The following is a 230,686-nucleotide window of genomic DNA, read 5'->3' on the forward strand; positions in this document are numbered from 1 at the left end:
CCCTTACCTCTTGAAACAACCGGCTGCTCATGCTCCCACCAAGAGCATTATTCAATAAAACAAGACTGTAAATTCCCTTTTGTCCAATAGGCAAACCTTTGTAGCCAATACATAGATGTGCTTGCTCTGTGTCTTTCTTTCTCGCTAATTTTTCACCAAGAAAAGAAGGCGTATCTAATGTTCTGTTTGCATCGCTGACCTTTAGCGTCTCAAATTTTTCTTTCACCTTTTCAATAAAGCTATCTTCAATGTTTCCAGCAATAGAAATGACAACATTCTCAGCTGTATAATGCTTTGCCATGTAGGCGCGTAAATCATCTCCAGTAAATGTTTGTAGTGTTTCCTTCGTCCCAAGTATTGGATACGCCAATGAATGACTGCCAAAGCTTGCTTGGCTCAGCATATCATGAACTATATCATCAGGAGTATCTTCATACATTTTTATTTCTTCATAGACAACATTCTTTTCTTTCTCTAATTCTTCTTTTTCAAAGCTTGAATGAAAGAACATATCAGCTAAAACATCTAAAGCGAGCTCAGCATGATCGTCTAATACTTTCGCATAATAACAAGTATACTCTTTTGACGTAAAGGCATTGACTTGACCACCTATACCATCAAATGTTTCCGCTATCTCTCTTGCCGTACGAGTCTCAGTCCCTTTAAAAAACATATGTTCTAAGAAATGAGAAATCCCATTTTCTTGTTTTGTTTCATATCTCGATCCCGTACCAATCCAAATCCCAAGTGAAACAGAACGAACTGTGGGAATTTGTTCTAAAATAATACGTACACCATTTGGCATTTCATATCTGTGTATCAAAAAAAATCCTCCTTAACATACTGCATTAAAAATAAACTCAGTTATTTGCAGATTCCTTTTCCTTCTCATCGCCAATGTTTACCCGAAAAGATAACCGTTCCTCACTAAGCAGCTGCGACACATTTCCAATTTGATATCCCTGAGATTTGATTCCAAGAATTAATTGTTCAAGTCCTGCTGCCGATGAGGATGTTGGGTGCATAAGGACCATAGCACCTGGATGAATTTTTTTGAGGACATTTTGAACCATTGTATGCGGTTCAGGCTTCCTCCAATCAACTGTATCTACCGTCCATAGAATTGTCCCCATATTCATTTGATTCGCAATCTCTACTACGTCTTGTCTAAAACTACCACTTGGAGGTGCAAACCATTTTGGCGTTACATCTAAGGTTGCTTTAATAACAGCATTTGTTTTTTGTAATTCCTCAGAAATTCGTGCATTCGAGAGTTTTTTTAAGTCAGGGTGAGAGTAGGCATGATTACCAATTTCATGACCCTCTTCAAGAATCATTTTTGCCAGCTTAGGGTTATTTTTAACCCATGAGCCATCAAGAAAAAATGTAGACTTCACATTATGCTCTTTCATAATTTTAAGCATTCCAGGTAAATATTCATTGCCCCAAGCTACGTTAACAAGCAATGTAACCATCGATTTCTCTGGATTTCCTTTGTAAATCGGAGCAGGTGGCAGATCATGTAAATGGACACTTGGTGAAGTCTCTTTGAACACTATTTTCTGTTCATCAAACTGTCCATGCTTTTTCATCTTTTCATAGGAAGCATCAATATCCACTTTTATCCCGTTATAACCAGGAATTGCTTTCCAAACCCGGTCAACGACAGCATCAATCGCAGGTTGCTCATATTTACTGGCTTTCTCTGAAATTTCATCATACAAAGGGTCTCCCATTTTCGTAACTGTTACTGCATCACCCTTTAATTGATCTATGTAAGTAGTTGTATATGGATTTTGGATAGATCCAAATGTAATAACAACTAAAATTAGAAAAACAGACATATGCAGAAGATAATTTTTTATCATTACCCATTCCCCCTTGTACTAAAAATTATGCACAATGTAGACAAGGTAGAATGCAAATTTAGAATTAATAATATAGAATTTAGAATTATTTCTCATTCTAAAATAATTAATTTTCCTATGATAAAAATGTATAAATGCGTCAAATTTTTGAATTAAGTGTTTTTAATTCTAAATTCTACATTTTACATTCTAAATTAAAAAGAGACTGGCTTATTTTCCAGCCTCGATATGCTATTCTTGTTTCTGCTCTTCTTGTTCTTGTTTAAGAGCTGCTTTTCTTGAGAGGTTGACGCGACCTTGAGCATCAATTTCAGTTACTTTCACTAAAATCTCATCCCCGATTTTAACAACATCTTCAACCTTATTCACGCGCTCTTCCGCCAATTGAGATATGTGAACTAACCCGTCTTTTCCTTTAAATATTTCTACAAAGGCACCAAATTTTTCAATACGCTTAACTTTACCTAAATATGTTTGTCCTACTTCAACTTCACGGACAATATCCTCGATAATTTGCTGTGCCTTTTGATTCATTAAAGGATCAACAGATGAAATAAAAATTGTACCATCTTGTTCAATATCAATTTTTACTCCAGTTTCTTCAATAATCTTATTAATCATTTTTCCGCTTGGTCCGATAACACCTCGGATTTTATCTGGATGGATTTTCATTGTTAAAATCTTTGGTGCATATTCAGACAGCTCACCACGAGGTTCAGCAATCGCACTTGTCATATTATCTAAAATATGCATACGGCCACGTTTGGCTTGATCTAATGCCTCAACCAAAATTTCTTTATTAATTCCTGAAATTTTAATGTCCATTTGTAATGCTGTAATTCCTTCTTTTGTTCCGGCAACTTTAAAGTCCATATCACCAAGGTGGTCTTCCATTCCTTGAATATCTGTTAAAACCGTAACATCTTCTCCTTCTTTAACTAGGCCCATTGCAATTCCGGCTACAGGTGCTTTGATTGGAACTCCTGCATCCATCATCGCTAACGTACTAGCACAAATACTTGCTTGAGATGTTGATCCATTCGATTCAAGTACCTCTGACACCAGACGAATTGTATATGGGAATTTATCTTCTGAAGGAATAACAGGTTCTAATGCTCTTTCTCCTAATGCCCCATGACCAATTTCACGTCTTCCCGGACCTCGAATAGGACCTGTTTCACCAACACTAAATTGCGGAAAATTATAATGATGCATAAATCGTTTAGACTCTTCAAGCCCTAAACCATCTAGAATTTGCACGTCACCCAATGCTCCTAATGTACAAACACTTAATGCTTGTGTTTGCCCACGAACGAAAAGTCCAGAACCGTGTGTACGCGGAAGTAAATCTACCTCAGATGTTAACTTACGGATTTCATCAATCGCTCGACCATCCGGACGAACTTTTTCTTTTGTAATTAAACGACGTACTTCTTCCTTAACAATCTTATGTAAAATTTCTTTTACATCTTTTACTTGATCTTCTTCTTTTTCTTCAAATTCAGCGACAACTTTTTCCATTACTTCATCAATAGCTGCCTGACGAGCATGTTTTTCGACAACTTGAACAGCCACCTTCAACTCTGTCTCAGCCATATTGCGTACTGTTTGTTCCAGGTCAGCATTGACTTCATATAATACTACTTCCATTTTCTCTTTGCCGACTTGCTTCACAATTTCTTCCTGGAATGCTATTAAACGCTTGATTTCTTCATGACCATACATAATTGCCTCAAGAACTATTTCTTCCGACACTTCATTTGCGCCTGCTTCAACCATGTTAATCGCATCTTTTGTTCCAGCGACTACGAGATTTAAATCACTTCGGTCAAGTTGATCTGTAGAAGGATTAATAATAAATTCTCCATCAATTCTGCCTACTGTGACACCCGCAATCGGACCTTCAAAAGGAATATCGGAAATACATAAAGCTAATGATGAACCAAACATTGCTGCCATTTCAGATGAGCAATTTTGATCAACACTCATTACAATGCTGATTACTTGTACTTCATTTCGAAAACCATCTGCAAACAAAGGACGAATTGGGCGGTCGATCAATCGACTAGCCAAAATCGCTTTTTCACTTGGGCGTCCTTCTCGTTTAATAAAGCCGCCAGGGATTTTTCCTACTGCATACAAACGCTCTTCATAGTTAACAGTAAGCGGAAAAAAAGGTAAGTCTTTTGGCGTCCTAGAAGCGGTTGCTGTAGATAAAACAGCTGTATCTCCGTAACGAACCATTACGGCACCATTGGCTTGCTTCGCTAAATTCCCAATCTCAAGTGTTAAAGGGCGGCCTGCCCAATCGATTGAGAATACTTGTTTTTCATTTTCCATGTTTACGAGTACTCCTCTCAGTACATTTAATTTCCTTCTATTATTGTTTCCTATTTCCGATAAAAATAAAAGTAAAAATAAAGTGAGCTGCTATCCTAAGCAAAGAAATTTCACACTTATTTATTCATTTTATAAAGTATTGAAGCAAAGTGAAAAAATTTCCAATATTTTTACGTAACAAAAAAGCGGGATATATCCCGCTTCATAGTCTTATCTACGTAATCCAAGTTTGTCAACAAGGTTACGGTAACGTGTAACATCTTTATTACGTAAGTACGTTAATAAGTTACGACGTTGTCCAACCATCTTTAAAAGTCCACGACGTGAATGATGATCTTTCTTGTGTGTACGTAAGTGGTCGTTTAACGTATTGATTTGTTCAGTTAGGATAGCGATCTGAACCTCTGGAGATCCAGTATCTGTATCATGAACCTTAAACGATTCAATAATCTCATTTTTACGCTCTTGTGATAATGCCATCCTATTCACCTCCTTAAGAATATCCCCAATTACCGAGCAGACGTTGGTGACTCGTCCTGCCAAGCAATGGTTTTTTTATTTGTACAATGTACATATAATAGAATACATCTTTTGATCGAAAAAATCAAGAAACGAAAAAAATAATTATAAATGTAGAATAATTCCATGCATCATTGTTGATTAAAGTAGGTTAGTGCTTTTTGTTTATCTTCATTAATTTGTTTTACTAATTCGTCAATGGAAGAAAATTTCTTTTCACTACGAAGATATGTTAACCATTGAACAGTAACTAATTCACCATAAATATCTTTGTTAAAGTTAAAGAGGTGTACTTCAATTGTTGGAGTCGCTAAACCATTATGAAAGGTGGGTTTAAACCCTAAATTACATACTCCTTCATACCAGTTTTGACCTAGTTTTAATCTAACTGCATATACCCCTGCAGCTGGAAGATAATATCGATCAACAGTCTGAATATTGGCGGTTGGAAAGCCAATTTTTCGCCCGCGTTTATCCCCATCAACAACTGTACCTTCAATCTCATACAGCCTGCCTAAATAATTCGGAAGCTGTTCAACCTGACCGTCATTTAACAGTTGTCGAATCAACGTCGAACTAATTTTCTGCCGTTTTGTTTCAACCTTTTCAATCGTCGTTTGTGTAAACTGATTACGTGAATGAAATGGCAATGTTTCCATTGTCCCTTTACCAAGTTTTCCATATGTATAATCGAAACCAGCAACAACGTGCTTTACATTTAGCTGAATTAAATAATCGTCAACAAATTGTTGAGGAGTTAAATCGGCAAATGACTGCTCAAATTGGACAACATACAATGTATCTACTCCAAGCTCAGCTATTCTCTTTTCCTTTTCCTTTAACGGACTTAAATAATTCATCGGCTTCTTAACAGTTTTCCCACTTTGCAAAACTTCTTTTGGATGAGGATTAAATGTCATCACTGAGCACATGATTCCAGCTTGATCTGCAATCTCTTTTGCTTTTCCAATCACTTTTTGATGCCCAAGGTGAACACCGTCAAAAAACCCCAGTGCCATTACAGTAGGTTGTAAGCTTTTTATATTTAATTGGTGAGGATGTGATAAATATACGGTATTCAATTTTGTTTCACCTACTCTACTTTGCTTAATTAATTTTTATTATTTTTTCAGGTTTTATTAACCCTGCTTTTGTAGGGTGGTTATGGTAAATCGCTAAACATTCCCCTTCTTCGTTAAAAATTGTAAATCGGTTAGCAACTACGTCATGAAACCGCGGGAGAACTGAACCGTTCAACACTTTTGGTTCAACCTGCTTATTCACAATAACTTTATGAAAATGTTTTAACGCTTCTTCTATTGGAAGAAGTTCCAATGTTCCAGCTTTTTTTTGTTCTTCAACTTCTGAAAATGTTACACACTGTTCCAATGTAAATGGACCAGATTGAACTCTCTGCAGCTTTGACATGTGAGAAGGAAATCCTAGCTTTTTACCAATATCTACCGCTAATGTCCTTACATACGTTCCTTTACTGCAATGAACTCGAAATGAGAAGGAGATCGTTTCACCTGTCCATTCGTGATCATTTTCCAATAAAGATAGTTCATAGATTGTTACGTTTCGAGTCGGACGTTCAACTGTTTTCCCTTCACGGGCATATTCATAAAGCCTTTTTCCTTGCACTTTAACTGCGGAGTACATCGGTGGTGTTTGTTCAATTTCACCTTGAAAAGAGGCCAACACTCGTAAAATTTCTTCCCTCATTATTGTACGGTCTACTCGCTTTTTTTCAACTATTTCACCTGAAAAGTCTTCTGTTGTAGTTGAGAATCCAAGCGTTACTTCACCAATATACGTTTTTGGATAATCAGACATATACTCCGCTATTTTTGTTGCCCTGCCAATACAAATTGGTAATACACCGGTTACATCAGGATCAAGTGTTCCTGTATGTCCAACCTTCTTCGTTTTCAAGATTCCTCTCAATTTGGCAACACAATCGTGAGAAGTCATTCCCTTTGGCTTATATAGAGGTAAAATCCCTTGCAAAACCTTCACCCCAATTTAATTTATAATTTAGAATTTAGAGTTAAGAATTTAGAATTTAGAGTTAAGAATTTAGAATTTAGAGTTTAGAGTTATTGTATGTATATCAAAGAAGGTAAAAACTTCCTCCAATTATCATAACACAACTTTCAACTCTAAACTCTACACTCTAAACTAACAAAAAGGATAGACAAGGTCTTTGCCTCACCTATCCCTTTAACCAATCTTAGTCAGATTGCTTTTGTTGTTCATTAAGATCTGCCAGTAATGTTTCAATACGGTTTCCGTATGCAATTGATTCATCAAATTCAAACGAAATTTCTGGTGTTTTTCGAAGGCGTATTCTCTTACCTATTTCAGATCGAATAAATCCAGTTGCTTTCGCTAAGCCTTTTAGCGTATTTTCCTTTTCATCATCATTACCTAGTACCGTAATGAATACTTTTGCTTGCTGTAGGTCCCCAGTCACTTCCACTCCAGTGACTGTTACAAAACCAATGCGGGGATCTTTTAGTTCTTGCTGAAGGATCTGACCAAGTTCCTTTTTCATTTGTTCACCAACACGACTTGCACGTACATTGCTCATCGTATCACCTCACTGTTTCTCTCTAAGTTAATTTCATAACCACTCAAACTGGGTGATCGTTCGTTCCATTTCGGTCACACTGTCTATCATCTGTAATGCCTTTTGTAATTCCTGCTCGACGATAACCTTATCATTTGCAATAGCGACAATACCTATTTCTGTCCGTTGCCAGACATTTTGATGATTAATTTCTGCCACAGAAACATTTAATCGTTGTTTTAGCCGAGTAATTACACTTTTTAAAACAGAGCGTTTTTCCTTAAGTGACCCTGCATCATAGATGATACATTCACAATAAACGGCTCCAATCATGCGCGTTTAATTTCCTCCATAATATACGCTTCAATGATATCGCCTTCTTTGATATCATTGAACTTTTCCAATGTAATTCCGCATTCATAACCTGCTGCCACTTCTTTTGCATCATCTTTAAATCGTTTTAAGGCATCAATTGCCCCTTCATAAATAACAACTCCATCTCGAATGAGACGAACTGTTGAGTCACGACTTACTTTTCCATCAGTGACATAACATCCAGCAATCGTACCAACCTTCGAAACCTTAAACGTTGTACGTACTTCAACTTGACCGATTACCTTCTCTTCAAATTCAGGGTCAAGCATCCCTTTCATTGCTGCTTCAATTTCGTCAATCGCGTTATAAATAACACGGTGAAGACGGATATCTACCTTCTCAGCTTCTGCTGTACGTTTTGCATTGACATCAGGACGAACGTTAAAACCAATAACAATTGCATTCGAAGCAGATGCTAAGATAATATCGGATTCTGCAATGGCACCAACACCAGTATGAATGATATTAACTTTTACTCCTTCAACATCAATTTTTTCTAATGAGCCTTTCATAGCTTCAACTGATCCTTGAACATCGGCTTTAATAATGACGTTGATCTTTTTAATATCCCCTTGCTGAATTTGATTAAACAAGTCATCAAGGCTCACTTTCGTATTTTCACTACGCTCGGCTTCACGTTGTTTTGATGCTCTAGCCTCACCTACTTGACGGGCAGTCTTTTCATCTTTAAATACAAGGAATCGATCTCCGGCTTGCGGTACATCGTTTAATCCAGTTACCTCAACAGGAGTAGACGGTGGAGCTACTTTTACACGTCTTCCCAAATCATTTACCATTGCCCGAACACGCCCAAATGTATTTCCAACAACAATCGGATCACCGACATGGAGCGTTCCTGATTGCACGAGAAGTGTTGCAACTGCTCCACGACCTTTATCCAGTTCTGCTTCTACGACAGTTCCTCTAGCAAGTTTATTTGGGTTTACCTTTAGCTCTTCAACTTCAGCAACAAGTAAAATCATTTCTAATAACTCGTCAATACCATCACCATTCAAAGCTGACACATTAACAAAGATTGTTTCTCCGCCCCATGCTTCAGGAACAAGTCCATGTTCAGTTAATTCTTGCATAACGCGATCAGGATTTGCTGCTGGTTTATCCATTTTATTCACAGCTACGATAATTGGTACTTCAGCAGCTTTTGCATGATTTATCGCCTCAACCGTTTGTGGCATAACGCCATCATCTGCGGCAACAACGAGGATTGTAATATCCGTTACTTGAGCTCCACGTGCACGCATTGTTGTAAATGCAGCGTGACCAGGTGTATCTAAAAACGTAATTTTCTTACCTTCTGTTTCAATCTGATACGCACCAATATGTTGCGTAATTCCACCAGCTTCTCCAGCTGTTACTTTCGTATGACGGATTGAATCTAGAAGCGTTGTTTTCCCATGGTCAACGTGACCCATGATTGTAACAACAGGAGAACGTTCTACTAAATCTTTTTCATCGTCATCTTCTGTATAGTTTTCAAAATCAGTGATTTCGAATACAATTTCTTCTTCCACTTCAACGCCATAATCGCCAGCAATCAGTTCAATTGTGTCCTTATCTAACTCTTGATTAATAGTAGCCATTACACCAAGGAACATTAATTTTTTAATTAATTCTGACGGCTCTTTTTTTAATTTTTTCGCTAAATCTCCTACAGTTAAAGAGCCAGTATACGTAATTTTGCTTGGTGTCTCCTCTTTAGGCTTCTCATTTTTATGTTGATGTGTTTGATTATTTGAGCGCTGATTCTTCTGATTACGATTCTGGTTTTGATTACGGTTTTGATTCTTCTTCTTATTATTATTCTGTTGTTTTCCTTGATCATTTGTTTTTTTCATCGGTTGATTCCCTTTTGATTCAACTTTTTCTTGAGTCGTTTGCTGTTGAGCTGTATTTGTATTCGTTTTACCTTCTAATTGTTTTATTGTGTCTTCTTCGATAACGGACATATGGTTCGATACTTTTACATCTAAAGTTTTCAATTGTTCGATAACTTCCTTACTCGTTAGATTTTGTTGTTTTGCATATTCATATACACGCATTTTCCTCATGTATTTGCCTCCCTTTTAAATCGTTTCACAACACCGTCACTTAGTTCTGTTACTCAGAGAATTTGTACATATCTTGAGTAAGATAGGGAAGTACTTCATACTTTTTGGTCTATAATGGTAATGAGTTTTTTTGAAAAACCTATATCAGTAACTCCAATAACTACTCGTTCTCCTTTACCAATCGCTTCGCCTAACGTAGCGCGATCAGATACAATCCGACATGGAACTGAATAGTAATTACATTTATCTGTAATTTTCTTTTTTGTAAGTTCTGACGCATCCGCTGAAAGTAGGACAAGGTTTAGATTGCCTTTTCTTATGTCCTTGACGACAAGCTCTTCCCCAGTAACAAGCTTTCTCGCTCTAGCCGCGAGTCCTAGCAATGATATCCATTGTGATTCTTGCATGATTAGCTACCTTTTTGCCTTTCTTTCTCAAGTGCATCATAGATTTCATCACTTACCTTCACATTTAAATGCCTTGAAAGAATATCCCTTTTCTTTGCAAGTTCGAAGCATTCCTTGCTATCGCTTATGTAAGCACCTCGTCCTGATTTCTTTCCGGTAGGATCAATACTTACTTCCCCTTCTGGTGAACGAACAATTCGAATCAGTTCATTTTTCGGTTTCATTTCATTCGTAACGACACATTTACGAAGTGGCGTTTTTCGTTTTTTCATCATTTATTCCATCTCCTTTTTTATTCAGAGACTTCTTCCGATGATAGATCCATTTGATCAGTGTTTTCTACGTCCTCAACATCCTCAACTTGGATATTTTCTTCTGATGGATATATACCAAGCTCTTCGGCCTCAGATTGACTTTTAATGTCTATTTTCCACCCTGTAAGCTTAGCAGCAAGTCTAGCATTTTGTCCACGTTTTCCAATTGCTAATGAAAGCTGATAGTCTGGGACGATGACTTGGGTCATTTTTTGTTCTTCATCAACTCTTACTTCAAGAACCTTTGATGGACTCAATGCATTTGCTACATATTCAACAGGGTCCTCTGACCATCGAACGATGTCGATCTTTTCTCCCTTTAACTCATTAACAATCGTTTGCACACGTTGGCCCTTTGGACCTACACATGAGCCTACCGGATCAACATCTGGATCTGTTGCATGCACCGCTATTTTAGAACGGTCACCAGCTTCTCTGGACACAGACTTAATTTCGACTGTTCCATCATAAATTTCCGGCACTTCTAATTCAAAAAGACGTTTCAAAAGTCCTGGGTGGGTACGAGATATTAATATTTGTGGGCCTTTTGTTGTCTTTTCAACCTTCGTTATAAAGGCTTTAATTCGATCGTTATGTCTGTATTGCTCATTTGGCATTTGCTCACTCAATGGTAAAAGAGCTTCCACTTTACCGAGATCTACATAGATAAACCGGTTATCTTGACGTTGGACAATACCAGTCATAATATCCTCTTCACGGTCGATGAAATCAGAATAGATAATTCCGCGTTCTGCTTCACGAACTCGCTGAGTAACAACTTGTTTTGCTGTTTGGGCAGCAATTCTTCCAAAATCCTTTGGCGTTACTTCAATCTCAACAATATCATCAACTTGAAAACGCGGATTAATTCCCTTCGCTGCATCTTCAGAAATTTCAAGTCGAGAGTCAAATACTTCTTCTACAACCTGTTTTCTCGCAAATACACGCATACTGCCATTTTCCCGATTTATATCGACACGAACATTTTGTGCTTGATTAAAATTTCTTTTATAAGCAGATATTAAAGCAGCTTCAATCGCTTCGATAATTACTTCTTTGTCAATCCCTTTTTCTTTTTCTAATGCATTTAAGGCATCCATAAAATCACTATTCATGGAGTTTTCTCCCCCTTTCAATTAAAACAAAACAGCAAGTCTAGCACTTGCCACTTTTTTATATGGAATCTCAACTTGTTTTACTCTCGTTTTCACTTTTATCGCTACAGTTAGTATTTCACCATCAAAACCTTTAAGTTCACCTTCAAACACTTTTTCCCCATCTATGGGCTCATATGTTGTTATATGTACATTCTTCCCAACTGCTTTAACAAGATCCTTTTCTTTCTTTAAAGGCCGTTCTGCTCCTGGAGACGATACTTCCAAAAAGTACGCTTGTGTAATTGGATCATGCTTATCAAGTGCTTCACTTAATTTTTCACTTACATTTCCGCAATCTTCGATATCTACACCTTTTTCTGAATCGATATAGACGCGCAAGAACCAATTTTTACCTTCCTTTTTAAACTCAATATCCACTAACTCTAATTGTAAATCACTTAAAATGGGTGTGACGAGCTCTTCCGTAATGTCTGTCACTTTTTTACTCATTCAGATCCTCCTATGCTTGTTAATAATGTATGCAGGTATATAAGTAACTTCATTATTTATATATTTCCTCAAATTTCAGCATTCAAAACGAAAGAGTGGGTTTCCCCACTCTTCGCGCATCACTATTCTAAGTATTACCATAAAAATATAACATAATCCCTTTATTTATGCAACTTTGCTACGTTGTGGAGACTTCTTGCTACTCTTAGGAAAAATCTTCTCCATCAACTTTTTTAAAACAATGAAAGTTGATTAGATTCTGGTAAGCCTTCTAAACATCCATGATTATCCAAGTTTTCTAGTACTGTTTTTGTAATTTTACTTCGTTGCTGAAGGTCCTCTTTTGAAAGAAACTCTCCGTCTTCTCTAGCCTTTACGATATTAATTGCAGCATTTGTTCCTACTCCTGATAGGGCGTTGAACGGTGGAATGAGCGAATTTCCATCGACAATAAACTCATAGGCAGCAGAGCGATACAAATCTACCTTTTGAAATGTGAAACCTCTTTCGCACATTTCAAGAGCAATCTCTAAAACAGTCAACAAACTTTTTTCTTTAGGTGATGCATCAAGGCCTTTCCCATTGATTTCCTCAATTTTGGCTTTCATTGTTGCCGAGCCTTTTATCATCGCATCAATATCAAAATCGTCTGCTCTCACCGTAAAATAAGCAGCATAGAACAAAATCGGATGATGCACTTTGAAGTAAGCAATTCGTACTGCCATTAATACATAAGCCGCGGCGTGCGCCTTAGGGAACATATATTTTATCTTCATACAAGAACCAATGTACCAGTCTGGAACATCATTCTTTTTCATTTCCTCAATCCATTCCTCTTGCAGTCCTTTTCCTTTACGTACAAATTCCATAATTTTAAAAGCTAATGATGGCTCTAACCCCTTGTAAATTAAATAAACCATAATATCATCACGACAGCCGATAACATCTTTTAATTCACATGTTCCGCTGTAAATCAATTCGTTAGCGTTATTTAACCAGACGTCAGTTCCATGAGAAAGACCGGATATTTGCACAAGTTCAGAAAATGTACTTGGTTTTGTTTCTTCAAGCATTTGTCGCACAAAGCGTGTCCCAAACTCGGGAATTCCAAGAGTTCCTGTTTTACACATAATTTGTTCTTCAGTTACTCCTAATGATTTTGGACTGCTGAAAATCTCGTAGACATCAGGGTCATCAGTTGGAATTGTCTTCGGATCAATCCCGCTTAAATCTTGAAGCATACGAATAACAGTCGGATCATCGTGTCCCAGGATATCTAGCTTTAATAAATTATCATGAATGGAGTGGAAATCAAAGTGCGTTGTCCGCCATTCTGAGGTTTTATCATCAGCTGGATACTGAATCGGACAAAAATCGTAGATATCCATATAGTCAGGGACTACAATAATTCCCCCTGGATGCTGTCCAGTTGTCCGTTTTACGCCCGTACATCCTGAAACGAGACGATCAATTTCCGCTCCTCGGTAATGAAGATCGTGATCACTCTGATATCCCTTTACATAACCATAAGCTGTCTTCTCGGCAACCGTACCAATTGTCCCTGCTCGATAAACATACTCTTCACCAAAGAGTTCTTTTGTATAATTATGGGCTCTGGGCTGGTAATCCCCGGAAAAGTTTAAGTCAATATCAGGTACCTTATCCCCCTTAAAACCAAGAAATGTTTCAAAAGGAATGTCTTGACCATCTTTAATATATTTTGTACCACATTCTGGACAATCTTTATCAGGTAAATCAAAGCCGGAACCTACTGAACCATCATTAAAAAAGTATGAATGATGACAATTTGGACAAACGTAATGAGGTGGTAATGGGTTGACTTCCGTTATCTCGGTCATTGTAGCGACAAATGAAGACCCGACTGATCCCCGTGATCCAACAAGATAACCATCCTCTAATGACTTTTTTACGAGTTTGTGTGAAATTAAGTAAATAACCGCAAATCCATGACCTATAATACTTTTTAATTCTTTCTCTAATCTCGCTTCAACAATCTCTGGTAAGTTTTCGCCATAAATACTGCGAGCCCGATTATAACTCATGGAACGAATTTCTTCGTCTGCACCTTCAATTTTTGGAGTATAAAGATCATCAGGTATTGGCTTGATCTCCTCAATCTCATTGGCAATTCCCTGGGTATTTGTTACCACGACTTTCTTTGCTTTCTCTTCGCCAAGGAAAGAAAAACATTCAAGCATTTCATCCGTAGAACGGAAATGTACTTGTGGCAATGTAATCCTGTTTAGTGGATTTGCCCCACCTTGGCTTTTAATTAAAATTTTACGGTAAATATGATCTTCAGGTGCTAAATAATGAACATTGCCAGTGGCAACAACCGGTTTATTCAGCTTTTCACCAAGATTAATAATGTTTTCAATAATTTCTTTAATCGCTAATTCATCACGGACAAGTTCTTTTTCAATGAGATGATAATAATTTGTTGGCGGCTGAATTTCTAAATAGTCATAGAATCGGGCAATTTCCTCTACTTCATCAACTGATTTTTGCATCATCCCTTCAAAGACCTCACCTTGATCACAGCCAGACCCTACAATAATTCCTTCTCGATATTTTTGCAGTAACGATCTCGGTATCCTTGGCGTTCTGAAAAAATAGTTTAAATGAGATGCCGATACTAGTTTATAAATATTTTTTAAGCCAACTTGATTTTTCGCTAATAAGATACAGTGTGAAGGACGAAGACGGTGAAAATCTCCTTTTCCCATATTATTATTTAGTTGGTCATGGAACTCGATTTCTTTTTCTGTGGCGTCTTTCACCATTTTCCATAAAAGGTAACCCGTCGCCTCAGCATCATAAATTGCTCGGTGATGACTGACAAGTTCAATATCAAACTTTTTACATAATGTATTTAAACGATGATTCTTTAATTCAGGATATAGGAAACGCCCTAATTCTAACGTATCAATAACTGGATTCTTCACTTCACCAATTCCAATTCTTTTGAAGCCAACATTAAGAAACCCCATATCAAAGCTCGCGTTATGAGCAACTAAAGTCGAATCACCAATAAACTCATAAAACTTACGTAACACCTCTTCAACCTCTGGTGCATCTGTCAGCATATCATCAGTAATTCCTGTTAGTTCAATAATCGTGTTTGTTAATGGCTCGTGCGGGTTAGCAAAAGATTCAAAACGATCAATGATTTCTCCGTTCTTTACTTTCACAGCTGCCAGTTCAATTATTGTATTATACACAGCAGATAATCCTGTCGTCTCAACATCAAATACAATATATGTCTCGTCTAATAAACGACGATGTTGTTCATTGTAGGCGATCGGAACACCATCATCTACAAGGTTCGCCTCTACACCATACAATATTTTAATGCCGTGTTTCTTACCAGCACCATATGCCTCAGGGTAGGATTGGACTACACCATGATCCGTAATCGCTATAGCAGGATGACCCCATCTCGCTGCTTGTTCAACGAGCCGACCTGCAGATGTTACTGCATCCATTTGACTCATTGGAGTGTGCAAATGTAGTTCAACACGCTTTTCCCCTTCAGGAGCGAGGTCTTTTCGTTGTTCTGGTTGAACTTGATTAATATCATTGGCGATCATTACAAGGTCTCGAACAAATGTATCATTTTGAACACCACCGCGAACCTTTACCCACATTCCCTTTTTAATCGATTGCAATAGTGGAATATCTTCTTTATCACGAGAAAATATTTTTATTAAAATCGAATCGGTATAGTCAGTAATTTTAAACGTTAACAACGTGCGGCCACTGCGAAGTTCGCGTGTTTCAGCATCAAAAACATAACCCTGTACAACAATCCGACGCTCCTCATCAACGATTGTTTCTAGTGGAATTGGATCGTCCTTAATCTGATATCCAATAACAAGTGAATCTGTTTGGGCAATCTTCTCAGCACTTTTTTCCATTTTTTGTTTTTCAATCATTGCAGCAACCACTTTTGAATGATCCTCTTGCTGCTTCTGCTCTACAAACTTCTCATATTCTTGTTGAGATTCCTTTACAACTAACTCTAATTGTAGTGCAGGAAAGCCAACACGTTGAAAAGTAGGTGCTAATAATTCCGGTAATTTCCGTTTCAGGGCAACAGCTTCTGTCTCGTTTCGAACATTAATCATTATTTTTGCATCTTTTAATACCGGCTTTTGATCCTTTAATAATTGGATGATCGAAGGAGAACAGCCTTCTATCTGAGAGACGAGATAAGGCCAATATTCGTTGATGATGTGTTCTGAAAGTTTGTTATCATCATAAGCCAAAGAAAAACTAATGTTGGCAATATGCTTAAGTCCTTGATGCAAACGATCTGAAAACACTTCAAAAGCACTGTATGGTAAAATTTGTGGTATGTGCAGCTGGAAGTGCCACGTCTTCGTTTCTTTTTGAACAATTAATTTTTGAATTGAGCCGCCTTGAAAATATGACCGAACTAAATCTTCAGGTATGGATACTTGTTGGAGGAGTAATTGAAAACGTTCTTTTCTTATTTGATCCCCTGCGTTCATGATTCTCCCTCCTTGTTTTATTTCAAATTGAATCGTAGTAATGACAAAGTCAATGGTACCCCTATTTAGAGGTACCATTGGATTTGATTAAAACTTATAGTTGTTGAAATAATTCTTTTAATAGATCTGACAGCTTGTCTACTTCTGTTTCGAACATTTCTCCAGTCTTTCGCACTTTTACTTCAACAATTCCTTCACCAGCCCTCTTACCGACAGCAATACGTATCGGTAGGCCGATTAAATCAGAATCATTAAATTTAACACCAGCTCGCTCTGGACGGTCATCAAGCAGAACTTCATAGCGTTCTTGCTTTAACTTTTCATATAATGTTTCTGCTAATTTAACTTGATCCTCATTCTTTACATTTATTGGAATCAAATGGATATGAAATGGTGCTACTGATACAGGCCAAACAATACCATTTTCATCATGACTTTGCTCAACAATCGCTGCAACAGTTCGTGTTACACCAATGCCATAGCATCCCATAATCATTGGTTGGGACTTTCCATTTTCATCAAGGTACGTCGCTCCCATTGCTTCACTATAACGTGTACCGAGCTTAAATACATGCCCAACTTCAATGCCTTCTGCAAACTTAATCGTGCCTTTCCCATCAGGTGATGGATCACCCTCTTTAATAAAGCGTAAATCATCGTATTGCTCGATCGAAAAATCGCGGCTTGGATTTACGTTTTTAAAGTGATAGTCTTTTTCATTTGCTCCGCATACACCGTTTACAATAAATTCAATTGCATGATCGGCAATGACTTTTACATCACTCGGTACTTCAATTGGTCCTAAGAAACCGACTTCACATTTCATATATTGAACTGTTTGTTCAGCTGTTGCTAGCTCAACAATTTCCGCACTCAACACATTTTTCAGTTTAATATCGTTTATTTCATGGTCACCACGGCAAAGTGCCAATACAGGTTCACCATCAACGATAAACAGTAATGATTTAATCAATAGTTGATCTGATATCGATAATGCATCACTTAATTCGTTGATTGTCTTAAGATTTGGTGTTTCAATCTTTTCTAATGCTGCAAGTGGTTCATCACTTTTTTCATAATTGACATGAACTGCAGCAATTTCTATATTAGCAGCATAATCGGATTCATCTGAATATGCAATGGTATCTTCACCCACTTTTGATAGCACCATAAATTCATGTGTATCCTTCCCGCCCATTGCACCTGAATCGGCAACGACTGCCCGGTAATCTAAACCACAGCGAGAGAAAATATTGCAATAAGCATTATACATTTTATCATAACTTTCATCCAATCCCTCTTTCGTTGAATCAAATGAATAGGCATCTTTCATAATAAATTCACGTGAGCGTAAAACACCAAAACGTGGTCTTCGTTCATCACGGAATTTCGTTTGGATTTGGTATAATGTCATTGGCAGTCTTTTATACGATTTCACTTCATCACGCACTAAGCTTGTAATGACTTCTTCATGTGTTGGACCCAATGCAAATTCACGATCATGTCGATCTTTCATACGCATTAGTTCAGGACCATATGCTTCCCAGCGTCCAGACTCTTGCCATAACTCTGCAGGCTGTATGGCTGGCATTAATAGTTCTTGCCCTCCTGCTTCATTCATTTCTTCACGTACAATCTCCTCAACCTTTTGTACAGCCCTCATACCCAATGGTAAGAAAGAGTATACTCCAGCTGCACTTTGACGAATGAGCCCAGCACGCAGCATTAGCTGATGACTGGCAATATCAGCATCAGCAGGAACTTCACGCATTGTTGGGCACATATATAGTTTCTGTCTCATTAAAACGCACCTCATTATGTAATTTTCTAATACTTAATTATTATTAAACTCTTTTCAATGACAACGAGGACTTAGATTGAAAGCCCTCGTTATGCATCGTTTTATAGGAAAAACTTATTAATGTCATTCCATGTTACAACAAGCATCAATAGCATGAGTAATGCAAAACCAATAAAGTGTACCAATCCCTCTTTTTGTGGATCAATCGGTTTCCCTCGAACTGCCTCAAGACCAATAAACATGAGACGTCCTCCATCAAGAGCTGGTAACGGTAAAAGGTTTATGATTCCTAGATTGACACTTAGAATGGCTGCCCATTGCATGAGAACAAAAATTCCCATCGCTGCAGCTTGACCAGTATAATTATAAATCCCAACAGGTCCTGCTAAATGATCTAGTGAGAATTGTCCTGTAATTAACATGATTAAGCTTTCAAAAATCAACTTTGTATATTCAACTGTTTGAGTGACACCAAAAGTTAACGATCCAACCAACGAAAACTCAGTTGGAATCCCTACCCCAATAAATCCTTCAACTTCACCTTCTTGATTCACACGCTCATTCGGTACAATCGGTATTGTTAACATCTCTCCACCACGATTAACCTGAAAGACTAACTCCTGATTCGGATGTGCTTGGATAATACTTGTTAAATCTTCCCATGATTCTAATGGCGTACCGTTTGCAGATAGGATTTCATCGTTCGGCTGTAATCCTGCCTCTTGTGCTGCCCCGTCTGGAGCGACTAACCCTATTTTGGCATCGTCTGTTGGAACTCCTTGGAATAAGGCGAAAATTGTTAGAATCACAAATGCTAACAAAAAGTTCATTGCTGGCCCGGCAAAAATAGCAAGTGCCCGCTGTGCAATCGTTTTAGAGCCAAACTGACGATTATATGGGGCAATCTGTGTAGCTTGTTCATCATAAATAAAATGTGCTTTCTCATCAATAGAAAAGGTTTGTAACCCAGGATCATCGTCAGTATACCCATTAATATAAAGACCGTGTTCCAAATCAGCCTTTTCAACTGTTATTACCTTTGCATCAGGATGCTTGGATTTGTTATTAATGACTAAATAATTTACCTTACCTTCATTATTAAATTTTAACCCGATTTCATATCCTGGTTTGATTTGGATCATCTCGGGATCTTCACCGGCCATCCGGACAAATCCCCCAAGCGGTAACAGACGAATTGTATATACTGTTTCGCCTTTTTTAAATGAAAATAACTTTGGACCAAATCCAATCGCGAATTCTCGGCATAATATCCCTGCTCGCTTTGCAAACACAAGATGACCTAATTCATGGATAAAAACGAGTAATCCAAAAATAATAATGATCGAGATCAGTGTATTCATATTTTTTATCCCACCTTTATTTAATTAGTGAGTGGACATATTGCCGTGTTTCTTGATCAACCTCTTGAATAACTTTTAATGATGGTGTTTGAAGCACCGCATGATGACTCATGGCCTCTTCAATCAATGACTCTATCTGTAAGAAGGAAATTTCACCTTCTAAAAAAGCAGCCACCGCAATTTCATTTGCAGCATTTAGTACGGTAGGCATCGTTCCGCCAATTCGTCCTGCTTCATATGCATACTGCAAACATCGATATCGCTCAAAGTCAGGTTTTGCAAAATGAAGCTCGCCCACTTCCCACAAGTTTAACCTTTTTCCTTGTTTACTTTCAAGACGATCGGGATAAGTAAGCGCATATTGAATTGGAACTTTCATATCTGGTGTTCCAAGCTGAGCAATCATACTATGATCAACAAATTCAACCATCGAATGAATAATACTTTCTTTATGAATAAGAACATCAATTTTTTCATAAGGAATAGAAAAGAGCCAATGTGCTTCGATAACCTCTAGTCCTTTGTTCATCATCGTAGCAGAATCAATCGTGATCTTTGCCCCCATCGACCAATTCGGATGATTTAATGCCTCATTGACAGTCACACCTTCTAAATCAGCCCTTGTCTTATCACGAAAACTTCCCCCAGATGCTGTTAAGATCAATCGTTCAACTCGCGAAACATTCTCACCTTGCAAGCATTGGTATATAGCAGAATGCTCACTATCTACGGGCAGGAGACTAACATCATGCTTCTCTGCAGCTTCTGTTACAATATGACCAGCTGTAACTAATGTTTCTTTATTGGCAATTGCTATTGTCTTATTCGATTCAATCGCCGCTAACGTCGGATCTAATCCAACGCTACCAATAACTGCATTGACAACAATATCGGCCTCAGCAAATGTAGCGACTTCAATTAATCCCTCTAAACCATATACAACTTTTACTCCAAAAGGAATATCATGTTTAATTTTTTCTCGATCCTCTTTGTTGATCACGGACACAATTTTAGGCTTAAAAGCATGGATTTGCATGAGGCCTAATGTTATGTTATGACCAATTGACATGGCAACAAGGGTAAATTTATCACTGTGCTCCTTAATCACATCTAATGTTTGTGTTCCAATCGACCCAGTTGCCCCAAGTAAGCTGATCTTTTTCATTAATTCCTCTCCCTTTATTCAGTCATTGTTTATTAATGGGGCACTTTATGAAAATAATAAGTTTTTATCTATATGTATATACATTTAGCATACAATTAGTATGTTTATATGACTTGAAATAAATGTAAAATTGGCATAACAAAAATCAAACTATCAAACCTATCCAATATCCCCCCATGGCCTGGTAGGATATGTCCCGAATCTTTCACTCCATAGTGTCTTTTCAATGCTGACTCTACAAGATCACCAATTTGTCCAAAAATCGATGTGAGGAGGATGACTGCTACTAATGTAGACATTGAGTCAAGGACCGGTACAAATGAATAAAAAACAATTCCAACTATAAATGCACAGGCAACTCCACCTAATGACCCTTCAATGGTCTTTTTCGGACTGATCTCTGGCCATAATTTCCTTTTCCCGAATTTTCTTCCAATAAAATAAGCACCAGAATCCGTTGCCCATATTAAAAATAATATTAAAAATACAATTAACATTCCATTCATAAGCTCAACTCGACTAACGATAAAATAGTGAAAGCCAAAGCCTACATAACTGGAAGCCGCAAGAATAAAGCCAATATCACCAAAATGAACCGAGTTTTTGGATGTTACTGTAACAATTAATAATAATAAAACAAAAGCCAAAAACATATCATTTTTTGATATGTCTGCAAATACATTATTGGAATAGTAACTATTCGGAAGTAGTATGGTCCACATTAATAATAAGCTTATAAGACCTGTAAATGAAACAAGTGGTATCTTTTTCATTTTTAACAACTCTGCAAGTGCTATAGACGCAAGAATCGCAATGCCTATTGTAAATAAATGGCCTCCGATCACAACGAGGGCTATAAAGGCAATACCTGCAATAACCCCTGTAATCATTCTCTCTTTCAAATTAAGTCATTCCTTTCTCTTACACGCCTCCATAACGACGAGCACGACGTTGGTAAACTTGTATTGCCTCTAAAAAGTGTTCTTCTGTAAAATCAGGCCATAAGACATCCGTAAACCAAAATTCTGTATAAGCTAATTGCCAAAGCATAAAATTACTTAACCTAATTTCACCACTCGTTCGAATCAGTAAATCCGGATCACGTAATGTATCCGTCATTAAATACTGTTCAATTGTCTCTTCCATTATCTCATCAACTGTTAATTTACCGTCTTCAACATCTTTTACAACTTGTTGAACTGCTTTGACAATTTCAAAGCGACTTCCATAATTTAAGGCAAAGTTAAGGACCAATCCTGTATTATCTTTTGTTTCATTTATTGCCGTTTCAACTGCCTTTAACGTATGTGCCGGGAGATTTTCTTTACTTCCCATTAGTCTTACTTTCACATTTTCCTTCACTAATTTTGGAAGTTCAATACTTAGGAAGCGCTCAGGTAACCTTAGCAGAAAATCGACTTCATTTTTTGGCCTCTTCCAATTTTCTGTTGAGAATGCATAGAGTGTTAACGTTTCAATACCAATGTCATTTGCTTTTTTGACGATTTTATTTATGACACTCATTCCTTCACGGTGCCCTGCGATCCTCGGTAATCCCCTTTTTTTTGCCCAACGACCATTTCCATCCATAATAATCGCAATATGTTTCGGCAAATTTTCGGTGTTGGTCAAAACAGACTGAGTGTTTTCCTCATTTTTGACCTTCCAATTAGTAAATTTTTCAAGCATGATTAAGTCCCCCACGTTCATCTAGCATTATTTCAACTTGAATCAAAAACCTTACAGGAAGCTGTAGTTTTTTTATACGATCTGTTTCCACTGTTTTTACAACCAGATCGTATAAAAAAACCCCCTGAGTTGAGAGGGTCTATCGTTCCGGCAAGTATAAAGAAAAAACAATGAATTTCTTTATTATTCTATTGTACAGTTATTTCTATTATACTTCCATGATTTCTTTTTCTTTATTTTGAACGACATCATCAATGACGGTAATCTGTTTATCAGTAATTTTTTGAACTTCATCCGTATTACGGCGTAATTCATCCTCAGTAATTTCACCGTCTTTTTGTACTTTCTTTAATTCATCGTTAGCATCACGTCGAACATTTCTCACTGCAACTTTAGCTTCTTCAGCATATTTCTTTACAAGTTTAACAAGTTCTTTACGACGATCTTCCGTTAGAGGAGGGATCGTAATTCGAATCACTGTTCCATCTGAAGAAGGACTTAATCCTAAATCTGCTTTTTGAATACCGCGTTCAATATCTGATATTGCTGTTTTATCGAACGGTTGAATAAGTAATAATCTAGCTTCTGGAACCGAGATTGTTGCTAACTGATTTAACGGAGTTGGTGCTCCATAATACTCAACATGCACTTTATCTAAAATGGCTGGATTCGCTCTTCCGGCACGCAGCGTAGCTAATTCTCGTTTTAGTGCATCAATTGCCTTTGTCATTCTTTGTTCAGCATTTTTAATAATTTCCTTCGACATGATTAAGTCCCCCTCACTATTGTTCCGATTTCTTCACCCATTACAGCACGTTTAATATTTCCTTCTTCCATAATTGAAAAAACAACTAATGGAATATCATTATCCATACATAAAGATGATGCAGTTGAGTCCATAACAGCTAAACCTTCTTTAAGTAAATCTAAATAGGTTAAGGAATTGTATTTCTTGGCATTTGCATCAACACTAGGGTCTGCGCTGTATACACCATCTACTTTATTCTTAGCCATTAAGATTACTTCAGCTTCAATTTCAGCTGCTCTAAGTGCTGCAGTCGTATCCGTTGAGAAATAAGGATTTCCAGTACCGCCAGCAAAGATAACAACTCGATTTTTTTCTAAATGGCGAATCGCTCGTCTTCGAATATAAGGTTCTGCAACCTGTCTCATTTCAATCGATGTTTGTACACGTGTTGGCACATCGATATTCTCTAAGCTATCTTGAAGTGCAAGTGAATTCATGACTGTTGCTAACATTCCCATATAATCGGCTGTAGCACGGTCCATACCTTTTGCACTTCCAGCCATACCCCTCCAAATGTTTCCGCCACCAACAATAATCGCAACTTCAACTTCTAATGCTACAATTTCTTTTATTTGTGAGGCAATCGATTGGATAACAGTCGGATCAATCCCATATCCTTGTCCGCCCGCAAGTGCTTCACCACTTAATTTTAAGACAATACGCTTATACTTAGGTTTTTCCATAATAACCTCCATGCAGTTAGTCGGAATGTAATAGGGAGCTTCTCGTAAACATTGCTTATGTTTTTACATCCTCTATGTAGAGATAGTCACACCTATTTTTTCAAAAAATAGGGAACACACTGTGTCCCCTTTATCATTCATTATTTTTTCACTTGAGACATAACTTCTTCAGCAAAGTTGTCTTCACGTTTTTCCATTCCTTCTCCAACTTCATAGCGAATGAAAGATTTCACTGTTGCACCTTTGCTTTGTACATATTTTCCAACCTTTTGATCTCCATCTTTAACAAAAGCTTGATCTAATAAACAAATATCTTCGAAAAACTTTCCTAAACGGCCTTCAACCATTTTTGCAACAATGTTTTCTGGCTTACCTTCATTCAGAGCTTGTTGTGTTAACACTTCACGCTCACGTTGAACTTCTTCTTCTGATACAGCATCACGTGAAACATATTTAGGGTTAATCGCTGCTACGTGCATCGCAACGTCTTTTGCCAAGTCAGCATCATTTGTTCCGCCAAGAACTGTTAAAACACCGATACGTCCTCCCATATGTAAATATGCACCAAATACGTCTCCATCTTCTTTCTCAACGATTTCAAAACGACGAAGAGAAATTTTTTCTCCGATCTTAGCGATTTGTCCATTAATGTATGCTTCTAAAGTCTCTGAACCACCTTGGAACGGTTGTGCAAGAGCTTCTTCAACTGACGCTGGTGCCTGAGCTAATACGTGTGCAGCAACCTCAGAAACTAATGATTTAAAGTTTTCATTTTTTGCAACGAAATCTGTTTCAGAGTTAACTTCAACGATAATTGCTTTGTTGCCTTCTTCTTTAACAAAAGCTAATCCTTCTGCTGCAACACGGTCTGCTTTTTTAGCAGCTTTAGCAATTCCTTTTTCACGTAAAAGATCAATTGCTTTTTCCATATCTCCATCTACTTCAGTTAACGCTTTCTTACAATCCATCATACCCGCGCCTGTTTTTTCACGTAATTCTTTAACCATACTTGCTGTAATTGCCATTATTATTCCTCCTTGAGTTATGTAATCAAACTAAACATTCATTTCTTCATATTGGACAAAAAATCTCTTTTTTAGTCTAGCGATATCCCGTGCTTCTATGCACGAGCACTTACTAAAAAAATCACAACGCGTTTGTGAAAAAAAGGTGGCAAAGGGTAAACCCCTTCACCACCCTTTCTGATAGTACAATTTACGCAGATGTTTCTTCGCTTTGGTTAGCTTCGATAATTGCATCTGCCATTTTTGCTGTAAGAAGTTTCACAGCGCGAATTGCATCATCGTTCCCTGGAATTACATAATCAATTTCATCAGGGTCACAGTTTGTATCGACAATCGCAACGATTGGGATGTTAAGCTTATGCGCTTCCGCAATCGCAATACGTTCTTTACGCGGGTCAATGATAAACAATGCATCAGGAATTGTCTTCATATCTTTAATTCCGCCTAGGAATTTTTCAAGTCGATCCATTTCCTTTTTAAGAAGAATTACTTCCTTCTTAGGAAGAACATCAAATGTTCCATCTTCTTGCATTCTTTCAAGTTCTTTAAGGCGAGCAATACGCTTTTGAATTGTTTCAAAGTTTGTTAATGTTCCACCTAACCAACGTTGGTTAATGTAGTACATTCCCGCGCGCTCTGCTTCTTCCTTAACTGAATCTTGGGCTTGTTTCTTAGTTCCTACAAAAAGAACTTTTCCTCCATCAGCAGCTAAGTCTCTTACAAAATTGTAAGCTTCCTCAACCTTTTTGACCGTTTTTTGTAGGTCAATAATATAAATGCCATTACGTTCCGTGAAGATGTAGCGATCCATTTTTGGGTTCCAACGACGAGTTTGGTGACCGAAGTGTACCCCAGCTTCTAATAATTGTTTCATAGAAATCACTGCCATGCTCCACACCTCCTTTTGGTTTTTTTTCCTCCGCCCGTGTCCTCTTCAAGTAAAACTGCAGTGCAGCACCATTACTTAAATTAACGAACGTGTGTAATTAACACCGAAAAATAATATACCATATCGCTGTTTTAATAGCAAGCAAATTCAACAATTATTGATAAAATTTTAATATCAGCTCAACTTCTCCTTCACCCATATTGAGCTTTTTTGCAATCTCCTTGATCGCTAATCCTTGTTGTGACAGCAGAAATACTTGAGCAGTTTTTGACTGTTCATACGTATCTTTTACATCGTCAATTGGAAGAGGAATATCCTCGCTGTCCGATTCCTTTTTAATTTCTACACTCTTGTTTTCAGTATTTTCCTTTTGTATTTCAGTCATTTCGAATTGCTGCTTTGGTGTAGGTACTGACTCAAGATCAGGTTCATTAGGTATAGCAGTCCTCATTTGACTGTTTACCTGTAACTTGGAGATCGCTTGAAGTAATCGTTCATTATCTTCTTTCATTTCTGTTGTATAGGCAACGAGTAAATCTTCAATCTCAGCTTTGATTTTATCTTGATTTGGTACAGTCCCTTCTTGTGTTTTTATTTTTTGGGTTAATATGATAATCCAAAAAAACGTAAACAAGTGGAGGATTAAGCTAATTATGAGTAAAAAGGTCATACAATCCCTCTATCCAGAATAATCAATATTGTTCCCCTTAAAAGGATGTTTTGCATTTTTTTCTTTTTTTCTATCTTGCTTCTTTTTTTGATCATATTGCGAACTTTGCTGTTGATTCTTATCATCTTTATTTTGCATTCGCTTTGTTTGGACATCTTCCGTTTCCGTCACTCTTTTTTTATTGTGCTCTGCTTCCTCTTTATGATTTAGGGCAAGTTGATCTTGAGTGACCTGTCCTCTTTGTTGTAACTGATTTTGAATCTTCCCTGCATTCTGTGTTCTAGGGACAGCCCCTTGTGCTTCAATCGCTTTCAAGCTCAATATAACACACTCCTTACTTTGATTAAGGTTGCGGCTAGTTACATAGGTGTAAAAATAATTTCATTATCCTCAAGTGTTATTTTCATATTTTTATTAATCGTACTAATTTTTCGCTGGTACTTCCCAAAAATGACAATTACATTGGGATAGATACTCCCCGCAACTTTTACTACTGCATCTTTATTTCTTTCCAACTGTTCTTCAATTTCAATTAAATTTTCCTTCGCTTCTATTTGCAGTTTTGTTGCCTGGTCAACTGTATTCCTAATCCTCAAAAGCATAATTCGTTCATTTGGAAGAAGATTTCCTTTAGTATTCTTTTCTAATAGTTTTTTTAGCAGTATTGTTAATTTAGCAATATCTTCTTCAGCCTTTTTCAATTGATTTCGGTTTACCTTTTCCCGATCGATGATATTTTTATTGGCTCCTAAATATAGAGAGGTTGCCGTATGCATCGAATTGCCGATATTTTTTGCAATAATCTCTCCACCAGCTGAAAGAATACCTCCGACGATATTTCCCTTCCCCTCATTACAGTAAACGCTGCCGCTAGCAGTACATTGACTGTGGAAAATCGATTGAGATACATGTATATCCCCTTCCACATCAACTGTAGCTTGGTTGACAAATGTAGAATGTAAACTCCCTTTTGCTTCGATCTTCCCTTTGCCTTGTCCCATAATACCTGCACCTACAAAGACCGAACCTCCGGAAATGATTGTTGCAGCCTCGACAGTACCACGAATACGAATATCTCCTTTTGCAACAACTTGATATCCTGTTGGTACATTCCCATTAATGTTCACATTTCCTACAAACGATATATTTCCAGTTTTCATTGTTAAATCGCCATGTACATCGTAGGAAGGATAAATATGTATACGCCCGTTTCTCTCCATCATCATTTGGCCATCAATTGTTGAAAATAATTTTGTGCCGTCTTCATTAATGGCCGTATTCTGTCCTATACGAAAACGAACATCTTTTCCTTTCTTAGCAAGAACTTCTTCACCAAAAACATTAATTCCTGGCGTTCCTTCCGTAGCTTGTAGTTTTTCAGCGACTAGTTGTCCTTTCGTCACAGAAGGAATCACATGTACTTGTTTATAATCGACCCTCTCATATTTCTGATGTTCATTTTTCTTATCATCAGAGTCATAAATAGGAATTATAGAGGCATCCTTGCCATTTACAGGCTGTTTCCCTTCTGCAATGAGAAGAGGATATGAAAATTGCTGCGGGTCTTTTGCAAGCATGGGGACAAGCTCATCTTTAAGGCCGAACTGAATACCATTTTCTTTCAGTAACATGTAAAAATCTTCTAAAACAAATTTAGCACTACTTGCAAGCTGTTTAAATTGGATAATATAGGCCTGCATTCGATTATTGGCAAATTTAAATTTAAAAAAGTCCTCTGGCTTCCCCATTGCCGCACGCACCTCTTACTTTCTTTAAGAAAACTATTTTGCTCGTTTAAATGCTTGTTGTAGTCGAAATAATGCTTTAGAGTGGATTTGTGATATTCTCGAAGTAGAAAGATTGAGTACGTTTCCGATTTCAGTTAAAGTAAGCTCTTCAAAATAAAACAAACTTACAACTAGCTTTTCTTTTTCATTTAGCGTATCAATTACTTTAATGAGTTCATCATTTGTTGTCTTCATCTCAACATGTTGATCGGGAGTTAAGATTGATTTATCCTCTATCACAGCTTTATATGTTTCATCTCGATTTGATTCAACTGTTGTTTCATCCATAGAGAGCATTGTAGAAAAAAAGGATTCCGCAATGACTTGGGTAACTTCATCTTCCGATAATTCCACGTCAACAGCTACTTCCTTGGCAGTTACATTACGCCCATAAACCTGTTCAAGTTTTTCAATTGCCGCATCTATTTTTTTCGTTTTCTCTCTCAAAGATCTCGGCATCCAATCTTCTTGTCTTAAACCATCTATAATCGCTCCACGGATTCGAAAAGATGCATATGTATCAAATTTCAATTCCCGGCTAACATCAAATTTTTCTAATGCATCATATAAGCCAATCATTCCATGACTGCGAATATCATCCTTATTAACGTTACGAGGCAATCCAACAGAAATTCTTTCGACATGATAATTGACCAAAGGTAAATAAAGTCGAATCAGATAGTCTGCAGCATCATTATCACGAGTATTTATCCATCGATCCCAATAATGTTCGTCTTTTTTCTTTAAAGATGTCCGAGCCATCATTCTCCTCCTCTATCTATTGGCAATTTTCATAAAAAGCGGCCTACAACTGATAACAAACAAGTGTTTCTAAATTTCAGTTGTACCCTTATTTACAGTCCGAATAACTAGCATCGATGTACTTGGATTAAATTCAATTGTTCTACCACTACTACCGCCAACATCTTCTGCTACAACAGTAATTCGCAATTCCTTTAATTGCTGTTTTACTGCTTCTACATTTCTAGGACCTATTCTCATCATTTCATTTGAAGTTGAAAATTTAAACATTTGAGCTCCACCGGCAAGCTTTGCTTTTAAACTCCAAACTTTTGCACCTGCACTTTTCAATCGTTCAATTAATTCCGATACAGCGGTATCTGCATATTTTGCTACGTTAATACTACTACCTTTCCCAAGTGATGAGTCAGGTAGCATAACATGGGCCATTCCACAAATCTTTGTCGATTCATCATAGATAACGACCCCAACACAGGAACCAAGTCCTGAAGTTCGAATTGTTTGAGGTGATTTGGCGACATTCAAGTCAGCCATTCCAACTTTAATCACCTCACTCATCAACGGTTACCCCTAATGCCTGAAATATCTTGCGAAACGAATCAGGATCTGGCAGTAAAAAGAACTGGCCGGTTAGATTTTCATCTTGTTGATTGATTTTTTCAGTAATGCTAGTATCAATAACAATAGCAAAATCACCAACTTGCGAAATTTCAATTAACCCATAACTAAGTATAGCTGAAGCCATATCAATACTCGTAGCAGGTACTGAAGGCTGAAGGTTAAGTTTTGTCAAATCAGAAAGTGCAGATAAATAAGAACCCGCCAAAATATTTCCTAACTCTTGAAGAGCAGATAAACCAATTTCCGAGCAAGACTCGTCTTCTAATGAAAAGGTTTCGTCTCCTATTAGATGACGGATTAGAGAAGTCGCTTCGTTCACAGGTGACATATAAAACATATTCCCCGGAGCATCACCTTCTATTCTTAATAGAACCGCTGCAACTACATTATCTGAGCCGCCTACTAGTTCAGGGATATCACTAAACGAAACAATTCTCACTGCAGGAACTTGCATATCAATAACCTTATTCAGCAGCAGTGAAAGCGCCGTTGCTGCATGACCTGCACCAATGTTTCCAACTTCTTTAAGTATATCTAAATGAAATGAATCAAATTTATCTAAAAAGCTCATTGAACAGCCTCAATACTTTTTATTTCCTTTAATTCTTTCGGATTTAATACTTTGTCCAAGTTTAATAGGATAAGAAGTCGTTTCTCAAGTTTTGCTACCCCCCGTAAATATTCCGCTTCAATCCCACCTACTACTTCAGGAGGCGGTTCTATTGCAGAAACCGGTATATCAATAACATCATTGGCAGCATCAACGATTAGTCCTACTTCCATTTCTCCAACGGCTACAATAATAATCCGAGTACTTTCAGTGTGCGCAACTTCTTCAATTCCAAAACGGTTTCGTAATTCAATAATCGGTGTTACAACTCCGCGTAAGTTAATCACACCTTTTACAAACTCTGGAGTTTTAGGAACACGAGTTATATATTGCATTCTTTCAATTGAACGCACTTGTTCAACCTCCACACCATACTCCTCATCTTTTAACTGAAATACAATGACTTTCATCTCATTCATTATTTTACTGCTCTCTGTCATCGAAACCATCCCCCTTTTCCTTCTGAAACTACCTCAAATACTATATAGACTGCTTATTTTATTAATGCATTACAATCGATAATTAAAGCGACCTGCCCATCCCCTAAAATTGTAGCTCCTGAAATCGCAAATACATTTGTTAAATAATTGCCTAATGATTTTAAAACAATTTCCTGTTGTCCAATAAAAGAATCGACAACTAAACCTGCCATTTTTTCCCCTTTTCGAACAATAACTATGGAGAAATAATCATCTTGTTCTTTTATAATCGGAACATCAAATACTGTTTTTAGATTAACAAGTGGAACGATACTTCCTCTGAAATCGATCACTTTTTGATTATGTGCCGCAAGAATATCTTCTTTCTTTACAATTGCCGTTTCAATGATTGAAGATAATGGAATTGCGTACTTTTCATTTTGAACCTCTACTAACATGACGGAAATAATTGATAATGTTAATGGCAGTTGAATTGAAAATACTGTTCCTTCTCCTGGAACTGAATCGACAGTTACATTTCCACCAAGCGATTCAATTTTGTTTTTTACTACATCTAGTCCAACACCTCGACCTGATACATCGGATACAATATCTGCTGTACTTAAACCAGAGGCAAATAGCAGCTCATAGACTTGTTTATCTGATAGGTTCTTTTCGTTTTCAGTTGAAACGATTCCATTTTCAATCGCTTTTTTTAATACTTTTTCACGATTAATTCCGGCACCGTTATCTGAAACTTCAATAAAAACATGATTTCCACTATGATACGCTTTTAAGGTAATTTGTCCCTCTTCATTTTTCCCAGTTTGCACTCTTCTTTCTGATGTTTCAATTCCATGGTCAAGGGAATTTCGAATAAGATGGACGAGAGGGTCTCCAATTTCATCAATTACAGTACGATCTAATTCTGTTTCTGCCCCGATAATTTCAAGGTGGACTTTTTTATTTAATTCTTTCGCTAATCCCCTTACCATTCTTGGAAAACGATTGAATACTTGTTCAACTGGAACCATTCTCATATTTAAAATAATGTTTTGCAAATCACCGGAAATACGAGACATATGTTCTACTGTTTCTGTTAACTCACTACTCTTTAATTCTTTGGAAATTTGCTCCAACCGTCCGCGGTCGATCACCAGCTCTTCAAATAAATTCATAAGAATGTCTAATCTTTCAATGTTGACACGGATCGTTTTATTTCCGGCATTAACTGCTGATTTTTCCTCTTTTGCTGTTCCTTTTCGTGGAGTTGGAACGACTTCCTCAATTGTTGCTGCTGACTCGTCCATCAGTATTTCTTTTTTCACTGCTTCTGCTTCCACTTCTTTTACTGGTTCATTTTGTACCTTTGCGTATTCTTTGATATCAAGGATGATAACTTGAACATCTTCAATCTCCGAAACTTTTAAGATTCTACTTTTAATCTCTTCTTCTAAATGCTTCGAAATAATAGTAACGACAAAATCGTTATTAAATGCTTCATCCTCTAAAGCATCAACTGTAGGGGTTGATTTAATAATTTCACCTATCTGTTCCAACACTTCAAAGACCATAAATACCCGGGCAGCTTTTAACACACAATCTTCCCGTAAAACGACTTTTATTTGGTATGCATTATACCCTTGTTCCTGAGATTGAGAGAGTACAGTAATTTCAAAATCATCATATGTCTCTAGATTAATAGATGACTCATTAGTAGTTTTATCAGCACTTTTATTTACTGTTTCTGTTTTATTCGGACTTTGAGTTGGTTGCAGAACACCTTTTTCAATTTTCTCCAGCTGTGAAACAACATGAGAAACATCTCTTACACCGTCACCACCGTTAGCGATAGACAGAACCATTGCTTCTAAATCATCAACGGATTCAAATACTGTATCTAATACAAACGTCTCAACAGGAATTTTTTGATTACGTATTCCATCAAGAACATTTTCCATCTGATGGGTCAAGTTTGCTAAATCTTCAAATCCCATCGTTGCCGACATTCCTTTTAGAGTGTGCGCAGACCTAAAGATCTCATTAACAATTGATAAATCTTCAGGACTATTCTCTAACTTTAGAAGATTGTCATTAATTGCCTGTAAATGTTCTTTACTCTCATCGATAAACATATCTAAGTACTGACTTTTATCCATAGAAAGCACCTCCATTTTCTATTAACTAATGTTTCAAAATTCTCATACTCTTGCGCAATATTTTGTGATTACTTCAGCAATTTGTTGTAGATGAACGACCTGATCAACCTGGTTAGAAAGGATTGCAGCTTTTGGCATTCCAAATACGACAGATGATTCCTCCGATTCCGCAATAGCCACTACTTCTTCAGCACCTGATTTTTTTAGCGAAAGTAATCCTTCTGTTCCGTCAGAACCCATGCCAGTCATAATAACAGCAATTTTCAAAAAATTATCTAACTCAGCAACGGATTCAAACATCACATCAACCGAAGGACGGTGTGAATTTCTTGGTTCATCTTTGTTTAATTGAGCGGTTAACATTGAACCAGACTGCTTAACTTTTAAATGATAGCCCCCAGGAGCTATATAGGCGAACCCATTTTTAATAATTTCACCGTCCTCTGCCTCCTTAACAGTTATTTGAGACAAGGAATGCAATCGGTATGCTAATGATTTTGTAAAACCAGCAGGCATATGTTGAACAACAACGATCGGTGCATCAATGTCACTTGGCAATTTTGTCAGCACCTCTTGCAATGCTTTGGGCCCACCTGTCGATGTGCCAATCAAAACTATTTTTTTCCTATGTTCATTGTTACTCATATGTATTTTTTTAAATGTTGGATAATTTGCCACCATACTATTCTTTGGAGTAAGATTATGAACATTCGCATGTGCAGCTAATTTAACTTTATCAATTAATATTTGCTTAATTTTGTGTATGTCTAGTGAAATTGCTCCCGATGGTTTCGCGACAAAATCAATCGCGCCAAAGTCCATTGCCGTTACGGTATTTTCAGCACCTTCTTTCGTTGTGCTGCTTACCATAATGACTGGAAGGGGATTTTTTTTCATAATTTCTTTTAGCGCATCAATCCCATTCATTATTGGCATTTCGACATCTAGCGTAACAACATCGGGTTTAAGTTTTTCGATTTTCTCAATTGCATCGAGACCATTACGGGCCGTTCCCACAACTTTTACTCTAGGATCTTCTTCAAGAAAATCGCTAATCACTTTCCTCATGAATGCGGAGTCATCAACTACAAGTACATTGATTTTTGTTTTCACACTGATTCCTACCTTTCAGCAAAAAGTTTGCGGAATTTATTTATAAAGATTGAAAAAGTAGGCTTATTTATTTGTGATTCCCCACAATACCTTCTGGCAATCAGATGAATTGCTTTACTGGCATTGGATTTAGGATTATGAATAACGAACGGAGTCTGTGCCATAACCGCCTTTAATACAGCTTTATCACTTGGAACTATACCAAGTAAAGGGATGTCCTTTTTTAAAAATTGCAATGCCACCTTTTGAAGACGGTTAGCAGTTTCATAACCTTCCTTCTCTGAAGAAGTTTGATTAATTATCATAGCACACGGTAAAGTATGATCTAACTTATGAATATACTTTAGCATTGCATAAGCATCGGTAATCGATGTAGGTTCAGACGTAGTGACCAGGATTGTTTCATTTGCTGAAAGGATAAACTGCAGACTATCATTTGTTGCTCCAGCCCCCATGTCAAAAATGATATAATCATACATTTCATTTAACATCTCAATTTGTGTCATGAATTTTGAAAGTTTACTTGGATTCAGCTGAAACATTGATGACAGGCCTGATCCTCCAGCAACATATGATAAATCCATTGGACCTTTTTCTATAATATCCCAAATAGTTAGTTGTTCTTGTTCTAACATATGAACAATTGTATATTTCGAGGAGACCCCCATTAAGATATCAACATTCGCCATCCCGATATCCAAATCAAACAAGATCACTTTTTTTTCGATTTTTGTAAGTTCTAAACAGAAATTTAGAGCAAAGTTTGACTTTCCAACCCCACCTTTTCCACTAATAACAGCAATGACTTTCGTTTGTCGGGCAGCTCCTGCTGTCTTATCAACCAATCTTCTTAAGTTTGCGGCTTGGTCATTCATTTTTATTTACCTCGTCAAGTAGTATATTCATCACTATGCTTGGTGAAGCCTCAATAATATCATCAGGAACATTTTGTCCATTAGTTATATAGGCAAGTCCGACATTTTGCTTCGTTAGTAAATTAATCATTGTCCCAAAATTATAAGTTTCATCTTTTTTCGTGAAGATAACTTTCTCGATGTTAATCGATGAAAACTGGTTAATAATTGCCTCCATATCCTGGTACTTAGAAGTAAGTGATAACACAAGATAAGTTTCCATTTCATGATCAAAGTTAATAATTTTCTTAAGTTCCTCCACGTAAACCTCATTTCGAAAATTTCTGCCGGCTGAATCAACTAAAACAAGATCGTAATCAGCAAATTGTTCTTTTGCTCGTAAAAAATCTTCTATATTATAGGCTACTTCTAAAGGGATATTTAAAATATTGGCATACGTTTTTAATTGTTCAACTGCTGCAATCCTAAACGTATCAGTAGTAATTAAAGCGACCTTTTTCTTATGCTTTAACACACTTATGGCTGCTATTTTTGCTACTGTTGTTGTTTTTCCCACACCTGTTGGCCCAATAAAATTAACAAATTGTTTTTTATAATCAATACCACCCATATTCAATGGGGCTAAAATCGTAGTAAAAACCTCTTCAAGCCATTCTTTTATTTCTTGATCACTCTTCATTTCCTCATCATTTGAATACCATTTTTTCAGTAAATAATTCATGATCCTAATGCGAATGTCCGGACCTATGTCTTGATCAGTTAAATACTTATTCATCTTTTTTAATGGCAAAGGATAATCGTCACCACTAATATTTACTGAGTCACTCGATATATCCTTTACCATTTGTTTCAACTGTTGTATTTCAAGTAATAACTCGTTGTTCTTTTCTCTTCCATGGGCATCTTTTGTTCTTCTGTCTAGCTCTTGATTGCTTATGGGTTCTATATATTGCTTTTTCTTCTCTATTTTAATAGGTTTTTTTGATATTACTGGGGTTGGATCAATGGCTGCAATTACTTCAATATTCTTTTTCATAAAAAACCCGAAAAAACCCCCGGTTTCAACTTCTTTCGAATTCAAAATAACTGCATCATTTCCTAACTCTCGCCTTATTTTTTTCATCGCTTCAGGCATTGAATTCGCTATATATTTCTTTATTTTCATTACAAGCTCACCACCCCTACACTCTGCACTTCTACAGTTGGCTCAAGTTCATTATAGGATAATACGGGTACATGCGGTATATAACGTTCTAACAATTGTCTGACAAACATTCGAACAGCAGGTGAACAAAGCAACACAGGCATTTGCCCCATTTGTGAAAGTCGTTCCATTTCAACAACAACTGCATCTAATAGTTGTTGTGAATCGTTAGGATCTAATGATAAATAATTGCCATGTTCTGTTTGCTGGATCGAATCAGCAATTAACTTCTCAATTTTTCCACTTAGCGTGATCACATATAGAGGTTCACCTGGAACAGAAAATTGTTTTGAAATTTGTCGTGACAATGCTTGTCGAACATATTCTGTAATTAAATCGGTATCCTTTGTCATCTGTCCGTAATCAGCCAAAGTTTCAAAAATTATAGGCAGATTTCGAATCGAAATATTCTCTTTTAAAAGCTTCGCTAGTACTTTTTGTATTTCCCCTACACTTAATGTATTCGGTGTAACATCCTCTACTAATGTTGGGTATGATTCTTTTAAATGATCAACTAATTGCTTCGTTTCTTGTCGTCCAATCAATTCATGAGCATGTTTCTTTATAATCTCAGTTAAATGCGTGGAAACAACTGATGGCGGATCAACAACAGTATATCCAGATAATTCAGCCTGCTCCTTCATTTCCTCGGAAATCCATTGTGCAGGCAAGCCAAAGGCCGGCTCGATCGTATCGATACCGACAATCGATTCATCCTCTACCCCTGGACTCATAGCCATATAATGATCAAGGAGTAAATCCCCTTTTGCCACTTCATTTCCTTTTATTTTTATCACATATTCATTCGGTTGTAATTGTATATTGTCACGTATTCGAATTACCGGAACAATCATCCCTAATTCAATCGCTAACTGCCTTCGAATCATCACTACACGATCCAAGAGGTCTCCACCCTGATTAGCATCTGCAAGCGGGATTAACCCGTATCCAAATTCAAACTCAATCGGATCAATTTGCAAGAGGTTAACAACACTCTCGGGTGACTTCAAATCTTCGTTTGTCTCTTCCTCTGTAGAAGCAACAATATCTGTCATTTCCGCCTCTTTTTCTGCTTTCGATAAAAAGTAACCGCCTGCTAAAAGTAAACCGGCAATTGGAAATGTAATTAACGGATTAATTGGTGTCATTATTCCTAATAAGGCAATCGTTCCACCGGCTACATAAAGCATTTTTGGGTAAGCAAAAATTTGTTCTGTTATATCTTGTCCTAAATTACCTTTAGATGCTGCTCTCGTTACAATAATCCCTGTAGCAGTAGAGATAAGTAATGCCGGAATTTGGCTCACTAATCCATCCCCGACTGTTAGAAGTGTAAACTTTTGAGCAGATTCACCAATACTTAACCCTAATTGCATCATTCCAATGATTAAACCAAAAATAATATTAATGATAACAATAACGATTCCAGCAATTGCATCACCTTTTACAAACTTACTTGCACCATCCATCGAACCATAAAAATCTGCTTCACGTTCAATTTTTTGACGGCGTTCTTTTGCTTCGGTTTCAGAAATAATCCCCGCATTTAAGTCTGCATCAATACTCATTTGCTTTCCTGGCATTGCATCTAAGGTAAAACGGGCACCTACTTCTGATACCCGTTCGGCCCCTTTTGTAATTACGATAAATTGGATAATAATTAGAATGAGAAAGACGACAAATCCAACTAATGCATTCCCACCAACAACAAATGAGCCAAAAGTATCAATAACATTCCCTGCTTCACCATTCCCTAATATTGAACGTGTTGTTGAAACATTTAAGCCAAGGCGAAAGAGAGTAACAAGTAATAATAATGTTGGGAAAATCGAAAATTGCAGTGGTTCTTTCGTATTCATTGCTACCAATATAATAAGTAATGCAATTGAGATGTTTATTATTATCAAAAAGTCTAACATCCCCGGGGGTAAAGGGATAATCAGCATAATCACAATTAAGATTACACCTAATAATACCGATAAATCCTTAAGAGGCATTAGTCTTTCTCCTTCTAATTAGTACACATTTGTATAAAATGTTACTACTATACTTTGTTTTTCAGTCGATACACATACGCTAACACTTCAGCGACAGCTTTGAATAAGTCTTCGGGGACTTGATCACCTATATCAGCTTGACTGTATAATGCCCTTGCTAATGGACGGTTCTCTACAGTAATTACATTATTGCTCTTGGCTATCCCTTTTATTTTCAGGGCGAGATAGTCAACACCTTTGGCTACAATAATAGGCGCTTCCATTTTGTCTCCTTCATACTTTAGCGCGACAGCAAAATGAGTCGGGTTTGTAATTACCACATCCGCTTTTGGCACTTCCTGCATCATTCTTTGCATAGCCATCTGCATCTGTTTTTGTTTTCGCTTTGACTTAATTAGAGGATCACCTTCAGATTTCTTATGCTCATCTTTAATATCTTGCTTTGACATCCGAATTTGTTTTTCATGATCATACTTTTGGTACAAATAATCAGGAACTGATAGGATAAGTAGCATTAATGCACAAGCAATCCCAATCATTACTGTTAATTGTCCAATCTCAATTAAAGCTGTACCAACGGATTTTTGCGAAAGAATTAAAATCGAATCAATATTTAACCAAAGGATTGTAAAAGCAACAATTCCAACAAGAGTAATTTTTAAAAGTGATTTTAATAGCTCGACAATTGCTCGCACTGAGAATATACGCTTAAATCCTTTTATAGGATCAATCTTACTTAATTTCATTTTGATGGCTTCAGGCGCAAATAAAAAACCTACCTGGATATAACTACTCAGTATCCCTGCAATCAACGCGATCAGTAAAATTGGAGAAATTACAATAGCTGTCTCCATGACTAACTCCAAAAAGACCATCTCAATCGTTCTCTCTGTTACATCAAGGAGAAGGTACTCCTGAAAGGTGTGTTGAAAAAGTTCAAGGAGATGATTTCCAACGTACCCACCGATAAACCATAAAATAAAAAATACAAGTAATAGGCTTAGAGCTGTATTCACATCCGTACTTTTTGCAACTTGCCCTTTTTTTCTAGTTTCTTCCTTTTTTTTAGGTGTTGCTTTTTCAGTTTTCTCCTGGGAAAAGTATTGAAGATCAAGAGACAAATAAGCCACCTAAACTCCTCCTATTAATTGCATCAAAATACGCATCGTTATAATAATTTTATCGAATAGATTGCGAACCATCATAAAAAAAACGGGTAAAAAGATAGTAATAAGAATAAGACCTACAGAGATTTGCAATGGTAATCCGACTACAAAAACATTCATTTGTGGAACAGCGCGAGAAATCATGCCTAATGTGACGTTCACTAAAAAAAGCGATCCGACTATTGGAATTGCCATTTGAAGGGCAATAATGATCATCGTATTAAAAGTTGTTACAATATGATAAATAAGCGACTCGTTACCAAATGGAATGAACAATTGTTCAAGCGGTATAAACTGATAACTATAAAAGATTCCATCCAATAACAAGTGATGGCCATCCATCGCTAGTAAAAATAATAAAGCAAATGTATATAAATAGCCTCCGATTAGGGGGCTTTGTGCTCCTGTTTGCGGGTCAATGACATTGGCAATCATAAAACCCATTGTCATATCAATAAATCCGCCGGCTACCTGAATTGCATAGAGAAGGGTCATTGCCACTAATCCAATTGTTACACCAATGAAAACTTCCTTAAATATAAGTAGATAATACGTACTGTTAATAGGAATATGTGGTGGATCTAATGTCAGAAACATCATCCAAGCTAAAAAGAAACCTAAACCAAGTTTGTAAATTGTCGGGATATTCCGATACGAAAATATCGGCATCGTAATAAAAAAAGATGTCACACGGACAAAAATGAGTAAAAATGCTGGAAATTGATTTATGAATTCCATACTTTATTCATCCTACAAATCGATGTAAGTTATTGAAGATGTTATAACCAAAATTAATCATTTGTGATAACATCCATGGTCCAAAAACAACTAAAGCTACAAGTACCCCAACAATTTTCGGTACAAACGCTAGTGTTTGTTCTTGAATCTGTGTAGTTGCTTGGAAGATACTTACTATCAATCCTAGTAATAATGCGATAACGAGCAAGGGCCCGGCAATCATAATGACTGTAAGGACTCCTTGTTGTGCTAGGCCTACGATAAAATCGGCACTCATTTGAACCACCCTTTTTAATAACTTAACAATAGCGACTTAACAATTAAATACCAGCCATCCACCATCACAAATAATAATATCTTAAAAGGAAGGGCGATCATTACCGGCGGTAGCATCATCATCCCCATTGCCATCAATACACTTGCTACAACCATATCAATAACCAAAAATGGGACAAAAATCATAAAGCCTATTTGAAAAGCAGTTTTTAACTCACTAATCGCAAATGCCGGGACAAGTGCGGTTAAAGGAATTTCTTCGATCGTGGAAGGCCTCTCCATTCCTGCATAACCCATAAATAAAGCTAGATCCTTTTCACGGGTATGTGTAGCCATAAATTCTTTAATAGGAACAGATGCCCTATCAAATGCTTCCTCTTGTGTTATTTCACCTTCAAAAAGTGGCGAAAGAGCAGTTTCATTAATCTCAGAGAAAACAGGCGCCATAATAAAAAATGTTAAAAAAAGTGCCAACGCGATTAATACTTGATTCGGAGGCATTTGCTGTGTAGCCAAACCTGTACGAACAAATGAAAGAACAATAATAATTCTCGTAAACGATGTCATTAAAATTAAAATACTAGGTGCTAGTGTAAGTACTGTTAATAGTATTAATAACTGAATTGTTGTCGCAACGTTAGCAGGTTCATCACTTAATATATCAAGGTCAAGACCCGGAATTTCATTCATTTTCTTTCTCCTTAATTACTTCATAGGCATCTTTTTTTGTTTTCTTTACATCTTTTAATTTATTTTCAAGTAGTTCTCCAAAACGAATTTGTTTCGGATTCATTGTTTGATCGTCTTGGATGACTCTTTTCTTCACCCATTGGCCAATTGATGAAAAGGATTGTTCTAACTGGTCAGACTGTGAGTTTTGTTGATCAATGATTTTTTTTACTTCATCATCACTATCAATCTCTTTTATTAGCTGGATAGAATCACCCACCCCGACTACTAAAAGCCGGTCACCTACTTTGATTAGCTGTACAGACCGATTAGCACCTAATCCTACTCCTCCAATATTTTGGATGGTTTGATGGCTGCGAAACGATTGTGTCTTTTTATTTACAAATCTCAATAAAAAATAAATTAATCCGATAACGACAATAAGAGCCCCAAGCATTTGGATAAGCACAAAGAATAAACTTTGATTTTCAACAACAAATTCATCTGCAATTTGTTCTTCGTTTACACTGCCATTTTGCTCTGTTGCTGGATCAGGTTGTTGTGTTTCTTTCTTTTCATTTTCTATAGCCTCTAGTACTGTTTTATTATCTTGTTCCGCTTGAACAAAACTAGAGTCAAACGGAACAAGGTAGATTACTAGACAGACTATAATACTAATCGTTTGTTTTAAAAACAATCATTGTCACCCTCTTTAAAAGCATGAGCATTTGTCTGCTATAATGGTCAAACTAAAAAATAGCTTACTTCATTGCATTACAAATCCTAGCCTTACCCAAGTGTCTTTTTAATTGCCTCAAGAACTCGATCTGCCTGGAATGGTTTAACAATAAAGTCTTTAGCTCCCGCTTGTATAGCATCAATCACCATCGCTTGTTGTCCCATAGCTGAACACATAATTACTTTCGCATTAGGGTCAATTTTTTTTATTTCTTTCAATGCTGTAATTCCATCCATTTCTGGCATTGTAATATCCATTGTCACTAAATCAGGAGATAATTCTTTGTACTTTTCAACTGCTTGTGCTCCATCTGTTGCTTCACCAACAACTTCGTATCCGTTTTTCGATAAAATGTCCTTGATCATCATTCTCATAAATGCTGCATCATCTACAATTAAAATGTTTTGTGCCATTAATTTGGCCTCCTTTAGATATTAAATATAGTTATAAATTTTGCAATCGGTCTCTTTGACTTACAATATCTGTTACTCGAACACCGAAGTTTTCATCAATGACGACTACTTCACCTTTGGCAATCAATTTATTATTAACAAGTATATCTACCGGTTCACCGGCTAATTTATCTAACTCGATAATAGAGCCTTGGGATAATTCTAGAATATCCTTTACGGTGCGTTTAGTTCTCCCTAGTTCAACTGTTACCTGCAGCGGAATATCTAACAGCATATTTAAATTTTTCGTTTCCGGTTGCTGTAGGTGCGGTGGATCAAAGCTTGAAAACGCTACAGGTTGTACATTCGCAGCACGCTGATTATTAGCACCATAATGTTGTTGCTGAACAGGAGGCGGACTCATTTGGTACTGATGTTGTGGTTCCTCAGGCAAACGATAATTGTGTTGGATCTCTTGCTCCTTTGGATTGAATTGTTGCTCCTGCTCTTGAAAACGATGTTGCGGTTCAATAGGAGGAGCTTCGGACTGATTAGTCTGCTGTTGCATGACAACCTCTTCGCTTTTTGACGGACTCATAAGTTCTTCTACCAATCCTTTGGCAAATGACACAGTTACTAATTGCATAATATTTGAGTCAATTAGGTCCCCTATTTTTAACCGAAATGAGATCTTAACCAATATTTCTTCATTCGGTATTGTATTAAGACCTTCTCTCTCTTTAACATCCAATAAATTAATTCCCGGCGGCGATATATCTACTTTTTTATTAAAAATGGTAGACATTGATGTTGAAGCTGATCCCATCATTTGATTCATTGCTTCTTGAACCGCACTGATTTCCATTTCCCCTAACTGATCAGAAGGACTCAGTCCATCCCCACCTAGCATCAAATCAGCAATGATCTGGGCATCCGTCGTCCGAATGACAAGTAAATTTGTCCCTTCAAACCCTTCGGTGTATTCAACATTTACTGCAACATGAGGATGTGGAAACTCCATATCCAGTTTCCCTTTTTCAATGATAGATACTTTTGGCGTTGTAATTTCAACTTTTTGATTTAATAATGTGGAGAGTGCAGTTGCAGCACTTCCAAATGAAATATTTCCTATTTCCCCCAAAGCATCTTGTTCAATAACTGATAAATAGTTTTCAACCTTTAAATCACTATCATCATTCTCGGACGAATCATCTATGCCATTTAATAAAGCATCAATTTCATCTTGAGATAACATATCACTCATTTCCATCCCCCTCTTCGATCAGCTCTGTAATTTGAACCGCAATATTGTTTCTCAATTTTCCAGGCTGGGCATAATACTTTCTGTGACCTCCAACATTTACTAATAACGGCTTATCGATTAGTTGATTTAATTCAATAATGTCACCCAGTTCCAACTGAAGAAATTCCTGAATCGAAATTGAAGATCGGCCTAATTCAACATTTATAGGGACTTTAGCCAGTTTAACACTTTCCTCAAGAGCTTCAATTTCAACATTCTCTCGTTGTTTTTTCTTTGTTTGCATCCAGTAATGGACTGATAACTTAGGAAGTATTTCCTCTAAAACAACATGAGGGAGACAAATATTAAACATTCCTGACGTTTCACCAATTGTTGTTGATAATGAGATGACAACAACTGTTTCATTTGGCGAAACCATTTGCAAAAATTGAGGATTGACTTCAAGCTCTTCCATTGTTAAATCAAACTCAATGACAGAGCTCCATGCCTCTTCAAAGCTTTCCAGCATGCGTTGAAATAGCTGGGTCATAATTTTTGTTTCAATCTCTGTCAAATTCTCAATTTTATTGATACTCGTTCCCCGTCCGCCTAACAAACGGTCAAGCATTGAATAAGCGATATTAGGATTCACTTCAATTAAAAACCGTCCTTCTAACGGATAGGCATCAAACACATTTAAAATTGTCATCTTAGGGACAGAACGAATAAACTCCTCATACGGCAGTTGATCTACCGAAGCAACTGAGATTTGCACAAACGTTCGTAATTGTGCGGAAAAAAATGTCGTCAAAAGTCGAGCATAATTTTCATGTATTCTCGTTAAACTTCGTATTTGGTCCTTTGAGAAACGCAACGCCCTTTTAAAATCATATATTTTTACTTTTTTTTCATTTTCTTCCTTTTTTAATTGCGCTGCATCCATTTCTCCAGTCGAAATTGCTGATAACAGAGCATCAATTTCACCTTGCGATAAAATATCAGCCAAGAGCTTCACCTCTCTTTGCTTCTGTTCCTCTAGTCTGTATTCTTTCTTTCGCGGTTACTGAACAATAATAGAGGTTGTGTAAACTTGGACAACCTTACCATTCTGTAAAATTTCATTGATCATAACCTTTAGGTTATCTTCAAGTTGTTGTAATCCTTCTGGCCCCTCAAAATCAGTGGATTCCATCCCAGACAGTTCCCGAATAATAATGTTATTTACTTGAAAGTCTCTCTTTTCCAGTTCAACTTTTGCCTTTTTGTTATCTGTTTGTATCTTAAATTTTATTCTTATATAATCATTCGATAATAAATTTGTCGTAATTTCCTGCGTGTCGACCGACAATTCTATGACTTCTTCAATAGTTAGTTCTTTTGGCTCATCTGATGTTGAGGAAAAGTAATTAATTACAACTAAAGCAGTGACCCCAATTAATGTTAACGCAATAAGTATAATTAACATAATCTTTACTAATTTATTCTTAAACAATCAAGGACCCTCCACATCACTGATTACTCGTATGAGACCAACTTCCCGGTAAAAAGACTTCACTTTAAGAATAACATCATCCTCAGGCTCTAGCACGACTATTTTTTTTCCATTTAACAAAGTTATCGTCGTATCCGGAAATGACTGTACTTCTTGGATATATATTGCATTCAGTGTAAATGATTGGCCATTAATTCTCGTTAAAGTAATCATCCTTTTTATGTTACAGGCTAGATCTTATAACCTAGCCCTTTCCTCCCTGTTATACTTAATAACTTACTTAACGTTTTAAGTTTACTAACTCTTGTAAAATTTCATCTGATGTCGTTATTATTCTCGTATTTGCTTGAAACCCGCGCTGCGCAACAATCATTTCTGTAAATTCCTCTGATAGATCAACATTGGACATTTCGAGTGTTCCTGAGATTAGTGCTCCTGTTCCGTTGCTTTCAGGTCTTGTAATATAGGCTAATAAGTTACCATCCGGGGTTTCTTCAAATTGAAATGCAGCCAGTCCAGAATTTGCTGTTTGCTGAAATAGATTGCCACCAATCTTTTGAAGGCCTTCGGGATTAGAGAACTTCGCTAAAGCAATCTGGCCCGCTTCGTCTAACGTTCCATTTTCAATAAAACGAATTACTCCATCACTCCCGATACTAAAGCTTTGCGCCGTAGTTGGAACATTGATTTTCTGTAGATCATCACCAGCCTGATTAATACCGACAACAAACAATCCGTCACTATTCACTACATCCCCATTCTGATCAAAATAAAAGTTACCTGCCCTTGTGTAACTATACTCAGCAGCATCCCCCTCTTGACCATTCCATACTACAAAATAACCATCACCTGATATACCTAAATCCAATGCTCTAGAAGTGTTTTGCAAACTACCTTGCGTATGAATTGTATCAATAGAAGCTAATTGTGCTCCAAGTCCGACCTGCATCGGGTTTGTTCCACCTTTTTGCGGACCTGGTGCACTAGCTCCTGCTATTTGTTGATTCACCAAATCGCTAAACGTTGTTCTACCTTTTTTAAAGCCATATGTATTTACATTGGCAATATTATTACCTATTACATCAAGTTTGACTTGGAAATTTTTCATTCCTGCAATCCCTGAATACATCGAACGTAACATATTATTTTCCTCCACCTCTATAATTCAGTTGCTTCCATCAATCCACAACTGCATGGCTTCCTTTTCAGGTCCAGCCTCAATCAATAACAATTGTTCCATTTATGTTCGTAAAAATTTGTGATTTCGCTTCATGACGATCAAGTACCGTGATAACAGTATTATTTTTAGCACTAACTACTAGTGCACCCTCTTTCAACAAAACCAATGAATCACTAACACCTTTTTGCTTAGCCTCTTGGATACGATCATAAATAATTTCCCATTTGGTGTGATCAATCGTAATTCCACGCTCTTGCAAACGTTTCTCAGCATGTTTACTTACCTTAAGATGCTCAATACCATGTAGCGTTGAATCGAGTACATGTTGAAACGAACTATTCTGTTTTACAGGTTGTTTCTGAAATTTTGTAGGCAGTTTTGGTAACTGGTGCAATTGTTGCGTTACAATCCTGGGATCCATTACGTGCACCCCCTATGAAATAACGGTATCCTTTGTTAAAATGATTCATTTTTCCCTGAATTATTATTGTCTTGCTCTTTATCAAGGTTCTCCGTCTTTTGATTATCAGGTATTGGTGCTGAACTTATTTGAACCAGCTGATCTGCTCGAATCAGTGTACCATCCTCCAACTCTAACCTGACATTCCCTTGATCCATTCGAACAGATTTTACTACATGCTCATAATAATCCGTCCTCGTTCGGTATTCATCAACCTGTACTTCTTTACTCCATTTCACGCTTTTACCGATTAGTTCACTATGCTGCAAGAGCTGACTGTTTTGATGAATGGATACGAATTTCTCCATTGATTTACTCATATTTGTCATCTGCTCTAATGAAGTAAATGTCGCCATTTGAGCGATGAATTCTTTATCCTCCATCGGATTCATTGGATCTTGATTTTGCAGCTGCGTTAGTAAAATTCTCAAAAATGCATCCTTATCTAACAAACTTTGTCCCGTATTACGTTGTTGGGCTTGCCGGTCTACTAAATATAGAGATTCTGTGATTGTATTTGGCATAAAACCACCTAAACTTTCTGATTAATCGTTACCTCTTCTAATACATCTGAAAATGAATCTTCCTGCTTCTCATTGGTATTTTCTTGTGTATGATGTGAACCATCGTCTCGTTCTGACTGTTGTTTATTTTGCTGTTGTTCTGAAAATGCCTGTCCAGTTTGCTGCTGCGATATTTCAATCCGCTCAACATTGATTTGTTGAGAACCAAACGCTTGACGCAACTGACTCAACTGCGATTCAATTAATTCTCGAGCTTTGAATGAAGTTGTCATGATTCTTGCAATAATTTCACCATTTATTTGAGTTAAACGGATATCCAGACGACCTAAGTGTTCTGGATAAAGCTTAATTGAAAGTTCGTGATGACCATTTTTAAAATTAATTAACGAACTACGCCCTAAAATCTCTTGAAACTGACGAATAAATTGATGTTCCATTACTTGTTGATTTTGATCTCCTATATGAATCGCAAATTGTTGAAGTGGATTCATACCAATCTTTACCCCTAAAGGAAATGGAAATATAGAATTTTTATTTTGTTGAAGTGTTTCTTCTGTCCCCATAGCCATCTTTAACTTCTTAATGAATGTCTCTTCATCGATGAAGTTTTGATTAGCTGCTTGTTTTAGTGAATTTGGGTCAAGAGTTTTCAAGAACTTCTCAAGCAATAGTTGGATTGTTTTTTGCTCATTATTGTTCTGCTGTACATCAGCATCATTTTGACTGATTGAACCAGATTTTGTAGCGGTTGTGACTTTGATAAATAACGACAATAAATGAATTGGATTATTTAAAAGATCCTCTGAATCTACTAATGTATCTACTGGTAGCCCGCTAGAAAATATCGATTCTATCTTTTCTGCTAATCCAATGGGAAGTTGATCAAGTAGGTCTTGAACTTCTTTGGATTGTAAGTTATCAATACTTACATATGCTTCTTCATAAGAAAGGTCATTAACAATAGCTCTCAGTTGTTGTAACAATTGTTGATCACTATTTTCTTCACTTATGTTCGGAACACTATTTGCTTGGATGATCCCGTCTTTCATCGTTTCACCAAGAATAGCTAAAAAGTTGTTGCTTGATCCACCTTGATGTTGTGCTTTTGTCACTGGATCAATTTGTGTACTATTTCCTAAAAGTTGCATGGCACCTATGTTCATGTTTTCACCTCCTTTCAAAGGAATTGCACTGTTACTCACTATAAAGTTCAGACATAATAACCGCAGCTTTTTCCGGCTCCATCTTTGCTAAAATTGACGCTTTTGTTTCTGGTTTTAATGTTGATATATGCTGCAATGCTTCAGTTGTATCAAGTTCGGAGATAATTTTTGCTGCATTTTTTGATGACATCGACTCATATGTTTTTGCAATTTCTGTCAACTCTACTTCGATAGCCATTTGATTATTTTGCCGATCTTCTTCAAAAATTTCAATTTGACGAGCGAGGGAGTCAATCTCCCTATTTAGATTAACGATTTCCTCATCTCTTTCTACGAGTTGCTCATTCAATGCTTCCAATTCACTTTGTTGTTTCACAATTGTTGTTTGTAACTCATCAACGTCGACTTCTGGCTCCAGGTTGTCTTGATTATTAGTTATCCAACTTGAAACAACTGGAAGTTTCATACTGATTTCTTTCCCTTTTTCAAGTACATTGATTCCCATAAACATGAACACAATAATTGCTAGGATTGCTGCAAAAACGGTAGGGATGAATATAATCATAAAAAACCATTGAAATTTACTGTATTCCTTTTCCTCTATAACTTCTAAATCTTTTGCCATTTGTTCACCTAACCTAATATCAGCGATTTATGAACTGTTGAGTAGAAATTTCATCCATTTGTTTATTTTCTTCAACCTTTAGATGTTGTACAAATTGCTCGTATTGCAACTCTTTCATTTTTTCATATTTTTTTAATTCTATTGATTTCTCTAACAATTCGTCTTTTTTACTGTTCATGTAATTTCTTGCCTGTTGTGTTTGCACTTCCACTTTATTAATATGATTTTCTAATAGGTAAATAGTAGATTGTGATAACTGCAACTCCCCAATCATAACTCCTCTTTCTAATCGACCCTGATAATCAAATTCTAACTGTTCTTTTTTCTTTAGCAGGTTATACAAGTTTGTTGCTACCTCTTCAAAGCTTTTTGTTGCTTCTTGATATTCACCTTCAACAGCATTTTTTTCTCTTTTTTTTACATCTAGAATCTTTTGTAACGTATAATCAAAAACCATAATCTACCTTTCTTCCTTTCCAAAAAGATCAAGTAAGGTTGCGATTGATTGTTCTTGTGGAATCTCTTCTTCCGTTGACTGCTTTAAAAAAGAAATAATCTTCGGATACATTTGAATAGCTAAATCAACTTCCTTCGATGAGCCTCTTTTGTACGCACCAATATTAATCAGATCCTCAGAATCATAATAAGTGGCCAAAAGCTCACGTAGTCGGTTTGCCGCTTGACGGTGAGAAGGCATAGTAATATCATTCATGACACGACTAATACTTTTTAGAACATTAATGGCTGGAAACTGTCCTTTGTTTGCTAATTTTCGGTCTAAAACCAAATGGCCGTCTAAAATTCCCCGCACAGTATCTGATATCGGTTCATTTAAATCATCCCCGTCAACAAGCACAGTATAGAACGCCGTTATACTACCGTGTTCATTAGTACCTGATCTTTCTAAAAGCTTCGGTAACATAGCAAAGACGGAAGGAGTGTAACCTTTTGTCGTTGGCGGTTCACCTATCGCAAGCCCCACTTCTCGTTGTGCCATTGCAAATCTTGTAACTGAATCCATCATTAATGTCACATTTTGACCTTGGTTGCGGAAATATTCGGCAATTGCCGTTGCTGTTAGTGCGCCTTTTATCCTCATTAGTGCAGGTTGGTCTGATGTCGCCACAACAACAATTGTTTTCTTAAGCCCTTGAGGACCTAAGTCACGTTCAATAAAATCACGAACCTCTCGACCACGTTCTCCGATTAATGCAATAACATTTAGGTCCGCATCTGAATTTTTGGCAATCATCGCCATTAACGTACTTTTCCCAACACCACTTCCTGCAAAGATTCCCATCCTTTGTCCTTTACCGACACTAAATAGACTATCAATTGATCTAACTCCTATACTTAAGGATTGTTCAATACGTGGTCTTGTCATAGGATTCGGAGGATTTTGTTCAGTTGGGAACGGAGATAATCCCTTTGGCAGTGAGCTTCCATCCAATGGGTATCCACATGCATCAACTACCTTACCAATTAAACCAGAGCCTACTTTTATGTGGAGCGGTTTACCAGAGGCCTCTACTAAACTGCCGGGAGAAATCTCTGTAACACTCGTAAATGGCATAAGGAGTACATTTTCATCACGAAAGCCAACAACCTCGGCAACGACCTTCCGTTTCTTATCTTTCCCAACGAAAATATAACAAAGGTCACCGACTGATGCTTGTGGTCCTTTCGATTCTATCGTTAATCCAACAACCCTCGAAACTTTACCAAAATATTTATATGGATTGAGCTGTTCGACCTCGTATAACAATCTATTCGTGTTCATCTGACTCCTCCTGGAGCTTTTCCAACAATTTCTTCTTTATTTCGGATAATTGCGAAGTGACTGACGCTTCAATCTGCCCGTACGGCGTTTCAATTCTACAGCCATATACATCAAGTGATGGATCTGGGTAAATCATAAGATTTTGCATCCGATTAAGAATGGTTTTCAGTTCTGTTTTATGCCGTAATGTCATATCGTACATGCTAGGGTGGACGATAATTTTAATATCATCTTGTTCTCTCACTTCGTTAATCGCATCCTTAACAACTTGCAGCCAGGTTTCATCATGTTCAGCTAAAATGTAACCTGTAATTTTTTTTGAAACTTTCATAGCCAATTCAATCATCATCGGTTCAGCTTGTTCAATTTCTTCAATATAATTCCGTTTTGCCGAATCAATTAATGCATGGACCTCTTGAATCGCCTGATCATATTGCTGTTTCCCTTCCTCAAGCCCCTGATTAAATCCAGCCTGATAGCCCTCTTCTTTTGCGGATTGTAGGGCAACCTGCATCTGTTGTTCAAATTCTACTTTTTCATGCTCAATCTGCTGTCGTTTTAATAAACACTCGTCCTCTGTTTCTTTAAGAAGACGAGCAGCTTCTTTCTGGGCATTACTTAGCAGAGTCTCAATTTCTATTTGTTTATTAAAAATATCCTCATTCTGTTGTTCATTAACAGAACTATTTGTCACTTCATCATTTTCATCTTTGGGGTAAGAAAATCTCCGTAGCTGTATCATCTTTTTTTCCACTTGATTTGAGGTCGCAGCGAACGATGATTTTATGATGTTAGACAATAATATCATCTCCTCCGCCACGTGCAATAACGATCTCCCCAGTCTCTTCAAGTCGGCGTATTACTGCTACAATTCGAGTTTGCGCCTCCTCAACATCACGAAGGCGAACTGGCCCCATAAATTCCATTTCTTCTTTGAAAGTTTCAGCCATACGCTGTGACATATTTTTAAAGACAACTTCTTTTACATCGTCGCTGGAAACTTTGAGTGCCAATTGTAAATCTTCGTTTTCGACATCTCGAATTACTCTTTGGATTGAACGATTATCGAGTGTAACAATATCCTCAAATACAAACATTCGCTTCTTAATTTCCTCCGCAAGTTCTGGATCTTGGATTTCCAAAGCATCAAGAATTGTTCGCTCTGTGCTGCGGTCAACGCTATTTAATACTTCAACCACAGCTTCTATCCCGCCTGCCTGCGTATAATCTTGAGTAACTGTTGCTGAGAGTTTTTGCTCTAGAATCGATTCAACTTCATTTACAATTTCAGGTGATGTACTGTCCATTAAAGCAATCCTTTTTGCGACATCTGCCTGTAACTCCTGCGGTAATTCTGATAAGATTTGTCCTGCTTGTACTGACTCTAAATATGAAAGAATCAGTGCAATGGTTTGAGGATGTTCATTTTGAATAAAGTTTAATATCTGACTTGGATCTGCTTTTCTGGCAAAATCAAATGGCCGGACTTGAAGAGTAGATGTTAAACGATTAATAATTTCCATCGCTTCTTGTTCGCCAAGAGCCTTCTCTAGTACACTTTTTGCGTAACCAATACCGCCCTGCGCTATATAATCTTGTGCCAAAGCTAATTGGTGAAACTGATCTAAAACCTCATCCTTTAGATGAGGCTCGACCTTTCTAACGTTTGCAATCTCTAATGTTAGTTTCTCAATTTCTTCTTCTGTCAAATGTTTAAATATTTGGGCTGATACTTCAGGCCCCATCGATATTAGGAGAATCGCAGCCTTTTCTTTTCCTGTTAATTCTTTTCTAGCCATATTTCTCCCCTCCTAATCTTCTGATAACCAAGAACGAAGTAATTTTGAAAATTCTTCCGGTTTTTCTTTTGCCATTTTTTCTAACTGCTTTCTACGAGCTATTTCATCTGAATCTCGTTCTTCATTAATATCAGGAATATCAAAGGCAGGTTGTTCAACAAATTCTTCAAATTCCATATCCTTTTGGCGATTTTTGTTTTTCTTGAATAATAAAAACAGTAGTAAAAGAATAACAACAACAAGAACTCCACCAACAACGTATAACCACATAGGAATTTCATTAGATGCCGCCTGTTCAATTTCAACTTTTCCATTAAATGGCTGTGCCGAGACGAAAACCTTATCATTTATTTGCTCAGGAGTTAATTGATCGACAATATCTTTAGAGATACTTGTTCTTACAATTGTACTTAAAATTTGTTGAATATCATTCACCCGTTCAACAGGAAGCGAATTTAGGTTCTCAGGATCTGGTGGTTCCACCATTACTTGAATTCCGATGTCCCGTATTTGGTATGGACTCTCTACAATTTCTCTTCTTATTCGATTAACGTCATTATTTATTCTTTCTTCGATCCGTTCATAATCGCCACCACCGGCACCAGTCATTCCAATATAGTTTGGGATATCTGTTTCGCCTGCTCCTGCCACACCACCTTCTGGCATATCTTCTCCGGTGTATGTTTCCGTAATTCTCTCGATGCTTACGGCTAATCCTTCCATATTCTCTTCATCAACAGGTGTTACTAAACTTTCCTCACGATTTTCTTTCGTAAAATCAATATCAGTAGTAACGGAAACTAGGACTTTATCATGCCCCATTATTGTGCCGAGCATTTGTTGAACTTGTCTTTGTAAATCCCTTTCAATATTGTTTTTTATTTGACGCTGTTGATCATAAACTGTTAAAGTTGAGTCAAGTATAGAATTTTCATCATTTTTTAATTCAAAATGCTCAAACATTTGATTCATAATGACGATATTATCCATAGGGAGTTTTGGAACACTTTTGGAAACAAGGTGATAAAGGGCATTCACCTGCTGTTGATTCAATTGATAACCAGTAGCTAAGTTCAGAACGATTGATGCTGATGAAACTTGTCCTTGTTCTGATATCCAAAGACTCTCTTCAGGAAGTGTAATCATAACATTTGCACTATTTACACCTTCAATGTTACGGATTAAATTTGCCAGTTCTGTTTGTATCGCTGCACGCTCGATAACTGAGAATTCATTATCAGTCATACCAAAGCCCATTTTATCTTTAAAAACGCTATAATCAATGCTGCCACTCTTCGGTAATCCTTCGGCAGCGAGTTCAACTTTTAAAATATCTACTTGCTGTTCAGGCACACTGATTGTTGTGCCATTATCTGATATTTCTGACGCTATCCCCCTGGCATCTAAGGTTGCTTTTATTTCACCAGTTTCTTGTACACTAAGGTTTGTATACAACGGTACAAAGGTGGATTTAGAAGCAAAGGAAGTAACGAAGATTAGAGCGATAACGAGTAAAAGGAATGAACCAAAAATCATTCCTCTTTGCAACTTCGTCCGACCGTTCCAATATTCAATTAATCTATCTTTATATACGACGAGTTTCTCTTTCATTTTTCCTCCCAAACTGCAATGACCCCGGTAAAGTAAAAGAAATAAATAGAATAGTTACTTTCATCATTACATGATAACTATTAAACTTGCATTCTCATAACCTCTTGATATGCTTCGACAACTTTATTACGTATTTCAACTGTTGCTTGTAAACTAATACTTGCTTTTTGTCCGATAATCATTACTTCATGCAAATCATTAATATTCCCATTTACTAGTTTTTCTGTGGCTTTACTTGATGCATTTTGTGCTTCATTAACCTGATTCATTGCATCTTTTAATGCTGTTTTAAATTTAGTCTGCGCTTCATGGGGTGTAATTTTTGTTTGGTTATTTGAAGGTGTAAACACCATTGGTTGGATTCGATTCATTATATTATCCACCGCTCCTTACCTCCTATCGACCAATTTCTAATGCTTTCATTAGCATATTTTTTGTCGCATTAAGTGTTGTTACATTTGCCTCATAGGATCTTGTTGCCCCCATTAAATCTACCATTTCCTTAAGTGGATCTACATTAGGCATTGCTACATAGCCCTCTTCATTTGCATCCGGATGACTTGGTTGAAAAACCATCTTAAACGGGGTCTGATCTTCGATAATTCTGCTCACCCGAACTCCCTGACCAGGATTCTCTGTTTGGTTCATTGCTTTAGACAAGTAATTAGAGAATTTTCCATTTTTCAGCGGTTCCATTACTACCATTTTTCTCTTATAAGGCTGCCACTCTCCATTTACGATTCTTCCTCTAGTAGAATCGACATTTGCCATGTTCGCAGAAACAACATCCATACGTAGACGCTGTGCAGTTAAAGCAGAGGCAGTTGTATTAAAGCCCTGAAAAATTGACATCTTACTTACCTCCTAAAACTGTTTTTAGGCTACTAAATCTTCCATTCATTCGATCAATTAAAGCATTGTAGTAGATTTGATTTTTTGCCATTTCTGCCATTTCATAATCAATATCAACATTATTCCCATTATGATTTACAAATGTATTATTCATGGTCTTTATAACTGGACCGCCTTTATTAGAAGAACTAAATTGAAAATGGCGCTCATCAGTTCGATGAGCATTCATCGCTTCATTTAAGTGATTTTTAAATATCACTTGTTTTGATTTATAATTTGGTGTATCAACATTCGCAACATTTTGCGATATCGTTTTTTGTCGAAGAGATGCATTATTTAATGCTTGCTCTAGCACCATAAACGTTGAATTTGAAAACAGCTTCACAAAAATTCCTCCGATTAAAACCGACATAAAATTTACGTTATAGTCGTATTGTATAATATTGCGTAGGATAATGTCTAACAAACTTTAAATCCATCTTCTATTCAAGAAGAAAGACCTAATTAAAATCCCCTACTATAGCCTCATATTCTGTCGAATCATAGGCCTTTTATTTCTATTAGAGCATAATCTTGGTATCTGCACATTATTTATTCTATATAATATTTTAATAGCTATATTTAAAAAATTTGTTACAGTTTTTTTTATTGGAAAAAGAGCAAAGCGCTTGATCTAAAAAAATGAAAAAAGCTATTTCAATTTAATGAAATAGCTTTTTAAATCTAACTAGTTTGTTTTTAATTTTTCAAGTTCTAATAAAAATTTATCATTTAATACCTTAATATACGTTCCTTTCATACCTAGAGAACGTGATTCAATTACACCAGCACTTTCAAGCTTTCTTAGTGCATTAACGATCACCGATCTTGTTATTCCAACTCGGTCAGCAATTTTACTTGCAACCAGTAAGCCTTCATAACCATCTAACTCCTCAAAAATATGTTCAACAGCTTCTAATTCACTATATGAAAGTGAACCAATTGCCATTTGTACGACTGCTTTGCTGCGAGCCTCTTGTTCAATTTCTTCAGTTTTTTCATGAAGAATTTCCATACCAACTACTGTTGCACCGTATTCAGCCAAAATTAGATCATCATCTGAAAATGACTCTTTTAATCTGGCGAGAATAAGTGTACCTAATCTTTCTCCCCCGCCTTGAATTGGAACGATTGTTGTTAAACCAGAACCAAACAGCTCTTTATTTTCAATTGGGAAGGCTGTAAACTCACTCTCAATATCTAGATTTGAAGATGTTTCTTCTATTTTAAATAAACCACTCGTATACTCTTCTGGAAATTGTCTTTCCTCTAACATCTTTTTCATACGTTCATTTTCAATTTCTTGCTTGATAGCAAATCCTAACAGCTTCCCTCGACGACTAACGACAAAAACATTTGCCTCAATGACATCACGTAGTGTCTCAGCCATATCTTTAAAATTTACAGGCTGTCCTGCTGTTTTTTGTAACATTTCATTAATCTTTCTTGTTTTGTTTAATAAATCCATATTTACTTTTCCTCCTAGGTCGATCCTTTACAAAATATATTGACTTAAATCTCTATTTTTAGCTACAGAGGCTAATTTTTCATCTACATATGATGGAGTAATAATAATTTCTTCTAACGTTATATCTGGTGCTTCAAAAGATAAGTCCTCTAGAAGACGTTCAAGAATTGTGTGTAGTCTTCTCGCTCCAATATTTTCTGTTTCTTCATTTACTTCTGTCGCAATAATAGCAATCTTACGAATAGCATCGTCAGAAAACTTAACTTGTATACCTTCTGTTGCCAATAAAGCTTGATATTGTTTAAGTAAAGCATTATCTGGTTCAATTAAAATTCGAACAAAGTCATCAACAGTTAAACTGTTTAGCTCAACACGAATTGGAAAGCGTCCTTGTAATTCAGGTATTAAATCGGATGGCTTAGACATATGAAAGGCACCTGCTCCAATAAATAACACGTGATCTGTTTTAACAGGTCCATACTTCGTTACAACCGTTGAACCTTCTACAATTGGCAGAATATCCCTTTGGACACCTTCTCTTGATACATCTGCTGAGTTTTGATTCTTCCCAGCCACCTTATCAATTTCATCAATAAAAATAATACCTAACTGCTCAGCACGGCGAACTGATTCCTGTGTGACTTCATCCATATCAATTAGCTTTTGTGCCTCATCCTCAATCAGGACTTTTCTTGCTTGGGAAACACTTAACTTTCTCTTCTTTTTCCTTTTAGGCATCATACCGCCAAGCATATCTTGCATATTAATTCCCATCTGTTCCATCCCTGACCCTTGGAACATATCTAAAAAGCTTTGCGACTGTTCATCAACCTCCACAGTAATGACCTCATCTTCAAGTTCCCCCATTGCTAATTGATGGGCAACTTTTCTTCGCTTTTGAGTTAAATCTTGATCTTCATTTTGTTCATTATTGTCATTCTGTGATTGATTTTGATTACCAAAGAACATTTCTAGCGGATTTTTATATTGACTTTGTTTTTGTTTAGAAGGAACGATCAACTCAACAATTCGTTGGTTGGCATTTAATTCAGCCTTATCTCTCACTCCGAGCATTTTTTCTTCCTTCACAAGGCGTATTGATGTCTCTACTAGATCACGGACCATCGATTCAACATCTCGGCCAACATAGCCTACTTCTGTAAATTTTGTTGCTTCCACCTTCACAAAGGGGGCACCTACCAATTTTGCTAATCGCCGAGCAATTTCAGTCTTTCCTACTCCAGTCGGGCCAATCATTAGAATATTTTTTGGGGTTACTTCATCGCGTAGTTTTTCATCAAGCAAGCTACGGCGATATCGGTTTCTTAATGCTATAGCAACTGATTTCTTCGCTTTTTCTTGACCGACAATATATTGGTTAAGCTTTTCAACAATTTGACGCGGTGTAAATCGCTCTTTCATATCATCACTCCCAAAAGAATTTAACGAATGCATCAAGCCTTTTATATCGATCTATGCGATTCAATTTCTCGTGATCAATACAGGTTCTATTCTACTTACGCACGAATCAATCTACATACTTTATAATTCTTCAACAACAAGATTATCATTTGTATATACACAGATCTCAGCTGCTCCTTCTAAAGCAGCTGTAGCTATTTCCTTCGCCGATAAATTTGATGCATGTTTCTTTAATGCCCTTCCTGCGGCTAAAGCGTAATTTCCTCCTGAACCTATTGCTAAGATTCCATCGTCAGGTTCAATCACTTCCCCAGTTCCAGATATTAGAAGTAAATGTGATTCATTCAAAACAATCAACATTGCCTCAAGCCGTCTCAATACTTTATCACTGCGCCACTCTTTTGCCAGTTCAACTGCTGCACGCTGCAAATTGCCATTATATTCGTCAAGTCGACCTTCAAACTTTTCAAACAATGTAAAGGCATCAGCAACTGAACCAGCAAATCCAGCCAATACTTTTCCATGATATAACTTTCTTACCTTTCGCGCTGTGTGTTTCATCACAACGGCATTTCCAAATGTCACTTGGCCATCACCAGCCATAGCTGATTTTCCATTGTGTTTAATTGCAAAAATTGTAGTTGCATGAAACGAATGTTCCATAAATGTACTACCTCCTATTCATACTCTCCATTCACAGCTCCTATTTTTGCGAATTCGCCCTGATTATTCAAATTCCTATAATCGGTTGTAATTTTCATGTATTAGAACAAAACAAATGAATTTTATTTTTATGTATGTATACAAGCTGCTATTTTCATTGCATTTACAGCTTACATTGAAGTAATAATATATTCTAGCATTCCCTTGTTTACTAATTACTTATCGAGCTTACATAAAAATTCTACGTATAAAGATTTCTTTTATGTCTAAGTTAAATCAATATGTTACACGAGAGCATACGAAACAGCAGCAAGACTTATCAACAGCATGCTGCTTACTTTATTGTATAGATCTTTATTCTTTCATTTTGTATTCGGCTAGTCATTATTTGCACAAAAGCTGAATCATATGTTTTTAACACGATAATCACCTCACAGGGCTACTAAATTGTATCACAATTTAGTAGCCCTGACAACAAAGTTTACAATTTATTCACAAAATTCTGAACTGCATCAATTGCCCGGTTAGCTAATTGCTCATATCTTTCTTTTTTATTCTTTATCTTTTCTCCAAGGGGTGGAAGTAAACCAAAGTTTGCATTCATCGGTTGAAAATTCTTTGGATTAGCCGTTGTTATGTAATTGGCCATACTTCCTATTATTGTCTCTTCAGGGAAAATAATCGTTTCTTTCTCTTGAACACTTCGAGCAGCATTCAACCCTGCCACTAAACCTGCAGCTGCACTTTCAACATATCCCTCTACCCCAGTTATTTGCCCTGCAAAAAACAGATCTTCCCTATCTTTATACTGATAGGTTGGCTTTAATAAATTTGGAGAATTAATAAAAGTATTACGATGCATAACACCATATCGGACAATTTCTGCATTTTCTAAACCTGGAATTAGCTGAATTACTTCTTTTTGAGGACCCCATTTAAGATGAGTTTGGAACCCTACTATATTATACAGTGTACCTGAGCTATTATCTTGTCGTAGCTGAACAACTGCAAAAGGGCGTTTACCAGTTTTCGGATCTTCTAACCCAACTGGTTTCATAGGACCAAACAACATTGTCTTTTTCCCACGATTAGCCATGACTTCAATTGGCATACATCCTTCAAAAAAGATTTCCTTTTCAAATTCTTTTAACGGAACCGTTTCCGCAGATACCAATGCTTCATAAAAGCGGTTAAATTCCTCTTCAGTCATTGGACAATTCAAGTAGGCTGCTTCACCTTTATCATACCGCGATTTTAAATAAACTTTCTCCATATCGATGCTTTCTGTTTCAATGATTGGAGCTGCCGCATCATAGAAGTATAAATACTCTTCACCTGTTAATGCCTTTAATTGATCAGACAATGCTTTTGATGTTAGCGGACCTGAAGAAATTACTGTTGGACCTTGAGGAATTTCAGTAATCTCCTCATGGATGACGGTAACCAATGGATGGTTTTTGACTCTATCTGTAACTAAAGCAGCAAATTCATGGCGGTCAACGGCTAGAGCCCCACCTGCTGGAACTGAACAATCATCTGCAGAACGAATGATCACTGAATCAAGCACCCGCATTTCTTCTTTTAGGACACCGACTGCATTCGTCAGCGCATTTGAACGTAATGAGTTACTGCAAACTAGCTCAGCAAATTTATCAGTATGATGAGCAGGTGTTTGTTTTACCGGTCTCATTTCATATAATCTAACTGGAATACCTTCTTTTGCAATTTGCCACGCTGCTTCACTTCCAGCTAATCCTGCTCCAATTACGTTTACATATGTACTGCTCAAAATAAATTCCTCCAAAAACATTCAGTTTAGAATGTAGAGTTTAGAGTGTAGAGTAAAAAATCATTGAGTGACTTTACAAGAAGTAACTACATGAAACACTTTCAAACAACTCTATACTCTAAACTTTCAACTCTAAACTCTTAGTTCGTTTCTTCTTTGTAATCACATGATGTACATTGTACATGTACGCCTTTTTTCGTTTTCTTTTCCACTAAGAGAGATTGACACTTCGGACATGGACGGGCAATTGGTTTATCCCAAGATACAAATTCACACTCTGGATAACGATCACATCCAAAAAAGGTTCGGCGTTTTTTACTTTTTCGTTCAACGATATTGCCTTCCTTACAACTTGGACATTTCACTCCTATATCCTTAACGATTGCTTTCGTGTTTCTACAATCAGGAAAGTTCGAACAAGCCATGAACTTCCCATAGCGCCCCATCTTATAGACCATTTCGTGTCCACACTTTTCACAATCTTCTCCGGCTGGCTCATCTTTTATTTCAACTTCTTTCATTTCTTCCTCTGCGACTTTAAGTCGTTTTTCGAATCCGTCATAAAACTGATCAATAATCTGGATCCAATTTTCCCGACCTTCTTCAATATAATCGAGGTCGTTTTCCATCTTTGCTGTAAATTCAACATCTAATATTTCAGGGAAAAATTCTACAATTAACTCTAACACAATTTCCCCTAATTCGGTCGGTATAAATCGTTTATCCTCTAAAGCTACATAACCTCTTCTTTGAATCGTATCAAGCGTAGGTGCATAAGTTGAAGGACGACCGATCCCTAACTCTTCCATTGTTTTCACTAATCTTGCTTCCGTATAACGTGGTGGCGGTTGAGTAAAATGCTGATTCGGTTCGATAACCTCTTTGGTTACCAATTTCCCCTCTTCAAGGTTAGGAAGTAAACGGTCCTCTTCCTTTTTCCCATCATCATTACCTTCAATATACACTTTCATAAAGCCTGGAAATTTCAGTTTAGAACCAGTTGCTCTAAACAATACCCCTTCATTTGTAAGGTCGACTGTCATAGTGTCCATCACAGCAGGTGCCATTTCACTCGCTACTAGTCTTTCCCAAATTAATTTATACAAACGAAATTGGTCACGGCTTAAATAACTTTTGATATTTTTCGGGTCTTTGTATACCGACGTTGGGCGGATTGCCTCATGGGCATCTTGTTGCTTTTTGTCTTTTTTGATCTCCCTTTTTTCTGTTCGGGCATACTCAGCTCCATAATTTTCTTCAATGTATTGTTTCGTTTCCTGTTGTGCAGTCTCAGATATTCTTGTAGAATCTGTACGCATATAGGTAATTAAACCGACAGTTCCTTCTTTACCTATATCAATTCCTTCATATAATTGTTGAGCGATCATCATCGTTTTCTTGGCTCGGAAGTTTAGCTTGCGAGCCGCCTCTTGTTGTAATGATGAGGTCGTAAAAGGGGCAACCGGATTTCGTTTCCGTTCCTTTTTCTTAACAGATTCAATTAAAAAGTTTTCACCTTTTAATCGAGTTAACACTTGTTTCACTTCATCTTCAGAACCTAATTCTGTTTTCTTCCCATCAACCCCGTAAAATTTAGCTTCGAAAGGTTCATCATTTAACTTAAATGTCCCTTGAATACTCCAATATTCCACAGGTACAAATTCTTTAATTTCTTTCTCACGTTCGATGATCATTTTTACTGCAACAGACTGAACACGTCCGGCACTTAGTCCTTTTTTTACTTTTTTCCAAAGCAAAGGGCTAATATTATATCCAACTAGACGGTCAAGAATTCGACGGGCCTGTTGTGCATCCACTAAATCCTTATTAATTGGACGCGGGTGCTTAAAAGCGTCTTTAATCGCTTGTTTTGTTATTTCATTAAATACAACTCGACAATCTGAATTTTCATCGATATTTAAGCTATGTGCTAAATGCCAAGCAATTGCTTCACCCTCGCGATCAGGGTCAGCTGCTAAATACACTTTTTTCACCTTTTTAGCCGCTGTTTTTAAATCCTTTAATACCGGACCTTTCCCACGGATAGTGATATACTTAGGTGTAAATTCTTGCTCTATGTCAACTCCCATTTGACTTTTCGGTAAATCACGTACATGTCCCATTGATGCTTTTACCGTATATTTTTTCCCTAAGTATTTACCAATTGTCTTTGCTTTAGCGGGAGATTCAACGATCACTAAATAATCTGCCATATATTTTGTTTCCTCCCCCTCCGTTAGTAATTTAAAATCTTCCCTATTATTAACCACTATTTTGTCATTTGTCAAACATATTTGAGAAAAAAATTAGTGTTTTTTTCATTTTCGCCTAATTTTGACCATTTAATTCAGTTAAAATGTCATCAGAATTTAGTACTAATTTTGCTCCCTGCTGAATTAATTGATTTGTCCCTACAGACCTTTTCTCTAGAATCGAACCTGGAACTGCAAAGACCTCTCTTCCCTGCTGAAGAGCCTGATCAGCCGTAATGAGAGAACCGCTTTTTTCCCTCGCTTCAATTACAATTGTCCCTTTTGTTAATCCGCTTATAATACGATTACGCATAGGAAAATGCCATTTCGCAGGCTTCACAAAAGGGGGATATTCAGAAATTAACAAATGGTCCCGCTCTAACGTTTCAACCATCAATTGATGGGCTTTTGGATAAATATGATCGAATCCAGAACCTAATACAGCAATGGTTTTACCTCGATTTTCAACAGCTAATTGATGGGCACTAATATCAATACCAAGCGCTAAACCACTAACAATAACCCAGCTTTTTTCTATAATGGGCAAGAGCAGCGTTTTTAAACTTGCTAACCCATTTTTGGAAGGATAACGAGTCCCTACTACACTAATGAGTTGTTGATTATTTAAATATGTATGGTCTCCCTTACAATATAGAACCCAAGGAGGATCGTATATTTCCTTTAGCAATTTTGGATACCTTTCATCAACTATTGTTATTGGTATAATACTCTTTTTCTCATAATAATGTAAAACATTTTCTTTCCTTATATTTTGTAAATCATGAAAAAATAGTGTAGCATGTTCTTTTTTCATTCTAAATTTCATCATAAGTTCAGTAAGGTTCATGTAGTAGATACTTTCTAGAGAAGAATCAGTCTGAAGAAACCGGGCAATTGTTTTCCAACCAATTCCACGACACTGATGAATATGAAGTAAGCGCTGACTTAATAGTTCCATTTGTAAAACCTCTCCTCTATTAGGTTCTAAAATAGACTTCATTTATTAAATTTTCTGTATTTTCATACGATAAACTGCTTATTTATTTACATTCAGTAATATTAAAAAATAGCTCCCAAATTAAATTGGGAGCTATATTCTAGCTTATTACTTATGAGTAATACACTTTTCTAATAAGCCTTTTTCTTCTAATACAGAAACTAGTGTATCGCCCATAACTGAAGGAGTTTGAGCAACTTTTACACCGCAGCTTTCAAGAGTGCTGATTTTTTCTGCAGCAGTTCCTTTTCCACCAGAAATGATAGCACCAGCATGTCCCATACGCTTACCTGGAGGGGCTGTTTGTCCACCGATAAATCCTACAACTGGTTTTGTCATATTAGCTTTAATCCACTCTGCTGCTTCTTCTTCAGCTGTTCCACCGATTTCACCAATCATGATTACTGCATACGTATCTTCATCTTCATTAAATAGTTTAAGAACATCGATGAAGTTTGTTCCGTTTACAGGGTCTCCACCAATTCCTACTGCTGTTGATTGTCCAATACCTTTTGTCGATAATTGGTGAACAGCTTCGTATGTTAGAGTTCCTGAACGTGAAACAACCCCAACATGTCCTTTTTTATGAATATAACCTGGCATAATACCAATTTTACATTCTTCAGGTGTGATTACACCTGGGCAGTTTGGTCCAACTAAACGTGTTTTCTTGCCTTCCATAAAACGTTTAACTTTTACCATATCCATTACAGGAATTCCTTCTGTAATACAAATCGCTAAATCTAACTCAGCATCTACAGCTTCCATAATAGCATCTGCAGCAAATGCAGGTGGTACGTAAATAACAGAAGCATTAGCACCTGTTGCTTTCACAGCATCTTCAACTGTATCAAATACAGGAATTCCTTCTACTTCAGTACCGCCTTTACCAGGAGTTACTCCCCCAACGATTTGTGTACCGTATTCAATCGCTTGTTGTGTATGGAATAAACCAGTTGCCCCAGTAATCCCTTGTACAATAACCTTTGTATCTTTATTAATCAGGATACTCATTCTCCACGTCCCGCCTTTCTATTTCACTAATGATACGATTTTCTCTGCGCCGTCATCCATAGAATCAGCAGCAGTAATATTTAAACCCGACTCATTTAAAATCTTCTTACCTAGATCAACATTTGTACCTTCTAAGCGTACTACTAGAGGAATTTCTAAGCCAACTTCTTTCGTAGCTGTAACTACACCCTCAGCAATAATGTCACACTTCATAATTCCACCGAAGATATTTACAAAAATTCCTTTTACATTTGTATCTGAAAGGATGATTTTAAATGCTTCAGTAACCTTTTCAGCTGTAGCTCCGCCTCCAACGTCAAGGAAATTCGCAGGGTCACCATTATAATGCTTGATGATATCCATTGTAGCCATCGCAAGACCTGCACCATTAACCATACAACCGATATTTCCATCTAAAGAAATATAGCTTAAATCGTATTTAGATGCTTCAATTTCCTTTGGATCTTCTTCATCCAGATCACGATATTCTAAGATATCCTTTTGACGGTATAAAGCATTTGAATCAAAATTAAATTTCGCATCTAATGCCATTACTTTGCCATCACCAGTCGTAACAAGCGGATTGATTTCAGCAATTGAACAATCCTTTTCAATAAATACTTGGTATAATCCCATCATAAACTTTACAGCTTGTCCAACTAATTCTTTTGGAATATTAATGTTGAAAGCTAAACGACGAGCTTGATAGCCTTGGAATCCTACCGCAGGATCGATAACTTCTTTAAAAATTTTCTCAGGTGTTTTTTCTGCTACTTCCTCAATTTCAGTACCACCTTCTTCAGAAGCCATCATAACGACACGTGAAGTAGCTCGGTCAAGAACTAAACCGATATAATACTCATCTTTAATATCGCAGCCCTCTTCAATAAGCAAGCGCTTAACTTCTTTTCCTTCTGGTCCTGTTTGGTGTGTAACAAGTGTTTTGCCTAAAATCTCACTCGCATATGTACGTACTTCGTCGATATTTTTGGCTACTTTTACACCGCCTGCTTTACCACGCCCACCAGCATGGATTTGCGCTTTTACTACACACACTTGTGTGCCTAACTCTTGTGCTTTTTCTACTGCTTCTTCCACAGTAAATGCTACTTTACCGTTTGGAACAGCAACTCCGTACTTTCTCAGGATCTCTTTACCTTGATACTCGTGGATATTCATTCTCCATCCTCCTATCACTTGCCCAAAAAATTAAATGCATTTTTACATTCTATTCTATCTTATTTAAAATAGTCAAAAAATGCACGTCTTTTTTATTATTCGATATACTTTTACAAATTCCTCTTACTTTTTTAAAAAGTTCAATGTTTTTTTGGTTTTTTTGAAAAAATAATAATTTTTTGTTGAAAAAAGTCATTTCGCATAAAAAAGTGAAGTACTATGAGACTTCACTTTTTCTTTTTCTCTTCGTCTGGACGTGAACCAGTAAAGGAATCGTTTCCATAGCTAACGTTTTGAGTTGGATGCATAAATATACTTTTTGGAGGGTTCATCTTTTCTTCTGCTACTTCACAATCTTCACCTTCAAACCAATCCATTTGTTCTAGCGGAGAATTTTCTTCTTCAACCCAGTAATCACCAGACATCATTGCCGGGTCAATATTTTTATTCCAGCTGTCTAAAGGAGTTTTCGGATTTGGTTCAAATTCTCTTTTATCCTTCACAACTCATCACTCCTTATTTTTATTTTTCTCGTCTTCTTTTTTAGCTTCTTCAGTAATTCGTTTTGTTACTTCTGTCAACATTTCGCTTTCTAAAACAGATCGATGAATACCAAACTCATGAGCAATTTCTTCTTTATACTGTTGAAGAAACTGTTCTCCTTCCGGTACAATTAACGGATTTCTCACTGGAAACACCCCTTTATTTAATGAGCGATTCAATGATAGTATATCCTTAACCAATTTATTTATTTTCGTACAAAATTGAAATAAGCCCTGAGAAGCAATTCTCCAAGGGCTTATTTCAATTTTGTAGTGAAGGATTACTTCTTTTGATCAAGTCGATATACAAAAGCAAATATTTCAGCAACAACCTCATATAATTCTACAGGGATATCTTCATTAATTTCTAATTGCTGCAGGAGATGTACTAAAGAACAATCTTCCTGTATAGGAATTTGGTTTTCTTTAGCCACCTTGATGATTTCTTCTGCCACAAAGCCTTGGCCCTTGTCAATGACTTTAGGTGTTTGATCACGATTTACATCATAACCGAGAGCAACCGCCTGTTTTCTATTTAGATTTTGGTTTATTTTCATACTCGTACGTCTACCCCTTGATATAGTGCTTGTTGCTGATATCGCTGTGGACCTTTAGTTATCGTTGTTTTATTAGGACGATTCGTTACCTGTGTCCATTTTACAATTGATAAATGATACCCGTTCTCTTCAAGATTGCCTTGCAGTATAGGCTGTAAGGCACTAATCATAGAAGCTGGCCGTTCTTTTTCATTATAAATTTGGATAGCGACTACTCTGTTCTGAATTTGTACATCAATAATTGTTTCTTGTAAATGTTCAAGCTGTAAATATAAAATAATTCGACAGTGATCGGTGTCCAAATCTCCTTTTTCGTTTTTTTTCCCTTGCCATTGAACGGTTAAATCTGATTGAAATTGACCTAATGTAAGTGGAATTTGAACCATATATTGCTGAAGAGGTCCATGTTGCTCACTATAAAATAATTGCAATCCAGTAATATGGTGTATTAATGACTCTATACGTTGCTTAATTGATGAATCAATAGGAGTCTGTAATGCCTTGAGTAAAAGTGGCTTTAATCGTTCAAAAGTAATCTCTTCTAACCGCTGATTCCCAACCGCTTGTTGTAGTTCATGTTCATAATTTAAACCTATTAATTGTATTACTTTGTGAAGATGTTGAACGATATTTGTTTGCCCTTTTACTTTATTTAAGTTTTCAATGTTTGTTTCGACTGATGTGATAATAACTTCAGTACTAATTTGACGTAGCTGCTGATAAAGTAACCGGAATTGCTTGTCTTCGTTCGATTTGTTTTCAAGTATTGAAGTCAGTTGTGCAAGTTGATTTGATATCGAATCACCAAAAAGGGTTTGTTTAACAGCTAGAAAAACAGACAATGAAAGCGGGAGATTTTTTTGGAGAATCGTCTTTAAAATTGTAATCCCATCCTTATTAATCATCCCAGATTTAGTTAGTAGTTCACCACCAATACGAATATCTTCCTTTGAAAATGGAACTTCTTCTTTTGAAAAATGTTGAAGAATAAACTCATTTTCTTTACTTACCGCCAAACCAAATTGCTGTAATAACTGTTTCATTGGTAATGATTGCTGAGTCCCTGAAGTTTGCTTTCGTATTGTATTGTGATCGATTACTTTTAGGTGTGGAATCCCCTCTCCTGATTGAACTTGAAACCAATAACGTTCTCCTTGTGTTAATGCCGCTTCTAACTTTGCCGTTAATGCGATCCCTCCTAATTGAAGTGATGCCAGTTGACCAGGATATAGTTTTACAATTCTACCTTGAAAAATTTGCCCGGATTTTAATGGGACAGTTTTCAAATGTACTGGGTCTACTCCTTTTAATAGATGCTGAACTAAATTGGCATTAAACATTGATTTCCTCCCAAATATTAAACCGTTGTATGCACTTTACTCTATTAGAAAAGCTTCATTTGTTGTTCCTTTTCCATTAACTCCTTAATAGGTGAGAACGACCTGCGATGTTCATTCATGACCCCATACTCACTTAACGCATTAAGATGCTGCGCTGTTCCATAACCCATATGATTCTCAAAACCATATTGAGGAAAACGGCTTCCCAACTTCTCCATTATTCGATCGCGCGTAACCTTTGCAATAACTGAACTTGCGGCAATCGAAACACTATTTTGATCTCCTTTAATAATTGAAGTTTGCGGAAGTGATATCGGTAACTTCATTGCATCGATTAACAGATGTTCTGGCTCAATAGGTAAATCTAATATTGCAGTCATCATTGCTTTTTTCGTTGCTTCATAGATATTGATTTCATCAATTTCCTTAGCAGTAATAATGCCTATGCCCACCGCAAAGGCATGTTCGATGATATATTCATAAAACTCATCTCGCTTTTTACTCGTTAGTTTCTTAGAATCATTTAACCCTAATAAATAAAAATCATCCGGTAAAATGACTGCTGCAGCAACAACAGGCCCTGCTAGTGGTCCTCTTCCTACTTCATCAATCCCGGCAATGATTTTCTTATTTTCCTTTCGCAGTGCATTTTCATAAATGGACATCTTTTCAAAACTTTTCTCTAGTTCTTTTTGCTCTTCCCGCTGCCGCTGCCATTTCTTAACTAATTTTTGTACACCTTTACGGTCATCTTTTGAAAGTTCCTTTAACTTCTGCTTTGTTAATACATTAGATGGATCAAATAATATTTCTTCTATCTCTTTAATTGAAAGTTTCCCCATAAATTAATCGTCCTTTTTATCTTTACTCTTTCTATCGACAGTCAATAGGGTTTTCTTTACAACTGTCTCTACAATCGATAAAAGACACGCCAAAGACGTGTCTTTTATCCTGATAATCTATCTAAGGTTGTTCAAATGTTAAACGACCTAATTTTCCGGACCGCAATTCCCTCAAAATTAGTTCTGCCGCTTTATCATAATCGATATATCCACCGCTTAATAAGCAGCCTCGTTTTCTGCCAATTTCATCAAACAACTCTATGACATCATCAGGAATATCTGTTAATTTGTAACGCTCTTTTAAGCGCTCTGGGTATACGTCTTTTAAATAACGAAGAGCAAAGACAGCGACATCTTGAAAATCAAGAATTTCATCTTTAATTGCCCCCGTCACTGCCAAACGAAAACCTATTGTTTGATCTTCAAATTTCGGCCAAAGGATTCCAGGAGTATCTAATAGTTCCATATCTTTTCCTACTTTAATCCATTGTTGTTTTTTAGTTATTCCTGGCCTGTCTCCTGTTTGGGCAATTTTTTTCTTTGCTAAGCGATTAATCAACGTCGATTTGCCAACATTTGGAATTCCTAATATTAGACAACGAATAGCACGAGGTTTCATCCCTTTTGCCTTCAATTTATCTAGTAAAGCTGATGCCAATTCCTTTGAAGCCGCTGAAATTTTCTCAACACCTCTTCCTGATTGAGAATCAATCGATAACACCTTAAACTGCTTTCCTTCAAAATACGACACCCATTTTTCTGTAAGGGCAGGATCAGCCATATCAGCTTTGTTTAATAGAATCAGCCTTGGCTTATTAGTAACAATTTCATCAATCATCGGGTTTCTTGAAGATAATGGAACTCTGGCATCAACCAGCTCAATCACTACATCTATAAGCTTTAATTTTTCTGTAACTTCCCTTCTTGCTTTGGCCATATGGCCCGGGAACCATTGAATAGTCATGACTTTCACCTACTTTGCAATTCGAATATCGGACAGTGGCCAAAAGACAATATTTGCTTTCCCAACAAATTCTTCTTTTGGGACATTACCAATATTACGACTATCCTTACTATGACGCCGGTTGTCTCCTAAAACAAAGTAATGTCCTTCAGGGACAACATATTCACCCGTTACCTCTTCTAACGTAAAGTCATACGTTAAGCTTCCACCATCAGTAACCTGTTGTTTATAAAAATCTAAATAAGGCTCGTCTATCGGTTCACCATCTACATAAAGTATGTCATTCTCATATCGAATTGATTCACCGGGCAGCCCAATAATTCGTTTTATGTAATCTTTCTCTGATGTAGCATGAAAAACAATAATATCAAACCTCTCAGGACTTCCAATCGTATAGCCAATCTTATTTACGATTAGACGATCTTGATCATGCAACGTCGGCATCATTGATTCCCCATCAACAACAATTGGTGCAAATAAAAAGTAGCGAATTAATACCGCTAAAAGGAGAGCAACAAACAGTGCCTTTGTCCATTCCCACGTTTCATTTTTCGCACTCGACATAAGCTTCCCTCCATTATGTCTACTACACGTTTCATTTTAAAATGATATTCAAAACACCGGAAAACAGCAGTCAAACGTTATCCCCGTTTCAAACACTCACAATAAGAATATTATATAGCAACTAAATAGAAACTAACAACTAAAATAAGTTGAAAAAAGGAGCTTGTGAAATCAAGCTCCTTTCTTTACTTCTAGTATCTAATTTCTTTAATACGAGCCGCTTTACCGCGAAGTGCACGTAAATAGTATAATTTAGCACGACGTACTTTACCACGACGCATCACTTCGATCTTATCGATTTTCGGCGAGTGTAATGGGAATGTACGTTCAACACCTACACCATAAGAAATTTTACGAGCTGTAAACGTTTCACTAACACCAGTACCACGACGCTTGATAACAACGCCTTCAAATACTTGGATACGCTCACGAGTTCCCTCAACGACCTTTACATGAACACGTACAGTGTCACCAGGGCGGAATGTTGGAAGGTCAGTTTTTAATTGTTCCTTCGTAATTTCTCGGATAATATTGTTCATCGTAATGTTCCCTCCTTCCATACAGATGCTCTATACAAAGCTAGTAATCTTTGCAGCGGAACATCTTATTCACTGGCATTTGCCACAAGTTCTATAATATCATATACAAACACTGAGAACAATAGTAATGTTGATTATTTTTTATCTTTCTCAAGATTTTGTAGCCAGGCTTTTTCTTCGTCGGTCAGGTCATATGATTCTAATAAATCTGGTCTACGCTCGTATGTCCGTTTTAACGACTGCTTTCTTCTCCACTCTTCAATACGCCCGTGGTGTCCTGAAAGCAACACATCAGGAACTTTCATACCGCGAAAATCAGAAGGTCTCGTATAATGAGGATATTCAAGCAAGCCTGTACTAAACGAATCAGTCACTGCAGAAAATTCATTACCTAAAACACCAGGAAGCAAGCGTGTAACACTATCAATAATAACCATTGCTCCTAACTCTCCACCAGTTAAGACAAAATCGCCAATCGAGATTTCATCGGTAATTAAATGTTGACGAATTCGTTCATCATATCCTTCATAATGACCGCAGATGAAAATCAAGTGATCCATTGCTGCAAACTCTTCTGCTTTCTTTTGATTGTATCGTTCTCCTTGAGGGCATAATAAAATAATTCTTCGGTTAGCCTCCTGCTCCCCATCTGTTATCGATTCGACCGCGTCAAAGATTGGTTGCGGTGTTAATACCATCCCACCGCCACCACCGTACGGGTAATCATCTACACGATTATGTTTATTCGTGGTAAACTCCCTGAAATCTGTCACACTGTAGGATACATGGCCTTTCTCCTGTGCATTTTTTAAAATAGAGCTTCCAAGTACACCAGAGAACATTTCCGGAAAAAGTGTTAATACATCTATTTTCATCTCTTACACTAACCCATCTAATAAATGCACTGTAATCTGCTTTTTATCAATGTTAATTTCTTTTACGACATCATCAATATATGGAATTAACAAATCTTTTTCCCCTTGTTTCTTCCTTTTAATTACCCACACATCATTAGCTCCTGGGGAAAGAATTTCCTTTATAACCCCTAATTCTTCACCTTCATCCGAAATCACTTTGCAGCCGATGATTTCAAAATAATAGTACTCTCCCTCATCAAGATCTGATAAATCATCTTCTGAAATTTTCAGTGTACCACCTTTAAAAATCTCAACATCATTAAGATTGTTATAGCCATCAAACGTTAGCAAATCAAAATTTTTATGTTTGCGATGACCTGAAATTGTAACAGTCACCGGATCAGTTAATTGATCATGCTCTAACCGTAAACGCGAACCAACAGCGTACCGCTCATCAGCAAAATCTGTTGCTGAAATAACACGCACTTCGCCTTTTACACCATGGGTATTTACAATTTTACCTACATTAAACCATTTCATCATTTTCTACTCTTCCTTTTCTAATTTCATGAACCAAATCGTCTTTTATAATAATCTCAGTTTCTTCCATTAACTTTGACCAATGATCCCCAACTCGCACATCACAAATCGAGTCAACAGTTTGATCTTTTATTTCTACCCCTAATGGTAATCCTTCAACCTGATCAGCCTGAAAATCTAAAATCTTAATTTTTTCGTTGCGCTGTTTAATTTCTTTCGTAAAACTCTTTTTTAATGCCGCTTGCTGCTCAAAATTGTTTTTACTATTCTTGACATTTTTATGTAATTGAAACTCTAGTTGTTGAATTTCTTTTGCTAATTGAACTTTTTGTGACGAAATTTTTGATAATAAATGCTGTTTTCTCTTCTCAGTTAGTATTTGCTTTACGACAACCTTTTTGATTATTCTCATCCGCCGCCCCCAACTACAGTTTTAAGTTTTAAATGTAGAATTTAGCGTAAAATAAATAATTACTATTGTTAGTCTTTCAGTTTAAACTATACACTATCCCCAATAATCAAAACAGTAGTAAACAAAAAAATAAAAGGGTGAGGAAATTCCTCGCCCTTTTAGACAATCTCAACATTAATGCGTTTCTTTTGATTTGCAGCGGCCGCATAAACAACCGAGCGAATCGCTTTTGCAATACGTCCTTGCTTTCCTATTACTTTCCCCATATCAGCAGGGTTAACGGAAAGCTTTATTGTTAAGGTCTGTTCGTGATTCGTTTCCGTCACATGAACATCATCGGGATGATCAACAAGAGCTTTGGCTATTGATTCAACTAACTCTTTCATTTCTCTCCCACCTTTGACTTATTTGTTTATATGATATCTTTGCCGCTACAAACTACAAAGTTATATTACTTTTGGTTTTTCGCATTGTGTAACTTTTCCATTAAACCAGCTTTTGAGAAAAGATTGCGAACTGTATCAGATGGTTTTGCGCCATCAAGCATCCATTTTAATGCTGCTTCTTCGTCAATGTTAACTGTTACTGGGTTTGTTAACGGATTGTATGTGCCGATTTCCTCGATAAAGCGACCATCACGTGGTGCGCGAGAGTTAGCAACTACTACACGGTAAAATGGGGATTTTTTAGCTCCCATACGTTTTAAACGAATTTTAACTGCCATTCGTGTTCACCTCCAAAATAAATTCACACAATTATTTATTATATCATAAATTCCGTTAGTTTTCAACCAGGAATTTGGATATCTTATTTAGAAAAGCATTGCACCTTGCTAGCATCAAGATTTACATAAAAGGCAGTTTAAATCCACCTTTTTTCTTTCCTTTAGACATATTTGTCATTTGTTTCATCATTTTCTTCATATCATCGAATTGTTTGATTAAGCGGTTTACATCTTGGATGGTTGTACCGCTACCTTTGGCAATTCGTTTTCTTCGACTAGCATTAATAATGCTGGGATTTGTTTTTTCTTCCTTCGTCATTGAACGAACGATTGCCTCAATACGACCAATTTGTTTGTCATCAACTTGAACATTCTTAAGGCCCTTTACTTTGTTCATACCAGGAATCATCCCTAAAATTTCATCAAGAGGACCCATATTGCGAACTTGACCTAATTGTTCAAGGAAATCATCAAACGTAAGATCCATTGTTCGCATTTTCTTTTCCAGTTCACGTGCTCTTTCTTCATCAACATTTGACTGAGCTTTCTCAATCAATGTCAAGACATCACCCATGCCTAGAATTCTCGAAGCCATTCGGTCCGGATGGAAAGGTTCCAACTGATCAATCTTTTCTCCCATCCCGGCAAACTTAATCGGTGTATTAGTAACAGCCTTTACTGATAGGGCAGCTCCTCCACGTGTGTCACCATCTAGCTTTGTTAACACAACTCCAGTTACACTTAGTTGCTCATTAAAGCTTTCAGCCACATTCACTGCATCTTGTCCAGTCATCGCATCGACAACAAGCAAGATTTCATCGGGGTGTGCTACTTCTTTCACTTCTAGAAGTTCATTCATTAACGTTTCGTCAATATGCAGACGACCCGCTGTATCGATGATGACATAATCATGATGATCTTCCTTGGCTTTTTCAATCGCTTGTTTTGCAATCTCAACAGGGCTAACCTGATCTCCTAACGAAAAAACCGGCATATTCAGCTGTTTCCCTAATGTTTCTAATTGCTTAATTGCCGCAGGACGGTAAATGTCAGCTGCAACTAGTAACGGCTTTCTATTATGGCTTTTTCGGAGATGATTCGCTAGCTTTGCTGATGTCGTTGTTTTTCCCGCCCCTTGTAATCCTACCATCATTATGACAGTTGGGGGTTTGTTTGCCACAGCAATTTTGCTTTGCTCTCCTCCCATTAAAGCTGTTAATTCCTCATTTACAACTTTAATGACTTGCTGACCAGGTGTTAAGCTTTTCAAAACTTCTTGTCCAATTGCTCTCTCTTTCACTCGTGCAATAAAGTCTTTAACAACCTTAAAGTTAACATCTGCTTCTAAAAGAGCTAAACGGACTTCACGCATCATTTCTTTAACATCAGCGTCAGAAACTTTACCTTTACTACGAATTTTACTTAATGTATTTTGCAAACGTTCGGCTAAACCTTCAAATGCCATCGCTGTCGCCTCCCTAATCTAGTTTCTCAAGAGTATCAATGAGTTCTAGGATCTCTTTAGGAGTCGCCTTTTCATGTACAGCTGTCTTTAAGTGTGAAATGAGCTGAGTCCGTTGTTCAAATTTCCTGAACAAATTTAGTTTTGCTTCGTATTCTTCAAGCATCGTCTCGGTCCGCTTTATATTATCATATACAGCTTGACGGCTTACTTCAAACTCCTCTGCAATTTCACCAAGGGACAAGTCATCCAAATAATAGAGCGACATGTATTTTTGCTGCTTATCTGTAAGCAGCGGTTGATAGAAGTCATACAGATAATTCATCCTTAACTTCTTTTCTAACATGGAACCATCCCCTTGTTAAGTGAATCACCTTTACAAAACAGTATGTTACATGAAAAGAGAAACAGTGTCAAGGATTTTCCTTAACACTATAAAACTCTCTAATTTTCTTCCTCTTCTTTTGCCTCAAGTATTTCCGAAAATAAACCATATACGAATTGTTCTGGATTAAATTCCTGAAGATCGTCCATCTTTTCACCTAAACCTACAAATTTTACCGGGATATCCAATTCATGACGTATCGCTAAGACAATTCCCCCTTTTGCTGTGCCATCTAATTTTGTTAGCACAATTCCAGAAACATCTGTTGCCTTGCCAAACGTTTTTGCTTGTGACATTGCATTTTGTCCAGTTGTCGCATCAAGGACAAGTAATACCTCATGTGGTGCACCTGGAATTTCACGTTCAATGACACGTTTTACTTTTTCAAGTTCATTCATCAGATTCACTTTATTTTGTAGTCTGCCAGCAGTATCACATAGCAGCACATCGACATTTCTTGCCTTAGCTGCTTGAATGGCATCATACATGACAGCTGCAGGGTCAGACCCCGCTTGTTGTTTTATTACGCTAACACCAACGCGGTCTCCCCATACTTCTAGCTGCTCAATCGCTCCTGCCCGAAACGTATCACCGGCTGCCAAAAGTACTTCCTTCCCTTCTTCTTTATACTTATGGGCAAGCTTCCCAATTGTTGTTGTTTTCCCAACACCGTTTACACCAACCATAAGAATAACCGTCATCCCATCAGTTTGAATGTTAACTTCGCCATCTTCACCTGATTTATCAAGGAGCTCAGCAAGCTTCTCGGAAATTACCGGCTGGATATCTTTTGTATCTTTAATATTACGTAATCTTACTTCATCTTTCAAATCATCGATTAGGTCCATCACCGTCGCTACACCAACATCAGCACTGATTAACAATTCTTCAAGTTCTTCAAAAAATTCTTCATCAATTTTGCGATAACGACTAACAAGTTCATTCATTTTTCCTACAAATGAGTCCCTCGTTTTTGAAAGTCCTTCTTTAAACTTTTCGGTAACAGACTCCGTTTGGCCTGTAATCTTCTCTTTCAACTTTTTAAAAAAACTCATAAATCAAACCTCCTTAATCGCCTTTCAACTTTGAACTTTGAACTTTAAATTCCATTAGCTTGTAAGCAATTCCCTCGTCTCCTCAAGCCTTACAGAAACAAGCTTTGAGACACCGGACTCCTGCATTGTAACTCCGTATAGAACATCGGCGCCCTCCATTGTTCCCTTCCGGTGTGTAACAACTATAAATTGAGTTTCTTTGCTGAATTCTTTTAAATAATTAGCAAAACGACTGACATTCGCCTCATCAAGAGCTGCTTCCACTTCATCAAGAACACAGAATGGAACAGGTCTAACTCTTAAAATCGCAAACATTAATGCTATGGCTGTTAAGGCCCTTTCTCCACCTGATAAGAGGGCAAGATATTGCAGCTTCTTCCCTGGAGGTTGTGCTACAATATCGACACCTGTTTCTAGCAAGTTTTCAGGGTTCGATAGCTGTAAATCAGCTCTGCCTCCACCAAATAATTCTTTGAACACAATTTGAAAATGCTCCTTAATTTGGATAAATGTGTCATAAAAACGTTTTGTCATGACCTCGTCCATTTCAATAATCACAGTATCAAGCGTTGCTTTCGCTTGCTGTAAATCACTTTTTTGCTCATGTAAGAAGTGATATCGCTCCGAGACCCGCTCATATTCTTCAATCGCACCTAAATTTACCGTACCAAGCTCTGCAATTGCCAATTTTATTAGCTTCACCTTCATTTTAGCCTCTTTTAGGTCAATTGTTAATGGATACTTTTCTTTTGCTGCTTCATAGCTTAATTCATAATCAATGCGAAGTTGATTTAAGCGGTTTTCTAGCTCAACCTCTAAACGGTTCGTCTTTACTTCCTCAACATGAAAAAGATCAACAATTTGTTTGTGATTCCGTTTCAATTCCTTAACTTCCCGTTCCATGTCATCTAATTGTTGGTGAACAGTCAGGCGTTTTTGGCGTTCACGTGAAATAGAGTGCAGTAATTCATCCTTTTCATGTCTTTTTTTCAAGATGATTTCTTCAAGACTTTCTTCACCAGTTGAATTTGAATTCATCTCATTCTCTAGCAATATATACTCTTCCTGGACTTTTTCAAGTTGCTGATTGATTTCATTAGACTCAGTCGTTAATCTTTCTATTTCTTGCTTAATCCGACTATACCGCTCATCTTCCGTTGCATACTGTATCTTTAATTCTGTAATTGATGACTGTACTTGTTCCTTTGACATTTGCTGATTCTTTTTCTTTTCCGTTAAGAGTTCAACCTTTTCTTCGATTTCTTTAATTTCTGTACTCATTTTTTTTAACTGATTTTCAATTTGGAGCAAGCGGTCTTTTAACCGATGCCGCTCAGATTCGAAACTGAGTTTCTCACGATCATACAATCGCAATCTCTCGTTCACATTGTTCTCTTCTATCTCATGTTCACGTTGCTGAGCTTTCAATTGCTGCTCTTCCAATCTTAGAAACTCTCCTGTTTTTCGCATTTGCTCAAGCTTCTGTTCATGTTCTTTCATCTCTTGTTTTAACAGTTTTACATGTTTTTCAAGCTTCTCTGTTTGTAATTCCATGATTTGCTGTTTTTCTATTAATGTCTCTAATTCACGTTGTCTGCCAAGTAATGGCGTAGTTTTCTTTTTTATACTTCCGCCTGTCATAGAACCACCTGGGTTGACGACATCTCCCTCTAAAGTAACAATTCGATAACGATGTTGTAACTTACGGGCAATTTCATTTGCCCCTTGAAGGTTTTTCGTAATGACAACATGACCAAGTAAATTCAAAAGGACTTGTTTATAACGATCATCAAAATGAATTAAACCTGATCCAATCCCTACGAAAGCAGACTCCTTTTCAAGCATTGAAAGTTCTTGCCATGAAAGATTGCGTCCTTTAATAACTGTTAGCGGTAAAAAAGTAGCTCGACCGAAGCGATGTTTTTTTAGAAATTGAATGGCTTGTCTCGCATCTTTTTCTGTAGCAACAACAATATGCTGGGCTGCTCCTCCTAGAGCCGTTTCAATTGCTGCCTCATAGTCTTTCGGAACAGTAATCAACTCAGCTATAGCACCTTCAATTCCCGTTAATTGCTTATCCCTTCCTTTTAGTACTTCCTTAACCCCTTGAAAAAAGCCAGAGAAATCTGCTTGCATTTCTTGCAGCACTTCAATTCGAGAGCGGAACTGCTGCAAATGTTGATAGGCTTGATATAGATTCGCTTCTTTTTGCTGATAGTCTTTTTGTTTTTTCTCCAGCCCAGTCTGAAAATCACGGTAGGTCGTTACATGTTGATCAAGCTGTTTTCGTACTTGCAGCTGTTTCATTTCTATCTCGGTTTTTTTTCTGGAAGCTAATTCACGTGAATCAATAAGACTCGCATTATTTTCATCTAATTGTTTACTTTTTTGTTGTTGCTGCTGAATTTGTTCTGTTAAATAACGATGCTCATTTTTTAATGATGCCTGTTCATTTAACATTTCAATATAATCAGACTTAAGACGGTCAAGTTCTTCCTCAAGGTCTTGCTCGAGGTCATTAACAAGGTTCATTTCTAATTGCAATTGTTCTGTGATCTTTGTTAGCTTTTCTCTTTGTTGCCGGAAATTTTCTTTTTCTACGCTAAGCTTTTTTTCATACTCATCTTTTCGTGCTTCTAATGTTCCTATCGTCTCTATATATTGCCGTTTATGCTGAGTATAATTTTTCTTTCGTTCCTTCAAGACTTCTTTTTGACCTTCTTTTTTCTCAAGTTCTTCACTGGCGGTTAATAATTCATGCTGAAATTGTTCTATTCTGCCATCTAACTCTGCGATTGTGGTCTTATACTGTTCAATTTTCACTTCTTCTGATGTAATCAACGTAGAAAGCTTTAGTTGATTGTCCTTTAAAGTTTCCACTTTTTTTGTTTGTTCTTCCCACGTCGCATGCAAATCAGAAATCTCATGTACTAATAAAGAAACCTCAACATTTTTGAGTTCGTCCTTTTTTTGAAGATAATCGTTAGCAATTGAGGCCTGAATTTTTAATGGTTCAACCTGCCCTTCAAGTTCATGAAGAATATCCTCAACACGCACTAAATTTTCTTCAGTTTCTGCAAGTTTTTTTTCTGCTTTTATTTTTCTTGTTTTATATTTCAATACCCCAGCAGCCTCTTCAAAAATCGATCTTCTCTCTTCTGATTTGCTGCTAAGGATCTCTTCTATTTTACCTTGTCCAATAATGGAAAATGCTTCTCTTCCTAAACCAGAATCCATAAATAAATCAATAATGTCCTTAAGACGACAAGCTTGTTTATTTATAAAAAATTCACTCTCACCAGATCGATAGACTCGCCTTGTAACACTTACTTCACTATAATCAATCGCTAAGTGCTGATCTTGATTATCAAGAGTAAGGGTTACCTCTGCTACGTTTAATGATTTTCTCGAGTCACTGCCAGCAAAAATGATATCCTCCATTTTTGCCCCCCTTAATGACTTAGCAGACTGCTCACCTAGGACCCAGCGAACTGCGTCAGTTATATTACTTTTGCCGCTTCCATTCGGTCCAACAACAGCAGTGACCCCTGGAACAAAATCAATGGAAATTCGCTCTGCAAAAGATTTAAAACCAACCACATCTAACTTTTTGAGGAACATCCTCTATCACCCTCATTTACTATATAAAAATCAACGATTTACTCAAACTTTGTTAAAATGTCAGAGCAAGTATCTAACAGTAATGCAACTTATATATTTTATCATAAACAAATTGCCTTTCCTAAAAAAAATGAAACATGTGAACATGAAAAGTTCGCCGTCCAAGTAAATTAACGGTATACTTAATAAACATGCTAGTAAAAAAAAATGAAAGCATAGAAAGGACGGATTGGCTAAAAATGGATTTAACAGTACAAAGTAAAGAAAATATCGAGTATATGATCGAAAAAATTAAAGACAAATTGCAAGTCGTTAACGGTGGTGCAATCAGAGCTGAAAGTTTTGATACAGAGGAATATGAAGAATTAAAAGACATTTATGAGATGATTATAAAAAAACAATCATTTAGTGTGAGTGAAATCGATGCCATTATCACTGAGATAGGAAAATTAAGAAAACGATAACTTTTTATGAAAAAGCTCCTGTAATTTATTACAGGAGCTTTTGCGATTCCATAAATTTTTGCAATGCTTTCTGAGCCGCTTGTTGCTCAGCTTCTTTTTTTGAGCGGCCGATACCTATTCCTAATGTCTCACCATTTAATATAACTTCTGAAACAAACTCCCGACTATGTGCCGGTCCTCTTTCTTGAACAATTCGATATTGGATAATTCCAAGATTATCTCTTTGGATAAACTCTTGTAATTGACTTTTGAAATCCATCATATGAGAAAAAGCACCCTGATTGATTTTAGGATAAATCGTATGATTTAAAAACTGATAAACAGCATCTAATCCTTGATCCAAATAAAGGGCTCCAACAAAAGATTCAAACACATCAGCAAGTAGAGCCGGTCTACTTCTGCCTCCAGTCATTTCTTCTCCCTTACCTAACAGAACAAGTTCTCCAAACACGAGTTCATTGGCAAAGCTAGCAAGAGATGGCTCACAAACAATCGCTGCACGAAGCTTTGTCATTTCACCTTCACTCATTGTTTCAAACTTTTTATATAGATACTGTGAAACAGCTAATTCTAATACTGCATCTCCTAAAAATTCAAGTCGTTCATTATCTTGGAATGGACGAATACGATGCTCATTCACATAGGATGAATGAGTAAATGCTTGATAAAGTAATTTCTCATTAGTAAATGTTATACCAACCCTCTCTAACAGTTTTTCAAATTTCTGTTTATGAGCGGCACTAATTTGAATTCGTTTTGTAGCTCTTCTTCTCGGTTGACCGTTATTAAAACCCACTTTTCGGATATTTTTTGAAGATTGTTGCATTATAACCTCCAAGAACCTTTTAGAGTTCATTTATTCATTTGTATTTTAAATAGATTTCAAGCCCCGTACTTGTTAAGATACGGGACTTGCATTTATACTACTGCTGATTCTTTATGTACTCAACTACATCTCCAACAGTAGAAATCTTCTCTGCATCCTCGTCGGAAATCTCTAAGTCGAACTCGTCTTCAAGTTCCATTACTAATTCAACTACATCTAGTGAATCAGCACCTAAGTCCTCTTTAAAAGATGCTTCTACTTTCACTTCTGCCTCATCTACTCCAAGACGATCAACAATAATCTTTGTAATACGCACTAAAATATCTTCTGCCATTACCGCTCACCTCCTCTCAAGTATTATATGTGATAATTGCTAAAAAAACTAGGAAAGATTAACCTGAATAATCATTCTCCGTATTTCTCTAACTGCACAGAAAAAAAGTATACATGATTTCCAACTGCGCGGGCAACAAAAATTTAGTTCGCCGGTAAGATTACATAACCATGCCGCCATCAACATGTAATGTTTGACCAGTCATATAACTGGCATCTTCACTCACCAAGAATCGAACAACAGTAGCAATTTGATCTGGCTGTCCTAATTTAGCAAGCGGAATTTGGCGTAACATCTCTGTTTTAATTTCATCGGTTAATGTGTCAGTCATATCCGTTTCAATAAACCCTGGAGCGACTGCATTAACAGTAATATTACGATTAGCCAACTCTTTTGCCAATGTTTTCGTTAAACCGATGACACCTGCTTTTGCAGCCACATAATTTGCTTGTCCGGCATTCCCTAACACACCGACAACAGATGTAATATTGACGATACGTCCAAAACGCTGCTTCATCATTTGTCGTGTTACTGCTTTTGAGCAATTGAACACACCTTTTAAGTTCGTTGCGATAACTGCATCCCAATCCTCTTCTTTCATTCTCATGATCAGATTGTCACGGGTAATTCCAGCATTATTAATTAGAATATCTAACGAACCAAAATGACCAACAACCTCTTTAATCATGTTTGCAACAGATTCAGCTTCTGCAACATCTGCCTGGATCGCTATCGCTTTTCTACCCATTTTTTCAATTTCACTCACAACTTCTTCGGCTTTTTCTCTGCTCCCAGCATAGTTAACCGCTACATCAGCACCGCTTCTGGCCAATTCCAAAGCAATAGATCGTCCAATTCCTCTTGATGCCCCAGTTACGAGTGCTACTTTACCTTCAAGCATGCTAACAGTCCTCCTTTATTTTTTCAACGGCTTTTAGTAAGCTCTCACGATCACTTACGGCAAATACTGCTGCTCTGCGGTGGACTTTCTTAACGAGACCAGACAATACATTTCCTGGACCGACTTCTATAAATGTCTCTACACCTAAATCCAATAATCGTCTTACAGTGTCTTCCCATAATACAGGTGAATAAACCTGTTCAATTAATTTTTCTTCAATCTCATTTGCAAATGTCACTTCTCGTGCTGTAACATTTGCAATAACTGGAACCGAAGCATCTTGAATTGTAATCTCCTTTAGAACTTCAGAAAGTTTGTCGGCTGCCGGCTTCATTAACGAAGAGTGGAATGGTCCACTTACTTGTAGGGCAATGGCCCGTTTAGCCCCTTTTTCCTTAGCAAGTTCCGATGCTTTTCTTACCCCTTCAGCTGTGCCTGAGATGACAATTTGCCCTGGACTATTTAAATTCGCCAATTGTACTGAATCTCCTGCATTTGAAACTTCATTTGTCACATCTTCAAGTTGATCACGGTCCATTCCTAAGATTGCTGCCATGGCTCCTTGGCCTGCCGGAACCGCCTCTTCCATAAATGTACCTCTTTGGCGGACAGCGTAAACGGCATCTTCAAAAGACAGCGCACCAGCAGCAACAAGCGCACTATATTCTCCAAGACTATGGCCTGCAACATAATCAGGTTGAATATCATATTCTTTTATCGCCTCTAATACAGCAATACTTGTTGTTAAAATAGCTGGCTGTGTATTAGCAGTCAGTGTTAGCTCCTCGGCAGGGCCATTAAAAATAATCGAAGACAGATCTACATTTAGACGCTGATTAGCTTTTTTAAAAATTTCAGCAATCTTTTCGTTCTCGTTTGCTAACGATTGGCCCATTCCAACTTCCTGTGAACCCTGGCCTGGAAATAAAAACGCTATTTTCCCCATTATTTTTCCTCCTTTATGAACCAAATACCATTTATTTAAGAAGTAGAAACTTCTGATTCAATTGTCTGTACTACACTCTCTTTTACCATTTCTCGTGCCTGACGAATGGCGTTAAAAACAGCTGTTGAGTCAGATGAGCCGTGTGCTTTTATAACTGGTGCCTGTAATCCAAATAGACCAGCCCCACCATATTCAGAGTAACTCATTTGTTTTTTTATCTTCTTGAAGCTTTCTTTTAACATCCCTGCTGCAAGCTTATTGAAGAACGTACTTGTTAACTCCTCTTTGAGCACGTTCATAAACGATAATGCTGTACCTTCCATTGACTTTAAAACAAGGTTTCCTGAAAAGCCATCACAAACAACGACATCGGCCACCCCCGATAGCAAATCACGGGCTTCAACATTTCCAATAAAATTGACGGAGCTCTCCTCAAGAAGAGAAAATGTTTGTTTTGTTAATTCTGTCCCTTTTCCTTCTTCAGTACCTACATTTAAGAGCCCAATTCGTGGTTGTGCCACTTGTCGAACTTTTTGCATATATACACTGCCCATAATGGCATATTGTAATAAATGCTCTGCTTTTGCATCCATGTTGGCACCAACATCTAAAAGAAGGAACCCTTGCCCATCAAGGGTTGGCATAATTGGAGAAAGTGCCGGGCGCTCGATCCCTTTAATACGACCGACAATTAATAGACCAGCTGTCATTAACGCCCCTGTATTTCCTGCCGAAATACAAGCATCAGCCTTTCCTTCCTTTACTTCCTTAACCGTTAAGACTAAGGATGAATTCTTTTTACGCCGAACCGCCGCCACAGGTGCATCCGTATTTTCAATAACTTCATCTGTATGTATAATAGTGACTCTCGTATCATTTGTTAGATAATGACGAATCTGCTCTTCATTTCCAACCAATGTAAATTCAACATCATTAAATGCTGCGACTGCATTCATCACAGCTTCAACGACCACTTTTGGTGCGTGGTCACCGCCCATAGCATCTACGGCAATTTTCATCTCTTGTGAACTCCCTTCTGGCTCTTTTCTGAACGAAACATTTGAAACTCACCAGAAAAAACCAATTCTTGTTCAACATAACTGTTTACTTCAACAGTTGTTCTATCTTTTTCAAGTTTCATTACATTCGCTTTAGCAATAACCCTTTCATCCTGCTTTACCCGCCTTGCAAAACGAACTATTGCTTTTGCTGTTAACGCTAATTCATCATCAATAATTGCTACAGCTAATGAGTTTGCTTGGGCAAATAGGTGATGACCTCTCGCAATTTTTGTCCGTGAAAAGACGTGCTCAGCTTTTATATCAAGAATAGAAATTGCACTATTATCAAGCTGTAAATCAATGATTTCGCCAATTACTTCCTCAATAGGAAGTGCTTTTACATGATCAAGTTGTTTTTTTGCAACATGCTTGATACGCTCGCGCAGCTCAGGGATCGCTAGCTCCAATCTGTCTAATCGTATCGTTTGAACACTCACTTGGAATTGATTTGCTAACGCTTCATCAGTAACAAATGGATTTTCCTCAATCGTTTCTTTTAATCGCCTTTGGCGATCTTTCTTTGATAGCTTCATTATTTTGCCACCACCCAACCTTTATGACTAGGTACTAATAGTAGTATATAATTTACAAGAAAATATTTCAATTAAATTCTTCCAACTACATAGTTTAGAGTGTAGAGTTTAGAGTTATTTAAGTTCTTCATAGAAAATATTAATCATTGAAAAAGCTGAACAACTCTACATTCTAAACTCTAAATTCTAAACTCTGATTTTAATCCAGTTTCTCCCCTTCCAAAATCCCCTCATTTTCTAAATAATGGCGGAGGTATACATATTGATTTTCTTGCCAAAATGCTGTTGAAGCAATTAGCTCTGCAGCATCCTGTCTTGCCACTTCTAATGCACGGTAATCATGAACAAGATCAGCAATCTTAAATTCAGGCATACCACTTTGTTTATAACCAAAAAAGTCACCAGGGCCACGTAGCTCCAGATCCTTTTGCGAAAGAACAAATCCATCATTCGTTTCCGTCATAATCCTCATTCTTTCTTTTCCTGTTTCAGATTTAGGATCAGCTAACAGGATGCAATAGGATTGTTCACTTCCCCTTCCGACACGTCCACGTAACTGATGCAATTGTGATAAACCAAACCGTTCTGCATCGTATATCACCATCATAGTTGCATTTGGAACGTTAACGCCTACTTCCACCACCGTTGTTGAGACAAGGATTTGAATATCATTTCGACTAAAGGCACTCATCACCTCATCTTTTTCGGCGGAATGGAGCCGTCCGTGCATTAAACCTACCCGATACGAGGTAAAAAATTGCTGTAGAGTTGCATGAACATCAATTGCATTTTGAAGATCGAGTTTTTCTGATTCCTCAATCAAAGGACAAATTACATAGGCTTGTCTACCTTTTTGTAGTTCTTTATCAATAAAATGTAAAACCCGCTCTAGCATGTCATGTTTGGCCCAATACGTCTCAATTGGTTTTCTGCCTGCTGGAAGTTCGTCAATTGTTGACACATCCATATCACCAAATAAGGAAATCGCCATTGTACGTGGGATAGGGGTCGCAGTCATAAATAATACATCCGGCTGTTCACCCTTTTCACGTAACACCCGTCTTTGTTCAACACCAAACCTGTGCTGTTCATCGGTTATTACAAGACCTAGCTTTCTAAAATTTACTTCATCTTGTATTAATGCATGCGTACCTATCAACAGATCAATTTCACCTTTTTCTAACAAAGCTAATAACTCCCGGCGCTTCTTTCCTTTTATCGAGCTCGTTAACAAGGAGAGATTGATATCGAAAGGGTTTAATAACTGCTGTAATGATTCGTAATGCTGTTCAGCAAGGATTTCTGTCGGAACCATTAACGCTCCTTGGAACCCTGATTTAATAGCAGCGTATAAACAAATAGCGGCAACAACCGTTTTTCCTGACCCAACATCCCCTTGTAATAACCGATTCATTCGATACGGCGATGTCATATCTGTTAAAATTTCGTTTACAACTCTTTGCTGTGCTTTTGTTAAGGGAAAAGGGAGGTCTTTAATAAAACTCTTAATTTCCGCAAGTTCAAATTGTTGCTTTACCCCTTGTTTGTTCTCGCGGTTCCCCTTACGTAATGCCTGCATTTTCAGTTGAAATAATAATAGCTCTTCATAAATCATCCGTCTTCTTGCTTGCTTGGCATCTTCAAAATCCACTGGAAAATGAAGACGTTTGACTGCTTCTTTTCTCGAAATTAATTTATACTTTAATATAAAACGCTCAGGCAAAATCTCCTCAATATATTGCCCGTATTGCTGCATCGCTAATAAAATCATCCGCTTTAGGCCTTTGACTGTAATATTCCCAGCGACCGAATAAACAGGCTCATATTGCTGTTTTCGCTCATAAGGACCAGATTTATAATCGCTGACTGTTATAGTCATCCGATGCTGGTCCCATTTCCCTGTTAACGTTATCTCACTTCCAAGTGTTAACTGTTTCTTTGCATAAGGCCGATTAAAGAATGTTGCTGTAATTAAATAACGCCCTGTTAATACACGTACAGTCAGCCTTGATTTTTTCTTTCCAAAGTAGCGCAAACTTGGCTCACTATGAACTTTACCGACAATTGTCACCCGTTCATCATGCTTTGTATCGGCCAAGTCTTTCAGTCGGTAATCTTCATATCGGTATGGAAAGTACTCTAGTAAATCTTTAATTGTATAAATTCGCAGGCTTTCCAATTCATTTGCTTTCTCTTCACCGATTCCTTTAATCGCTGTCACCGGCTGATTTAACATATTCCCACCTACTTTATTCAAACAGAAATGCTAGTCTATCTCTAATTTACTCTTATTAGTTGTTTTGAGCACCAAAAATCTTTGCTGCCAATTTTCGGCCAGTTTCAGTTGCTGCTAATCCACCTTGAGCTGTTTCCTTTAGTGCTGTTGGCATCGTTTGACCAATTTTGTACATGGCGTCAATAACTTCATCACATGGAATTCGACTTTCAATTCCAGCTAATGCCATGTCAGCAGCTACAATCGCAGTCGATGCTCCAATTGCATTCCTCTTCACACACGGAACCTCGACTAGTCCTGCAACAGGATCACATACGAGCCCAAGCATGTTTTTAAGAGCGATAGCCATAGCTGTTGCCGACTGCTGTGGTGTTCCTCCCGCTAACTCTACAATTGCTGCTGCCGCCATTCCAGTTGCCGAACCTACCTCAGCTTGACAACCACCTGCCGCACCTGAAATAGACGCATTATTTGCAACTACAAATCCAAATGCACCTGATGTAAATAAATAGCGCACCATTTGTTCTCTTGTCGGTTTTAAGCGGTGTTTTAGACCAAATAATGTACCTGGTACAACACCGGAAGCTCCTGCAGTTGGTGTGGCGCATATTGTCCCCATGGCTGCATTCACTTCATTTGTTGCAACCGCTTTACTAACCGCGTCCAAAAGCGTGGTCCCGGCAAGCGTATTCCCTTTTTCAATATATTTTTGTAAAAGGATAGCGTCACCACCAGTAAGTCCTGAAATCGATTTTACTTGTTCTTTTATCCCACGCTCAACTGCCCTTTCCATTACATCAAGATTTTGTTCCATTTGTTTCATGATCGCTTCACGACTACGTCCAGACACTTCTACTTCTTGTCGAATCATCACTTCAGATATTGAAATGTTTTCTTTTTCTGTGATTTCAATCAACTCTGCTACATTACGAAACATGTTATGTCCTCCTTATATTTTCTCTCTTTTCCTCTTTATTCCTATCTCTATTTTCTAAATTTATTAGTCATGGATCTTTGTTACTTTTAAAATATATGGCAACGAGGCGACTTCATTTAACAACACATCATCAACATTTTGGTCGACTTCAATAACCATTAATGCATCTTTTCCCTTTTCTTTCCTTGATACTTCCATATGACCAATGTTAATCTCATACTTCGCAAGTACATTAGAAACGGCAGCAATAGTGCCATACCTGTCGTTATGAACAACGAGAATCGCAGGGTGGTTTCCTGAAAGTCTTAGTTGAAATCCATTTAATTCAATAATCTCAATTTTCCCTCCGCCAATGGATATTCCTACCAATTCTAACATTTCATCATCATCACTTAGTCGGACTCTCGCTGTGTTAGGATGATCCGTTACAGCTTCTTCCTCAATAAATCGAACATCTAAACCAGTCTGTTGTGCAATTGCTAGTGAGTTTTTAATACGAGGATCAAATGTATCAAAATCTAAAATACCTCCAACAATAGCTACATCCGTTCCATGACCCCTGTACGTTTCAGCAAACGAACCGTAAAACGATATTTCCGCAGACTTCGGCTGTCGGCCAAAAAGCGTTCTTGCTACTCTCCCAATCCTTGCAGCTCCAGCTGTATGGGAGCTGGATGGACCAATCATAATTGGACCAATAATATCAAAAACAGTTCTGTATTTCATTGAAAATCCCCCCTATTTATCTTATGCAAATCTGTTACACAATGATTAAAATGACCTGAAAGGAAGTTTTTTTGTGATTCATTCCTTTTGTTTTTTTGAAAATATTTTTCTAAAAAAGTATCTATCTATAACATAACAAAAAATATTCCTACCTAAAAGATAAAAGGCAGGAATATTTAAAGGAAGTACTTCCTAAATTACTCATTATTCGACAGAGAAAATATACGAGTAAAGAGGCTGGTTACCAATATGCACTTCTACTTCAACATCATCAAATTGATCTTCTATAAAGTTAACTAATTGCTCCGTCAGCTTGTCATCAACATCCTCACCTTGAATCATCGTTACAATTTCGGTATCATCGTCGATAATTTTTGTAAGCAACTCCTCTGTAACAGATTGCAGCGCTTTACCAGACGTAACAATTTTATTTTCTATTATTCCCATAAAATCGCCTTCTGTAATTTCAACCCCATCTATGTTCGTATCACGAACTGCAAATGTCACTTGGCCTGTCTTCACCCGTTTCATTGCCTCGGTCATTGCCGCTTCATTTGCTGCTGTTTCACTGCTTGGATTAAAAGCTAATAGCGCCGCTAAACCTTGTGGAACCGATTTCGAACGAATAATGGTTACCTGCTGTTCGACTACGTTAGCTGCTTGTTCGGCTGCCATCACAATATTGCTGTTATTAGGGAGGATAAATACTTCCTCTGCGTTGGATTGCCGAATCGCATTCACAATATCTTCAGTGCTCGGATTCATCGTTTGTCCGCCTTCAATAACATATGCTGCACCAAGTCCTTTAAATAAATTTGCGATCCCGCTTCCCATTGATACAGCAATAATGGCATAAGGAGATTTCTTTGTATGAATCTCATTAGTAGAATTTTTTTCATAGATTGCTTTTGTCTCTTCTAATATATGTGTATGTTGTTCACGCATATTTTCAATTTTAATATTAATTAAACTCCCAAATCGTTGCCCTTCACTTAACACTTTGCCCGGCTCTTCAGCATGAATATGTACTTTTACTAAATCTTCATCAGAAACGACTAAAAGGGAGTCGCCGAAATTACTTAGCTGTTGACGGAATAATTGCTCATCAAATGCTTGTTTTTTTACTTTTTCCTCTTCGAATCGAACCATAAATTCCGTACAATAACCAAATTCAATATCCTCTGTTGCTAATTGACTTTGTGCATGATGATGCTCGATTTTAACCATTTCTTCCATTGGAAGAGTTTGTTCATTTGTTTCTATCTGTTCACCTTTTAAAACAGCTAAAAAACCTTCATAAATGTACACAAGGCCTTGTCCACCTGAATCAACGACTCCGACTTCCTTTAATACAGGGAGTAAATCCGGTGTTCGTTTTAAGGAAGCACGGGCTTCTTTTAGCAACTCAGACATTATGATGATAATATCTTCCTCATTTTTCGCCGTATTGACTGCTTGTTTCGCTGCATCTTTTGCAACAGTAAGAATTGTCCCTTCCACAGGCTTCATGACAGCACGGTATGCAGTTTCTACTCCAAGATCGAAAGCTTTGGCAAATTGTTTTGCATCAATGATTTCCTTGTCCTCTACTGCTTTTGCAAAACCACGAAACAATTGCGATAAAATCACTCCAGAGTTACCGCGTGCTCCCATTAATAAACCTTTAGAAAAGGTTGTTGCTACATGACCAACATGTTCAGAAAGTTTTTGTTTTACTTCTTTAACACCCGAAGTCATTGATAAATTCATATTAGTACCTGTATCCCCGTCCGGCACAGGAAACACATTTAAGGCATCAACTTTTTTTACATGTATTGTTAAATTATTTGCCCCTTCGATAATCATTTGAGCAAACTTCTTACCTTCCAGCTTCAAAATCGTCAATGATTTTCCTCCTTACAAAAACAACTATGGGTTATTAACTTTCACACCCTGTACAAAGATATTCACAGAGTCAACAACTAACCCTAACATTTGTTCCAGTTGATATTTTACTTTTGTTTGTACATTATGGGCAACCTCAGAAATTTTAGTTCCATAACTAACAATGATATACATATCGATATGAACCAGATCATCCTCTTCTCGAATAACAACCCCACGGCTAAAATTTTCTTTTCGGAGTAATTCAGATAGTCCATCTTTTAACTGCTTTTGTGATGACATCCCTACAATTCCATAACAATCTACCGCTGCTCCCCCGGCAATCGTTGCTACAACTTCTTTTGATACCTCTATTTGACCAAATTGTGTTTTTAAATCTATTGTCATTTTGAACTCCTCCTTATCTAGTTTCATCCTATGGTACATTTTACTATACAATTGTAAGATTTAAAAGAAAGTCTGTTTTATCACTACACTAACCCTTTATCCCGTTTTAACTCGTTTAGTATTGTTTGATAACGGCAAGGAGAACATGCATTACTTTTCGTACTTCACCTTATTACCTAGCAATGTTTTTCTTGCTCTTATTTCTGTCAAGCAAATTTCCTTGAATTACTTTAATAGAAACCCTTGCATTCTCCAATTCACTATGCTAAGATTATCAAGTATTTATATGATGAGAACAAAGATTCATCTCATGAGTTATACAAGGAGGTGCAATCATGGCACGCAAATGTTATATTACAGGAAGACAAGCTCGTTCTGGAAATAAGCGTTCCCACGCATTGAATAAAACAAAGCGTAAGTGGGGTGCGAACGTTCAAAAAGTTCGTATTTTGGTAGATGGTAAGCCAAAACGTGTATACGTTTCTGCAAGAGCTTTAAAATCTGGTAAAGTTGAACGCGTTTAATTAAGAATAGTGAAAGACACCTGCTGATTGATTGAAGGAATTCCAATCGATAGTGACTTTGGCTAGACAATGAAAAGCAGTACAAAAAAGCACCTTATTGGTGCTTTTTTGTTTACTCTTTAGCCTTTTTTAAATGAACTAAGTATTGCTCTGACAAATCCACCTAAAAACTTGGGCAACTTAATCGTATAAAATTTCATTTTTCCCCCTCCTTGACATGGATTGCCACCTGCATAAGTAAAGGATGATGACAAGTAAACATTCTCTTATAATTATATTCAGCATAAAAAAAATAGTACCGCTTTTTTTAGTTATAAAAATTATCAAGTTTCCTATCACTATTTCTATGCTAAATGGAATTGAAAAAGTACCAAATCTAAAAACTACTGCACAGCGCACATCTATAGTAATAAAAAAACAACCGCATACTTGCAGTTGTTTTTTGTCTATCTATGATTATATAGTTCCTCGAATTGTTTTAATCGCTTGAGCTCGATCACTTTCGTTGTAAACTGCAGATCCAGCTACCAATACATTAGCGCCCGCTTCAATACAAATTGGTGCCGTCTCAGCATTTACACCGCCGTCAATCTCAATATCAATCTCTAACCCTTTTGATTTTGCCATCTCAGATACTGCTCGAATTTTTGGAACTACTTGATGAATAAACTTTTGACCACCAAATCCTGGATTCACCGTCATTAATAATACAAGATCGACATCATCAATAATGTGTTGAATTGTATCTACTGGTGTTGCAGGATTAAGTACAACTCCGGGCTTGACACCCTGCTCTTTAATTAAATGGATCGTACGATGTAAATGAGTACATGCTTCTACATGAACTGAAATAATATCAGCTCCTGCCTTAGCAAAAGCAGGAATGTAGAGATCCGGATTTTCAATCATTAAATGGACATCTAACGGAAGCTTTGTAACAGGTCGTATTGCCTCTACAATAAGTGGTCCAATCGTAATATTTGGAACAAAGTGCCCATCCATGACATCAACATGAATGTAATCTGCCCCTCCTGCTTCTACATCTTTTATTTCATCGCCTAATTTGGCAAAATTAGCGGAAAGAATTGATGGTGCAATTTTGATCATCAGTTAGTACCTCCGTTTTTGTTCTTTAATTTCATCTAAAAACTGCAAATAATGATCGTATCGATATTGCTTGATGTCTCCTTCCAAAAGCGCTTCTTTTACAGCACATTTTGGTTCTGAAACATGAGTACAGCCTCTGAATTTACAATCAGATAACCGTTCTCTCATCTCTGGAAAGTAAAATGAAAGCTCTTCTGCTTCAATCCCTGTAAAATCAAGCGAACTAAACCCTGGGGTATCAGCAACTAAACCCGATCCAATAGGGATTAATTCAACATGACGAGTAGTATGTTTCCCACGCCCTAAATGAGTGGAAATTTCATTCGTCTCTAATTGTAAATCAGGCTTTAAAACATTTAAAAGTGATGATTTTCCAACACCTGACTGCCCAGCAAACACGGTTATCCGATTCTCTAATAACGGAAGTAAATCCTTGATTTTCTCTTTTAGCTCAATACTTGTGATTATTACTTTATAGCCTAGATCCTCATACTCTTGTCTGTACTGTTCAATTTCATGTTTTAATTGATCATCTAAAAGGTCAATTTTGCTTATACATATGATTGGTTCAATGTGATTTGCCTCGATATGAACAAGAAATTTATTCAGTAATAATGGACTGAATTTAGGTTCTGAAGCTGAAAATACAAGTAATGCCTGATCTACATTCGCAATAGGCGGACGGATAAGTTCATTTTTTCGTTCATTAATTTCTAGTATATATCCATCAGTTCGATTTTCTGCCTCAAAGACAACTTCATCTCCAACCAAAGGAGTAATTTTACGTTTACGAAAATTTCCACGTCCACGGCATTGAAACAAACCATCTTCATTTACTACATAATAAAAGCCGCTTAATGATTTTACAATTTTTCCGACTGGCATGTACTACCTCCATCATTTTTTCAAAGAGAACGTTCATCTTGAATTAATTTACAAACTGAGAATGTTCATATGTTTTTGACATCGCTTCAACACCATTAATATAAACAAAAAAAGTAGCTTCATCATTAGGATTGATCGTTAACGGTAACATATACCTGGTTGTTTCCCTTATTGTTTCTTCAATGTAATTTGTTTCTGTGCTTGTTGTCGCATCAATGTATGTAATACGTACATTATAGGTGATCCCTTCTTGTGTCTGTTCTTCAGTCATAGGAATCGTAATTGGCACTTCAAGTTTATAAGGTGTAGCTTCTTCAGCTTCAACCGGCTTTTCCTCAATCTCTACAGGAATTTCCTTTTGTCCTTTCGATAACACAACAACTACTTCTGTCCCTTCAGTTACTTGCGTAAAAGGTGGTGGAGTATGCGAAATAACATTTCCTTCTCTTACTTCATTATGAAACTCACTTTTGTAGCTGCCATATAAGCCTGTATCATTAAAATAACGTCTTACTTCGGATTCTGATAATCCTCGTAAATCCCGTAAAGAAAACTTTGGCTGACCGCTACTGTATGTTAGGAATACCGTTGTTTTTTCAGGGATAATCAGGTCACCAGCAGATGGTATTTGTGAAAGAACCGTCCCCTCTGGTGCATCCTCACTTTCCCGCGGAATCCATTCAACCTTCTCAAACCCTTCCAACATTCGCTCTACAACATTCCGTTGTAACCCAGTTACTTCTTTCATTTCTACTTTCTCTTTTCCTTCACTTACAAATACCTTTACAACATAATTTTCTTTAACTGTAATTCCACTTGCCGGATCTTGCTTTACAACAAAGCCTTCCTCTACTTCATTATCATAGACGTCAATGCGTTCAAAATCTAATTTCTTTTCTGTTAAAATGTCAACAGCTTCTTCAAATTCCATTAAATGAAGATCAGGTACCTCAACTTCTGCAATATAAAATAGCTTAGGCATTATGATAAAAGCAGCAACTACAGAGCCAATAAGAAGAAAGAGAATAATGAATAAAGTTGAAAACAATTTTTTCTTTTTGTTTTTTGGTACAGGTGTTTGTTTATTTGTTTCCTTTTGATTTTCCTTTGTTTCAGAAAGTGAGGGTGTGATTACTTTTGTTTCCTCATCATTTTCAAACATTTCCTCTTTAATGATTGGGATGGCTTTTGTAGCTTCCTCATCATCATTAGGTATGATAAACTTTGCTTCGTTTATGCGCTCCGGGTCTAATGCGGTCTGTAAATCTTGTTCCATTTCTATAGCGGACTCATAGCGATGAAATGGGTCCTTTGCCGTTGCCTTTAAAATGATGTTTTCAATACTTTGTGGTAACTCTGGATGAATAAATTTTGGTGAAGGGATTTCACTTTGCAAATGTTTAATCGCAATTGACACGGCACTATCACCTGAAAACGGGACCTTACCCGTTACCATTTCATACAGAACAATTCCTAACGAATAGATATCAGACTTCGTATTAACTAGTCCTCCTCTTGCTTGTTCTGGTGATAAATAATGGACAGTGCCCATTACAGAATTTGTATGAGTAATCGTTGCCGATGTCATTGCTCTTGCTATTCCAAAGTCAGTTACCTTAGCATCACCATCACGACTGATTAAAATATTATGTGGCTTAATATCCCGATGTATAATCTGATTCGCATGTGCATGGGAAATCGCAGATGCTATTTGGGACATAATATGAACAATATCCTCTAAAGGCAATGAGCCCTTTTGTTGAATGAGTTGTTTTAATGTCGGGCCTTCTACATATTCCATAACAATAAAGTAAAGGTTATCCTCTTCACCTACATCAAAAATATTAACGATATTAGGATGAGAAAGACTTGTTGCAGCTTGAGCTTCACGATGAAATCGCTTAATAAATTCATCATCGTCAGAAAACTGAGGTCTCAGTACTTTCACTGCAACGTGACGGTCTAATATTATGTCCATAGCCTTATAAACATTTGCCATGCCGCCGCCACCTATTGTTTCTAGGATTTCGTATCGGCCATTTAATCTCCTTCCTATCATCTATATCACCCTATTTCTTCTTCATTACTCATTAAATTTACTAGGGCTACAGTGATATTATCTTCTCCACCACGTTCATTAGCAAGATCTATCAGGCGATCAACTTTATCATCAATCGTGATGTCCTCATTTAATAGGAAATTCTGCAGTTCTTCATCACTGACTTTATTGGATAAACCATCCGAACATAGCATGACATAATTCCCTTTTTCCCAAGTAATTGTCACGATATCAAATTTTATTCTCTTTTCCGTACCTAATGCTCTTAGCAGCACATTCCTTCTTGGATGATTTTCTGCTTCAAGTATAGAAATTTGACCAGATTTCACAAGTTCATTTACAAGAGAATGATCCTCTGTTTTTTGAATAAGCCCTTTACTGTTTAAAATATACCCACGGCTATCACCAATGTGAGCAATTGTCACAAATTGCTTTGTACAAACTGCCGCAACAAGTGTTGTCCCCATTCCTTCACATTGTGGGTTTTCATTTGCATGATGATATAGACGTTCATTAACCTGCAAAATCGTCTCCTTCAACCATGCTTCAATCAAAGAAGGCGTTGTTAATTCACTCGTAGAGATCCACTTTTCCTGTAGATATGAACTCGTCATCATACTTGCTACATCCCCAGCTTGATGGCCACCCATTCCATCTGCAACAACCGCTAAAATCGAACCGTCATTATTTTCAAATATTCCCCCATGATCCTCATTATGTTGTCGAACACGACCTACATCTGTTTTAAATGCCGACCTCATGATCTCACCTCATTTCTTCATTACACCATTTCTTATAACTATACGTTTAAAATATTACTCTTTTACTAGACTGGCAATAAAAAACCCATCTGTTCCAAAATAATGCGGTAATAATAAAATCATACCGGATTCCGGCTTACAATATTTATCTATTCGTTTCGGTAAGCGTTCTTCTAACGTCTTATCTAATGAGAATGAAGGATGATCCGCTAAAAACTTCTCTACAACTTCTTCATTTTCTATGGAGTCAATAGTACACGTACTATAAACTAAACGACCACCGGGCTTTAATAACGGAGCGACAGAAGCTAAGATGTTCTGTTGAATTGAAGCAATTTTTACGAAATCGTCTTCTTTTTTTGCCCATTTGACATCAGGTTTCCGGCGTATTACTCCTAAGCCAGAGCACGGAGCATCAACTAGAATATAGTCAAATGATTCCTTTGAGAAATAATCAAGCGCTTTACGGGCGTCTAACGCTTTTGTATGAATATTTTCTAATCGTAGACGTTTTGCTTGTTGACTAATAAGCTTCACTTTATGATCATGGAGATCAAGCGAATGAACCATCCCTTGTCCTTCAAGAAGTTCGGCAATGTGCGTTGTTTTTCCTCCAGGCGCTGCACAGGAATCTAACACTTTTACATTCCCTTTTGGGCTAAGCGCTCTCGCGACTAACATCGAACTCTCATCTTGTATCGTAACAAAACCTTGTTCATAGGCTTTTGTTTTCGGTAAACTTCCTTTAGTAATTTTGATCGCATCCTCAGATAGATCACCACTTTCGACAATAAGCCCTTCGTCTTGAAGCATCTTCATCACTTGTTCTACACTCGCCTTGGTACGGTTAACCCTTGCAGTTACTGACGGTGGAGTTAGGTTCATTTCACACATTTTCTTTGTTTCATTTTCTCCAAACTGTTCACACCAGCGTCGAATCATCCACTCAGGATGACTCGTTTCAATAGCCAACCTATTGATTGGATCCTTAATTTCCTCAATTAATGGCAGACCTTCACGCTGAATACTTCGCAAAATACCATTTACCATTCCCGAAATTCCGCGATGACCTTTCTTTTTTGCAATTTCAACTGCTTCATGAATTGCCGCTCTTTCTGGAACACGGTCTAAATACACGATTTGATATAGTGATAAACGTAGCAGTACTAATACCCACTGTTCAAGCCGATCTAACCCTTTTTTTACAAAGGGGGATAAATAATAATCGATCGTATCACGGCGCTGAATGGTCCCATACACTAATTCAGTTAATAATCCAACATCTTTGTCTTTGAGTCCTGCTTTTTGGATTGTTTGATTTAATAATAAATTACTGTACGCTTGATTTTTTTCAATTTGAAGTAAAATGTGTAAAGCTACTTCTCTTACATTCTCTTTTTTCATGCTATTCTCCTAACTGTTTACCAGCTATCGTTTCTGCTTTTCCTCGCAAAAATTGTTCGGCACTCATTCTTTTTTTTCCTGCTGGCTGTAGTTCGGTAATCTTTATTGCTGTTTCATTTCCCGTAGCAACAATAAATCCATCATCCTCAACGCTTATAACTTTGCCTGGAGTTCCTTGTTTTTCTGACACTTTTTCAGCCCACCAAACCTTTACGTTCACTCCATCTACTGTAGTATAAGCTACTGGCCAAGGGTGAAGCCCACGAATTTGATTATAGATAGCTTCCCCGCTGGTATTCCAATTAATAACTTCTTTTTCCCTTGATATATTTGGCGCAAAAGTCACCTTTTTCTCATCCTGCTTGAGTGGTGTTAACTTACCATGGATTAAATCAGGAATCGTTTCAGAGAGAAGCTTTGCCCCAGCAGCACTTAACTTATTATGTAACGAACCAACATGATCTTCATCATTAATTGGGACTATGACTTGAGTTAATATATCACCCGCATCCAATTTTTCTACCATATACATAATCGTAACTCCAGTTTCTTTTTTACCGTCGATAATTGCTTGATGAATCGGGGCCCCGCCACGATATTCCGGTAAAAGAGAAGCATGGACATTAATACAACCATATGCAGGCTGTTCAAGTAACGCTTTCGGTAAAATTTGTCCAAAAGCAGCCGTCACAACGAGATCAGGCTGTAAGTCAAGGATCGGCTGTAGCTCATCTTCATTTTTTATTTTTTCCGGTTGAAAGACAGGTATGTTATATTGCTCAGCTGCAACTTTTACTGGTGGTGGTGTTAATGTTTTTTTTCGACCTTTTGGACGATCAGGCTGTGTAACAACTCCAATAACTTCATACCCGTCATCAACTAATTGTTGTAAAACTGGGACTGAAAAATCAGGTGTCCCCATAAATACAATTTTCATACTTAATTCCTACCTTTCAAATTCTCCTTTTTCATAATAACGAATCACTTTTGTTGTAAACAATATTCCATTTAAATGATCAATTTCGTGCTGAATCGCTCTCGCTTGGAATCCCTCTGCATCTATAATAAAAGTCTTTCCATACCGATCATTTGCTTGCACCTTGATATCCATATGCCGCTTTACATCACCAAATACATCAGGAATGCTTAAACAGCCTTCAGGTCCAATTTGCTCACCACTAAAAGAGATAATGATAGGATTAATTAATTCAATGCAGCCATGTTCATCGTCAACATCAACAACTGCAATTCGCTCAGTTATACCAATTTGCGGTGCTGCTAAACCGACACCATCTGCAGCATACATCGTATCGATCATATCATCAATAAGCCGGTGTAATTTTTTATTATATACACTAACCTCTGTACAAACCTTTTCCAACTCTGATGCTGGTGCATAAACAATTTTTCTAACTGACAAGTCAATTTCCCCCTAGTATAAACCATTAAATTAATACCAACTACATTAACATTTGTGGATTCATATCAATCGAAATCATTAATTGCTCTTGCGAAATTTCACGTTTAAAATACACAATTATTTCTTTTAATAATGTAGATAGTTTAGATTCTGTTTTGTATTTTATCATGCATTGATAGCGATATCTATCTTTTATCCGTGGGATTGGTGATGCAATCGGCCCTAACACGATGGTTTGATTTGAGAGTTCTTGCTTTAGGAAGGTAGTAATTTTTTCCGCGACTGCAATCACTTTCGTAAGCTCTTGGTGAGAGATTGTAATAAGTGTCAGAAAATAAAATGGCGGATAACCGTGCTGCTTTCTAACCATCATTTCTCTTTCATAAAAGGATAAAAAATCATGATTACCAGCTAAGGTTATACTATAATGCTCTGGTGTATAGCTTTGAATGACCACTTCTCCAGGCAATTGATGTCTTCCGGCACGTCCGCTTACTTGTGTTAATAATTGAAATGTCCGCTCTGAAGCTCGAAAGTCCGGAATATGTAAAATCGAATCCGCTGCCAGCACTCCGACGAGTGTGACCTTAGGAAAATCCAGACCTTTAGCAATCATTTGTGTACCTAGCAAAATATCCGCTTGACCGCTCGCAAAGGTTTGTAATAATCGTTCATGAGCCCCTTTTTTGCGTGTTGTATCTACATCCATTCGGACTACTCGTACGCCTGGCAACACTTTCGTAAGCTCTTCTTCAACTTTTTGTGTTCCCGAACCGAAGAAGCGGATATGTTCACTTTCACAGGAATGACATTTCGATGGCATCGACTCTTGATGTCCGCAATAATGACACTTCAATGAATGACTTGTACGATGATAAGTTAGAGAAATATCACAATGCTGACATTCAACTACATACCCACAGTCTCGGCACATTACAAATGTGGAATACCCTCGGCGATTTAAAAAAAGGACACTCTGTTCTCCTTTTTCCAATCGATCATTTAATTTTTGAAACAAAACAGTGGAAAACATTGAGCGATTTCCGTTTCGTAATTCCTCTCTCATGTCAACAATTTCTACTGAAGGCATTTGCAATTCATTCACTCGCTGTAAAAGCGGTAACAAATGATAGACATTCTTTTTTGCTCTAGCATAAGATTCAAGTGACGGTGTTGCACTCCCTAAAACAACTGGACATTGATGATATTCTCCCCGGTAAATGGCCACATCTCTTGCATGATAACGAGGGTTTTCTTCCTGCTTATAGCTACCCTCATGCTCTTCATCGATGATAATAATACCCAAATTTTCAAATGGGGCAAAAATTGCTGATCGGGCCCCGACAACGACCTTTACGTCATTACGCTGTATTTTACGCCACTCATCATATTTTTCACCTTTTGATAAACCACTATGGAGAACAGCCACTAACGAACCAAAGCGACCTTTAAAGCGATCAACCATTTGTGGTGTGAGTGATATTTCCGGGACAAGAACAATCGCTTCTTTACCAGTACGTAAAACGCGATCAATCGACTGTAAATAAATTTCCGTTTTCCCACTTCCGGTCACACCATGTAAAAGGAACGTTGTATGCTTCTTTTTTTCAATAGTATCATAGATAGGATTGATCACTTTTTGCTGCATAGGTGTCAATGGCAGTGGACTAGTCTCTGAAAATGTCTTATGTGCATATGGATCTCTGGATATTTCAATTTCTTCTTCTAGAAGGTAACCCTTTGCTACTAAACCTTTTATCGTTGAACGTGTTGTCTCTAACCTTTCAATTAAGTGAGTAACAGAAATAGGATCGGGATATTCCTGAAAATAGGCAAGAATTTGCTGTTGCTTTTTCGCCCTCTCACCGATTTGTTGAATCGCTTCATCAATTTGCTCAACTTCTATCGCTAATTTAACAACCTTTACCTTCTTTTTTGTCACATGATCTTTGACGTGATATGACACGTCAATTCGTTTCTTCTTAATTTCCTGCTGAAACAAACGGATATGATGAGGGGCTGTCTCGGTAATTTCATCCCATGTAATCGCTTCACGATGAGTAAACCATCTGCTTACCTCGATTGGTAACTGATCTAGGTTTATATCCATACTTAACCTCAACACTTTTTTGTAGCTTGCCCTCATTGCTGCAGGGATCATTGCCTGATAAGCAGAGATTTGAAAGCATAGTGTTCTTTGTGACAACCAAAAACCTAGATCAACAAGTTCTTGAGTTAATACAGGTGCAGGATCTAGAACTTCACTAATTGGTTTCAGTTTTTTATTCGCTGTCGTGTCATTCGTTGTTTCCACAACAAAGCCTTGCACTTTTCTCGGCCCAAACGACACGACAACCCGCATGCCTATCTCGATCGTATTTCCCCATTCTTCAGGAATGTCATAATCGAAGGTACGGTCAGTTTGTCCAGATGGAACATCAACAATGATTTTAGCAATCATTGTAACTCTTTCCTTCTAGTAATGGTTCGATCTCCATTAATAGTCTTTTAGCTACTTCATTTTTCGATAACAGTGGTAAAGGCAGTGAAGATCCATCTTTTTTATAAATCGTTACGATATTTGTATCCCCTTGAAATCCTGAACCAGCCTCAGCAACATTATTTGCCACGATCATATCAAGGTTTTTACGTTCCATTTTCCCTCTTGCATACTCTTCTACACGTTCTGTTTCAGCCGCAAAACCAACTAATATCTGATCTTCCTTTTTCTCACCTAACGTTGCTAAAATATCTTTTGTTCGTTCCATTTCGACAACCCAATCATTAGGCTGCTTTTTCATTTTTTCGGTAAAAATATTTTTGGGACGATAGTCAGCAACTGCCGCTGCCTTTATGACTACATCACAATCAGAATACCGTTTTAACACTTCATCATACATATCCTGGGCGGTTTTCGTATCGACACGATGAACATGTTGTGGTGTTGGTAAATTTGTCGGTCCAGAAATTAACGTAACGTCCGCGCCCCATTTTGCTGCTTCCTCGGCAATTGCATAGCCCATTTTTCCGGATGAACGATTTGTAAAATATCTCACTGGATCAATAGTTTCTTGCGTCGGTCCTGCAGTTACGATGATTTTTTTATTTTTTAACTTCTGCTCAATCTGTCCTTCAGCAAAAAATTGTTCTAGATATGAGATGATTTCCAGTGGTTCAGATAGTCGACCCTTACCAACATAACCACAAGCAAGATATCCTTCATTAGGTTCGATAAACCGATACCCAAATGAAGTGAGTGTTTTCATATTTTTTTGTACCGCAGGGTGATTATACATATTTCCATTCATAGCCGGTGCAATCCAAACAGGTGCAGTAGTAGCCAATAATGTCGTTGAAATCATATCATCAGCAATACCATTGGCAAGTTTTCCTATCATGTTAGCCGTCGCTGGAGCGACAAGAACAAGATCAGCCCATTCTGCCAAATCAATATGAGCAATCTTGCTAGGATTAATTTCATCAAATGTATCATCATATACATTTTGACGTGATAACGCTTGAAAAGTTAAAGGTGTTACAAATTTTTTTGCTGATTCTGTCATGATAACTTTTACTGTTGCACCCTTTTGTGACAATTGACTAGTTAAAGCAGCTGCTTTAAAAACTGCCACACCTCCTGACACACATAACAGAATCTTTTTATCCTTCAGCATTGAATACCCCTCCACTTTCTTTAAGTCAACCATCTATTTTAATGTAAATAATTTTTTTCTCTATTGAATAATTATAACACTTCAATAGCCCATACTTCATATTTTGATGATGATATTCTTCCAACTTGTTTTCACATGAAAAAAATAACAACCTATATTCTCATAGGTTGTTATTTGTTGAAGACGCTTATCCCCAAAATTATACGTCTTCTTCTAATCGTTTATAAGATAGTTTTTCACTATCAATTTCTTCGAGTGCCATTCCTACTAATTTGTGTGATTTAGGGCTTTTCACTTTTAATTGTTCTTCTGTATTATCACGAAGAGCTCTCGCTCTTTTCGCTGAAACAGTCACTAGTGTATATTTAGAATCCAATTTATTCATTAAAGAATCAATTGAAGGATATAACATAATTATTCAACCTCCACAAGTTTTCGATATTTATCAATTAAACGATCCTTTCGGCAGTGCTCTGCTTTTACAATCGCTTTAATCCTCTCAATAGCTAAAGGTACTTCATCATTCTCTACAACATAGTCATACTTATCCATCATTTCAATTTCTTCTTTTGCTACAGTCATTCGATTATTAATCAGCTCTTCTGTTTCAGTTCCGCGGTTTTGAATCCGTTCCCTTAATACAGCTAAACTTGGCGGCATTAAAAAGATAAAAACACCTTCCGGGAAGATTTCACGAACTTTTAATGCACCTTGCACCTCAATTTCTAAAATAATATCTTTCCCTTCACTCAGTGTCTTTTCAACATAATCTACTGGTGTACCATAATAATTCCCTACATATTCAGCCCATTCCAATAACTGATTGTTTTTAATCATATGGTCAAATTCTTCTCTACTCTTAAAAAAATAATTAACCCCATGAACTTCTCCTTCACGAGGTGACCGCGTTGTTGCTGAAACAGAATAGTGAATATCTGTATCCTCCTGTCGCAGTGCCCCACAAACGGTTCCTTTTCCAACTCCGGAAGGGCCGGACAAAACGATTAACAAACCTCTTTCTTTTTTCATTTTAACCTCCGATATTCTTACTACAAGTTTAATTTAATCTTCTGCAAGTTCATCTTTATTTGTTAAACGTTGTGCCACTGTCTCTGGCTGAACAGCCGATAAAATGACATGATCACTATCAGCGATGATGACCGCCCGTGTTCTCCGGCCATATGTAGCATCGATGAGCATATTACGATCTCTTGCTTCTTGAATAATTCTCTTTATCGGGGCTGATTCTGGACTTACAATTGAGATAATACGATTAGCAGAAACAATATTTCCAAAACCAATATTGATTAATTTAATGTTCATCTGTTCTCCTCCCTTACCTTCACGAAAGCTAACGTAATACAACTTAAGAATACTAATCCAGACAAAAAAAGCCTTTACAACAAAATACGGCCACTGCAACTCTGTTCCCCGATTTGTATCCGTCTACATCAAATTCGCAGTCTACTTTTTGTATTGAAGTGATGCTTATGAATCAAGTTACATTTGAAAACCAACGTAAAGAAAAAACGGTCTTTTTTTGTTCAGTTTCACCATCAATTGGAGCGATTATACTTTTAGTATATAAAAACTAGTTACTCAATATTTTGTACTTGCTCTTTAATTTTTTCTAGTTCACTTTTTAATTCAACTACTTGCTTGCTTATATGTAAATCATTAGCTTTTGATCCGATCGTGTTCATTTCCCGGTTCATCTCTTGAACGAGAAAGTCAAGTTTACGCCCAACAACACCAGAATTCTCAATGTTTAATAAAAATTGTTGGAGATGACTTTTTAACCGAGTTAATTCCTCATCAATATTTGCCTTATCAGCAAATACAGCGACCTCAGTCATAATTCTACTCTCATCCATTTCGAGTTTACCTTCAAGAAACTCAGTTACTCGTTTTAACAATCGTTCCTGATAACTTTCAATTACTTTTGGTGCATGTACGACTAGTCCTTCGGTAATTGAGCTTAATTTATGTATACGACCTTTGAGATCTTCATATAACGATAAACCTTCACGTTCTCTCATTTTATAAAGCTTTGCTGCAGCAGACTGAGTTGCTTCTAATAATATCGATTGAACCGTATCAACTCCTGATTCTTGCTCATTAATGCTAACAATTTCTGGATGAAGCAACAATTGCTGAAGTGTTAAATTATCCTGAATATTATATTTCGCCTTTACCTCATCTGAAAGAGCTGTATACTGCTCTAACAAATCCCAATCAACCTCAAGCGATCGTTTAAAAAGACCTTGGCCTTCAATCGTAACAAACACATCAACTTTTCCACGTTTGACATATTGAGATACAATTTTTTTAATTTTATCTTCAATAGACATATATTGACGAGGCATACGAACCATTATTTCTGTGAAACGATGATTAATGGACTTCATCTCAACCGTTACTTTAAATAACTCATTATTTATTGATTCGTACCCGTAACCTGTCATACTCACAATCATGTTAATCACATCCACTATTCTATTCTAAACAATTTTACCATCTTCAACAAGTATTAGAAAATGTTATTTATAAAACCAAAAAATTGAGTCATTGTTTTTTATATTTAGTTCTGTTAAAGTCTGATGTTGATTTTTGGCTCGTTTTTGGAAGATTTGCATGAACTCGTAAAAGAAAATGCATTTTTCTTTTACGAGTTCATGCAAATCTTCCGACCTTTCAGTACCTGAAAGGCGTGTGAATTTCTAAATTCACACGAACGAGCCAAAAATCAACATCAGTCTTTAACAGAGCCTTGTAATAATAAGTAATAAAAGTGGTAGAATCTAAAATCTAACTCTACCACTTTATCACTTTATTTTTTTTTAAACAAATGAAATCCTCCTAATGCAACCGTCGGAATTGCTGCAAGCCCTATAATTAAAGCCCATTCTCTCACCGATAAGAACGTTGTATGAAAAACCGGCTGTAACGGCGGATAATAGATAACAACTAACATTAGCAGGATTGAAGATATAACAGCAAAGACTAAATAAATATTTTCAAATGGATTTCGGTGGAAAACTGAATATTCACTACGACAATCAAATACATGAATTAACTGTGCCATAACGAGCGTAGCAAACGCCACGGTTTGTGCCCTGACTAAATCATCAGGATTAGCCTGGTACGTAATAGAAAATGCAGCTAATGTAACGACCCCGATCATAAACCCCCGGCTAACAATTTTCCATGCCAATCCCCTAGCAAAAACACCTTCTGTCGGACTTCGTGGATTTCGCTTCATCACATCATCTTCAGCCTGATCGAGTCCTAACGCCATTGCAGGCAATCCATCGGTTACTAAATTAATCCATAAGATTTGAATGGCAACGAGCGGTAAAGGCATTCCTAACATCATGGCAAAAAGCATTACAAGAATCTCTCCCACATTCGATGCCAGCATGTAACGAATAAACTTACGAATATTTTCATAGATGTTTCGGCCTTCTTTGATTGCTGCCCGTATAGTAGCAAAATTATCATCACTTAAAACGAGTGAAGAAGCTTCCTTCGCTACATCAGTCCCTGTTATTCCCATCGCAATACCAATATTAGCCGCCTTGATTGCCGGAGCATCGTTGACTCCATCTCCAGTCATCGCTACAATATGCCCCTTAGCCTGCAATGCTTTTACAATTTTTAATTTATGCTCAGGTGAAACACGAGCATATACATAAACATCATCAACAACCTTTTCTAAATCGTCAACACTCATTTTCGCTAATGTATGACCATCTAACACCTTTCCATCTGGTGGTAATATATTTAATTGCTTAGCAATTGCTCTTGCTGTTATCACATGATCACCAGTAATCATAATCGTTTTAATTCCTGCTTGTTTACAATCCAGAATCGAATCTTTCACCTCAGGACGCGGCGGATCGATCATCCCCTGTAAACCAAGAAAAATCAAATCACGTTCGGCATCAATTTCATTTAATATTTTATCTGTTTTCTTTAATGGACGAAAGGCAATTGCTATTGTTCTTAGTGCTTGACTAGCCAAATGAGTGATGGCTTGATTCACTTGTTCATAATGACTTTTCGTTAACTGGGCTACTCTTCCATTATCAATAATTTGATTACTATAAGCCAATAAAACATCTGGGGCCCCTTTTGTGACAACATAGCGTTGTCCATCTTTTCGTTCAATAATGACACTCATCATTTTTCTTGTTGACTCAAACGGAAATTCTTCAATGACTTTAAAGTCCTTTAGCAGAGCTTCCTTCATTATTCCTGCTTTCGCTGCGGCCACAACAAGCGCTCCCTCTGTAGGGTCACCATCAAGAGCGTATTGAGTATTTTTTTTGCGAAGTACACCTTCTTTTACCTCTTTTTGAATAATTCTTGCATTATTACAAAGAAGCCCAAACGTTAATAGCTGTTTCAATACAGGCTCGTTATTTGGATTCGATTTCTGGTTTTGATAATAAAAATCACCGAGCGGCTCAAAACCAGTCCCTGATACTGTCCATGTCTTCGCACCCGACCATATATGAGTGACTGTCATTTTATTTTGTGTTAATGTACCGGTTTTATCTGAGCAAATAACAGATGCACAACCAAGTGTCTCTACAGCTGGTAATTTCCGAACAATTGCATTTCGTTTAATCATTCTCTGTACGCCTAATGCCAAGGCGACCGTTACAATGGCAGGCAATCCTTCAGGGATGGCTGCAACCGCTAAAGATACCCCAGCAAGAAACATCGTATACACATCATGTCCTTGGTATACGCCAATTACAACGACAAGTGCAGTGAGTAATAGCGCAACAGCGATCAGAATTTTTCCTAACTGTTCAAGTCTTCTTTGTAATGGAGTAACCATCGTTTCGGCAGACTGAAGAAGGTGGGCAATTTTCCCCATTTCTGTTTTCATCCCTGTGGCAACAATGACCCCGACTCCGCTTCCTTGTGTAACCATTGTTCCCATAAATGCCATATTTTCCTGATCCCCAACTGAAAGCTGTTGCCCAGAAATTGCTTTCGTACTTTTTTGAACTGGAACGGATTCTCCAGTTAATGCTGATTCTTCAATATACAATCCTTTTGATTCAATGAGTCGCATATCCGCACCGACTCGATCGCCACTACTAACCTTAACAATATCACCAATTACAACCTCACTCGATAGGACCCTGACCCAATTTCCCCCACGCAATACAGACATTTGCGGGGCTGATAATTCTTTCAGGGCATCAAGTGATTTTTCTGCTTTTCTTTCTTGAACATATCCCAAAATCCCATTAATTAATACAATTAAAATAATTGTGATCGCATCAATATACTCACCAAGCAGTCCGGATATTAACGTGGCAGCTAATAAAACGATGACCATAAAATCTTTAAATTGTGATAAAAAAATAAGTAATGGTGAAGCTCTCTCTCCTTCATTTAATTTATTAGGACCAAATTTCTTAAGCCTTTGCTCTACCTCCTTATCGCTCAACCCTTCGGATAGCTTTGTTCCGGTTGACTTTTCAATGTCTTCTATCTCCATTTCAAACCATTTCATTTTCACACCCCACACTTCACTAAAGGTTCTATACAAGCTATCTTTATTCAGGCACGTCCTAAAAAATGCTATACTAAGTTCAAGAATAGTTGAGGTGAAGGAAATGTCTTTTGATGGAATTGTTACAAACGCAGTAACAACTGAACTTTCGAATGAATTAACAACAGGAAGAGTTACAAAAATATATCAACCTTTTAAAACAGAACTGATTTTTACGATCCGGGCAAACGGCAAAAATCAGCAATTGCTTTTATCAGCCAACCCGAGTTTTGCAAGAGTACATTTAACAAATGAAAAGTACGATAATCCTAAGGAACCACCAATGTTTTGTATGCTTCTCCGTAAGCACCTAGAAGGAAGTATTATCGAAAAAATTGAACAAACAGAAATGGAAAGAATCATCACAATACATATAAAAGGAACAGATGAGTTAGGTGATCGTGCATATAAAAAATTGATTATAGAAATAATGGGGCGTCATAGTAATATCATTTTACTCAATCAAGAAGATGGTAAAATCATTGATAGTATTAAGCATATTCCACCGGCGCTCAGTAGCTACCGGACGATCCTTCCAGGGCATTTATATAAGGAGCCGCCAAGTCAAGATAAGCTAAACCCATTAACGGTTGATAAAGAGACTTTTCTGAAAAAAATTGATTTTAATGCAGGTAAATTAGAAAATCAAATTATTCATCAATTTACAGGAATCTCTCCGACTGTTGCCAAGGAAATTGTCAGTCGTGCCGGATTAGCCAATCGAGACAATTTACCACAATCGTTTATCGACGTTATGACTCAAATTAAGGAAAAGAATTTTGAGCCACAAATGATCATGTGTGAAAATAAAGAATATTTTTCAGTGATTCCTCTAACACATGTGAAAGGGGAAGTTCGCCGATTTGTAAATAGTAGTGAAATGCTTGACCGATACTTCTATGGAAAAGCTGAACGAGATCGAGTCAAACAACAAGCAACTGATCTCGAACGCTTCTTGAAAAATGAGCTGCAAAAAAACAAAAAGAAAATTAAAAAATTACAAAATACACTCAAGGATGCCGAAAAGGCACAACAATTTCAGCGCTATGGTGAACTCCTCACCGCAAACTTATATCTCGTTAAACGAGGTGATAAAGATATAACCGTTGTTGATTATTATGATGAGCAGGGGAGGACGGTAACAATTTCACTTGATCCACAAAAGTCACCGTCCGATAATGCTCAGCAATATTACCGAAAATATACAAAAGCAAAAAATTCAGTGGCAGTCGTCGAAGAGCAAATTGAAAAAGCAAATGAGGAAATTATTTATTTGGAACAACTTATTCAACAAATGGAATCGGCTCTACCAAAAGATGTTGAGGAAATACGAGAGGAATTAGTTGAAGAAGGTTATATTCGTAATCGACAAAAAGGACAGAAAAAGAAGAAAAAAGATATTAAACCTGTATTAGAACAATACCTTTCTACAGAGGGTATTGAAATACTCGTTGGAAAAAATAATAAGCAAAATGAATATTTAACAAATAAACTTGCTAGACAAGACGAAACTTGGCTACATACAAAAGATATTCCAGGCTCACATGTCGTCATTCGCAGTCAGTCATATGGAGAGCAAACATTACTTGAGGCAGCAAATTTAGCAGCTTTTTTCAGTAAAGCGAAGCACTCAAGTTCTGTCCCCGTTGACTATACAAAAATCCGTCATGTCAAAAAGCCAAGCGGAGCCAAACCAGGCTTTGTGATCTACGAGCAACAAACAACTATTTATGTTACACCAAATGAAGACCTTGTTTTATCACTTCGAAAATAACAAAAAGAGAGGAAGAAGCTTGGAAGCTTCTTTCTCTCTTTTTAAATGTAAAATGTATAATTTAAAATGTAAAATTAAAACCTTCTCTAGGATGTCATTCAAAGAGGGAATCCTTCGAAGGAAAACCTATAAAAATAATTTTACATTATACATTTTTAATTTTACATTGCTTTATAGTGTTGCTACGGTAATAATCGCCAATCCATCCAACACTTCCTGATTCGTAACGTTTGTTGCACCATTTTGCTTTAAGTATTCTGTTAGGCTGTCTTGGTCGTAACGATGTCTTCTTGTAGAAACATTTGCCCATTGAAGTAGTGTTTTTTGCTCAAAATCAGTAATTCCATGTGTCTTACAATATGTTGCTGCTTCTTCCTGACTCATTGTTATTGATGGGTTTAACATGACTAACTTTCCACCACGTTTTGTAACGCGAAGCATTTCATTAATACCGAGCTCTGGTTCTGGTAATAAGAAGAGAACACATGTGGAAATGGAGATATCATATGTAAAATCATCAAATGGCAACTGACATGCATCACCAACAATAAAGTCTCCTTTTTGTTCACATTGATTTAAGATAAAATTTTCCTTTGCCGCCTTGATCATTTCTGGGGATAAATCAATCCCTGTTACATGCTCTGCTTCTTTTGCTCCTCTTAATAGAATGCGACCAGTCCCACAGCCAACATCCAGCACTATTAGACCATTCCAACTACCCGTCAACTCTTTTAGTTGATCATGAATACGACTAAGCCACGATGTTCTTGCCATCCCATCAAAAAACTGAACAAGACTATCAAACTCCTCACCCGTCATCTTCCGCACAAAAAAACCCCCAGTCTTAATTTAAAATTAATAATGTATAATGTACAATTTATAATAATTAACTTCTTCAATAAACAATGAAACAATCCATTATTACCTATTCTATGAAAAAAAGTGCAACTCCTTCAATGAGTTGCACTTTTGATTTTGCTAACAATTATTAATTATACATTATTAATTCTAAATTATACATTCAGCCATTCAATCGAAGCTGGATCTTCCCGCCATTTTTTCAGTTTCGCAACATCCTGCTCTGCGATGAGGTTTTCAGCAAGTGCGACATCCAACAGTGTTGGATAATCTGTTAATGTATGAAATGATAGGTTAGCAGCTGTTAACTGCTGTTTTCCTTTCTCCAAATCATACGTGAAGATCGCCACGACTCCAATCACTTCAGCTCCTGCTTCACGTAACGCTTCTGCTGCAGTAATGACACTTCCGCCTGTTGAAATTAAATCTTCGACAACGACAACCTTTTGACCTTCCTTGATTAGCCCCTCGATTTGATTTCCTTTTCCGTGTCCTTTTGCTTTCCCGCGTACATAAACCATTGGTAAATCCATTAAATCACTTACCCAAGCAGCATGTGGGATACCTGCTGTTGCTGTTCCGGCAATGACATCTACATCACCGTAATGCTCTTTAATAAGCTCTGATAGGCCTTTTGCTACATCACGACGAACATTCGGATAAGATAGTGTTAAACGATTATCACAGTAAATTGGGGATTTCATACCCGAACTCCACGTAAAAGGTTCGTTCGGACTTAAACTCACTGCTTCAATTGTAAGTAAATGTTTAGCTATTTGTTGTTTCAAGCTCTCCACTCCATTCTGCTATGATCTTTTTATAGGCATTTACAGGATCATCTGCTGCTGTTATACTTCTTCCCACAACAATGGCACTACTTCCAAGCTCCCTCGCCTTTCTTGGTGTCGTTACCCGATGTTGATCGCCTTTGGCGTCACCCGCAAGACGAATCCCTGGCGTTACAGTAATAAAGGTCGTATTACACGCCTTCCTAATTAATGGAACTTCAAGCGGGGAACAGACAACACCATCTAAAGCAGCCGCTTCTGCATTTTGAGCATAATGGACAACTGTTTCATCAATTGTTTTATGAATCAATAATTCCTGTTGCATTAAATCCTCAGTTGTACTTGTTAATTGGGTTACAGCGATACAGCTTGGTCGTTTTTTTCCAGCTTTTGTACCCTCTTCTAATCCTTCAATCGCTGCTTTCATCATGACTGATCCACCAGCTGCATGCACATTTACCATATCGACATCCAGACGAGCTAAAGCTTTCATTGCTTTATTTACTGTATTTGGAATATCATGAAGTTTTAAGTCAAGGAAAATACGATGACCTCTACCTTTTATCTTATCAATAAGCCCAGGACCACTACTATAAAATAACTCCATACCGACTTTTACATAGAGTTGTTCGTTATCAAATAACTGCAAGAAGTTATTCACTTCATCTCTTCCGGCAAAATCTAAGGCAACCATTAATGGTCTATCTGACATTATTTCCAGCTCCCTCCAATTAGTTCTGAAATATGATCAACACCCATTTGATCTAATAGGGCTGGTAGCTCGTCAATAATAGTCGGACATACATAAGGATCGACAAAGTTAGCTGTACCAACTGCCACCGCACTGGCTCCTGCAAGGAAAAATTCAATAACATCTTCTGCTGATTGAATCCCACCCATTCCAATGATCGGAATCGATACAGCCTGACTTACTTGATGGATCATTCGAATCGCCACAGGTTTAATTGCTGGCCCAGATAAACCACCTGCACCATTGGCTAAAATTGGCTTTCTCGTTTTTAAATCAATTCGCATTCCAAGTAATGTATTGATCATTGAAAGGCCATCCGCTCCAGCCTTTTCAACAGCAACAGCCATTCCGACAATATCAGCGACATTTGGTGAAAGTTTAACATACACAGGCACTTGTGATACATCCTTTACAAGCTTTGTTAATTCACCTGCCACTTCAGGGATTGTTCCGAAAGCTATTCCACCTTTTTTTACATTTGGACAAGAAATATTTAACTCTAGTGCATGAACATTTGGTGCTTTTGATACAGTCTCTGCAACTTGTATATAATCTTCCATTTCAGAGCCTGCAATATTGGCAACAATGGGTACATCATATTGTTCAAGCCAAGATAATTCTTCTGTCATTACTTTTTCAACACCTGGATTTTGCAGTCCAATTGCATTTAACATTCCTGCTGATGTTTCAGCAACCCTTGGAGTTGGATTACCGAAGCGCGGCTCTACTGTAGTCGCTTTTACAGCAATGGCTCCTAGTAAACTTAAATCATAAAATTTGGCATATTCTTTCCCAAAGCCAAAACAGCCAGATGCCGGCATAATTGGATTTTTCAGCGATAATCCTGGCAGTTCCATTTCTAATCGACTCATAGAATCACCTCGCCAACTTTAAATACTGGTCCATCACTACAAACTTTCTTATAAGACGTACCCTCTGGATCATTGGTATCATGACAAACACAAGCAAAGCATGCTCCAACACCGCAGCCCATACGCTCTTCTAATGAAATAAATACTTTCCGATCTGCAAATCTTTCTCCTATTGCTTTTAGCATTTGAATTGGTCCACAAGAATAGAGAGTGTCAAAAGTTAGCTTTCGCTCATCAATCACATCCGTAACAAACCCTTTTACACCGTAGCTGCCATCAACCGTTGTTACATATGTTTCACCTAGCTCTGCGAACTTCTCTTCATAAAACACATCAACTCCACTTGAAAAACCAAGAACATGTATCACTGTTACTCCTCTAGCCTTCAGTTGCTTGGAAAGGTAGTACAGGGGCGGAACACCGATCCCGCCACCTACTAATAAAGCTATTTCATTTTCCTTTGTTTCTTCAACTGGGAAGCCGTTACCGAGTGGGCCAAGAACATCTACCTGTTCTCCTTGAACTCTTTTCGATAATAATTGGGTTCCTTTACCATCTGCACGATACAGCATCGTTAATTGTTCGTTATCATGATCAATATCACAAATACTAATTGGTCGTCGCAATAATGGATCGATGCTATCCGATACTTTCACATGAACAAATTGTCCTGGTTGTTTCATTTCTTTTATTAAAGAACCCTGAAGCTTTATTTCATAGATATTTTTAGCAATTTCCTCTTGTCCCACGATCGTTAAATCAGCTTTCAACATTTATCTTTTCACTCCCAGTTAGTTCATTTGTGGCATACTTTCAGATGTGAAAGTAATAAGTTCTAAGACACGTACTAATGCCTCGGCAGTGTCCATCGATGTCATACAAACAACACCATTTTCAACGGCTTCACGACGAATTCTAAAACCATCACGAGCAGGCTGCTTGCCTTTTGTTAAAGTGTTTATCACAAACTGAGCTTGACCTTGTCGAATCACATCTAATAAATGAGGCTTTTGATCACCAATTTTATTGACTACTGTGACTGGAATATTTTGCTCTTGGATTGCTTTTGCTGTGCCTTCTGTCGCCAGTATATGATAGCCAATTTGATGGAATCTTCTCACAAGGGCCAGTGCTTCTTCTTTATCTTTGTCAGCAACTGTGAACAGAACCGATCCATGTGTTGGAATCTTCATTCCAGAAGCAATAAGTCCTTTATACAGTGCTTTTTCAACTGTATAATCTCTTCCCATTACTTCCCCTGTTGATTTCATTTCAGGTCCAAGTGTAATGTCTACCATACGTAGTTTTGCAAAAGAGAAGACTGGTACTTTAACTGAAACCTGTTCACTTTCCGGGTGATAGCCAGTTTCATAACCTAGACTAGGTAAAGACTCACCAAGGATTGCCTTTGTTGCTAAATTAGCCATAGGTACCCCTGTAATCTTACTTAAAAACGGTACTGTACGGCTTGAACGAGGGTTTACTTCTAATACATAGACTTCATCCTCATGAAGAACAAATTGGATATTTAATAGACCAATAATTTTGAGCCCTCTCGCAAGCGCAATTGTACGATCAATAATTTTATTTTTGATTTCTTCTGATATACTTTGCGGTGGATAAACGGCAATCGAATCACCAGAATGGACCCCTGCACGCTCGATGTGCTCCATAATTCCTGGGATATACACATTATCACCATCAGAGATGGCATCAACTTCGATTTCCTTCCCAAATAGGTATCGATCGATTAGAACCGGATGCTTTGGATTGATTTTCGCTGCATTCGCCATATAGCGTAATAATTCATCTTCATGGTACACAATTTCCATTGCACGACCACCAAGGACATACGACGGTCTGACAAGGACCGGATAACCGATTTCTGAAGCAATGGCTACAGCTTGATCAACCGATGTTGCCGTTTTTCCTAATGGTTGCGGTATATTCAGTTCCTGTAATGATTGTTCGAATTTATCACGGTCTTCAGCACGATCCATATCTTCAAGTGCTGTTCCTAAAATTCGTACGCCACGTGCTTGTAATTCTTCAGCCAAGTTAATCGCCGTTTGTCCACCGAACTGTACGATGACTCCTAGCGGCTCTTCTTGACGGACAACATGCATGACATCTTCAATTGTTAATGGCTCAAAATATAATTTATCTGATGTACTAAAGTCTGTAGATACTGTTTCAGGGTTATTATTAATAATAATGGCTTCGTAGCCCGCTTCTTTAATTGCCCACACAGTATGAACAGTTGCATAATCGAATTCGATCCCTTGCCCGATTCGGATAGGTCCTGAACCTAGTACTAAGATGCTTTTCTTATCAGAAATAAACGACTCATTCTCTTCCTCATATGTTCCATAATAGTAAGGTGTTGCAGATTCAAATTCAGCCGCACATGTATCAACCATTTTATATACAGGCATGATTCCATGCTCATCTCTGAATTCAAAAATTTCACGTTCTGTTTTATTCCATAATTTCGCAACCGCAATATCTGAAAATCCTTTTTCTTTTGCTGAACGTAAAAGTTCTGCATCCTCTGGATAATCTTTTAATTTCTTCTCAAGCTCAATAATTCCAGCCATTTTTTCTAGGAAAAAGACGTCAATTTTGCTCAATTCCCAAATTTTCTCGATTGTATAACCTCTTCTAAATGCTTCTCCAATGATAAATAATCGTTCATCGTCAGCATGTGTAATTCGTTGTTCTAATGTTTCCTGATCAAGTTCAGCAAACTCTTCTCTTTCAAGATGGTATACGTTCGCTTCTAGTGAACGTATCGCTTTTAAAAGGGATTCTTCAAGGTTTCGACCTATTGACATCACTTCTCCAGTGGCTTTCATTTGTGTTCCTAATTTACGGTTTGCCGCTTCAAATTTGTCAAATGGCCACCGTGGAATTTTACTAACAACATAGTCCAATGCTGGTTCAAAACTCGCATATGTTGTTTTTGTAATCGGGTTTTTAATTTCATCTAATGAATAACCGACAGCAATTTTCGCAGCGATTTTAGCAATTGGATAGCCCGTTGCTTTAGATGCTAATGCTGACGAACGGCTTACACGAGGGTTAACTTCGATAATGTAATATTGGAAACTGTCTGGATCAAGGGCAAACTGAACGTTACAACCTCCTTCAATCCCTAATGCACGAATGATTTTCAGTGATGAATTTCTCAGCATTTGATACTCACGATCGGATAGCGTCTGACTTGGTGCAACAACGATCGAATCTCCTGTGTGAACACCAACAGGGTCAATGTTTTCCATGTTACATACAACAATCGCTTGATCTTTCGCATCACGCATGACTTCATACTCAACTTCTTTATAGCCAGCAATGCTTTTTTCAACTAGACATTGAGTCACTGGACTGTACTTTAACCCACTCGTTACGATCTCAATAAGCTCTTCTTCATTGTGAACAAGTCCTCCGCCTGTTCCCCCCAATGTATAAGCTGGACGAACGATAATTGGATAGCCAATTTCCTCAACGAACTGATAGGCCTCTTCAAGCGTATGAATAATCGCGCTTTCTGGAATCGGTTCATTCAGTTCATTCATTAAACTGCGGAATAAATCACGATCCTCTGCCTGTTTAATCGCATTAAGGTGCGTTCCTAACAATTCGATATTGTATTCCTTTAATATGCCGGATTCTTCTAATTCAACCGCCATATTTAATCCCGTTTGTCCTCCAAGTGTTGCCAGTAATCCATCAGGCTGCTCCTGGCGAATAATTCGACTTACAAAATCCAATGTAATCGGTTCAATATATACTTTATCTGCCATCGTTGTATCGGTCATAATTGTAGCTGGGTTTGAGTTGATTAGTATCACTTCATACCCTTCTTCTTTTAATGCTTGACAAGCTTGCGTTCCCGCATAATCAAATTCAGCTGCTTGCCCGATAACGATCGGCCCTGATCCTATTACTAAAATCTTTTTAACATCATTACGCTTTGGCATGATATATCCTCCCTCAAGTTGATCTATTCTCAAATGGTTTATTTTTTGTTTTGTTCGATCATCGCTATGAATTGATCAAATAGCTCATTTGCGTCCTCTGGTCCAGGTGAAGCTTCTGGATGATATTGAACACTGAAGGCAGGATAATCTTTATGTTTTAAACCTTCAACTGTACCGTCATTAACAGAAACATGTGTAATCTCTAATCTCGTATTTTTTACTGATTCTTCTTCAACTGTATATCCATGATTTTGCGATGTAATGGCGATTTTTCCTGTTGCAAGTTCTTTCACTGGATGGTTTGACCCACGATGGCCAAACTTTAATTTACTTGTCGTTGCCCCTGATGCTAATGCAAGTAACTGATGCCCTAAGCAAATTCCAAACATCGGTACTTTTCCTAATAATCCTTGAATCATTTCAATGCCCTCAGGAACATCAACCGGATCTCCAGGTCCATTACTTAACATAATTCCATCAGGCTTTAAACGCAATATTTCTTCAGCTGATGTATTGTATGGAACTACAACGACATCACAATTTCGCTCAATTAAGTCTCTTAAAATCCCACTTTTTGCTCCAAAGTCAACGAGTACAACACGATGTCCTCTTCCCGGACTTAAATAGGAATCCTTTGTCGAAACTGTTGCAACTTGATTTCTTGGAAGTGTTTTCTCTTTTAATTCTGAAACGACTTCATCAACATTTGCTTCCATGCTGCACAGTTTTCCTTTTAACGTACCAAACTGTCGTATTAAACGAGTAAGCTTCCTTGTATCAATCCCCTCTAACCCTGGAATATCATTAGCCTTTAGTAATGTATCCAATGATTCTTCGCTACGCCAGTTACTAGGATTCACAGCGGCTTCTTTGACAATTAGTCCGTTAATTGCAGGATTAACGGATTCAAAGTCATCGCGATTGATACCGTAATTTCCAATAAGTGGATATGTCAATGTAACAATTTGTGCACAATATGATGGGTCAGATAAAATCTCTTGATAACCAGTCATACCGGTATTAAAAACAACTTCCCCTTCTTTTTCTATTTCACTTCCAAATGCTTTTCCAATAAAAACAGTTCCATCTTCTAAAATTAACTGGCGTTTCATTATGATTCTCCTCCTTGTGTCCAAACAATTTTACCGTTAACGATTGTAAGTACTGGCCATCCCTTGCACTCCCAACCAGTAAATGGTGTATTTTTTCCTTTTGAAACAAATGTAGCAGGATCAACTTTTTTCGTCTCTTCTAAATCAATCACAGTTAGATCAGCTAAAGCTCCTTGGTTGAGTGTTCCATATGGAAGCTTAAATGCTTGTGATGGTTTGATTGTTAAAAAGTCAACAAGCTCCTTTAATGTAATCACTTCTTTTTCTACAAGATGTGTATAAAGTAACGGGAAAGCTGTTTCTAAACCAACAATTCCAAATGGTGCTCTTTCCATACTTTCAGATTTTTCTTCTTCTGTATGTGGTGCATGATCAGTGGCGATAAAATCAATCGTGCCATCCTTTAATCCTTCGATTAATGCAGCTAAATCTTCCTTTGCTCGAAGTGGAGGATTCATTTTGTAATTTGTATCTAAACCAGGTATGTCTTCATCACATAAAAGCAAGTGATGCGGTGTCACTTCTGCTGTTACATGAATTCCAGCTTTTTTTGCATCTCTTACGACACGTACAGATTCTTTTGTACTAATGTGACAAACATGATAATGAGCACCTGCAGCTTCTGCTAAGAGAACATCTCTTGCAATATGTACAGACTCACAAACAGATGGAATTCCATTTATCCCATGTTGCTCTGAAAAAACACCTTCATGAACTGCTCCTTTGTTAATGAGAGAGTTATCTTCACAATGTGCTACAATGGCCATGTTTTGCTTGGCAGCCTCTTTCATCGCACTAAGCATCATTCCAGCTTCCTGAATCCCAACACCGTCATCAGTAAAAGCAAATGCGCCAGATTCCTTCAACTCTTCAAAATTCGTTAACTCTTTCCCTAATTCACGAACAGTAATTGACGCATAAGGTAAAACCCGTACATAAGCAGTTTCTGCAATACGATGATTTAGTGCTTCTAATTGTTCTTTTGAATCTGGCACTGGTCTTGTATTAGGCATCGCCGCCACTGTTGTAAAGCCACCTTTTGCCGCAGCTAATGTTCCTGTTTCAATTGTTTCCTTATGTTCTCCACCAGGCTCACGTAAATGAACATGCAAGTCTACCATGCCTGGAACAATTAACTTTCCATTCAAGTTAATAACTTCGTTGTTACTCTCATCTATTTGTGAATCAATTTTAACAATCTTCTCATCCTGAATTAACACATCTTTAGATTCTAGCTCACCAGTTGCTGTTAGTACTTTACCGCCTCTTAATAAAATTCCCATTTATTTAACCCCCACTTGTGATCTTGTTAATGCTCGTTTAAGAACGGCCATCCGAACTGCGACTCCATTATTCATCTGTTTAAAAATTCTTGACCTGCCACACTCTACCAAACAGTCAGCAATTTCAACACCGCGATTAATTGGAGCAGGATGCATGATAATACTATGCTTCTTCATTCTTTTTTCTCTTTCTATAGTTAAACCATATTGCTTATGATATTCTTCTTTCGATGTGAGCATTTTAAACGCATGGCGTTCGTGTTGAATACGCAACATCATCATGACATCTGCTATCTCAATCGCTTCATCAATCGGTAAATATTGACCGACCGCAAATGAGTCGTCAATCCATTGCTCTGGTCCTGAGAAATATACATTTGCACCTAATCTTGATAGAACTTCAGCATTTGATCTGGCCACTCTACTATGACGAACATCACCAACGATCACTACATTTAAGCCTTGAAAAACGACGAACTCTTGTTGGATTGTTAACAAATCTAGAAGTGATTGCGTTGGGTGATGACCACAGCCGTCTCCTCCATTAATAATCGGAATATTGATTTTTCCAACTAGCTCATCAAAGTAGTGATCTTGAGGATGCCTGATCACTACGACATTTGTTCCGATTGATTCTAATGTTTTAACTGTATCGTACAGTGTTTCACCTTTTTGAACACTGGAATTTTGTGCTTCAAAGTTTAATACTTGAAGACCTAATTTTTTTTCTGCTACTTCAAAACTGAATTTTGTTCTTGTACTTGGTTCAAAAAATAAATTTGCTACAAACTTATCCTCATTAGGCCGCCATGTCTCACCACTTAAAAACCGATCTGCCTGACTCAAAATTTCAAAAATTTCATCTAATTCTAATGAAGGCATCGTTAATACGTGATTCATTTTTATCCCCTTCCTTTCAATAAACAGTTACTGCAAACAGTCACTGCCTGTGTGAATGACCATCCTCGCCTTTAATTAGAAAAGCACCCTGATTCATTATTGATTCAGGGTGCCTTCAAACAGAAGGGATAGCGTGCTGCCCTTTGTTTGGTAAACACCCTTCTAAGCCTCACTGGGCTTACTTAAAAGGTGATGGTTTATGCTACTGTTTGTTCACTTTTTTTTTCAGATTCTTCATTAAGAATTTCTTTGCTTTCGTGGTTAGTGTCTCTACCTGGTAAAATCAAGTTTAAGATAATACCTACAATCGTAGCCAATGCCATTCCAGCAATTTGTACATCCTCAGATACTTGGATAAACGCGCCGCCAACCCCGACGACTAAAATTACTGAAGAAATAATTAAGTTGCGTTTACTTCCTAAGTCAATTTTATTATCAATTAACATTCTCAAACCGGAAGAAGCAATAATACCGAATAATAAGATTGATACACCACCCATAACAGCAACTGGTATTGTTGAAATCAGCGCTGCAATCTTACCGATAAATCCAAACATAATGGCAATGACTGCTGCACCACCAATAACAAACACACTAAACACTCTTGTAATCGCGATAACCCCAATATTTTCACCATATGTTGTATTTGGCGGCCCACCGATTAAAGCAGAAATCATTGTTGCTACACCATCACCTAGAATCGAACGGTGTAAGCCTGGCTTTTCAAGAAAATTCTTATCAGCGACTTTACTTAACACCATTTGATCACCAATATGCTCTGCAATAGTTACCACAGCAATAGGTACCATAATAAATGCAATCGCCCATGAAAATTGTGGTGTATATGTTACAAAAGGAACTATGAAATCAGGTACTGCAAACCAAGATGCTTCATATACAGGAGTAAGATCAACAATTCCTTGTGTCACTCCAAACAGATAACCACCAACAATTCCAAAAAGGATTGGAATTAAACCGAAGAAACCTCTAAAAAATGCTGCTGCAATAATTGTAATCGATAATGTGACAAGTGCGACGGAAAAATGTGTCAAACTATAGGCTTCTGTTATTGGCTCATTCATCGCCATATTTACGGCTACACCTGCTAATCCTAGTCCAATGACCATAATGACTGGACCTACAACAATTGGAGGAAGCAGGTTCATTAACCATTTTGTTCCACTTGTTTTAATAAGCAATGCTACGATTCCATAGATGATACCAGCTAAGAAGCTTCCGACCATCGCTCCTTCTGGTCCACCAATTGCCGAAGCAGCTAAGATTGGCGCAATAAAAGCGAATGATGAACCAAGATATGCCGGTATTTGACCACGTGTAATGAATAAATAAGCAAGTGTACCTAATCCACTCGAAACAAGTGCTACCGCTGGGCTTAAACCAGTTAAGAAAGGGACGAGCACAGTTGCCCCAAACATTGCAAATAAGTGCTGTAAGCTTAAGATAATCCATTTATTTAATTTTGGTATTTCACGTATTCCAACATCATTTTGTGTATTCATTTTTGAAAATCCTCCTCTATTAACTCTCTTCTAGTTTCATTAAGAAACTTTTTTTTATACAAAAAACCTCTTTGTTACACAAAGAGGTATCTTCATCACCTTAAAATACATAAGTATCCTAAGATAGAGGAGTATACCCCTTAGCAGCCTCACGGGACTGTTTTAAAGGGAGGTTTTTTGCTTAATACTCACTTCATCAATGCCATCAACTTCTGCTAATTTCGCTTCGATGATTTCATTTTTCGAAGTAGGAACATTCTTGCCAACATAATCCGGGCGAATTGGCAGTTCTCTATGGCCACGATCTATTAATACTGCAAGCTGAATCTGACTTGGACGACCATTATCCATGATTGCATCTAATGCTGCTCTGACTGTTCTCCCAGTATAAAGAACATCATCAATAAGTATTACCTTTCGATCGGTTAACTCTTCTGGTAATTGGCTACCTTTAATTAGCGGCTCTTCGTCCTTTGTCTTGATTGTTAAATCATCGCGGTAAAGAGTAATATCAATTTCGCCTACTGCAATTTTTGAGCCCTCAATTTGCTCGATCCGTTCTGCTAATCGATTTGCTAAATAAATCCCTCTCGTTTTAATTCCGACTAGAATGCAATTATCGATTCCTTTATTTCTTTCAATGATCTCATGTGCGATCCTTGTTAGCGCTCTTCGTATTGCTTGTTGATCTAAAATAACATTGGCTTTTTCCACTTTTCCACCACCTTGTCATGAACTAGTAACACCTTTGATTAGTTTCACCTAATATATATTTGCTTAATTCCATGAAAAAACCCTCTCATGTCCTGTGAGAGGGTTTGACAATTACACCTAAATAGACATACTGCGTCTTAGGTTATTATCGGTTCCTTCTCAGCCTCACGGGACTGTAATTAAAGGTGCATATTTACTTTACAAAAATAATTATGTCAGAGTTCGACATTGATGTCAATGACTAATTTCTTAATTGAAATAAAATATGTTCCATATCATTTGGGATTGGTGCTTCAAATAATAAACGCTCACCTGACCGAGGGTGGATGAATCCTAATTTTTCAGCATGAAGTGCTTGACCTTCAATTGGCAACTTCTTCGCTTTAGATGGCCCGTATTTAGGATCTCCAGCTAGTGGATAGCCTATATATTTCATATGAACTCGGATTTGATGCGTTCTCCCTGTTTCTAATTGACACTCAACAAACGTAAAGTCTTTAAACCTTTCCAAAACTGTAAAGTGGGTAACTGCGTGTCGACTATTTTCATCGGTTACCGTCATCTTTTGACGATCTTGTTTATCTCGACCAATGGGTGCCTCAATCGTTCCATGATCATGACCAATGACTCCATGGACAATGGCTTTATAAATACGGGTTGTTGTCTTTTCTTTTAATTGGCTTACTAAAGATTCATGTGCTAAGTCATTTTTGGCGACCATTAATAGACCTGATGTATCTTTATCAATACGATGAACAATTCCAGGGCGCATCACTCCATTGATTCCAGATAGGTCCTTGCAATGAGCCATAAGACCATTAACAAGAGTACCTGTTGTATGGCCTGGCGCAGGATGAACTACCATTCCACGAGGCTTATTGACAACGAGGACATCACTGTCTTCATAAATAATTTCTAAATTTAAATCCTCAGCAACAATTTCAAGCGGTTCAGGATCCGGAATGGACAGTTCAACCCTATCCCCGGTCTGACATTTATAGTTACTTTTTACAACTCCATTATTAACTGTTGCATGCCCTTCTTTAATCCATTGTTGGACTTGACTTCTCGACCATGTATCATCGTAGGAAGAGATGAGCTTATCTAAACGTTCTTTATTATTTTCAATTTCAACGATCCATTCAAATTGTTCCATTTATGAATTCTCCCTTGTTTTTCGATCTTCAAAAAGAACATAAACCATAATTACGATTAAACCAACGACAAGAGCAGAGTCGGCAACATTAAAGATAGGAAAATCATAGGTAATAATAATGACATCCAAAAAGTCAACAACTTCCCCCCGAAAGACACGGTCAATAAAGTTTCCAATTGCTCCGCCTAACACTAACCCTAATGATAATCCCATTAATGGCTTATTCTTTGCTTCTTTATGCAGGTAATAAATAACAAAACCAACTACAAATACTGTTACAACATAAAAAAACCACATTTGCCCTTGTAATATTCCAAAAGCAGCTCCTCGGTTTCGATGAGAGGTAATATAAAATATATTTTCAATAATAGGTATACTCTCCCCTAATTCCATCGTTTTTACTATTAGCCATTTTGTCACTTGATCGCTAATGAGAATAACAATTGCAACAACATAATACCAAATCACCATTCGTTCCTCCGTTTCCAAAACTATACATACCTTAATGAATTGTAGCATAGCAACCTTACGTGAACAATTCAAAACAAAATAAAAAAACTAAGTACAGCGAAAAACTGTACTTAGTTTTAATTATTTTTTCAATATTAATAACTTTCTGTTACAATCGTTGCACAATCTACACATAATGTTTGATGTGTCTCATTTTGACCAACAGTTGTTGAAACAACCCAACAACGTTCGCAAGTTTCTCCTTCAGCTGATTGTACTACGATCGCTAAATCATCAAACTTTCCAGCTTCTGTAGGTGCTTCAGCCATTTCACCAGCAATTTCAGCTTTTGATACAATAAATAGTTTATGAAGCGGCTCAACGTTTTCTAATAGCTGTTTCACTTCTGCTGATGGATACAATTGAATAGCTGCAGTTAGTGACTTTCCAATGACCTTTTCATTACGGGCATTTTCAAGTGCTTTTAACACTTCGTCACGAACAATCATAAATTTATTCCATTTCGCTTCAATCTCACTCTCATCAATTGCCAGAGCATCTGGCATATCGGTTAATTGAACACTTTCCTCGTCCACTCCTGGAACAAAAGCCCATACCTCATCTGCTGTATGAGGGAGAATTGGTGTTACGAGTTTTGTAAGTGCCACTAACACTTCATATAAAACTGTTTGAATTGAACGACGCTCATGTTGATCTGCAGATTGGATATACAACGTATCCTTTGCAATATCAAGATAAAATGAGCTTAATTCAATTGTACAGAAGTTATGAATCGTGTGATAAACAGCAGAGAAGTTATACTCATCATAACCTTTCTTTACCTTATCAATTACTTGATTTAATTTTATTAGCATATAACGATCAAGTTCAGGTAAATCTTCCCTTTTTACAGCATTTAATTTAGGATCAAAATCATCTAAATTCCCCAATAGGAACCTGAACGTATTACGAATTTTACGGTAAACCTCAGCAACCTGTTTTAAAATTTTATCTGATACTCTTACATCAGATTGATAATCAACTGATGCGACCCATAAGCGTAAAATATCTGCACCTAATTGCTTCATTACATCATTTGGAACAACAACATTACCGACTGATTTACTCATTTTACGTCCTTGGCCATCTAGAGCAAATCCATGACTTAAAATTCCTTTGTATGGCGACTTTCCGGACACCGCAACACTTGTTGAAAGCGATGAGTTAAACCATCCACGGTACTGGTCGGATCCTTCGAGGTATAAATCAGCTGGTCGTTCTAATTCTTCACGTTCTACTAGAACACCCTGATGTGACGAACCAGAATCAAACCAAACATCCATAATGTCCATTTCTTTCGTGAAGGTTCCATTCGGGCTATGTTCTGATGTAAAGCCATCTGGTAGTAATTGTTTCGTATCCCATTCAAACCAAATATTTGATCCGTGCTGACGGAATAAGCTTGATACATGATCAATTGTTTCATCCGTAATAATTGGCTCGCCATTTTCGCCATAAAAGACTGGAATCGGTACACCCCAGGCACGCTGTCTTGAAATACACCAGTCACCACGATCACGAACCATATTATATAGTCGTGTTTCTCCCCAGTTTGGTACCCATTTTACTTCTTTAATTGCTTCTAGTAATTGCTCACGGAAATCTTTAATTGAAGCAAACCATTGAGCAGTTGCTCTGAAAATAACCGGCTTCTTCGTTCTCCAGTCATGCGGATATGAATGGGTTACAAAATTCAGTTTTAATAAAGCACCTGCTTCTTCAAGTTTTTCAGTAATTGGCTTATTTGCGTTATCATAGAATAACCCTTCAAATCCTGGCGCTTCAGCAGTCATCACACCTTTATCGTCTACTGGACATAAGACATCGAGGTTATACTTCTGACCAACAATATAGTCATCTTCCCCATGTCCTGGAGCAGTATGGACACAGCCTGTACCTGCATCAAGAGTAACGTGTTCACCAAGAATAACTAATGAATCACGCTCATAGATTGGATGACGGCAAATAACATGTTCTAACTGCTCACCTTCGAATGTTTTAATCACTTGATGATTTTCCCACTCAAGTTCTTTAACTAAAGTTTCAAGTAATCCAGAAGCAACAACATACTTATTACCTTCAACCTGGACAACACTATATTGTAATTTAGGGTGCACAGTAATCGCTAAGTTTGCTGGAATTGTCCATGGAGTCGTAGTCCAAATTACTACTTTTTCATCTCCATCTAACACATTTTTTCCATCAACAACAGGGAATGCCACATAAATGGATGGTGAACGTTTATCTTGATATTCAATTTCCGCTTCAGCTAAAGCAGATTCTGAAGATGGTGACCAGTAAACAGGCTTTTTCCCTTTATAGATATAGCCTTGTTTTGCCATTTCTCCAAATACTTTAATTTGCTGTGCTTCGAATTCTTTCGAAAGAGTAATATATGGATTTTCCCAATCTCCTCGTACACCTAAGCGTTTAAATTGTTCTCTTTGACGATCGATTTGTTGTAATGCATATTCCTCGCATAGCTTTCTAAACTCAGCTACCGACATTGATTTACGGTCTACTTTCCCGTTTTTTGTTAAAGCTGTTTCAATAGGTAAGCCATGAGTGTCCCAACCTGGTACATAAGGTGAATGGTAACCGCTCATTGATTTAAAACGAACAATAATATCTTTTAATACTTTATTTAAAGCATGTCCCATATGAATATCGCCATTCGCATATGGAGGACCATCATGTAATATAAATAATGGTCTACCTTTCGTACGGTTTTGCACTTTTTCATAAATTTTTAGTTCATCCCATTTCGCCTGCATTTGCGGCTCACGATTTGGTAAATTTCCGCGCATCGGGAAATCAGTTTTGGGCATAAGTAACGTATCTTTGTAATCCATTTTCTTTCCTCCTATGTGAAATCTCAAACGTTAAATAATGTACAAAAGCAAAATAAAAAACCTTCAGATCCCAATGTAGGGACGAGAAGGTTAAACCCGCGGTACCACCCTAATAGACAAACAAAAAGTCGTTTATCCACTTTGGCATTCGTAACGTGAATGAAACGCTGTAGCCTACATGACTCTTTTAGACAATATGTATACCAAGAGCTTTCGATACAGTACTCAAGGGTGATTTTCCTTTTATTCCTTTACCTTGGGCTCCCACTATCCCCAATTCGCTAATTAAAGGGTCATAAAAGTACTCTTCCCTCTCAACGTTATGTTAATGATTCATTTTTCAATATTCTAAAGAATTATATGATAAAAGACGGCAAGTTGCAAGAAAAGGAAAAAGTTAATATCCAGACCAATCGATTATTCTTTTCCTACGCCTTTTCATACTCAGCTTCTTCTGTATCCGCTTTCGTAATATCATCCCAATCATCAGTGCTTAACATTTCTAACTGAGCTTCAATTAACATTTTAAATCTCATTTTGTATACAGAAGCTTGTTTTTTTAACTCTTCAATTTCTATTGCTATCTTACGTGATTTTGCTAACGATTCATTAATAATTCGATCAGCATTCTTCTCTGCTTCCTTAATAATGAGTTGTGCTTCCTTTTGCGCATTTCGTCTAACTTCTTCTGCTGTTTCCTGAGCGATAAGAATTGACTTATTTAAAGTTTCTTCAATATTTGCAAAGTGCTCAAGTTTTTCATCAAGCTCAGTTACTCGCTCAAACAATTCCTTCTTTTCACGTAAAACAGTTTCATAATCCTTGATAATCTGATCAAGAAATTCATTCACTTCATCTTCATCATATCCTCGAAAACCACGACTGAATTCCTTATTATGAATATCTAACGGGGTTAAGGGCATGAACAACACCTCCGGTCAAAGTAGAAAACCCTTATTTTTTCAGTAGTCTTTAGTAATAACCATATTTTTTATTTTTACTTTATTCGACATAAACTGTTTTCATCCCTTTAAGTAAGAGATTATTTTCTTACTCCAACGATAAGACGCCATTTATCTTTTTTCGTCTTACCTTCATTGGCGATTAGTTTACTTCGGCCAAATCCTCGAACTGAAATATAGTCTCCTACTCTAAGTTGAAATGATGGTTGATCAATTGTTTTCCAATTTACTTTTACCCTATTATTCTCGATTAATGGAGCCACTTTTGTACGAGAGAGCCGGTAAATATCAGCAATCACAGTGTCTAACCTCAGTGAAGATACTGTTGTGGAACGCTCTTGCCATTCTTCCTCAGCCAAATGTAAATCGTTTACAGAAATTTCATCGATCGTTACTGTTGCACGTCCAATTGACTGCAAATTATGTTCAACATAACGAGCAATTTCTTTCGCAACGACAAACTGAATATTACTAGCCTTAATTAAAATATCTCCAAACTTCTCTCTCTTTAGTCCAATTCCCATTAACGAGCCCAAAATATCACGATGTTCTAATATAACAAACTTTTCGGGATAATTGACCTTAAAACAAACGATCTCATAATCCGATTCTACAGGTTCGAGATATTCCGGATATAATAACGCCCGTTTTCGCTCAGAATAAGTAGAGCCGCCCCAAAAGGAGAGTCGTATGGCAGGGTCGTTTCCAATAATCATAGAGAGAATATCCTGTTGACGAGGATCTAAGAAATCAGTTAATTTACTACTGTAGCGTTCAATAACCCAGTCCTTCCATTCCAAGACTTGGTCAATAAAAGCACGCTCTTCGCTACGAAAGTGTTGATAAATACTCATGATTTATAGTCCCACACCTACATTCCAAATAATGCCACAACACCATAGCGAGCAAAACTTAATGCTAATATTGCCACGATCGGAGAAATGTCAATCATACCAAGAGGCGGAATGATTTTTCGGAATGGAGCTAAATAAGGCTCTACTAATGAACCAATCATCTTTCCAAAATTAGATTCTCTGGCATTTGGAAACCAAGACATTAAAATATATGCAATGACTAGATACGAATAAATTGTTAATAAAAATAAAAGCAGGTCAGCAATCGCTGCCATAAACTATCACCACCTATGTATATTGTTCTTGAAGAATTTCAGAGATGCTTCCAGAAACATCAACGTTATCTGGCGTACAAAGGAAAATGTTTGCTCCTAATTTTTGAATATCCCCTCCTATAGCATACACTGTTCCACTTAAAAAATCGACAATGCGCTTTGCTTGATCATGAGGAATACGTTGTAAATTAATCACAACAGAGCGACGGTTTTTTAAATGATCTGCAATATCTTGGGCTTCGTCATAAGCACGCGGTTCAATTAGCATTACTTTTGCTGATTGTTGTACACTTTGTAAACTGACAATATTATTTTTCCCTTGTTTTTTTTCAGGTTCAATCTCTTCTTTATCTGACCATCCTTGCTCATTTTCGTACTGTATACTTTGTTCGTCTTCTAATTCGAAAAACCTTTTAAACTTTGACTTAATCCCCATGCTAATTTCCCTCCCTGATCAAAAATTTTTTTGTTTTTTTGATAGCCTGTCTACTTTTGAGGCAATGTTTCATTTCCAACTAGTGATGTTCCTAATCGGATATAAGTTGCTCCTTCTTCAATGGCGATATGAAAATCATTAGACATTCCCATCGATAATTCATTGCACGGTGCATGACTTAACTGCAACGCTTGAACTTTATCTTGCAATTCTTTCAATCCTCTAAATACAGGTCTTGTTTCCTCTGGATCATCAACAAAAGGGGCCATCGTCATTAGTCCTACAACTTGAATTGCAGGATAATCTGATAATTCCTCGATAAAGGTAAGCGCTTCTGCAGGAGACAATCCTGATTTCGACTCCTCCCCTGAAACATTTACTTGTACAAAACATTTTACAGTACTATTTTCCGATGCACGTTTTTGTATCTCTTTAGCAAGAGATACGCGGTCTAAAGAGTGAATATAATGAAATTTATTAATGATTTCTTTTGCTTTTCTTGATTGCAGAGAGCCGATAAAATGCCACGTTCCCTGTTCTCCAAGTGCATCCATCTTCTTTAGACCGCTGTCTACTCTATTTTCACCTATATGTTCAATACCGGCATGCAGCGCTTCTCTTGTCGTTTGTTCGCTTACATATTTTGTAACTGCGATTACTTTAATCTCATTTGGATCCCGACCTGTCCGTTGACATGCTACCTCAATTTGCTCTTTTATTTTCTGCAGGTTTTTTTTAATTGTCAACGCTTAGTCCCCACTTTCTAATTACTATAATTTATATCCGATAAAACTAACCATACGGCCAGTAACACCGTTTTCTTTTCGATGTGAAAAAAATAGGTCATTATTGTTACTCGTACAATATGATGTTTCCAGAATATTTGATTCACAAACTCCTGCTTTAATTAATAATTTTCGATTTAACTGCTTTAAATTTAGTAGAAATTTGCCTACTTTTGTTTTAGTATAAGGCTTCGTATCATGAATGTCTAATACGTTATCTACATTTGCAATAACTTTTTCATCCACTTCATACTGCTCCATACTTATTGATGGTCCGATTGCCGCATAGATATCCTTTGCAGGTATTTGTTCAACATCCACCCACCTATTAACCATGTTTCCTACAATATTCCCGACAGTACCCTTCCAACCAGCATGTACGATACCAATCATTTGATGCTTCGGCGCAAAAAAATAGACGGGGACACAATCAGCATACAGGGTAGCTAATATCGTCTCACGATCATTCGTATATAGTCCATCTACCCCTTTGATGACCGTCTCAAGGTTATCCACCCCAGAATTTCGGTGTTGTTTCGTTACTTTACAAATCGAATTCCCATGAACCTGCTCACAAAACACCCATTTTTGAAGTGGAACCATTACATTATTAGCCAACTTTTCTCGGTTTTTAATGACGTCTTTTTCATGATCATTTACGTGCAAACCAAGATTAAAAGAACGATATGGTCCTTTGCTGTATCCTCCCTCCCTTGTCGTCATCCCTACAACAAGGTTTTGATCAAGTTGCATCCAATTTGGGAGACTTAAATAAGAAAAAGATCCTTTTTGAAATGGCTCCATCATCGATTACACTTCCTTACTTCATTTGCTCATCATAATGAATAAACATTAAGAACTTTGACAAAATAATTGACATTATACGAAGTTTCTTTTTATTTTAACATATTTTACTAAAGCCTATAAATGACTTTCTTTGAAACAATTATATCTTTGCTTGAATTATCGATTTAGATCTGTCCGTACAAGGATACAATCAGATCCAATTTTAATAATATTTCTCCAAGGAATCACAATTTCTTCGTCTCTACCAAGGAGTCCCATCATTCTGCCAGTACCTCCAATAATAATTGCATCAATTCTCCCTGTTTCTAAATTAATATCAAGATCACCAAGGTTTCCTAAACGTCGACCCTCAGATATATTAATAATATCCTTTGATTGCAGTTCAGAAATTTTTATCATGACGCATAGCCACCTTTCACGTTATTTTTCAACGTTTAACTTTATTATATATATGTGTGACAACCTAAATTAATACGACTTAGAAAAGACAAATTAGAGTTGAGAATTGAAAGTTAGTTGAAGTCCTATGAACATAAAAAAACCTGCTGCAGATGCAACAGGTTAACTTTGAGCGTGTTTATTCATTTGCTGGATCGCTGCTTTTTCTAAACGAGAAACTTGTGCTTGGGATATCCCAATCTCGTCAGCAACTTCCATTTGTGTTTTCCCTTGAAAAAAACGCATGTTCAATATTAACTTTTCTCGTTCACTCAGACGAAGCATTGCTTCCTTTAAAGCAATTTCCTCAATCCATTGAATATCTTTTTGCTTGTCATCACTTATTTGATCCATCACATAAATTGGATCGCCTCCATCATTATAAATTGGCTCAAATAATGATACAGGGTCTTGAATAGCATCCAAGGCAAAAACAACATCTTCCTTTGGAACATTTAACACTTTTGAAATTTCCTGAACAGTCGGTTCTCTTTCTCTCGATCGTTCAGCCATTAATGAGTCGCGAACTTGTAATGCCTTATAAGCTATATCGCGTAAAGAACGGGAAACTCGAATGGGATTATTATCCCGTAGATATCGTCGAATCTCTCCAATTATCATTGGTACAGCATAAGTCGAAAATTTAACATTTTGACTTAAATCAAAGTTATCAATGGATTTCATTAAACCAATACAACCGACTTGAAATAAGTCATCAACGTATTCTCCTCGATTATTAAACCGTTGAATAACACTCAGGACAAGTCTTAAATTTCCATTGACTAGTTTTTCTCTTGCTGAGTTATCCCCATTTTGAAGTTGTTCAAACAATTCCCGCATTTCTTTGTTTTTCAAAACAGGTAATTTCGACGTATCCACACCACAAATTTCTACTTTATTTCGTGTCAATTCTTTCCCTCCTAACAGGAGATGATGTACAAGTAAAGTATCTCCTTCACAGGGAAAAATATGCATCACTTAAAACAGCAAAAATTTCACAACTTATCATTCAGGAGAATGATTGACGATAATAGCAACGTTTTTCGACCATTTATTCTACTAAAAAAATATTTTAAAATGCCTTATTTTATTGATTAAACCATTTTATTTAATTCTTTTCGTAATCGCTTAATGATTCTTTTTTCGAGTCTAGAAATATAAGATTGAGATATCCCTAATAAATCGGCAACATCTTTCTGAGTTTTTTCCTCTTCTCCTGCTAGTCCAAAACGCAACTCCATTATTTGTTTCTCACGTTCATTCAATGTATGAAGTGCCTTTACTAATAACTTTCGATCAACTTTTTCCTCTATTCCTTTTGTAATAATATCATCATCAGTCCCCAGTACATCTGATAAAAGCAATTCATTTCCATCCCAATCTATATTTAGCGGTTCGTCAAATGAAACTTCTGAACGAATTTTATTATTTCTTCGTAAATACATCAAAATTTCATTTTCAATACATCGTGAAGCGTATGTTGCTAATTTTATTTTCTTTTCTGGGTTAAACGTATTAACTGCTTTTATAAGTCCGATTGTACCAATACTTATTAAATCTTCTATATTTATTCCGGTGTTCTCAAACTTTCTGGCAATATAGACAACTAGCCGTAAATTTCTTTCAATAAGCATCGAACGAACAGTTTTATCACCTGAAGGTAGTTTACTTAATAAATGGGCTTCTTCATCTTTTGAAAGCGGTGGTGGCAATGCATCACTTCCGCCTATGTAGTAAATTTCTTCTGCTTTTAGCCCTAATCGAAATAACAGTTTGTACCATAACAAGGTTATTTTAAGTTTGATGATTGACATGTATAAATCCCCCTTACAATGAAATCGTATTTCTACTAGGCTGGCATTTGCTTTATTCCATTTGTAATCATCTTAGGATGTATAATACATTCATACTCGTCCTCTGCCGAAAGTACCGTATGACTTAAACCAATCAATACTTTGGCAATACCATAAACCTCATTATCATGTGTAACTTTAACTTGATCAGGCTTAATCCCTATTAAAAATTGATTTTCCTGACCTACACCCCGATAAGGAATAATTCTCATTCGCTCCTGCCATTTATCTCTTTCCTCTGCACTTCCTAAATTGGTGCCAATTTCATCAATCTTTTTCGACGCTTCCACTAACCAATCGGGTATATACTCAACCATTTTTGACACATCTAGAATCATAACAGGAGCCTTTGTAATTGGATCATGTAGTTGATTCCCTGAATCAATTAATCCCTTTACCTTTATTTCTGTTTGATCAATGCTGATTACGACATCTACAATTTGATCATACTTTACTTGCTGTACTTCAACTTGCTGAATATTTTTCTTTGAGAAGTACCAAACAGCAGGAAACCCTAGTACAATTAAACTCCAACTAATGGGACTACCAAACCCCGATGATTTTGTCGCTACAATACCGTTTAATACCGTGGCATCATTCTGTAAAAAATAGTGTAATGCAAAAATTCCCCCCCCACAAATAAAACTAACAAAATAAAACATGCATAAGTTCTGAGCAAAATAACTAAAACGCTTATAACCAAAAGTGAACAATACAATTAACATAGAAAAAAGAGTTTTTATTAACGGATGATAGACAATAGTTGAGAGTGGTGTAAACAATGCTAAGACGATGCTGGAGGCCATTAGGGCACCTAAGATTAAGCGCCACTTATTCATTGACCTTTTCAAAACAATCGCTGTTAAACAAAGTAATAGCAAATCGATACAAAAATTAAGAAACCATATGACATCGAGGTAAATGGTCATGGGTTTCTCCTTTCTTAATCAATTTTGAAACAAGTATATCTTAATCCTATTTGAAAGTCTGTCATTTCATGACGAGTGTATTGTTATAATTTTGAAATATTTCCAATCATTTTGTCAGGGAATTAATAAAAACACGGGCATTTCTCAGCTACTAACCGAATTGATCTTGATGAACTAGGCACTCGAGGTGATTTCAGCACGTTTGACAAAAAAAGAAGTGCAACCACTGTAACGGTTGCACTTCTTTTTTATCGCTTACGACGATTTCGTAAAAACGTCGGAATATCTAAAGTATCAAGTTGTTCATTTTTGCTGGTTTGCGGCTGGCTAAATCTCGATGGTGCAGGTTCTTGATTAGTCTCTTCACGTGAAATACTAGGGTTAGAGACTGGGCGTTGTGGTGCTGCAGGTTTTGTTGCTCTATTCTCCTGGTCATCAAAACCAGTTGCAATCACTGTTACAACAATTTCATCCTTAAGGTTTTCGTTAATAACTGATCCAAAAATCATGTTTACTTCATGATCAGAAGCATCTGATACGATTTCTGCTGCTTCATGCACTTCGTATAGACTTAAGTTCGTACCACCAGTAATATTCATCAAGACACCTTGAGCACCATCAATTGATGTTTCTAACAATGGACTTGAAATCGCTTTTTTTGCAGCTTCTGCAGCACGATTTTCACCTGTTGCAATACCAATTCCCATTAATGCAGAACCTTTATCACTCATAATTGTTTTTACATCAGCAAAGTCAAGGTTGATTAATCCCGGAACAGCAATTAAATCTGATATCCCTTGAACACCTTGTCTTAATACATTATCAGCTTCACGAAACGCTTCTAGCATTGGCGTATTTTTATCAACAATTTCTAGTAGACGATCGTTTGGAATGACAATCAATGTATCGACATTCTCTTTTAAGGCACCAATTCCACCTGCTGCCTGTGACGAACGTTTACGGCCTTCAAAAGTAAATGGTCTTGTTACAACGCCAACTGTTAGGGCGCCAATTTCTTTGGCAATTTGGGCAATAACCGGAGCTGCCCCCGTACCTGTACCACCACCCATTCCAGCGGTAATAAAGACCATATCTGCACCTGCAAGAACTTCTTCAAGTTGTTCTTTACTTTCTTCAGCTGCCTTTTTTCCAATTTCAGGGTTGGCTCCAGCTCCTAATCCTCTCGTAAGCTTTCCGCCAAGCTGCAGTTTTGTCTCTGCTTTAGACAGATGCAATGCCTGGGCATCAGTATTCACCGCAATAAATTCTACGCCTTGTAATCCATTTTCTATCATACGGTTAACGGCGTTACTACCGCCACCGCCAACACCGATAACTTTTATTGTTGCCAGTTGATCCATATCCATTTCAAACTCTAACATTTAAGGTCCCCCTAATCGATCATGTTTACCGCTCTCATTATTCAAAAAACACTTTAAACCATTTCTTTACTTTTTTCTTCACACCAGGATTTTCAGTTGCGCTCTTGGCTGCTTTTTCCTTTTTTTCAGGTGCAATTTCATCATTATTCATCGGTGCAAGAGCAGCCGCTACTTCTTTTCCTTGAATTTTCACATTGCGGTAAGCAAATTGAATCAATCCAACACCAGTGGTGTATTGAGGTTCTCTAACACCTATATAATCCGGTATTGCAACGCGTACATTTTGCCGCAATATATACTTTGCTAATTCTAAAATTCCAGGCATCATGACAGTGCCTCCTGTCAGCACATATCCACCAGGAAGATCACGATAACCTAATCGGTATATTTCTTCCTCAACTAATTCGAATATTTCACTCATTCTAGCTTCAATAATATGAGCTAGTTCAAATTGAGAAAATTTTTCTTTTTCATCACTACCAATTCGTGAAACAGTAAATACTTCCTCATCAGAAGCATGATCAATAAAGGCATGTCCATGCTTAACTTTCACTCTTTCTGCTTCTTCTGTAGAGATTCGAAGACCAACTGAAATATCGTTTGTTACATGATCTCCACCAACAGGAATCACAGACGTTACTTGCAGTGAACCCTGTTCAAATACAGAAACAGTGACAGATCCACCTCCGATATCTATCAATGCTACTCCAAGCCCTTTTTCATCTTTGGAAATAGCTATTGAACCTGCTGCTAATGGTTGTAAGCAAATATCCGCAATTTGAAGCCCTGCTCTTTCTACGCATCGTAATAGATTATGTAAGATTGTTTTAGAACCAGTAATGATTGTTCCTTCCATTTCTAGTCTAACACCAATCATCCCTCTAGGGTCATTAATTTCATCCAATCCATCAACAATAAATTGTTTCGGGATAACATCAATAATTTCACGCTCTGGAGGAATTGAGACTACCTGCGCTGCATCGATCACACGAGCAATATCCTCGTCTCCAATTTCACGGTCGTTACTAGAAACAGCAACTACACCATGGCACGGTTGTAATTGCACATGATTTCCTGTTACCCCCACAATCACTTGCTTTATCGATAATCCAATCATGCGTTCCGCTTGTTCAACCGCTTTTTTAATCGAACGAACAGTTTCATCAATATCCACGATTGACCCTTTTTTTATACCTTTCGAATTGGAAGTTCCCACCCCAATTATATTTAATGAACCATTTGCCATTTCTCCAATGATTACTCTAACATTGGATGTACCGATGTCTAAACTAACATAAATTTCATTGCTGTCCATTCTTTGGCACCTCCTTTTATTTATAAAAAATGGAATTTTCTATAGAAAGTTAGTATATTGTCAAAACTGACAATCACCTTTATTTCTACAATTTGATTACATCTATCAAATTTTGAGAGTGAACAGTTTTTACTCTTTTTACTTATTAAAATGTATTCAACATTTAAGTACCATTCCCTTTTTTTTTTCCTATTTTTTTGGGATTTCTACTGTTTTCTTTATTTTCCTCATTCACTCATTATTCTTTTATTGTCAATTACACAGTTGTTTCTTTTTTATCGGTCCATTTTGACAAGAGAATCCGTCTAATTACAGCAATATTATTAAACAAACGAACACCGAAAGCAAAAATTGCCGCTAAGTATAAGTCTACACCAAGATGAACACCTAGAAAAGCTAAACCTGCTGCAAGTAATATATTAAAAAAGAATCCTGTAACAAAAACATTGTTATCAAATGTATGTTGTAAATGCGACCTAATTCCTCCAAAAAGAGTATCAAGTGCAGCTAAAACTGCAATCGACAAATAACTTGAATATTCATCAGGTATTCTAAATTCAGTGATAAAACCAAGAAAAAGCCCAATGATTAGGCCAACAATTGGTAACCACATATTATGCCTCCTCCTTTACTTGCTCCATATATCGAACTCGCAGTATTTGTTCATATGCCGGTAAAGTAATTTCATTGACTGGAGTTATAGATAAGCTTAAATTCTCAATTGCAAAATATTCTAAAGATTGAGACACAATCATTTCATTATGAAGTCTCTCCGGATCATCGGTAAGAACTAAAATTTTCAATGGAAAAGGTGGAATTCTCCGTGCATTAATATGTGTAACTCCATTAACATCCCGAATGGCTGAAGTAGTAACGATTCGTTGATTACCAATAGCTATTTCTTTCGCACCATGTATATTAAGTTCATTAATTAATCGACGTAACAATTCTGGTGGCACAGTGTAATAATGTTGTGTACCATCATTAAAGATGGGGGTAACTTCAATTATAATTCCTGGTCCGGTAGCTTCAGTTAAGCCAACTTCATTCTTAAGTTCATCGATTGCTTCTTCCATTACGCTTTCTACTAAAGAATCTTCATATTGACTAAGTAAAGTCTCATATTTTTTTATTTCATTATTTAACTCTTGCTGACGCTCTTTCTCTGCTGTTAAGTCTTTCCTTAATTCAAGTATATCTCTTGTATCACGAACAATCGGTTCATTTGTTGTTTGAAATTGAATCGCAAGCATGAAGCCTATAACAGTCGTTATGATCGCAAATACAACTCTTCGGTCTTTCATCTACTCACCCTCTCTCCGTCAAGTAAGGATCGAGGATGATACCTTCTTTCTTTTCAATCCGCACTTCTATTTGATCGTTCACTAATTGATCTTTAATACCACCAACAAGATTGAGGGCTGCTTCTAATTTATCAGAATCTCCAATTGCCGAAATGACAAAAGGAGCAAATGACGTATTCCCATCAATTCGAATGACCGGACCAATACATTGAATATAGGACTGGTGATTGATTCGATGGCCATTTATTGCGATCGCCTCAGCACCCGTTACAAGTAGTTCATGTACTACTTTTTGTATGTGCTGTTCATGAACGATGTAATTATTTGGATTTTCATCATGTGGAACATACGAATAGTCGGTTAAAGTTACCTCTAGACCAGGACCGGAAACTTTCACTTGTCCTGAAATCATTCGCAGCTTTTCCAAATCTTCAACAAGATTAAAATATGTTGTTTCATGCTCGGCTATCTCTTCTTCTAGTTCACGTACTTGTGTTTGAATTGCCCGAAGCTCCTCTTGCAAATTTCGATTAAGTGCCTGTTGGTTTAATACTTGGTTCCGTAATTCGTCTTCTTTTTTCCATTGACGCTCAGTAATTGTATTATTATTTTGACTTTCATTTGCAAATTGGTAAGAAAGAGCAATGATAAATCCCGTTACTATCAAAACAAACGAAAGGATAACGTGATTACCCTTCACCTTCAATTTCTATTTCCTCCTCAAATTGAAATTTTTCGAAATAGGGATTCATTCTCATATGAATTATCCCTTTTTCGTCTGGCGATAACTCCTGAACAATCGCTGGATATGAACTAATTCTCTCTGAGAAGTGTCGAATTGTTGAACTTACCTCATTGCCATCATTCATATACAATGTGATTCTCAAAGGGTCACTTTCGACCGGTGTAAAATATATTTCAGAAATACGATTAATCATACTTTCGGGCAATTTTCTAAGCTCTGCAGCCATTTCTTCCACTTCTTCCCCTGTTTCACTAGTCCAGTTAACTAATAACGGTGCATCAGTAGGAAAATGTTCACGTGGCATTTCATCAAGTATCTTTCCGGTTTCTAAGATTGGAAAATACCTTCCCTCATCGAAAATATACGCAACACGAGAATATTCCGTCACATTAATCTCTACACTATTTGGAAACTTTCTTTGGACAGTCGCAGAGGATATCCCATGAAGTTGGGAAATAATCGATGCTACTACGTGCTCTTGCTCGACATTCCAAATGCTTGTCCCTTCTTCAATTCCTGACATGTCAATAATCGACTCATCGTTAATATAATGGTTTCCGCTTACTGCAATTGATGTAATATGACTTAATGAGGATTGGAAATAAATGACTAGAAGAATTAGGAAAAAAAATGTTGATAAATACATAATTAGTCTTCGATTTGATTTTTGTTTCCGTTGCGACTTTAATTTTGGAATTCGATCTTCAATTGTAATTACTTTATCGTTCGCCATTCCATATTCCCCCATTTAAAGCACGTTCTTTTTCCTATGAAATCGACCCTTCATCCTGACGCTTATTTCCCTTTTTTATGTTGCTAGCAGGAAAACTTGGAAAACGGCATAAATAGTATGCCGTTTTAGGTTTGTTTCTCAATATTTTCTATCCTATAAGATTATAGCATATTCGTTGCTTTTATTTGTTAGTTATAGGTAGACTATTTTATAAAATCAATTACTTTTTTTTCCAACGATTTCAACCTCAGTTTCCATCTCCACCTGATATTTTTCGGCAATTGTCTTTTTTATATGCTGAATAAGGTTCAACACATCTTCAGCCTTGGCATTCCCAGTATTAACAATAAAATTGGCGTGCATCGTAGATACTTGAGCTCCTCCAACTTGATACCCTTTCAAGCCAGCCTTCTCGATTAATTGTCCAGCATAGTTTGGTAAAGGATTTCTAAACACACTGCCACAACAAGGGTAGTTCCACGGCTGTGACCTGCGCCGATAATCTTTATATTGTTGCATTTCTTTGACAATTTCCTCTCGGTTCCCTTTCTTTAATTGAAATATTGCCTCAACACAAATTCCCTTCACTTTTTGAAGATAGGATGTGCGATAGGAAAATTGCATTTCTTCATTTGATAGCCACTTCATTGTCCCATCAGAGAACAATATAAGAGCTTTCTTTAGAATTTTAGAAATATCCGAACCATGGGCACCTGCATTCATAAAAACAGCGCCACCAACTGAACCTGGTATCCCGCCGGCAAATTCTAAACCCGATAGCCCTTGTTTACTGATAATTGTCGCTAATTTAATTAACGGATAGCCACCACCGACTTTTACTTCTTCACCCTCTATGGAGAGTGGACTTATATTCTCATTTAATTTTATTACAACCCCTTCAATTCCTTCATCGGACACTAACAAATTTGATCCGCGGCCAATCACACGCCATGGGATATTATTCTTTAGGATAAAATCCATTAATACGTTAAGCTCTTCCATGCTCGTCGGCTCTACTAGGGCATCTGCCGGGCCTCCTATTTTCCAAGTCGTATGCAAAGATAACGGCTCATTTTTATAGACATTTCCTACACTTACTTTATCTATTTTTTGTATAAATTCATTGTTCATTACGTAACGTACCTCCTAAATGAGAACTATGCTAATACCTATATTATGTTCAGTGGTTACGTTTTGCTAATTGATTAATCACTTCATATAAAACTTTGGCAGCATCTTGTTTTCCGAGTTGTTTTGAAGCTAAATGCATTTTCTCCCATTTCGACTGATTTAACAGAATATCATCAATATCAGTTAATAATTGCTGCCCATCGAGCTCTTTCTCTAATCGAACCAATGCCGCCCCATTCTTACTTAAAGCATTTGCGTTTTTTTCTTGATGATTATTTGTTACATATGGACTTGGAATTAAAATACTTGGCAACCCCAGTGCTGTGACCTCTGCCAGTGTAGTTGCACCTGCTCTGGCAACGATAAGATCAATCGCTGCTAATACTTCTGGCATATTGTGAATAAATGGACGTATAAAAATATTACTAGGGTTACCGAGCTTATTTACTTCATTCATTACTTTTTCATAATGGACTTCACCAGTAACGTAGAGAAATTGATAATCTCGTTTTCCGGCTTCAGGAAGGACTTCTAAAAATGCATCGTTAATTGGCCTTGCCCCTCTACTTCCCCCAACAATTAATACAGTTTTCTTATCATTGCTTAATCCAATTGAACGTCGCCCTTCATCACCATTTCTATGTAATACCTCGGATGCTCGCGGATTCCCCGTATAGACCACTTTCTCGTTCGGAAAGAATGCTTTTGCCTCTTCAAAACAAATAGCCACTTTATCTACGTACCGGCTCAAAAATTTATTTGTTAATCCAGGAACACTATTTTGTTCATGAATTAACGTAGGAATCTTTAGCTTTGCTGCAGCAAAGACAACCGGACCACAGACATAACCACCTGTACCAATGACAACATCTGCGTTAAAATCTTTAATGAGCTTCTTCGCATCCGCAGTTCCTTTCAAAAATCGAAAAATCGTTTTAACATTATCAAACGAAATCTTTCGTTTGAAACCAGAAATTGTAATTGATTTAAACGGAATATTATCTCGCGGAACAATTTTACTCTCTAATCCATTATCAGTACCTATATATATAAAAGTAGCCTCTTTGTTTACTTTTTTAATTTCTTTAATTAGTGCCAATGCAGGATAAATATGACCACCTGTACCACCACCACTAATAACTATTCTCATCATAACCCTCCAAAAGATAATTTAGAATTAATAATTTAGAATTTAGAATTTAAAGATGATTTTAGTAGAGCTTCGTAGTAAACCCTAAGCATAATTCATAGAAAAAGCTAAACAATTCTACATTCTAAATTCTAAATTCTACATTTTCTTTTTCATTTTACATTAATATCTATCTATATCACATTAAAATCTGTCCTATCACATAAAAAAGAAGAAACCCTGTAAAAAACAGGGCTTACAAGTTTAGAGTTTAGAGTTTAGAATTTAGAGTGAAAAGTCAAAACCTTTTCCTTCATGAGTAATCTAACAACTCTACACTCTAAACTCTTAACTCTAAACTATCGTCAGTATCTCGCATATCTGCTTATGTTAAGCAGCACCCCTACTGCAACGAGCATGAGTGTTAATGAGGAGCCCCCGTAACTTAAGAATGGTAATGTAATCCCTGTAACTGGCATTAGCCCTGTTACAACACCAATATTGATCATAACCTGAATGGCTATCATTCCGATAATTCCGACAGCAAGTAAACTTCCATATAAGTCTGGTGCACCAAGAGCAATTCGTATTCCACGCCATAATAATAGGCTAAACAACAAAATAACAAACGCGCCTCCGATAAAGCCTAACTCCTCAGATAAAATGGCAAAAATAAAGTCTGTTTGCGGTTCAGGTAAATAGAAAAACTTTTGTCTGCTTTGTCCAAGTCCTAATCCCATTAAACCACCCGGTCCGATTGCATAAAGTGATTGAATGATTTGAAACCCACTACCAAGCGGGTCTGACCAAGGATCCATAAACGATGTGATCCGTTTTATCCGGTACGGAGCGGATAAAATTAAACCAACAAAGCCTGCAACACCAACCAAACCTAAACCAATAAAATGACTTAACTTTGCTCCAGCTACATAAATCATAATGACACATGTCCCAACCATTACAGCTCCTGTACCTAAATCCGGTTGCAACATAATCATACCAAAAGCTAACAATACAAGTGCTAAAGAAGGAAGCAAACCTTTTTTAAAAGAGGTAATCAGCTTTTGGTTTTCTGATAAATACTTAGCTAAGAATGCAATCATTGCAAGTTTCATAAATTCAGATGGTTGAATAGAAAATGCACCAACACCTAACCAACTTCTTGCCCCGCCACGTACAAGCCCCACGCCTGGTATCAATACAACAATTAATAAGATAAAACAAATGATCAGGAGAACTTTTGACCATGTCCGCCATGTCCAGTAATCAATATTCATGACAAAGAACATGGCGATAACACCAACTCCAGCAAAAAATAACTGTCTCTTTGCAAAGAAAAATGAGTCATCAAATTTATAGGTTGCCCATACGGCACTAGCGCTATAAACCATTATCATACCAATGGTCAGTAAAGCTAATGTTGTGATAACCAGAATAAAATCCGGTGTTTTCTTTGACTTAAGCAATACGGAACACCTCGTTCATGAATGAATTAGGGAGGATCCCCCAAGGTTACCCTTTATTACTTAAGTTTATGCACACTTTTGATAAACATGTCCCCTCTTTGTTCAAACGTCTTAAATTGATCCCAACTTGCACATGCAGGAGATAACAAAATCACATCTCCTTCATTTGATAGGTCATAAGCAATAGGGACAGCCTCTTCTAGATTTACGACTGATTTAATTTTAGTAACACCCGCTTTGTTGGCAGCAGCAACTAATTTTTCAGACGTTTCACCAAACGTAACAATACCTTTTACTTTTTTTAAGGAAGGGATTAATTCATCAAATTCATTCCCGCGATCTAGACCACCCGCTAATAAAATAAGCGGTTCATTAAAAGCATTGATCGCGGTTTCGGTCGCAAGAATATTGGTTGCTTTTGAATCATTATAGAAACGTCGTCCGGAAACTTCAGTTACAAATTGAAGTCGATGCTTCACCCCTTGAAAGGTTTTTAAAACATCAATAATACGTGATGTTTTAGCGCCCATAATCTTTGCTGCAGCTATAGCAGCCAGAATGTTCTCTAAGTTATGCTTACCCGGCAATACAATTTCGTTTATATTAATAATTTTTTCACCTTGAAAATAAACGGCATGATCACGTAAATAGGCACCATGTTCTACTTGTTTAGAAACCGAAAATGGCACTTCGGTTCCTTTGTTGTTTTGTGCTAATTGAACAACAGTTGAATCGTCAGCATTAATAACGTAAAAATCATCATCTGTTAAATTAGCAAATATTTTCGCCTTTGCATTTCCGTACTCTTTCTTCGTACCATGAAAATCTAAATGTGCATCAAAAAGATTCAATAACACGGCTACTTTTGGATGAAATGTTTCTGTGCCCATTAATTGGAAGCTAGAAACTTCTGTCACAACAATATTATCCTCAGTCGCGATCTGTGCAACCTCACAAGCAACAATACCGATATTACCGGCAACCAAAGGATTCTTTTTACTTTCTTTTAGCATTTCAACAATTAATGTTGTTGTTGTTGTTTTTCCGTTTGAACCGGTAATCGCAACTAATTCAGCTTCTGACAGAATAGAAGCTAACTCAATTTCTGTTACAATCGTTATTCCTAACTCCTGTGCCCGTTCAATAAGTGGATTTGAATATGGAATTCCAGGATTTTTAACGATAAAGTCAATTGGCTCATCCAATAATGACAGAGGATGAGCACCACAAATCACATTTATTCCAATTGATTGCAGCTCTTTTGCACTTTCATTTTCATCAAGCGGTTTGGCATCATTAACAGTGACATTAGCTCCAAGCTTATGCAAAAGCTTTCCCGCAGCAAACCCACTCTTTGCTAACCCAACGACAAGTATCTTTTTTCCTTTAAATTGTTCAGTATTTTTCATTTTATATCCACACCTCTAAGTAGATTCCAAGCACTGCAAAAAGCATACCTACAATCCAAAATGTAACAACTACACGCCATTCACTCCAGCCTGAGAGTTCATAATGATGATGCAATGGACTCATTTTAAATACCCGTTTGCCAGTCGTTTTAAACGAAATGACTTGAATAATGACTGATAGAGTTTCAATTACGAATACGCCACCTATAATAACAAGTAATATTTCCATCTTTGTTAATATAGCTACTGCAGCTATTGCACCACCAAGAGCTAAAGAGCCAGTATCACCCATAAACACTTTTGCCGGATGTGCGTTAAATACTAAAAAGCCTAGAACTGCACCAACGACTGCTGCGCAAAAGATAGCAACATCAATCATATTTGAATTCCATGCAAGTACCGCAAATGCACCGAAAGCAATAGCAGAAGTACCAGCTAATAAACCATCTAGCCCATCAGTTAAATTTACTGCATTTGACGCACCTACAAGCATGACTATAACTAGTGGTAGATATAACAATCCGATATCAATAGAGATATCCGTAGCTGGGATTCTAACTGCCGTAGAATATCCTGCCTGAACGATAACATAGTAAAAAATTGCAGAAATAATTAATTGTCCGAGAAGCTTTTGTTTTGATGTTAAGCCCAAGTTCCTCTTCATGACAACTTTTATAAAATCATCTAAAAATCCTAATAGTCCGAATCCAAATGTAACGAGTAATAACAAAAACAATTCTGTTGATAGATGTAAAAATTTTGTTGACATTACAATGGTAGTTGTAATAATAGCAATGATAATCATCACTCCACCCATCGTTGGAGTTCCACTTTTCTTTTGATGTGATTTTGGTCCTTCATCACGGATGCTTTGACCAAACTTTAAACGTCGTAAAAAAGGTATGATGATTGGAGATAATAAAACGGCAATCAGAAATGAAGCAAGTAGAGTAAAAAGTAACACACGCTCTAACATTTCCTTGCCTCCCTTCTAATAAGATACTGTTTCAATTACTGTCTCTAATTTTAAGCCCCTCGATGCTTTAAATAAGACAACTGTTTTCTCATCTAGTAGTGTTTTAAGAACAGGAAGTGCTTCGTCTTTCGAATGAAAAGAATCAATTGAAAATTGTCTTGCCTTTCCTTGAGTTTCCAATGCCTCGGCAATCCATTTTCCTTTCTGTCCGATAGTAATAACATTCGTAATTGGGGCCAAAATCACGTCCGCAACATCCCGATGTAATTGCTCTTCGTTAACCCCAAGTTCATACATATCGCCTAAAACAAGTACTTTTCGCTCATATCCTTGTAACTGCTTTACAGTTTCAATGGCAGCCTTCATTGATGTTGGGCTTGCGTTATAGGCATCATTAATAAGTAATGCTCCATTTAATCCCTGTAGTCGTTCAAGGCGCATTCCGGTTAATTGCAAGTCAATTAAACCCGACTTTATTAAGGAATCATCCAGATGAAGCTTTCTGGCAATCGTTATTGCATAAACTGCATTTTTTACATTATGATTTCCTAGCAATGGAATCACGAATTGATCTTTTTCATTATTTAACTGAAAGGTCACCCCTTCATCAATAGATGTTATTGCTTGAATCACTACATCATTTGATGCAAGATGTCCACACCTTATCGCTCTTTCATTCACATAAGGAATAAGCAATGGTTCATCGCCATCAATCACAACATAACCTGATGGTTTCAGGCCATCGGTAATTTCCATCTTTGCCTTGGCTATCCCTTCCCGACTTCCTAATTGTTCGATATGGGATTCACCAATATTTGTTACAACGGCAAAATCTGGCTGAGCTAATTTACTTAATAAGGAAATCTCGCCATATCCGCTCATTCCCATTTCTAAGATAAGCAGTTCACAGTCAACTGGCATGGACAAAATCGTTAGAGGTAATCCAATATGATTATTAAAATTACCTTTTGTTTTATGCGTCTTATACTTTTTTGCTAGAACACTCTCTAGAATATCTTTTGTCGTTGTTTTTCCATTACTGCCGGTTACACCGATAACAATAGGATTGATTTCTTGGCGATAGAATGTTGCTAACTGTTGCAGAGCTTGAAGTGTGTCATCAACGAAAAAGACTGGAAATGTCTCATCGATCGTTGTTGGCAGTTGTTTACTTTTTTGCCAAAGGGCTGCAACTGCCCCATTTTGTATGGCTGTTTCCAAAAAACTGTGACCATCAAACCGTTCACCAATAATCGGTACAAAAAGTCCTTCATTAACATTTAATCTACTATCTATAAAAACCTCTGAAATAGAAAAGCAAGGAGGAATTTCACCTCGGTTTGAACTACTTACTTTCTGGATAAGTGAAAGATCTAGTCTCATGATTTCCTCTCCTTGATTGCAGTTCTCGCCACTTGGCGATCATCGAATTCAATAACGTCCGTTCCAATGATTTGATATGTCTCATGACCTTTTCCCGCAATCACAACAACATCATTTACATTGGCACTAGAAATCGCATGAAAGATAGCGTCTCTTCGATCTATGAACGAAACAAACTGTTCACCTTCTACACCTGCTTCCATATCTTTTAATATCGTTTCTGGATCTTCTGTTCTTGGATTATCAGATGTAAATACAGCTTTATCAGCATATTTCGTTGCAATTTGAGCCATTAATGGTCGTTTTGTTCGATCGCGGTCACCACCACACCCTACAACGACAGTTACCTTGCCCTTTACAAACTCGTTTACAGTTACGAGAACATTTTCAAGGCTATCTGGTGTATGGGCGTAATCAACAATAACGGAGTAGGGCTGCCCTTCATCAACGGCTTCAAATCTGCCGGCAACTCCTTCTATACCTTCTAATGTACTCTTAATTTTATCAAGTGGAACCCCATATGCATGACTTGCAGCAATAGCTGCAAGAGCATTATACACACTAAATTTCCCGATCAATTTCAGTTGTATTGTCATTTCTTCTTTTCCAACTGCTAACGTGAATTTCGTGCCTCGTGCTGTAATTTCAATATCCTTGGCCAAGTAGTCACTGTTGGTATCAATACCATAGGTTAACACTTGAGCTGAAGTCATTTTTTCATACTCTTCAGAAGCAGGGTCATCACTATTTAAAATGGCGATTTTTAATGTATTTTGATCGTATGTATTACCGAGTTGGGCGAATAGCAGACCTTTCGCATGAAGATAGGCATCCATTGTTTTATGATAATCAAGATGATCTTGAGTTAAGTTTGTAAACACAGCTATATTAAAATCACATCCTCTTACTCTCCCTAAATGAAGAGCATGTGATGAGACTTCCATCACTGCGGTATCGACGTTTTCATTCACCATTTCCTGAAAAGATTTTTGTAAGGATAATGATTCTGGTGTTGTATTTTTCACTTCTTGTTTCTTATCACCAATCTTCATATACATTGTCCCAATTAAGCCTGTTTTGTCACCATATTCTGTTAGTACTCTTTCAACTAAATGTGTGACAGTCGTTTTTCCATTCGTTCCGGTCACACCAATTAAAGTCATTTTTTTTGTTGGATTATCGTAAAAGCGATTAGCAAGAATTGCCATTGCTCTGACTGTATCTTTTACAACAATAACCGGGACTGTTGCATTCACTTCTTTTGCTGCTAAAATAGCAACAGCGCCAGCATCAACAGCTTGTTGTACATAATCATGACCATCTACTGTATAGCCTTTTATACAAACAAATAAGCTCCCTTTTTTCACTTGTCTTGAATCCATTTCAATCGATTCAATTTCTGGATTCCCTTTATTTGTTTGAGAATATAGTAACAATTCTTGTATTAGATCTTGTAATTTCATCATTAATAAACCTCTCATCTTTTGTCTTTGAACTCTATAATCATCGTATCTAATTTGCAGCTTTTTTATCCCTATCATCACTCATTTTATGCATAGAACGGAGGGTTATTTCATTATTTTGTAAAAACCGGTTTAATGAAAAACAAATAGACAATAAAGGAAGCCAAGGCGTATGCACTTGGCTCACACATTAGTAACTATCAAAGTGTAAAGAAAGATACATTACCACCAAAATTTCGAAACACTAATCCATTTTAATCTGACTGCTTCGATTTGTCACCCATATATAAACGAATTGTTGAACCAACTTTTACTTTTATCCCAGGCTCAGGTGCTTGTGCTAGAACATTTTCACCATTACCTGAAACATCAAGTTGTAAATCATAATACGCTTCATTAATTTCTCGTTTTGTTCTCCCGACTAAATCAGGCACCTCTATCAGAGGCTCATCACTCCAAATTCTTTCTTTTTCTATTTGTTCTGTACGTTTTTCAACCCCTAATGCCCGTAGACTATCACCGATAATTTTTCCTACGATTGGAGCAGCTACAACACCACCAAATTGTAATGTTTCTTTTGGGTTATCAATTGCAACATAGACGACAATTTGTGGGTCATCAGCTGGGGCAAAACCAATAAATGATACAATATGATTATTTTCAAGATATCTGCCGTCTTTTGCTTTTTGAGCTGTACCTGTTTTCCCTCCAACTCGATACCCATCAATAAACGCACCTTTACCAGAGCCTTTTGCAACTACATACTCAAGGGCCCGACGTACTTCTTTCGATGTTTCCTCAGAAATTACTCTTCTTTTCATGATTGGTGAATGACTACTAACCACTTGCCCGCTAATTTTATCCGTCCATTCTTTGGCCAAGTACGGCTGATATAAATATCCTCCATTAATAGCTGCCGATACAGCGACCACCTGTTGCAGGGGCGTAACAGCTACCCCTTGGCCGAATGCTGTTGTTGCTTGCTCCAGTGGTCCTATTCGGTCTCGATTAAATAATATCCCTTTTCCTTCACCTTGTAAGTCAATCCCTGTCTTTTGACCAAATCCGAAGTTTTCAATGTAATCAAATAAACGGTCTTTTCCTAGCTTTTCACCTAGTACTACAAAGCCAGGGTTACATGAGTTTTGAACAACCTCTAAAAAGGTTTGATGGCCATGACCACCTTTTTTCCAGCAACGAAGCCTGTGACCTGATACTTCAATAAAACCGGGGTCGTTAAATGTATCTTTATCCAGATTAACAAGATTTTCTTCTAATGCAGCAGCCAATGTAATAATTTTAAAGGTAGATCCTGGCTCATACTGACTCCAAACCGGTTTATTCTGATTATATACTTCTGGTGGTACTTCCCGAAAATTTTCAGGATTAAAATGTGGTCGGCTAGACATGCCAAGAATCTCTCCAGTATTTGGGTTCATGGCAATAGCAATCGCACCATCAGGATTATATGTCGCTTCGGCAATGTCTAATTCACGTTCAATAAAGGTTTGTATCCGAGTATCAATTGTCAACGTTAAATCAAGTCCATCGACTGGGGCCGTATATTCATCAGCTAAATCAGGCATCCTTTTCCCTTTCGCATCTGAGAAGAAGGAAACATGCCCTTTTTGACCACTTAAATGTTCATCATAATATAACTCCAGACCGGTTAATCCCTGATTATCGATACCGGCAAAGCCAAGCACATGTGAGAGATAACTGCCAAATGGATAATGGCGCTTACTATCTTCTGCAATATATACACCTGGTATATCAAGTGCTCTAACTTCACTAGCTTTTTCTTTACTGATCTTTCTTCCCTCTGGATTAATTCGTACAATCGACTCTTTTTTTGTCAGAAATTCATAAGCTTTCTTTTGGTCCATATTTAATGTTGCTGCCAATTTCTGTGAAGCATCTACAGGATCTTTAATTTGTCTCGGGACAACTAGAACCGATGGAGCACTTACATTGGTTGCTAATGGCACACCATTTCGATCAAGAATTTCTCCACGCTTAGCCTCAAATGGGATATCCCTGCTCCAGGAATCTTCTGCCCGGTCTGTTAACATGTTTCCAAGCGAGAATTGTACATACCCAAGTCTTACGACAATGATAAAGAAAACTAGTATTCCAAATAATAAAACGAAAACTAACCGCTTCCGTACCGTCACATTTGAAACTCGCACTGCAAGACCTCCCACTCTACTATGCTTGTTTCAATATATGCTTGTACGAAAACAGTTAGAACGAACGTTAGCAGTTAAAAGTTTAAAGTTAATTACCGAAAGTTTCATATAGAAGTAAACTTCTGCGTATAACTTACAACTTTAACTTAATCCTGTATAAACCCTTCCATCTCTTCTTCCAACATTTCCTCTTCATCCAAATCTCCTGGACGTAGTGGCACTTCAAGTTCAACTGCTAAATAATCTCCTAGTTGAATTATGCTTCCTGCAGATATACTTTGTTTCACTACAAATCCAGAGCCTACAAAATTCGGGTTTAACTCAACGACTTCCGCCAATTTCATTACATCACGAAGGGACCACCCTTCGATATTTGGCATGAGAAGCTCATCTCCTGTGGTTCTTAAAACCACTCTTTCACCAGGTAAAATCTTAGAGCCAGCAACTGGAATTTGTGATTCAACATTGTTACCATTACCAATAACAACGACCTCTGCACCCATTTCCTTTAATTGTTCCTCGGTGGTGGCTACGGAAGCACCTTTAAATTCTGTAATCACAATACCTTCCTCACTGTTCCCTTGAGGACGATCCTCATATTGAGGCGATATGTTTAAGTACTGCAGACTGTATTTCATCACTGGATTAAAAATTTTCGCTACTGGTGTCGATCCTGCCTCGTGCTGTGGAAGCTTCGGCCGGTCAACGGCTACATAGACGATAACCCGCGGATCATCTTTTGGTGCCATCCCCAAAAATGAGAATATATTTTGCCCGTGCCCGGAGATATATCCAGGGCCGTCTGGTTTTGGAATTTGTGCCGTCCCGGTTTTTCCTGCAACTTGATAACCTTCGATATAATATGGCTTCCCAGTTCCAGCAGGTGAAGTCACAACTGTTTCCAGTAAATTAAGTACTTGTTGTGCCGTTTCTTCTTTAATTGGTTCTGAGACAACTTTCGGTTCATTGAATTCCACTATTGTTTCTGTTTCCGAATTAACAATCCGATCGATAACATATGGCTTCATCATCTTTCCACCATTCGCTATCGCCGTTGCTGCTTGAACTTGCTGAATTGGGGTAACAGCAGTCGCTTGTCCAAATGCTGATGTCGCCGCATCAATTTTATAAGAATTTGCAATTAGACTTTTTCCTTCATTTGGTAAATCAATATTTGTCTTTTCCGTAAATCCAAACCGTTCTACATATTCATAAAACTTCTCAGGGCCTAGTTTTTCTAGGGCTATGATGGAAAAGGCTACGTTAGAAGAACGCTGAAACCCTTCATCAAAACTAATTTGTCCCCAACCGCGTCCCCTATTGTGGTCAGTGATTCTACGTCCCCCAATTGCATAACTTCCCGATTGAAACTGTTCTGAGCCATTATAAACACCTTGATCTATCGCAGCAGCCAATGTAAACATCTTTATCGTTGACCCTGGTTCGAACATTGACGAAACTGCATAATTTGTATAGTTCGTAATTGTTTCGTATTGATTTGGATTAAAGCTCGGACGGTTGCTCATTCCAAGGATTTGCCCTGTTCTAGGATCTGCAACGATCGCTATAATTCGTTCAGGATCGTACTCTTCTTCTACCTGAGTCATCGTTTGTTCAAGTGCCATTTGAATATTTGATTCAATAGTTAAATAGACATCATACCCATTCTTTGGCGGCTGTATCACTTCATCTATGTTAGGGAGTTTGAAGCCCTTACGGTCACTTTGATAAATAATATAGCCATCCTCGTCCTTAAGGAAATCATTTAGACTGCTCTCTATTCCCATGCGCGCTTCTCCCATATCACGATCTGTATAACCGAGAACATGCGAAGCAAAAGTTTGTTTCGGATAGTACCTTCTTGGAACTTGAGTAAACATAATCCCTGATAACTCGAGGGATTCAATTAATTCCTTTTTTTCATGACTTATATTTTTTGATCCTGGACCCAACTCCACTTGAACACGATCTCGAGAGAGTAAATCTTCGAGACGATCAATACTCATATTAATAATTGGTGCTAATTTTTCAGCAGTTTCCCTTGGATTTTTAACTCGATTTTCATACTTTTTATCTAACACGGCATAAACATTGTAAGATACAATTTCTTTTGCAACCTCCTGTCCACCCCGATCATAGATTGTTCCTCGATTGCCTTCTAATACTTTTTTCTTTGTCCATCTTTCTTCAGCTAATGTTTGTAACGGTTGCCCATCGATTTCCTTTGCTGCTTGTATGAAAGCTATTCTTCCTAACAAAATAAAAAAGAAAGTGAAGAAAAGCAGCATCAATATTAATGCTCTTTTATTCACTGAGGAATTTTTCTGTATTTGCATAATGTCACTTCCAATTAAAGAATAAAATTTATTATTCCTTTACCTATTTTTTAATTCACAACTTTTACTTGTTTTTCATCCAAATTCATTCCTAGCTGTTCTTTAGCAATAGTTAGGATACGTTCTGGAGCTGCCAATTCAACTACTTGCAGTTGAAGCCCTTCATTTAGACTTGTCTGCTGTGCAATAGTCGCTTCTAACACTTGAATATCTTTGTTTGCCATATAGATTGAGGCATAATTCGTTAAAATAATGTACGAAGCAAAGACAATCCCCAATATCGTAAGCAAATATAACGCTTTTTCACCTTTTGTAATTGGAGATTTTTTTTGTTCGTTCTGTTGTGGTTGTACAACTGGTTGTTCTTTTTGTTTTTGTTGTCGTTGGATTTTGTGTGCAAGATTATTCATAGCATAACCCCCTTAACGTTTTTCGGCAATACGTAATTTAGCGGATCTCGAACGTTTATTTACCGCAATTTCTTCATCGCCTGGCAGTATAGGTTTTCTTGTAATAAGCTTTAATTCTGGTTCATACCCTTCAGGAATGACTGGTAACCCTGGCGGTAAATCAGGACCTTTACTTTTTTCCTTAAACATTGTTTTACACATACGATCTTCTAATGAATGAAATGTAATCACACTGATTCTTCCTTGTGGCTTTGCTATTTCAATTGCCCCTTCCAATGCCTCTTCAAAAGCAGCCAACTCATCGTTGACAGCAATTCGTATCGCTTGGAACGTTCGTTTAGCGGGATGGCCACCCGTCCGTCTGGCAGGGGCAGGTATTCCTTCTTTAATAATGTCTACTAACTCTCCGGTTGTTTCAATTGGTTTCTTCTCACGAGCTGCTTCGATTTTTCTGGCAATTTGCTTAGCAAACTTTTCTTCACCGTATCGGAAAATTATAGAGACCAACTTATTATAATCCCATTCATTTACAATCTTGTAAGCTGTTAACGAAGACGTTTGGTCCATCCTCATATCTAAAGGGGCATCGTTATGATAGCTGAAGCCTCGTTCTGCTTCATCTAATTGTGGTGATGATACACCCAGATCAAACAATACTCCATCTACTGAAGTTACACCATGGTCTTGCAATTTTGACACAAGATGGCGAAAGTTGCTTTTAATTAATGTGAAATTCCCTTCATACTTTGCCAACTTTTCTTTTGCATTTTCTAGTGCAATATCATCTTGATCAAAAGCATACAGGTGACCACCTTCTGTTAATTGAGATAATATGAGTTCACTATGTCCAGCCCCGCCTAATGTACAATCTACATAAATCCCATCAGGTTTTAAATTTAAGCCTTCAACAGCCTCTTCCTTTAGAACTGTAATATGTTCAAACATTGTAGCACCTTCTTTTTTCGTTTCTGTTTTTCTAGATGTTGTCGCTTTTATAAATCAAAATCAACAATTCCTTCTGCGATATCACTAAATGCTTCTTCGGACTCCTTAAAATAGTCTTCCCAAATTTCCTTACTCCAAATTTCAACTCGATTCGAAACACCTATAATGACACATTCTTTCTCTAGCTGAGCAAACTCCCTTAGTGGACCAGCAATATTAACCCGACCTTGTTTGTCCAACTCGCATTCTGTTGCACCTGAGAAGAAAAAACGTGTAAAAGCACGAGCATCTTTTTTTGTGAAAGGCAACGTTTTTAATTTTTGTTCGAGGAGTTTCCACTCTTCTTCAGGATAAACAAATAAACATTTATCCATTCCCCGGGTAATGACAAAGGTTGTCCCAAGTTCTTCTCGAAACCTTGCGGGAATAATCATTCGCCCTTTTTCATCGACGTTATGCCGATATTCCCCCATGAACATACCTTTGTCACCTCCCCCCACTTTCTACCTCTAAGTTACCACATCTCCCCACTATCCTCCACTTTTAATTTTAATATTCGTCTAAATAAAAAAAAATCCTGCTAAAAAGCAGAATTTTTCTTTATATATTCGGGTTTGCAGCTACAAATACATCACTTTATGTTTCTCATTGATGGCTATTCGCTGATTCAATAGTGTAGTCATAAAATCCAGACCATATTTATTTAAGTAAATAAAGATATTATGAATACGTTCTTGTGGCTGATCATTTGGCATCAACATTGCTGAAAGAAGATCAAATTTTCTCAGTGTGGGTTCATATTTCTCTCTTACTTTTTTTTCTAACTGTCTTTCAAGAAAGTCAATTTGACTAATAATAAGTTGATAGTTTTTCATGGCTACCTTTTCAAGAGAAGGGTCTATTTCATTAGCTAGTGCTCTTAATTGTTTGTGCGCATTCTCCATCTGTTGCTTTGTTTCGGCACTTATCCCATTAATATCCCATTGCTTTTGTTTTTGATACCAGCGTTCTTTTGCTAAAGAACTTCCCCCGTTTAAATATACCGATAAACTAATGTTAATTTCCGTCATAAACCGCTGACTTTGCTCATCAATAATTGTAATCTGATGTCTCGGAATGATAGGTGGAATTTTATATCCAAAGAGATGGAACAATTGCTTAAAGGTAGCCCAGTATGCGACTTCACCCGGACCGGCAACAAAAGCTAAAACAGGGAGAATGGCTTCCTGCATAAGTGCTCTTGTCACAACATTATTACTTAACTGCTGAGGGCTATTCTCAGCAATCTGCAGAAGTTCATCCTGACTTATGATAAATTCATTATTCTTACCACGAAATCGTCCTTCCTGCTCTCTTTCTAATAACACTCTTTCTCCATTTATATGATAAAAAAGATGAGCGTTATGTTCGTTTATAGCAATTGGCGTTCCATACCCTGCTTGTTGAACTTCCTTAGCCTGGCGTACGAAAAGCTCACTTAATTCCTTATTATTAATGATCATTTTCTTAAAAACAGGAGCTTCAAGCTCACGTAAGTTTGGATCAGCTGAGTCCATAAGAACGATTCCAGTATCTTTAAATAATGTCGAGATAAGTTCTCCGAAGAACTCAACATAACTTTGTGACTTTTCCAGTGAATGTTCTAACACGCTAGTGATTGCCTTCGTATGTTCAGTTTCGCCAAAATTTCGAACAATTTCATACAGCCATTCTTTTATTACAGTGTGATCAAAATTCAACTGAGAAACAGGTGATTTCTTCTCTGGTGCCGTTTGAATTGGATGCTTTATTACGGTAGAACCTTTCATTACATGTAAATGATTGATTTCTGCAAAATCATGATCTTCTCCTGCAATCCAAAAAATAGGAACAACAGGAACAGAAAGCATCTCTTCCTGTTCTTTAGCTATTTGCAGAATTGTTAATACTTTATAGATTGTATAAAGAGGGCCAGTAAGTAATCCAGCCTGCTGGCCGCCTACAACAACTAACGCTTGTTTATCTTTCAACTTCTCTATTTGATCATATGCCTTTTCATGATATGTAAATTGCCCATTAAACTTTTTCAGGGTCTGTTGCAGTGATTCTCGATCATATTTTCTCTGCCACAATTCCTGACTTCTATTTGTAAAATCATGCTGTTCATACGAATAATCAAATAACGCTGCTGCCTTTTCGCAACCACTTAAATAATCTGTTGCTAGATTTTTATTATGCGAAAGGAGCATTTCTTTCACAATCATATTTATACGTCCTTTCAATTCGATGGAATAAAAGAAGTATAGCAAACTTTTTATTAAGTTCAAAAAGATAACACTCAGAAAAAGCATATACTAGATTGTATAAATTTTCATGATAAGTCCATATGAACACAATAAAAGGTAACCTATTAAAAATAATAGAAAATTAAATCGCCATATACCTTTAATTAATTTCAATGTGTTAATTTCATTTTTTACTTTCCAATGGATAATCGTAAACATACTCGCTACAAGTAAAATAATGATTAAGATTAACCATAAAAAAGACTTTTGCCAAATTTCATATGCAATAAAATATACTGCCAAAATAAATAAAAAAGTCGTAACATCTGTAGCCAATTTAACTGAATAACGTTTATTATGCGAGATTTTCACGCAGACAATGTAAACAAGATACCACCCAAACAATGGTATTGTAATGATTGTAGCAACAAAGCCTGAAATTGCATTACCGAACATATCCTCTACCTGCACCTCCAATCTCATATTGCTCTATTCCTTTTATGCTATTAAGAACGAATTCTGTATATGGGATAATTAAACTCTCTTTCTTGGCTCGTCCTAATAAGTAGCCGCTTATTGCATCAATTTCAGTCTGGCGGTTACAATCAAGATCCCTAAGCATTGAAGAACGGTTTCGTCCAGTGTTCCTGCAAATTTCGAGCAACTCATTCCACAACTGTTCCCGATCTTCTATCTTTACTACACTTACGGCCTCATTAAATAAAGCTTCCATATTCTTCTTAAAGAAACTATTTTCTAATAACTTGCCATTTTCCACTCCATAAAGTGCTGTCAACGGATTAATAACTGCATTCACCACTAGCTTACGCTGCATAATCTCTAACCAATTCGGAAACTCCTTCGTTGTAAAACCAGCTGCAGATAAGCGTCCCCATACTTCTTGTAATTCTTTTTCATGTGTATAGGTACCGATTTTTAAACATCCTAACCCAGTATGTTCAACAATAGAATCAGAAAGTTTAAGTCCCCCATGTTCAACAATCCCTATATAAATCGGCATATCGGGCAAGCTTTTGAGATATTCTAAATGGCCCATGCCATTTTGCAAAAACACAAGCGACTCGCATCTAGATTTCCTTTGCAAAAGCGACTTGATTACATCTCTGACTTGGTATTGCTTTACCGCAATAAAAAGGAGATCAAGTTCATCTAACAAACAATGCTCAAACACCTCTGCTTTTACAGCGTAGTTTTTTTGTTTATCAAGTCTTATACAAGTAATACCCTCGTTATTAATTGTTTCTGCTTGCTTTTGACGGTTAGTAAGTATGACAACCTCAAACTTTGCTTCACATAAATAACTTGCTAAAAGCAATCCTATAGCTCCACCACCAACTATTCCAATTCTCACTTGTCCACTCCATCCTTCTTCAAGTTCATAATTATAATTAAATTGTAGCATATTCTCATTCATTCGCCTCCTATTACAATAAATTAATTAGAAAAAAATGGTTGTAAGTGAAATTTCTTTATTTTTGTAGTAGAATAGATATGATCATATAATATAAATGTTATTTGAGATTGGAGGGGTACACCGTGGAAGAGATTAAAGTTAAGCGCTTACACGTGAATTACAAAACATTAGAAGAATTTGAAAACTTCAGAGAATACGGTGCTCAAGAACTATCAATGAAAGAAGATTTACGGGCAAACATTATTGAAGATGACAGTGAATCCCCATTTTACGGTATTTATTTTGGCGGAAAACTAATTGCCAGAATGAGCTTATACCGAATCGAAAAGAAATATGACCGTTATTTTGAACCAGCTCAAGATTATTTAGAATTATGGAAACTTGAGGTACTAGAACCTTACCGACATAAAGGGTATGGAACTGCTTTAGTTAACTTTGCAAAAAGTTTTAATTTACCTGTTAAGACTAATGCGAGACAACGCTCAGACGAATTTTGGAAAGGCATGGGATTTGAATCGATTACTTACAAAGAAGAACGTGATCGTGGTGAAAATCCTTTCGTGTGGTTCCCTGAAGGTGTTGTGGAAGCTGAATAAAGGTAATATTTTAGCGACAAAGCCCCTCAATCCTACCTACACTGATTGAGGGGCTTTCCCTATTTACTTATCGGTTCTACACTTCCATTCATACTAGCTTTCATATTCGTAGTATATTCTTCATTTACAACCGTTATTTTTCTTGCTCTTTCAATGATTTCAATTAAAGCCTGATAATCTTGATTCATTGCCTCAAATTTTGATTCCAAACTTGTTAAATCATATTGAAGCTTTTCATTTTCCCGTTTTAGCGTATCAATTTCATGTTTTAATTTTTCATTTTCAGTTGCAATAAGACTATCACTTTCCTGATTCGATTGTTGTTTTTGCAAAAATGAAATAACATCTCCCATTGTAATTTCTGTTTGATATTTCTCTTCGTTCGGTTTTTTAACAGCTGCAATTTCCTCTTCGCTGAATTCAACTGAATCCTCACTGACTTCTTGTGAAATCTTTTCTTTTTTTAATTTTTTACGCTGTTTTTTTGCAATCGCAATGGCCGACTCATATTTTTTACGGATGGCCGAATTCCAACGAAAGCCGCAAGCAGCAGCCGTTCTTGACAGCCTTTCTCCTACTTCCTCAAAGGCAGAAAGTTGAGTTCCTCCCTCACGAATATACCTCAATACAACTTCTGCTAAAATGAGATCCTCATCATTGGTCCACGCATCTTGACGGACAATAGACATATAATCCCTCCAATATAAGGTCTTTTTCTATATCTATGCATTTGCTAGATAAGATAGACTCTTACTGCTGCATCCTTTTTAGACTAGATGTTATTAGGATTATTTCCTTGTTCAATCAAGACTATTCGAGAATTGAGTAGGGGGCTACCGCTCTAAAAAACGTTGCACAGCTTGATGGTGTTCATCTGATTCCCACAAAGTTGAACAATCATCAATTTCATTTAAGATTTGTTCAAGCAATAAATCCTTACTAAACTTATTAGTATACTTCTTTTTATAAGCCATTAAGACTGGTAAAGACTGCTTTAAAAATGGTGAAAGCCATTCTTTACAACCTTCTCTATGTTGACCTTCTTCTATTATATGGTTAACAAAACCAGCTTCCAGACCTTCTTTTGCAGAAAATAGCTTACAACTCATTAATAATTGCATCGCGTTAGTTGGATGAACTCTCTCTAAAAGCATCGAAGCTCCTCCCCAACCAGTCGTAATGCCTAATGTCCCTTGAACAAACCCCATTTTTGCATGTGATGATGCTAGACGGAAATCACATGCTGTTGCAATCTCACACCCTCCACCAACTGCTGTCCCATTAATGAAGGCAACAGTTGGCTTTGGAAAGAAAAATAACCGATGTAACACCTTCCCCATTTTTGTTAACATTTCAGAAGACTGCTCTTTCGTTTCCAACTTATGAAACACAGATAAATCTCCACCCGAACAAAATGCATTTGTCCCTTCTCCGGTAATAACCAACATCTTATCATCATTTGATTGTTCAACTTCAGTCAAAATATTATTAAATTGTTCAATTACATCATAATCAACTGCATTTCTACGATCAGGTCGGTTAATTATTAACCAGGCAATCCCATTCTCTCTTTCAAGAATAACTTTACTCATACTTATTCCCTCCTCAATATTGTATGAATTGAAATTCTACAAAAATTTGCAAATTCCTGCAAAAATCATCTATGTAACTTGTTTATGAGAAAATTGCACAAAAAAGCAAGGAGGATTATCCTCCTTGCTTTTTTATAGCATTCATTACTTGCTAACTACTTCATTTCCTTTATAAGTACCGCACTCTTTACATACACGGTGAGCTAGTTTCATTTCTCCACATTCTGGACATTTCACCATACCAGGTACCGCTAATTTATAGTGAGTACGACGCTTATTTTTGCGAGTTTTTGAAGTTCTACGAAAAGGTACTGCCATCATTCCCACCTCCTTACAAAGAAAGTCAATATCTAAAATGAAGGCCGGAATAAGCCGGTTCTTCGTTTCAAACATTATTTTTCAAAAAATTTTGCTAGGTCTGCTAATCTTGGATCAATTTGATTCTTCTTTTCCTCTTCAGTCAGAACACCCCAGCCATTACCAGTTGCAGGTGCTTCACCTTTTTCATTATCACTAAATACCTGTAAAGGGATCTCTAGTAAAATGTTTTCCTTAATATAAGGAATCAGATCAATCAAATCACCTTCAGGCTGATGAATTTCGCTATCATCACCAGTAGCAATTGGATAATCTCCTAACTGAAATACTTCAGTTGCTTTAATATCAAACGGAAATTCCACATCAGCTAATGTCCTTGAACATGGCAAGATCATTTCTCCCTTGATGGTCAAATGAAAAGTAACTGTTTGACCCGAGAAATTAGCTTCCCCTTTCACCTCTAGTGGTGAAAGCTGCCGAATTCCTAAATTGCTTTCCTCAATTAATTCACTTAAATCCAAAGTTTCATCAAAAGATATCCCTTTATGTTTTAAGCTGTTTAATTGCTGAACTGTCCATTTCATGTTACTCACCTCAAGACAACAAAAGTAATTATATCTTTGTATTTGCTATTTGTCAACCTATCTTCTTTACAGTATAATTTAGAAACTATAATCGTTTACCCATATACTACCCTATTCAAACAAAAATCAATACGAGGAGTGATAAGTGAATGAATATAGCTGGCATAATCGTTGAATACAACCCTTTACATAATGGCCACGAATATCATTTGAACCAAACAAAAGCAAAAACAAATGCCGATCTTCTTATAGCAGTAATGAGTGGATATTTTTTGCAACGTGGTGAACCTGCTATTGTTTCTAAGTGGACACGTACAAAAATGGCCCTTGAGGCTGGTGCAGACATTGTAATTGAATTGCCCTATGCATTTTCAACACAAAAAGCAGAAACATTTGCAAATGGTGCAATTTCGATTCTAGATGCTGTTGGCGTTAATCAACTATGTTTTGGTAGTGAAGAAGGAGCAATTGACTCTTTTTATAACTTACTATCATTTATGAATGATAAGGAATCCCTTTTTAATCAAAATGTAAAAAACTATATAGCAGAGGGAAATAGTTATCCAAAGGCAACATCTTTAGCTTTTTCAAAACTGGAAAACAACAGCGGTGTTCTTGACTTATCCCAACCAAACAATATCCTTGGTTATCATTATATTAAAGCGATCCAAATGCATAAAAGTTCCATTAAGGCAAGTACAATCCAGCGCAAAAATGCCCAATATCATGATGAAACATTTTCTGATTATACATTTGCAAGTGCAACAAGCATAAGAAAAAAAATCTTTTCAGAAAATAATGAGGTCACAGCAATTACATCAGTTGTTCCTTCATACACCAAAGAGCATCTTACCAACTATTATCGGGAAAATCAACTGTTCCATAACTGGGAACTATACTTTTCTTATTTAAAATATAAATTACTCACCTCAACAACAGATCAACTCCAACAAATTTATGAGGCTGAAGAAGGTTTAGAGCACCGTTTTGTGCACTATATAAAGAAGGCCGACAATTTTTCATCATTTATGAATACTGTTAAGACAAAACGATATACGTGGAATCGACTGCAGCGTCTTTGTTCACATATTCTTACAAATACGACAAAATCTGAGATGGAACTCATCAGTAATGCTGAAGAAGTTCCATATATACGCCTCCTAGGTATGACTACGAATGGACAAGGTTATTTGAATAAGATCAAAAAACATCTCAATGTACCTTTGATTACATCTCTATCTAAGGAAATGAATCCACTATTAGCACTTGATGTTAGAGCAGCTACATGCTATGCATTAGGCTACAAAAAAGAAATGCAATCAAAAAGGATTCAAGAAGAGTTTTCAACACCACCAATTCGCTACGATGAAAAAGCAGGACTTTTTATGTAACAAAGTCCTGCTTTCTTTCTGCTTCTTTTATCCTTTTTTCGGTTCAAGCTCTTGTAAATATTGTATTGCTTCATCAAATGTATTGACTGGGACGATTTTCATTGATGTTTTAATATCCTCTGCTGCAGCTTTGGCCTCTATGTAATTAGATTGTATGGAACCTTCCTCATTAGGCGCAAAGAAAATGTCAGCATTGGCCTTATCCGCGGCAACTACCTTTTGCTTAACACCACCAATTCGTCCAACAACTCCTTCTTCATTAATCGTTCCTGTACCAGCAATATGATACCCTTTTGTAATATCATCTACAACAAGCTGATTATAGATTTCAAGAGCAAACATCAGACCTGCAGATGGCCCTCCAATACGTCTCGTATCAATTGAAACGTCAGGATCAACATTCATGACACGGTCCGTAACTGGGTAACGGATTCCGACACCAACACGTTCAGCATCAACCCCAGTTTCCTTCGGAAAAGGAGTCATGACGAGGGTTACGTCCATTTCTTTATTCTCTCTTACAATCGTAAATAAAACAGGATCTCCTTTATCCCTTTTTGCTAATCTTTCCAAAAGTTCATCCGCGGTTTCCAATTCAATTCCATCTATAGCAATCACTTTGTCACCTTGTTTCAACTTCTCTTCAGCAGACATCCCGTCAATGAAACTCGTAACAATTACACCGCGGTTTTCGAATGTCACTGATTTCCCTGCTTTTTCATAGGCCACAACTGTTGCTAATTCCTTGGAGCTACTCATCATCATGAGCTGACGATGATGGTATTCTTCATCTGTTTCATCTCCAAATCGAAACTGATCTTCATGAAAAAGTTCACGGTATTCGCTCATTTTTGCCCAAACATAATGAATAATGTTCGCTTTTTGCTGTCTGACTGTCGTCAGCATAAACGACCCTTCTTCTTCGTATCCATCCTCCACCTCAATGATTTCAGCCAATACCTTTGCATCTCCAGGCTGAGTGTAATAATAAGGGAGCTGATAAAAGTTAACTGCTAACACGATAACGAGGGCAATTAACCAACCTTTATGTTTTTTTTGATCTTTTTCTTTAACCATGCTGGTTCTGCTGCTCCTTCCACTTTTCAATTGACTCTTTTATTTTGTCGATTTGTTTCCTCGTTTCCTCTTCCCCTAATGCAATAATATCTTCTACCTCTGTAAATGCTGTTGAACTATATTCTGATATTATTGGACGAATCATAACATCAACATCGATTTCACTATAACGGATCATCTCACGTTCCATTATGTCCATGCTTTGGAAGATTACATCATAAATGGACGTAATTTCCGGTTCTACTTGAAAATGTGAGACATCAACAGCAATGATGACATCTGCCCCCATATCACGAGCAACGGATACTGGTACTCGATCAATTACACCACCATCGACAAGCAATTTTCCATCAATTTTTTCCGGAACAAAGATACCCGGAATCGATATGCTTGCTCTTACAGCACTTGCCAGGTCGCCCTCAAAAAAAACAACCTTTTCCCCTTTTAATAAATCAGTCGCTACAATAGCCAGTTCCGGTGACATCTCCTCAATTTTCTTTCCATGTGTAAGGAGCCGAATCAAATCCTTTACTTTCTTTCCAGAAATAAATCCCATCTTTGGTACTGTAAAATCTAAAAAATATTTTCTGCGAAATTGAGTTGCCATCTTTATTAAAATCACTGGTGAGTGACCGGCTCCGTAAAATGCACCTACAAGTGCCCCCATACTACTTCCAGCAATCATATGAATCGGGATTTTTTCTTCTTCAAGAACGTTTAATACCCCTACATGAGCAAAGCCTCTTGCACCACCAGAGCCTAAAGCCAATCCAATTTTCGGCATTTTCATTCTATACACCCCCGGCTTTTTTAACCAATCATCTGGTCTAATTTAAAAGACTATACGTATATTGAAATATAGGACATGTTTTAAAAACGAAATGTCTGTCCATTCAAAACTACATATGCCAATGCAAACGATGATTTCTATCTGAAATATATCTTTAAAATTGAAGGAGGCAAGACTAGTGATCGCTTCAAAGGTGAAAACAATCCTTCTAGCACTTTCAGCAACAATCTTAGCTGCATCATTAATGATCTTCCCACAAGAAGCATTTGAAGCTTCAATACGTGGATTAACAATGTGGTGGGAAGTTGTTTTTCCATCATTACTTCCTTTCTTTATTGTATCAGAATTTCTCATCGGTTTTGGAGTTGTAAGCTTTATTGGCGCACTATTGGAACCATTAATGCGACCATTATTTCGAGTACCTGGTGTAGGGGGATTTGTTTGGGCTATGGGATTAGCATCGGGTTATCCTGCTGGAGCAAAATTGACTGCCAGGTTACGACAGCAAAAGAAACTTACCGCCATCGAAGCCGAGCGATTAGTCTCGTTTACAAACTCATCAAACCCTTTGTTTATTTTTGGTGCTATCGCCGTGGGATTTTTCCATAATCCTGCCCTTGGAATTATCCTTGCACTATCACACTATTTAGGAAATATATGTGTAGGACTGATGATGCGTTTTCACGGAAGAACGAAAGAAAGCTCAACTACCTCTGAATCCAAATCAGCAGTTAAATTTTCGCTCCGTGACGCACTCAACTTGCTACATCAAGAAAGAATAAAGGATGGACGAACAATAGGAAAATTATTAGGTGATGCCGTTCAATCATCCGTTTCAACCTTACTGATGGTTGGTGGATTTATCATTTTATTTTCCGTCTTGAATAAAGTGTTATATTTATTAGATATTTCAACTGCACTATCATTACTGTTCACCTTTATTCTTTCATTCTTTCAGCTCCCTAAAGAACTTAGCCTCCCAATCATTTCCGGGCTATTTGAAATAACATTAGGGAGTAAATTAATTAGCCAAACTGAATCAGCTACATTGTTCCAACAAGTAGTGGTTGCAAGTTTTGTCCTTGCTTTTAGCGGGTTTTCTGTTCAAGCACAGGTGGCTAGTATTCTTGCAGAAACAGATATACGTTTTCAGCCGTTCTTTATTGCTAGAATCTTTCACGGAATATTTGCCGCTATATTTTCAATTCTTCTATGGAAACCGTTATATGTAGATCATCAGTCTCTCGAGAGTGGTCAAGTCATACCTGTATTTTTGCATGAACAATCATACTCAATTCTCTTTTCATTATGGGAGCTGATTCTACAATATGGCTCCTACTTTACTCTTTGGATGCTCCTTATTTATATTATATTACTTTCAAGACGTTTGAACATTATTAGTGGTACATCAGCTTAGTGCTTTTATTCTTGAAGTAAACTGAACGAATAAAAAGCGACCCTCTTATCTTTTCCGAGATGAGATTGGTCGCTATTTCCAGTTATGTTTTAAGGATTGATCGAAAACTTTTTTCGAAGTGCCTCCTCAACAACATCTGGAACAAGATCTGTTACGGGAGCATGATATTTGGCAACTTCTTTTACAATACTTGAGCTCAAGTATGAATATTGATTATTTGTCATCATAAAAAATGTTTCTACATCATGATTTAATTTACGGTTTATCGAGGCAACCTGCATTTCATATTCAAAATCTGAAACGGCACGTAATCCACGAATGATTGTACTTGCATTTTTTCTTTTCACATAATCAATTAACAATCCATTAAATGAATCAATTTCAACATTCGGAATATTTTTTGTAACCTCTTTTAACAACTCTACTCTTTCTGCTACTGTAAACAGTGGTTTTTTACTTTGATTATTTAGTACAGCTACAATAACAGTATCGAAAACCTTTGCTCCCCTCGTAATGATATCAAAATGTCCCATCGTTACTGGGTCAAAACTTCCCGGGCAAACTGCAATACTTGCCATAATTTCTTCCCCCTTAATCCACATTATGAGTAATATTATTCATTGATTCCGCTTTCAAATCGATAAATAGAAATGGCTGTATCTCCATACTGCTCATAGCGCCAGCGGTTTAAATCCCCAATCGTTTGACGCAAAGTTACATTTACATCATGCTCACAAACAATAAATCCTACTGAATCCAGTAATTGAAAATCACTAATAATTGCCATTTCTGATTCAATATTTTGCTTAGCATACGGAGGATCAAGAAAGACAACAGAAAACGTTAGTTCTCTTTTCAAAAGGGCCTTCAATGCGCGTCCTGCCTCATTGCGATAAATTTCTGCTTGATCCATAAAATCACATTGCTTAACATTTTCTTTAATCGTTTCAATTGCTTTACGATTATTGTCAACAAATATAACCTTCTCAAGTCCACGACTTAATCCTTCAATTCCAAGACCTCCACTGCCTCCGTATAAATCCAAACCAAGTCCACCTTGAAAGTAAGGGCCGATAATATTGAAGATAGATTCTTTTACTTTATCGGTTGTTGGTCTAGTTGTTGTACCCGGAACGGCCTTTAATGGTCTGCCTTTACATTTTCCAGAAATTACACGCACACAAATTCACACCTTAGTTAAATTATATTTAAGCATGTAGCAATTATCAGCTAAAACTAATTATTAATTCCAACGTTCATATCTTAACTTATCCTACCACAAAATGACAACAAACTTAAATAGTAAAAAATCTTTACATGTCAAATATATTAATATGCAGATGATTTTAAGCAAAGGTGTATAGAAAAAAAACAGTTGGTCATACTATAGTTAGCAACATTTTGTAATGTTGCTGACAACCGCGGAGAAGGCTTACGTTTCCCCATAAGTTCTTCCTCCGGTTTCTCCTCTCCCATAGCCTATGCATATAATTATTCTTAAGATATGCTTGATTTACGGACCAAACATATCTTTTAAAGAAGAATAATTTTATGATTTGGGCACCTCGTAGGAAATCCTACGAGGTTTTTTTTTGTTAAAGATTATGTTGATTTTTAGTGTTTCATTGTAAAATAGGTGTAAAAGAGCTTAAAAAAGGAGAGTATACAATGATTCAACGTTTTATTGAGCTGGGCGAAGGGTTTTCTGATATTTATGAGCTGGTTGAACTTGCCAGAGCAAATCAACATCGAGTTCAGCATTTACTCACGTTTCATACAACTATTAACAATAGAAAAGTGACCTCACCTGTCGTAATACTAAAACCTACAAATCCAGGAAACTTCCTACCGCTATACATATGCAGGGAAGGCATTCCACAACAAGAAGAACTCCCAAATAAACGATACGAATTATTTCAACAAGTTAGTAATGAATTAGGTAAAGAAATTATCAAAATTGATGTAAAACCTTCGACAGACTATGAAGAAGTTGATTTATATTATCAGTATTTAATCGCAATTCTTCGCTTAAATTACCTGCTGCCACCTCTACAGTAAATAAGAACAGGAATAATAAAAGACCTCCGCAATGATCAACGACGATCAACAAGGAGGTCTTTTATTATAAGCCCATACGATAACCATATTCTTTTTCTTTTTCTTTATCTGGTCTTGAATTTTCATACTCTGTTTTAATAAACGGTCGCATTGAAGGCTTAACTTCTTTAATGAAATGCAACGATTGTAAACGCTCCATCACAGTATCAACTTCTTCTTTTTCACAATATATAATTGCGTATTTCATTTTTTTTGATACATAGTGGACGTTTCCATACTTCCGTAACTGCCTCGCATACTTTAAAGAGTGCAACCATACTGCCAAACCTTGACGATTACCAATCATTCTACAGGTTCTCCTTTATCATAAACTATATGACCTAAGTCTAGCACGTCGAAAAAAATGCTGCAATATAACCATGATTGCAATCTTAAAATAAAGCTTTGTTGAAAGAACACTTATTTACAGCCACAACTCCCACCGCTGCCGCAGCCGCCCCCGCAGGACATACTATCAAAATAAGGATTTCCGGTAGGTACCTTGATCATTTCCGATACAGCACGGGCAACAATCATACTGACTTCATTTAGCAGTTCTTCTAATTTAGTTTCAGCTGCTTTAAAAGCCGCAATTGAATCATGCAAATCAAGTTTCCTTTTTAGTTGCCTAACCTCTTTACTTACTGTATCAAAATCAGGATGATATCTACCAAAGCGTTGAACCTCTTCGTACTGGTCCTTTAATTTTGCAAACTGCTTTATTAGTAATTGAGCCTCTTCATTAGTGGCTAATCTATATTTGCACTGTTGATATTCTTCAAATATCTCTGATGTCGTAATCATCTTTGCCAATGCATATGCTTCCTCAATCAAGTCAGGGCTTGTCATTGACTCTACCAATGTAAAACACCTCCAATAAAAATTATACCACGTTCACAACCAAATAAAAAAAGGTAAAGTTCGTCAATGAGGTTTATTTCATTTGAAGGTCTATTATAAGCGTTTTTTATAAAATTTCAATACTCGCCTTACCTGTTAACCGGCAACATTTCTGTTTACTTAAATCTCGCATTAGCTTAAAAAGAGCTACATCTTTTTTCTTTGCCTCAATCATAATATCTAATTGGTCAGTATCATGTTTTACTCGATTCAAGAAACGAAGGAGACGTTCACTATCTATATAATCATGATGACTCTTATCGTTTGTATTCGGCCCTTCACGGGGACTTGACATGTGCATCTTTATAGGTAATGGACTATGCTTCCACGTCCCCAGTATTCGACTCCATAAGTCTTCGATCGCAGTTTCACTAGGGAGAACGTCGTAGTGATGCAAATCGAAGACAACAGGAATTCCTAATTTTTCACCAAGATATAATACATCTTCTATGTCATACGACATATCATCATTCTCAAGCATGAGCATCTTTTGAATCGTTGTCGGGATTTTTTCAAAGTTATCAATAAATGTCTCTAAACCTTGGAACTTTCCTTGCTTTTTACCACCAACGTGAAGGACACAACGATGCTTTGGATCGATGCCCATACCGACTAATAGCTTATAATGATACAGCAATGTTTTTAATGATTGTTTTAAGAGCGTTTCATCCTGGTTATTTAAGACAACAAAATGGTCGGGATGAAAATCGATCCGCATTCGATTCTCATTAATAAAGTGACCAACCTCCTTTAATTTTGGATCAATCGCTTTTTCATACCTCCAATTTTCAGTTAACGGGTGATTAGCGAGCGGAACAATCCTTGATGAAAAACGAAAAAAAGTAATTTCATGAGCAAGGTTATGCTTCAACAGTCTTAGACAGTTATCTAAATTTGAAATAGCGATACGTTCAAGGCGGCGAATTGCGGCTCCTTTGTCAGACAGCTGTTCAAACTGTTTGACGGTCATCGTTTGTGATGGTGAAGCTTGCTTTAATTCCGCACTCATCGCTACATAGCCAAAACGTACGTTCATTGTTATACCTCCAAAAATTTTATCGTCCTATCTTTTCCTCAACTTGAAACGGATTGGCTATGGCGATTCTATTTATTGCTGATAACCTTAGCTTCTTATTTTCAAAATCAATAATTTCATATTCCCCTGCGTTTACTGTAACTTGTTTTGGTTCGATTATTATTTGCGTATTATTGTTCGTTTCCTCATAAATAATAGGCATTTCCAATAGAATAGCCTGTTTAATTAGTAATACGGTTGTTCGCTCATCATATTTTGTTAAATGAAGCCATTGTCTCGGTAATTGCTCTAATCCAGGAAAAGCTTCCATTAAATCGGGATACCTGTCATCGAGCTTTATGACCTTTTTACTTACTTTCGAGGTATCTTTGTCAACCTCTTTGTCAACCTGTTGTTCTATCGCTACTTCTTCCTTATTAAGAAGTGTCTCAAGTTTTTGTTCATTTTCCATTTCTACCAATATTCCTTCTTTTACAATGAGAATCCAATCTTTCCAGTTTTGTTCTACAAACATTTTTAATCGTTTTTCAGTAATAGGATAAAACGACAACTGATTTTTTTTCTTTAGCGGTTCATATTTCTTCACCCATTCCTCTAAATGATGAGTTAACTTCCCAGCTGTTCGTTCGTCAAATAATTGGATTATATAATTTGTTAGTTGGCTCATTTCATATTTCTTTGAAAGTGCACTTTTTATATTCTCTTTTGCAAACTGGAAATGAACAACGATATCCCAACTAACCATCTTGGCCCACTTTGAAAACTCCCAAAGCTGAATTGGAGCTATCATAGAAGGAAGATATACGTCAATTTCACCTTGAGAATACCCCTTTAACTTCGCAGTTGTTCCATTTACTTTTCTTCGATAGACAACGTGACCCTCAACCATTAGTTTTTCAACCAGATCTAAATAAAGGAAGATCTCCATGATTTCCTCTATTCGGTCTCTTAATACTTCCTCATTTTGTTGATATAACCATTTGCTTATAAATGATGGATTAAGGCATTTTGATTCTTTAGCTTGTAATACAAGGTGAGCGATTATAAGTGAATAATAAGGTTTGTCAACAATTTGATGGATAGTATATGAAATCAAGTGATTCTCTATCTCAGTTAACCCATTTTGAAGGAACCTACCCAAACGGATTTCATCTATTAGCCACCTGTTTTGTTTTGGGACTACTACACTTTCATTCTGCAGAAATTGAATGAGTAAATGAATAACCCTCTTTAACATTCCTTCTTCATCGCTGTTACTGGAATATTTAGTTATCAACATACGACGATGTTGGCTTCCAATTTCACCATTCTTGGATAGAAAGTCCTTTTTCTGTTGGATTTCATGTAAAAGTAAAAATAAGTAATACAAAAGGCGATTGATTGATGTTGACTCCTTAGTAGTTGTATGAACATAGTAAGGTATTTTCATCGTTTCTCGTTGAATTAAATAGATCAGATACTCCTCTGGTAAGTAATAGACCTCTTCCTTCTCTTTTCTTCCAACAAATAGAAATCCTTTCTGTCGTAAAGCAACAAGAGCAACTTTATATTCACTCGATCGCAATGTACGGATTGCCTGCAGAAATTTTTCATTCGATAACATCCCGTCTCTACTAAAAAATAAAAACACACGTAAAACGGTTTGTTCATTTTCTGTTAAGCTGTCATAAAGTCTCCCAATGTATTCACTGCATTGAATGCGACGACATAAATCTTTTTCCTGATTGAAGGCAAAGGTATTTTGAGCATCAATGATTTTCATTTTTGTTTGATCACTAAGTTGTTCACTAAAAAAGGCAATTTTCATTCTAACCACTCTTCCAATTCGTATTCATACCCTTGTTCCACCATAAATCGTTGTCTATTCTCGGAAAAGGTTTCTTCTTTAGAACCTTTCGTGATAATTGAATAAAATATTGCTTTATGATTTTCACTTAACGGTCGTAACAAACGGCCGATCCGTTGTGCTTCCTCTTGTCTAGAACCAAATGCTCCAGAAATCTGAATCGCAACTTCTGCATTTGGTAAATCAACGGCTAAATTGGCGATTTTACTTACAACCAATATGGTGATCTCCCCATTTTTAAAGAGTTCATAATAATATTCACGCTTCCCTTTGGGAGTTGAACCAGTAATGATTGGTAAATGTAATGTTTGCGCAACCTTTTCTAACTGTTCGACATATTGACCAATGATAAGTGTAGGCTGATTCTCATGCTTACTTAAAATCCTCGAAATCACATCAATCTTTCTTTCATTTTCAGCAGCTATTCGATATTGTTCCTGGGACTTACTGCTGAAATACGTTTTCAAATCGTTATCAGTGAACTCCACTTTGATCTCTTTGCAAATTGCAGTAGCAATCCAGCCGTTATTCTCCAACGCTTTCCATGGGGCCTCATAACGCTTAGGACCAATTAAACTAAAAACATCATCTGCATTTCCATCTTCACGGACAAGAGTTGCCGTTAAACCTAATCTTCTCTTTCCTTGAATGCCTGCTGTTGTACGGAATAGCGGAGCAGGGAGTAAGTGAACTTCGTCATAAATAATTAACCCCCAGTTACGACGATTAAATAAAGGCAAATGTTGAAACTCCTTTGTCTTTTTGTTACGATATGTCAACATTTGATACGTAGCAATCGTGACCGGTTTTACTTCTTTTGTTTTACTTTGATAAAGACCAATCAAATCTTCGCTCAATGACGTTTTTGCCAGTAACTCACGCTTCCATTGCATCATTGAGGTTTCATTCGGTGTCAAAATCAACACTTCTTCCTTCACAGTTGTGAGTACACCAATTCCAACAACAGTTTTACCTGATCCACAAGGCAAAACGATAACACCACTCCCACCATCATTTTTTCCTTTTTGATAAAACGCTGCTACTGCTTCTTTTTGATATGGTCTAAGAGTGCAATTTTGTTGTAATGAAACTTCTAAATCATTTCCTTGTTCAAAACCTGCCAAATCATGAACTGGATAATCAAAAGAAAGGCACAGTTGTTTAAGAATTCCTCTTGCCTCTTCTTTCACAAGTAGACTGCTCTCTGAAAGTCGTTCAAAAAAATGAGCATAGTCTGAAGTAGTCAGTTTTTTTACAATGTCTTTTGATGTACTCATTATCTGCAATTTTCCCATTTCATTTCTTATTAATTGCACTGCTCCATGTCTGTCAAAATATTCTTGAATTCGATGCCTTATTTTCTCTGGTACAGGAAATTTTGAATAGCTCGATAAAAATGAAATAATTTCTGAAGCGGTTATACCTAGTTCAGCTGCATTCCAAATTGATAACGGCGTCATTTTGTACGTATGAATTCCCTTAGGACACTGTTGTAAATCCGCAATGTTGACTAAGATAGCTTGGACAATTTGAAATTCTTGATGATCGGTTTCAACAAGAATTGTGCCATCGCTTTGGGTAATTAATGGTTTTTGTTCATCATAGTGCATCACTCATCTATCCTTTCCAAATCGAAGAAATATGTCATTGACAATAGCGGAGTAAAAAACTATAATTTTTTCGTTAATCACAGTAAAAGCTACAAAATAATAAGCAATGATATAAATTTTGATAGAGGTGATCGGTTGAAAATCGTAACTTTTAACCCATTCAGAACGATCGGGATACCAAATATACAATACATTAAGCCAGAGCATATGTTTCAGAAGAAGGAAAGAGAAAAAATTGAGGAAGCGGATATTTGCTTATTTCCAGAGTATTGGCAAGTGAATTCCCTTGTTTATGGAATGAAAAAGAAAATTTTCCCTAATATTCAATCCTTTCATTTAGGACACGATAAAATTGAAATGACCAGGGCACTATGGAGTGTTTGCCCGGAAAATGTTCCTTATACTGAAATATTAGGGAAAAACAAATATAATATTGAGAACGTGTTAACAACCTTTCCTTATCCTTTTGTAGCGAAAGAAATTCGGAACTCTATGGGAAAAGGCGTATTTCTCATTGAAAATGAACAGCAATTTCTTGAGTATGCAGAAAGAAATGACTATTTTTATGTTCAAGAATACTTACCTATTGATCGCGACCTGCGTGTCTGTATCGTAGGTGATCAAATCATTACTGCATATTGGCGCATCGGTGGATGGGATACATTCCATAACAATGTAGCCCAAGGCGGACAAATTTCATTTGATAATATTCCAATCGAAGCGATAAACCTTGTAAAGCAAACCGCACAAAAACTTGGCATTAATCATGCTGGTTTTGATATCGTATTTGTCAATAATACAATGTATTTTCTTGAATTTAATATTCTTTTTGGAAACCAAGCATTTCAAACATTAGGTATCTCTGTTGAAAAGATCATCCATCAACACATTCAAACGATATGAAACATGTTACGATTCCAATTATGGAATCGTAACTTCAAATTCATCCTCTAAACCATAGCTTGTATGATCATTATGAACCAGTTCAATTTTTAACGTATGCTTTCCTGTGGGAAGCCCTTTAATGATAAAAGCAGCTTTATAAATGGAGTCAACTTTATTACCATCCACATACAATTGCAGATGTCCTTCCCCATCAACTTTTTCCATACGGTCTGGCTCCTTAAAAGTGAAGTTAGGAACGTGACATTCCACATATACGTCTTTTCCTCTCGCTTCACTTTTTACCGTTAATGACCGCTTTTCATTATTATCAGCATTGTGAAGGGCACTTCCATTAAAAGGGATACTTTTCAATTGCTCATCACTATGGGGTGTTGTAATCTCCAAGTTTTGAATGTCACTATAACTAAAGCCCATTAAAACTGGTAAGGACATGATTATCATGACGATTAATTTGTAGATCATAGCTATCTCTCCTTTAATGGATTTATTTTTATTGTTATCTATAGTTAGGGAATTTATCCAATTAATATATGGTTTGTCTCATTGTCCTCAATAATAAAGCAAGGGCATTTCATATAATTGCCCTTGCACTTTTTAAACCGTTATGAAGGATCGATAATATTCATATTCCGAACCATTTCGAGAAGCATCATTGTTAAATTTATATTATTTTGAAGACGTTCAATCCTTTGAGGGAATGTTCTTCCATAATAAACATTTGCCTGTTGTTCCATCGATTGAATCGCACTAGGATTCCTGCTTAACCGTCGATACCATATTGGCTGTTCTCGCATAAATTGCTTTAAATCTGGTCGATTTGCTAAGTAATTTTGAATATCCTTTCTCATTTTGTTCTCCCCTTACAAACCCCATTCATTAATCTTTGCGAAATGATAAAGGATTTTCCTGACCTCTTTGTTGTTGCTGAGATTTATCAGATTGAAACTGTTGGATAATGCCATTAATATTTGAAACAAGGCCGTTAAATTGAGATAAATGATACTGGATATCATTTATGTTTAACTTTTTAAACATCGAAAAAAGATTCGCCAATGATTCTTGGTTTACTTGATCGGTCTCATCAGTTTTAACTTTTTCTTCCTGTTTTCCTATTGCCTCACGCTTATAACTCTCCCAAGACGTATCATCCTCACCCAAAATCATCCAATCTTCATATAGTTCTTGCCATGTTTTACGATTTTCACGGACTTCCTTAATTAATAGCGGATGTTCTTTTACAAATTTTTTAAATTCCTCTACAGTAGGGTGTAGACTTGAGCCTTTCCCCATAAAGGTCACCCCTTAATTAAATTTATTCTCTGCTCCTACATTACATCATACAAAAACGCCCACTAAATGGTGCGCCCAATTATTTGCCATACCTTTCTTACAATTGCTAAAATAAAAGAGATACTCAATGAAGGAAGGTAAAAGTATGGAGATTGGACATGAGCAACAAGAATTACTATCAAAGATAGAACGATATATAAAACAAGCCAATAATGAAGAAATGGGAGTACTCAGCGCTATTATCGAAGGATTAGAAAAAAAGCAAAATGGTGATTATTTAACGTACTTGGCGGGGATTACAAGTGTAAAAAGTCAATTTATCGATGAAGATACATATGAGGTAACGATTCCGATTCAGCCGCTCATTGAAAACCCACTAAAAATTGTCCATGGAGGCATTACTGCAACATTATTAGATACTGCAATGGGAGCATTCATAAACCGTCTTCTCCCTGAAGATTCAGCAGCTGTGACATCAGAAATAAAAATTAACTATCTTACTCCTGGTATTGGTACAACGCTAAGATGCTTGGCAACAATCGCTCACAAAGGAAAAAAACTATGGGTTGCTGAAGCGAAAGTGTATTCAGACACAAATAAACTAGTGGCAATGGCTAGTGGCAGCTTTTTTATTATACCTAGACGATAAGGAGAGGGTAGGTTGGTGGTTACAGCCATTTTAATTACTGGTGTTTTTATTTATTTTTTTATTACAACAATGAAAGAAAGAAAAAAGAATATTCAACAATGGGAATCGGTCGGTATTGTTAATGAGGTTGCAGTCATTACAGGTAAAGTTAGCCGATCTTTTCAGGAAAAAAAACGTTTCTATCAATCACACTGGATTTGGCATACTGAAATACAAGTTAATGATTCAACCAGTCAAATAAAAGTGATACATGAAAGACCTATACAAGCTGAATCTGTACCCATTCAAATCCAAAAAGGCGCCTTTATAACTTGCTATGGTCAGTATCAAGGGGATTATTTCCTGGCAAATCGTATAGAGCATAACGAAAAAAATTAAATGCTTCTTTCCAAAGAAGCATTTAATTTTATGGAAAAGGAGTGAAGAAATTTTGAGTATAGTAAGTTTCATACACGCCAACACCTAAATGGGTAAACTCTTCATTCAAAAGATTTACACGATGCCCTTCACTGTTCAACCAGCCTTCAACCGCAGCAATTCCATCAACATACTTCGCTGCAATATTTTCTCCAGCCATATGATACCGTATATCTTCACTGTTAAATCGATCTGATAATTCTCCAAACTGTGGTGAAGTATGAGAGAAATAATCATTCACAAACATGTCTTTGCTATGTTTATACGCGACAGTGGCCGTTTTTTCATCCCATTGGAACGGTTCTAAACCATGTCTAACTCTTATTACATTTGTAATATCAAAAATTTGTTTGGCTGAACCACGTTCTATTTGACGCCACTGTTCTGCAGTTAATGGTTCTGGTTCATATAACTCTCCTCTATATACGACAGAATATGGTCGTTTCATTAACAATAATTCCGAATTAAGATAACGAATACTGGAAATCTCATTCGTAAATGTATCAAAATAAAGCTGTGCCCATACCCCTTCTTTAATAGGAATTAGAGGTCTAGCTATTCTTTCATCTTCTGTTAATTCAAAACGGTATGAATTCTTATTAAATGTAAATGAAACCTTCTCCTCTATTATTTCATTTTCTTCTATTTGTTCAAATGAGTCACCTATCTGAAACCGTTCATTCGGTAACTTCTCACCAATAACAAAAACAGTTTGTACTTCACCGTTTTTTACACCAACTTGAAAATAGGAATTTATATGTTCCGCGTAGATGTACCAGTCATAACCATATGCAGAAGGATCAATACGATCAGGCTGACCAAAGGTTGTTATGATCCCTTCAATCGAATCACCAATAAAATCATATAATTCCATTGAAGCAAAATACCCATCCTGACGATATTCTATTGACGTATCCGTCTTTTCTTCACTTAAAAGTTCCCCATCTGACAACTCATCAATCTTTTCGATTTCATTCAAGAATTGATTTTCGATTTGGTCATTAAAGAAAAATATTGTAATTAAACCTAATAACAACAGAAGACAACCGAATTTTTTCAAATATAAAAGCTCCTCTCTAAGAAGGTCTTATCCAAATACACTATAGTTAACTTCTTTCTTAAAAGATGATCTCCTTCTCTTTAACTAAAATTACGCGTCTTGACACAAAAAAATAGCAAGAAGAAATGATGATTTCTCCTTGCTACTTTTAATACAAAATTTTCTTTATTTATTAATGGTGAACTTCAGGGCTTTCTGATATTTCCGATAAAGCATAACCGGCTTCATCATCAGTCCCTTTGTGAATTGCCAAATCCCCTAAAGAAACGATTCCGACAAGTCGGTTATTATCAACGATCGGTAAACGTCGAATTTGATGCTTCGCCATAAGGTCAGCAGCTTCATCTACACTCATATCTGGAGAAGCTGTAATTAGATGTTCACTCATAACATCTGTTACTTGAGTTGATCCAGGGCGTCGTTCAGCCATACCGCGTACAACTATATCACGGTCGGTGATCATTCCTAATAGTTGTTGATTTTCTTCACAAATTGGGATTGCACCTACATTATCATCCTTCATTTTTACAGCAACTTCATAAATATTATCTACTGGAGTACAATAGTCTACATTACTTGTCATGAGATCTCTAAGATGGTCCATTTTTTTACCTCCTTATTTTAAAATTCGCTTATATTTTCTCCAAACGTCGTAAAATCATGCTTAAGGGCGGATAAACATTTGTGTCCAATAATGTCTACCTGTACCACCTCTTGCATAGCCAACTCCAATGTGAGTTGTATCTCGACTCAAAATATTTTGTCTATGTCCTGGACTATTCATCCATTGTCTGACAACCTCTTCTGGTGTTGTTTGTCCCATTGCAATATTTTCTGCAGCACTTCTATACGAAATTCCAAAGTTTCTTATCATCGTAAAGGGTGACCCATATGTTGGTGATTGGTGTGAGAAATAATGGTTATCTCTCATATCCATTGATTTGTACCTTGCTACTCTGGAAAGTTCCCAATTTGGTGTTAACGCCGGAAGTCCGTGTTTGGCTCTCTCCTGGTTTGTCAGCTGTATTACCCTATGCTCAATGTTTTTTATTTCATCGAACAATGGGATGGTAAGCCTTTGTCCCGGATAAATTAAACTCGGATTTGAAATCTGTGGATTAGCTTCGATAATCTCACTTAATCCTACTTGATAGCGAACAGCAATTTTCCACATGGAGTCACCTGGTTGTACAACATATGTAGTTGTTCCTTGTGCATTTGCTTCTCCAGAAAAAAACATACCAAGTACAAGTAATAGTGAAAAGAAAAAAGTCATTATTTTTCGTATAAACATTTTAACCCTCCAATTTTTTTTCATGAAATTTTTCATTTACTTACCCCTTATATTGTGACCTCGTAATTGAAAATGTTTCATGAAAAATAAAAAAGTTCACCACTTGATGAACCTTAATTATCGGAAAATTAATTTTTGAAGATTGTCATAATAACATTGCATCTTTTTTCGATTCATACTATCATATTTAAGTAGTGTAGGTTAGAGAATTAGGAGGGAAATAAATGAAATTCGAAAGTATTGGATTAGCTGACAAAGAAGCTAAATTTTCAAATGTTGAACATGTCATGGCCGAATTAGGTTTTATTCACGCTGGTCAATGGGATTATGAGCGCGTAACCTTTGACTATAAGTTTGAAGACTTGGTAAAGAATGAAATTTATTACTTACGTGTACAAGCATACGCAACAAAAGGTGAAATTCCTTCATCATCTGCTCAAATCAAGTTTCTAATTCCAATTTTAGGTAAGTATTACTATCCGCATGGAGTTGAATATGAAGGAGAAGAATTCCCTAAAAACATCGTTGACAAAAGCACTCAAAAGCTTCAAGCGATTAAAGATAAGCTAGCAATATAAGCGTGCTGAACCACATATCATATTCGATAATTCCTTTATACATAAAGAGAACCTGACTTTACTTATTGATCAGGTTCTTTTTATTTTTCTCCATAATGGAAATCGTTTCAACACATACATTTACTGCATTTACCTTAATCCCAGTTAATAATTCAACCTGCTCTTTCACCGCTTTTTGCAGATTATAACATAATGTCTGGATATTCATACCGTAACCTATTGATACTTTAAGTTGAATGGTTACTCCGTGAGTGTTATTCATAATTGAAATACCTCTTGTACCCCCTGTACGGCTTACAATGTTAAATAATTGATCTTTCACACGGGACGTAGTACGATTAAGACCATCAATTTCTTTTATGGCACTTTTTGCAATGATGGCAATAACTTCATCAGTAATATATAAATCGCCCTTTTCAAAAGGCAGTCTAACCATGGACAATCATCCTCCTCACATATTAAAAATTATTTTGAATAGATATAATCTATTGAATTTCAGTAATTTAAACTGTTAATATAAATATGGACATACTATACTTTATGTGTGTGCGCTTCACATCAAGAAAGGGGTTTAACATTGTCAACGATCTTATCAAAACGTCTATGGGGTATCATTTTATCAATCGTTATTCTTGTATTAATCGGCTACTTTATTTTGCCAGTTTCGTTACCAATAATTACGGCATTATTTACAGCATTTTTATTGGTCCCTATCGTTTCGTTATTGCAAGATCGGGCAAAAATAAAACGTAACCTTGCTGTAATGATTGTATTTACCATATTTGTATGCTTCATAGGCTTATCCGGTTACTTCATTACAACAAAAGCTGTAACACAAGCTATACAGCTTGTAGAAAATTTACCTATCTACATTAATGAGATTAATCTTGCCTGGATGAAAATGCAGCAAAAGTTAGATACTACATACGCTGACTTACCACCAGAATTGATTTACGAGATTAATATGCAAGTGAATACAACGCTAAATGGATTAAGACAAGAGCTAGGAAACCGTAACATAATTGGAGATATAACGACTATCGTTACTAAAATACCATCCTATCTCGTTACGTTTATTGTTTATTTAATTGCTCTATTTCTCTTTATGTTAGAACTGCCAAAGTTAAAAAAGCGATTCTATGCTCATTTAAGTGAGAAAACAGCGGATAAAGTGAGTTTTATGGCTTCAAGATTGTCATTTGTTATCTTTGGCTTTTTTAAAGCTCAGTTCCTTGTTAGTATTATTATCTTTATTGTTTCATTAATTGGTTTGCTGCTAATTACTCCTGAAGTAGCCTTATTAATGGCCTTTATTATCTGGCTCATTGACTTCATACCAATTATTGGATCAATTGTAATACTCGCACCTTGGGCTTTATATTATTTAATTGCCGGCAATTTAGCAACAGGTACACAGTTACTTATCCTTGCCGGAATCTTACTTATCATTCGACGTACTGTTGAACCAAAAGTAATGGGGAAACAAATTGGTCTTTCTCCTTTAGCGACATTAATTGCTATGTATATTGGACTGAAACTATTAGGAATTATCGGTTTAATTGCTGGTCCATTATTAGTGATTGCATTTACTTCTGCTAGAGAAGCAGGAATCATTAAATTAGATTACAAAATTTAATACGATAACATAAGCACTAAAAATGCGCAAAAAAGGAAGACCGAAAGATGCAATACATCATTTCGGTCTTCCTTTTTATTTCGTATTAGATCGTCTTTGGCTCAGTATGATTTGAAATTCTTTCGTATTCCATATCTTCCTCTTTTCGCTCACGCTTAAACCAACCAACGAAAATATAAGCAAGGATTGAACCATATACAATTTCCTGAACAATCTTCATAATTACTCCACCTAGCTGTTGATCTTCAATGATAGGAAGAGCAGATATTAGTTGGGGTGCTGATAAGTAAGGATCATATAATACTGTACCAGCGAAAATAATCAATGCACATGCCGGAGTAAGTAACACGCCATCAGCAAAGATATAGCCCACTTTTTTCAACGGTGTAAGTGTTTCTTGTTCTGGTAATGGACAGAGGATTGGCCACCACATAATAAATGCCGCAAACATTAATATTATATGGACAACTACATGTAATACAGGACTCGACATAATTGCATTAAATACAAATGGATAATGGTAAATTGAAAATAAACCATTAAATAGAATGATCGCAATCAGTGGTTTTGTAAAAAACTCAAATGGTTTTTTAATCAACTCATAATTCACGATCGGTCTGATTACCCATGAAGGTAAACCATAAAGAAATAATGGCGGAACAATTAAATAAGCAATCGACATCTGTGTCATATGTGCACTAAATAAATAATGATGTCCATAGTAGCTTAATGGACTTCCTTTTGCTATATATAACAATATAACCCCAATGCTAAATAATAGTATTTTCGTCATTGGAACAGGTTCAGCATCAGCAAATCGATCTCTGTACTTCGTTATTATCATTAGATACGATAAAAGCAGGAACACTGAAAATAGAATCCAACCAGGACTCCATAACTCTGAAAAACTTGCCACCACATGTACATGATTATTTGCCATCGATTCATTCCCCACAATTCTTTCCTCCTTTCAACAGCTACATAGATTTAGATGCCCTACAATAATATGAAGGGCATCTAATACTATTCTAGGTGTAATTCCTTAAAAACTTACATTGAAACTCATATGTTTTGATTAGTATTTTACAATACCTAGTAATAACATTAATGATGCTACAGTAGGTATCGCAATTATAATACCAGACCAAATCATAATACTTGGCCATGTATGACCCTTTTGGTTTAAATGCATAAAATAATACAGTTGCAATAATACTTGAATAACTGCAAGTATTAAGATAAAAGGTAGAGCAAATGTCGCTGTAACAACTTCACTTACAACGGCCATAAACGCAATAATTGTTAGGAAGATCATCAACCCGAATGATACAAGCTGATGCTTCATTTCACGCTTATAAAGAATCTTGTTTTCGATCTCAGAAGCTTCAGTATGTTTTTGTTCCATAGCATTAACCTCCGATTCCCATTAGATAAACTACTGTAAAGATAAACACCCAAACAACATCAATAAAGTGCCAGTACAAACTTGCTAAATAAAATTTAGGTGCATTTGTTAATGTTAATCCTGTATTACGGTAACGGATCATCAATAACGTAATCCATGAAACACCAAAGGCAACGTGCGCCCCGTGGAACCCAACCAAAGTATAGAAACCAGAACCAAACGCACTTGTTGTAAATCCTAAGCCTTTATGAACATAGTCATAAAACTCATAAATCTCTAAACCCAAGAATCCAAGTCCAAGAAGTACTGTTACTCCCAGCCATGCAAGCATTGCTTTGAATTGATTACGTTTCATCGCAATCATCGCTAGCACACTTGTTAAACTACTTGTTAATAAAAGCATTGTAGCTATAAAAACAATTTCCCAGTGAAACAAATCTTGTGGTCCTGGTCCATTATTTGTACCATTTTTAAGCCCAAGATACGTCCCAAATAGACTTGCGAATAGGACAGTTTCTCCCCCTAAGAAAAACCAAAATCCTAAAAACTTATTTTTACCTTCTAAAGTAGCTTTTTCAGGGTGTGCCGGAAGCGCGCCACTATGATTTACATGTGCCATGTTATTTCGCCTCCTTACTAGCTATTTCATCTACTGGTATATGATAACCATGATCCTCTTTTACAGAACGGATAAACATACAACCAAATAAAGTTACGAAACCAACGATTGCAATCCAATACGTATGGTAAATTAATCCAAATGCAGCAACAAACAAACCTAAAGACATAATAAACGGTAAAATTGATGCTGAAGGCATATGAATATCACCTAATTCTTCATCAGAAGGCATTTCCTTATTTCCAGAACGTTTTTCAAGCCAGAATGCGTCAAGTCCACGTACAGTAGGAGTCTTAGCAAAGTTATACTCCGGTACAGGAGTTGGAATTGACCATTCAAGTGTACGCCCATCCCAAGGATCTTGCACAGCACGTTCAGCTCTTAACGTAATAACAACGTTAATTAAGAATACAATTGTACCAATTGACATTAAGAATGCCCCAATTGTACTAATAAAGTTCATTTCATTAAAACCTTGACCATCTAGGTATGTGAAAATACGACGTTGCATTCCAAGCACACCAAGGAAATGTTGGACAAAGAAAGTCATGTGGAATCCGATAAAGAATGTCCAGAACATGATTTTTCCTAATGTTTCATTTAATTGACGGTTGAACATTTTTGGCCACCAATAGAAAACACCGGCCATAAGACCAAAGACAACCCCACCAATAATTACGTAATGGAAGTGAGCTACAACAAAATACGTATCATGGAACTGGTATGTTGCAGGTGCAGCTGCAAGCATAACCCCAGTCACTCCACCCATGACAAACGTAGGAATAAATCCGATCGCCCAAAGGTTAGCAGTAGTGAATCTAATTTGGCCGCCCCACATTGTAAAGAGCCAGTTGAAAATTTTAATCCCAGTAGGAACAGCAATCGCCATTGTTGCAACACCAAAGATCGCGTTAGCAATCGGTCCCATACCAACTGTAAACATATGGTGAGCCCAAACCATGAAGCCTAAGAAACCGATTAATACAGTCGCAAATACCATTGCACTGTAACCAAATAAACGTTTTCTAGAGAATGTTGCAATAACCTCTGAAATAATACCAAAAGCAGGAAGGATTAATATATATACTTCAGGATGCCCAAAGATCCAGAATAAATGTTGCCAAATAACAACATTACCACCCGCTTCAACAACAAAGTAATTTGCTCCAAAAAGACGTTCAAACATTAATAGGAATAAACCAACAGTAAGTGCTGGGAATGCAAATAGAATTAAAGCTGATGCGACAAACGTACTCCATGTAAATAATGGTAAACGCATCATTGTCATTCCAGGCGCACGCATATTAATGATCGTAACTAAGAAGTTAATCCCGGCCATTAACGTACCTGCTCCAGAAATTTGCAACCCTAACACATAATAGTCAACCCCAGTGCCTGTATAGGCATCACTGGCAAGCGGTACATAAGCTGTCCATCCAGCTTCAGGTGCTCCTCCTACAAACCAACTAACATTTAAAAGAATTCCACCAAAGAAGAATAACCAAAAACCTAATGCATTTACAAATGGAAAAGCAACATCACGTGCTCCAATTTGCAGTGGGACAATAAAGTTCATAAACCCGAATAATAATGGCATGGCTGCTAAAAATATCATTGTAGTACCGTGCATTGTTAGTAATTGGTTAAAGGTTTGACCACTTACAAAAGTAAATTCAGGGTACATAAGCTGAATACGCATTAGTACAGCTTCTAGACCACCTACTAAAAAGAAGAATGCTCCTGCAGCTAAGTACATAATCCCAATCTTCTTATGGTCAACCGTTGTCATCCAATCCCACAATCCACTTCTTTTATGAGCGTGTTGTGTTGACAATTTTATTTTACCTCCTTTTTCCAATGAATAAACGAGACCTATTCACGGATTTTTAAGTTCATTAAGTATTCAACTAATGCATTCATATCTTCGTCACTTAGATGATCAAATGCAGGCATTGGATTTTTTGCCCCTTGTTTAAATTGTTCAGGGTTACGAATCCATGCTTCAAGATTTTCTTCGTTAAACTCTAAATAACCAGCGATTGTTTCACGATCACCAAAGTTAATTAAATCTGGTCCATATGCAGCTGGATTTCCACCTACGCCACCAACAGCATGACAACCTAAACAACTACTTTCAAATACTTCGCGACCTTGCTGTGCAACAGCTGTTTCAGGCTCGCCTGTTGCTTCACTTACACTTGTAATCCATTGCTCGAACTGATCAGGCTCAACTGCAATCACCTTAAAGTCCATCAAAGCATGTGCAGCACCACATAGCTCAGCACATTTACCAGCATATACGCCAGGCTCATCAGCAACTAGCCACATTGTGTTTGTAATACCAGGCACTGTATCCTGTTTACCACCTAATGCAGGTACCCAGAATGAGTGAATGACATCTTTTGACTCAAGATCAAAAGCAATTTTTGTACCTGTAGGTATATACAGGTCTTGACCAACTGTTACACCATATTCAGGATATTCAAATTCCCACCAAAATTGATGTCCAGTTACCTTTACTTTAAGACCTTCTTCACCCTCGTTAGGCTCTGTGTCTGCTAGGGCAAACGTCAGCATAACAGTAGGAACTGCAATAATGATTAATAATAGAATCGGAATTGTAGTCCAAATGATTTCAAGTTTGTGGTTACCAGCCACTTGTTTCGGGATTTTGTCTTCATCCCCTGGTCTTGCTCGGAATTTAATTAATACATATGCAAAAATTGCGAATACCACTAAAATAACAAAAATCATAACATAGATACTTGTTGTCATTAGTGATAATTGCATCTCTGCAACTGGACCTTTTGGATCTAGTGCAGATAAGTTAGCTACTCCACACCCTGACAAAACAAACAGAATGAATGCCATTGGTAAGAGGCGCCATAAATGTTTCCACTTTTTCATTTCGCACTTAACCTCACTTTCTTTTGTAACTTATTTACTATGAATATGGTATTTAAAAATTGTGCCTCTTTAAGGGAGCGTCTGTTATGTACGTATGAACGCTCCCTTAAAGGTTTTTAAATATGCACAATTATCATTAATATAAACATGATCGTTAGATAATTTAACGAATAGACAAACATCAGTCGTGCCCATTTAATATCATCTTTCATTTTGAAGCCAGCAAAACTAAGTGCCAACCATCCAAATCCTAAAATTGCTGCAATAACAGTATAAACAATTCCAAATGGATATAATAATAATGAAATTGGAATCAATGCAGCAACATACCAAGCCATTTGACGTTTTGTCATTTCAAACCCTGCAACTACTGGCAGCATCGGAATTCCAGCTGCACGGTATTCTTCACAACGTTTCATTGCTAATGCTAGGAAATGTGGTGGTTGCCACAAGAACATAATTAAGAATAATCCCCATGCGTAAGGATGTAATCCTGGATCAAGAGCTGCCCAGCCAATTACTGGAGGTACAGCACCAGAGATACTACCGACAATCGTATTTAATGAATGCGTTCTCTTTAGCCACATTGTATATATCACTACATAGACAAGCAAACCAATAATTCCAAATAAAGCAGCGACCGGAGTCGTTAATAAAAGAAATATCATTCCAAGTCCGGAAAGTCCAAGTCCTACCCATAATACTTGATTTGCAGGAATTCTTCCAGTTACTGAAGGTCTCGTACTCGTACGCTCCATTAAATGATCTATATCACGATCAATGTAGTTATTTAAGCAACATGCACCCGCCATAACCAAAGCAGCTCCTAACAATGCAAAAATAACGACTGCAATGTTATCAAGTAAACTTACGCCTGTATAAATAGAAGCTAAATAAATACCTGTAAACGTTGTAATTAAATTTGACATGACGATTCCGATTTTTGTTAACGTAAGGAAATCTCTCCATGTCCCTGTCGGATTTGCTTCGGATAGTGGACCGGGTTCCATAACCTTTGTCGCATCTAATGCCGAATTCATTTTATTCATCTTTCATTCACCCCCCTTTGAGAGTTTACTAAAGTATTAAGAAGTAAGCCTTTTCTAATTGAAATGTTCATTGCTCACCCTCCTGAATTAAGTATATGCATGATCATTTTTATAATTATTATCAAATACATTATATTATTAATTAGAAATAAAACCAACCTTAAGCATAATTAATTTTAATTTTGTTGTTAAATTTGTGAAAAAACTGTGAAAGTATGATCTTAATCACTATACACCATTATCCACAAAGTCTCGATAAATTTCAAGCATTTCTGTCATGAATATATTGTCATTTATTTCCCTTTATTTACAAAGGGTTTCACCATTTTCACTTAATTAGTTCACTATTTGTTCACACAAACGTCACAATTTTTGTATTAAAATTAGAATTATTATTAATTAATTCTAATTTTATTGACAGTATTGATAGTTATTTTTTAGAATTAGGTGCATTTTATTGAGAAAAGCGGATGAGAAAGGTGACACACATGGGTAAATTAGTAAAACTATACGCAGTAATCACAACGATTGGAATGTTAATTGTCTTATTACAAGGAGCACTTGTTACGAAAACAGAGTCAGGAGAAGGCTGTGGTAAGTCGTGGCCGCTTTGTCATGATCAAGTGATTCCAGATGTAATTACACTAGAAACGGTTATTGAATATAGTCATCGTGCCGTGTCTGGCTTATTGGGGATCATGGTTATTATTCTAGCAATCGTTACATGGAAGAAAATCCCACACGTAAGAGAAACTAAGTTTTTAGCAGTAATTGCAGTTTTATTTATTGTTTTTCAAGGATTACTTGGTGCAGCAGCTGTTATGTGGGGACAATCATCAGCAGTTCTCGCTTTACACTTTGGTTTTTCATTAATTTCTTTTGCCAGTGTTTTGCTGTTAACTATACTATTGTTTGAGGAAAACCGTCCTATGCAATCGAAAGTGCCAAAGATAACGTTAAAGTTTCGTAACTTTATATACTTCACCATCATTTACGCCTATATCGTCGTGTATACAGGGGCTTATGTCCGGCATACAGGTTCAAGTTTAGCGTGTTCAGGCTGGCCACTGTGCAACGGTCAAGTCATTCCATCATTAACCGGTATAGTTGGGGTACAATTTGGACACCGGGTTGCTGCAGCACTATTATTTATAGCTATCCTCTATTTAGCTTACCGCTCTTTTAAAAATTACAGAAATCAAGATACTATTTTTTGGACAAGTATTCTAGCTCTTATTCTAGTAACGTTGCAAGTAATGAGTGGCGCTGTTGTCGTCTTTACATTAATGAACTTATACGCATCTCTCTTACATGCCTTAATAATTTCACTTTTGTTTGGTGTTCTTAGTTATTTAACTATGTTGGCAACAAGAGTTAACATTAAATAAAATATTATTTAAAGAAAGGGACAGAGTTTTTCATCTGTCCTTTCGTTATCCTTGAATAATGCTATTCTCATTAATTTTTATTTTAAGAATGATCGAAGCATCCAGTTATGTTTTTCAAGTGATTGATGAATAGCTAAGAGCATATCGCCTGTCGTCTCATCACCTAACTCTGACTTATTTTATTGACTCCTTTTTCTTTTTTTACTTTACCCAAAGTTTCAGTGTATAAACCTCAATATATTGGACATAAAAAATGTTTTCACGTTGTACTATAGTACAATAAAAATTTACCATACTTTAACATAAAATAGCCGTCCAGCCTTAGTTTTTCATAAATTTGTAACTATTTTTCAATGAAAAAGGAAGCCTGATAGGCTCCCTTTTGTACAGTCTTATTTTGTCAGCTCAATTAATAAGTCTCCTGTTTGAATTGCTTCCCCACTTGAAACATGAATAGCCTTAACAATCCCATCAAACGGTGCTTGAACAGTAGTTTCCATTTTCATCGCTTCTGTAATCATTAAATGATCACCTTTCTTCACTTGATCACCTTTAACTACAAGAGTTTTTAGCACTGTTCCTGGCATTGAAGCTCCAATATGATCTGGATTCCCTTTATCAACCTTAGGTCTGGCAACAACATTTGTCTTCACATTTTGATCCTTAATAAGAACTTCACGCGGCTGACCATTAAGTTCAAAATAAACAATTCTTGTTCCATCCTCTTGTGGCTTAGAAATTGATACTAGCTTAACGATTAACGTTTTTCCTTGTTCAATTTCAACTTCAATCTCCTCTCCTAATCGTAGACCATAGAAGAAGGTTGGTGTATCAAGGACAGAGATATCACCGAATCTTTCTTTAAACTTCTCATAATCCATATAAACCTTTGGATATAAAGCGTACGAGATGAGATCAAAGCTAGTCACCTGACGATTTAAAGTATGATAAAGTGTTTCTTTAAGCTCATGGAAATTAATTGGCTCAAGGCTTTCACCAGGACGATCAATAATTGGTGATTTTCCTTTTAAGATGATTTGCTGCAGCTCTTTAGGAAATCCTTGATATGGTTGCCCTAAATGCCCCTGGAAAAACTCGACAACTGAATCCGGAAAATCCAAAGTTTCGCCTCTTTCGTAAATATCATCTTCCGTGAGATTATTTTGAACCATATATAGCGCCATATCTCCGACAATTTTTGATGATGGCGTTACCTTTACAACATCACCAAATAGGTCATTTACACGACGATACATTTTCTTTACTTCATCCCAGCGATTTTTTAATCCGACAGCTTTTGCCTGCTGCTGAAGATTACTATACTGTCCACCAGGCATTTCATGTTGGTAAACTTCTGTATGTGGAGCAATCATTCCACTTTCAAAGCCACTGTAATATTTACGGGTTCCTTCCCAGAAATCACTAAGTTTTTCTAATGACTGTATATCAATATTCGGCTGGCGTTCTGACCCACTTAAAGCATAATACAAGCTGTTTGCACTTGGTTGCGAAGTTAATCCAGCCATAGAACTTACAGCAACATCGACAATATCTACTCCTGCTTCAACAGCTTTTGCATACATGAACAGTCCGTTGCCACTTGTATCGTGCGTATGCAAGTGAATTGGAATGTCAATTGTTTCTTTTAATGTTGTAATTAATTCATAGGCTGCTTGAGGTTTTAATAGTCCAGCCATATCTTTTATGCCTAAAATATGAGCACCAGAGGCTTCTAATTCTTTGGCAAGATTTTTGTAGTAATTTAAATCATACTTCTTCCGTGTCGGGTCCATGATATCGCCTGTATAACACATTGCAGCTTCAGCAATTTTACCAGAATCACGTACAGAATCAATAGCCAGAGTCATCCCTTTTACCCAGTTTAAACTGTCAAAGATTCGAAACACATCAATTCCGGCTTGCGATGATTTTTCTACAAATTCTTTAATTAAATTATCCGGATAATTTGTATAGCCTACAGCATTTGATGCACGTAATAACATTTGGAATAAAACATTTGGTGCTTTATTACGTAATACTAATAATCGCTCCCAAGGATCTTCATGTAAGAAGCGCATCGCTACATCAAACGTTGCCCCGCCCCACATTTCCATTGAGAACAAGTTAGGTAATAATCTAGCAGTCGGCTCGGCAATTTGTTTTAAATCATGGGTCCGTACTCTTGTAGCAAGTAACGATTGATGTGCATCACGAAATGTTGTATCTGTTAATAATACATTTTTCTGTTCTTTGACCCACTTTGCTAAACCTTCAGCACCTCGCTCATCCAGAATTTGTTTTGTTCCGTCCTGAATTGGCTCTGAATATTTCACCTTAGGTATAATTGGCTTATCAAAAATTGGCTTCTTCACTTTCTCTAAGCCTGGATATCCATTAATAATGGTTTCTCCAATAAAGGATAGCATTTTCGTTCCACGGTCATATCGTTTTGGGAATACAAACAGCTCTGGTGTTGAGTCAATAAACGACGTATTATACTCTCCCGATAAAAACGCTTGATGCTGAACAACATTTTCTAAAAATGCAATGTTCGTTTTAATCCCACGAATACGAAATTCTCGTAAATTACGAAGCATTTTTGCAGATGCATCTTCGAACGACATCGCCCATGTAGATAGTTTGACTAACAATGAATCATAATACGGCGTGATAACTGCACCTTGGAAACCATTACCAGCATCAAGACGAACACCAAATCCTCCACCTGAACGATAAGCCATAATTTTGCCAGTATCAGGCATAAAATTATTTGCCGGATCTTCCGTCGTTACACGAGATTGAATCGCATAACCATTTGTGCGTATATTTTCTTGTGTCGGGATTCTTAATAAAGGTCCGTGTAATTCTGCCCCTGAAGCAATCTGAATTTGGGCTTGGACAATATCTACTCCCGTAACCATTTCCGTAATTGTATGTTCCACCTGTACTCTTGGGTTTACTTCAATAAAGTAAAATTCCCCATCATTTGTTACAAGAAACTCAACAGTACCGGCGTTAATATAGTTGACATTTTCCATTAACTGTACAGCAGCTTGACAAATTTTTTCTCGTAAGTCATTTGAAAGAGACACACTAGGTGCCACTTCGACAACTTTTTGATGCCTACGTTGAACCGAACAATCACGTTCATAGAGATGGATGATGTTACCCGTATGATCACCCAAAATTTGTACTTCAATATGCTTTGGATTCTCAATAAACTTTTCAACATAAACTTCATCATTACCAAATGCCGACTTTGCTTCTGATTTAGCACGATTGTATGCCTCTTCCAACGCTGCTTCTGAACGAACAATTCTCATTCCTCGTCCGCCGCCACCTAGGGAGGCTTTAATAATAAACGGATATCCGTACTGTTTTCCAAACTCTTCCACATCAGCAAGTCCAGTAACTGGACCATCACTCCCTGGAATAACTGGCAAGTTGGCTAGAACAGCTTGTTTACGTGCCTGAACTTTATCCCCGAACATCGTTAAATGTTCACTTTTTGGACCAATAAAAATAATTCCTTCTTCCTCACAACGTCTTGCAAATTGAATATTCTCTGATAGAAAACCGTACCCAGGATGTATTGCATCAACATCGTTACGCTTAGCAATTTCAATAATTCCTTCGATGTCAAGATAAGCATCAATTGGCTTTTTCCCTTCACCAACTAGATATGCCTCATCTGCTTTGTATCGATGGTAAGATCCTGTATCCTCTTTGGAATAGATGGCTACAGTGCGGATATGTAATTCGTTACATGCACGAAAGATCCGAATTGCAATTTCACCACGATTTGCGACTAATACTTTCCTTATTTTGTTAACACCATTCATACTAATCCCCCTATTATTTGATTAAAGTGTGATGATGTTTATAGGTTTTCTAAAATTATAAAATATAACCCGTAACCATCGATTTATCTAGTACGTAGATAAGCATATACCTAAAATTAGATATATTCACCATAATAACATGTTTTCTAAATATTTTTAAAAAATTTGCCTATGAAATTATTTAATAAAACTTTTTAATTTTTATTAATCACCTCTTGACCAAATTGACTGATAGACGATATAGCCATCTGACTGTCGATGTCCTCTTTGAAATGGAATTAAATTAACAACACAAACCCATAGATTATAGAGTGCAAACCACTGAAACCAGTAAGTAATGGAAGCTGTTCCTGTACCAAAACCAGGGAGTAATAATCCGAATACAACAAGCCCATTTAATAATGGTCCCCCTAGTGCAATGAAAGCTCGTCTTTTTCTGCCAATTTCTTTATCACTATCCGTAGTGGCATAACCTCCAATAAAAAAGAAAAGACGTAACGTAAAATGAAAATCATATATCTGCCAACGTTTTAAAACTGGTCCTGTACCAATTGTTAATCTAAGCTTTTTCACCGCCATCATTTGTGCCGTAAAAAGGTGTCCTAATTCATGAATAAACGTAGTAAGAGGTACGATCGTAATAAAATAAAGGATAAGTGAAAGAATAAACATTAATTGTCCACCTTTTTAAATAGTTAGTAGGTTTATAGCATTAAATGTAAAAAAGAGCAAGAAAATTCACTCATTATTAACCGCAATAAATAAAGAAAGAGCCTTTAACAATTGTTAAAGGCTCTTTCTAAGTAGCTTTAAAGATAAAAGCTTTCTATTTTCTCATTGATGCTTCATGTAATTCAGCAAGTTTCCGCTCTAATTCAGAAAGTAACTGTTTCCCAGTATCTTCATCGATTAATTGCAAACGAATTGCAAAATCAATCTCTCTAGAAAGACCAAACATTTGCGTATCCAATACTTCTTCATAGAGAGGACATTGAGGCATTGTTAAATTTTCCATTTGTACTTCTATTAATTTTAAGATATTAGCTGCATCCGCTTTAAGAAGGGCGTACGCTTTCTCAGTATATTCTGATGCTGCATTCACAGACAAACTTATCCCCTCCTTCTGCATAGTCTACATTATACTAAGTTTGACTATTAAATAGTTTACCATAATATTGATACATTTACAAAAATGAATTGCCATTAATTACTTTAATATTATCGTTATCTATTTAAAAATGCAAGAAAATATCAGATAGTTCTAATTCTTAAAAAATACTCAAATTAAATCGATGGGAAATTCCTTCTAATAATTTCATACCACCAATACTATTGCCCTTCTCATCTAAGGCAGGCCCGTATATACCTATGCCCATACCATATGGAACAGCACCAAGAATCCCCCCTGACACACCGCTTTTTGCAGGGATCCCTACTCGAATAGCAAACTCTCCTGAAGCGTTATACATCCCGCAAGTCACCATGAACGTTTTTACAATACGAGCTATTTGCATGGGTATCACTCTACGTTTCGTGTCAGGATTCACTCCTTCATTTCCAATAACATACCCTATTATCGCCAAATCTTTACAGTCGACTTCAATCGCACATTGTTTTGTATAAAGTTCCAATAATTGCTCCACATCACCAATGACAACACGATGCTGTTTCATAAAATAGCATAGGGCACGATTTAAATCTGCTGTTTCGTATTCAGATGTTGCTACTTTGTCGCAATAATGAATACTTGTGTTGTTCGTCATTTCATGAATAAACGAAAGAATCCGACCTAATCTTTCTTCAACCGTACTTCCGGCAATCATATCCGTTACAGCTAATGCCCCAGCATTAATCATTGGATTTAATGGCTTTGAAGGAACCAATGTTTCAAGTTTCGCAATTGAATTAAAAGGATCACCCGTTGGCTCCATCCCCACTTTTGAAAAAACATAGTCTTCCCCATGATCCATTAAAGCAAGAGCTAATGTAATGACTTTAGAAATACTTTGTAATGTAAATTTTTGATTAATATTCCCTGCTGAATAACATTCCCCGTTTGTCGTGTAAATTGACACTGCTAGCGTATCGGGATCGGCTTCTCCTAAAGCAGGAATATAAGTCGCTACCTTCCCGTGTTTGGTATATGGCAGGGCCAAATCAATCATTTCTAATAGTGTTTCTTGTTCTGAACAAATCAACGATTACACCTTCCTTCCCTCTTTTCCCACCAATTTCTTATTTTAGTTATTTCCATTTATGACAAAAACATATTATTAATGTAAAATTTAAATTGTAAAATGAGAAATTGGAGCAAAATGAAAGGAAAGTGACTTTATATGGATCACATTATACTGATTAAAGGTAAGGTAGAGCATACAATAACACTCGATCCTGGCGTTTGGATTTTTGATGATCGAAAGGTTGATTTGGATACGATCTTTACGAAGCAAGAAGAGGGAGAAGATGAGTTAACGAAATATAAAAAAGAAGTATCAGCACATTGGGACCGAGAACTACTAGAAGGAGCCATCCCACCAAGTGCAAGCGAGACGAAAAAGACAAAAAAAGAAGTCATCTTAACTAGCTCCTTCGGTATCCCTTTGAAACCATTCCTAGAGAATGCCGGGGTGTTTTCAGATGCTACTTCAATGATTATTGAAACAAAACACGGGAACACGATAGAAGTATCACTTCAAGTAGCAAAAGAGATGATACTAGGTTTTTCTAATCAAGGAAAGCCTTTATTAGAAGATGGACCAGTTCATGTTTATTTTGGAGATGGGTCGAATCAAACAGATCCCATCACTCATATTAGCTCCTTTATAATTAAATAAACTGCATGGGATGTCTCAAAAGCAAAGTGACAGTCACCTCAACCACAAAATATAAAGATCCGTGATGTAACCTCTATATTTTGTAAGTTATCGAGAATATCTGTCACTTATTAGACATCCTTTTTTTCTTTTATAGTAAATCAGCAGCCAATTGGGCCAGACCTGAGCGTTCTCCCTTTTCTAATTTTACATGTCCACTAACAGCCTGGTCTTTAAATTTTTCAACGACATAAGTTAAGCCATTGTTATATTCATCTAGATAAGGGTGATCAATTTGTTGCGGGTCTCCCATTAATACAATTTTACTCCCTTCTCCTACCCTTGTTAATATTGTTTTCACTTCATGCTTCGTTAAATTTTGGGCTTCATCAATAATAATAAACTGATCTGGTATACTTCTTCCTCGAATATACGTTAATGCCTCAACTTGAATGGATCCCATCCCTGCAAGAATACGGTCAAGCTCCCCTTGTTTTTTTGTATTAAATAGATACTCTAAATTATCATAAATAGGTTGCATCCACGGCCTTAGCTTTTCTTCTTTTTCACCAGGCAGGAATCCAATATCTTTCCCTACAGGTACAACCGGTCTTGCGACAAGCAGTTTTTTGTATCTTCCTAAATCCTCTGTTTGCATAAGACCTGCTGCTAATGACAATAATGTTTTACCTGTTCCTGCTTTACCGACAAGAGTCACAAAATTAATATCTTTACATAACAATAATTCTAGAGCCATCTTCTGTTGTACATTTCGAGACCGTATCCCCCACACTTGTTCTTGATCGGAGACAAACGGTGTAATCAATTTTCCCGTTGCATCTACTTTACCTACAGCAGAGCCAGATCCACCTAATGCATCTTTAATGATTAAAAACTGATGTGGATAAAAAGGATGTTCTGCTAACTCAGATACAGCCAGTTCATTTTTTTTATAAAACTTGTTTAACACTTCAGTGTTTGCATAAATCTCTAAATAGCCTTTATAGATATGGTCAAATTCAACAACACGATCATTTAAAAGGTCTTCTGCTGGAATACCAAGTGCATCTGCTTTGACCCTTACAAGAGCGTCTTTACTTACTAGAATTACTTGTTTACCATCAGGTTTTTCCTTCTCTTCTAGCATAATATTTAAAGCAACCGCTAATATTCGATTATCATTTGTTCTTTCTACAAATGTATCTTGAAGTTTCTGAAAAGAGCGATGATTCAATTCTACTCTTAGCTTTCCTCCATTCTCCAGGTCTACCTCTTCATATAACTTTCCTTTCCCTCTAAAACCATCCATCATTTTTGAAACTTGTCTAGCATTCCTACCAATCTCATCCATATAGCGTTTTTTTGAGTCTACCTCTTCTAAAACAACTGCAGGTATCACAACTTCATTATCTTCAAAAGCAAATAAGGAATACGGATCTTGTAGCAATACATTTGTATCTAAGACGTAGATTTTTTTCAACATCTCGCCTCCCGACTAATTTGTAGTAAAAAAGTTTAGTGACTATAAAGGTTTTGTTACTACTATGATATGCAAACAAGTTTCAATTGCTATTAAAGCAACTCTTGTACTAATCATGTTTTACTATAAATGTATGTTCAACCGAATAAAGATAGACGAAGAAACAAACAATAAATCATGAATAATTGATATGAAAGGAATGATAAAAGTGAAACACGTTCAAGTCTGCACATATATAATCCTTTTAATTTTTATAGCTGGCTGTCAAATGAATCAAGCGCAGGATAATAATAATGTAAATAATACAGAGGAAAATGTCAGGGGACAGCGTGTAAGTGAACAAGCCTCTGAACCCAATTATGTCAATGAAAGGGACGGAAATAAAGTTGCTAAACATTTAATTGATTTAGCAACTGGTATTCCTGACGTTGATGATGCTACTGCCCTAGTTATCGGTGATTTTGCAGTTGTAGGGATTGATGTGAATGAAAAGCTCGACCGCTCAGATGTCGGTGCGATAAAATACCAAGTCGCTGAAGCTTTTAAAGATGATCCAATGGGAGCTAATGCAATTGTTGTGGCAGATCCTGATGTCAACGTACGACTCAGAGAGATGCAAAAAGACATCGAAAATGGCCGGCCAATTGCCGGGATTATGGACGAACTAGCTGCAATTGTTGGGAGAATGATGCCAATAGTTCCAGGAAAAGAACATGATGCTAATGATCCTACAGATGTTAATGATGATAAACTTAGTGGTCAGCAACAAAAAGAATTAAATAAGCAACAGAACAAACAAGCAAAAGAAGATATTAATAATAAGAAAAATGAAAAAAAGCCAGAATAGAAGAAAAGCTTAGTCGAAGGACTAAGCTTTTTTCATTGCATCCATAACTTGTTTATCAAGTTTTGCTGCCGCTTCTGGATCATATGTTTTTTCGTACTTAGGCTCTACAGAAATTTTCGAGCCATAGAACATGACATCACGCACTTCAGTAATAGCAATTTCAACAAGAGCAAGCTTTAACGGCACTCCCTCTAGTTTTTCAGCTTTAATGGATGCTTTACCGGAAATCGAATATGTTGATTCATTTCCAATCACATTGATTACAACATCAGATTTCGCATTAATATTTTGAATAATTCGAGATCGGTTATCAACTGAAAATAAAACACTGTTCTTATTTGGAGCATAGACCCATGAAATTGCACTGACATTTGGTGCTCCCGTTTCATGATCTACAGTAGCCAGTGTTACAAAGCGCTCTTTTTGAAGAAGTGGTAGTAGTTCATCAGTTAATGTTTGTTCAACTTGGTTAGCCATAATTGTAAACCTCCTATAAAAAGTTTCACCTTAACGTGCACAACTATACTATACCTATTTTTATGGTAACTTAAAACTAAAACGCTCAATAAAAGTAAAACTTGTTTAATTTAATTAAATTATACATTAATATACCAACTTATATAGATAGTGTGTAATTGTTTGAATTTGATTTTTGGCTCGTTTTATGGAGGTATTGCATGAACTGAAACTGAAAATACATTTTCAGTTTCAGTTCATGCAATACCTCCAACCTTTCAGATAAATCTGAAAGGCTTGTGAATTTTATAATTCACAAGCACGAGCCAAAAATCAAATTCAAACAATTACACAAACGTAAATTATGTAGTAAGATAACAACTGTTCTGTATTTTGCTGGTTACGTGTTATACTAACATGTAATAGCTATAGGATTGTATGAATGTGAGGTGTTTAGATGAGAGTTAAGTGCGTGATATGCGATACAGTAGAGAATATTGAAGATTATAGTCCAACTGCAAAAAAACTTAGAAATCGGCCGATCCACACTTACATGTGTAAGTCTTGCCATGAACGGATATCAAAACGAACAAATGAAAGAATCGCTTCTGGAAACTTTAAATTATACAGAAGTAAAAAAGAAGAAGATGATTGGTAAAAATCAGTATAACAAAAAGCCCTCCAAAATTGGAAGGCTTTTCTTATTTACTGATTATACCTAGGTTCACTCTCAATTCCTTCAAGCAAACAATCAATCATTTCCAGAGGAAATTGCTTCTTATCCATTTGACCATCAATCCAGTAATAGACATAATACATCACATCATCACTTTCAACCTCAAGCTTTTCCACCTTGTGATCTACTGTGAGCATTTCATTGAAGAAATTATACGTATCAATTGCGGCTTGGTCGTCCGGCCTTGCATCAGCAACAACCTTAATTGTTAGCCAGTTATACAATGCATCTTGTAATTTCATCGAATCACCCCTTAGCTTCCTGTTCCCTCGTTCGATTTAATTTATATCGATATACACCTAAAACAATGGCTGCTAATAATAATGACTCAATGACTGGCATTCCAATCGCAAAGATTGTTATAGGAACACAACCGATAAAAAGACAAATATAGACGATCGCAGCTTTTAAAAGCGGTAACTTTCTGGCAAAACCAAGATTGTAGACAACTATACACAAAATGACAATAAGTGCATAAAGCAGCCAGTAACCTAATATAGGATTTTGGTCAATTCTTACCATCGCGGCAAACGTGGAAAGTTGTTCTGGATTAACAGTTACTTCCTGATCCAATCTTCTTCCCTCCCTTACAAATCACATATCACTTACTCGCGTTAGCTAATTTCTTTTTCTTTTCAACTCGTTCTCTTTCATTTTTATCAAGAATTTTCTTTCTTAAACGAATTGATTCTGGAGTTACTTCACAATACTCATCTTCATTTAAATACTCAAGAGCTTCTTCAAGAGTCATAATTCTAGGTCTTTTCATCGTTACAGTTTGATCTTTATTTGCAGATCGCATATTCGTCATTTGTTTTACTTTCGTGATGTTCACAGTAATATCATTCTCACGAGTGTGTTCACCAACAATCATACCTTCATAGATTTCAGCTCCCGGCTCAACAAAAATCGTGCCGCGGTCTTCTACTTGCATGATTCCATATTGTGATGCTTTTCCTGTTTCCATTGATACAAGTACACCTTGACGTCTTCCGCCAACTCTTCCTTCAACCATTGGCTGGTAGCTATCAAATGAATGGTTAATAATTCCATAGCCACGTGTTTGCGTTAAGAATTCAGTTGAATATCCAATTAAACCACGTGCTGGAACCATAAACTCTAGACGAACTTGTCCTGTTCCAGTATTAATCATATTTAACATTTCACCTTTACGTGCTCCAAGAGATTCCATTACTGCACCAGTATGCTCTTCTGGCACATCAATTTGCACACGCTCCACCGGCTCACAACGAACACCGTCAATTTCACGAACAATAACTTCAGGCTTAGAAACTTGAAGTTCAAACCCTTCACGTCTCATATTTTCGATTAAAATAGAAAGGTGAAGTTCACCACGTCCCGATACAACCCATACATCCGGTGAGTCGGTATTTTCAACACGTAAACTAACATCTGTTTCTAACTGTGCACGTAGTCGTTCTTCAACTTTACGGCTCGTAATATACTTTCCTTCACGACCTGCAAATGGACTGTTATTCACAAGGAATGTCATTTGTAATGTCGGTTCATCAATACGTAAAATCGGTAGTGCGTCTTGTTGTTCAATAGGACAAATTGTTTCTCCGACGTTAATCTCTTCCATTCCAGAAACTGCAACAAGATCACCAGCTTTTGCTTCTTCAATTTCTACACGTTTTAAGCCTAAGAAACCAAATAATTTCGTCACACGGAATTGTTTCACTGATCCATCTAACTTCATTAATGCTACTTGTTGTCCTACCTTCATCGTGCCGCGAAACACTCGCCCGATTCCAATTCGTCCAAGATAATCATTATAGTCTAGTAATGTGACTTGGAACTGTAACGGTTCATCGCTATTATCAATTGGAGCTGGGATATGTTCAATAATGGCTTCAAATAGAGAAGTCATATCTTCATCTTGTTTTTCTGGATTTAAGCTTGCTGTACCATTTATCGCAGAAGCATATACAACTGGAAATTCTAATTGATCTTCTTCTGCACCAAGATCAATAAATAAATCAATGACTTCATCCACAACCTCTGTCGGACGGGCAAAGTCACGGTCAATTTTGTTAACGACTACAATTGGTGTTAACTTTTGTTCAAGAGCTTTCTTTAACACAAATCGAGTTTGTGGCATACACCCTTCATACGCATCGACAACTAGAAGTACACCATCAACCATTTTCATAATACGTTCAACTTCACCACCAAAGTCCGCATGGCCTGGTGTATCCATAATGTTAATACGATTATCATTGTAATTAATAGCTGTATTTTTAGCTAGGATCGTAATCCCACGTTCTTTTTCAAGGGCATTTGAATCCATTGCTCTTTCTTCTACTTGTTCATTACTGCGAAATGTACCTGATTGATGTAGAAGCTGATCAACTAATGTTGTTTTCCCATGGTCAACATGGGCAATAATTGCAATATTTCTTATATCTTCACGATGTTTCATTAACTTATTTCGCTCCTTGAATTCAATTTATCGTCAGTATTACACGATAACCGTGCAATAAAACGTTTAATGAGAATATTTATATTATTTTCTTTGTAAATATAACTGTCATATTATATCATATATTCGATAAAAAAGAAGAATAAACAAAAGATAAACAATATGAACATAGGACTTTTTCTTTTTGTCTAAATCCGTTACACTATGATATAGAGGAGTTGAGCGCATGGGCAAAGAAAAAATCATCTTTATCTCACTGGCAACATTTACTGCACTTTGTATATCGTTAATTGGAGTTGCAATTGCTGAACGCAGTATACTTATTACGTGTATAGCTATTCTCGGAATCGTTGCGGCAATGGGAACAGGATTCACCTTAAAAAAGAAAATTCGGGAATCAACCCAAAACTAAAGCACAGTCATCTATAGTTTGACTGTGCTTTTCTTTATTCATTCATTCCTCTTTATTTTTACGACGTTTTACGATGACTCCAGTCTTTTCTTCAAGTGGACGAATTATAGCAGCTACATCATTTGAACCATAATTTTCTTTTGCAGCGGCAATCAGCTTTTCAGCTAATGGTCCAACCTCAATCGGAACCTCTAATCGTTTCGCTAAATCAAGAGCCAGTGTCATGTCTTTATGGAGTAAATTTATACTGAATCTTTGTTCAAATTGTCGATCCAATATAGCATCAATCGCCCAATCAATGCTCTTAGAATGTCCGACACTGTTTTTTAATATACTATATAAAACCTCCGGGTTCACCCCTGCTTTTTCACCGATTACAAACGCTTCTGCTAATGCTGTATTATGTATTCCAACTAATAAATTATTGATAAGCTTTACCGTACTGCCACATCCTAATGGTCCTACATGAATAACATGCTCGCCCATAGCCTTTAGAACCGGATAGGCTTTCTCAAACGTTTGATGATCTCCGCCACACATAATTGTAAGTGTACCCGCAACTGCTCCCATTGGTCCACCGCTTACTGGGGCATCCATAAACTCTGCTCCCTTTTCTTGAAGAGCTTTACTTACCCTATCATTTAATTGTGGACTCACTGTTGAATGATCAATTACAATCTTCCCTTTGGTCGCACCTGCAATTAATCCGAACTCACCCTCATAGACGTCAAGAATCGTATCAGGTAATGGTAAGCAAGTAAGGACAATATCAACTAATTCAATAAGTTCCTTAGGTGAGGAAGCTTCCTTTGCTCCGTATGCAATAGCCTCTTCTATTGGCGGACGACTTCTACTTACAACAAATGTTTCAAAACCAGCATCAATAGTATTTTTTGTCATTGGTAACCCCATTGTCCCAAGACCAATAAAGCCTATACGCACAATTCATCAACCCCTTTTAATATACTTTGATATCACTTCTTCGTGGAAACCTGGTTTTCCTACAAATAATGTGTTTTTTTCAAGTAGTTGTAGTGGATTACCATCAATTGTTGAAGCAATACCGCCAACCTCATGCAATATTACTAATCCAGCAGCAAAGTCCCAAGGAGAAAGCCCCAAACTTATATAACCATCAAGACGTCCGGCTGAAACAAAGGCAATTTCTATTGCTGCTGATCCATATGACCGAGTTGCTCTAACCGAACGAACGAGTGGAACAAACATATTTTTTTCATTTATTTCATTATCGACAATCCAGCCGGCATTAAGTCCAAGAATTGCCTTTTCAACAGGGACGGATTGAAGTTTATCGAGCGATTGATCGTTCAAGAAAGCTCCATTACCACGAATAGCATGAAAAAGTTCATCACTCATTACATCATAGATAATTCCGATCATTCCTATACCGTCATGATATACAGCAACTGAAATGGCAAAGTTATATTGTTGATGTACAAAATTTGTTGTCCCATCAATCGGATCAATAATCCAAATTGTTCCTGATTCAGATGATATCTCTTCACCCATTATCCCTTCTTCTCCTAAAAAAAGATGTTCAGGAAAGGTCTCTTTAATTTTCATAATAAAGTATTGCTCTACCCGACGATCCATTTCTGTTACAAGATCATCTTGATTTGATTTACTTTCAACTTTTATTTTGCGATAAAGCGACTCCTTAAGGATTCCACCAGCTTCTTTAACCCATTGTTTTGCTAATCTATCTATATGCTGCCAATCGATGTCCTTCATCGAGTTACCCCTTTCTCCATCAAAGTGCACTTCTGCTTTTCTCCTATTATGACATAAACATATTTACAAAGAAAAGAAAACCTATTTATTTACAGTTAATTATTCAAAAGATTCATTCTTTTCCATAAAAACGCAGAAAAAACGAACCACTATGTGGTTCGTTTGGGTTTACACTTCTAATCTAATAAGTTCTTGTCGGAGTTTCTCTAATTTTCGTTTGGACTTGTTCATTGCTGTAATATCTTCCGCTAACATTGCATCGTGTAGTGTCGCCAATTCATAGTCAATTTCTAAACGAAGAACGGAGATTCTCTTCTCACCATCGGTTCTTTTAAAAGTTTGAATCACTTGTTCCATGGTAACCTACACTCCTTTATTATTTTTTTATATCTATCACAAACCTGCCAACCAACTGTGTTCTACTATTATACTCTTTTACCCCATACATTATTAACTAAATATTCTGATTTTTTGTTTTTATTTATTATAACATATGTTACGCAACAATAGAACGCTACTGTTTAAGAAAATTTTTATTTTAAAGTTGCTCTAGTAAAGTACAGTTATTTTAATTAAGAAGGACACTATGATAAACTATGACCAAACAGAATGTGAGGGAGTGGTGAAATGGACTTTAATGGATTTAATGAGAGTGACTTTAACACCTTTTTTATTGAAGGGTTAGACGAACGGATGGAAGCCATTCGTGGACGAATACAACCTAAATTCAGAGCCATTGGTGAACAATTAAGCGGAGATCTTGCTGCTGTATCGGGGAATGAAATGTTTCTACATATTGCAAAACATGCAAGACGTACTGTAAATCCTCCAAAAGATACGTGGTTAGCCATTTGTCATGATAAACGCGGCTATAAGAAACATCCTCATTTTCAAGTTGGTCTTTTTGATGATCATGTTTTTGTTTGGTTGGCCTTTATTTATGAATTACCGAATAAAAAAGAAATTGCCATGAACTTTCTACAAAATTTCTCTTCTTTTAGTGAGTCAATACCAGACAATTATGTCATTTCGTTGGATCATACAAAAAAAGACTCAGATGAAGTCTCCAATTTATCAAATGATGAACTTAAAGTAATGCTCGAGCGTTTCCGTGATGTCAAAAAAGCAGAATTCCTTGTTGGACGTCATTTCACAAAAAATGATCCAATCCTAAAAGATGGAGAAAGATTTTTACAAGAAACAAGAGAAACATTCAAAACACTTTTACCTTTATACAAAATGGCTTTCGAATAAAATGTAAAAGAGGTGGATAAACCATCTCTTTCACATTTTAATCATCTCGCCTTCCTTTGCCTCCCGTGCTCTTTTTACAGTTCGAAAACACGAATAACCAGATTCCTTATCAAATTGTCCACATAGCTGTTTTTCTTCGCTCTTACTAGGAACAATTTCTTTAAAGCGTTGATATAATCTTAGCACTTCTTCCTTTCTTATCCCCTTTTCATATGCTTGAACAACCCCTTCATAAAAAGAGACAACATCAACAACCTCTTCCGTACTCCAATCTAAAGAAATAGGCATATTCATTTCTATACATCAAATCCCCTTTCAAAGTATAAACCCTTTTATTAATGAAATTTTTTTACATGGTAACACTAACCGATAACTACAAGGATATAAAACATTTTAAAAAATAGCGAATTTTTTTCTTGAATTGTTTAATTCTCTTGATATATACTCATCTTGTTTTATGTCTAATTTTAGTGAATGAGGTGACGACCTTGTCGGATCAACAACAATTAACACCGTTATTTACGGGTCTTCTTGAGCATACAAAAAAGAACCCCGTTCAATTTCATATTCCAGGTCATAAAAAGGGAAATGGCATGGATCCAGAATTCAAAAATTTTATTGGAGAAAATGCTTTATCCATCGATTTAATTAACATTGGACCACTTGATGACTTACATCATCCTCATGGTATCATTAAGCATGCCCAAGAATTAGCTGCGAAAGCATTTGGAGCGGATCATACATTTTTTTCTGTACAAGGTACAAGCGGTGCCATCATGACGATGGTGATGAGTGTATGCGGACCAGGAGATAAAATCATCGTACCTCGGAATGTTCATAAATCTATTATGTCAGCGATTATCTTTTCTGGTGCTACACCAATCTTTATTCACCCGGAAATTGATAACGATTTAGGGATTTCTCACGGAATAACAACTGACTCAGTTGAGAAAGCATTAGAAAAACATCCTGATGCCAAAGGGTTGCTTGTTATTAACCCAACATATTTTGGAATTGCTGCTGACTTACAAAAGATTGTAGAAATTGCTCATAGTTATAATGTCCCCGTCTTAGTTGATGAAGCACATGGTGTCCATATCCACTTCCACGATCGCCTTCCTTTATCAGCAATGCAAGCTGGGGCTGATATGGCGGCAACCAGTGTACACAAATTAGGAGGATCAATGACACAGAGCTCGATCCTTAATATAAAAGAAGGGTTAATCTCCCCAAAACGTGTTCAATCAATCATTAGCATGCTAACAACTACCTCAACATCTTATTTACTTCTTGCTTCATTAGATGTAGCGAGAAAGAGATTAGCCACTGAGGGAGAGTACCTCATTGAGAATGTAATTAATTTAGCTAATGAGACACGCGAAAAAATCAATAATATTGAAGGGTTTTATTGTGTCGGTCCTGAAATTCTAGGGAAAAAAGCAACGTATGATTTAGACCCTACGAAACTGATAATATCAGTGAAAAACTTAGGAATTACTGGGCACGATGCAGAAGTATGGCTTAGGGAAGAGTATAATATTGAAGTTGAATTATCAGATCTCTATAATATTTTATGCATCATTACAGTCGGAGACTCTATAGAAACAACATCAATTCTTATTGAGGCGTTGCAAAAGTTATCAGATCTTCATGTAACGATGAAAAAAGAGATTAAACCGATCCCTGTTCATGTCCCAAGAATTCCAACACTTGCCTTATCGCCACGCGATGCTTTTTATGCTGAAACAGAATCAATACCTTTTGAAGAATCAGATGGAAGAATTATTGCAGAGTTTGTTATGGTCTACCCACCGGGTATCCCGATATTAATCCCAGGGGAAATAATCACCTCTGAGAACTTAGAATATATTAGAGAAAATATCACCGTTGGACTTCCTGTTCAAGGACCAGAAGATTATGAGTTAAGATATTTAAGGGTGATCAAAGAATATCAAGCCATTCGATAAACGGCAAACAATATGGTTTCGGATAACCTATTTTAAAAAAGTATAACATAATAAAAAGGTGAACATTTAATTGTTCACCTTTTTATTATCTATACGTCTAATCATTAATTAATTCTTAGCTTTTTCTTTTTCACATTGACAAGAGTTACATTTTGCGTATAATGTTGCAACTTTTTCACCTTCAAAGTGCTCGATGACTTTCTCACATGTCTGACAAATAATTACTCCCACAAAATCCATCTCCCTTATTTTATATTTGTAAGCGCTTTTGTTTTCTGTAACTCAATAATAATATGTCACAATTAAGAAGTCAATAGCTAAATTGTATAACACATTAAAATTATATTGGTTTATAATAGCACATAAAAAAAACAGACCTACTTTGGTCTGCTTCTCTTATAAATTATCTTTAATACTGAGACCCTAAAGGCATATTCGGCAATGTTTTTTCAAAGAAAATCGATAAGTCCTCAGCTTCTTTAGGATTTTTAATATTGAATATCCGTTGTAAGTGATCCGTATTCTTCACTTCTTCTGCACATAATAAAGCAGAGCGTCCCGTTTGCATACACACTACTAGAGGCTTTCCGAAGAACATGTTTGTATAAACAATCCCAAAGTCATAACGGACTTCATCCGTCGTAAAACCGATAAACTGCACCTTTACATTTTCTTGCTCATCATATAGTCTTTCAAACAAGTTCATATAAACACCTCCAGTTTTTTGTAAAAGTTTTTAACTTTTCTGAATTTTATTATATCGAAAAAGAGGCGTTTTGACAAGTATTTAATTGTAACATATTTCGCAATTTTGTGAACACTTTTTTTAATTATTTTTTATATTTTTCTTGAAATCCCTTATATCGTTGATGATTACTTTCAATGTACCTGCTCACTTCATCTAAAAAAATAACATCATCATTTGTGAATTTGTACTCATTACAATGGCATTCTATAAAGAAAATCCCTTTTAAATGGTGCCCTTCATAAAATGGAGTAAAAAGACGGTTGTAGTTGTCCTTCGGTAGTATGATTGGACGGCTCCGTATTGCACAAAGGCTAAGTGGCCCTTCACCAAACTTCTCTGATTCGTTCTCATGTATATCTCCCGCACTAGTAAAAAGTTGAAATTGAAAATTATCTGTCTTATATAAAGCAACGGCTGATTTTTTGTGTAAGCAATTCCCAACTGCTTTAACAATCCCACCATAAAATTCTCTTAGATCACTGGCATAATCACCAACTAAGCCAACTTCCATACGTAATTCATCCAGAAATTGAGACTTATTCATAATTTTCCCCTTCCCCATTTTTTTTTATCTCATTTTTACTAACTTACTATTTATGTAAGAACCTTTTTTATTTTGCAATATAAATAGAATAACATAACCTCACTAATGAATATGTCGTCTTTTGTCTATATAATTGCCATGTTTTTCTCATTATTGAAAAATCATTTTCGCTCATGATAAATAGTAATAGGACGTTTTGTCTTTTTTGAAGGGAAAAGGTGGATCCAATGAAAATACGTAACCGTAAGCTTTTCACACAAGGATTATTGTTAGTGTCTTTTTTTCTAGTCCCACTTCTAAATCTCTTTCGGCTCGATTTATTTTATGGACATTTTTATATACTTGGAAAGCGTTTTTCATTTAATGAAGCGATCATACTTTTATTAGCGATTCTATTGCTTGTCTTATTCTTTATAATAATTAGCAAGTTATTCCATCGTCACTTTTGCCGTTGGATATGCCCGCATAATTCATTTATCTCGCTTTTGATCAAACTGAGATCTATTCCATTTTTCAAAAAAAAGCAACGGCTTGCATCCCTTGTAGAAACAGCAATTACATTTGTCTTTGCACCGATTATTTCATTTTCATTCTTCTCTTACTTTATCAATCCAAAAGAGATTCTTGTAACAATCCACTCTCTTGATTTCCTATCAATCATCGGGTCGATTTATGTTTTTTTCACTTTGCTGTTTTACCTATTAATAAGTACATTTAAACAACGCTTTTGTAAATCGGGATGTCCTTATGGCTTACTGCAAAATGTGTTCTCAGATCAAACAAAAACAAAAAGACTTAAAAATTATTTTACCGGAATTAATCTTATTTTGATTACATTGTTTCTTGTGATCACAAGTGCTTTCTTCCTTTTAATATCAACAGGAAAAGGCTACAATGTTTCGATAAGGACTAATCTTAGTAATATCGCAGTTGAGGAGTATTTGTTATATACATTTGATATCGAAATTGAAAATGTATATAACGAAACATCAACTTATATTATTTCATACGAAAACATTCCTTCAACTTGGAAGTATGATGTTGTTGAAAAGGTGATTATACCTAAAAATGAACATAAAATAGTCACAGCCTTTTTTAAAGTAAGTCCAGATACATTTTTACATCAACATAATATTTTAATTCGTGTTCAAAACAACGACGGAAGAGAAATTATGCGCGAGATTATGATTTATCCTGTTCCAAAATAGATAGTTTTGATGGCGCTCACACAATTTTATTACACAAAAAAATGAAATATTATTTTTATATTGTCAACCATTTTAACGAATGCTAAGATAGTGATGGGAATGAGAAATCGTATTAATAGACGGGAGTGCATAGCTGATGTCTAACCATGCATACATAAAGTTAGTTAAGAAGTCAGAAAAACAAACAATAACCCTTGATGAATTAAAAGAGTATTTTCACTACTATAAAAACATCACGAGTAAAACAGGCCAACAATTAAACTTTGGATATGAAGATGCAGCCTTTCCATATGAGATAGCTGAAACACCTGAGGGAAAAGGGAAATGGTTTTATCTGAAGGGGACTTTTAGAGACTATTACCGTTCTATCGTACTCGCTATTGATGAAGAAGAAATTGAAAACGAGGACGGAGAATCAACTTCACAAACATTTATTCAAGTTGTTTTACCAGAAGGCTCTACACACGGGGATAAAAGTAAAGCAAATGAATTTTGCAAGTTCTTAGCCAACAAATTAAAAGCTGAACTTCAATTATTTAATGGCAGGACGATGTATTTTTATAAGCGATAACATCATAAAAAACGAAGGAGATCCTTCGTTTTTTTAATTATCTTCAAATACACGAATAAGAATTTCTTTTACTTCATCTAGTGTAAACGGTTTCCAAAATAGTTCACCATAGATAAGTAAATCCTGATGCAAGTGTAATTCAGTATCATCTTGATTCACTGCACCACTTGTCCCAGAATTACCAACATAACCAATAATCGTCTTCTCATCTACTTTATCGCCTACTTTAATTGAATCAGGAATTGCATCAAGATGAGCAAAGCGATTCATCACTCCATTTTCGTATTGAACCCAAACCTGTCTGCCTCGCAACCGATCAAAGATATACTCAGGGGTTTCACCCATCTCAGTAGTTAGCATTAAGTCCTTATTTCGAATATCCACTGAGGAATAATCCTCAAAATCATGGTCGGCTCGAACAACAATTCCTTCTGCCATAGCATAGATCGGAGTATCACGATTTATATCAGACCCGGTTGCATAAGCATACCAATCCATTCCTTCGTGATATCCGTTACGATACGGCCTTTTTGCACCGGGTAAATGATTTGGTATCGTACTTACCTGAGCATCAAGGATTGGCTTATGTAAAAATGATAAATATTCAACCATCTGCTCTACATCCCAATCCTCGAATGTTAATCTTTCTGGTTTCACAGAAACCATTTGTGCAGACTCATGCCATTGGAATGCTATATTAGACTCATCAAATCTAAGCGTTAACCCTAGGCCATCTTCAAGAAATGCTACCGGTAAATATAGTTCATTATCTTCTCTAATTAAATATAAATCTTCATTTGGAAGATATACACCATTTCGTTCTACTACCGGCACTCCTTCAATTAATAAAAATTTGTTTTCCCCTATTGTCATAGTTAGCGTACGATGAAGATCATCATACTGATAAGTACCATCTACTGAATTCACTAAATCGTTAACCGCAAACCTTGCTTCATTTTCTTTAAGTTCCATTGGAATTTTGATGCTATTTATGGTTTCATCTGAAGAACTATAATTAAAAGGCTCATGTCTATTATTCGTTTGACAGGCTGTTAACGTAATTAAAAACATAATCGTGATTATTGCAATCATTCTTTTCATTGTCGCAACGCTTCTTTCTTTGCTTTTTCATTATGTAATAGTGTATCGTTTTTTGTCGATTTTCAACACCTTTCTATAAAATTTTTTCCACATTAAAAAAAGCCTAAACCTTTTGTATGAAAAGTTAGGCAATTTATTTTATTCCATTAAAAAGAAATTTGTTATTCAATATGCTTTGGATCTACAAATCCATATCCTTTTTCTTGTAGGCCGTTTATAATGTCAACCAATGCATCTTTCGACCATTCTCGGTCATGCATTAATAAAATGGCGCCATTTCTTAACAAATTAGTATTTACCATTATATCAGCAAGCTTTTCCGCGTCTAAATACTCCTTCTCCCAATCATATCCATACGTCCAATTCATGTACTGCATCTCCTCATTAGCTACAATTTCGATTGATTCTTCAGTATTTACACCAAACGGGGCTCTAAAAAACCTCGGTCTCTCACCTATGATCTCTTCAATTAAATCATTTAATTCAATGATTTGTTTTTGTTGTTCTTCTTTTGAAAGTTTACTCAAATTAGGATGTGTCATAGTGTGATTACCAATCTCAAATCCTAACTCATAAATTTCCTGTAATGACTTCTTTTTCTCATCAGTGTTTAAAAAATGTCCATTTACAAAAAAAATAGCATCTACACCTAATTCATGTAAAATATGTGCCATATCTACCGAATATTGATCAGGGGCGTCATCAATTGTTAAAAGGACAACCTGATTTTTGTCATGATTAACAGGATCTAAAGTCCAATTTGCTTGATTAATCTTATACGTAAATTCACTCTCAACAGAACCATTATCCTCTTCAGTGAGTTTTTGATCATCTGAAACATCAATGATTTCTTTTTGGCTTACATCTTTACTCTCACCCTCATTCACTTCTTCAATAACGACCTTCTCTTCATTTGGATTATCAGAGTCTGGATATATAGCTTCACTACTACAGCCTATTAGGAATGAAAGAAATAATAAATGTATGATCAATGATTTCATCTTCAATATAGTCCCCTCCTTAATTGTCAAAAAATATGGGAAATGAAGGATGTCTTGGATAGAACTTGGAAAACTTATGCATACTACATTGGTAAAAGACGAAAAGAATTTTAGGTGACTATTTCATGAAAACAAGAAATGTTATAGGTAGAAGGGTAATTAAGACCGGGTTAGCTGTGTTAATTACAGCATGGATTTGTCATTTTTTTCAATTGCCTGCCATGTTTGCAGTCATTACTGCCATTGTTACAACTGAACCAACCGCAGCTGATTCACTAAAAAAAGGAGTTATCCGACTTCCGGCTGCCGCAATTGGTGCTGCACTTGCATTACTGTTTGACTTTATCATTGGGCCCTCAGCACTAACATATTCACTAGTTGCTATGATCACAATTGTAATTTGTCACCGACTGAATTTTGACAATGGTACTCTTGTAGCTACCTTAACAGCAGTAGCCATGATCCCTGGAACAAGTGATGGATTTATGGTGGAGTTTATTACACGCCTATCAGGTACTTCAATTGGTATTATTGTCTCAACCTTAGTTAACTTTCTTGTACTACCACCAAAGTTTGCACCGATTATCTATTATAAAGTAGATCACCTTTATGATAAGACTGCAGAAACGTTAGAAAATCATATATCTTTTCGTGACCTCGATCATTTTGATGAGCAACTATTGCACTACCGTGAACTAAGCCAAGAGATTGATAAAACCTTTCAGCTGTCAATCTTTCAAGAGGAGGAATGGAAATACCGACGCCACAACCAACATGAAAAACGGTCATTTGAGTTTATTCAAAAAAAGCTTAATCACTTACAAAAGGTTATTTTCCATTTAGGTAAATTATGCTACTTACAACTACCAAATCAGAACTTTTCAGACTATGAAAAGCAGGTTCTCTCAAAAGTGATTCAGTCAATTTCAGCAATATTACAAGACCCGCTACATCAAATTCAGCCGGAGCATCATAAGATAATGGAACAATTTTACGAAACCTTTACTAGTAAAAGCACTTTCTCACCAAAATCATTTTCTGTAAATCCTCATGCCGTAGTGTTATATGAACTTCTTTCTCTAAACGAAATAATAATCGAATTAGAAGGAATAACAACAATCGAGCATCAGTTTTCCTTTGAAAACCAGGAATATCCACAGTATATTTTTTCAAAAAGATTTCAATATGACTAAGATTCAAAATAAAGAAAGAAGCTGTACTAGGCTTCTTTCTTTATTTGGGTAACTTTAACTTAATTTTTCATTTTTATAACAGTTATATTACTAACCAAAAACCTTCTCATTTCCATGGTAAAATAAAGGAGGAAACTGAAGGTCGTGGTCGTAACTTACCATATCTTAAATGATAAAGGAAGTGAGTCCGGCAATGAAACAGCATTTTTGTTTATTAATATTTACATCACTTTTCTTAACATCAGGATGCTGGGCAAATGCGTCAATCGAAAGTGCCTCCTATTTTAGTATGGATGAGCAAGTAGTTACAGTGCTGTTTTCTGATGAACTTTACATACAAGACGAAGGAAATTATTATGATGCTCTCTTGGACTTTAATAACAAATTTCCAAACTTCATTAGTTCGATTCACATCGTCCTATCAGATGAGAAAGATTTGATTCGTCATTTTGAAATATCAGATTATCCAACTTTATTAATTATTGATGAAAACGACGTGAAAGCACGAATTGAAGGCCCTCAATCGACAAATGAGATTTTAGGTGAACTTGAAGAGGCATTACAAATATATGCAAATTAAGTCTCTTTTTATAAAAAGGGGATGTCTTTTCTTTTGAGACATCCCCTTCTATTATATTCTAAATTCTGTTTCTTATATTACAAATTTTATGTTGTTGGATTTGGACTTACAACATTTATTGTTTTTGTCTCAGTTGCAATAATATTTGTAGGATCGTTAACATCAATTAGATTAAATGTTAATTCAACTGTATCCCCGGCGTCTTCACCAACAAGTACATAAATATCAGTTGTTGCACTTAGATCAATTGGAAAACCTGTCTCAGGTCCCCAACCAACTACATTAATATCATACCAATTTCCTGCCGTATCCTGTGCCCATAGTTGTATATTGTCGGCACCTACAGGAGATATTCTAACATTACCTTCAAATGCTGCGTCTTCAGTAAGCTTACTAATTGACACAGTGAAAGGTGTTACTTCGGCCAATTCCGTAGGTGCTTCTCCTGTTGGCGCATCATTTAATAATGATCTTCTTTCTATATTTTCTTCTCCACCTGTTATATTAAAACCATATGTTGCAGCAGCTTCTCCATCTCCTTCATCAGCTTGTAGAATATCAATAATTCCAGTAACTGATGTATAACCATCTGTTGGCTTTTTGTGAAGCGCAGAATTCGCCATTTCATCTGTAACAGTAACCCCAAAGAATTCAGCAATATCCTCTAAGGCTAATTTCATCGCTGCTTGATCTGCTGCTGCATTTACTGCCCCAAGGAGATCATTATAATTTGCTATAGCCGTATCGATTCCTGCCTTTATACCATCTATATCAACAAATTCTGTATCTCCCTTAGAAAGCAAGAACAATTTCGCAACTTCAGTCTTTTGAACATCTGTCAATTCATCAAATGGTTCATAATTAAGCTCCGAAAATTTTTCACTTAGATTTCCTTCGCCTTCTATGACATTCACATCATAAATAAATTGCGCATCATTAAAACCATCACCATCATTACCTGGAGGTATTGTATCTCCATCCCCTGGAGGAGGTGTTGTATCACTAATATTAACCCTTTTATCTGGGTTCATTGCACGATAAATAAATGTAACAGCTTCCCCACGCTTGGTATTGCTTTTTGGTGAAAATGTCGTTTCAGAAGTTCCTGCTGTAATTCCATTTTTCGCGAGTGCGGCAACATAAGGAGCATACCAAGCCTTAGCATCGACATCAGTAAATTCAATTGTATTGCCTTCACCATCCAATTCACTCGATAGGGCAATCATTTTTGCTAATTCGCCACGCGTTACTGGCTGATTCGGTTTAAATGCATTGTTATCTCCGCCGTACCCTTCAATAATTCCTCTCTCTGTAAGTGCAGCAACGGATTTGTAATACCATGCATCTTTATCTGTAACATCAGTAAATCCGGGATCAGTTACATCCGCTTCATCATCTATACCTAGTGACCTTGCAATAAAGGTTGCTGCTTCGGCACGAGTCAGTACCTTTCCAGGCATAAATGTCGTGTCAGTAATTCCAAAAACAACTGTTCCTGTTAATTCATTTACAGCTTCAGCATAATAAGCATCAGCGTTAACGTCAGTAAAGTTTGTTTTTGTCTGTTGTACAGTTTCATTTGTATTCGTTGTATTATTATTTTCATCCTGGACTGCAGCCTGAGCATTATTACCTATACCCCCAGCAAAGGTCAGTGATGAGACGAGCATCGTCCCAGCTATGATTTTGACGGCATTCACCTTTAAATTAGGAAATTTTTCTTTTACATAGTTCTTAACACTACGTTCAAGCTCCTGTTTTTCTTGTATCTCACCATTATTAAATTCACTTGCAAATTCTGTTAATTGTGGATCTATATATAACTTCAATAAATATCCATTACCTAAATTAACCAATTCATGTTTATAAAATGATACCATTTCCTCACCTCTTTCGTAATCTTCATTAGTAGTATCAGAAATAAGTAAAGAAATATGTATCAATCCATATGTGAATGAATTACTAGTATAAAAAGTTTATTATATATAAAAAGAGTGAACCATATCCTGATTCACTCCTTACTTCATTATCACGTTATTATTTCACAATATGAATTGGCATACCAATCGCTACTTCTGCAGCTTCCATTGTAATTTCACCCAGTGAAGGATGTGCATGGATTGTTAATGCTATATCTTCAGCTGTCATTCCCGCTTCAATTGCTAGTCCAATTTCGGCAATCATGTCAGATGCACTTGGTCCGGCAATTTGCGCTCCTAAAACAAGACCATCTTCTTTTCTTGTAATTAGCTTCATAAATCCATCCGCATCATTTAACGATAACGCACGACCATTTGCTCCAAATGGGAACTTAGAAGCAATAACATCATAACCTGCTTCTTTCGCTTCTGCTTCATTATAGCCTACCGAAGCTAACTCAGGATCAGAGAAAACAACTGCAGGAATTGCTAAATAATCAATTTCAGACTTTTCTCCTGAAATTGCCTCTGCTGCTACTTTTCCTTCATATGACGCTTTATGAGCAAGTGCAGGCCCTTCAACAATATCGCCAATGGCAAAAATATTGTTTATACTTGTACGTCCTTGTTTATCTACTTTCACTAAACCACGATCGCTCATTTCAATTCCGACTTGCTCTAAACCAAGCTCATCAGTATTTGGTTTACGACCAACAGTGACTAATACATAATCAGCGTCGAACGTTTCCGTATTTCCTTTGATCTCTGCAGTAACCTTTACTCCGTCCGCAGCTTCCTCAACACCTTGAGCCAATGCCTCTGTATGAATGGAAACACCATTTTTCTTTAAGCGACGTGAAACAAGCGTACTCATTTGTTTTTCAAAACCTGGTAGGATCTGCTTGCTACCTTCAAGAATTACGACTTCACTGCCTAGGTTAGCATATGCTGTACCAAGTTCAATTCCAATATAACCGCCGCCAATAACGACTAATTTCTTTGGAATTTCATTTAGTGCTAATGCTCCAGTAGAAGAGATTACGCGGTCACTCCACTTAAATGCCGGAAGTTCAATCGGTCTAGAACCTGTTGCAACAATACAATTATTGAACGTATATGTTTGAGCTGAATTTTCATCCATAATACGTACTGTATTTGCATCGACAAAGTAAGCTTCACCTTTAACAATATCGACTTTGTTTCCTTTTAGTAACCCTTCTACACCGCCAGTTAGTTTTTTCGTAACAGAGCTTTTCCAAGCTTGTACCTTTGAAAAGTCAACACTAACGTTTTCTGCAGTAATTCCCATATCATCTGAATGCTTGGCATTATGATAACGGTGACCAGCAGAAATTAATGCTTTTGATGGAATACAACCAACATTTAGACATACTCCGCCTAAGCTTTCCTTTTCAACTACAGTTACTTTTTGTCCAAGCTGGGCTGCGCGGATGGCGGCAACATAGCCGCCAGGTCCGGAGCCAATGACAAGAGTATCTACTTCAATTGCAAAATCTCCTACAACCATAATTTTAAGCCTCCATTATTAATAATTGTGGATCGTTCAATAAGCGTTTAATATGATTTAGTGCATTTTGTGCCGTTGCTCCATCAATAAGACGGTGGTCAAAACTCAATGATAAGGCAAGAACTGGAGCAACAACAATTTCCCCATCACGAACAACTGGCTTTTCAGCAATACGGCCAATTCCTAAAATTGCCACTTCTGGATGGTTAATAACCGGTGTAAACCATTGACCGCCTGCAGAACCGATATTTGTAATTGTACAAGATCCTCCGCGCATTTCTTCACCTGATAACTTACCATCACGTGCTTTTGTTGCTAACTCATTGATTTCTCCTGAAATAGTAAAGATCGATTTACGATCTGCATCTTTTACAACTGGTACTAACAAGCCTTTATCCGTGTCCGCTGCAATTCCGATATTAAAGTAATGCTTATAGACAATTTCTTCATTCGCATCGTCGATCGATGCATTTAAAGTTGGATATTCACGTAATGCAGAAGTTAGTGCTTTTACTACATATGGTAAGTATGTTAATTTAATACCTTTGTCTGCAGCCACATTTTTAAACTTCTTACGATGTGCAACTAAATCTGTGACATCGACCTCATCCATTAATGTTACATGTGGTGCTGTATGTTTAGAATTAACCATTGCATTAGAAATCGCTTTACGAATGCCACTCATCTTTTCACGAGTTTCCATTTCAGCATTGGCAGGTACATATGGTTTTACTTCTTTTTTCTCTGGTGCTTTAGCAGCTGCAGTAACCTCTTGCGCTGCGTTCTCTGTCGTTTCTTGTGTTGGAGCTACATTTCCACCAGTTAAGAATTTATCAATATCTTCTTTGACAATACGTCCATTTTTCCCAGAGCCTGATACTGCTTGAATTTTGACACCTTTTTCGCGTGCATACTTACGAACGGATGGCATTGCAATCACGCGACGGCTTTCATCGATTGATTCATTACTTTCAGCAATTGTTTCAGTTTTTGCTTCTTCTTTTGCTTCTACTGGTGTTGCTTCTTCTTCTTCATGACCATGTGCTGAAGCCGGAATTTCACCATCATAATCAAAGGTAATTAATACATCTCCAACAATAGCGACTGTTCCTTCTTCAACATGAATGTCCGCTACTTTCCCATCAATTGGTGATGGAATTTCCACCACAGCTTTATCATTTTGAACCTCAAGAAGTACATCGTCCTCTTTTACTTCATCACCAGGTTTTACAAACCATTTAACAATTTCACCTTCGTGGATACCTTCACCGATATCCGGAAGCTTAAATTCATATGCCACCAAAAACGCCTCCCTTATGTTTAAAAAGAATTTAGATCATTAGTAGTTAGAAATTAATTACTTGTTTCGCTTTTTCAACAATATCTTTATGATTAGGAAGCCATACGTCTTCAGCTGAAGCAAATGGGAAAACAGTATCTGGTGCAGTTACACGTAATACCGGTGCCTCTAAGCTTAAAATCGCACGGTCATTGATTTCTGCTACAACATTAGCAGCAATCCCTGCTTGTTTTTGCGCTTCTTGAACAACAATCGCTCGATTTGTCTTCTCAACTGATTGAATGATTGTATCAATATCTAATGGACTAATCGTACGAAGGTCAATAACTTCAGCACTAATTCCCTCTTTTTCAAGTTCCTCAGCCGCTTTAAGAGAAGCATGTACCATTGCTCCATATGTAACAATGGAAATATCAGTTCCTTCACGTTTTATATCTGCTTTTCCAATTTCAATTGTGTAGTCCTCTTCAGGAACTTCGCCACGGAATGAGCGATATAATTTCATATGCTCTAAGAAGATAACCGGGTCATTATCACGAATAGCCGCTAATAATAGACCTTTTGCATCATAAGGTGTAGAAGGGATAACTACTTTTACACCTGGTGCCTGTGCTACTAACCCTTCAAGGCTATCTGCATGAAGCTCCGGTGTTTTTACTCCTCCACCAAAAGGAGAACGAATTGTAATTGGTGATGTATAACGTCCACCTGAGCGATAACGCATTCTTGCTGCTTGGGCAACAATCGAATCCATAACTTCAAAGACGAAGCCAAAGAATTGCAGCTCCATTACTGGACGAAATCCAGTTAACCCTAATCCAATTGCCAAACCGCCGATTCCAGATTCTGCAAGTGGCGTATCAAAAACTCGGTCTTCACCAAATTCGGCTTGTAATCCTTCTGTAGCACGGAATACTCCACCATTTTGTCCAACGTCTTCCCCAAACACTAAGACATTTTCATCTCTTTTTAGCTCCATTCGCATTGCTTCAGTTATTGCTTGGATCATTGTCATTTGCGCCATAGCTTATTTCGACTCCTTTGCTGTATATTCTTCCATTTGTTCACGTAAATTGTGTGGTAGCTCCTCAAACATAAACCCGATTAAATCTGTTACTTTTTGTTTTGGAGTTTCATCTGCTTTTTTAATTGCAGCTTTAATATCTTCTTTTGCTTGTTCGATCACTTTATTCTCTGCTTCTTCATTCCAAATTCCCTTGTTTTCTAAGAACTTACGGAAACGAACGAGCGGATCTTTTTGTTCCCATTGATCATCTAATTCTGAACTGCGATATCTAGTTGGATCGTCCCCAGCCATTGTATGTGGCCCATAACGGTATGTTAGAGTTTCAATTAATGTTGGTCCATTACCTTCTAGTCCACGTTCACGAGCTTCCTTCGTAGCCGCGTAAACCGCCAGCACATCCATACCATCAACTTGAACACCATGTATTCCAGCAGCTACTGCTTTTTGAGCAATTGTTTTCGCTGCAGATTGCTTTTCTACCGGAACTGAAATTGCAAAACGGTTGTTTTGAACAACGAAAATTGCTGGTGAGCGGTAAGCACCTGCAAAGTTTAATCCTTCATAGAAGTCACCTTGCGACGCACCACCATCTCCAGTATATGTGATACATACATTCTGTTTACCTTTTGCTTTTAATCCATAAGCAACTCCTGCTGCTTGGATAATTTGTGCACCGATAATAATTTGCGGCATTAACACGTTAACACCCTCTGGAATTTGACCACCGTGAAAATGTCCACGTGAGTAAAGGAATGCTTGGTATAAAGGTAACCCATGCCAAACGATTTGTGGAATATCACGATATCCAGGCAAGATCCAGTCATCCTTATCTAAAGCGTATTGCGATCCTAACATTGATGCTTCTTGTCCGGCAACTGGTGCATAGAACCCTAAACGGCCTTGACGATTTAATGAAATCGCTCTTTGGTCCCAAATTCTCGTATATACCATTCGTTTCATTAATTCTTGTAATTGCTCATCAGTTAGATCAGGCATTGCTGCTTCATTCACAACTTCACCTTGCTCATTTAAAATTTGGAATGTTTCAAATTGGTTTTCCACTTGCTCAAGTACTTTCGTTTTCTTCATTCCCGTCACCTCTTCCTTTCTATTCATCCATTTATTAAATAGCAAATATCCATGATCAAATATGCGTACTTCCCTTTATCAAAATATAATTGATACTAATAAGACCTACATTTCAAACTCATAAATAGGATAACCAGTTTCTCCATCTCAAATTACATAATGAGTTAAAGAACCGACCACACTAATTCGCTTAATAGCACATTTGACTATGTAATATTCACTCACCAACATAATACCTGTATTATTTTTTTTGTCATATAGATTAGTACAATAATTCCAATTGCTAACAGTCTACACCACCTTTCAATTTTTTGTCAACCTTTTTAATCCCTTGTCATATAAAGTTTTCACTACGATGACGGTGTTATAAAATACTCTCTCTTCCGACACAACTGTTATATAATTGATCACTCACTGTACTATATTATCAAATCTAAAAATAAAAAAGAGAGCTAACTTTTTGTTTAGCTCTCTCTACTTATTATTCAAACGAAACATTCAATGCAGCAGCTTCATAAAATTGTTTCTTATGCTCATTGTATTCCTTTGTAAATGTATTAAATTCGTCCTCCTTTTGAAAAACGTCTTTATATGCCTCGTTTATAGTGTTAATTTGGTTTTCAAGATCATTGATTTTTAACTCTTCATCCTGTAACATCTCATAAAGTTGTTTATCTAACTGGACTGAATTTGTATAACTGTCATAAAGCCGTTTGTATGACTCATACCTATGTTCCATCGTTTCATACATTGCTGCTGCTATTTCCCGAGTTTCTTCATCTTCAATGCCTGAAATTAGCTCTTCCACATGATTAAACTCTTCGAAAGCTTGCTCCAGCCGTTCTCTTTCTTCTTCTATTGTTTCTTCTCGTTTCGTAGCCAATTCAATTGCCTCTTCAGCAAGTGTTTGAATCTTGTCAATATCAGCTAAGCTGAGAACAATCATTTCTTCAAAAAGCTGATGTTCTTGTGTTTCGAAATTCATTAAAGGCTCTTGGTGTTCTTCAACTAAAGATTCAATTTCTGCAGATTGCTCAAGATGATCATATATCTTTTGTACAGGAGAAGCACTACAACCTGACAGAATTATAACAATCAATAACCATATACCAAAAATAAAAAAATACCTATGTATCAAAATAATTTCCCCCTTCATAAAACATAGCCCAATATTTAAATTATACTAATGAGCTACTATTTACAATAAAATGTAAAACAAAGTTATTTCAAAATGCTACTACTCTATTTTATTGTCATTTAGAAAAATCATGTCTAAAAAATCTCCTCCAAAATCCAATAAAATAGGCAATCATCCAACCGCTTCAAGTATAACAGCATAGTTTATTATTAAAGCCGCGAAAAAAGCGCGGTTAAATTTAAAGGAGGAATGCTGTAATGTATGGACACTGCTATGACCCTTGTGGATATGGTTACGGGGCACCTACTTCTGTAGCACCAGCAACTTATGGACCTGGTTATGGACGCGGAAGAGGCTTTGCGTTAATCGTTGTCCTATTCATCTTATTAATTATCGTTGGTGCTTCTAAAGTTAAATATTAATTTTGTCAGAAGATTCGGGTGTTGAACACATCCGTTTCTTCTCTTTTTACTTTTTTGTTATACTACATAAAAGGAACAACTATATAATTTACATAAACAGCGAAAACGTTGAGGAGTGGTAAAAATGCTTACAATGAAAGATATCATAAGGGAAGGTAACCCTATTTTACGTCAAGTTGCAAAAGAAGTTGAACTCCCACCTTCAAAAGAAGATAAAGAAACGCTCGAAAAAATGATTGAATTCTTAATTAATAGTCAGGATCCTGAAATTGCACTAAAATACAATCTCCGATCAGGTGTTGGAATTGCTGCACCCCAAATCGGGATAAGTAAACGGATGTTTGCTGTCCATTTACCTGACGAAGGGGAACAACTAACCGCTTTTGGAATGTATAATCCCCGAATCGTAAGTCACTCTGTCGAAACAACATCTTTAGAAAATGGGGAGGGTTGCCTTTCAGTTGATCGTGAAGTAACTGGATTGGTTCCTAGATTTTCCCGTATTACTGTAAAAGGTGTCGATATGAACGGTGAGGAGATTTCTCTTCGTCTACGTGGTTTCCCGGCCATCGTTTTTCAGCATGAAATTGATCATTTGAATGGTATTATGTTTTATGATCGCATTGAAGAGGATGATCCTTTTAAAAAAGCAATAAAATTATAACTATAGTATCTAAAAAAAGTGACCACAAATTGTGATCACTTTTTTTGTTTGTCTAAATCCATTCTTCGAAACCATTAATTCCCTTGTAATTAATTTATCCTTTTCTCACATACTAAGTCCAAATTAAAATTTAACGCGAATATTACAATTCATTTAATAAGGAGGGATTCAAATGCTTAAGCGCTGGAAAAAAAAATTATTAGAACACTGCAGGCATTTACTTCCTAAAAATCGTCTCGCTGAAAATTGATGGTTATCCTTCCTTCTTTAATGAGGGAAGGATTTTTTTATACTTTCCCAGATAGAAAAAGGGTAAATTTCTTATATCCATGTATCAATTCCTAAAAAAAATTCCATCATATATAATAATTAAATGCACCTGACTTTTTCCGTAAGTAAGAAAAACATGAAAAAAGATCCAAAATCCTTTATAATAAAAAAATAAAATACAAATGATCGACTATAAATTAACGTATATTAGATTAAACAATATACGTATATATGAAGTTTATCTACGTAATAAATGACTAAGGAGAGGAATTATGATGATTTTTAAAGTATTTTACCAGGAAAGTTTTGACCAAGTTCCAGTAAGGGAGCGTACAAAATCGTTATATATTGAAGCAAATACTATAAGCGAAGTACGTAAGAAGTTAGCGGATCGTCAATATAATATCGAATTCATTACAGAGCTTAGTGACGCTATGCTCGAATATGAACAACAATTAGAAGATTATGAATTGGAGAATGTATAATTTATGAAACAAGTAAAAAATAATCAAACAGCTGTTTTTGCCTTGGGAGGGTTAGGCGAAATTGGTAAAAACACTTATGCTGTCCAGTATCAAGATGAAATTATCTTAATTGATGCCGGAATTAAATTTCCAGAAGATGAATTACTAGGAATTGATTACGTCATTCCAGATTACACTTATTTAGTTAGAAACGAAGAAAAAATTAAAGGTTTATTTATCACTCACGGTCACGAGGATCATATCGGTGGTATTCCTTACTTATTAAGAGAAGTCAATATCCCTATATACGGAGGCAAACTGGCATTAGGCTTGTTAAAAGGCAAACTAGAAGAGCATGGTTTATCAAGAAAAACCACCTTACATGAGATCCATGAAGATCAAGTTATAAAATTCCAGAAAACATCAGTAACTTTCTTTAGGGTCACTCACAGTATTCCAGATGCCTATGGGATTGTCGTAAAGACACCTCCAGGAAATATCGTTCATACAGGGGATTTCAAATTCGACTTCACTCCCGTTGGTGAACCGGCAAACTTAACTAAGATGGCTCAAATAGGACAAGACGGTGTCCTTTGTTTGTTATCTGATAGTACGAACGCAGAACTGCCTGAATTTACGATGTCCGAACGTCGTGTTGGTGAAAGTATTGATACGATCTTCAGAAAGGTTGAAGGACGAATTATTTTTGCAACTTTCGCCTCAAACATCCATCGATTACAACAGGTTGTTGAATCAGCCGTTAAAAACAATCGAAAAATTGCAGTATTTGGACGAAGTATGGAATCAGCAATTACAATCGGTCAAGAGTTAGGGTATATTCAAAGTCCTAAAAATACATTTATTGATGCATCACAAATTAATAAACTACCTGACAATCAAGTCACAATTTTGTGCACAGGAAGTCAAGGGGAACCGATGGCTGCTTTATCAAGAATTGCTAATGGCACACATCGCCAAATTCAAATTATTCCTGGTGATACTGTTGTCTTTTCATCATCACCGATTCCAGGTAATACAGTGAGCGTTAGTAGAACGATAAATCAATTATACCGTGCTGGTGCAAATGTTATTCACGGTTCATTAAGTGACATTCATACATCAGGTCACGGCGGCCAAGAAGAGCAAAAGTTAATGCTCAGACTTATGAAGCCAAAGTATTTTATGCCGATTCATGGCGAATACAGGATGCTTAAAATGCATACGAAATTAGCACATGATTGCGGTGTTCCGGAAGAGAATTGTTTTATTATGGATAACGGCGAAGTTCTTGCTCTAGGAGAGAATGAAGCTGTACAATCAGGCAAAGTCCCTTCAGGCTCTGTCTATGTAGACGGTAATGGTATAGGTGATATTGGAAACATTGTATTACGCGATCGTCGGATACTTTCCGAAGAAGGCCTTGTCGTAGTCGTTGTAAGTCTAGATATGAAAGAATTTAAAGTCACAGCAGGTCCCGATATTATATCAAGAGGATTTGTCTATATGAGGGAATCTGGAGACTTAATTAATGATGCACAAAAGCTGCTTGCCAAGCACCTTCATGAAATAATGGAAAGAAAAACATCACAATGGTCGGAAATTAAAAATGAAATCACTGATGTATTAGGACCATTCCTTTATGAAAAAACAAAGCGTAAGCCGATGATTTTACCAATTATTATGGAAGTGTAAAAGATAATTACAATTTAAATAAAAGCCCAAATTGCTATTTTTCCGCAATTTGGGCTTTTAATCATCATCTAATAGTTGGTCTTCTAAACGGCTGAGATCTTTGTCATCTCCAATAACGATTAAAACATCACCAATATGAATTTTTTCATTGGCTAATGGAGATACATTAATTTCCCCCTCTCTTTTAATAGCCATTATATTACAGCCGTAATTGGCACGGATATCCAGCTCGATTAATGTCTTTCCTGCCAACCGTTTTCCAGCAACTAATTCAACAATACTATGGTTATCCGATAATTCTAAGTAATCCAAGACATTTTTGGATATAATGCTATGAGCAATCCTTACCCCCATATCACGTTCTGGATGAACGATTTTGTCTGCACCGATTTTGCTTAATACTTTTTCATGATAATCGTTTAACGCCTTAACAGTAATATGTCTTACACCTAACTCTCCCAAGATGAGCGTAGTTAATATACTCGCTTGAATATTATCACCAATCGCAACGATTACATTTTCAAAATTTCGTATCCCTAAGCTTTTCAAAGCTTTTTCATCCGTTGTATCGGCTACTACAGCGTGTGTAACAATCGACGAATACTCATCAACTCTGTCTTCATCAATATCAATCGCTAGAACTTCCATCCCTTGGCGACTAAGTTCTCTGCAAATACTGCCACCGAATCTACCTAAACCAATAACTGCAAATTGTTTTTTTTTCACTTCATTGCCCCCATTTAGTTACTATTAGGCATTTTTTCTTGTAATGAATAAAATTAAACATAAAAATTAACATTACTAATAATAAAAAGTAGGGGATATCTCATAAGTGACATCCCCATATCTTCCTTATCCAAATAATCGGTTCCAAGTTTGCGGACCGACAATGCCATCTACAGTTATCCCTTCACGCCGTTGAAAATTACGCACTGCCCGTTCAGTCATTGGACCGTACAGACCATCGACCGCTGTATTTAATGCTCTTTGCACTCTTTTTATATCCTCACCTCTTAAATAAGGAGTTTGAAGTGAAAGTAAACGTTGGTATGGAACTTGCGCCCGTGCATTAACCTTATCTAACGCCCTCCATGTCAACGGACCAACAATGCCATCTACAGTTAGATTCTGCTGCCTTTGAAAATCCCTGACACTTTGCTCTGTTTCTGGACCAAATATCCCATCAACAAGAACTCCGACTTTAATTTGGACTTCCCTAACATCTTCACCACGCATCATCGGGCGGATAAGCCGTAACAATCTTCTTGATTCACTGGCAAACTGCTCTTCACGTTCATCTGGTTCATCGGTTGGAGAGGCATGTTCTACTGTTATATTTGGATTGACCTTCCCATTTTTCAATGCCTCTCTAGTTTGAGGCCCAACGATACCATCAACTTGTATATTCACACTTCTTTGAAAACGTTGTAACGCATCAAATGTAAGGTTGCCAAAAATGCCATCAATAGGACCAGGGGAGAAACCTAACTCCTGCAGACGTTTTTGCAGTTCTTTCACATCATCACCTTGGTCTCCTCGACTTAAAAAGGTTCGTGTTCGAACTCCTGCTACGTACGTTGGTGATGGATACGATTGCCCTGGGTTAACCCCAATCTTCGTTGCTAAATCTCTTCGAAAACTAGCCATATCAATTGAAGGACAAGGTTTCCAAGAATATCCTGGGAATTCGATATGTCCCCAGACGTCCTCAACTCGTAATCCTAGCTGATCTAGTAGCATCATCGTTAATTGTAAAGTAGCTTCTTTTTGTTGAGTACTTAATGTTTGCGTTCGAAAATCACCAACCATACAAATCCCGACAGCACGACTATTACTGTTACCAACATGATAACTAATAATCTCAATATCGTGACACCAGCTTATCGTCCCATCCTTATCTACAACATAATGGTAACCGATTCCTGGCCACCCTAATTGATTTACATGATAATTAGCAAATGCTTCCGCACTTCCTGAAGTTGTTGCACTATGATGGATTGCAATATTTTTAATTGCACTTTTCGAACGGCGTCGGTAGCTATTATTTCGATGTTTCGTTAACTGTCCTCGTTTATCGATAATATTCACTCGAGATCACCTCATTATTATATATATAAACTTTGTACTCAATGGGTGCTACAGTGTGAAAATTCAGTTATTTTTTCAAAAAAAGCTGTGTTATCGTTTGATGTTGATTTTTAGCCCGTATTATTTATTTTCTAATCACTATTTGTATTTTATTTGAAAAAAAATGCGATTAAGTTTAACATGAGAAATCTAGAGGAAAATAAGAACTAAAACAGAAAGAGGAGTGCGCAAATGAACGACTGGTTACAAACAATTGCTTGGGAGGATTGGCTTACAACAGTAACTGTAATTGTATTGCAGTTGATTGGTACTGTTATTGCCTTCTATATTGTAAAAAGTATAGGGAAGCGCGTGATTTCCACGGCCTTCAAACGAATGTCTGAACAAAGGAAAGTTTCTCAAGGCCGAGTAAAAACACTTGAAAAATTAACAATGAACATTTTTTCATATGTACTCATCTTTATAGCAATCACCTTCGTTGTCGGTATTCTTGGACTAGAAATCGCTCCGCTAATAGCCGGTGCAGGAGTTGTCGGTTTAGCAATAGGCTTTGGGGCTCAAGGTTTAGTTAGTGACGTTGTTACTGGATTTTTTCTATTGCTGGAAAAACAAATTGAGGTAGATGATTACATAACAACCGGAGGCGTTGACGGGGTTGTTGAACAAGTCGGATTAAGAACAACTCAACTTCGTGGATTTGATGGTACGCTACACTTTATCCCTAATCGTGAAATTACACAAGTGAGTAACCATTCAAGAGGAAATATGAGAGCACTCGTTGATATCGGTATTTCATATGACGATAACATTGATAAAGTGATTGAAGTTCTTCAACAAGCTTGTGAACAAGTTGCATCTGAAGATCAGACGATTATCGAAGGACCTAATGTCGTCGGTGTACAGAGCTTTGGTGCTTCCGAAGTTGTAATAAGGATTATCGCAAAAACAGAAAATATGGCGCAATGGGCTGTCGAAAGGAAGCTTAGGAAAGTTATTAAGGAAACTCTTGATCAAAATGGCATCGAGATCCCATTCCCACACCAGGTTTACATTGAAAAGAAAGCACAAAATTAAACCAATCATATTAAAGAAAAGGAACAGCAAAATTTTGCTGTTCCTTTCACTTTTTATTGTTGAAGGCGGCTCTCTACTTCTTGGCAAACTTCATCTGCATTCATACCATGAGCATTAATTACTGAGCCTTTTATTTGAGCATTTTGTATCCCCATCACATTTTCATCTTGTCCAGTAATAACACAGCAGTCACAACCTTGAGCGTCATTTTCTTGCTGTAACTGCACTACATCATATCCTTTTTGTTTCAGAGCTTCTTGAACATTAGTTAACGATTGTTCTACTCCAATTTTTGGCATATCTTCCACCCCCTCTATGGTCATGTTCGCGGAGTATTCAAACGACTACTCACACGTTACTATGCCCTAAAGGTGGAAAAATATTCTTTTCTTTAATATAGAAGTAAGAATTTATAATTTTCTAAATGCCTCTTTATGACCTTGTTTTCCATTCCAAATATTTAATTAGCAATTCAATTGCTGTCGGAATGGCTTCTTCATTCGGCTCAAGCTGAGCTGAGTGCAACCCATAGTCAGCATTAACCCCTAACCAAAACATAAAGCCTGGGATCTCAGCCAAGAAGTAGCCAAAATCTTCACCAGTCATCGCTTCACGGCATTTGATCAAGTTAACCCCATCATAATGATTACAAAATTCCATAAATTCTTTTGTCAGAACTTCCTCATTATAAACTTGACAATAATTCGAACCATAATCGATCATTGCCCGGCATGAAAAACCTGCTTCAATCCCTTTTACTAATGATTCAATCCTCGTTTTGATTTTATTCATTGATTCAATTGAAAGCGTACGAATTGTTCCTTCAATCCGCGCTTCCTCAGCGATAATATTTTGCTTAGTCCCGCCTGTAATTTTTCCGATTGTGACTACACCAGAATCAAGCGGGTCAATATTTCTAGCTACAATTGTTTGTAACTGTGTAACTAAGTGACTAGCAGCAACGACCATATCATTCGCAGTATGCGGGAAAGCCGCATGCCCTCCTTTACCCTTTAAATCAATAAATAACTCAGATGTATTTGCAAATAACAACCCTTCCTTGGTTGCAATTGTCCCAACAGGGTATTCTGGAGCAATATGTAGTCCGATAATCATATCAGGTTTATTTTGTTTTAAGTAGTCACTTTCAAGCATTGGTTTTGCCCCACCCGGTCCTTCTTCTGCAGGTTGAAAAATAAATAGCAAGTCATCATTTGGCTGATTATCAGCAAAGTGTGTAAGAACACCTAATGCGATGCTCATATGAAAGTCATGGCCACATGCATGCATTTTTCCAGGATGCTTTGATTTAAATGAGTAGCTTGTATTCTCTTCAATTGGCAAACCGTCAATATCCGCGCGA

236 protein-coding genes, 1 pseudogene and 1 other annotated feature (2 of these 238 only partly in view) are annotated in these 230,686 nt (G+C 36.7%); of the genes and pseudogenes, 28 read left to right on the forward strand and 209 right to left on the reverse strand.

The genetic code is table 11. The annotated features are described in order from the left end of the window. From ACJ2A9_RS08240 to smc, 83 genes are all read right to left on the reverse strand, one after another. Positions 1-823 carry the 5' portion of a M16 family metallopeptidase gene (locus tag ACJ2A9_RS08240; RefSeq protein WP_441421158.1) on the reverse strand. The gene continues 416 nt to the left of window position 1, outside the view, so 823 of the gene's 1,239 nt are visible here — the first part of the coding sequence; it begins with the start codon at positions 821-823; the stop codon falls past the left edge of the window. A gap of 37 nt (positions 824-860) precedes the next feature. Next, positions 861-1,868: a polysaccharide deacetylase family protein gene (locus ACJ2A9_RS08245; protein WP_441421159.1), complete on the reverse strand. Its 1,008-nt coding sequence runs from the start codon at positions 1,866-1,868 to the stop codon at positions 861-863. A 231-nt stretch (positions 1,869-2,099) separates the two neighbouring features. Then, a complete protein-coding gene (gene pnp, locus ACJ2A9_RS08250; RefSeq protein ID WP_441421160.1) occupies positions 2,100-4,208 on the reverse strand; it encodes a polyribonucleotide nucleotidyltransferase in 2,109 nt (702 codons plus the stop codon). Between the two features lie 210 nt (positions 4,209-4,418). Beyond that, entirely contained in the window at positions 4,419-4,688 is a 270-nt protein-coding gene (rpsO, locus tag ACJ2A9_RS08255; RefSeq protein WP_441421161.1) for a 30S ribosomal protein S15, read from the reverse strand. A 170-nt stretch (positions 4,689-4,858) separates the two neighbouring features. Beyond that, positions 4,859-5,809: a bifunctional riboflavin kinase/FAD synthetase gene (gene ribF / locus ACJ2A9_RS08260; RefSeq protein WP_441421162.1), complete on the reverse strand. Its 951-nt coding sequence runs from the start codon at positions 5,807-5,809 to the stop codon at positions 4,859-4,861. A 25-nt stretch (positions 5,810-5,834) separates the two neighbouring features. Beyond that, on the reverse strand, positions 5,835-6,737 hold the full coding sequence (gene truB / locus ACJ2A9_RS08265) for a tRNA pseudouridine(55) synthase TruB (protein WP_441421163.1): 903 nt from the start codon (positions 6,735-6,737) through the stop codon (positions 5,835-5,837). 223 nt (positions 6,738-6,960) lie between these two features. Next, positions 6,961-7,320 (reverse strand): 30S ribosome-binding factor RbfA, encoded by a 360-nt coding sequence (gene rbfA, locus ACJ2A9_RS08270; RefSeq protein ID WP_441421164.1) that lies wholly within the window; start codon positions 7,318-7,320, stop codon positions 6,961-6,963. A 33-nt stretch (positions 7,321-7,353) separates the two neighbouring features. After that, positions 7,354-7,632 (reverse strand): DUF503 domain-containing protein, encoded by a 279-nt coding sequence (locus ACJ2A9_RS08275; protein ID WP_441421165.1) that lies wholly within the window; start codon positions 7,630-7,632, stop codon positions 7,354-7,356. Continuing rightward, positions 7,629-9,743: a translation initiation factor IF-2 gene (gene infB / locus ACJ2A9_RS08280; RefSeq protein WP_441421166.1), complete on the reverse strand. Its 2,115-nt coding sequence runs from the start codon at positions 9,741-9,743 to the stop codon at positions 7,629-7,631. Before infB ends, ACJ2A9_RS08275 begins: the two co-directional genes overlap by 4 nt. Positions 9,744-9,838: 95 nt before the next feature. After that, on the reverse strand, positions 9,839-10,150 hold the full coding sequence (locus ACJ2A9_RS08285) for a YlxQ family RNA-binding protein (protein ID WP_441421167.1): 312 nt from the start codon (positions 10,148-10,150) through the stop codon (positions 9,839-9,841). A 2-nt stretch (positions 10,151-10,152) separates the two neighbouring features. Then, a complete protein-coding gene (gene rnpM / locus ACJ2A9_RS08290) occupies positions 10,153-10,422 on the reverse strand; it encodes an RNase P modulator RnpM (RefSeq protein ID WP_441421455.1) in 270 nt (89 codons plus the stop codon). Between the two features lie 20 nt (positions 10,423-10,442). After that, the gene (gene nusA, locus ACJ2A9_RS08295; RefSeq protein WP_441421168.1) at positions 10,443-11,579 is read right to left on the reverse strand and encodes a transcription termination factor NusA; all 1,137 of its coding nucleotides are present in this window, start codon (positions 11,577-11,579) and stop codon (positions 10,443-10,445) included. Between the two features lie 21 nt (positions 11,580-11,600). Beyond that, a complete protein-coding gene (rimP, locus tag ACJ2A9_RS08300; RefSeq protein ID WP_441421169.1) occupies positions 11,601-12,071 on the reverse strand; it encodes a ribosome maturation factor RimP in 471 nt (156 codons plus the stop codon). A gap of 233 nt (positions 12,072-12,304) precedes the next feature. Next, positions 12,305-16,606: a PolC-type DNA polymerase III gene (locus ACJ2A9_RS08305; protein WP_441421170.1), complete on the reverse strand. Its 4,302-nt coding sequence runs from the start codon at positions 16,604-16,606 to the stop codon at positions 12,305-12,307. 94 nt (positions 16,607-16,700) lie between these two features. Further along, on the reverse strand, positions 16,701-18,407 hold the full coding sequence (locus tag ACJ2A9_RS08310; RefSeq protein ID WP_441421171.1) for a proline--tRNA ligase: 1,707 nt from the start codon (positions 18,405-18,407) through the stop codon (positions 16,701-16,703). A gap of 101 nt (positions 18,408-18,508) precedes the next feature. Further along, complete coding sequence (gene rseP / locus ACJ2A9_RS08315; RefSeq protein ID WP_441421172.1) at positions 18,509-19,768, reverse strand: RIP metalloprotease RseP; 1,260 nt, start codon at positions 19,766-19,768, stop codon at positions 18,509-18,511. Positions 19,769-19,784: 16 nt separating this feature from the next. Next, the gene (locus ACJ2A9_RS08320; RefSeq protein ID WP_441421173.1) at positions 19,785-20,933 is read right to left on the reverse strand and encodes a 1-deoxy-D-xylulose-5-phosphate reductoisomerase; all 1,149 of its coding nucleotides are present in this window, start codon (positions 20,931-20,933) and stop codon (positions 19,785-19,787) included. Positions 20,934-21,037: 104 nt separating this feature from the next. Beyond that, positions 21,038-21,835: a phosphatidate cytidylyltransferase gene (locus ACJ2A9_RS08325; protein ID WP_441421174.1), complete on the reverse strand. Its 798-nt coding sequence runs from the start codon at positions 21,833-21,835 to the stop codon at positions 21,038-21,040. 19 nt (positions 21,836-21,854) lie between these two features. Then, complete coding sequence (locus ACJ2A9_RS08330; protein ID WP_441421175.1) at positions 21,855-22,622, reverse strand: isoprenyl transferase; 768 nt, start codon at positions 22,620-22,622, stop codon at positions 21,855-21,857. A gap of 208 nt (positions 22,623-22,830) precedes the next feature. Beyond that, positions 22,831-23,388 carry a ribosome recycling factor gene (gene frr / locus ACJ2A9_RS08335; RefSeq protein WP_441421176.1) on the reverse strand — a complete coding sequence of 186 codons (558 nt, stop codon included), beginning with the start codon at positions 23,386-23,388 and terminating at the stop codon, positions 22,831-22,833. Positions 23,389-23,390: 2 nt separating this feature from the next. Beyond that, a complete protein-coding gene (gene pyrH / locus ACJ2A9_RS08340; RefSeq protein WP_441421177.1) occupies positions 23,391-24,113 on the reverse strand; it encodes a UMP kinase in 723 nt (240 codons plus the stop codon). Positions 24,114-24,253: 140 nt separating this feature from the next. Next, on the reverse strand, positions 24,254-25,138 hold the full coding sequence (tsf, locus tag ACJ2A9_RS08345) for a translation elongation factor Ts (RefSeq protein WP_441421178.1): 885 nt from the start codon (positions 25,136-25,138) through the stop codon (positions 24,254-24,256). 190 nt (positions 25,139-25,328) lie between these two features. Continuing rightward, positions 25,329-26,027 carry a 30S ribosomal protein S2 gene (gene rpsB, locus ACJ2A9_RS08350; RefSeq protein ID WP_441421179.1) on the reverse strand — a complete coding sequence of 233 codons (699 nt, stop codon included), beginning with the start codon at positions 26,025-26,027 and terminating at the stop codon, positions 25,329-25,331. A 154-nt stretch (positions 26,028-26,181) separates the two neighbouring features. After that, positions 26,182-26,697, reverse strand: a complete 516-nt coding sequence (locus ACJ2A9_RS08355; RefSeq protein ID WP_441421180.1) for a DUF6115 domain-containing protein — start codon at positions 26,695-26,697, stop codon at positions 26,182-26,184. 9 nt (positions 26,698-26,706) lie between these two features. After that, positions 26,707-27,018 (reverse strand): hypothetical protein, encoded by a 312-nt coding sequence (locus ACJ2A9_RS08360; RefSeq protein ID WP_441421181.1) that lies wholly within the window; start codon positions 27,016-27,018, stop codon positions 26,707-26,709. A gap of 38 nt (positions 27,019-27,056) precedes the next feature. Continuing rightward, the gene (locus ACJ2A9_RS08365; protein WP_441421182.1) at positions 27,057-28,445 is read right to left on the reverse strand and encodes a DUF342 domain-containing protein; all 1,389 of its coding nucleotides are present in this window, start codon (positions 28,443-28,445) and stop codon (positions 27,057-27,059) included. 33 nt (positions 28,446-28,478) lie between these two features. After that, entirely contained in the window at positions 28,479-29,246 is a 768-nt protein-coding gene (locus ACJ2A9_RS08370) for a FliA/WhiG family RNA polymerase sigma factor (RefSeq protein ID WP_441421183.1), read from the reverse strand. A gap of 69 nt (positions 29,247-29,315) precedes the next feature. Then, complete coding sequence (locus tag ACJ2A9_RS08375; RefSeq protein WP_441421184.1) at positions 29,316-29,804, reverse strand: chemotaxis protein CheD; 489 nt, start codon at positions 29,802-29,804, stop codon at positions 29,316-29,318. Further along, positions 29,797-30,438 carry a chemotaxis protein CheC gene (locus ACJ2A9_RS08380; RefSeq protein ID WP_441421185.1) on the reverse strand — a complete coding sequence of 214 codons (642 nt, stop codon included), beginning with the start codon at positions 30,436-30,438 and terminating at the stop codon, positions 29,797-29,799. Before ACJ2A9_RS08380 ends, ACJ2A9_RS08375 begins: the two co-directional genes overlap by 8 nt. After that, on the reverse strand, positions 30,435-30,917 hold the full coding sequence (locus ACJ2A9_RS08385) for a chemotaxis protein CheW (RefSeq protein WP_441421186.1): 483 nt from the start codon (positions 30,915-30,917) through the stop codon (positions 30,435-30,437). Before ACJ2A9_RS08385 ends, ACJ2A9_RS08380 begins: the two co-directional genes overlap by 4 nt. A 53-nt stretch (positions 30,918-30,970) precedes the next feature. Beyond that, entirely contained in the window at positions 30,971-33,055 is a 2,085-nt protein-coding gene (locus ACJ2A9_RS08390) for a chemotaxis protein CheW (RefSeq protein ID WP_441421187.1), read from the reverse strand. Between the two features lie 42 nt (positions 33,056-33,097). Beyond that, complete coding sequence (locus tag ACJ2A9_RS08395; RefSeq protein WP_441421188.1) at positions 33,098-34,168, reverse strand: protein-glutamate methylesterase/protein-glutamine glutaminase; 1,071 nt, start codon at positions 34,166-34,168, stop codon at positions 33,098-33,100. An 8-nt stretch (positions 34,169-34,176) separates the two neighbouring features. Continuing rightward, a complete protein-coding gene (locus ACJ2A9_RS08400) occupies positions 34,177-35,043 on the reverse strand; it encodes a MinD/ParA family protein (RefSeq protein WP_441421189.1) in 867 nt (288 codons plus the stop codon). Continuing rightward, the gene (flhF, locus tag ACJ2A9_RS08405) at positions 35,036-36,208 is read right to left on the reverse strand and encodes a flagellar biosynthesis protein FlhF (RefSeq protein WP_441421190.1); all 1,173 of its coding nucleotides are present in this window, start codon (positions 36,206-36,208) and stop codon (positions 35,036-35,038) included. The genes ACJ2A9_RS08400 and flhF overlap by 8 nt, the downstream gene beginning before the upstream one ends. After that, complete coding sequence (flhA, locus tag ACJ2A9_RS08410) at positions 36,208-38,244, reverse strand: flagellar biosynthesis protein FlhA (protein WP_441421191.1); 2,037 nt, start codon at positions 38,242-38,244, stop codon at positions 36,208-36,210. Before flhA ends, flhF begins: the two co-directional genes overlap by 1 nt. A gap of 47 nt (positions 38,245-38,291) precedes the next feature. After that, complete coding sequence (gene flhB / locus ACJ2A9_RS08415; RefSeq protein ID WP_441421192.1) at positions 38,292-39,374, reverse strand: flagellar biosynthesis protein FlhB; 1,083 nt, start codon at positions 39,372-39,374, stop codon at positions 38,292-38,294. Beyond that, entirely contained in the window at positions 39,375-40,148 is a 774-nt protein-coding gene (fliR, locus tag ACJ2A9_RS08420; protein ID WP_441421193.1) for a flagellar biosynthetic protein FliR, read from the reverse strand. A 7-nt stretch (positions 40,149-40,155) separates the two neighbouring features. Further along, a complete protein-coding gene (gene fliQ, locus ACJ2A9_RS08425; RefSeq protein WP_441421194.1) occupies positions 40,156-40,425 on the reverse strand; it encodes a flagellar biosynthesis protein FliQ in 270 nt (89 codons plus the stop codon). A gap of 14 nt (positions 40,426-40,439) precedes the next feature. After that, entirely contained in the window at positions 40,440-41,114 is a 675-nt protein-coding gene (gene fliP / locus ACJ2A9_RS08430; RefSeq protein WP_441421195.1) for a flagellar type III secretion system pore protein FliP, read from the reverse strand. Beyond that, positions 41,107-41,790: a flagellar biosynthetic protein FliO gene (locus ACJ2A9_RS08435; protein ID WP_441421196.1), complete on the reverse strand. Its 684-nt coding sequence runs from the start codon at positions 41,788-41,790 to the stop codon at positions 41,107-41,109. The genes fliP and ACJ2A9_RS08435 overlap by 8 nt, the downstream gene beginning before the upstream one ends. A 92-nt stretch (positions 41,791-41,882) precedes the next feature. Then, a complete protein-coding gene (locus ACJ2A9_RS08440) occupies positions 41,883-42,245 on the reverse strand; it encodes a response regulator (RefSeq protein ID WP_441421197.1) in 363 nt (120 codons plus the stop codon). 31 nt (positions 42,246-42,276) lie between these two features. Beyond that, on the reverse strand, positions 42,277-43,494 hold the full coding sequence (gene fliY, locus ACJ2A9_RS08445) for a flagellar motor switch phosphatase FliY (protein WP_441421198.1): 1,218 nt from the start codon (positions 43,492-43,494) through the stop codon (positions 42,277-42,279). Next, a complete protein-coding gene (fliM, locus tag ACJ2A9_RS08450) occupies positions 43,481-44,473 on the reverse strand; it encodes a flagellar motor switch protein FliM (protein WP_441421199.1) in 993 nt (330 codons plus the stop codon). Before fliM ends, fliY begins: the two co-directional genes overlap by 14 nt. A 54-nt stretch (positions 44,474-44,527) precedes the next feature. Next, positions 44,528-44,959: a flagellar basal body-associated protein FliL gene (fliL, locus tag ACJ2A9_RS08455; RefSeq protein ID WP_441421200.1), complete on the reverse strand. Its 432-nt coding sequence runs from the start codon at positions 44,957-44,959 to the stop codon at positions 44,528-44,530. After that, entirely contained in the window at positions 44,960-45,172 is a 213-nt protein-coding gene (locus tag ACJ2A9_RS08460; protein WP_441421201.1) for a flagellar FlbD family protein, read from the reverse strand. A 67-nt stretch (positions 45,173-45,239) separates the two neighbouring features. Then, a complete protein-coding gene (gene flgG, locus ACJ2A9_RS08465; protein WP_441421202.1) occupies positions 45,240-46,100 on the reverse strand; it encodes a flagellar basal body rod protein FlgG in 861 nt (286 codons plus the stop codon). 76 nt (positions 46,101-46,176) lie between these two features. Further along, entirely contained in the window at positions 46,177-46,560 is a 384-nt protein-coding gene (locus tag ACJ2A9_RS08470) for a TIGR02530 family flagellar biosynthesis protein (protein WP_441421203.1), read from the reverse strand. Between the two features lie 35 nt (positions 46,561-46,595). Further along, positions 46,596-47,123, reverse strand: a complete 528-nt coding sequence (flgD, locus tag ACJ2A9_RS08475) for a flagellar hook assembly protein FlgD (protein WP_441421204.1) — start codon at positions 47,121-47,123, stop codon at positions 46,596-46,598. 8 nt (positions 47,124-47,131) lie between these two features. After that, positions 47,132-48,286, reverse strand: coding sequence for a flagellar hook-length control protein FliK (locus ACJ2A9_RS08480; protein WP_441421205.1), 1,155 nt, complete (start codon positions 48,284-48,286; stop codon positions 47,132-47,134). Positions 48,287-48,317: 31 nt separating this feature from the next. After that, positions 48,318-48,911 (reverse strand): MotE family protein, encoded by a 594-nt coding sequence (locus ACJ2A9_RS08485; RefSeq protein ID WP_441421206.1) that lies wholly within the window; start codon positions 48,909-48,911, stop codon positions 48,318-48,320. 19 nt (positions 48,912-48,930) lie between these two features. Beyond that, the gene (gene fliJ / locus ACJ2A9_RS08490) at positions 48,931-49,368 is read right to left on the reverse strand and encodes a flagellar export protein FliJ (RefSeq protein ID WP_441421207.1); all 438 of its coding nucleotides are present in this window, start codon (positions 49,366-49,368) and stop codon (positions 48,931-48,933) included. 3 nt (positions 49,369-49,371) lie between these two features. Further along, complete coding sequence (gene fliI, locus ACJ2A9_RS08495) at positions 49,372-50,691, reverse strand: flagellar protein export ATPase FliI (protein ID WP_441421208.1); 1,320 nt, start codon at positions 50,689-50,691, stop codon at positions 49,372-49,374. Next, complete coding sequence (gene fliH / locus ACJ2A9_RS08500) at positions 50,678-51,490, reverse strand: flagellar assembly protein FliH (RefSeq protein ID WP_441421209.1); 813 nt, start codon at positions 51,488-51,490, stop codon at positions 50,678-50,680. The genes fliI and fliH overlap by 14 nt, the downstream gene beginning before the upstream one ends. Continuing rightward, positions 51,483-52,490: a flagellar motor switch protein FliG gene (fliG, locus tag ACJ2A9_RS08505; protein ID WP_441421210.1), complete on the reverse strand. Its 1,008-nt coding sequence runs from the start codon at positions 52,488-52,490 to the stop codon at positions 51,483-51,485. Before fliG ends, fliH begins: the two co-directional genes overlap by 8 nt. A gap of 12 nt (positions 52,491-52,502) precedes the next feature. Further along, complete coding sequence (gene fliF, locus ACJ2A9_RS08510) at positions 52,503-54,101, reverse strand: flagellar basal-body MS-ring/collar protein FliF (protein WP_441421211.1); 1,599 nt, start codon at positions 54,099-54,101, stop codon at positions 52,503-52,505. 80 nt (positions 54,102-54,181) lie between these two features. Continuing rightward, entirely contained in the window at positions 54,182-54,472 is a 291-nt protein-coding gene (gene fliE / locus ACJ2A9_RS08515; RefSeq protein WP_441421456.1) for a flagellar hook-basal body complex protein FliE, read from the reverse strand. 25 nt (positions 54,473-54,497) lie between these two features. Continuing rightward, on the reverse strand, positions 54,498-54,953 hold the full coding sequence (gene flgC / locus ACJ2A9_RS08520; RefSeq protein ID WP_441421212.1) for a flagellar basal body rod protein FlgC: 456 nt from the start codon (positions 54,951-54,953) through the stop codon (positions 54,498-54,500). A 1-nt stretch (position 54,954) separates the two neighbouring features. Further along, positions 54,955-55,338: a flagellar basal body rod protein FlgB gene (gene flgB, locus ACJ2A9_RS08525; protein ID WP_441421213.1), complete on the reverse strand. Its 384-nt coding sequence runs from the start codon at positions 55,336-55,338 to the stop codon at positions 54,955-54,957. 342 nt (positions 55,339-55,680) lie between these two features. Beyond that, a complete protein-coding gene (gene codY / locus ACJ2A9_RS08530) occupies positions 55,681-56,460 on the reverse strand; it encodes a GTP-sensing pleiotropic transcriptional regulator CodY (protein WP_441421214.1) in 780 nt (259 codons plus the stop codon). Positions 56,461-56,487: 27 nt separating this feature from the next. Beyond that, a complete protein-coding gene (gene hslU, locus ACJ2A9_RS08535; protein WP_441421215.1) occupies positions 56,488-57,882 on the reverse strand; it encodes an ATP-dependent protease ATPase subunit HslU in 1,395 nt (464 codons plus the stop codon). A 120-nt stretch (positions 57,883-58,002) separates the two neighbouring features. Next, entirely contained in the window at positions 58,003-58,545 is a 543-nt protein-coding gene (gene hslV / locus ACJ2A9_RS08540; protein WP_441421216.1) for an ATP-dependent protease subunit HslV, read from the reverse strand. Between the two features lie 481 nt (positions 58,546-59,026). Further along, entirely contained in the window at positions 59,027-60,334 is a 1,308-nt protein-coding gene (gene trmFO, locus ACJ2A9_RS08545; protein ID WP_441421217.1) for an FADH(2)-oxidizing methylenetetrahydrofolate--tRNA-(uracil(54)-C(5))-methyltransferase TrmFO, read from the reverse strand. Between the two features lie 140 nt (positions 60,335-60,474). Then, the gene (gene topA, locus ACJ2A9_RS08550) at positions 60,475-62,547 is read right to left on the reverse strand and encodes a type I DNA topoisomerase (RefSeq protein WP_441421218.1); all 2,073 of its coding nucleotides are present in this window, start codon (positions 62,545-62,547) and stop codon (positions 60,475-60,477) included. 115 nt (positions 62,548-62,662) lie between these two features. Then, on the reverse strand, positions 62,663-63,544 hold the full coding sequence (gene dprA / locus ACJ2A9_RS08555; protein WP_441421219.1) for a DNA-processing protein DprA: 882 nt from the start codon (positions 63,542-63,544) through the stop codon (positions 62,663-62,665). Between the two features lie 147 nt (positions 63,545-63,691). Then, complete coding sequence (gene sucD, locus ACJ2A9_RS08560) at positions 63,692-64,597, reverse strand: succinate--CoA ligase subunit alpha (protein WP_441421220.1); 906 nt, start codon at positions 64,595-64,597, stop codon at positions 63,692-63,694. Positions 64,598-64,615: 18 nt separating this feature from the next. Beyond that, a complete protein-coding gene (gene sucC, locus ACJ2A9_RS08565) occupies positions 64,616-65,776 on the reverse strand; it encodes an ADP-forming succinate--CoA ligase subunit beta (protein ID WP_441421221.1) in 1,161 nt (386 codons plus the stop codon). Positions 65,777-66,003: 227 nt separating this feature from the next. Next, positions 66,004-66,279, reverse strand: coding sequence for a hypothetical protein (locus tag ACJ2A9_RS08570; protein ID WP_441421222.1), 276 nt, complete (start codon positions 66,277-66,279; stop codon positions 66,004-66,006). A gap of 6 nt (positions 66,280-66,285) precedes the next feature. Further along, a complete protein-coding gene (locus tag ACJ2A9_RS08575) occupies positions 66,286-66,465 on the reverse strand; it encodes a small, acid-soluble spore protein, alpha/beta type (protein WP_441421223.1) in 180 nt (59 codons plus the stop codon). 134 nt (positions 66,466-66,599) lie between these two features. Next, positions 66,600-66,875 (reverse strand): EscU/YscU/HrcU family type III secretion system export apparatus switch protein, encoded by a 276-nt coding sequence (locus ACJ2A9_RS08580; RefSeq protein ID WP_441421224.1) that lies wholly within the window; start codon positions 66,873-66,875, stop codon positions 66,600-66,602. Then, entirely contained in the window at positions 66,872-68,215 is a 1,344-nt protein-coding gene (locus ACJ2A9_RS08585) for a hypothetical protein (RefSeq protein ID WP_441421225.1), read from the reverse strand. The genes ACJ2A9_RS08580 and ACJ2A9_RS08585 overlap by 4 nt, the downstream gene beginning before the upstream one ends. A gap of 44 nt (positions 68,216-68,259) precedes the next feature. After that, positions 68,260-69,057, reverse strand: coding sequence for a ribonuclease HII (locus ACJ2A9_RS08590; RefSeq protein ID WP_441421226.1), 798 nt, complete (start codon positions 69,055-69,057; stop codon positions 68,260-68,262). A 121-nt stretch (positions 69,058-69,178) separates the two neighbouring features. Then, a complete protein-coding gene (ylqF, locus tag ACJ2A9_RS08595; protein WP_441421227.1) occupies positions 69,179-70,021 on the reverse strand; it encodes a ribosome biogenesis GTPase YlqF in 843 nt (280 codons plus the stop codon). 9 nt (positions 70,022-70,030) lie between these two features. Further along, complete coding sequence (gene lepB / locus ACJ2A9_RS08600; protein ID WP_441421228.1) at positions 70,031-70,585, reverse strand: signal peptidase I; 555 nt, start codon at positions 70,583-70,585, stop codon at positions 70,031-70,033. Positions 70,586-70,776: 191 nt separating this feature from the next. Beyond that, positions 70,777-71,124, reverse strand: coding sequence for a 50S ribosomal protein L19 (gene rplS, locus ACJ2A9_RS08605; protein ID WP_441421229.1), 348 nt, complete (start codon positions 71,122-71,124; stop codon positions 70,777-70,779). Positions 71,125-71,258: 134 nt separating this feature from the next. Then, positions 71,259-71,999, reverse strand: coding sequence for a tRNA (guanosine(37)-N1)-methyltransferase TrmD (trmD, locus tag ACJ2A9_RS08610; RefSeq protein ID WP_441421230.1), 741 nt, complete (start codon positions 71,997-71,999; stop codon positions 71,259-71,261). A gap of 3 nt (positions 72,000-72,002) precedes the next feature. Next, complete coding sequence (gene rimM, locus ACJ2A9_RS08615) at positions 72,003-72,524, reverse strand: ribosome maturation factor RimM (protein WP_441421231.1); 522 nt, start codon at positions 72,522-72,524, stop codon at positions 72,003-72,005. After that, entirely contained in the window at positions 72,508-72,933 is a 426-nt protein-coding gene (locus ACJ2A9_RS08620) for a YlqD family protein (protein ID WP_441421232.1), read from the reverse strand. The genes rimM and ACJ2A9_RS08620 overlap by 17 nt, the downstream gene beginning before the upstream one ends. Before the next feature lie 158 nt (positions 72,934-73,091). Next, positions 73,092-73,319, reverse strand: coding sequence for a KH domain-containing protein (locus ACJ2A9_RS08625; RefSeq protein WP_441421233.1), 228 nt, complete (start codon positions 73,317-73,319; stop codon positions 73,092-73,094). 65 nt (positions 73,320-73,384) lie between these two features. Then, positions 73,385-73,657, reverse strand: coding sequence for a 30S ribosomal protein S16 (gene rpsP / locus ACJ2A9_RS08630; protein WP_441421234.1), 273 nt, complete (start codon positions 73,655-73,657; stop codon positions 73,385-73,387). Positions 73,658-73,778: 121 nt separating this feature from the next. Further along, a complete protein-coding gene (gene ffh / locus ACJ2A9_RS08635; RefSeq protein WP_441421235.1) occupies positions 73,779-75,122 on the reverse strand; it encodes a signal recognition particle protein in 1,344 nt (447 codons plus the stop codon). A 13-nt stretch (positions 75,123-75,135) separates the two neighbouring features. Beyond that, positions 75,136-75,465, reverse strand: coding sequence for a putative DNA-binding protein (locus ACJ2A9_RS08640; RefSeq protein WP_441421236.1), 330 nt, complete (start codon positions 75,463-75,465; stop codon positions 75,136-75,138). 98 nt (positions 75,466-75,563) lie between these two features. Next, positions 75,564-76,559 (reverse strand): signal recognition particle-docking protein FtsY, encoded by a 996-nt coding sequence (ftsY, locus tag ACJ2A9_RS08645; protein ID WP_441421237.1) that lies wholly within the window; start codon positions 76,557-76,559, stop codon positions 75,564-75,566. Positions 76,560-76,613: 54 nt separating this feature from the next. Further along, a complete protein-coding gene (smc, locus tag ACJ2A9_RS08650) occupies positions 76,614-80,180 on the reverse strand; it encodes a chromosome segregation protein SMC (protein ID WP_441421238.1) in 3,567 nt (1,188 codons plus the stop codon). Positions 80,181-80,419: 239 nt separating this feature from the next. On the opposite strand from smc, the gene ACJ2A9_RS08655 reads away from it, so the two are divergent. Then, positions 80,420-80,644, forward strand: coding sequence for a DUF1128 domain-containing protein (locus ACJ2A9_RS08655; RefSeq protein ID WP_441421239.1), 225 nt, complete (start codon positions 80,420-80,422; stop codon positions 80,642-80,644). A gap of 28 nt (positions 80,645-80,672) precedes the next feature. Here the strand turns inward: ACJ2A9_RS08655 and rnc are convergent, their stop codons facing one another. From rnc to ACJ2A9_RS08710, 11 genes are all read right to left on the reverse strand, one after another. Further along, a complete protein-coding gene (rnc, locus tag ACJ2A9_RS08660; RefSeq protein ID WP_441421240.1) occupies positions 80,673-81,470 on the reverse strand; it encodes a ribonuclease III in 798 nt (265 codons plus the stop codon). 97 nt (positions 81,471-81,567) lie between these two features. After that, entirely contained in the window at positions 81,568-81,804 is a 237-nt protein-coding gene (acpP, locus tag ACJ2A9_RS08665; RefSeq protein ID WP_441421241.1) for an acyl carrier protein, read from the reverse strand. A gap of 160 nt (positions 81,805-81,964) precedes the next feature. Beyond that, the gene (gene fabG / locus ACJ2A9_RS08670) at positions 81,965-82,705 is read right to left on the reverse strand and encodes a 3-oxoacyl-[acyl-carrier-protein] reductase (protein WP_441421242.1); all 741 of its coding nucleotides are present in this window, start codon (positions 82,703-82,705) and stop codon (positions 81,965-81,967) included. 1 nt (position 82,706) lies between these two features. Further along, positions 82,707-83,651 carry an ACP S-malonyltransferase gene (gene fabD / locus ACJ2A9_RS08675; protein ID WP_441421243.1) on the reverse strand — a complete coding sequence of 315 codons (945 nt, stop codon included), beginning with the start codon at positions 83,649-83,651 and terminating at the stop codon, positions 82,707-82,709. Positions 83,652-83,686: 35 nt separating this feature from the next. Beyond that, positions 83,687-84,670, reverse strand: coding sequence for a phosphate acyltransferase PlsX (gene plsX, locus ACJ2A9_RS08680; protein ID WP_441421244.1), 984 nt, complete (start codon positions 84,668-84,670; stop codon positions 83,687-83,689). Then, positions 84,667-85,245 carry a transcription factor FapR gene (gene fapR, locus ACJ2A9_RS08685; protein WP_441421245.1) on the reverse strand — a complete coding sequence of 193 codons (579 nt, stop codon included), beginning with the start codon at positions 85,243-85,245 and terminating at the stop codon, positions 84,667-84,669. The genes plsX and fapR overlap by 4 nt, the downstream gene beginning before the upstream one ends. Positions 85,246-85,444: 199 nt before the next feature. Further along, positions 85,445-87,481, reverse strand: a complete 2,037-nt coding sequence (recG, locus tag ACJ2A9_RS08690; protein WP_441421246.1) for an ATP-dependent DNA helicase RecG — start codon at positions 87,479-87,481, stop codon at positions 85,445-85,447. Positions 87,482-87,536: 55 nt separating this feature from the next. Next, on the reverse strand, positions 87,537-88,418 hold the full coding sequence (gene sdaAA / locus ACJ2A9_RS08695; protein ID WP_441421247.1) for an L-serine ammonia-lyase, iron-sulfur-dependent, subunit alpha: 882 nt from the start codon (positions 88,416-88,418) through the stop codon (positions 87,537-87,539). A 63-nt stretch (positions 88,419-88,481) separates the two neighbouring features. After that, positions 88,482-89,144, reverse strand: coding sequence for an L-serine ammonia-lyase, iron-sulfur-dependent subunit beta (gene sdaAB / locus ACJ2A9_RS08700; protein WP_441421248.1), 663 nt, complete (start codon positions 89,142-89,144; stop codon positions 88,482-88,484). A 204-nt stretch (positions 89,145-89,348) separates the two neighbouring features. Continuing rightward, complete coding sequence (locus tag ACJ2A9_RS08705) at positions 89,349-91,028, reverse strand: DAK2 domain-containing protein (protein ID WP_441421249.1); 1,680 nt, start codon at positions 91,026-91,028, stop codon at positions 89,349-89,351. A gap of 24 nt (positions 91,029-91,052) precedes the next feature. Beyond that, positions 91,053-91,415, reverse strand: coding sequence for an Asp23/Gls24 family envelope stress response protein (locus tag ACJ2A9_RS08710; RefSeq protein ID WP_441421250.1), 363 nt, complete (start codon positions 91,413-91,415; stop codon positions 91,053-91,055). A 335-nt stretch (positions 91,416-91,750) separates the two neighbouring features. On the opposite strand from ACJ2A9_RS08710, the gene rpmB reads away from it, so the two are divergent. Beyond that, the gene (gene rpmB / locus ACJ2A9_RS08715; protein ID WP_441421251.1) at positions 91,751-91,939 is read left to right on the forward strand and encodes a 50S ribosomal protein L28; all 189 of its coding nucleotides are present in this window, start codon (positions 91,751-91,753) and stop codon (positions 91,937-91,939) included. A gap of 119 nt (positions 91,940-92,058) precedes the next feature. Here the strand turns inward: rpmB and spoVM are convergent, their stop codons facing one another. The 15 genes from spoVM to ACJ2A9_RS08790 all read right to left on the reverse strand — a co-directional run bounded on the left by spoVM (position 92,059) and on the right by ACJ2A9_RS08790 (position 108,785). Next, positions 92,059-92,139, reverse strand: coding sequence for a stage V sporulation protein SpoVM (gene spoVM, locus ACJ2A9_RS08720; RefSeq protein ID WP_441421457.1), 81 nt, complete (start codon positions 92,137-92,139; stop codon positions 92,059-92,061). Positions 92,140-92,395: 256 nt separating this feature from the next. Then, a complete protein-coding gene (gene rpe / locus ACJ2A9_RS08725) occupies positions 92,396-93,046 on the reverse strand; it encodes a ribulose-phosphate 3-epimerase (protein WP_441421252.1) in 651 nt (216 codons plus the stop codon). 3 nt (positions 93,047-93,049) lie between these two features. Then, complete coding sequence (gene rsgA, locus ACJ2A9_RS08730; protein WP_441421253.1) at positions 93,050-93,931, reverse strand: ribosome small subunit-dependent GTPase A; 882 nt, start codon at positions 93,929-93,931, stop codon at positions 93,050-93,052. Between the two features lie 43 nt (positions 93,932-93,974). Then, positions 93,975-95,990 (reverse strand): Stk1 family PASTA domain-containing Ser/Thr kinase, encoded by a 2,016-nt coding sequence (gene pknB, locus ACJ2A9_RS08735; protein ID WP_441421254.1) that lies wholly within the window; start codon positions 95,988-95,990, stop codon positions 93,975-93,977. Positions 95,991-95,995: 5 nt separating this feature from the next. Further along, complete coding sequence (locus ACJ2A9_RS08740; protein ID WP_441421255.1) at positions 95,996-96,751, reverse strand: Stp1/IreP family PP2C-type Ser/Thr phosphatase; 756 nt, start codon at positions 96,749-96,751, stop codon at positions 95,996-95,998. A 54-nt stretch (positions 96,752-96,805) separates the two neighbouring features. Beyond that, positions 96,806-98,155: a 16S rRNA (cytosine(967)-C(5))-methyltransferase RsmB gene (gene rsmB / locus ACJ2A9_RS08745; RefSeq protein WP_441421256.1), complete on the reverse strand. Its 1,350-nt coding sequence runs from the start codon at positions 98,153-98,155 to the stop codon at positions 96,806-96,808. 1 nt (position 98,156) lies between these two features. Continuing rightward, on the reverse strand, positions 98,157-99,092 hold the full coding sequence (fmt, locus tag ACJ2A9_RS08750) for a methionyl-tRNA formyltransferase (RefSeq protein ID WP_441421257.1): 936 nt from the start codon (positions 99,090-99,092) through the stop codon (positions 98,157-98,159). 9 nt (positions 99,093-99,101) lie between these two features. Beyond that, positions 99,102-99,575 (reverse strand): peptide deformylase, encoded by a 474-nt coding sequence (gene def / locus ACJ2A9_RS08755; protein ID WP_441421258.1) that lies wholly within the window; start codon positions 99,573-99,575, stop codon positions 99,102-99,104. Between the two features lie 40 nt (positions 99,576-99,615). Then, complete coding sequence (gene priA, locus ACJ2A9_RS08760; RefSeq protein ID WP_441421259.1) at positions 99,616-102,036, reverse strand: primosomal protein N'; 2,421 nt, start codon at positions 102,034-102,036, stop codon at positions 99,616-99,618. Next, positions 102,026-103,249: a bifunctional phosphopantothenoylcysteine decarboxylase/phosphopantothenate--cysteine ligase CoaBC gene (gene coaBC, locus ACJ2A9_RS08765; RefSeq protein WP_441421260.1), complete on the reverse strand. Its 1,224-nt coding sequence runs from the start codon at positions 103,247-103,249 to the stop codon at positions 102,026-102,028. Before coaBC ends, priA begins: the two co-directional genes overlap by 11 nt. A 199-nt stretch (positions 103,250-103,448) precedes the next feature. Beyond that, positions 103,449-103,661: a DNA-directed RNA polymerase subunit omega gene (rpoZ, locus tag ACJ2A9_RS08770; protein WP_441421261.1), complete on the reverse strand. Its 213-nt coding sequence runs from the start codon at positions 103,659-103,661 to the stop codon at positions 103,449-103,451. Positions 103,662-103,663: 2 nt separating this feature from the next. Continuing rightward, complete coding sequence (gmk, locus tag ACJ2A9_RS08775; RefSeq protein WP_441421262.1) at positions 103,664-104,278, reverse strand: guanylate kinase; 615 nt, start codon at positions 104,276-104,278, stop codon at positions 103,664-103,666. Between the two features lie 33 nt (positions 104,279-104,311). Continuing rightward, positions 104,312-104,572 carry an extracellular matrix/biofilm regulator RemA gene (gene remA, locus ACJ2A9_RS08780; protein WP_441421263.1) on the reverse strand — a complete coding sequence of 87 codons (261 nt, stop codon included), beginning with the start codon at positions 104,570-104,572 and terminating at the stop codon, positions 104,312-104,314. A 272-nt stretch (positions 104,573-104,844) separates the two neighbouring features. Beyond that, on the reverse strand, positions 104,845-105,726 hold the full coding sequence (locus ACJ2A9_RS08785) for a YicC/YloC family endoribonuclease (protein ID WP_441421264.1): 882 nt from the start codon (positions 105,724-105,726) through the stop codon (positions 104,845-104,847). Positions 105,727-106,079: 353 nt separating this feature from the next. Beyond that, positions 106,080-108,785, reverse strand: a complete 2,706-nt coding sequence (locus ACJ2A9_RS08790; RefSeq protein ID WP_441421265.1) for a cation-translocating P-type ATPase — start codon at positions 108,783-108,785, stop codon at positions 106,080-106,082. Positions 108,786-108,888: 103 nt separating this feature from the next. Here ACJ2A9_RS08790 and ACJ2A9_RS08795 point away from each other — a divergent pair, with 103 nt between their 5' ends. Then, positions 108,889-110,598, forward strand: a complete 1,710-nt coding sequence (locus ACJ2A9_RS08795) for an Rqc2 family fibronectin-binding protein (protein WP_441421266.1) — start codon at positions 108,889-108,891, stop codon at positions 110,596-110,598. Between the two features lie 171 nt (positions 110,599-110,769). Here the strand turns inward: ACJ2A9_RS08795 and ACJ2A9_RS08800 are convergent, their stop codons facing one another. The 45 genes from ACJ2A9_RS08800 to ACJ2A9_RS09020 all read right to left on the reverse strand — a co-directional run bounded on the left by ACJ2A9_RS08800 (position 110,770) and on the right by ACJ2A9_RS09020 (position 159,248). Next, a complete protein-coding gene (locus tag ACJ2A9_RS08800) occupies positions 110,770-111,417 on the reverse strand; it encodes a class I SAM-dependent methyltransferase (RefSeq protein ID WP_441421458.1) in 648 nt (215 codons plus the stop codon). A 194-nt stretch (positions 111,418-111,611) separates the two neighbouring features. After that, positions 111,612-112,244, reverse strand: coding sequence for an orotate phosphoribosyltransferase (pyrE, locus tag ACJ2A9_RS08805; RefSeq protein ID WP_441421267.1), 633 nt, complete (start codon positions 112,242-112,244; stop codon positions 111,612-111,614). Beyond that, positions 112,225-112,956: an orotidine-5'-phosphate decarboxylase gene (gene pyrF, locus ACJ2A9_RS08810; RefSeq protein ID WP_441421268.1), complete on the reverse strand. Its 732-nt coding sequence runs from the start codon at positions 112,954-112,956 to the stop codon at positions 112,225-112,227. The genes pyrE and pyrF overlap by 20 nt, the downstream gene beginning before the upstream one ends. Beyond that, complete coding sequence (locus ACJ2A9_RS08815; RefSeq protein WP_441421269.1) at positions 112,956-113,867, reverse strand: dihydroorotate dehydrogenase; 912 nt, start codon at positions 113,865-113,867, stop codon at positions 112,956-112,958. The genes pyrF and ACJ2A9_RS08815 overlap by 1 nt, the downstream gene beginning before the upstream one ends. Then, a complete protein-coding gene (locus ACJ2A9_RS08820; RefSeq protein WP_441421270.1) occupies positions 113,864-114,640 on the reverse strand; it encodes a dihydroorotate dehydrogenase electron transfer subunit in 777 nt (258 codons plus the stop codon). Before ACJ2A9_RS08820 ends, ACJ2A9_RS08815 begins: the two co-directional genes overlap by 4 nt. A gap of 18 nt (positions 114,641-114,658) precedes the next feature. Beyond that, complete coding sequence (gene carB, locus ACJ2A9_RS08825) at positions 114,659-117,847, reverse strand: carbamoyl-phosphate synthase large subunit (protein ID WP_441421271.1); 3,189 nt, start codon at positions 117,845-117,847, stop codon at positions 114,659-114,661. A gap of 38 nt (positions 117,848-117,885) precedes the next feature. After that, positions 117,886-118,959: a carbamoyl phosphate synthase small subunit gene (locus ACJ2A9_RS08830; RefSeq protein WP_441421272.1), complete on the reverse strand. Its 1,074-nt coding sequence runs from the start codon at positions 118,957-118,959 to the stop codon at positions 117,886-117,888. Beyond that, positions 118,959-120,242: a dihydroorotase gene (locus ACJ2A9_RS08835; RefSeq protein WP_441421273.1), complete on the reverse strand. Its 1,284-nt coding sequence runs from the start codon at positions 120,240-120,242 to the stop codon at positions 118,959-118,961. The genes ACJ2A9_RS08830 and ACJ2A9_RS08835 overlap by 1 nt, the downstream gene beginning before the upstream one ends. Further along, a complete protein-coding gene (locus ACJ2A9_RS08840) occupies positions 120,243-121,142 on the reverse strand; it encodes an aspartate carbamoyltransferase catalytic subunit (protein ID WP_441421274.1) in 900 nt (299 codons plus the stop codon). Between the two features lie 197 nt (positions 121,143-121,339). Further along, a complete protein-coding gene (locus ACJ2A9_RS08845) occupies positions 121,340-122,662 on the reverse strand; it encodes a solute carrier family 23 protein (protein ID WP_441421275.1) in 1,323 nt (440 codons plus the stop codon). Between the two features lie 162 nt (positions 122,663-122,824). Next, positions 122,825-123,376 (reverse strand): bifunctional pyr operon transcriptional regulator/uracil phosphoribosyltransferase PyrR, encoded by a 552-nt coding sequence (gene pyrR, locus ACJ2A9_RS08850; protein ID WP_441421276.1) that lies wholly within the window; start codon positions 123,374-123,376, stop codon positions 122,825-122,827. Positions 123,377-123,617: 241 nt separating this feature from the next. Next, positions 123,618-124,532, reverse strand: a complete 915-nt coding sequence (locus ACJ2A9_RS08855) for an RluA family pseudouridine synthase (protein WP_441421277.1) — start codon at positions 124,530-124,532, stop codon at positions 123,618-123,620. Further along, complete coding sequence (gene lspA / locus ACJ2A9_RS08860; RefSeq protein ID WP_441421459.1) at positions 124,533-124,997, reverse strand: signal peptidase II; 465 nt, start codon at positions 124,995-124,997, stop codon at positions 124,533-124,535. A 140-nt stretch (positions 124,998-125,137) separates the two neighbouring features. Further along, on the reverse strand, positions 125,138-127,894 hold the full coding sequence (gene ileS, locus ACJ2A9_RS08865; RefSeq protein ID WP_441421278.1) for an isoleucine--tRNA ligase: 2,757 nt from the start codon (positions 127,892-127,894) through the stop codon (positions 125,138-125,140). A gap of 74 nt (positions 127,895-127,968) precedes the next feature. After that, positions 127,969-128,221 (reverse strand) — a binding site (T-box leader). Between the two features lie 101 nt (positions 128,222-128,322). Next, positions 128,323-128,817, reverse strand: coding sequence for a DivIVA domain-containing protein (locus ACJ2A9_RS08870; RefSeq protein ID WP_441421279.1), 495 nt, complete (start codon positions 128,815-128,817; stop codon positions 128,323-128,325). 119 nt (positions 128,818-128,936) lie between these two features. Continuing rightward, positions 128,937-129,710, reverse strand: coding sequence for an RNA-binding protein (locus ACJ2A9_RS08875; RefSeq protein ID WP_441421280.1), 774 nt, complete (start codon positions 129,708-129,710; stop codon positions 128,937-128,939). A gap of 17 nt (positions 129,711-129,727) precedes the next feature. Further along, positions 129,728-129,985 carry a YggT family protein gene (locus tag ACJ2A9_RS08880; protein WP_441421281.1) on the reverse strand — a complete coding sequence of 86 codons (258 nt, stop codon included), beginning with the start codon at positions 129,983-129,985 and terminating at the stop codon, positions 129,728-129,730. 13 nt (positions 129,986-129,998) lie between these two features. Further along, complete coding sequence (locus ACJ2A9_RS08885; RefSeq protein WP_441421282.1) at positions 129,999-130,421, reverse strand: cell division protein SepF; 423 nt, start codon at positions 130,419-130,421, stop codon at positions 129,999-130,001. Between the two features lie 50 nt (positions 130,422-130,471). Further along, positions 130,472-131,167 (reverse strand): YggS family pyridoxal phosphate-dependent enzyme, encoded by a 696-nt coding sequence (locus ACJ2A9_RS08890; RefSeq protein ID WP_441421283.1) that lies wholly within the window; start codon positions 131,165-131,167, stop codon positions 130,472-130,474. 24 nt (positions 131,168-131,191) lie between these two features. After that, positions 131,192-132,013: a peptidoglycan editing factor PgeF gene (gene pgeF, locus ACJ2A9_RS08895; RefSeq protein WP_441421284.1), complete on the reverse strand. Its 822-nt coding sequence runs from the start codon at positions 132,011-132,013 to the stop codon at positions 131,192-131,194. 156 nt (positions 132,014-132,169) lie between these two features. Beyond that, the gene (locus tag ACJ2A9_RS08900) at positions 132,170-132,412 is read right to left on the reverse strand and encodes a YlmC/YmxH family sporulation protein (RefSeq protein WP_441421285.1); all 243 of its coding nucleotides are present in this window, start codon (positions 132,410-132,412) and stop codon (positions 132,170-132,172) included. A 162-nt stretch (positions 132,413-132,574) separates the two neighbouring features. Further along, entirely contained in the window at positions 132,575-133,360 is a 786-nt protein-coding gene (sigG, locus tag ACJ2A9_RS08905; protein ID WP_441421286.1) for an RNA polymerase sporulation sigma factor SigG, read from the reverse strand. A gap of 185 nt (positions 133,361-133,545) precedes the next feature. Then, a complete protein-coding gene (sigE, locus tag ACJ2A9_RS08910) occupies positions 133,546-134,265 on the reverse strand; it encodes an RNA polymerase sporulation sigma factor SigE (RefSeq protein WP_441421287.1) in 720 nt (239 codons plus the stop codon). A gap of 35 nt (positions 134,266-134,300) precedes the next feature. Beyond that, positions 134,301-135,233, reverse strand: a complete 933-nt coding sequence (gene spoIIGA / locus ACJ2A9_RS08915) for a sigma-E processing peptidase SpoIIGA (protein WP_441421288.1) — start codon at positions 135,231-135,233, stop codon at positions 134,301-134,303. Between the two features lie 248 nt (positions 135,234-135,481). After that, positions 135,482-136,615: a cell division protein FtsZ gene (gene ftsZ / locus ACJ2A9_RS08920; protein WP_441421289.1), complete on the reverse strand. Its 1,134-nt coding sequence runs from the start codon at positions 136,613-136,615 to the stop codon at positions 135,482-135,484. 37 nt (positions 136,616-136,652) lie between these two features. Beyond that, positions 136,653-137,930, reverse strand: a complete 1,278-nt coding sequence (gene ftsA, locus ACJ2A9_RS08925; RefSeq protein ID WP_441421290.1) for a cell division protein FtsA — start codon at positions 137,928-137,930, stop codon at positions 136,653-136,655. A gap of 256 nt (positions 137,931-138,186) precedes the next feature. After that, positions 138,187-138,543: a small basic family protein gene (locus ACJ2A9_RS08930; protein ID WP_441421291.1), complete on the reverse strand. Its 357-nt coding sequence runs from the start codon at positions 138,541-138,543 to the stop codon at positions 138,187-138,189. Between the two features lies 1 nt (position 138,544). After that, on the reverse strand, positions 138,545-139,234 hold the full coding sequence (locus ACJ2A9_RS08935) for a DUF881 domain-containing protein (protein ID WP_441421292.1): 690 nt from the start codon (positions 139,232-139,234) through the stop codon (positions 138,545-138,547). A gap of 4 nt (positions 139,235-139,238) precedes the next feature. Then, entirely contained in the window at positions 139,239-139,940 is a 702-nt protein-coding gene (locus ACJ2A9_RS08940; protein WP_441421293.1) for a DUF881 domain-containing protein, read from the reverse strand. Then, positions 139,924-140,712, reverse strand: coding sequence for a cell division protein FtsQ/DivIB (locus ACJ2A9_RS08945; RefSeq protein WP_441421294.1), 789 nt, complete (start codon positions 140,710-140,712; stop codon positions 139,924-139,926). Before ACJ2A9_RS08945 ends, ACJ2A9_RS08940 begins: the two co-directional genes overlap by 17 nt. A 216-nt stretch (positions 140,713-140,928) precedes the next feature. Next, positions 140,929-141,843 carry a UDP-N-acetylmuramate dehydrogenase gene (gene murB / locus ACJ2A9_RS08950; RefSeq protein ID WP_441421295.1) on the reverse strand — a complete coding sequence of 305 codons (915 nt, stop codon included), beginning with the start codon at positions 141,841-141,843 and terminating at the stop codon, positions 140,929-140,931. Positions 141,844-141,892: 49 nt separating this feature from the next. After that, complete coding sequence (murG, locus tag ACJ2A9_RS08955; protein WP_441421296.1) at positions 141,893-142,993, reverse strand: undecaprenyldiphospho-muramoylpentapeptide beta-N-acetylglucosaminyltransferase; 1,101 nt, start codon at positions 142,991-142,993, stop codon at positions 141,893-141,895. A 344-nt stretch (positions 142,994-143,337) separates the two neighbouring features. Continuing rightward, positions 143,338-144,438, reverse strand: coding sequence for a stage V sporulation protein E (spoVE, locus tag ACJ2A9_RS08960; RefSeq protein ID WP_441421297.1), 1,101 nt, complete (start codon positions 144,436-144,438; stop codon positions 143,338-143,340). Between the two features lie 56 nt (positions 144,439-144,494). Continuing rightward, the gene (gene murD / locus ACJ2A9_RS08965; protein ID WP_441421298.1) at positions 144,495-145,847 is read right to left on the reverse strand and encodes a UDP-N-acetylmuramoyl-L-alanine--D-glutamate ligase; all 1,353 of its coding nucleotides are present in this window, start codon (positions 145,845-145,847) and stop codon (positions 144,495-144,497) included. 1 nt (position 145,848) lies between these two features. After that, entirely contained in the window at positions 145,849-146,823 is a 975-nt protein-coding gene (mraY, locus tag ACJ2A9_RS08970; protein WP_441421299.1) for a phospho-N-acetylmuramoyl-pentapeptide-transferase, read from the reverse strand. A gap of 15 nt (positions 146,824-146,838) precedes the next feature. Next, positions 146,839-148,206: a UDP-N-acetylmuramoyl-tripeptide--D-alanyl-D-alanine ligase gene (locus tag ACJ2A9_RS08975; protein ID WP_441421300.1), complete on the reverse strand. Its 1,368-nt coding sequence runs from the start codon at positions 148,204-148,206 to the stop codon at positions 146,839-146,841. After that, positions 148,203-149,669: a UDP-N-acetylmuramoyl-L-alanyl-D-glutamate--2,6-diaminopimelate ligase gene (locus ACJ2A9_RS08980; protein ID WP_441421460.1), complete on the reverse strand. Its 1,467-nt coding sequence runs from the start codon at positions 149,667-149,669 to the stop codon at positions 148,203-148,205. Before ACJ2A9_RS08980 ends, ACJ2A9_RS08975 begins: the two co-directional genes overlap by 4 nt. 254 nt (positions 149,670-149,923) lie before the next feature. Further along, a complete protein-coding gene (locus tag ACJ2A9_RS08985; RefSeq protein WP_441421301.1) occupies positions 149,924-151,858 on the reverse strand; it encodes a stage V sporulation protein D in 1,935 nt (644 codons plus the stop codon). Between the two features lie 146 nt (positions 151,859-152,004). Next, positions 152,005-154,194, reverse strand: a complete 2,190-nt coding sequence (locus ACJ2A9_RS08990) for a penicillin-binding protein (protein ID WP_441421302.1) — start codon at positions 154,192-154,194, stop codon at positions 152,005-152,007. Between the two features lie 50 nt (positions 154,195-154,244). Then, positions 154,245-154,604 carry a cell division protein FtsL gene (ftsL, locus tag ACJ2A9_RS08995; RefSeq protein WP_441421303.1) on the reverse strand — a complete coding sequence of 120 codons (360 nt, stop codon included), beginning with the start codon at positions 154,602-154,604 and terminating at the stop codon, positions 154,245-154,247. 12 nt (positions 154,605-154,616) lie between these two features. Continuing rightward, positions 154,617-155,549: a 16S rRNA (cytosine(1402)-N(4))-methyltransferase RsmH gene (rsmH, locus tag ACJ2A9_RS09000; protein WP_441421304.1), complete on the reverse strand. Its 933-nt coding sequence runs from the start codon at positions 155,547-155,549 to the stop codon at positions 154,617-154,619. A 47-nt stretch (positions 155,550-155,596) separates the two neighbouring features. After that, a complete protein-coding gene (mraZ, locus tag ACJ2A9_RS09005) occupies positions 155,597-156,028 on the reverse strand; it encodes a division/cell wall cluster transcriptional repressor MraZ (RefSeq protein ID WP_441421305.1) in 432 nt (143 codons plus the stop codon). Positions 156,029-156,169: 141 nt separating this feature from the next. Continuing rightward, a complete protein-coding gene (bshC, locus tag ACJ2A9_RS09010) occupies positions 156,170-157,792 on the reverse strand; it encodes a bacillithiol biosynthesis cysteine-adding enzyme BshC (protein WP_441421306.1) in 1,623 nt (540 codons plus the stop codon). Between the two features lie 90 nt (positions 157,793-157,882). Continuing rightward, positions 157,883-158,296, reverse strand: coding sequence for a DUF3397 domain-containing protein (locus tag ACJ2A9_RS09015; protein ID WP_441421307.1), 414 nt, complete (start codon positions 158,294-158,296; stop codon positions 157,883-157,885). Then, positions 158,259-159,248, reverse strand: a complete 990-nt coding sequence (locus tag ACJ2A9_RS09020; RefSeq protein WP_441421308.1) for a 2-dehydropantoate 2-reductase — start codon at positions 159,246-159,248, stop codon at positions 158,259-158,261. The genes ACJ2A9_RS09015 and ACJ2A9_RS09020 overlap by 38 nt, the downstream gene beginning before the upstream one ends. Before the next feature lie 122 nt (positions 159,249-159,370). On the opposite strand from ACJ2A9_RS09020, the gene ACJ2A9_RS09025 reads away from it, so the two are divergent. Next, entirely contained in the window at positions 159,371-159,844 is a 474-nt protein-coding gene (locus ACJ2A9_RS09025; protein ID WP_441421309.1) for an N-acetyltransferase, read from the forward strand. A gap of 59 nt (positions 159,845-159,903) precedes the next feature. Here the strand turns inward: ACJ2A9_RS09025 and ACJ2A9_RS09030 are convergent, their stop codons facing one another. From ACJ2A9_RS09030 to ACJ2A9_RS09045, 4 genes are all read right to left on the reverse strand, one after another. Continuing rightward, positions 159,904-160,533, reverse strand: coding sequence for an RsfA family transcriptional regulator (locus ACJ2A9_RS09030; protein WP_441421310.1), 630 nt, complete (start codon positions 160,531-160,533; stop codon positions 159,904-159,906). 144 nt (positions 160,534-160,677) lie between these two features. After that, positions 160,678-161,436 (reverse strand): enoyl-CoA hydratase/isomerase family protein, encoded by a 759-nt coding sequence (locus ACJ2A9_RS09035; RefSeq protein WP_441421311.1) that lies wholly within the window; start codon positions 161,434-161,436, stop codon positions 160,678-160,680. Between the two features lie 144 nt (positions 161,437-161,580). Continuing rightward, positions 161,581-161,754 carry a 50S ribosomal protein L32 gene (rpmF, locus tag ACJ2A9_RS09040; protein ID WP_441421312.1) on the reverse strand — a complete coding sequence of 58 codons (174 nt, stop codon included), beginning with the start codon at positions 161,752-161,754 and terminating at the stop codon, positions 161,581-161,583. A gap of 74 nt (positions 161,755-161,828) precedes the next feature. Next, positions 161,829-162,338 carry a YceD family protein gene (locus ACJ2A9_RS09045; protein ID WP_441421313.1) on the reverse strand — a complete coding sequence of 170 codons (510 nt, stop codon included), beginning with the start codon at positions 162,336-162,338 and terminating at the stop codon, positions 161,829-161,831. A gap of 149 nt (positions 162,339-162,487) precedes the next feature. On the opposite strand from ACJ2A9_RS09045, the gene ACJ2A9_RS09050 reads away from it, so the two are divergent. Beyond that, the gene (locus tag ACJ2A9_RS09050) at positions 162,488-163,729 is read left to right on the forward strand and encodes a nucleotidyltransferase (protein ID WP_441421314.1); all 1,242 of its coding nucleotides are present in this window, start codon (positions 162,488-162,490) and stop codon (positions 163,727-163,729) included. Between the two features lie 27 nt (positions 163,730-163,756). Here ACJ2A9_RS09050 and ACJ2A9_RS09055 read toward each other — a convergent pair whose 3' ends face one another. Together ACJ2A9_RS09055 and ACJ2A9_RS09060 are read right to left on the reverse strand one after the other, a co-directional pair. Further along, positions 163,757-164,806, reverse strand: coding sequence for a SepM family pheromone-processing serine protease (locus tag ACJ2A9_RS09055; protein WP_441421315.1), 1,050 nt, complete (start codon positions 164,804-164,806; stop codon positions 163,757-163,759). Further along, entirely contained in the window at positions 164,799-165,596 is a 798-nt protein-coding gene (locus ACJ2A9_RS09060; RefSeq protein ID WP_441421316.1) for a patatin-like phospholipase family protein, read from the reverse strand. The genes ACJ2A9_RS09055 and ACJ2A9_RS09060 overlap by 8 nt, the downstream gene beginning before the upstream one ends. Positions 165,597-165,774: 178 nt before the next feature. Between ACJ2A9_RS09060 and ylbJ the strand changes: the two genes are divergently transcribed. Beyond that, a complete protein-coding gene (ylbJ, locus tag ACJ2A9_RS09065) occupies positions 165,775-167,013 on the forward strand; it encodes a sporulation integral membrane protein YlbJ (RefSeq protein ID WP_441421317.1) in 1,239 nt (412 codons plus the stop codon). Positions 167,014-167,102: 89 nt separating this feature from the next. Here the strand turns inward: ylbJ and coaD are convergent, their stop codons facing one another. Further along, positions 167,103-167,591 (reverse strand): pantetheine-phosphate adenylyltransferase, encoded by a 489-nt coding sequence (coaD, locus tag ACJ2A9_RS09070; protein WP_441421318.1) that lies wholly within the window; start codon positions 167,589-167,591, stop codon positions 167,103-167,105. A 35-nt stretch (positions 167,592-167,626) separates the two neighbouring features. Further along, positions 167,627-168,193: a 16S rRNA (guanine(966)-N(2))-methyltransferase RsmD gene (rsmD, locus tag ACJ2A9_RS09075; protein ID WP_441421319.1), complete on the reverse strand. Its 567-nt coding sequence runs from the start codon at positions 168,191-168,193 to the stop codon at positions 167,627-167,629. 488 nt (positions 168,194-168,681) lie between these two features. On the opposite strand from rsmD, the gene ACJ2A9_RS09080 reads away from it, so the two are divergent. Beyond that, positions 168,682-169,071, forward strand: a complete 390-nt coding sequence (locus ACJ2A9_RS09080; protein WP_441421320.1) for a DUF7147 family protein — start codon at positions 168,682-168,684, stop codon at positions 169,069-169,071. 64 nt (positions 169,072-169,135) lie between these two features. Here the strand turns inward: ACJ2A9_RS09080 and ACJ2A9_RS09085 are convergent, their stop codons facing one another. From ACJ2A9_RS09085 to ACJ2A9_RS09105, 5 genes are all read right to left on the reverse strand, one after another. After that, on the reverse strand, positions 169,136-169,417 hold the full coding sequence (locus ACJ2A9_RS09085; protein ID WP_441421321.1) for a YlbG family protein: 282 nt from the start codon (positions 169,415-169,417) through the stop codon (positions 169,136-169,138). 113 nt (positions 169,418-169,530) lie between these two features. Then, on the reverse strand, positions 169,531-169,971 hold the full coding sequence (locus ACJ2A9_RS09090) for a YlbF family regulator (protein WP_441421322.1): 441 nt from the start codon (positions 169,969-169,971) through the stop codon (positions 169,531-169,533). A 106-nt stretch (positions 169,972-170,077) separates the two neighbouring features. After that, positions 170,078-171,046, reverse strand: a complete 969-nt coding sequence (uvsE, locus tag ACJ2A9_RS09095; protein ID WP_441421323.1) for a UV DNA damage repair endonuclease UvsE — start codon at positions 171,044-171,046, stop codon at positions 170,078-170,080. A gap of 19 nt (positions 171,047-171,065) precedes the next feature. Further along, entirely contained in the window at positions 171,066-172,853 is a 1,788-nt protein-coding gene (locus ACJ2A9_RS09100) for a hypothetical protein (RefSeq protein ID WP_441421324.1), read from the reverse strand. Further along, positions 172,850-174,502 carry a DNA repair helicase XPB gene (locus ACJ2A9_RS09105; RefSeq protein WP_441421325.1) on the reverse strand — a complete coding sequence of 551 codons (1,653 nt, stop codon included), beginning with the start codon at positions 174,500-174,502 and terminating at the stop codon, positions 172,850-172,852. The genes ACJ2A9_RS09100 and ACJ2A9_RS09105 overlap by 4 nt, the downstream gene beginning before the upstream one ends. A gap of 135 nt (positions 174,503-174,637) precedes the next feature. Between ACJ2A9_RS09105 and ACJ2A9_RS09110 the strand changes: the two genes are divergently transcribed. Then, on the forward strand, positions 174,638-175,405 hold the full coding sequence (locus ACJ2A9_RS09110) for an ATP-grasp domain-containing protein (protein WP_441421326.1): 768 nt from the start codon (positions 174,638-174,640) through the stop codon (positions 175,403-175,405). 18 nt (positions 175,406-175,423) lie between these two features. Here the strand turns inward: ACJ2A9_RS09110 and ACJ2A9_RS09115 are convergent, their stop codons facing one another. The 3 genes from ACJ2A9_RS09115 to ylbD form a co-directional block, all read right to left on the reverse strand. Then, positions 175,424-175,870, reverse strand: a complete 447-nt coding sequence (locus tag ACJ2A9_RS09115) for a hypothetical protein (RefSeq protein ID WP_441421327.1) — start codon at positions 175,868-175,870, stop codon at positions 175,424-175,426. Positions 175,871-176,010: 140 nt separating this feature from the next. After that, positions 176,011-176,256 carry a YlbE-like family protein gene (locus tag ACJ2A9_RS09120; RefSeq protein ID WP_441421328.1) on the reverse strand — a complete coding sequence of 82 codons (246 nt, stop codon included), beginning with the start codon at positions 176,254-176,256 and terminating at the stop codon, positions 176,011-176,013. 28 nt (positions 176,257-176,284) lie between these two features. Next, entirely contained in the window at positions 176,285-176,698 is a 414-nt protein-coding gene (gene ylbD, locus ACJ2A9_RS09125; RefSeq protein WP_441421329.1) for a spore coat protein YlbD, read from the reverse strand. 127 nt (positions 176,699-176,825) lie between these two features. On the opposite strand from ylbD, the gene ACJ2A9_RS09130 reads away from it, so the two are divergent. Both ACJ2A9_RS09130 and ACJ2A9_RS09135 read left to right on the forward strand, forming a co-directional pair. Next, positions 176,826-177,347 (forward strand): PaaI family thioesterase, encoded by a 522-nt coding sequence (locus tag ACJ2A9_RS09130; RefSeq protein WP_441421330.1) that lies wholly within the window; start codon positions 176,826-176,828, stop codon positions 177,345-177,347. Positions 177,348-177,362: 15 nt separating this feature from the next. Next, positions 177,363-177,725, forward strand: a complete 363-nt coding sequence (locus ACJ2A9_RS09135) for a hypothetical protein (RefSeq protein ID WP_441421331.1) — start codon at positions 177,363-177,365, stop codon at positions 177,723-177,725. 28 nt (positions 177,726-177,753) lie between these two features. On the opposite strand, the gene ACJ2A9_RS09140 is transcribed toward ACJ2A9_RS09135, so the two are convergent. The 3 genes from ACJ2A9_RS09140 to safA all read right to left on the reverse strand — a co-directional run bounded on the left by ACJ2A9_RS09140 (position 177,754) and on the right by safA (position 180,118). Continuing rightward, positions 177,754-178,824: a CAP domain-containing protein gene (locus tag ACJ2A9_RS09140; RefSeq protein WP_441421332.1), complete on the reverse strand. Its 1,071-nt coding sequence runs from the start codon at positions 178,822-178,824 to the stop codon at positions 177,754-177,756. A 172-nt stretch (positions 178,825-178,996) separates the two neighbouring features. Continuing rightward, on the reverse strand, positions 178,997-179,428 hold the full coding sequence (locus tag ACJ2A9_RS09145; protein WP_441421333.1) for a CBS domain-containing protein: 432 nt from the start codon (positions 179,426-179,428) through the stop codon (positions 178,997-178,999). Between the two features lie 60 nt (positions 179,429-179,488). Then, a complete protein-coding gene (safA, locus tag ACJ2A9_RS09150) occupies positions 179,489-180,118 on the reverse strand; it encodes a SafA/ExsA family spore coat assembly protein (protein WP_441421334.1) in 630 nt (209 codons plus the stop codon). 224 nt (positions 180,119-180,342) lie between these two features. Here safA and ACJ2A9_RS09155 point away from each other — a divergent pair, with 224 nt between their 5' ends. Continuing rightward, a complete protein-coding gene (locus ACJ2A9_RS09155) occupies positions 180,343-180,696 on the forward strand; it encodes a YugN family protein (protein ID WP_441421335.1) in 354 nt (117 codons plus the stop codon). Between the two features lie 58 nt (positions 180,697-180,754). Here the strand turns inward: ACJ2A9_RS09155 and ACJ2A9_RS09160 are convergent, their stop codons facing one another. Then, positions 180,755-181,132: an Asp23/Gls24 family envelope stress response protein gene (locus ACJ2A9_RS09160; protein ID WP_441421336.1), complete on the reverse strand. Its 378-nt coding sequence runs from the start codon at positions 181,130-181,132 to the stop codon at positions 180,755-180,757. 141 nt (positions 181,133-181,273) lie between these two features. Between ACJ2A9_RS09160 and ytvI the strand changes: the two genes are divergently transcribed. Then, complete coding sequence (gene ytvI / locus ACJ2A9_RS09165; RefSeq protein WP_441421337.1) at positions 181,274-182,332, forward strand: sporulation integral membrane protein YtvI; 1,059 nt, start codon at positions 181,274-181,276, stop codon at positions 182,330-182,332. 85 nt (positions 182,333-182,417) lie between these two features. Here the strand turns inward: ytvI and ACJ2A9_RS09170 are convergent, their stop codons facing one another. The 6 genes from ACJ2A9_RS09170 to cyoE form a co-directional block, all read right to left on the reverse strand. Next, positions 182,418-183,287, reverse strand: a complete 870-nt coding sequence (locus ACJ2A9_RS09170; RefSeq protein WP_441421338.1) for a cytochrome c oxidase assembly protein — start codon at positions 183,285-183,287, stop codon at positions 182,418-182,420. A gap of 120 nt (positions 183,288-183,407) precedes the next feature. Then, a complete protein-coding gene (locus ACJ2A9_RS09175) occupies positions 183,408-183,737 on the reverse strand; it encodes a cytochrome C oxidase subunit IV family protein (RefSeq protein WP_441421339.1) in 330 nt (109 codons plus the stop codon). Between the two features lie 4 nt (positions 183,738-183,741). Beyond that, complete coding sequence (locus ACJ2A9_RS09180; protein WP_441421340.1) at positions 183,742-184,356, reverse strand: cytochrome c oxidase subunit 3; 615 nt, start codon at positions 184,354-184,356, stop codon at positions 183,742-183,744. 1 nt (position 184,357) lies between these two features. Then, complete coding sequence (gene ctaD / locus ACJ2A9_RS09185) at positions 184,358-186,145, reverse strand: cytochrome c oxidase subunit I (RefSeq protein WP_441421461.1); 1,788 nt, start codon at positions 186,143-186,145, stop codon at positions 184,358-184,360. Between the two features lie 83 nt (positions 186,146-186,228). Continuing rightward, positions 186,229-187,263 (reverse strand): cytochrome c oxidase subunit II, encoded by a 1,035-nt coding sequence (gene coxB / locus ACJ2A9_RS09190; protein ID WP_441421341.1) that lies wholly within the window; start codon positions 187,261-187,263, stop codon positions 186,229-186,231. A gap of 116 nt (positions 187,264-187,379) precedes the next feature. Continuing rightward, positions 187,380-188,312 carry a heme o synthase gene (gene cyoE, locus ACJ2A9_RS09195; protein WP_441421342.1) on the reverse strand — a complete coding sequence of 311 codons (933 nt, stop codon included), beginning with the start codon at positions 188,310-188,312 and terminating at the stop codon, positions 187,380-187,382. Positions 188,313-188,800: 488 nt separating this feature from the next. Here cyoE and ACJ2A9_RS09200 point away from each other — a divergent pair, with 488 nt between their 5' ends. Next, positions 188,801-189,700, forward strand: coding sequence for a COX15/CtaA family protein (locus tag ACJ2A9_RS09200; RefSeq protein ID WP_441421343.1), 900 nt, complete (start codon positions 188,801-188,803; stop codon positions 189,698-189,700). Positions 189,701-189,777: 77 nt separating this feature from the next. On the opposite strand, the pseudogene ACJ2A9_RS09205 reads toward ACJ2A9_RS09200, so the two are convergent. The 5 genes and pseudogenes from ACJ2A9_RS09205 to glsA all read right to left on the reverse strand — a co-directional run. Further along, positions 189,778-189,870 (reverse strand): annotated as a pseudogene (locus tag ACJ2A9_RS09205) (DNA starvation/stationary phase protection protein); the annotation flags it as partial. 222 nt (positions 189,871-190,092) lie between these two features. Then, positions 190,093-193,542, reverse strand: coding sequence for a pyruvate carboxylase (pyc, locus tag ACJ2A9_RS09210; RefSeq protein WP_441421344.1), 3,450 nt, complete (start codon positions 193,540-193,542; stop codon positions 190,093-190,095). Positions 193,543-193,746: 204 nt separating this feature from the next. After that, positions 193,747-194,214: a site-2 protease family protein gene (locus ACJ2A9_RS09215; protein ID WP_441421345.1), complete on the reverse strand. Its 468-nt coding sequence runs from the start codon at positions 194,212-194,214 to the stop codon at positions 193,747-193,749. 154 nt (positions 194,215-194,368) lie between these two features. Next, positions 194,369-194,671 carry a YlaN family protein gene (locus ACJ2A9_RS09220; protein ID WP_441421346.1) on the reverse strand — a complete coding sequence of 101 codons (303 nt, stop codon included), beginning with the start codon at positions 194,669-194,671 and terminating at the stop codon, positions 194,369-194,371. Between the two features lie 139 nt (positions 194,672-194,810). Beyond that, positions 194,811-195,740: a glutaminase A gene (gene glsA / locus ACJ2A9_RS09225; protein ID WP_441421347.1), complete on the reverse strand. Its 930-nt coding sequence runs from the start codon at positions 195,738-195,740 to the stop codon at positions 194,811-194,813. A 138-nt stretch (positions 195,741-195,878) separates the two neighbouring features. Between glsA and ACJ2A9_RS09230 the strand changes: the two genes are divergently transcribed. After that, positions 195,879-196,376, forward strand: coding sequence for a peptidyl-prolyl cis-trans isomerase (locus tag ACJ2A9_RS09230; RefSeq protein ID WP_441421348.1), 498 nt, complete (start codon positions 195,879-195,881; stop codon positions 196,374-196,376). Positions 196,377-196,506: 130 nt separating this feature from the next. Here ACJ2A9_RS09230 and ACJ2A9_RS09235 read toward each other — a convergent pair whose 3' ends face one another. Further along, positions 196,507-197,835: a PhoH family protein gene (locus tag ACJ2A9_RS09235; RefSeq protein ID WP_441421349.1), complete on the reverse strand. Its 1,329-nt coding sequence runs from the start codon at positions 197,833-197,835 to the stop codon at positions 196,507-196,509. Positions 197,836-198,103: 268 nt separating this feature from the next. Here ACJ2A9_RS09235 and ACJ2A9_RS09240 point away from each other — a divergent pair, with 268 nt between their 5' ends. Further along, on the forward strand, positions 198,104-198,682 hold the full coding sequence (locus tag ACJ2A9_RS09240) for a YhcN/YlaJ family sporulation lipoprotein (protein ID WP_441421350.1): 579 nt from the start codon (positions 198,104-198,106) through the stop codon (positions 198,680-198,682). A 21-nt stretch (positions 198,683-198,703) separates the two neighbouring features. Here the strand turns inward: ACJ2A9_RS09240 and ACJ2A9_RS09245 are convergent, their stop codons facing one another. Further along, the gene (locus ACJ2A9_RS09245; protein ID WP_441421351.1) at positions 198,704-199,159 is read right to left on the reverse strand and encodes a pyridoxamine 5'-phosphate oxidase family protein; all 456 of its coding nucleotides are present in this window, start codon (positions 199,157-199,159) and stop codon (positions 198,704-198,706) included. A 436-nt stretch (positions 199,160-199,595) separates the two neighbouring features. On the opposite strand from ACJ2A9_RS09245, the gene ACJ2A9_RS09250 reads away from it, so the two are divergent. Beyond that, positions 199,596-199,796: a YlaI family protein gene (locus tag ACJ2A9_RS09250; protein WP_441421352.1), complete on the forward strand. Its 201-nt coding sequence runs from the start codon at positions 199,596-199,598 to the stop codon at positions 199,794-199,796. Positions 199,797-199,843: 47 nt separating this feature from the next. Here the strand turns inward: ACJ2A9_RS09250 and ACJ2A9_RS09255 are convergent, their stop codons facing one another. From ACJ2A9_RS09255 to typA, 3 genes are all read right to left on the reverse strand, one after another. Further along, positions 199,844-200,116 carry a hypothetical protein gene (locus tag ACJ2A9_RS09255; protein WP_441421353.1) on the reverse strand — a complete coding sequence of 91 codons (273 nt, stop codon included), beginning with the start codon at positions 200,114-200,116 and terminating at the stop codon, positions 199,844-199,846. A gap of 4 nt (positions 200,117-200,120) precedes the next feature. After that, positions 200,121-200,396 (reverse strand): YlaH-like family protein, encoded by a 276-nt coding sequence (locus tag ACJ2A9_RS09260; RefSeq protein WP_441421462.1) that lies wholly within the window; start codon positions 200,394-200,396, stop codon positions 200,121-200,123. 79 nt (positions 200,397-200,475) lie between these two features. Beyond that, positions 200,476-202,317, reverse strand: coding sequence for a translational GTPase TypA (gene typA, locus ACJ2A9_RS09265; protein ID WP_441421354.1), 1,842 nt, complete (start codon positions 202,315-202,317; stop codon positions 200,476-200,478). Between the two features lie 226 nt (positions 202,318-202,543). On the opposite strand from typA, the gene ACJ2A9_RS09270 reads away from it, so the two are divergent. Beyond that, positions 202,544-202,729 (forward strand): DUF5325 family protein, encoded by a 186-nt coding sequence (locus ACJ2A9_RS09270; protein ID WP_441421355.1) that lies wholly within the window; start codon positions 202,544-202,546, stop codon positions 202,727-202,729. 42 nt (positions 202,730-202,771) lie between these two features. Here ACJ2A9_RS09270 and ACJ2A9_RS09275 read toward each other — a convergent pair whose 3' ends face one another. The 3 genes from ACJ2A9_RS09275 to ACJ2A9_RS09285 form a co-directional block, all read right to left on the reverse strand. Then, positions 202,772-203,671 (reverse strand): NAD(P)-dependent oxidoreductase, encoded by a 900-nt coding sequence (locus ACJ2A9_RS09275; RefSeq protein WP_441421356.1) that lies wholly within the window; start codon positions 203,669-203,671, stop codon positions 202,772-202,774. A 6-nt stretch (positions 203,672-203,677) separates the two neighbouring features. Beyond that, entirely contained in the window at positions 203,678-204,481 is an 804-nt protein-coding gene (locus ACJ2A9_RS09280) for an inositol monophosphatase family protein (protein ID WP_441421357.1), read from the reverse strand. A gap of 168 nt (positions 204,482-204,649) precedes the next feature. After that, a complete protein-coding gene (locus tag ACJ2A9_RS09285) occupies positions 204,650-204,838 on the reverse strand; it encodes a hypothetical protein (protein ID WP_441421358.1) in 189 nt (62 codons plus the stop codon). Between the two features lie 270 nt (positions 204,839-205,108). Between ACJ2A9_RS09285 and ACJ2A9_RS09290 the strand changes: the two genes are divergently transcribed. Continuing rightward, the gene (locus ACJ2A9_RS09290) at positions 205,109-205,735 is read left to right on the forward strand and encodes a YktB family protein (RefSeq protein WP_441421359.1); all 627 of its coding nucleotides are present in this window, start codon (positions 205,109-205,111) and stop codon (positions 205,733-205,735) included. Positions 205,736-205,765: 30 nt separating this feature from the next. Here ACJ2A9_RS09290 and ACJ2A9_RS09295 read toward each other — a convergent pair whose 3' ends face one another. Next, a complete protein-coding gene (locus tag ACJ2A9_RS09295; protein ID WP_441421463.1) occupies positions 205,766-206,035 on the reverse strand; it encodes a UPF0223 family protein in 270 nt (89 codons plus the stop codon). A 188-nt stretch (positions 206,036-206,223) separates the two neighbouring features. On the opposite strand from ACJ2A9_RS09295, the gene ACJ2A9_RS09300 reads away from it, so the two are divergent. Beyond that, a complete protein-coding gene (locus tag ACJ2A9_RS09300; RefSeq protein ID WP_441421360.1) occupies positions 206,224-207,702 on the forward strand; it encodes an aminotransferase class I/II-fold pyridoxal phosphate-dependent enzyme in 1,479 nt (492 codons plus the stop codon). Positions 207,703-207,810: 108 nt separating this feature from the next. Here ACJ2A9_RS09300 and ACJ2A9_RS09305 read toward each other — a convergent pair whose 3' ends face one another. The 3 genes from ACJ2A9_RS09305 to ACJ2A9_RS09315 all read right to left on the reverse strand — a co-directional run bounded on the left by ACJ2A9_RS09305 (position 207,811) and on the right by ACJ2A9_RS09315 (position 208,994). After that, the gene (locus tag ACJ2A9_RS09305) at positions 207,811-207,942 is read right to left on the reverse strand and encodes a GapA-binding peptide SR1P (RefSeq protein WP_441421361.1); all 132 of its coding nucleotides are present in this window, start codon (positions 207,940-207,942) and stop codon (positions 207,811-207,813) included. A 169-nt stretch (positions 207,943-208,111) separates the two neighbouring features. Beyond that, a complete protein-coding gene (locus ACJ2A9_RS09310) occupies positions 208,112-208,408 on the reverse strand; it encodes a DUF3055 domain-containing protein (protein WP_441421362.1) in 297 nt (98 codons plus the stop codon). Positions 208,409-208,532: 124 nt separating this feature from the next. Continuing rightward, the gene (locus ACJ2A9_RS09315) at positions 208,533-208,994 is read right to left on the reverse strand and encodes a hypothetical protein (protein ID WP_441421363.1); all 462 of its coding nucleotides are present in this window, start codon (positions 208,992-208,994) and stop codon (positions 208,533-208,535) included. A 227-nt stretch (positions 208,995-209,221) separates the two neighbouring features. Between ACJ2A9_RS09315 and ACJ2A9_RS09320 the strand changes: the two genes are divergently transcribed. Together ACJ2A9_RS09320 and ACJ2A9_RS09325 are read left to right on the forward strand one after the other, a co-directional pair. Beyond that, on the forward strand, positions 209,222-210,202 hold the full coding sequence (locus ACJ2A9_RS09320; RefSeq protein WP_441421364.1) for a 4Fe-4S binding protein: 981 nt from the start codon (positions 209,222-209,224) through the stop codon (positions 210,200-210,202). Between the two features lie 136 nt (positions 210,203-210,338). Next, positions 210,339-210,773 (forward strand): DUF1885 family protein, encoded by a 435-nt coding sequence (locus tag ACJ2A9_RS09325; protein WP_441421365.1) that lies wholly within the window; start codon positions 210,339-210,341, stop codon positions 210,771-210,773. A gap of 33 nt (positions 210,774-210,806) precedes the next feature. Here the strand turns inward: ACJ2A9_RS09325 and ACJ2A9_RS09330 are convergent, their stop codons facing one another. Further along, entirely contained in the window at positions 210,807-211,874 is a 1,068-nt protein-coding gene (locus ACJ2A9_RS09330; RefSeq protein ID WP_441421366.1) for a M23 family metallopeptidase, read from the reverse strand. 161 nt (positions 211,875-212,035) lie between these two features. Continuing rightward, positions 212,036-212,875 (reverse strand): polysaccharide deacetylase family protein, encoded by an 840-nt coding sequence (locus ACJ2A9_RS09335; RefSeq protein ID WP_441421464.1) that lies wholly within the window; start codon positions 212,873-212,875, stop codon positions 212,036-212,038. Between the two features lie 125 nt (positions 212,876-213,000). On the opposite strand from ACJ2A9_RS09335, the gene ACJ2A9_RS09340 reads away from it, so the two are divergent. Both ACJ2A9_RS09340 and ACJ2A9_RS09345 read left to right on the forward strand, forming a co-directional pair. Further along, a complete protein-coding gene (locus tag ACJ2A9_RS09340) occupies positions 213,001-214,068 on the forward strand; it encodes an FUSC family protein (protein ID WP_441421367.1) in 1,068 nt (355 codons plus the stop codon). A gap of 193 nt (positions 214,069-214,261) precedes the next feature. Next, complete coding sequence (locus ACJ2A9_RS09345) at positions 214,262-214,648, forward strand: thioredoxin domain-containing protein (protein ID WP_441421368.1); 387 nt, start codon at positions 214,262-214,264, stop codon at positions 214,646-214,648. Positions 214,649-214,734: 86 nt separating this feature from the next. Here the strand turns inward: ACJ2A9_RS09345 and ACJ2A9_RS09350 are convergent, their stop codons facing one another. The 6 genes from ACJ2A9_RS09350 to ACJ2A9_RS09375 form a co-directional block, all read right to left on the reverse strand. Beyond that, a complete protein-coding gene (locus ACJ2A9_RS09350) occupies positions 214,735-216,528 on the reverse strand; it encodes an S-layer homology domain-containing protein (protein ID WP_441421369.1) in 1,794 nt (597 codons plus the stop codon). 157 nt (positions 216,529-216,685) lie between these two features. Then, positions 216,686-218,095: a dihydrolipoyl dehydrogenase gene (lpdA, locus tag ACJ2A9_RS09355; protein ID WP_441421370.1), complete on the reverse strand. Its 1,410-nt coding sequence runs from the start codon at positions 218,093-218,095 to the stop codon at positions 216,686-216,688. A gap of 4 nt (positions 218,096-218,099) precedes the next feature. Beyond that, positions 218,100-219,395, reverse strand: coding sequence for a dihydrolipoamide acetyltransferase family protein (locus ACJ2A9_RS09360; RefSeq protein ID WP_441421371.1), 1,296 nt, complete (start codon positions 219,393-219,395; stop codon positions 218,100-218,102). A gap of 46 nt (positions 219,396-219,441) precedes the next feature. Continuing rightward, entirely contained in the window at positions 219,442-220,419 is a 978-nt protein-coding gene (locus ACJ2A9_RS09365) for an alpha-ketoacid dehydrogenase subunit beta (RefSeq protein ID WP_441421372.1), read from the reverse strand. A gap of 3 nt (positions 220,420-220,422) precedes the next feature. Further along, a complete protein-coding gene (gene pdhA, locus ACJ2A9_RS09370) occupies positions 220,423-221,511 on the reverse strand; it encodes a pyruvate dehydrogenase (acetyl-transferring) E1 component subunit alpha (protein WP_441421373.1) in 1,089 nt (362 codons plus the stop codon). Positions 221,512-221,992: 481 nt separating this feature from the next. Continuing rightward, positions 221,993-222,649, reverse strand: coding sequence for a YkyA family protein (locus ACJ2A9_RS09375; protein WP_441421374.1), 657 nt, complete (start codon positions 222,647-222,649; stop codon positions 221,993-221,995). 257 nt (positions 222,650-222,906) lie between these two features. On the opposite strand from ACJ2A9_RS09375, the gene ACJ2A9_RS09380 reads away from it, so the two are divergent. The 4 genes from ACJ2A9_RS09380 (at position 222,907) to rnjA (ending at position 226,161) form a co-directional block, all read left to right on the forward strand. Further along, on the forward strand, positions 222,907-223,071 hold the full coding sequence (locus ACJ2A9_RS09380) for a YjcZ family sporulation protein (RefSeq protein ID WP_441421375.1): 165 nt from the start codon (positions 222,907-222,909) through the stop codon (positions 223,069-223,071). Positions 223,072-223,195: 124 nt separating this feature from the next. Next, a complete protein-coding gene (gene def / locus ACJ2A9_RS09385) occupies positions 223,196-223,735 on the forward strand; it encodes a peptide deformylase (protein ID WP_441421376.1) in 540 nt (179 codons plus the stop codon). Positions 223,736-224,280: 545 nt separating this feature from the next. After that, entirely contained in the window at positions 224,281-224,490 is a 210-nt protein-coding gene (locus tag ACJ2A9_RS09390) for a DNA-dependent RNA polymerase subunit epsilon (protein ID WP_441421465.1), read from the forward strand. A gap of 3 nt (positions 224,491-224,493) precedes the next feature. Next, positions 224,494-226,161: a ribonuclease J1 gene (rnjA, locus tag ACJ2A9_RS09395; RefSeq protein ID WP_441421377.1), complete on the forward strand. Its 1,668-nt coding sequence runs from the start codon at positions 224,494-224,496 to the stop codon at positions 226,159-226,161. A gap of 57 nt (positions 226,162-226,218) precedes the next feature. Here rnjA and ACJ2A9_RS09400 read toward each other — a convergent pair whose 3' ends face one another. Both ACJ2A9_RS09400 and ACJ2A9_RS09405 read right to left on the reverse strand, forming a co-directional pair. After that, positions 226,219-226,887, reverse strand: a complete 669-nt coding sequence (locus ACJ2A9_RS09400) for a potassium channel family protein (protein WP_441421378.1) — start codon at positions 226,885-226,887, stop codon at positions 226,219-226,221. Between the two features lie 126 nt (positions 226,888-227,013). Continuing rightward, on the reverse strand, positions 227,014-228,249 hold the full coding sequence (locus ACJ2A9_RS09405) for a peptidoglycan-binding protein (RefSeq protein ID WP_441421379.1): 1,236 nt from the start codon (positions 228,247-228,249) through the stop codon (positions 227,014-227,016). Positions 228,250-228,480: 231 nt separating this feature from the next. On the opposite strand from ACJ2A9_RS09405, the gene ACJ2A9_RS09410 reads away from it, so the two are divergent. Next, the gene (locus ACJ2A9_RS09410; protein ID WP_441421380.1) at positions 228,481-229,323 is read left to right on the forward strand and encodes a mechanosensitive ion channel family protein; all 843 of its coding nucleotides are present in this window, start codon (positions 228,481-228,483) and stop codon (positions 229,321-229,323) included. Between the two features lie 53 nt (positions 229,324-229,376). Here ACJ2A9_RS09410 and ACJ2A9_RS09415 read toward each other — a convergent pair whose 3' ends face one another. Together ACJ2A9_RS09415 and ACJ2A9_RS09420 are read right to left on the reverse strand one after the other, a co-directional pair. Further along, entirely contained in the window at positions 229,377-229,622 is a 246-nt protein-coding gene (locus ACJ2A9_RS09415; RefSeq protein ID WP_441421381.1) for a YkuS family protein, read from the reverse strand. Positions 229,623-229,755: 133 nt separating this feature from the next. Continuing rightward, positions 229,756-230,686 carry the 3' portion of an N-acetyldiaminopimelate deacetylase gene (locus ACJ2A9_RS09420; RefSeq protein ID WP_441421382.1) on the reverse strand. It continues 200 nt past the right edge of the window, so 931 of the gene's 1,131 nt are visible here — the last part of the coding sequence; its start codon lies beyond the right edge, outside the window; the stop codon is at positions 229,756-229,758.

Origin of the sequence: Anaerobacillus sp. MEB173 (assembly GCF_052119505.1) — a bacterium.
Lineage (GTDB): Bacteria > Bacillota > Bacilli > Bacillales > JBJMAU01 > JBJMAU01.

Coding starts and splice junctions, on each gene's coding strand:
- ACJ2A9_RS08245 (WP_441421159.1), bottom strand. CDS start 1,868: ATGATAAAAAATTATCTTCTGCATATGTCTGTTTTTCTAATTTTAGTT.
- pnp (WP_441421160.1), bottom strand. CDS start 4,208: ATGGAAAATGAAAAACAAGTATTCTCAATCGATTGGGCAGGCCGCCCT.
- rpsO (WP_441421161.1), bottom strand. CDS start 4,688: ATGGCATTATCACAAGAGCGTAAAAATGAGATTATTGAATCGTTTAAG.
- rbfA (WP_441421164.1), bottom strand. CDS start 7,320: ATGAGCAATGTACGTGCAAGTCGTGTTGGTGAACAAATGAAAAAGGAA.
- ACJ2A9_RS08275 (WP_441421165.1), bottom strand. CDS start 7,632: ATGATTGGAGCCGTTTATTGTGAATGTATCATCTATGATGCAGGGTCA.
- infB (WP_441421166.1), bottom strand. CDS start 9,743: ATGAGGAAAATGCGTGTATATGAATATGCAAAACAACAAAATCTAACG.
- ACJ2A9_RS08285 (WP_441421167.1), bottom strand. CDS start 10,150: ATGCAAGAATCACAATGGATATCATTGCTAGGACTCGCGGCTAGAGCG.
- rnpM (WP_441421455.1), bottom strand. CDS start 10,422: ATGAAAAAACGAAAAACGCCACTTCGTAAATGTGTCGTTACGAATGAA.
- nusA (WP_441421168.1), bottom strand. CDS start 11,579: ATGAATAGTGATTTTATGGATGCCTTAAATGCATTAGAAAAAGAAAAA.
- rimP (WP_441421169.1), bottom strand. CDS start 12,071: ATGAGTAAAAAAGTGACAGACATTACGGAAGAGCTCGTCACACCCATT.
- ACJ2A9_RS08305 (WP_441421170.1), bottom strand. CDS start 16,606: ATGAACGCAGGGGATCAAATAAGAAAAGAACGTTTTCAATTACTCCTC.
- ACJ2A9_RS08310 (WP_441421171.1), bottom strand. CDS start 18,407: ATGAGACAGAAACTATATATGTGCCCAACAATGCGTGAAGTTCCTGCT.
- rseP (WP_441421172.1), bottom strand. CDS start 19,768: ATGAATACACTGATCTCGATCATTATTATTTTTGGATTACTCGTTTTT.
- ACJ2A9_RS08320 (WP_441421173.1), bottom strand. CDS start 20,933: ATGAAAAAGATCAGCTTACTTGGGGCAACTGGGTCGATTGGAACACAA.
- ACJ2A9_RS08330 (WP_441421175.1), bottom strand. CDS start 22,622: ATGCTTGAAAAATTTACTAATTGGAAGGTCAAAAATGAGGAAAACACT.
- frr (WP_441421176.1), bottom strand. CDS start 23,388: ATGTCGAAGGAAATTATTAAAAATGCTGAACAAAGAATGACAAAGGCA.
- pyrH (WP_441421177.1), bottom strand. CDS start 24,113: ATGGAAAAACCTAAGTATAAGCGTATTGTCTTAAAATTAAGTGGTGAA.
- tsf (WP_441421178.1), bottom strand. CDS start 25,138: ATGGCAATTACAGCAAGTATGGTTAAAGAATTACGTGAAAAAACAGGC.
- rpsB (WP_441421179.1), bottom strand. CDS start 26,027: ATGGCAGTGATTTCTATGAAACAATTATTAGAAGCTGGGGTACACTTC.
- ACJ2A9_RS08355 (WP_441421180.1), bottom strand. CDS start 26,697: ATGACCTTTTTACTCATAATTAGCTTAATCCTCCACTTGTTTACGTTT.
- ACJ2A9_RS08365 (WP_441421182.1), bottom strand. CDS start 28,445: ATGGGGAAGCCAGAGGACTTTTTTAAATTTAAATTTGCCAATAATCGA.
- ACJ2A9_RS08370 (WP_441421183.1), bottom strand. CDS start 29,246: ATGGCTCGGACATCTTTAAAGAAAAAAGACGAACATTATTGGGATCGA.
- ACJ2A9_RS08375 (WP_441421184.1), bottom strand. CDS start 29,804: ATGAGTGAGGTGATTAAAGTTGGAATGGCTGACTTGAATGTCGCCAAA.
- ACJ2A9_RS08380 (WP_441421185.1), bottom strand. CDS start 30,438: ATGAGCTTTTTAGATAAATTTGATTCATTTCATTTAGATATACTTAAA.
- ACJ2A9_RS08385 (WP_441421186.1), bottom strand. CDS start 30,917: ATGACAGAGAGCAGTAAAATAATGAATGAGATGAAAGTCATTGTATTT.
- ACJ2A9_RS08390 (WP_441421187.1), bottom strand. CDS start 33,055: ATGGATAAAAGTCAGTACTTAGATATGTTTATCGATGAGAGTAAAGAA.
- ACJ2A9_RS08400 (WP_441421189.1), bottom strand. CDS start 35,043: ATGAATGACCAAGCCGCAAACTTAAGAAGATTGGTTGATAAGACAGCA.
- flhF (WP_441421190.1), bottom strand. CDS start 36,208: ATGAAAATAAAGAAATATATAGCGAATTCAATGCCTGAAGCGATGAAA.
- flhA (WP_441421191.1), bottom strand. CDS start 38,244: ATGCCTCTTAAGGATTTATCGGTATTATTAGGTGTAATCTTAATTGTG.
- fliR (WP_441421193.1), bottom strand. CDS start 40,148: ATGGAATTCATAAATCAATTTCCAGCATTTTTACTCATTTTTGTCCGT.
- fliQ (WP_441421194.1), bottom strand. CDS start 40,425: ATGAGTGCCGATTTTATCGTAGGCCTAGCACAACAAGGAGTCCTTACA.
- fliP (WP_441421195.1), bottom strand. CDS start 41,114: ATGAATGAAATTCCGGGTCTTGACCTTGATATATTAAGTGATGAACCT.
- ACJ2A9_RS08440 (WP_441421197.1), bottom strand. CDS start 42,245: ATGGCACAAAACATTTTAATTGTAGATGATGCAGCATTTATGAGAATG.
- fliY (WP_441421198.1), bottom strand. CDS start 43,494: ATGGAAATGAGTGATATGTTATCTCAAGATGAAATTGATGCTTTATTA.
- ACJ2A9_RS08460 (WP_441421201.1), bottom strand. CDS start 45,172: ATGATTACTTTAACGAGAATTAATGGCCAATCATTTACACTGAATGCA.
- flgG (WP_441421202.1), bottom strand. CDS start 46,100: ATGTTACGTTCGATGTATTCAGGGATTGCAGGAATGAAAAATTTCCAA.
- ACJ2A9_RS08470 (WP_441421203.1), bottom strand. CDS start 46,560: ATGGATCCCAGGATTGTAACGCAACAATTGCACCAGTTACCAAAACTG.
- flgD (WP_441421204.1), bottom strand. CDS start 47,123: ATGCCAAATACAATCACAGAATCTCTATATTTAGTAGACCGGCAAGCC.
- ACJ2A9_RS08480 (WP_441421205.1), bottom strand. CDS start 48,286: ATGAACATAGGTGCCATGCAACTTTTAGGAAATAGTACACAAATTGAT.
- ACJ2A9_RS08485 (WP_441421206.1), bottom strand. CDS start 48,911: ATGGCAAAAGATTTAGAAGTTATAGAGGAAAAGGAATACAGTAAATTT.
- fliJ (WP_441421207.1), bottom strand. CDS start 49,368: ATGGTTTTTGATTATACGTTACAAAAGATTCTAGATGTAAAAAAAAGA.
- fliI (WP_441421208.1), bottom strand. CDS start 50,691: ATGAACACGAATAGATTGTTATACGAGGTCGAACAGCTCAATCCATAT.
- fliG (WP_441421210.1), bottom strand. CDS start 52,490: ATGGCTAGAAAAGAATTAACAGGAAAAGAAAAGGCTGCGATTCTCCTA.
- fliF (WP_441421211.1), bottom strand. CDS start 54,101: ATGAAAGAGAAACTCGTCGTATATAAAGATAGATTAATTGAATATTGG.
- fliE (WP_441421456.1), bottom strand. CDS start 54,472: ATGAATCGAATCCAACCAATGGTGTTTACACCTTCAAATAACCAAACA.
- flgC (WP_441421212.1), bottom strand. CDS start 54,953: ATGTCAATTTTTCAGGGCTTTAATACAACTGCCTCTGCTTTAACTGCA.
- codY (WP_441421214.1), bottom strand. CDS start 56,460: ATGGATTTATTAAACAAAACAAGAAAGATTAATGAAATGTTACAAAAA.
- hslU (WP_441421215.1), bottom strand. CDS start 57,882: ATGAAAGAGCGATTTACACCGCGTCAAATTGTTGAAAAGCTTAACCAA.
- hslV (WP_441421216.1), bottom strand. CDS start 58,545: ATGGAACATTCGTTTCATGCAACTACAATTTTTGCAATTAAACACAAT.
- topA (WP_441421218.1), bottom strand. CDS start 62,547: ATGGCAGATTATTTAGTGATCGTTGAATCTCCCGCTAAAGCAAAGACA.
- dprA (WP_441421219.1), bottom strand. CDS start 63,544: ATGGAACTATTAAGTCAGCGCTTACTTCATATTCATCAGTGTCGTGGA.
- sucD (WP_441421220.1), bottom strand. CDS start 64,597: ATGAGTATCCTGATTAATAAAGATACAAAGGTTATTGTACAAGGGATT.
- sucC (WP_441421221.1), bottom strand. CDS start 65,776: ATGAATATCCACGAGTATCAAGGTAAAGAGATCCTGAGAAAGTACGGA.
- ACJ2A9_RS08580 (WP_441421224.1), bottom strand. CDS start 66,875: ATGAAAATAAACCAAAATCTAAATAGAAAACAGGCGGTTGCTCTCGGT.
- ACJ2A9_RS08585 (WP_441421225.1), bottom strand. CDS start 68,215: ATGTTTAATGCCAATTTAGTTCAGCATCTATTAAAAGGAGTAGACCCA.
- ACJ2A9_RS08590 (WP_441421226.1), bottom strand. CDS start 69,057: ATGGGGAAACTTTCAATTAAAGAGATAGAAGAAATATTATTTGATCCA.
- ylqF (WP_441421227.1), bottom strand. CDS start 70,021: ATGACTATTCAATGGTTCCCGGGCCATATGGCCAAAGCAAGAAGGGAA.
- lepB (WP_441421228.1), bottom strand. CDS start 70,585: ATGTCGAGTGCGAAAAATGAAACGTGGGAATGGACAAAGGCACTGTTT.
- rplS (WP_441421229.1), bottom strand. CDS start 71,124: ATGAACAATATTATCCGAGAAATTACGAAGGAACAATTAAAAACTGAC.
- trmD (WP_441421230.1), bottom strand. CDS start 71,999: ATGAAAATAGATGTATTAACACTTTTTCCGGAAATGTTCTCTGGTGTA.
- rimM (WP_441421231.1), bottom strand. CDS start 72,524: ATGATGAAATGGTTTAATGTAGGTAAAATTGTAAATACCCATGGTGTA.
- ACJ2A9_RS08620 (WP_441421232.1), bottom strand. CDS start 72,933: ATGAGAATAATCAAAAAGGTTGTCGTAAAGCAAATACTAACTGAGAAG.
- ACJ2A9_RS08625 (WP_441421233.1), bottom strand. CDS start 73,319: ATGAAAGAGTTAGTTGAATCAATAGCCAAAGCTCTTGTTGATCATCCC.
- rpsP (WP_441421234.1), bottom strand. CDS start 73,657: ATGGCAGTTAAAATTCGTTTAAAACGTATGGGAGCTAAAAAATCCCCA.
- ffh (WP_441421235.1), bottom strand. CDS start 75,122: ATGGCATTTGAAGGTTTAGCCGAACGTTTGCAAAATACATTAAGTAAA.
- ACJ2A9_RS08640 (WP_441421236.1), bottom strand. CDS start 75,465: ATGTTAGAAAAGAAGTTAAGGATGAATTATCTGTATGACTTCTATCAA.
- ftsY (WP_441421237.1), bottom strand. CDS start 76,559: ATGAGTTTTTTTAAAAAGTTGAAAGAGAAGATTACAGGCCAAACGGAG.
- smc (WP_441421238.1), bottom strand. CDS start 80,180: ATGTTCCTCAAAAAGTTAGATGTGGTTGGTTTTAAATCTTTTGCAGAG.
- ACJ2A9_RS08655 (WP_441421239.1), top strand. CDS start 80,420: ATGGATTTAACAGTACAAAGTAAAGAAAATATCGAGTATATGATCGAA.
- rnc (WP_441421240.1), bottom strand. CDS start 81,470: ATGCAACAATCTTCAAAAAATATCCGAAAAGTGGGTTTTAATAACGGT.
- acpP (WP_441421241.1), bottom strand. CDS start 81,804: ATGGCAGAAGATATTTTAGTGCGTATTACAAAGATTATTGTTGATCGT.
- fabG (WP_441421242.1), bottom strand. CDS start 82,705: ATGCTTGAAGGTAAAGTAGCACTCGTAACTGGGGCATCAAGAGGAATT.
- fabD (WP_441421243.1), bottom strand. CDS start 83,651: ATGGGGAAAATAGCGTTTTTATTTCCAGGCCAGGGTTCACAGGAAGTT.
- plsX (WP_441421244.1), bottom strand. CDS start 84,670: ATGAAAATTGCCGTAGATGCTATGGGCGGTGACCACGCACCAAAAGTG.
- fapR (WP_441421245.1), bottom strand. CDS start 85,245: ATGAAGCTATCAAAGAAAGATCGCCAAAGGCGATTAAAAGAAACGATT.
- recG (WP_441421246.1), bottom strand. CDS start 87,481: ATGTTAAATCAGCCGGTGACAGCGATTAAAGGAATCGGTGAAGAGAAA.
- sdaAA (WP_441421247.1), bottom strand. CDS start 88,418: ATGTTTCGTAATGTAGCAGAGTTGATTGAAATCACAGAAAAAGAAAAC.
- sdaAB (WP_441421248.1), bottom strand. CDS start 89,144: ATGAAATACAGAACTGTTTTTGATATTATTGGTCCAATTATGATTGGT.
- ACJ2A9_RS08710 (WP_441421250.1), bottom strand. CDS start 91,415: ATGACAATAGATTTAAAAACACAATTTGGTCAAATAGAGGTATCAAAA.
- rpmB (WP_441421251.1), top strand. CDS start 91,751: ATGGCACGCAAATGTTATATTACAGGAAGACAAGCTCGTTCTGGAAAT.
- spoVM (WP_441421457.1), bottom strand. CDS start 92,139: ATGAAATTTTATACGATTAAGTTGCCCAAGTTTTTAGGTGGATTTGTC.
- rpe (WP_441421252.1), bottom strand. CDS start 93,046: ATGATCAAAATTGCACCATCAATTCTTTCCGCTAATTTTGCCAAATTA.
- rsgA (WP_441421253.1), bottom strand. CDS start 93,931: ATGCCAGTCGGAAAAATTGTAAAATCATTAAGCGGCTTTTATTATGTA.
- pknB (WP_441421254.1), bottom strand. CDS start 95,990: ATGATAGGAAGGAGATTAAATGGCCGATACGAAATCCTAGAAACAATA.
- ACJ2A9_RS08740 (WP_441421255.1), bottom strand. CDS start 96,751: ATGAGGTCGGCATTTAAAACAGATGTAGGTCGTGTTCGACAACATAAT.
- rsmB (WP_441421256.1), bottom strand. CDS start 98,155: ATGAAAAAAGAGAATGTAAGAGAAGTAGCTTTACACATTTTACTTCAA.
- fmt (WP_441421257.1), bottom strand. CDS start 99,092: ATGAAAATTGTATTTATGGGGACACCTGATTTTTCAGTCCCAGTTTTA.
- priA (WP_441421259.1), bottom strand. CDS start 102,036: ATGATTGCTAAAATCATTGTTGATGTTCCATCTGGACAAACTGACCGT.
- coaBC (WP_441421260.1), bottom strand. CDS start 103,249: ATGCTGAAGGATAAAAAGATTCTGTTATGTGTGTCAGGAGGTGTGGCA.
- rpoZ (WP_441421261.1), bottom strand. CDS start 103,661: ATGTTATATCCTTCAATTGATTCTTTAATGAATAAATTGGATTCTAAA.
- gmk (WP_441421262.1), bottom strand. CDS start 104,278: ATGAAAAAAGAAAGAGGTTTGTTAATCGTTTTGTCCGGCCCTTCCGGA.
- remA (WP_441421263.1), bottom strand. CDS start 104,572: ATGAACATTAAATTAATCAATATTGGTTTTGGAAATATTGTTTCTGCT.
- ACJ2A9_RS08785 (WP_441421264.1), bottom strand. CDS start 105,726: ATGATTGTGAGTATGACAGGTTACGGGTACGAATCAATAAATAATGAG.
- ACJ2A9_RS08790 (WP_441421265.1), bottom strand. CDS start 108,785: ATGAAATGGTTTGAAATGGAGATAGAAGACATTGAAAAGTCAACCGGA.
- ACJ2A9_RS08795 (WP_441421266.1), top strand. CDS start 108,889: ATGTCTTTTGATGGAATTGTTACAAACGCAGTAACAACTGAACTTTCG.
- ACJ2A9_RS08800 (WP_441421458.1), bottom strand. CDS start 111,417: ATGACGGGTGAGGAGTTTGATAGTCTTGTTCAGTTTTTTGATGGGATG.
- pyrF (WP_441421268.1), bottom strand. CDS start 112,956: ATGTCAGATAGACCATTAATGGTTGCCTTAGATTTTGCCGGAAGAGAT.
- ACJ2A9_RS08815 (WP_441421269.1), bottom strand. CDS start 113,867: ATGAGTCGATTAGAAATGGAACTGCCAGGATTATCGCTGAAAAATCCA.
- ACJ2A9_RS08820 (WP_441421270.1), bottom strand. CDS start 114,640: ATGTTGAAAGCTGATTTAACGATCGTGGGACAAGAGGAAATTGCTAAA.
- carB (WP_441421271.1), bottom strand. CDS start 117,847: ATGCCAAAGCGTAATGATGTTAAAAAGATTTTAGTAATAGGATCAGGG.
- ACJ2A9_RS08830 (WP_441421272.1), bottom strand. CDS start 118,959: ATGAAACGCCAGTTAATTTTAGAAGATGGAACTGTTTTTATTGGAAAA.
- ACJ2A9_RS08835 (WP_441421273.1), bottom strand. CDS start 120,242: ATGGGAATTTTATTAAGAGGCGGTAAAGTACTAACAGCAACTGGTGAG.
- ACJ2A9_RS08840 (WP_441421274.1), bottom strand. CDS start 121,142: ATGAATCACGTATTAACGATGCCTTCATTAGAATTAGATGAAATTTTT.
- ACJ2A9_RS08845 (WP_441421275.1), bottom strand. CDS start 122,662: ATGAATACACAAAATGATGTTGGAATACGTGAAATACCAAAATTAAAT.
- ACJ2A9_RS08855 (WP_441421277.1), bottom strand. CDS start 124,532: ATGGAACAATTTGAATGGATCGTTGAAATTGAAAATAATAAAGAACGT.
- ileS (WP_441421278.1), bottom strand. CDS start 127,894: ATGGATTACAAAGATACGTTACTTATGCCCAAAACTGATTTCCCGATG.
- ACJ2A9_RS08870 (WP_441421279.1), bottom strand. CDS start 128,817: ATGCCCTTAACCCCGTTAGATATTCATAATAAGGAATTCAGTCGTGGT.
- ACJ2A9_RS08875 (WP_441421280.1), bottom strand. CDS start 129,710: ATGAGTATTTATCAACACTTTCGTAGCGAAGAGCGTGCTTTTATTGAC.
- ACJ2A9_RS08880 (WP_441421281.1), bottom strand. CDS start 129,985: ATGGCAGCGATTGCTGACCTGCTTTTATTTTTATTAACAATTTATTCG.
- ACJ2A9_RS08885 (WP_441421282.1), bottom strand. CDS start 130,421: ATGGGGATTAAGTCAAAGTTTAAAAGGTTTTTCGAATTAGAAGACGAA.
- pgeF (WP_441421284.1), bottom strand. CDS start 132,013: ATGATGGAGCCATTTCAAAAAGGATCTTTTTCTTATTTAAGTCTCCCA.
- ACJ2A9_RS08900 (WP_441421285.1), bottom strand. CDS start 132,412: ATGATAAAAATTTCTGAACTGCAATCAAAGGATATTATTAATATATCT.
- sigE (WP_441421287.1), bottom strand. CDS start 134,265: ATGTCAATCATCAAACTTAAAATAACCTTGTTATGGTACAAACTGTTA.
- spoIIGA (WP_441421288.1), bottom strand. CDS start 135,233: ATGACCATTTACCTCGATGTCATATGGTTTCTTAATTTTTGTATCGAT.
- ftsZ (WP_441421289.1), bottom strand. CDS start 136,615: ATGTTAGAGTTTGAAATGGATATGGATCAACTGGCAACAATAAAAGTT.
- ftsA (WP_441421290.1), bottom strand. CDS start 137,930: ATGGACAGCAATGAAATTTATGTTAGTTTAGACATCGGTACATCCAAT.
- ACJ2A9_RS08930 (WP_441421291.1), bottom strand. CDS start 138,543: ATGTGGTTACCAATTGTTGGCCTAATCATTGGGCTTTTTCTTGGTTTT.
- ACJ2A9_RS08935 (WP_441421292.1), bottom strand. CDS start 139,234: ATGAAAGACCGAAGAGTTGTATTTGCGATCATAACGACTGTTATAGGC.
- ACJ2A9_RS08945 (WP_441421294.1), bottom strand. CDS start 140,712: ATGGCGAACGATAAAGTAATTACAATTGAAGATCGAATTCCAAAATTA.
- murB (WP_441421295.1), bottom strand. CDS start 141,843: ATGAACAATGAATTTATACAAAAAATAGATAAAGTAAGTGTAGGAAAT.
- murG (WP_441421296.1), bottom strand. CDS start 142,993: ATGAGAATAGTTATTAGTGGTGGTGGTACAGGTGGTCATATTTATCCT.
- murD (WP_441421298.1), bottom strand. CDS start 145,847: ATGAAAAATACTGAACAATTTAAAGGAAAAAAGATACTTGTCGTTGGG.
- mraY (WP_441421299.1), bottom strand. CDS start 146,823: ATGTTAGAGCGTGTGTTACTTTTTACTCTACTTGCTTCATTTCTGATT.
- ACJ2A9_RS08975 (WP_441421300.1), bottom strand. CDS start 148,206: ATGAGACTAGATCTTTCACTTATCCAGAAAGTAAGTAGTTCAAACCGA.
- ACJ2A9_RS08980 (WP_441421460.1), bottom strand. CDS start 149,669: ATGAAATTACAAGATCTAATACAAGAATTGTTACTATATTCTCAAACA.
- ACJ2A9_RS08990 (WP_441421302.1), bottom strand. CDS start 154,194: ATGCAAATACAGAAAAATTCCTCAGTGAATAAAAGAGCATTAATATTG.
- ftsL (WP_441421303.1), bottom strand. CDS start 154,604: ATGAATAATCTTGCACACAAAATCCAACGACAACAAAAACAAAAAGAA.
- rsmH (WP_441421304.1), bottom strand. CDS start 155,549: ATGTTTGAACATATTACAGTTCTAAAGGAAGAGGCTGTTGAAGGCTTA.
- mraZ (WP_441421305.1), bottom strand. CDS start 156,028: ATGTTCATGGGGGAATATCGGCATAACGTCGATGAAAAAGGGCGAATG.
- bshC (WP_441421306.1), bottom strand. CDS start 157,792: ATGATTGTGAAAGAAATGCTCCTTTCGCATAATAAAAATCTAGCAACA.
- ACJ2A9_RS09015 (WP_441421307.1), bottom strand. CDS start 158,296: ATGAGATTGGAGGTGCAGGTAGAGGATATGTTCGGTAATGCAATTTCA.
- ACJ2A9_RS09020 (WP_441421308.1), bottom strand. CDS start 159,248: ATGAATGAGAATATGCTACAATTTAATTATAATTATGAACTTGAAGAA.
- ACJ2A9_RS09030 (WP_441421310.1), bottom strand. CDS start 160,533: ATGTCTATTGTCCGTCAAGATGCGTGGACCAATGATGAGGATCTCATT.
- ACJ2A9_RS09035 (WP_441421311.1), bottom strand. CDS start 161,436: ATGAGTAAAGTTATTCTTGAAAGAGAGAATGGGATTGCCTGGTTAATA.
- rpmF (WP_441421312.1), bottom strand. CDS start 161,754: ATGGCAGTACCTTTTCGTAGAACTTCAAAAACTCGCAAAAATAAGCGT.
- ACJ2A9_RS09045 (WP_441421313.1), bottom strand. CDS start 162,338: ATGAAATGGACAGTTCAGCAATTAAACAGCTTAAAACATAAAGGGATA.
- ACJ2A9_RS09050 (WP_441421314.1), top strand. CDS start 162,488: ATGAATATAGCTGGCATAATCGTTGAATACAACCCTTTACATAATGGC.
- ACJ2A9_RS09055 (WP_441421315.1), bottom strand. CDS start 164,806: ATGGTTAAAGAAAAAGATCAAAAAAAACATAAAGGTTGGTTAATTGCC.
- ACJ2A9_RS09060 (WP_441421316.1), bottom strand. CDS start 165,596: ATGAAAATGCCGAAAATTGGATTGGCTTTAGGCTCTGGTGGTGCAAGA.
- coaD (WP_441421318.1), bottom strand. CDS start 167,591: ATGGCAAGTATTGCAGTTTGCCCGGGAAGTTTTGACCCAGTAACGATG.
- ACJ2A9_RS09080 (WP_441421320.1), top strand. CDS start 168,682: ATGATTCAACGTTTTATTGAGCTGGGCGAAGGGTTTTCTGATATTTAT.
- ACJ2A9_RS09085 (WP_441421321.1), bottom strand. CDS start 169,417: ATGATTGGTAATCGTCAAGGTTTGGCAGTATGGTTGCACTCTTTAAAG.
- uvsE (WP_441421323.1), bottom strand. CDS start 171,046: ATGAACGTACGTTTTGGCTATGTAGCGATGAGTGCGGAATTAAAGCAA.
- ACJ2A9_RS09100 (WP_441421324.1), bottom strand. CDS start 172,853: ATGAAAATTGCCTTTTTTAGTGAACAACTTAGTGATCAAACAAAAATG.
- ACJ2A9_RS09105 (WP_441421325.1), bottom strand. CDS start 174,502: ATGCACTATGATGAACAAAAACCATTAATTACCCAAAGCGATGGCACA.
- ACJ2A9_RS09115 (WP_441421327.1), bottom strand. CDS start 175,870: ATGATCTACAAATTAATCGTCATGATAATCATGTCCTTACCAGTTTTA.
- ACJ2A9_RS09120 (WP_441421328.1), bottom strand. CDS start 176,256: ATGAGAAAGGATATTCAAAATTACTTAGCAAATCGACCAGATTTAAAG.
- ylbD (WP_441421329.1), bottom strand. CDS start 176,698: ATGGGGAAAGGCTCAAGTCTACACCCTACTGTAGAGGAATTTAAAAAA.
- ACJ2A9_RS09130 (WP_441421330.1), top strand. CDS start 176,826: ATGAAGGAAGGTAAAAGTATGGAGATTGGACATGAGCAACAAGAATTA.
- ACJ2A9_RS09145 (WP_441421333.1), bottom strand. CDS start 179,428: ATGGACCATCTTAGAGATCTCATGACAAGTAATGTAGACTATTGTACT.
- safA (WP_441421334.1), bottom strand. CDS start 180,118: ATGTTTATACGAAAAATAATGACTTTTTTCTTTTCACTATTACTTGTA.
- ACJ2A9_RS09155 (WP_441421335.1), top strand. CDS start 180,343: ATGAAATTCGAAAGTATTGGATTAGCTGACAAAGAAGCTAAATTTTCA.
- ACJ2A9_RS09160 (WP_441421336.1), bottom strand. CDS start 181,132: ATGGTTAGACTGCCTTTTGAAAAGGGCGATTTATATATTACTGATGAA.
- ACJ2A9_RS09175 (WP_441421339.1), bottom strand. CDS start 183,737: ATGGAACAAAAACATACTGAAGCTTCTGAGATCGAAAACAAGATTCTT.
- ACJ2A9_RS09180 (WP_441421340.1), bottom strand. CDS start 184,356: ATGGCACATGTAAATCATAGTGGCGCGCTTCCGGCACACCCTGAAAAA.
- ctaD (WP_441421461.1), bottom strand. CDS start 186,145: ATGACAACGGTTGACCATAAGAAGATTGGGATTATGTACTTAGCTGCA.
- coxB (WP_441421341.1), bottom strand. CDS start 187,263: ATGAAAAAGTGGAAACATTTATGGCGCCTCTTACCAATGGCATTCATT.
- cyoE (WP_441421342.1), bottom strand. CDS start 188,312: ATGAATAAAATGAATTCGGCATTAGATGCGACAAAGGTTATGGAACCC.
- ACJ2A9_RS09200 (WP_441421343.1), top strand. CDS start 188,801: ATGGGTAAATTAGTAAAACTATACGCAGTAATCACAACGATTGGAATG.
- pyc (WP_441421344.1), bottom strand. CDS start 193,542: ATGAATGGTGTTAACAAAATAAGGAAAGTATTAGTCGCAAATCGTGGT.
- ACJ2A9_RS09215 (WP_441421345.1), bottom strand. CDS start 194,214: ATGTTTATTCTTTCACTTATCCTTTATTTTATTACGATCGTACCTCTT.
- ACJ2A9_RS09220 (WP_441421346.1), bottom strand. CDS start 194,671: ATGCAGAAGGAGGGGATAAGTTTGTCTGTGAATGCAGCATCAGAATAT.
- ACJ2A9_RS09230 (WP_441421348.1), top strand. CDS start 195,879: ATGGATCACATTATACTGATTAAAGGTAAGGTAGAGCATACAATAACA.
- ACJ2A9_RS09240 (WP_441421350.1), top strand. CDS start 198,104: ATGAATCAAGCGCAGGATAATAATAATGTAAATAATACAGAGGAAAAT.
- ACJ2A9_RS09245 (WP_441421351.1), bottom strand. CDS start 199,159: ATGGCTAACCAAGTTGAACAAACATTAACTGATGAACTACTACCACTT.
- ACJ2A9_RS09250 (WP_441421352.1), top strand. CDS start 199,596: ATGAGAGTTAAGTGCGTGATATGCGATACAGTAGAGAATATTGAAGAT.
- ACJ2A9_RS09255 (WP_441421353.1), bottom strand. CDS start 200,116: ATGAAATTACAAGATGCATTGTATAACTGGCTAACAATTAAGGTTGTT.
- ACJ2A9_RS09260 (WP_441421462.1), bottom strand. CDS start 200,396: ATGGTAAGAATTGACCAAAATCCTATATTAGGTTACTGGCTGCTTTAT.
- typA (WP_441421354.1), bottom strand. CDS start 202,317: ATGAAACATCGTGAAGATATAAGAAATATTGCAATTATTGCCCATGTT.
- ACJ2A9_RS09270 (WP_441421355.1), top strand. CDS start 202,544: ATGGGCAAAGAAAAAATCATCTTTATCTCACTGGCAACATTTACTGCA.
- ACJ2A9_RS09280 (WP_441421357.1), bottom strand. CDS start 204,481: ATGAAGGACATCGATTGGCAGCATATAGATAGATTAGCAAAACAATGG.
- ACJ2A9_RS09285 (WP_441421358.1), bottom strand. CDS start 204,838: ATGGAACAAGTGATTCAAACTTTTAAAAGAACCGATGGTGAGAAGAGA.
- ACJ2A9_RS09290 (WP_441421359.1), top strand. CDS start 205,109: ATGGACTTTAATGGATTTAATGAGAGTGACTTTAACACCTTTTTTATT.
- ACJ2A9_RS09305 (WP_441421361.1), bottom strand. CDS start 207,942: ATGGATTTTGTGGGAGTAATTATTTGTCAGACATGTGAGAAAGTCATC.
- ACJ2A9_RS09310 (WP_441421362.1), bottom strand. CDS start 208,408: ATGAACTTGTTTGAAAGACTATATGATGAGCAAGAAAATGTAAAGGTG.
- ACJ2A9_RS09315 (WP_441421363.1), bottom strand. CDS start 208,994: ATGAATAAGTCTCAATTTCTGGATGAATTACGTATGGAAGTTGGCTTA.
- ACJ2A9_RS09320 (WP_441421364.1), top strand. CDS start 209,222: ATGAAAATACGTAACCGTAAGCTTTTCACACAAGGATTATTGTTAGTG.
- ACJ2A9_RS09325 (WP_441421365.1), top strand. CDS start 210,339: ATGTCTAACCATGCATACATAAAGTTAGTTAAGAAGTCAGAAAAACAA.
- ACJ2A9_RS09330 (WP_441421366.1), bottom strand. CDS start 211,874: ATGAAAAGAATGATTGCAATAATCACGATTATGTTTTTAATTACGTTA.
- ACJ2A9_RS09335 (WP_441421464.1), bottom strand. CDS start 212,875: ATGAAATCATTGATCATACATTTATTATTTCTTTCATTCCTAATAGGC.
- ACJ2A9_RS09340 (WP_441421367.1), top strand. CDS start 213,001: ATGAAAACAAGAAATGTTATAGGTAGAAGGGTAATTAAGACCGGGTTA.
- ACJ2A9_RS09345 (WP_441421368.1), top strand. CDS start 214,262: ATGAAACAGCATTTTTGTTTATTAATATTTACATCACTTTTCTTAACA.
- ACJ2A9_RS09350 (WP_441421369.1), bottom strand. CDS start 216,528: ATGGTATCATTTTATAAACATGAATTGGTTAATTTAGGTAATGGATAT.
- lpdA (WP_441421370.1), bottom strand. CDS start 218,095: ATGGTTGTAGGAGATTTTGCAATTGAAGTAGATACTCTTGTCATTGGC.
- ACJ2A9_RS09365 (WP_441421372.1), bottom strand. CDS start 220,419: ATGGCGCAAATGACAATGATCCAAGCAATAACTGAAGCAATGCGAATG.
- pdhA (WP_441421373.1), bottom strand. CDS start 221,511: ATGAAGAAAACGAAAGTACTTGAGCAAGTGGAAAACCAATTTGAAACA.
- ACJ2A9_RS09380 (WP_441421375.1), top strand. CDS start 222,907: ATGTATGGACACTGCTATGACCCTTGTGGATATGGTTACGGGGCACCT.
- def (WP_441421376.1), top strand. CDS start 223,196: ATGCTTACAATGAAAGATATCATAAGGGAAGGTAACCCTATTTTACGT.
- ACJ2A9_RS09390 (WP_441421465.1), top strand. CDS start 224,281: ATGATTTTTAAAGTATTTTACCAGGAAAGTTTTGACCAAGTTCCAGTA.
- rnjA (WP_441421377.1), top strand. CDS start 224,494: ATGAAACAAGTAAAAAATAATCAAACAGCTGTTTTTGCCTTGGGAGGG.
- ACJ2A9_RS09410 (WP_441421380.1), top strand. CDS start 228,481: ATGAACGACTGGTTACAAACAATTGCTTGGGAGGATTGGCTTACAACA.
- ACJ2A9_RS09415 (WP_441421381.1), bottom strand. CDS start 229,622: ATGCCAAAAATTGGAGTAGAACAATCGTTAACTAATGTTCAAGAAGCT.